The following is a 224,112-nucleotide window of genomic DNA, read 5'->3' as shown; positions in this document are numbered from 1 at the left end:
ACTCAGTCACCAAAAATATTAAAGACCATATTGATGTTCCAGCTAGCTATTTAGAAAAGGCAAACGTTCCTGGTCCATTCTTGGCAGGTGTTAATCAAGTTATTCCGTATGAAGCTTTCGGTGGAGACGGCATGTTGACGCGTCTCTTACTCAAATCTTCTGACAAAGCCCCATGGTCAGATAATGGTTCGGCTAACAATCCAGCCCTCTTGCCACTTGAAGGCTTAGCGAAGGGTCAATACTTCTACGAAGTGGATTTGAACGGCAATACTACCGGTAAAGACGGGCAAGCCCTTCTCGACCAACTTCGTGCTAATGGCACTCGCAGTTACCAAGCTACTGTCAAGGTCTATGGTGCTAAAGATGGAAAACCAGATTTGACAAATCTTATCGCGACTCGTCAAGTAACGATTCAGCTTCGTGGAAAAGAAATGGCTACAATACCATCTCAAGAAGGTCAAATGAATATGAAACCTTCTACAACACCATCTCAAGAAGGTCAGATGAATAAGAAGCCTTCTGCAACAGATTCTATGAGTACAGCTGAGGGTACGAAGGAAGTAGATCATCACATGACTGATGTGAAGGGGGAACACCCAACTTCTAAGCCGATGGCAGATACGATGAAAAAAAATGATAAGGCTACGTTACCCACAACTGGTGAAGCTCAAACAGCTACAGCTACCATTGGTTTCTTAGGACTAGCTTTGGCAGGAATTCTTAGCCTTCTAGGTTTGAAAGAAAAACAAAAAGATTAAGGTTCAAATCATTTAAAAATTACTAAAAATAGTGTTATACTAAAGCCAGTATAACACTGTTTTTATCAGGAGATTGGCAAATGGGAAGGACAATTTTACTCGTTGATGATGAGATGGATATTCTGGATATCAAAAAGCGCTATCTTGTGCAGGCTGGCTACCAAGTTTTAGTGGCTTGAGATGGCGTGGAGGGATTAGATCTTTCCAGAAAGAAATCTGTTGACCTGATCATCACGGATATCATGATGCCAAATATGGACGGTTATGACTTTATCAGTGAGGTCCAGTATATATAGTACCTGATCAACCTTTTCTTTTTACAACGGCTAAGACCAGCGAGCAAGACAAAATTTATGGCTTGAGCTTAGGAGCAGATGATTTTATAGCCAAACCTTTTAGTCCGCGCGAGCTAGTTCTAAGAGTCAATAATATTTTGCGCCGACTTCATCGTGGAGGTGAGATCGAACAAATTGAGCTCGGTGATTTGGTGATGAATCATGTGGTTCATGAGGCTCGCATTGGGGAGCATTTTTTGGAATTAACAGTGAAGTCCTTTGAACTGCTCTGGATTTTAGCTAGTAATCCTGAGAGAGTTTTTTCAAAGACGGAGCTTTACGAGAAGGTGTGGCAGGAAGACTTCGTAGATGATACAAATACCTTTAATGTTCATATCCATGCTCTGAGACAGGAATTGACCAAGTATGCCAGTTCAGACACTCCTGCCGTCAAAACTGTCTGGGGTATAAAATGGAAGGAGCACGAGGTGGAAAATGAAATTAAAAAGTTACATTTTAGTAGGGTACCTAATTTCTAGCCTACTAACGATTTTACTCGTTTTCTGGGCAGTCCAGCGAATGTTGATTGTAAAAAGCGAGATTTATTTCCTAGTTGGAATGACATTGATTGCTAGTTTTATAGGAGCGGCAGTCAGTCTCTTTCTTTTATCGCCAGTATTTTCTTCCCTTTGGCATCTGAAAAAACAGGCTCAGAATATAGCTGACAAGGATTTTAGAACAGAGATTGACGCCAAGGGCCCTATCGAATTTCAAGAGTTGGGTCAGGCTTTTAATGATATGTCGCATAATTTGCAAGAAACATTTGAATCTCTTAATGAAAGTGAACGAGAAAAAGGAATGATGATTGCCCAGCTTTCTCACGATATTAAAACTCCTATTACCTCTATTCAGGCGACTGTGGATGGGATTTTAGATGGAGTGATTGAAGAAGAGGAGCAGATTCATTACTTGACCACGATTAGCTGTCAGACAGAGCGTTTGAATAAATTGGTGGAAGAATTGGATGTTTTGACTCTTAATGCCCAGCCTCAAATAGAATCAGATGGAGAAGCTGAAATAGTCTTTCTAGACCAGCTATTGATTGAGGCTATGAGTGAATTTCAACTATTGATTGAGCGGGAGGAGCGGGATATCTACATTCAAGTGTCTCCCGAGTCAGCGAAAATTAAGAGCCATTACGATATGCTTTTCCGTATTTTGGTCAACTTGCTAAATAATGCCTTTAAATACTCCGAACCTGGAACTAAAATTGAGATCGTGGCTCAATTAACTGAGCAAATCTTGACAATCAGTGTGAAGGATGAGGGACGGGGTATTGCTCCTGAGAATTTGGATAAGATTTTTAAACGCCTTTACCGTGTGGAAACTTCTCGAAATATGAAGACAGGTGGGCATGGTCTGGGCCTTGCTATTGCACGTGAGTTGGCTCATCAGCTGGGTGGGGAAATAACGGTCGAAAGCCAGTATGGCCTAGGAAGCACTTTTACATTTACTCTCAACTTAACATAAATCCACAATAAGTGATAAATATTTTTAACTTTTGATTTAGCAAAGATAAAATCAAATTCAAGTTTTTTCAAATCTATCTCCCTATTTTTAGGGAGATTTTTATTTTATACTAGAGTCAGAAATTGATAGAGAGGTTTTTGAAATGGCAACAAGTTTTTTGTTCTTTATTTCTGTTTTTTTGGCGGGGATTCTATCTTTTTTCTCGCCTTGTATCTTACCGCTTATGCCAGTTTATGTAGGAATTCTACTGGATTCGGATCAGCCGAAAACAGTTCGATTTATGGGAAAAGATATTTCCTGGTATGGTCTAGTTAAGACGCTCTGCTTTATAGCTGGCTTATCAACTGTATTTTTGGTTTTGGGCTATGGAGCTGGTGCTCTAGGGCAAGTCCTCTATGCCCCTTGGTTTCGCTACGTTCTGGGCGGGATTGTCATTCTACTGGGAATCCACCAGATGGGACTTATCAATATCCAACAACTGCAAAAGCAAAAGAGCATTCAACTTAAAAAGAATAGTAAAAGAAGTGACTTTCTTAATGCTTTTCTCTTGGGGGTTACCTTTAGCTTTGGTTGGACACCTTGTGTAGGACCAGTCCTAAGTTCTGTTTTAGCAATTGCGGCTTCTGGAGGTAATGGTGCTTTGCAAGGTGGTTTGCTCATGCTAGTCTATACTTTGGGCTTATCGCTTCCTTTTTTAGCAATGGCTTTGGCTTCCGGTTGGGTATTACAACGCTTTTCTAAACTAAAACCTTATATGGGAGTTCTCAAAAAGATCGGTGGTGCTCTCATTATACTTATGGGAATTTTGCTGATGCTTGGGAATCTAAACGCTTTAGCATCATTATTTGGATAAATATTATATAATTAAAGGAGACTTATCATGAAAAAAATTGCTTCACTTACAATCGCTGCACTTAGTATCTTTGTCCTAGCTGCCTGCTCTAATCAAAAATCAGATTCTGATATGAAGAAGACAGATGACAGCAGTATGATGAAGAAAGACGATATGAAAAAAGACGACATGAAGAAGGAGAATATGAAAGACTCCAGCATGTCTGATGATAAAATGAAAAAGGATGACATGAAGGACTCTTCTATGATGTCCGACAGCAAGTCTGATATGAAAGATGATATGAAAAAGGATGATATGAAGTCAAGCGATTCAAGCATGAAGGATGACATGAAAGATTCATCCGAAATGTCATCTGACAAATAGTAATTCCACCATAGGAAAGAAAGTCGTCAGTTTTGTCGGCTTTCTCCTTATTTTGAAAGGAAAGAAAACGATGAAGAAGTTATCAATATTGACTGTCAGTCTACTTTGTGTCGGCTTTTTGGGAGCCTGTTCAAATCAGAAGACAAACTCGGAAGTTTCTAAAAGTGCTAAAAGTAATATAGAAACAAAAGCTGATTCTGGTCAATCTACCAAGATGGCTAAAGACTTTAGTCTGCAGGGTGTGGACGGCAAGACTTACAAGTTATCTGATTTTAAAGGTAAGAAAGTCTATCTAAAATTTTGGGCTTCTTGGTGTTCTATCTGTCTATCCACCCTTGGAGATACCAATGATTTGGCTAAGGAGCAGGAGGGAAAGGACTATGTCGTCTTATCAGTTGTTTCTCCGACTTTTAATGGAGAAAAGTCAGCAGATGATTTTAAGAAATGGTATAAGTCTTTGGACTACAAAGACTTCCCAGTTCTGATGGACACCAAGGGAGAATTGCTGAAAGAATATGGCATTCGCTCTTACCCATCTGCTCTTTTCGTAGGCAGTGACGGTTCTCTTGCCAAGACACACATTGGCTACATGAGCAAGGAAGATATTGAGAAAACACTGAAAGAAATCAAGTAGAAAGGAGCAATAAACATGGGAGGAAAATGGAAAATTATTCTGGTTATCCTTAGCTTGTTTGTCTGCTTTGGACTAGTCTATGTGATTGCAGGAAATAGCAATCAGTCATCTCCTGAACAGATTAAGAAAGCTTCAATGAGTAAGACGGAAGTAGTAAAGAAAAAGAAAGAAGATGTTAAAGAAGCTGATAAGCGGGTAATCTATCTGGCAGGTGGCTGTTTCTGGGGTGTAGAAGAATATTTCTCTAGAGTACCAGGTGTCATTGATGCTGAGTCCGGCTATGCAAATGGTAAGGATGACACGACCAAATATGAATTAGTTTCCCAAACTGGTCATGCTGAGACTGTAAAAATTACCTATAACGTTAAAAAGATATCTCTCAAAGAAATCTTACTTCATTATTTCCGTATTATTGATCCAACTTCTAAAAATAAACAAGGTAATGATCAAGGTACACAATATCGGACAGGTGTTTATTATAAGGATGAAGCTGATTTGAATACCATCAATCAAGTTTTTGATGAAGTGGCTAAGAAGTACGATAAACCTCTAGCTGTTGAGAAAGAACCATTAAAAAACTATGTTAAGGCTGAAAACTATCATCAGGATTACCTAAAAAAGAATCCTAATGGATATTGCCATATTGATGTTAATCAAGCCGCCTACCCTGTTATTGATGCTAGTCGTTATACTAAGCCCAGTGATGAAGAGATTAAGTCCAAGCTCTCTCCTGAAGAATACGCAGTCACACAAAAGAATGACACAGAGCGGGCCTTTTCTAACCGCTATTGGGATAAGTTCGATGCTGGTATCTATGTGGATGTGGTGACAGGCGAGCCTCTCTTTTCATCAAAGGATAAATTTGATTCAGGGTGCGGTTGGCCAAGTTTCACCCGTCCTATCAGTCCAGATGTTGCGACTTACAAAGAAGACAAGAGCTTCAATATGACTCGAACTGAAGTACGCAGTCGTGTTGGAAATTCCCATCTGGGCCATGTTTTCACAGACGGTCCTAAGGACAAGGGTGGCTTGCGCTATTGTATTAATAGTTTGTCAATCAAGTTCATTCCAAAAGCCGAGATGGAGGAGAAGGGCTACGGTTATCTTTTGGATTACGTTTAAGAGCGTTTTGATTGAAAATTTGCTATAATAAATCCAGTAAGAATAAGGAGTTGAATCTTGTGTATTCAATTATGATTGTAGAGGATGAATATCTGGTAAGACAGGGAATTGCGTCCTTAGTAAACTATGAGCAGTTTGGTATGCAAGTTATTTCCCAGGCTGAAAATGGAATAGAAGCTTGGCAGAAATTTCAGGATAATCCTGCTGACATCCTACTGACCGATATCAATATGCCACAGATGAATGGCCTTGAACTATCCAAGCTAGTCAGAGACCAGGCTCCTAAGTGCCATATCGTTTTTCTGACGGGCTATGATGATTTTGACTATGCTCGGACAGCCATTAAGCTAGGTGCAGATGACTATCTTCTCAAGCCATTTTCCAAGGATGATGTTGAGGAGATGTTGGCAAAGGTGCAGACCAAACTTGATAAGGAACGAAAAAAAGCCCAGATTCAAAACTTGGTCGATCAGGGACAGCACTCTGAGTTGGAAGAGGCTATTCACGAGCGTCTAGCTGATTCAGAGTTAAGTCTGAAAAATTTGGCTTTTCAACTAGGATTTAGCCCATCCTACCTAAGTGTTCTCATAAAAAAAGAACTAGGCTTGCCCTTTCAAGATTATTTGATTCAAGAACGGATGAAAAAAGCTAAACTCTTACTCTTGACTACAGATTTGAAGATTTATGAAATAGCAGAGCAGGTAGGTTTTGAAGATATGAACTATTTTTCTCAGCGCTTCAAGCAGGTGGTTGGGCTGACACCTCGGCAGTTTAAAAAAGGAGAGGAGAAATGAAACGATATCCGCTTCTTATCCAGTTGATTGTCTATATTTTTCTGCTGGTTCTTTTACTCTTGGGCTTTGTTGGAAGCCTCTACTATCAGACTAGCTCGGGTACTATTCGGCAGCTGACAGAGCGGACGACGCGTAATAGCATGGAGCAAAGCGGACAGTTCATTGCTTCCTATTTGCAAAAATTAAAACAAACCACCTCTACACTGAGTAAGGAAGAAACGATTCGGAAGTTTGCTCAGAATCAAGAAAGCAGTGAAACGTCAGTGCAAGCTTTGATGAAAACCATCATTGAGACTGATCCGGATTTGGTGTCGGCAGTATTGGTTACCAAGGACGGGCGCGTGGTCTCAACAGATTCTCAAATCAGCATGCAGACATCTTCTGATATGATGAATGAAAAATGGTATCAGGAAGCTGTCCATACCAGAGCCATGCCTGTCTTGACCCCTGCTCGCAAAGAGTCTCTGTCGTCAGAGAAGGAGAAGTGGGTTGTTTCTGTCACTCAGGAAGTAGTGGATGAAGCAGGGCAGAATCTTGGTGTTTTGCGTCTTGATATCGGCTATAACAGTCTCAAAGCCTATTTGGATCAGCTTCAGCTAGGAAAGAAGGGCTTTAGCTTTATTGTCAATAGCCAGCATGAATTTGTCTATCATCCCAAGAAAAGTGTTTATTCTTCTAGTCAAGAAATGAAAGCTATGCAGCCCTATATCTCGGTCAAGGATGGTTATGCAGACCAGAAGCAGGCTTTTGTCTATCAGATTGATATTCCAGATAGTGACTGGACTTTAATTGGCATCGCCTCATTAGAGCAATTACAGATGCTTCAGTCACAGATGCTTTATTCATTTGTAGGAATGGGTGTTCTAGCGCTTCTGATGTGTTTGATTGGTATTTGGTTTGTCCTACGTTTGTGGATTAAGCCTCTGCAGAATCTGCAAGCTGTCATTCTGAAGATTGGCTCGGGCGAGTCAAACCTTCGGGCAGAAGAAAAAGGTTCTCCAGAGTTGGTTGACTTAGCTCAGCAGTTCAATAAAATGCTGGACCAAATTGAACAACTGATGGAAGCTGTTAAGACTGAAGAGCAAAATGTCCGTCGCTATGAGCTTCGAGCTCTCTCGGCTCAAATTAACCCACATTTCCTTTATAATACCTTAGATACTATTGTCTGGATGTCCGAGTTTAACGACAGCAAGCGTGTTGTTGAGCTAACAAAATCACTCGCTCAGTATTTCCGCTTGGCGCTCAATCAAGGGCATGAACAGATTGCTCTCAAGGATGAGATTGATCACGTTCGTCAGTATCTTTTTATACAGAAGCAACGCTATGGTGACAAGCTCCGATATGAGATTGAAGAGGATGAATCTCTAGCTGATTATAAACTGCCCAAGCTGATACTTCAGCCTTTGGTTGAAAATGCTATCTATCATGGAATCAAAGAAATCGACCGACCAGGTATAATTCGTGTGACGTCGACAGTTGAAGAAGGAAAACTGGTATTGTCTATCTATGATAACGGCTGTGGCTTTGATCTCCAAGATTCATCAGAAAAGACTCTTCTTCGCCTAGGTGGGGTTGGTCTCAAAAATGTCGATCAACGCTTGAGATTGCAGTTTGGAGAAGGCTATCGTATGGAAATCCAGTCGGAGCAAGATATCTTTACTCTAATCAAAATATATCTGCCACTATCCAATGATAAATAGTAGTTTATTGAATAAAATGACATATAGTCGGAAAGAATTTTTCCGGCTTTTCTGTTTGAAACTTTCTAAATAAAATTTATTATTTTGCTAGAACGAAAATGATAACTAAAAATACCGTAGCAAATTTGTGAAAAATAATCCGCTTTCATTTATAATGGTTTATAGGATTAATAGAACTCCGTTCAGAAGAAAACGAATAGAGTTATTGTGAAAACCATTTTTTCTATTATAAATAAAAAAGAAGGATTAGATATGCAAACATTTCTTTTCTCAGTTTCAGTTTTTTTAGCGGGAGTGCTATCGTTTTTCTCTCCCTGTATTTTTCCCTTACTTCCTGTTTATATCGGAATCTTATTAGATTCAGAAGATAAGCCCAGAACAGTTCGATTTTTAGGCAGAGAAATCGCCTGGTATGGACTTGTTAAAACTCTCTGTTTTATTGCGGGTATATCATGTATTTTCTTCATTTTAGGATTTGGGGCGGGCTTTTTAGGAGCTATTATTAATTCTTCTTGGTTCCGCTATGTTATGGGTATCATCATTATCCTACTTGGTGTTCACCAAATGGAATTAATCAATATTAAACCCTTGCAAATGCAAAAAAATGTCGCCTTTAAAAAAGATAGTAAACGCAACGAGTTTCTTTCAGCATTTGTATTGGGGATTACTTTTAGTTTTGGTTGGACTCCGTGTATTGGTCCTATTCTAAGTTCAGTCTTAGCGCTGGCTGCTTCAGGAGGGAATGGTGCTTTTCAGGGAGCTATTCTGACCTTGATTTATACCTTGGGTATGGCCTTACCTTTCCTAATTCTAGCTCTGGCTTCAAGCTTTGTTATGCAGTATTTTAATAAAATTAAACCTTACATGGGGCTTCTGAAAAAAATCGGTGGTGCTATTATTATTCTGATGGGAATCTTGCTCATGCTTGGACAATTGAACGCCTTGTCAGGTCTATTTGGATAAGTATAAGTGTCTTAAACAGATTGAAAAAAATTTTTTGATGTTTTTTGATTTGATATTTTCTAATAAAAGGAGAAAGTGATGAAAAAATATTTAACTTTTGGTGTTGGTTTGTTAGCTGCAGTGTTTTTAACTGCTTGCTCTGACGAGATGGGAATGGAAACAAAAAGCAGTAGCAATCAACCTGCTCAGAATGCTGTAGGTCAGATAGCTGTAGGTCAGGAAGCTCCTGACTTTACTTTGAAGTCTATGGACGGAAAAACTGTTAAGTTATCTGATTATAAAGGAAAAAAAGTTTACTTGAAATTCTGGGCTTCTTGGTGTGGACCATGTAAGAAAAGTATGCCAGAACTAATAGAATTGGCTGGAAAGAAAGACCGTGATTTCGAAATTTTAAGTGTCATTGCCCCAGGAATACAGGGTGAAAAGTCTGAAACAGACTTCCCTAAATGGTTTGAAGAACAGGGCTATAAAGATGTTCCGGTTTTATATGATAGTCAAGCAACTACCTTCCAGGCCTATCAAATCAGAAGTATTCCAACAGAAATCTTGATTGATAGTCAAGGAAAAATTGGTAAAATTCAATTTGGAGCTATCAGCAATGAAGATGCTGAAGCAGCCTTTAAAGAAATGAAGTAAATAGAATATAAAAAGAATGGATAAAATTTCCATTCTTTTTTTACTTAAGCACTTGCACCAGAAGAGGCATCCGCATCTCCTCCGCCGTCACCGTGACCACCAGTATCTGAAGCGCCAGAAGTAGCATCTGCGTCTCCATGACCTCCAGCAGGAGCAAATGGTCCGCTGCCTCCTACCAAACGTTGTCCAGTTTCTTTTAGATACCAGTCAAGCCATGGTTGGAAGTTAAAGACGATTTCATTGATACCTGCATATGATCCATCAGGATAGTACATAGCTTGGTAGTTGTGAGTGTTGATTACACCAGCAGGAGAACCTGGAACAATGGTACGTACGTATTCTTGGTTTCCGTTGCGCAACGTTCCGATAACCCACTCTACATTCTTCATACGTGCTGGCGGAAGAGAACCATGAACGGTTGACATACGGCTACCTGATTGAGGTGGCACGCGTTTGGCAAACATGGTATCTGGATCTTGATGAGCGTTGTTATAGTAGAGGAATTGGTTGTTATCGTCAGCGTATGTCAATTCAAATGGCATAGCTTTTAAGAACATATCAATCTGGTTAACAGTCAAGATACCATGGTCAAGTTTGACATAGGTATCACCAGAAACAGCACCAGTGATTTCAGCGACTTTTTCTACCCATTCTGGATCATCCGGATCAACTTCTGTAACCGTTGTAGCGATTGGTTTTCCACAGTCTAAGTCTTCAGGTTCAATTGGTTTTGGTTTTTTCAATTTTGAAACCACCTCTACATATTTGATAAAGTTATCTAAGCATGATTCAAGGAATTTAACAGTTCCTTCGTTAGTGATATTGCCATCATTGTCAAAGGCTTCCTTGGCTTTGCCCAGCAAGAACTCGTTGCCTGGAAGAGTGTAAGCATTGACACCAGGAGCGTCTAGGATTTTACGCAGGTGAACTTGAGCACGGGAAGTTCCTTGGTCGTAGTATGATGCACCAACAATCATGACAGGCTTGTTTTCGAAAGGATGAACCTCGTAAGAGAGCCATTCTAAGACACTCTTCAAAGGAGCGCTGATAGTATGGTTATGCTCAGGTGTTGCGATGATGACTCCGTCTGCACGCGTGATTTTGTTATACAAATAACGCAATTGGAAGCTTTCATCCCATTTTTCATCCTGGTTAAACATTGGGACTTCATCGATTTCTAAGACTTCCAATTCAAATTTAATTTTGAACTGGCGACGGATGAATTCCAATAATTTTCGGTTATATGATTGTTCGTAGTTTGATCCTACAATTCCAACAAATTTCATTCTTTCAGTCTCCTATCTTACAATTTTTCCCAGTCAAATTCTTCAGCATCTTTGCGAAGCAATTCTTGAGCGTTGCGCAATTTGTCAGTGATTTTGACAAAGATACGGAAGTCATCAAAGATAGCATCCAATTTTTTGACAACATCAAGATCCACCAAATCTCCGCTTGGATCAAAAGCTTGAAGAGAATGTGAGAGCAAGAACTCGTCTGGAAGTACATTTGCCTTGATTTCTGGAGCGTTCAAAATTTGACGGAGCTGCAACTGGGCACGAGAGGAACCAAGTGTACCATAAGAAGCACCAGTAATCATGACCGGCTTGTTCAGCAAGGGATAGATGCCATAAGAAAGCCAAGCTAGAGCATTCATGAGTACAGCTGGAATAGAGTGGTCGTACTCAGGTGTTCCAATGAGTACACCGTCTGCTGCATCGATTTTCTCGGCAATTTCTGATACTAACTCAGGCACGCTTCTATCAGCAGGTTTATTAAACATTGGGATATCTTTAATTTCTACCAGCTCGATTTCAGCCTTGTCAGCAAAGTGCTTAGACATATATTGAAGAAGTTGCCGGTTTGTGGAACGTTTAGAATTTGTTCCAACAATTGCGATAAGTTTTAACATAGTAGGTTCCTTTCTGGATTTAGGATATAATTTCTGGGGTAAGACCAGATGAATAAAAAATTTGATTATCTTCTGTAATAACGAAGGCTTCGATTCCATTTTCTTGCTCAACTTTTTCTAAGATAGAACTAGGGCTGTCACCAAATAAGCGTGTTGTCCATATTTCTCCATCAACTGATTTATCTGAAACAATGGTGAGGCTGGCTAACTGATTATCAATTGGATAGCCAGTATTTCGATCGAAAATATGATGATATACTTTGCCATTTGCTTTCAGATTTCTTTCATAGATTCCGGAAGTAACAACGGACTGGTCTTGGATGGATAGTAATGCTAAGTTGTTTCCGCGAGCTAGCTTTGGATTCTGAATACCGATGCGCCATAAACGATTATTTTGTTGGTTCTGGCCAATAGTCAGGATATTTCCTCCAAGATTAATGAGTGCAGAAGTGACACCTTTTTCTTTTAGGAAATGGGAGATTTTATCAGCGATATATCCTTTAGCGAGGGCACCAAGGTCAATCTTCATCCCAGACTGTTTCAAAAATACTGAACGGGATATTGGATCTAATTCAATATTTTCGGGGTTGGTCAAGGAAAGAACCTTTTCAATCTCTGAAGCACTCGGAACTCTGGCATCTTTAAAACCAATACGCCAAGTTTGAATGAGGGGCCCTATAGTGATATTGAGATGACTGCCTGGAATAAGACTGTGTTTTTTTCCTAGTTCTATTAGCTCGAACAAATCAGGATGAACACAGATCGGCTCTTTTCCAGCAGCGTGGTTGACCTGCATTAGTTCTGAGCTGTCATCATTAGCGCTGAAACGATTTTCGTATATTTTTAATAAGGAAAAAACCTCATCTAGAAGAAAGTCAGCATTCTCATGTAAAATAGAAATGCTAATTGTTGATCCCATTAAACGAATGGATCTAGAAGTGAGATCCACTTTTATCACAACCTTTCCTAAATAGTTCATAATCTACGTTATTAGTATATCAAAAAGACAACGTTTTCACAAATGAATTTTATATATTTTCAGAAAAAAATAAGTAGCTTTCTTTGCAGATAACCCTACTGTTGATCTGATTTTTAATGAAGGTCTATGACTTGATGTTTTATATGATTTTTAGAAAATTGAAAAATAATGAGCATTTTTGTTGAAACCGCTAACAGATTGATGGTATAATACTCTGGTAAATTAAATTTTAAAGGTGGATTTATTCTATGAGTAAAATTGTTGTAGTAGGTGCTAACCACGCGGGTACAGCATGTATTAATACTATGCTTGATAATTATGGTTCAGAAAATGAAATTGTAGTTTTTGACCAAAATTCAAACATTTCTTTCCTTGGTTGTGGTATGGCTCTTTGGATTGGAAAGCAAATCGATGGAGCTGAGGGCCTATTTTACTCTGATAAAGAAAAGTTAGAAGCAAAAGGCGCAACAGTTCACATGAATGCTCCGGTTCTTTCAATTGATTATGATAAAAAAGAAGTTACAGCATTAGTAGATGGTAAAGAACATGTTGAATCTTATGAAAAGTTAATTTTTGCAACAGGTTCTACTCCAATCATTCCTCCAATCAAAGGTGCTGAAATTGTTGAAGGAAATCGTGAATTCAAAGCAACTCTTGAAAATCTTCAATTTGTAAAACTATACCAAAATGCAGAAGAAGTTATTGAAAAACTTCAAGACAAGAGCAAGCATATTGAACGTGTTGCTGTAGTTGGTGGTGGTTACATTGGTGTTGAACTTGCTGAAGCTTTTGAGCGTCTCGGAAAAGAAGTTATTTTGGTTGACATCGTAGATACTGTCTTGAATGGATACTATGATAAAGACTTTACTCAAATGATGGCTAAGAATTTGGAAGACCACAATATTCGCTTAGCGCTTGGTCAAACTGTACAGGCAGTTGAAGGCGATGGTAAGGTTGAACGCTTAGTAACTGATAAAGAAACATTTGATGTAGATATGGTTGTTCTTGCTGTTGGTTTCCGTCCAAATACAGAATTGGGAGCAGGAAAGATTGAATTGTTCCGAAACGGAGCTTTCCTTGTAGATAAGAAACAGGAAACTTCAATCCCTGGTGTATTTGCTATTGGTGACTGTGCAACGATTTACGACAATGCTCGTCAAGAAACAAGCTACATTGCTTTAGCATCTAATGCTGTTCGTTCTGGTATCGTGGGTGCACACAATGCTTGCGGACATGAATTGGAAGGAATCGGTGTTCAAGGTTCAAATGGTATTTCAATCTACGGCCTTCATATGGTGTCAACTGGTTTAACTCTTGAAAAAGCGAAAGCAGCAGGTTATAATGCTGTAGAAACTGGTTTCAACGACTTGCAAAAACCAGAATTTATCAAGCACGATAACCATGAAGTAGCATTGAAAATTGTTTATGACAAGGATACTCGTATTGTTTTAGGTGCACAAATGGTTTCTCGTGATATCTCGATTTCAATGGGTATCCACATGTTCTCATTAGCAATTCAAGAACAAGTAACAATAGATAAGCTTGCTCTCATGGACTTGTTCTTCTTACCACACTTCAACAAGCCATATAATTACATCACTATGGCTGCACTTTCAGCTGAATAAAACGAAGAAAGCTCCTTTTTGAGGAGCTTTTTGCTTGTCAGTTCCACTTTTAAAAATAGTTTAGGTCCATTTTAAAATATGGTACAATAGTTTCAAAAAGGGTAGGAGAAGATATGGAAGAAAAAGTAGTTCAATCTCTTCCTGAAAGAGAGTTTCAGTCGGCAAATAGTTCTATTATTTCTCAAGTTTTTCGTGGGATTTTAGTGGGCTTGTTTGTTGGAGGTATTGTAGGTCTTTTTCGCCTCATGATTGAGAAGAGTTTTCATTGGATTCAATCCTTGTATGAAAAAAGCCATGAAAATTTTACTTTCCTAGGAATAATTTTAATCCTTTACCTACTTATTATGTTTTTGGTTGCTTGGCTAATGAAGTCTGAAAAGAATATTAAAGGATCGGGTATTCCTCAAGTAGAGGCTGAGCTGAAGGGGCTCATGTCCTTGGACTGGTGGAGTGTATTATGGAAAAAATTTCTTGCTGGCTTTTTAGCTATTTCAAGTGGTCTCATGTTAGGTAGGGAAGGACCTAGTATTCAACTAGGGGCTGTTGGAGGCAAAGGGCTAGCAAAATGGCTTAAGCTTAGTCCCGTTGAAGAAAGGGTTTTGATTGCTAGTGGAGCTGCAGCTGGTCTGGCTGCTGCCTTCAATGCTCCGATAGCGGGTTTATTGTTTGTGGTCGAAGAAGTTTATCGCCATTTTTCAAAACTTTTTTGGATCTCAACTCTGGTAGCTAGTCTGGTAGCAAATTTTGTTTCCTTGGTGATTTTTGGACTTACACCTGTTTTAGATATGCCTGATAATATCCCAGCAATGCAATTGCAACAATACTGGATTTATCTACTTATGGGCCTTTTCTTAGGAATTTCAGGTTATGTTTACGAAAAAGTTGTCCTGTATATGCCAGACTTATATAAAAAAATCGGTAAGATTTTACACTTATCACCGAACTACTACCCGGCAGTGGCATTTGTCTTGATTATACCTCTTGGTTATTTTCTGCCTCAAATTTTAGGAGGAGGGAATCAATTGATTCTCTCCTTGCATTCAGAAAATTATTTACTTACAAGCCTTATTGCTTTCTTTCTTATTCGATTTATTTGGAGTATGATTTCTTATGGAAGTGGTTTGCCAGGTGGTATTTTTCTTCCGATTTTAGCACTGGGATCTCTATTAGGAGCGATTGTTGGAAATATCTGTGTGCAGTTTGGCCTTGTTAGTTGGAATCAATTTCCAATTTTTATCATTTTAGGCATGAGTGGTTATTTTGGTGCGATATCAAAAGCTCCCCTGACAGCTATGATCTTGGTAACTGAGATGGTTGGCGATATCAGAAACCTAATGCCTTTAGCAATCGTGACTTTAACAGCCTATATCATAATGGATCTGCTAGGCGGAGCACCAGTTTATGAAGCTATGTTAGAAAGAATGCTCCCAGATAATATAGGAGATGATGGAGAGACAACTTTAATAGAAATCCCTGTTTCCGAAAAAATTTCGAATAGGCAGGTGAGGGATTTAAATCTTCCGCCAGACATTCTGATTGTTATGAATATTCATAAAGGTAAGAAGAATACTGTTAACGGAAGTACTAAACTCTACTTAGGGGATACGATTTATTTGGTAGTTAAACAACATGAAATTGGAAAAATAAAAGACTTATTACTATAAGATTTACTTCCCTTGTTTTTTGAAATTGACAAGGGATTTTTATTTGGATTAAATTATCTGACAATTTATTGAAAAATGAGAAAATTTTTGATATAATTTCTTGAACATTATTTAGAATTTAAAGGAGATAGACCATGAAAAAAATGGGACTTGTCCTATTTTCAGCAGCTGTTCTCATGACAGCTTGTTCTGCAAATACGAACACAAGCAAAACTTCTTCAAGTAGTAGTGAAGCAAAAGTGACCTTATCGTCTAATGATAAGAAGGCTTTAGATAAGGCTACGTCGGAATATAAGACTTTTGTGGAAGGGCAAATTGATCAGTTGCTGACTGATACTGAAAAATTCGCCTCTCTTCTTAAGGAAGGAAAGCTTGACGAAGCAAAGAAAATCTATCCACTTATTCGAATGAGCTATGAGCGATCAGAACCGATTGCTGAAAGTTTTGGTGAGTCTGATGTAAAAATTGATTTTCGTTTAGCAGATTATATGGATGAGAACAAGACTGAAGAAGGATGGTCAGGCTTCCACCGTATTGAAAAAATCTTGTGGGAACAAAATACCACTTCTGGAACAGAAACTTATGCTAATCAATTGGTTAATGACATTAAAGAATTGAAGGCGAAAGTTGCAACAGTAGAGGTTACTCCTGATATGATGCTGACTGGTGCTGTTGACTTATTAAATGAAGTTGCAACAAGCAAGATTACTGGTGAAGAGGAAATCTACTCTCATACAGATTTGTACGATTTCCGTGCAAATATTGAGGGTGCTGAGAAAATTTTCCAATTGTTTAAACCACTTATCAAGAATAAAGACGAAAAGCTTGTAGCTTCTTTAGAAAAAGAATTTAAAAATGTTAATAGCCTCTTGGATAAACATATGACAGATAGTCAGCACTATAAGCTATATACAGACTTAACTAAAGAGGATACTAAAGAATTAGCAGAAGGTGTTACAAAACTTGGTGAACCTTTATCCCAAATGGGAGTCATTTTAAACGGGAAGTAATGATATGACAAACGACGAAAAATGGTTTGAAAAAAAGATGGACCGTCGTGAATTTCTTAAAAAAGCAGGGATTGGAGGCGCTGGTCTAGCACTGGGTGTTTCTGGTGCCTCTGCTTTTTTCGCTAATAAAGCACAAGAAGAAAAGAAAATTTCCGATGGTGGCGAAGAAATCAGCTTTTACGGTGAGCATCAAGCAGGAATTACGACTCCAATGCAAAAAAATATCTATTTTGTAGTGCTTGATTTGCATAGTACCGACAAAGAAGAAGTTATTCAAATGTTTAAGGACTGGACTGATTATAGCAGCAAGTTGGTGGATGGAGAATTGGTCAAAAAAGATGGTTCTAATGCCCTTTTGCCACCTAGCGACACTGGTGAAACAGTGGGTCTAAATCCCTATCGTTTGACTCTTACTTTTGGTGTGTCAGCTGATTTTTTGAAAAAAATGGGCTTGGAAAAGAAGCGTCCTAAAGAATTTCGTGACTTACCTCCATTTCCAAAAGAGCAATTGCAAGAAAAGTACACGGGTGGTGATATTGTAATCCAAGCTTGCGCTGATGATGAACAAGTAGCTTTTCATGCAGTCAGAAATCTAGTTCGTAAGGCCAGAAATACTGTTACCATGAAATGGAGTCAATCAGGTTTTGCAGCGATTGGAGACCGTATGTCAACTCCTAGAAATCTTTTTGGATTCAAGGATGGAACTGCCAACGTGACCAAAGAAAAGGACTTTGATCAAGTAATTTGGACTGATAGTGACGACTGGATGAAAGGTGGCACTTATATGGCTGTTCGTCGTATTCAAATGTTTCTTGAAACTTGGGATCGGACAAACCTACAGGAGCAGGAAAACACATTTGGTCGTTATAAGGAAAGTGGTGCCCCCTTTGGTAAGAAAGATGAATTCGATGAGGTTGATTTAGCTCTCTTGCCGGTCGATTCTCACGTTCGCTTAGCTAAAGAAGTAAACAAACCAATCTATCGTCGATCTTATTCATATTCCGATGGCATCGTCGAGAAAACTGGTCAGTTTGATACAGGTCTTCTTTTTCTTGCCTTCCAAAAGAATCCGGATAGTTTTGTAAAAGTTCAGACTAATCTTGGAGCTCAGGACAAGATGAATGAATATGTAACACATATTGGTAGCGGCCTCTTTGCTTGCTTTGCTGGTGTGAAAAAAGGAGAGTACCTTGGTCAAAAATTATTTGAATAAACTCCTAATTATCTTGGCAATAGCCTTCCTTTTTTTCGCTAAACCTGTTTTTGCAGAGGAAGCATTTAGTCAGCTTTTTGTAAAGGTAACAGATGCTACAAGAGCTGTAGAGCAAGGCAATCAGGCTAAGGCGAAGCAATTGGTTGCTGAGATAAAGGAAGAATTTGAACAATTAGAGAATCATGATTCACCAGCTGGTAAAGAAGTCAGCAAAGCATTGACAATAAATGAGGTGACTAAGGAGAACTTAACCACGATTTCGTCTGAGCTCTTAAAGTTTGATAAGGAGCAACACCCAGTTGACCTTAAGGCTGAAAAAGAAAAGTTGGTAAGTCGGTTAGAGTCAAGATTTGCAGATTTACAGGCAGCTATTTCAGCAAAGAATCTTGAACAAACTCGTTCAGCTTATAAAAAAATGAACTCGACCTGGACGGTGAACGAAGGTGTTGTTCGTGATAATAGTACAGCTCACTATGGTAATATTGAAACTGCGATCTCTTTTTTACGTAGTGCAATCGAGACTGAGCCAGTTGATTTTTCAAGTGTTCAATCTTCTTTTGATGATTTAAAGACTGCTATCGATAGTTTTGTAAAAGGCGAAGAGGTGGCTACTACTGAAGGAAATCTCACTTTAAAAGATGGCATCCAGTTACTTGAAAAAGCCTTGGATGAATTTAAAGCTGGAAAAACTCAAGAAGCTAGCTCAAATATGAAAAAATTCATCACTATCTGGCCAAGTATTGAAGGAGATGTCAGCACGCGCAACGCCACTCTCTATACTCGAGTCGAGAGTGAAACTCCAGTCATCATGGTTAAGGGAAATGAAAAAAAATATCAAGATCAGCTACAGGCCTTAATTAATGATTTGTCGCAGATTGACACGAGTGCATCCTATAACTTTTTTGATGCTATGCTCATTCTTTTGAGAGAAGGAGTAGAGGCTCTCTTGATCGTTATGGCTCTTGTTACAACACTAAAAGCAGCCAAGATGAAAAAAGGACTAAAGTGGGTTTATACAGGAGCAGTTATGGGGATTTTGGCAAGCTTAGCGATTGCTGTTTTGCTTCAATTCCTTTTCCCAGCAGTATCCTCAGGTTCTAACCGTGAGATTATCGAAGGTGCAGTCGGGATTTTTGCTGTTTTGATGATGATTATGGTCGGGATTTGGCTACATAGCAAGTCTTCAATTAAAAAGTGGAATGACTTTATGGAAAGCCAGATGAAGGCTGTCACAGCAACCGGCAGTTTCATTTCTATGTTTGCACTGAGCTTTCTCGCTGTGTTTCGAGAAGGAGCAGAGACGATTCTATTCTATGCGGGAATCTATCCTAGAATTGATAAGGCAAGTTTTTTCCTAGGAATAGGACTGGCGTTTCTTGTTTTGTTTGTTCTTGCTTTGATTATGAATAAGGCTTCTACCTATTTCAAACCTCATCGAATCTTTTTGATTTTGACTTGGCTCATTTATGCTCTGGCCTTTAAAATGCTGGGGGTTAGTATCCATGCTCTCCAGCTAACTAATATTTTACCAAGTCATCTGATGAATGGTTTCCCGTCGATTGATTGGGCTGGAATTTATCCAAGTCTGGAAGTTGTAACTTGTCAGTTGATATTTGTAGTTATTGTACTTATCATTACATGGAAGAATCGTGAGAATAGCCATGGATCATAAAAAACAAACTATCGTAGAACATTTGACAGAGTTTCGTAGACGCTTTATTTGGACTTTAGCTTGCTTTCTTTTGGTATTCTTACTTGGTTTTCTTTACGCAGGTGATATTTATAGCTGGTTGACTACTGGATTTGAAAAGAAGTTGCTTGTCTTAGGACCGAATGATATACTTTGGATTTATGTCAGCTTGTCTAGCCTGCTAGCTTTTAGTGTGACCTTGCCTTTTATGGTTTATCAAATTTGGCAGTTCGTGAGGCCGGCTCTGACTTCAAGGGAATCAAAAGCAATTTTTGCTTATATACCAGCGACCTTTATCTGTTTTGTTTTGGGATTGGCTTTTGGTTTTTATCTGGTTAGTCCGGCTATTTTACAAGTCCTACTTTCGTTGGGAGAAGGCTTATTTGAGACACAGCTTACCGCCCAAAATTATCTGGCATTTCTCTTTCATACAACAATTCCGCTTGGTATCTTGTTTGAACTTCCAGTTCTAGTATCATTTTTTACATCGCTTGGTTTGCTCAAGCCACAATTTTTGGTACAATATAGAAGGTATGCTTACTTTATTTTATTAGTCTTAGCAGTTGTTTTAACGCCTGCTGACTTTATCAGTGATTTGGCCATGACAGTTCCCTTGATTTTACTTTATGAAGTCAGTCTGCTGTTTAGCTATTATATATACAAAAAGAAAGAAAAGAGGAGTGAATAATGGGTATTTTAAGAGATATTGGAGCGCCAGGTCTTATTATTATTGTATTAGGAGCCTTGCTAATTTTTGGTCCCAAGCGTTTACCAGAGCTTGGACAGTCAATCGGAAAAATGTTTTCAGAGTTTAAAAATGCTATGAATAATAATGAGAAAGATGCAGATTCGCAAGACAAGAAGGAAAAAGGGGATTAACCCTTTTTCTTTTTGACTATCATCTTCGCTTATAGTATAGTTAGAGAAAAGAAGGAAGGTTAGAGGAGATTATTATGTATCAAACCTATCATTTTAGCCAGCGCTTGAAGTTATTTCTTTCGATTTTTATTCCCGTCTTGATTTATCAGCTGGCAAATTATTCTGCGTCATTCGTAGATACAACCATGACTGGACAGTATGATACTCTCCATCTTGCTGGTGTGTCTATGGCTACAAGTCTATGGAGTCCTTTTTTCTCCTTTTTAACAGGGATTGTATCTGCTTTAGTGCCGATTGTTGGGCATCATTTGGGAAAAGGCGATGAGAAAAAGATTACCTCAGATTTTTATCAGTTTATCTATCTGTCGCTTGGTTTATCCATTGTTCTTTTTTTGTTAGTTCTTTTTGGAGCTCCTCTAATTTTAGACAGTTTGTCTTTGGAAAACCTAGTAGCAGTAGTAGCTAAGCATTATCTTATGTATTTATCTCTAGGCATCATACCGCTTTTACTTTTTAGTGTCGTACGTTCACTGTTAGATGCACTTGGTTTAACTCGCCTCTCCATGTACTTGATGCTTTTACTTTTGCCCTTAAATGCCAGTTTTAATTACGCCTTGATATATGGCGCATTTGGTTTTCCAGAAATGGGAGGTGCGGGAGCTGGTCTTGGAACTTCTGTAGCTTACTGGGTTCTCTTATTCATCTCTGTCTTGATTTTATTCAAACATCCAAAGGTTAAATCCTATAAGCTTTGGAAAAGACAAAAAGTGGTAGCCGAGGGAATTAAGGAGGGATTACGGCTTGGTTTACCAATTGGTGGAATTGTTTTTGCTGAAGTCGTTATCTTTTCTGTTGTAGGACTTATCATGGCCAAGTTTCCATCAATAGTGATAGCTAGCCATCAATCGGCAATGAACTTTTCAAATCTTATGTACGCCTTTCCTGCTGGGATTTCTTCGGCAATGGCAATTGTGGTTTCTTATGAAATTGGTGCAAAACGCTATGATGATGTAAAAAAATACTGTCGCTTAGGAAGGGTTACGGCTTTGCTTATTTCAGGATTTACGCTTGTATTTCTCTTTTTACTTCGAAATCAGGTTGCCTCTCTTTATGGTACAAACTCAGAGTTTATCGCTCTAACTTCCATCTTCTTAACTTATAGCCTATTCTTTCAACTAGCAGATACGTTTGCGGCTCCTTTACAGGGTATTCTTCGTGGCTACAAGGATACGACAGTACCATTTTACCTTGGACTAAGTGGCTATTGGGGAGTAGCCCTTCCGCTTGGATTATTTTTAGATAATATTTGTAAATTTGGTCCTTATGGCTACTGGATTGGTTTAATCGCCAGCTTGGTTGTCACTGGTATTCTTTATCAAATTCGTTTGAAGCAAGTCGAAAAGAAATCCTAATAAAATGTAATAGTTTTCTTGTTTGATATAAGTTCGTGATATCCGAACAATTACTCATTAAATAGCTTTAGAATTTTGCTAAATCTTATTTTTGTGGTAAACTTCATTAGGAAACGTCAAGAAAGACGTAGCGATGCGAAAGTGCATAGGTAGGTCTAAATAAAGATTATTGCGAGGAAAGCTCTATGCTAAATGATTTTCAAGTTTTTGATTATGAAGATATCCAACTCATCCCAGCAAAATGTGTGGTTAAAAGTCGATCTGAGGCAGATACACGAGTGAAGTTTGGTAATCACACCTTCCGCTTGCCAGTTGTACCGTCTAATATGCAAACGATTATTGATGAGTCGGTTGCGGAAGAGCTTGCTCGAGGTGGGTATTTTTATATTATGCATCGTTTTGATGAAGAAGGGCGCAAGCCATTTGTTAAACGAATGCATGAAAAAGGCTTGATTGCCTCTATTTCGGTTGGTGTTAAAGATTATGAATATGATTTTGTCAGTAGCCTGAAAGGAGATGCACCTGAATATATCACCATTGATATCGCTCATGGGCACTCTGACAGTGTAATTAAAATGATCCAACATATCAAAAAAGAACTGCCTGAGACTTTTGTCATTGCTGGTAATGTTGGTACACCCGAAGCGGTTCGTGAATTGGAAAATGCTGGTGCGGACGCGACAAAAGTAGGGATTGGACCAGGTAAGGTTTGTATTACCAAAGTGAAGACTGGTTTTGGCACAGGCGGTTGGCAATTATCAGCTTTGAGATGGTGTTCTAAGGTTGCCCGCAAGCCGATTATTGCTGATGGTGGGATTCGGACACATGGAGATATTGCCAAGTCTATTCGCTTTGGGGCTAGTATGGTTATGATTGGATCGCTCTTTGCCGGTCATATTGAAAGCCCAGGTGAGACTATTGAAATCGATGGTGATAAATTCAAAGAGTATTATGGTTCTGCGTCTGAGTACCAAAAGGGTGCCTACAAAAATGTTGAAGGCAAAAAAATTCTGCTACCAGCTAAAGGTCATTTACAGGATACTTTGACTGAGATGGAGCAGGATTTGCAAAGTTCGATTTCTTATGCAGGCGGTCGAGATTTGCACAGTTTGACTAGAGTGGATTATGTTATCGTTAAAAATTCTATTTGGAATGGCGATGCACATTAAGGTATAATAAAGAAAAGCTTATTTATCTTGCTAATGATTGGGGCAAGGTCTCTACAAGATGCCAAACATCTAACAATAAGTGAGTCTTACAAGTTTCCTGTTACTTTTGTAACAGGTTACTGTCGTTGTATGAGGACTTGCTTTAAGCAGGTCCTTATTTAGTTTTTTAAAGGAGATATAATGAAAAAATTAGAAGAACGAATCCTCCATGACGGAAATGTTTTAGGGGAAAATATTCTCAAAGTAGATTCTTTCTTGACTCACCAGGTTGATTTTTCTTTAATGAAAGAAATAGGCCGGGTATTTGCTGATAGGTTCCGTGAGTCAGGAATTACAAAGGTCGTGACGATTGAAGCATCTGGAATCGCCCCAGCTGTCTATACTGCTGAGGCGTTAGGAGTTCCAATGATTTTTGCTAAAAAGGCTAAAAATATTACTATGACTGAGGGGATTTTAACAGCTGAAGTATACTCATTCACAAAGCAAGTGACTTCGACGGTTTCGATTGCCGGAAAATTCTTGAGTCCTTCGGATAAGGTATTAGTGATTGATGATTTTTTAGCCAATGGACAGGCGGCTAAAGGTTTGGTTGAAATCATTCGCCAAGCAGGAGCGAGTGTTGAAGCTATTGGAATTGTCATCGAAAAGTCTTTTCAATCTGGAAGAAAATTATTGGAAGATGATGGACAAAGAGTAGTTTCTCTAGCTCGGATTGAAAAGTTTGAAAATGGAAAAGTTGTATTTGGAAAGGCAGATGCATAAGATGGAGTACAAAGAAGAAAAACATTCGCAAGCAGCCGTTCTTGGCTTGCAGCACTTATTGGCTATGTATTCGGGATCGATTTTGGTTCCAATCATGATTGCTGGAGCTTTAGGATATTCTGCTGAACAACTGACTTATTTAATTTCGACAGATATCTTTATGTGTGGGGTGGCAACCTTTCTCCAGTTGCAGTTAAATAAATACTTTGGTATTGGTTTACCTGTCGTTTTGGGAGTAGCCTTCCAGTCTGTTGCGCCTTTAATTATGATTGGACAAAGTCACGGAAGTGGTGCCATGTTTGGTGCCCTCATTGTGTCAGGTATCTATGTCGTTTTGATTTCAGGTGTTTTCTCTAAGGTTGCTGATCTTTTCCCGTCAGTTGTGACAGGGTCTGTCATTACAACTATCGGATTGACTCTCATTCCAGTTGCGATTGGTAATATGGGAAATAATGTTGAGAAACCAACTGCTCAAAGTTTAATCTTAGCAGCTGTTACTGTCCTGATCATTTTACTGATTAATATCTTTACTAAAGGCTTTGTCAAATCTATTTCAATTTTGATTGGTCTGGTTATTGGGACTTTTATTGCAGGTTGTATGGGGCTAGTAGATCTTACTCCTGTTTCTCAGGCTCCAATTGTTCATATTCCTACACCTTTCTACTTTGGTGCTCCCAAGTTTGAATTTTCTTCGATTGCCATGATGTGTATTATTGCTACAGTTTCTATGGTAGAGTCAACAGGAGTCTATTTGGCCTTGTCTGATCTTACCAAAGATCCGATTGATAGCAAACGTCTACGTAATGGTTACAGGGCTGAGGGTTTGGCAGTCTTGCTTGGAGGTATCTTCAATACCTTCCCTTATACAGGTTTTTCTCAAAATGTTGGTTTGGTTAAGTTGTCTGGAATTAAGACTCGTCTGCCAATCTACTATGCAGCAGGGTTCCTAGTTCTCTTGGGACTTGTACCAAAATTTGGTGCTTTAGCTCAAATTATTCCTAATCCTGTTTTGGGTGGGGCGATGCTAGTCATGTTTGGCTTTGTTTCAATTCAAGGGATGCAAATCTTGGCTCGTGTTGATTTCGAACACAACGAACACAATTTCTTAATCGCAGCAGTTTCTATTTCGGCTGGGGTTGGTTTAAACGGAAGTAGCCTTTTTAACAGTCTGCCTTCTAGTTTACAGATGTTCTTTTCAAATGGCATTGTCATGGCCAGTCTGATAGCAATTATTTTAAATGCTGTTTTAAATCGAAAAAATAAATAAAAGGCTGTTTTTGAACTGCACTCCAAAAATTAGATTTCTACTGTCTAACTTTTGGAGTCAGTACATTTATGGCCTTTTTCAAATAAAAAAACCGCTTGGCTAGCGGTTATAGATTATTTTGTACGCATTTCCCCTTGTGGGAAGTAGGTTCCTTCAGGCATATCGTTAATGATGACATGGACTGCAGATTGAGGAGCGCCAGTATTTCTGACAACGGCTTCAGTTACTTCCTTGGCAAGAGCTTTTTTCTGCTCCAGAGTACGACCTTCAAATAAATCAATTCTAACAAATGGCATTAGATTGCCTCCTTTATTTTCTTAACATTATTTTATCACAATTTAGGTTTTAATGCTTGTCCAATTATGGTACAATTAAATGGATTAACTTATAGAATGGAAGAAGAAAAAGTTAGAGATTATGGCTCAATTATATTATAAATACGGCACAATGAACTCAGGAAAGACTATTGAGATCTTAAAAGTTGCTCATAACTACGAGGAACAGGGCAAGGGTGTTGTGATTATGACCAGCGCGGTTGACACTCGAGACGGTGTTGGGTATGTATCAAGCCGAATTGGTATGAAACGCCAGGCAATGGCAATTGAAGATGATACAGATATTTTGGGCTATATCAAAAATTTACCAGAAAAACCTTACTGTATTTTAATCGATGAGGCTCAATTCTTGAAACGCCATCATGTCTATGATTTGGCTAGAGTGGTGGATGAGCTAGATGTTCCTGTTATGGCCTTTGGCCTAAAAAATGATTTTCGCAATGAACTTTTTGAAGGTTCCAAGCACCTCTTGCTCTTGGCTGATAAAATAGAGGAAATCAAGACTATCTGCCAATACTGTTCACGAAAAGCAACTATGGTTTTGCGAACAGATCATGGAAAACCAGTATATGACGGGGAACAGATTCAAATTGGTGGTAATGAAACTTATATCCCAGTCTGTCGCAAGCATTATTTTAAGCCAGACATTAATAATTGAATGATTGAAATAAAGGAGATGATAAAAAATCTATGAATATCTATGAACAGTTACAGGCGGTTGAAGATCGCTACGAAGAGTTAGGAGAGTTATTGAGTGACCCAGATGTGGTTTCTGATACCAAGCGTTTTATGGAGCTTTCAAAAGAAGAAGCTTCCACTCGTGACACGGTGACAGCTTACCGCGAATACAAGCAAGTCCTTCAAAACATCGTCGACGCTGAAGAAATGATCAAAGAATCTGGTGGTGATGCGGACTTGGAGGAAATGGCCAAGCAAGAACTAAAAGATGCCAAGGGTGAAAAAGAAGAATACGAAGAAAAACTAAAAATTCTTCTTTTACCCAAAGATCCAAATGATGATAAAAACATTATCCTTGAAATTCGTGGTGCAGCGGGAGGAGACGAAGCGCAGTTATTTGCTGGCGACCTCTTGCAGATGTATCAAAAATACGCTGAAAGCCAAGGCTGGCGCTTCGAAGTCATGGAGGCCTCTTATAATGGTGTAGGTGGAATCAAGGAAGTAGTCGCTATGGTCTCAGGTCAGTCGGTCTACTCAAAGCTTAAATATGAATCGGGAGCTCATCGAGTACAGCGGGTTCCAGTGACCGAAAGCCAAGGTCGCGTTCATACTTCTACGGCAACTGTCTTGGTTATGCCAGAAATTGAAGAAGTAGAATACGACATTGATCCTAAAGATCTGCGCGTTGACATCTACCATGCCTCAGGTGCTGGTGGACAGAATGTCAATAAGGTTGCGACTGCGGTTCGTATTGTCCACCTGCCGACCAACATCAAAGTTGAAATGCAGGAAGAGCGGACCCAGCAGAAGAACAGAGATAAGGCGATGAAAATCATCCGAGCTCGTGTGGCAGACCACTTTGCTCAAATTGCTCAAGATGAGCAGGATGCAGAACGCAAGTCTACAATTGGTACCGGTGATCGCTCAGAGCGGATTCGCACCTATAATTTCCCGCAAAACCGAGTAACAGACCACCGTATCGGACTGACCTTGCAAAAACTGGACACGATTTTAGCTGGTAAACTGGATGAAGTCGTTGATGCTTTGGTTCTCTATGACCAAACGCAAAAACTAGAAGAGTTGAATAAGTAATGACATTGGCTCAATATTTGGCTGAGCTAGAGCAGGAGCTGGTAGCAGCGGGAGAAGAAGCAGAAAGCCTGTCTTTCGTTTATCGGGCTCTCAATCAGCTTTCCTTTACTGACTTTGTTCTCAAACTTCGGGCAGAAGTCAGTCAAGAAGATCGTGAGCAGCTAAAAGCAATTCAAGAGCAGCTACTTGCTCACAAACCTGCCCAATATATTATTGGCAGCAGTGACTTTCACAGTCTGAATCTCAAAGTTGATGAGCGGGTGTTGATTCCAAGGCCTGAGACGGAGGAGCTGGTGGAGCTGATTTTGTCAGAAAATCCCGAAACACCTCTATCTGTCTTGGATATTGGAACAGGTAGCGGAGCCATTGCTCTTGCACTAGCAAACAGCCGTCCAGACTGGAAGATTACTGCTTCTGATCTGTCAAAAGATGCTCTTTCCTTGGCAGCAGAAAATGCTCAGTTTTGCGGACTCAACCTCACTCTTGTCCAATCTGATTGCTTGGATGCAATACAAGGAAAATTTGACATTATCGCCTCCAATCCGCCTTATATTTCAGAAGAAGATAAGGATGAAGTCGGACTTAATGTTTTGACCTCAGAGCCTCACATGGCTCTCTTTGCGGAGGAAGATGGCTATGAGGTCTACCGGAAAATAGCCGAGCAGGCAGGAGACTATCTGACAGAAAAAGGAAAAATCTATCTGGAGATTGGCTACAAGCAAGGAGACGGTGTCGTGGATTTATTGAAACAATTCTTCCCACAAAAACGAATCCGAGTTCTGAAAGATCAATTTGGCAAAGATAGAATGGTGGCGATGGACAATGGATAAAATAGAAAAGACTCTGGCAGCAGGCGGAGCAGTTGTCCTGCCAACAGAAACTGTTTATGGCCTCTTTGCACAGGCATTGAATGAAGAGGCGGTTGAGCGAGTCTATGAGTTAAAGCGAAGACCTCGCGACAAGGCTCTTAATCTTAATGTGGCTAGCTTAGAAGAGATTTATGCCTTTTCTAAGAATCAGCCCACTTATCTAGATCAACTCTACCAAGCCTTTCTGCCTGGGCCATTGACAATTATTCTCCAAGCCAATGACCAAGTGCCGACTTGGATAAACTCAGGTATGGATACTGTTGGCTTTCGGATTCCTAAACATCCGGTTACACTGGACTTGATTCGCAAGTACGGTCCCTTGATTGGTCCATCCGCCAATCTTTCTGGAAAAGTTAGTGGAACTTCTTTTCAGCAGATTGTGATGGATTTTCAAGAGCAAGTCTCGGGAGTAGAAGATGATGCTGCTTTGACAGGTCAGGATTCAACCATCCTGGACTTATCTGGAGAAAAGGCTCATATTTTACGCCAGGGAGCGATTACTCGCGAGGATATCCTCGCCCAAGTAAATGGTATAAAATTTTAACTTTTAGGACCTTGGGTCCTATTTTCGCAAAAGAAGGGAGACACCTTATGATTTTTGACCAAGAAGACTACAAAGCATTTGACCCAGAGATTTGGGAAGCAGTTGCAAAAGAAGAAGAACGTCAGCAACATAATATTGAGCTGATTGCTTCAGAAAATGTCGTTTCTAAAGCTGTCATGGCTGCTCAAGGTTCTATTTTGACCAATAAGTATGCTGAAGGTTACCCAGGTCGCCGTTACTATGGTGGTACAGATGTAGTGGATGTGATTGAGAGCCTTGCAATTGAACGTGCCAAGGAAATCTTTGGTGCTAAGTTTGCCAATGTGCAACCTCACTCAGGTAGTCAGGCTAATTGTGCAGCTTATATGGCTTTGATTGAGCCAGGTGATACTGTTATGGGTATGGATTTGTCTGCGGGTGGCCACTTGACTCACGGTGCATCAGTCAGCTTCTCTGGACAAACTTATAATTTTGTATCCTATAGCGTTGACCCAGAAACTGAATTGCTGGACTTTGATGCTATTCTCCAGCAGGCCAAGGAAGTACAGCCTAAGCTGATTGTGGCGGGAGCTTCAGCCTATTCTCACATCATTGACTTCTCAAAATTCCGTGAAATCGCTGATGCGGTAGGCGCTAAGCTCATGGTAGATATGGCTCACATCGCTGGTTTGGTTGCTGCAGGTCTCCATCCTAGTCCTGTGCCTTATGCAGACATCACAACGACAACGACCCACAAGACCTTGCGTGGACCTCGCGGTGGCTTGATTTTGACAAATGATGAAGACCTGGCTAAGAAAATCAATTCAGCTATCTTCCCAGGCATTCAGGGCGGACCGTTGGAGCATGTCATTGCGGCCAAGGCTGTGGCTTTTAAAGAAGTGCTTGATCCAGCTTTCAAGGTTTATGCTCAACAAATTTTAGATAATGCCCAAGCTATGGCGCAAGTCTTCCGTCAGCATGACAAGTTCCGTGTGATTTCTGATGGTACTGAAAATCACCTTTTCTTAGTGGATGTCACTAAGGTTGTAGAAAATGGGAAAGTCGCTCAAAATCTTTTGGATGAAGTCAATATTACCCTTAATAAAAACTCCATCCCATACGAAACTTTGTCACCATTTAAGACTAGCGGAATTCGTATCGGTACAGCAGCTATTGCAGCTCGAGGATTTGGCGTAACAGAAAGTATCAAGGTTGCAGAACTCATCATCAAAGCTCTGGAAAATGCAGAGAACGAAGCGGTGCTGAACCAAGTGCGGGCAGAAGTTCGCGAATTGACGGACGCTTTTCCACTTTATGAGGGCTTGAACTAAGATGGATATTTACGTAAAAAAAGCGATTATTCATCAATTCAGCCCAGCTGATACCGAACTGCTACTGGCGGATAAGTTTCTCAACATCACTCCCAAGATTGAAGAATACCTGCGCAAGAAGATTGAGCGGGTCTACTCTGACGATGCTAAAACAGGTGTTTTCGATCCGGAAAACATCTTTTTAGCCCAGATTTCAGATGACTTATTGGAAACATCAGTAACAGTGGCTAAGCTCTGGCAGGGGGAGTTTTCTGTCAGTGAAAACCAGAAAACCAACGATCTGATTTTTGTCCAGTTTGACAAAGAAGGTGTAGAGCACTTCGCTTTTCTGCGGATTGCTCTGCGAGAAACCCTGACCCACTTGGGTGGTGAGGTGGACAATCCTATCAAGCTGACGCAGAACAATCTGCCTGGCTTTGGTACGGGTGCGGACGAGGCTTTGGTCATCAATCTCAAATCTCGCAAGTACCATCTGATTGAAAAACGCATCAAGTACAATGGTGCTTTTCTCAATTATATGTCAGATAATCTCTTGCAGGTCAATCCGACAATCTCAGCTAAGAAATCAATCAAAGCACTTGAGAAGACTGCTCAAAAAGTTGCCGAAAGTTTTAATAAAGACGATTTTCAGTTCCAGTCTAAGGTCAAATCCAGTATTTTCAAAAATCTGGAAGAAAATGACGAACTGTCACCTGAAAAATTGGCTGACGATCTTTTTGATAACAATCTAACAGCTCGACTTAGTTTTATTGACCAAGTCAAGGAAGCTATTCCTGAGCCAGTCAAGTTTGATGAGATTGACAGTAGTCGCCAGAAGAAAAGGTTCGAAAATCAGAAACTCTCCCTTTCAAATGGAATTGAGCTCATTGTTCCTAATAATATCTATCAAGACGCAGAGTCAGTAGAATTTATCCAGAACGATAATGGGACCTATTCTATTTTGATTAAGAACATCGAGGATATCCAAAATAAATAATGTTTAAATTTCTAAGAAGACTGATTCTAGTCCTTTTTGTGCTCTTTGCTGGCTACAAGATTTATCAGATTCATCATGATGTCAAGCAGGTTATGAAGTATCAGACTTTAGTCAGAGAAGTATTGGACGAACGTGACACAGCGGCCAATGAAGAATTGGTGTTGGCCATGATTTATACAGAGACCAAGGGGAAAGATACTGATGTTATGCAGTCCAGTGAAAGCGCGACCGGTCAAACCAATGCTATCAGGGACAACAAAGAAAGTATTCGACAGGGAGTTCAGACCTTATCTGATAACCTAGAGTTAGCTAGCAAGAAAAAGGTAGACGTTTGGACAGCAGTACAAGCCTATAATTTCGGTCAAGCCTATATCGACTACGTAGCTAAAAACGGTGGTGAGAATACACTGGAGCTGGCCAAAAAGTATTCCAAAGAAGTAGTAGCACCAAGCTTAGGAAATGTAACCGGCAAGACCTATGGCTACTATAACTTGATTTCAATTTTCCACGGCCCAGAGCTCTATATCAATGGAGGAAATTATTATTATTCCCGTCAGGTCAAGATGAATATGCACATCATGCGACTCTTAAAATGGTTTTAGAAAGAAGCAATCAAGCTTCTTTCTTTTTATTGGTATAAATCAGCAATTCATTTGCTTGTAACCATCATTGATACATGATATAATTTTGTACAAAATTAAGATGGAGGATTCATATGAAAAAGAAATATTCCGTTCTCCTTTTGTTAGTCATCTTTATTATTTTTTCATCATTGTTTTTTCTGAAAAATAGCAATACAAAACTTAGATCAAATGAGTTTGTCCAATCTACCACCCCAACCTTATTCTTTCACGGTTATGGTTCCAGCGCCAATGCTGAAAGGCATATGACGGAATCAGCTAAAAAGGCTGGTGTAACAGAAACAATTATTCAAGCGAACGTTGACAGAAAGGGGCAGGTCACTTTAAGAGGCCGTATTCCCAAAGGTGCAATCAATCCAATTATCATGGTTCAATATGAGGACAATAGAAATCCTGACTATTTACAAGATGCTGCATATGCTAAAGCAGTAGTCGAAAAACTTAAGCAAGCTTATGGATTTCAAGAAATGAAGATGGTGGGGCATTCTATGGGAAATATGTCCATTCTTTATTACCTTTTAGAATATGGAAGTGAAGAAAATCTACCTAAATTGACTAAGCAGGTTAATTTGGCGAATCATGTAGCTGGTCTAGAGAATTGGAACCTTCCATCAAACTTGACCTTAGATCCTCAAACAGGACAGCCTTCTGCAATGAATGAACAATATCAAAAGCTTACTGGATTAAGAGAGGTTTATCCTGACAAACAAATAGACGTTCTGAATATCTATGGTGATATTGGTGGAAATACAGATGGATCAGTCCTAAACATTTCATCAAAAGCGCTAAAATATTTGCTAATCAATCATGCTAAATCCTATAAGGAAGTCAAAATATCTGGGCGAGGAGGCCAGCATAGCAGATTGCACGAGAACTCTGAAGTAGATAAGCTTTTAATAGACTTTTTGTGGAGAAAATAAGAGAATTTTAGCTTCAAACAGTTTTCTTGCCAAAGGAATAAGATAAAAGAACAGAGAGTTTTACACTAATTATGAATCTTTAAGGACTCTTTTTATATTTTCTTTATGCAAACCTTTTCCACTTTGAAAAAATCTGATATAATGGGGTGGAATAAAAGAATCAGAGGAGAGGACAATGTCTAAAAAAATCATTGGTATTGACCTTGGTGGTACCTCCATCAAATTTGCAATTTTAACTCAAGAAGGACAAATTCAAGAAAAATGGTCTATAAAAACAAATATTTTAGATGAAGGAAGCCATATCGTTGATGATATGATTGAATCAATTCTTCATCGTTTGGACTTGCTTCAGCTAACTGCAGATCATTTCTTGGGAATCGGAATGGGTTCTCCTGGAGTGGTAGACCGTGAAAAAGGTACTGTTATTGGTGCCTATAACCTAAACTGGAAAACCTTGCAACCCGTAAAAGAAAAAATTGAAAAAGCTACTGGAATTCCATTCTTTATCGACAATGATGCGAATGTCGCAGCATTGGGGGAACGCTGGATGGGAGCTGGAGAAAATCAGCCTGATGTTGTTTTTATGACCTTAGGAACTGGTGTAGGTGGCGGTATTGTCGCTGAAGGTAAACTTCTTCATGGCGTTGCCGGTGCAGCAGGAGAGCTTGGGCATATTACTGTTGATTTTGATCAGCCAATTCCATGTACTTGCGGAAAGAAGGGCTGTTTGGAAACTGTTGCGTCTGCGACAGGTATTGTCAACTTAACTCGTCGGTATGCTGATGAGTATGCTGGCGATGCTGAATTAAAGAAACTCATCGATAATGGAGAAGAAGTCACAGCTAAAACAGTTTTTGATTTAGCAAAAGAAGAAGATGAGTTAGCCCTTATCGTTTATAGAAACTTCTCTCGTTACCTAGGAATTGCTTGCGCGAATATTGGATCAATCCTTAATCCATCTACGATTGTTATCGGTGGCGGTGTATCAGCTGCTGGACCTTTCTTGTTAGAGGGAATTCAAAAGGTTTATGACGAAAATACCTTCCCTCAGGTTCGTACATCAACAAAATTAGCTTTGGCAACTCTAGGAAATGATGCTGGTGTTATCGGTGCAGCATCTTTGGTTCTTCAATAATTTAAAAATTCATTTTATTCTCCTGCAGACTCTGTGGGAGAGTTTTTATGGGAAGTTTGCTATAATACTAGAAGTTGTTTACTGTTGAAGGAGATCTAATGACAAAAGCTGATACGATTTTTAAAGAAAATATTAGAAGAATATTAAAAGAGGGAGTATTCTCTGAAAATGCCCGTCCACGATACAAGGATGGAAATGTGGCTAACTCCAAATACATCACTGGTTCTTTTGCTGAGTACGATTTGAGCAAAGGAGAATTCCCGATCACGACTCTGCGCCCTATTGCCATTAAGTCTGCCATCAAGGAAGTACTCTGGATTTATCAAGACCAGTCTAATAGTCTAGGACTGCTCAACGACAAGTATAATGTTCACTATTGGAATGATTGGGAAGTTAGCGATACGGGTACCATTGGTCAGCGTTACGGAGCGGTTGTCAAGAAGCATGATATTATCCATAAAATTCTCCAACAGCTGGAAGCCAATCCTTGGAATCGTCGCAACATCATTTCTCTATGGGATTATGAAGCTTTTGAAGAAACAGACGGCTTGCTCCCGTGTGCTTTCCAAACAATGTTTGACGTTCGTCGTGTGGATGGAGACATTTATCTGGATGCGACTCTGACTCAACGTTCCAATGATATGCTAGTTGCTCACCATATTAATGCTATGCAGTATGTGGCTTTACAGATGATGATTGCCAAGCATTTTGGCTGGAAGGTAGGCAAGTTCTTTTACTTTATCAATAACTTGCACATCTATGACAATCAGTTCGAGCAGGCGGAGGAGCTGTTGCGTCGAGAACCTAGCGACTGTCAGCCACGGCTCGTTCTAAATGTGCCTGACGGGACCAATTTCTTCAATATTAAAGCAGAGGATTTTGAGTTATTAGACTATGATCCAGTTAAACCTCAGCTCAAATTTGATTTAGCAATTTAATTTCAATAATTCCTACCGAAGTTTTTCGGTGGGATTTTTCTTTCGTAGCAGATAATTGCAGGAAAGATATAAAGTGGTATAATGACAATAGATATAACTGTTGCAAACGCTTACCTTTGGAGGTGCTAATATGATAGCTGGTTTTTTAAAGATGCATAGACCAAAACAATCTTGGGGTCTTGTATTATCTATCGCTTTGCTTGCAATTCTTGTCTTATTCTTCCAAGTAGCAGAAGTCAAAGCTGATGATCAAGTTCGCTTAAATCACTGGAGAGTAGAGAAGAGAGAGCAATCTTCAGTTGAAGTGCTTGATGGTTCGAAACAGATTGAATCTCGAAACCACAAGAAGACTTTAAGAGAGAAACGGAAATCTCTTGCTCTTCGCTGCCATGGAAAGGGGCCCAAAAACAAACAAAATCAAACAAGTGGTGAAGAGACTGCTACAGAGGAAAAGTCAAAAAAGAGAGATGCTTGTGATGTAGATCCTAATACTGATAATTCGGAGACGGAGACCGCTTCTGTTGAACATAAAAGATCAGATTCTACAGTATTATATATTTCTGCATTTGGAGTTTTAGCTCTTTTGGTAGTTTACATTCTATTTATGAAGGCGAAAAAAAATAAATCTTAAATCCAAAGTTTAATTCGATAACCTCAATGGTTATCGAATTTTTATCTGCTTTCACTTGGAAATAAATGAAGAGAAGTGGTAGTCCAATCAAGTCTTTTTTTATATTTTTTGATAGAATAGAAATATCAATTAAAAGGATTATGAAATGACTAAAAAGATTGCGGCGATTTGGGCACAAGATCAAAATGAGCTGATTGGAAAAAATCAATCCTTGCCTTGGCATTTACCAGCAGAGTTAAAGCACTTTAAAGAAATTACTTCTGGTCATGCTATTTTAATGGGAAGAGTGACTTTCGATGGTATGGATCAGCGTGTTTTACCAAACCGGACAAGTCTTATTCTGACTAAGGATCCGAATTATACTGTTGAAAATGAATCTGTCTTAATATTTCACGATTTGCCTTCTGTTTTAAAGTGGTATGAGGAACAGGAGAAAAATCTTTATATCATTGGCGGTGGTCAAATTTTTTCCTTATTTCAGCATCATTTAGATGAAATTATTAAAACTGAAATTCATGCTTGTTTTGAGGGTGATACTTATTTTCCAAAGGATTTTGACTTAAGAGCATTTAGAGAAGTCAATAGCCAATTTCATCCTAAAGATGACAAGAATTTGTATGATTTTACCGTGAAAGTTCTAGAAAGAAAGGGTTCATAAAAAGTGGAAAGAAGTGTTTTTGGGGTTTTTACGGCCTTTTTGTGCGCCATTTGCCTTGTTTGTTCCGTACAAACTTTTAGAAAAAGGCGGTATGGTTTGTCCATTTTATTTTTGCTTAATGCCTTTACAAATTTAGTGAATAGTATTCACGCTTTTTATATGACTTTATTTTAATTTGACGAATATATATTAAAGGGAGACTAGTATTATGCCTACAAATCGTAATGAAGAGATGATGGTATATTGTTCATTTTGTGGGAAGAACCAAGATGAGGTTCAAAAGATTATTGCGGGTAATAACGCTTTTATTTGTAATGAGTGTGTAGAATTAGCACAAGAAATTATCCGTGAAGAATTAGCCGAAGAAGTCTTAGCTGACTTGTCAGAGGTTCCAAAACCTCAAGAATTATTGCATATTCTAAACCATTATGTCATCGGTCAAGAGCGCGCTAAAAGAGCGCTAGCTGTAGCAGTATATAATCACTACAAGCGCATTAATTTTCACGACAGCCGTGAAGAAGATGATGTTGAATTGCAAAAATCAAATATCTTAATGATCGGTCCAACGGGTTCTGGAAAAACTTTTCTTGCTCAGACCTTGGCTAGAAGTTTAAATGTACCGTTTGCGATTGCTGATGCGACAGCTTTAACAGAGGCTGGTTATGTCGGAGAAGATGTAGAAAATATTCTTTTAAAACTTTTGCAGGCGGCTGATTTCAATATCGAACGTGCAGAACGCGGAATCATATACGTAGATGAGATTGATAAGATCGCTAAAAAGAGTGAAAATGTTTCTATCACGCGCGATGTATCAGGTGAAGGAGTACAGCAGGCTCTCTTAAAAATTATTGAGGGTACTGTAGCAAGTGTTCCGCCTCAAGGAGGTCGCAAACATCCGCAGCAAGAGATGATTCAGGTTGATACCAAAAATATTCTTTTCATCGTTGGTGGTGCCTTTGATGGGATTGAAGAAATTGTAAAACAACGTTTGGGCGAGAAAATTATTGGTTTTGGTCAAAATAACAAAGCTATCGATGAAAACGAGTCCTACATGCAAGCTATTATTGCTGAAGATATTCAAAAATTTGGAATTATCCCTGAATTAATTGGTCGTTTGCCTGTTTTTGCTGCTCTGGAACAACTGACTGTAGACGACTTGGTTCGTATTCTTCGCGAGCCTAAGAATGCTTTGGTTAAACAATACCAGGCTCTCTTGTCTTACGATGATGTTAAACTAGAGTTTGATGATGATGCTTTACAGGAAATCGCGAACAAGGCCATTGAGCGCAAAACTGGGGCCCGTGGTCTACGTTCTATCATCGAAGAAACAATGATGGATGTTATGTTTGAAGTTCCAAGTAAAGAAAATGTGAAACTTGTCCGAATCACTAAGGAAGCTGTTGATGGTACTGATAAGCCAATTTTAGAGACTGCTTGAGGTAGAACATGGAAATTAACACACATAATGCAGAAATTTTGCTGAGTGCGGCTAATAAATCTCACTATCCTCAAGATGATATTCCAGAAATCGCTCTTGCTGGTAGATCTAACGTCGGTAAATCAAGTTTTATTAATACGATGCTTAATCGTAAAAATTTAGCGCGTACATCTGGGAAACCTGGGAAAACTCAATTGTTAAACTTCTTCAATATTGATGATAAACTTCGGTTTGTTGATGTTCCTGGCTATGGTTATGCTAAGGTTTCAAAGACTGAACGTGCTAAATGGGGAAGAATGATTGAAGAATACCTGACCAGCAGAGAGAATCTGCGAGCTGTAGTCAGTTTAGTTGATTTACGACACGATCCAAGTGCGGATGATGTTCAAATGTATGAATTTTTGAAGTACTATGAAATTCCAGTGATTCTTGTAGCAACAAAAGCAGATAAGATTCCTCGTGGGAAATGGAACAAACATGAATCGGCAATCAAGAAAAAACTAAATTTTGATCCGGCTGATACATTTATTCTCTTTTCATCAGTAGATAAAACTGGTATGGATGCATCTTGGGATGCTATCTTAGAAAAAGTGAATGAATAACAAAAAAGCAGAAGAGCACTTCTGTTTTTTTACTAAGAAAAAGTAAAACTGTCATGAAATTGTAATCAATTCGCATTTTATGTCATTATTTATTATGCTACAATTATTATAGTATTTTTTAGGAGTTAAGACTATGAAGAAGAAAATGAGTGCACTTTTAGCAGTGATGACAGTATTTATGTCTGCTATTATGATTAGTGCTTTACTAGCAAACAATACTAAGTCAGTTGATGCTAACGAAGAACAAACAGTTCAATACTACAATCCAACTGAAGTATTTATTTCTCAGATAGCAGAATCGGCTCGTCAATTGGGTCAGGAAAATGACTTATATGCTTCTGTAATGATCGCCCAAGCTATTCTTGAAAGTAATTCAGGTCGTTCAGGATTGGCTTCAGCGCCTCACTACAATCTCTTTGGTGTAAAAGGACACTATGGTGGCCAGTCTGCTACAATGCTTACTTGGGAAGATGATGGTCAAGGTAATGCGTATAATATTGATGCAGAATTCCGTTCTTACCCAAGTTATTATGAATCTTTACAGGATTATGTAGCAATTCTTCGCCAAGGTTATTATGCGAATGCTTGGAAGAGCAATACGACTAGCTATCAAGATGCAACAGCAGCTTTAACAGGTGTTTATGCGACAGATTCAAGTTATAATGCAAAATTAAATTATATTATTGAAAAGTATAACTTGACTCAATATGATACTCCCAGTTATCAGCAAGCATACAGTGGCGATCTTGTTTATAATATTTATCGTCAGCAGTATACTAGTCAAGAAATATTGGACGAAGACGTCGCTTGGGCGAATCGTTAAACGAAAAAGTAGGAAAAGAGTTAGGAAAAGATCCTAATTCTTTTTTCTCTTAAAATTTAAGAAAACGATTTCGTAATTCTTCATTTTATGATATAATGGTCGTAATATTTTTTAAAGGGAAATTAGTATGGCAGAATCGTCATTTATCACAAAAGTTGCATTTGCTTGTCAGAAGAAAGAGGCCTTATTTGATAGTAGTAAAGCAAAGTATGCTGTTCGTTCTATGTACGCTGGGGCTTTCTTAACATTAAGTACTGCTGCAGGAGCAATTGCTGCAGACGTTATTAACAAGATAGTACCAGGCTCTGGACGCCTCCTGTTTCCGTTCATATTTGCTTGGGGATTGGTATATATCCTCTTCTTAAACGCTGAGTTAACAACATCAAACATGATGTACTTGACTGCAGGAACTTTTTTGAAAAAAATCAAGTTTTATAAAGCCTTGCTGATTTTACTGTACTGTACTTTCTTTAATCTTGTTGGAGCGGCAATTATTGGTTGGATTTTCAACCAAACAGTAGCTTATGCTGGATTGACACCGGATGGCTTCGTTGGGACAGTTGTTGCAAACAAGCTTAGCCGAGGTAATAGTGTAGTTTTATTTGAAGCTATTGCGGCTAACATTTTTGTAAATGTTGCTATTTTATCATTCTTATTGATTAAGAGTTCTACAGCAAAAATGTGGATCGTCATTTCAGCTATATATATGTTCGTGTTTTTGACTAACGAACACTTGGCTGCAAACTTTGCCTCTTTCTCATTGATTGCTTTTAATAAGATTGCTAGTCAGGTCCAAGGATTTGATGTTTTCAATGTTTTAAGACATTTCAGCATTACATTTATTGGTAATGTAATTGGTGGTGGTCTGTTGATTGGTCTTCCATATGCTTGGATGAACAAAGACGAAGAAACGTACGTTGATTAGATATAATTAAAAAAAGTTCAGGAAAACCTGACTTTTTTTCTTTTTTTGTGTTATAATAGATAAAATTTATTGGAAATAGAAAGTTTTCAGATAATGAACAAATCTTATTTTTACCTAGATATGAAAACTCATGAACTTCTTGTCCCATATAGCCAGACAAAACGTAGAGTTCGAGTCTTATTGCCGAAAAATTACTCAGAGGATCTTGAAAAAAGTTATCCTGTTGTTTATTTTCATGATGGACAAAATGTTCTTTATAGTAAAGAGTCTTTCAGCGGTCATTCCTGGAAGATTATTCCAATTATCAAACGCAATCCTGATTTAGAAAAAATGATTGTCGTCGCAATTGATAATGATGGAGTCAATCGAATGAATGAATACTCGGCGTGGAAGTATAAAGAAATGAATATTCCAGGTGTTTCTTTTGGTGGCAAGGGAAGTGAGTACGCTGAGTTCGTTATGGATGTCGTCAAACCTTTTATTGACGAAAATTATCGAACCAAATCAGATTTCAAACATACGGCTATGATCGGGAGCTCTTTAGGTGGCAATATTACTCAGTTTATGGGTGTTGAATATGAAGACCAAATTGGTTGTCTCGGTGTTTTTTCATCCGCTAATTGGCTTCATCAAGAAGATTTTGATCGCTATATCAAGCGTCAATCACTTAAACTGAATCAACGGGTCTTTATTTATGTTGGAACCGATGAGGCAGATGATACGGATAAAACCTTGATGGCTGGTAATATAAAACAAGCTTATATTGATTCATCTGTTAAATACTATCGTCAGCTCTTAGTTGCTGGTATAGATATTGACAATCTTGTTTTAAAAATTCAGGCTGGTGCCGAACATAACGAGATTGCTTGGTCAGAACATTTACTTGATTGCCTTCGTTTTTTAAGTGAGCAGTGGTAAATACAGTCTATAGGAAATGATCTTAATGTATCAAAGAAAGGAGTCTATTATGCATGTTGAATTTTTAAGTCATTGGAGTGGAAATCTTAATCGAGAAATGTATGTTAATCGCTATGGGCATTCTGGTCTTCCTGTTCTCGTCTTTGCCTCTTCTGGTGGAAGTCATAATGAATATGCAGACTTTGGCATGATTGATGCTTGCTCTGGTTTTATAGAAGCTGGTAAAGTACAATTTTTTACTTTGAGCAGTGTTGATAGTGAAAGTTGGTTAGCAGATTGGAAGAGCCCGCACGATAGAGCAGAGATGCATCGTGCTTATGAACACTATGTCATCCAAGAAGCCATTCCTTTTATTAAACATAAAACGGGCTGGTTTGATCCTATGATGACGACAGGCTGTTCAATGGGTGGTTATCATGCTATGAATTTCTTTCTTCAACATCCCGATGTTTTTAATAAAGTAATTGCTCTTAGCGGTGTCTATGATGCACGATATTTTTTAGGTGATTATGGGAACGATGAGGCTGTTTATCAGAACTCTCCAGCTGACTATATTTGGAATCAAAATGATGGCTGGTTTATTGATCGTTATCGACAAGCAGATATCATTGTTTGCACCGGTCATGGAGCTTGGGAGGCGGATGGATTGCCATCTTTTTACACTTTGAAAAGAGCTTTTGATTATAAACAGATTCCTGCTTGGTTTGCTGAGTGGGGCCATGATGTGGCTCATGACTGGGTCTGGTGGCGTAAGCAAATGCCATATTTCCTTAACGAACTCAACCTTTAATGGAGGTCATTTATGAATTATATCGTTATATCCCCTTATTATCCTCAAAATTTTCAACAATTCACAATTGAATTAGCTAATCAAGGTATTAATGTTTTGGGAATTGGCCAAGAGCCTTATGACCAGCTAGATCAACCTTTAAAAGATGCTCTGACAGAATATTTCCGTGTTGAAAATCTCGAAAATCTTGACGAAGTAAAAAGAGCTGTTGCCTTTCTCTTCTATAAGCATGGGCCTATTGATCGGATTGAATCTCATAATGAATATTGGTTGGAGCAGGACGCTCAGCTTCGTGAACAATTTAATGTCTTTGGAGCTAAGCCAAAAGATTTGAAGAAAACAAAATTTAAGTCTGAAATGAAAAAACTCTTTAAAAAGGCTGGTGTTCCTGTTGTGCCTGGACAGGTTGTCAAGACCATTTCAGGAGTTGACTTAGCTGTTAATAAACTTGGTTTACCTTTGATAGCTAAACCAGATAATGGTGTAGGAGCAGCAGCGACTTTTAAATTAGAGACGAAAGAAGACGTAGAACATTTCAAATCAGAATGGAATCAAGAAACAGTTTATTTCTTTGAAAAGTTTGTTCAGTCAGGTGAGATTTGTACATTTGATGGTTTGGTAGATAAAGATGGTAATATTGTCTTTTCAACTACCTTCGACTATGCCCATACACCTTTAGATTTGATGATCTATAAGATGGATAATTCCTACTACGTCCTCAAGGATATGGATCCCAAGCTCCGTGCTTACGGAGAAGCAATTGTTAAAGTCTTCGGTATGAAAGAGCGTTTTTTCCATATTGAGTTCTTCCGTGATGGGGATGATTATGTGGCAATTGAGTACAATAACCGTCCTGCGGGTGGTTTTACAATTGATGTTTATAATTTTGCTCATTCAATTGATCTTTACAAAGGATATGCGGCTATTGTAGCAGGAGAGCCTTTCCCAGCTGCACACATGGCACCTCAGTTCTGTCTTGCTACTTCGCGTCGCGCTTCAACTAATTATGCATATGCTGAGGAAGAGTTGCTGGAAAAATATAAAGATAACTTCAAGGTAAAGAAAGACATGCCTGCTGCTTTTGCAGAGCTACAAGGAGACTTCCTCTATATGTTGACTACCCCTAGTCGTGATCAAATGGAGCAAATGATTGAAGATTTCGCCCAAAAAGCAGACTAAGCTAAATCATTCATTTCTATTATTTAACAGTTTAAAAAAGCTAAAAACTAATCTAGCATAAAAAGATTGTGAAATTTTTGTTTAAAGTTCTAAAACCGGTCTATTCAACGGATAGACAGGTTTTTCTTTGTGAAATAACAAAAAGCATAAACTTTGACAGGGTTTTCATAATTGTTTAAAATATAATAGTAAATTGTAGCTTAGAAAGGCAATAATATGGCAACTTTAGACAAATCTCTCCTATTAGAGATGTTCCGTAAGATGGAAGAAATCCGTCGTATGGACTTAAAAATTGCACAACTAGTAAAAAAAGGAAAAGTTCCTGGTATGACTCATTTTTCTGTCGGGGAAGAAGCGGCTAATGTTGGAGCCATGCTGGCTTTAAATGCAGATGACCTGATCACATCCAACCACCGTGGGCACGGACAAGCTATTGCCAAAGGGATCGACCTCAATGGAATGATGGCTGAAATCCTTGGCAAATACACTGGGACCTGTAAAGGTAAAGGTGGGTCTATGCACATCGCTGACCTTGATGCAGGTAACCTTGGTGCCAATGGTATCGTCGGAGGCGGTATGGGAATTGCAGTTGGGGCAGCGTTGACTCAGGAAATGCAGAAGACTGGTAAGATTGTAGTCTGCTTCTTTGGAGATGGTGCAACCAATGAAGGTGTCTTCCACGAAGCGGTGAATATGGCCTCTATCTGGAAACTACCAGTGATTTTCTATTGCATTAACAATGGTTATGGAATCTCTGCGGATATCAAGAAAATGACCAATGTGGAGCATATCCATCACCGTAGTGCTGCTTACGGAATCCCAGGAATGTTTATCGAAGATGGAAACAATGTTATCGATGTCTATGAAGGATTTAAGAAAGCTGTTGATCATGTTCGTGGTGGCAATGGTCCTGTCTTGATTGAAAGTGTAACTTACCGCTGGCTTGGTCACTCGTCATCTGACCCTGGTAAATATCGTACGCGTGAAGAAGTAGAATTGTGGAAACAAAAAGACCCAATCGAAAACCTTCGCAAGTACCTCATTGAAAACAATATTGCAAGTGCCGAAGAATTGGAAGAAATCCAAGCGCAAGTTAAGGAAGCAGTAGAAGCTTCTGTTAAATTTGCAGAAGAAAGTCCATTTCCACCGCTTGAATCGGCCTTTGAAGATATTTACGCAGACTAAGGAGAAAGAGATAAAAATGGAAACAAAAACAATGTCGTTCCGTGACACCATTATCCTTGCTATGTCTGAGGAAATGCGTCGCGATGAAAATGTGTTCCTGATGGGAGAAGACGTCGGTGTCTTCGGAGGAGACTTCGGAACTTCTGTTGGAATGCTTGAAGAATTTGGTCCAGAACGCGTCCGTGACTGTCCGATTTCTGAAGCTGCCATCTCTGGAGCAGCAGCAGGAGCAGCCATGACAGGACTCCGTCCAATTGTCGATATGACCTTCATGGATTTCTCTGTTATTGCCATGGACAATATCGTCAACCAAGCCGCTAAAACACGTTATATGTTTGGTGGTAAGGGTCAGGTTCCAATGACTGTTCGATGTGCAGCTGGTAACGGAGTAGGTTCTGCAGCCCAGCACTCTCAGTCTCTAGAGTCTTGGTTCACTCACATTCCTGGACTTAAGGTTGTAGCACCAGGTACGCCTGCTGACATGAAAGGACTACTCAAGTCTGCTATCCGTGATAATAACCCTGTTATCATTCTTGAGTACAAGTCAGAATTTAACCAAAAAGGGGAAGTGCCAGTTGATCCAGACTATACAATTCCACTTGGAGTTGGGGAAATCAAACGCGAAGGGACAGATGTAACAGTTGTTACTTATGGTAAAATGCTTCGCCGTGTGGTTCAAGCTGCTGAAGAATTGGCTGAAGAAGGAATTTCAGTTGAAATTGTGGACCCACTTACCCTTGTTCCACTTGATAAGGATATCATCATTAACTCAGTGAAGAAGACAGGTAAGGTTGTGCTTGTCAATGATGCCTACAAAACAAGTGGCTATATCGGAGAGATTTCAGCTATCATTTCGGAGTCAGAAGCATTTGATTATCTAGATGCACCAATCCGCCGTTGTGCTGGAGAAGATGTGCCAATGCCTTACGCACAAAACCTAGAAAATGCAATGATTCCGACCGTTGAAAGCATCAAAGATGCAATCCGTAAGACTTATAACAAAGAATAATATTACATAAATTAAATTACGTAAATTTTTAGAGATTTTAACTTTAGTAACTTGAGTTATGTTTTGTATCCGAGTTATATATAAAGTTGCGACATGAGTGAGTCGAATCGATAATATTCGACGAATGAATTAGTAAGTCTACTAGGTTGACCGCCTAATAGCGGCAACCGTAGCAACTTGAGATACGTGTTGTACCCAAGTTGCTTGTAGAGTTGAATTCGGACGGAGGACTGCGAAAAAAAGATAGATTTTCTTGTGTTCATGGAACACATCGTCAATTTCCTATTTTTTCATTGCCCTCTGCGTCCTTAATATCTTATATTCGAACACGGGCTAAAGTCTGCCTGAAAAAGATAAACTTTCCTAGAAACTAAAGTTTCTTCGTCAAGTTTCCTATTTTCACTTTGACTTTTAACGCCCTTAGTATCATAATTAGAATTGGAGAGGTCATGGCTGATGACAAGCTAAGAGCGACTCCTGCGGCTAGAAAGTTAGCGGATGATCTAGGGATCAACCTCTACGATGTTTCTGGCTCAGGTGCAAACGGTCGTGTCCACAAAGAAGACGTGGAAACTTATAAAGACACAAATGTGGTTCGCATTTCGCCACTTGCAAAACGAATTGCCCTCGAACATAACATTGCTTGGCAGGAAATTCAAGGAACTGGTCATCGTGGTAAGATAATGAAGAAGGATGTTTTGGCCTTGCTTCCTGAAAATATCGAAAACGACACCATCAAGTCTCCTGCTCAAATCGAAAAAGAGGAAGAAGTGCCTGATAATGTCACTCCTTATGGTGAGATTGAGCGTATTCCAATGACACCAATGCGTAAGGTTATCGCGCAACGTATGGTTGAATCTTACCTAACTGCGCCAACTTTCACACTCAACTATGAAGTTGATATGACTGAAATGCTGGCTCTTCGTAAGAAGGTTCTTGAGCCAATTATGGAAGCAACTGGTAAGAAGACTACTGTAACAGACCTTCTTTCACTCGCTGTTGTGAAAACATTGATGAAACATCCTTACATCAACGCTTCATTGACAGAAGATGGCAAGACCATTATCACTCACAACTATGTCAACCTTGCGATGGCAGTTGGTATGGATAACGGATTGATGACACCTGTTGTCTATAATGCTGAAAAAATGAGCTTGTCAGAGTTGGTTGTAGCCTTTAAGAATGTGATTGGTCGTACCTTAGATGGTAAATTGGCTCCAAGTGAATTGCAAAATTCAACATTTACAATCAGTAACTTGGGTATGTTTGGTGTTCAGTCCTTTGGGCCAATTATCAACCAACCAAACTCAGCTATTCTCGGAGTTAGCTCAACAGTTGAGAAACCTGTCGTTGTTAATGGCGAAATTGTTATCCGGCCAATTATGAGTCTGGGCTTGACTATTGACCACCGTGTTGTTGACGGAATGGCTGGAGCTAAGTTTATGAAGGATTTGAAGGCTTTGATTGAAGATCCAATTTCGATGTTGGTATAAGATTTTATTTTCTTTGCTATTCTCAAAAGCAAAGAAGCGCTCAGCAAGTGAAAAACGAAATTAGAAAAGGAAATAAAGATGGCTTTAGAAGTAATTATGCCAAAAGCCGGCGTAGATATGACCGAAGGGCAAATTGTCCAATGGAATAAGAAAGTCGGCGAATTTGTCAAAGAAGGGGAAATCCTTCTGGAAATCATGACTGACAAGGTCAGCATGGAATTGGAAGCTGAGGAAGACGGCTACCTGATTGCCATTCTCAAAGGTGACGGAGAAACTGTTCCAGTAACGGAAGTCATTGGTTATTTAGGAGAAGAAGGCGAAAACATTCCAACAGCTGGAACAGCAGCGCCAGAAGCTAGCCCAGCGCCTACAGTTAGTGCCTCAAACGACGATGGCAAGAGCGATGATGCCTTTGATATCGTTGTGATTGGCGGCGGTCCTGCTGGTTATGTCTCAGCCATCAAAGCCGCTCAGTTAGGCGGTAAGATTGCCTTGGTTGAGAAGTCTGAGCTCGGTGGGACCTGCCTGAACCGTGGCTGTATCCCTACTAAGACTTACCTGCACAATGCTGAAATCATTGAAAACCTTGGTCACGCTGCTAACCGCGGTATCATTATCGAAAATCCAAGCTTCTCAGTAGACATGGACAAGGTCCTTGAAACTAAAAACAAGGTCGTAAATACCCTTGTTGGCGGTGTTGCTGGCCTTCTTCGCAGCTATGGCGTAGATGTTCATAAAGGAATTGGTACCATTACTAAAGACAAGAATGTTCTTGTAAACGGCAGCGAGCTGCTAGAAACGAAGAAGATTATCCTTGCTGGTGGTTCAAAAGTCAGCAAGATCAATGTTCCTGGTATGGAGTCATCTCTTGTTATGACCAGCGATGATATTCTGGAAATGAACGAAGTGCCTGAAAATCTGGTAATTATCGGTGGTGGTGTTGTCGGTATTGAGCTTGGACAAGCCTTCATGACATTTGGATCAAAAGTCACTGTTATCGAAATGATGGACCGTATTGTACCTGCTATGGATGCGGAAGTTTCTAAAAACCTTCGCCTCATTCTGGAGCGCAAGGGCATGACAATTCTAACTGAAACTAAGTTGGAAGAAATCATCGAAGAAAACGGAAAACTCCGTATCAAGGTTGAAGGAAAAGAAGATATTCTAGCAGATAAGGCCCTGCTTTCTATCGGACGCGTGCCAGACCTAGAAGGCATCGGTGAGGTCGAGTTCGAATTGGATCGCGGCCGCATTAAGGTCAATGAGTATATGGAGACTTCTGTTCCAGGTATTTACGCGCCAGGAGATATCAATGGTACTAAGATGCTGGCTCATGCAGCCTTCCGTATGGGTGAAGTTGCTGCTGAAAATGCTCTGAAAGGTAATCACCATGTTGCTAAACTCAATCTGACGCCTGCAGCTATCTACACCCTGCCAGAAGTAGCAGCAGTTGGTTTGACAGAAGAGCAAGCTCGTGAAAAATACGATGTAGCGATTGGTAAGTTCAACTTTGCTGCTAATGGCCGTGCCATTGCTTCGGATGCAGCTCAAGGCTTCGTTAAAGTCATTGCTGACAAGAAGTACGGTGAAGTGCTCGGTGTTCATATCATCGGTCCTGCAGCTGCAGAATTGATCAATGAAGCATCAACCATCATCGAAATGGAAATCACCGTAGAAGAAATGCTTAAGACTATTCACGGTCACCCAACCTTCTCAGAAGTTATGTACGAAGCATTTGCTGATGTACTGGGATTGGCAGTTCACTCACCTAAGAAAAAATAATTTAAAAGATAGATTAGACTGGGCATAAATCATTGTTCCAGTCTCTATCGTATAAAGAGGAAGCTTATGAAATACATTGTTAACTACTCAAATGACACAGCTTTTAATATTGCTCTGGAAGAATATGCTTTCAAACACCTCTTAAATGAGGATGAAATTTTCCTGCTCTGGATTAACAAACCTTCTATCATCGTGGGGCGTCACCAAAATACCATCGAAGAAATCAACCGTGACTACGTTCGTGAGCATGGCATTGAGGTCGTGCGTCGTATCAGCGGTGGAGGAGCTGTTTATCATGATCTGAACAACCTCAACTACACCATTATCTCCAAGGAAAGCGAAGATCGTGCTTTTGACTTCAAGAGTTTCTCTACGCCAGTTATCAATACCTTGGCAGAGCTTGGGGTAAAAGCTGAATTCACTGGCCGCAATGACCTAGAGATTGATGGCAAGAAGTTCTGTGGTAATGCTCAGGCCTATATTAACGGCCGTATCATGCACCATGGTTGCCTGCTCTTTGATGTTGATTTGTCTGTCTTGGCCAATGCCCTTAAGGTTTCTAAAGACAAGTTCGAATCAAAAGGGGTTAAATCCGTCCGTGCCCGCGTGACAAATATTGTCAATGAATTGCCAGAAAAGATTACTGTCGAAGAATTTCGCGACCTGCTTCTGGACTATATGAAGAAAGAATATCCAGAAATGACAGAATATGTCTTCTCTGAGAAAGAATTGGAAGAAATCAAGAAAATCAGAGATAGCAAATTTGGAACTTGGGACTGGAACTATGGTAAATCGCCTGAATATAATGTGCGTCGAGGCACCAAGTTTACCAGCGGTAAGGTAGAAATCTTTGCCAATGTTGTTGAATCCAAGATTCAGGATATTAAAATCTATGGAGACTTCTTTGGTATTGAAGACGTAGCAGCAGTAGAAGATGTGTTACGTGGTGTTAAATACGAACGAGAAGATGTCCTTGAAGCTCTTGAAACGATTGATATTAGCCGCTACTTTGCTGGAATTAGCAGACAAGAGATTGCTGAAGCTGTTGTACGGTAAAAATCTTTTAAATTTAAATCGAGAAGTAAAATCTTCTTGATTTTTTTATTATAAAAATAAAAAACATCCTTAGTTTGACAAGCTTTTCACAAAGTATTAAACTAAAAGAGAAGACAACGCCAATCAAGTTTATTAGAAAGGATTACTAGCTATGGATAAATTAAGCGGAAAAATTGCTTTAATTACTGGTGCAGCTGTTGGATTAGGTGAAGGAATTGCTCAAGTCTATGCCAAATATGGCGCAAAATTATGTCTTTTTGATTTAGATCCTCACGTCGAAGTAACTGCTCAGAAGTTAAGAGATTATTACCATCAAGATATTATTAGTTTTATAGGTGATGTTAGTAATAGACAAGACATAGAAGAAGCAGTCACTCTAACACTTGAAAAGTTTGGTAGCCTAGATATTGCCTGTTGTAATGCTGGTATTTGTCGCTTGGCACCATTTGATCAAATGTCCGACCAAATACGTGATCAGCATATTGACGTCAATATTAAAGGTGTGTGGAATAGTTGCCAAGCTTCTTTAAAACCTATGCTAAAACAAGGATATGGTTCAATCGTCATAGCTTCTTCTGTCACTGGAGACCTTGTGGCAGATGCGGGGGAAGCGGCTTATGCAATGACAAAGTCAGCTCTTGTTGGTTTAACAAAAGCACTAGCAGTAGAATACGCCCACAAAAATATTCGGATAAACTGTACTCAATTAGGCTATGCTCGAACACCCATGGTTGAAAAAATGGCTCTTGAATCTAATCCTATTAATCCAGAAGAACCTATCCAAGATATTGCTTCAGCAGTCCCAATGAAAAGATTGGCAAAACCAACAGAAGTTGGCGAGTTGTTTGCTTTTCTAGGTAGTGATGAATCTTCTTATCTAACCGGTTCTCAAATTGTAATTGATGGAGGCAGCACTCTTCCAGAAACGCTAAGTATGGGGACAGATCATTAATTAAGCAAAAAACATTACATAACCATTATTATGTAATGTTTTTTGCTATAATTTATCCAAAGCATTCTTTTGCTCGTCATTGACAATGTGGGTGTAGAGGTCTGTTACCTGAGTGCTAGCATGTCCTAGCTGATGACTGACGAGAACTTGAGATTTGGTTGCATCGTATAAACGTGTAGCAAGCGTATGGCGGAGCTTGTGAGGGGTCACTCGCACCTTGAAGTCCTCAGAATACTTTGCCACCATTTTTTCGACACTGGAAGCATCGATTCGATTAGGGATGCCACGATATTCAGTCAAAAAGAAGGCTGTATCAGTCTTTTCGGCCTTATATCGCTTACTCCGAATGCTCAGATACTCTTCTAAATAAGGCTTTGCAAAGGCAGCAACGTTGACAGAGTCCCTTTTTCCGCCTTTTCTTGTCACTTCAATGACCATCATTTTGAGATTGATGTCTTTTAGGTCCAGATTGACAGCTTCAGACAGACGAACACCAGAGGCTAGCAACAAGGCAATGATGGCTAAATCTCGTTCTTTGTTCTTGTTGAAGGAGGATAGCGCACGGTTAGAGAGCTTCTTAGGATACTCAGTATCGATATATTGGAGAAATTCTTCCGTCTCATCCCCTAAAAAGAGCTTCTGCTTAATATTTTCTGCACGGGCAGCCAGAGTTTCCTTTTTCTTCTTGGTAGCAACCTTTTTCATCACATTTCGATAGAAGTAAGGCTCACCCTGCTCGTTTTCAACTTCCTCAGTCAAATACTTATAGAGACTAGACAAAGCAGAAAGTGTTCGGTTAATGGTTGTCTGGGAAACACCGTTTTGGGTGGTGTTAGCATTGAGAAGCGGGCGCTCTCGCAGATACAGAATAAAAGCTTCCATGTCTTTCTTGGTCATGTTTTCCAAGACAGAGAGAGGGATCTCAGCAATATGCGAAGCATTCGTTATACCAGATTCTAGCACCCAGTTAAAAAAGCGATCATATTCTTTGAGATATTCATATAAGGTTGTAAAACTATAAGGCACTGCCAGTTTAGACTGGTAATATTCCAGAATGTACCAGGGCATAGTGGCTTTAAGTTTATCAATTCTTTCTAATAACAGTTCACGTCTCATCATATTTCTCCGTTTTTTATAATAGTAGTATAGCATATCTAGATATATTTTTCAAGAAAATTATAGTTTTTCGGAAAGATGAAAGAAGGCATAAAGGAGTTAACAAAAATTTTTTTTTGAGCAAAAAATGTACTTTATTCCCGCGAAAACTAAATCTTTCGCATACTTAAATTCTGTACATTATCTACTTGAAAACTAAAAATACAATCTTTTAAAATAATGTACTTTATAAAAATCTATGATAAAAAAACAAGTTCAAATTTGAACTTGTTTTTAAATTTTCCTATAAGGGACAAAATGTTCTCTTTTTCGTCTACGCCCTTTACAAAACATGCATGGCTCGATAGATCGTTTTATATTTGCAATCTTATCTACGATAGCCATTCTATAACGATGCTCTGGATTGTTCTTACAAATCCACCAAAATCTTAATTTCGTACTATTTGTGATTCTTTCTGGATCTCCTAGAATAAGATTATTAAGGTAGTCCCACTCATTCATTAAATCTTCAAAAGAGATATTATCTTGTCTTTCTTTTAATTCTGCACAAAATGGACACATTTCTTTAAGATCTTTTATCTCGGAACTTAAATACTTATTTAATATAATGCTGAAGCGCTCATGAAATTCAAAGTTACATTCTTTGCAGAGCCATAAATAGAACCTTTTTTCAGTTAATAATGGAACAAAACTATCTATAGGGACTTTATTATTTGGTGCCCACAATTTTGCTAGTTCAGGGTATAAGTAATCAAATGTATTAAACCCCTTCAGGGGCTTATCATTGTTGCAGTAAGGACAACACTGAGAAACTTCTCTTCGAATTGGGATAGAACATAAATATGTCCCATGACACTTTGAACAATCCCACCAATATTTTTTGGTCTCAATTGTTGTCTGAGCTAAATGAATAGGAATATTATTTTTATCACTCCATTCTTTAATCAGCTTTGGCTCTTTAAGGAAAATATTATTTTTAAATACCTCAGTCCTCCAGTCACATTGATTAGGACATGTTTGAAAGTTTTGATTTTCTAAATCAGTTCGACTGATCATTTCGGCTGGGCTACATTGAAAGTTGATTTTACAACAAGGACAAACCCAACTAACTACATTATTTGACTTAAACCAATATTCGGAAAAATCCCTTTCATTACTGAGGTCCCAAAATTCCCTCAAATAGGGATGTGTTTCGTTTAGTGTATTAAAATCCTGAAGTTTTTCTCTATTTGAACAAAATGGACAAGACCTATCTGTTTTTTCAAATAGAGAACATGAATACTCTCCGTGACAATTCGTACATTCCCATAACACATGAACATTAGATAATACATCAACTTGATTAGGTGTAATATTGTTCCTTTTAGACCACTCCTTGAGCATGGAAGAATTTAAAAAAGATAGAGGAGAAACATCAAAATCTTTATCCAATAACTCTTCAAATGAAGAATGACACTCCGAACAGTAATGACCGCTTCTTTTAATTCGGTTCAATAATCTATCAATAGATAATTCAAATTTGCAATGACACTTATCACATTCCCAATGAATAGGTACTGTTATATTGTAACTCAGCTTCAGTTCGTTAAATTTAAATTTGTTTAAATGATCACTATAGATTTTAGCTAAATTTGGATAGACAGATTTGTAATCGCAATGATAGGTAGTTTCATTGCAACCAAAATGAAATAAATCCCCACTTGTTAGTTGGAATAACCTTTTATTTGTCGCAGAATCTTTCCAACTTAATTGACAAGTCGGACATTTAAAATTGAACTTTCTTTTACTATTGAACGACAAAGTAAGAAGTTTCTCATCTAATTCTTCATCTTGCTCAATGCTGTAGTTTATATAATTTCTGAAATCGGGATAAACCTGAAGAACACTCTCATTTTCATCAATGGAACGTTCACCTAATCCACAATGGGGGCAACACCTAAGATATTCATAACTGTCAAGCTGCACATCAATGATTTTCGCTTCCCAATGGTGTTGACAATAAGGGCAAGACCAATAGGCATATTTTAAACTATTTGACGACAATTTTTTGGGGTCAAGAACATTTCGTTTTTGATCCCAGTACATGTAAATAGCTGGATTATCTTTAACTTTCTTGTTCATTTCTTTCCTCATTTATAATTAGTTTTGCTGTCCAGTAAGTTTTTAATAGAAACCACTTTAGTTGATTTTTGAGGATTTTCTTGTTCAATAAAACCACCAGAATGAAAATCTATTTCTGATTCAGCAGTAATGATATTGTCTACTAGGAAATCCTCACTGATAACCTTTTGAGAATATTTTAGCAATCCCTCTTCTTTTAAAAGCTCATTCGCAATTTCTGGATAGACACTTGTTTTGATTATTTGTAATAGTTTTTGATTCTCATCACTTAACTCATTTTCTCTTTGTAGCTTCTGTTTTAAATCTTCATTAGTTGACTGTAGTTCAGAATTTAAAGCACGTAATTTATCTGCTTCTTGTTTATAGCTAGCCGCAATATTTGCTATTTTCTTATAGTATTGGCTAATTTCCACCAATGCTCTTTTCATAGAACCTGGAGTACGATTTTTTGCTATAAAATTGTCAGGATCTATGGTCTTGTAAGTAATCACAGTCTCATAATTTTCATCTTGATATTTAATTTCACTTTCTTTTAAAAAATCCCTGAATCTTTTATTACGTCTAATGGTTGTATCCGCAACATTTTGATAGCCATGATTCCTCACATAGTCACCGAACCGAGGAATTTTTACCAAGCTTAAATCACAGGAACACTGGGAAATTAAATACTGTTCAAACAAATGAATCAATTCATCATCAGAAATTGATTTCTTTCTAGCCATTAGACTTATTCTCCTCTAAAGATAGTTGTTTAGCATTTAAGTAATCTTGATAGGTATTGCTAACTGTTTTTAATTTCAACAAAGCTTCTCCAATATCTTCAATATGACCCTTCCCTTGTCTAACTTTTCTAATCGCTTCATTTACAACCATAGCTTTTTCATCAACTGACTTTTTAAATGATTTATCCATTGAAAAATAATCTTTACCTGCTTTACGGTAAAAAGGACAGCTCGTACAAGCACCTAGTTCTGCATGCTCACTAATAACTTTCAGACAATCTGAATAATCACCTTTCGCAAAGCGGGGTGAGTAACACCGTCCTTTATTTTCTAAAGTGATGTATTGTCCTTGTGCTGTATAAAATGGCTGCCTCTTACTTATGGCGTAATTCGTGTTTTTACTCGTTAGTTTACGATACATTTGATAACTACGACATTCAATAAATTGGCTTAAATTTGAAAAATAGTGAGATGAAGTTGTCACACTTTCATGACCAGCTAAAAGCATAGCTGTAACAGGACTAGCCCCTTCTGCAATTAAATTGATCATTGCAATATGTCTCGTATCACCAATATGAATCAAATTAATCTCGTTTTCATCTAATCTAACTGGAAAACTAAAATAATTAACTTGATAACCGTATTTTTGAGAAATTATCTCATTAAAAAAATACCTCAAAATAGTATTGAGATTAGTGTAAGTTAAAAATCGGTTATTAACACCTGTTCGACGACCCCAACGATTATAATGGGGATCGGTCACAAATAATGTATCTAATTTAGTAGACCGATCATTTTCCGTAAGTTTGAGATAAGTCTTTATTTCAGAAGCTAATGAATTAGTAATTTCATAAGTATTCAAAATATAATCTTCAGAAATTTTATGTTCAACAAGTCGATCCCTTCCTTTGATTATATTTCTCCTTAATGTAAGAAAATATTTTCCATCTTTCTCGGTCAAACAGTTTCTTTGAATTAAAAGAAATTCTCTTGGCCTTAAGGGTAAAATCGCTGTAATCTGCCACCAGAGATACAATGGATAATAAAATAGACGTTCTTTCTTAGATAATGTTTGAGACCAATAATCATTTAAAATGTCATTAAAAGTAAAATAGGATTGAAATTGCGCTAATTGTCTTTGCTGTTTTGACTTCTGCCTTTTTTGAAGGTTGAGAGTTAATTTATTATCCAATTGCTCCAATAGTTGACTTAGTTGAATATCATCTGAACAGGGAAGATTTGAGAAAAAGTCAATACATAAACCAGGAAATATTACAGAGATATTTTCTAAATCTAAAAACGTATCTTTGGTTGTATTTTTGATAATACGTTTAATATCTCTTAGAAATAGCTGCAAAGTTTCTAAAACATGTTGTTTCATTGAGAAAACAATAAAACTTTTTAAGTAATCGATAAATTCCTTATAAGGCAACTGAAAAATTGATTGATAAAATCTCCTATATTGAAACTCAGGAATGTTAAAAAACAGGCTAATATTGGCATATTCATTTGTAGTTTCCCATTTCTTATGATCAAAATCGTAACTTAGAATAATTCCTTTTTCAAAATAATCATCGAAAACTTCTTTTGCTCGCAGAACACAATCACAGTTAAATGGTTCAAAATAATTTTCAGTTTTAAAAAGTTTAGCTTGATTGTTCAATTTATTAACTCCTTTATTATTTCTTCGTAATCATGCAACACGTCATCCCCATATTGCTCGCATAAAGCTTGCAACATTTCAGTTAAACAAGGTTTTATTTGTTCTTCTAAAATACTCCGAATTTTACCTTTTTCTAAATCAGTTCGAACTCTAGAGTATTGTTTGTTCAAACGATTGAATTCTCCTACTAATAACAATAAAGTAGATTTAGTTTGTAGTTCATAATGACAACCGATGCAATGTTGTCTATCGTCATATGGACAAATCTTTCCAAGTGCAGACAAAAGACACATGCTTTCACCTTGTTTTGAGAAGGCTTCACCGTTTCCTATACGATGACAAATAGTAAGAAGTTGATTAGGCTCTGCTTCTTCTTCTACCAAAATCTTTAATGCCTTTTGCGATTTCACTTCTGCCTGAATACTTAAAGCCAATGTTTTTTCGATCTCATTTGGTGTCAAATCTAACTGTTTAATCATCTGAGTTTGTTGACTAGGACTTAATTCTTTATACTTTCCTCTGGTAACAATCGTCAGGAGCATTGATGGAATCATAGATAAAACACCTCGTTCAAATAGTTCTCTCGCAACCATTTCTGGTTTAAGCTGACTTAGTTGGGCATCTTTTAGGTACGTTGTTGTGGTTTGAGCAAATTCATCGAATGAACCTTTATGGCTACGGGCTAATGCAGCTAAAAAATAGCCTTTAATATTTAACTCAGATTTTTCTTGCAAAACATCATCTGCTAACATGGCAACAGTTTGAAGATAGGATTTATTTGCAGATCTAGAACTAAAATTCCTTTCAAGAAATAAGTCTCCAATTTCTTTCCCCATATATCGGCTAATTCGTTTATATTCTTTTATTTGTCGAATTAAAGGTTCATTATTATTATCTTTATTCAACTGATAATGAGCTTCACAGATAGCCAACAACGTTCCAATCAATACCTGACAGCTCTCAGGGACCTGAAATTTAATCTGACTAATATTTTTAGTTCCCTTTGTTTTGTTTGGAGTAATATTTAAATAAGTTAAACGAGTTGTAATACTTAAAAGAGTTCTTCTTGCCTCACTGCTACTCCAATCCCCACTTCTAACTGATTTTAGAACTTCTTTTGGTGTTCTAGGAAGTTGTGGATGCCCAAGTTGTTCTAAATCTGTTCCACGTAGCGCACATATAAAATGAAGTGCTAGAAATAGCCATGTATCTGCGTAGTCTTTTGAGATTGCTGCTTTATAAAGCATATCTTCTTTTCTAATGTAATCGTCATTAAAAAGAAAATACAGTAATTCTAAATATTCGTCTAACTCATAAGCGTTAGTCTCCTGTTCTAATGTGTATCGAGGTGTAAATTCATATCTTTTGTGATAGTTACATCTCGTTTTATTCATTAACCACTTTAAAAAATCAATAAAAACTTCGCCTTTTTGCTTTTCAAGTGCATATACTGCTTCTTCAACCAACAATTCAATTTCATTATCATTACAGAGGAATAAATCTCTTTTTAGATAATAAGCAAGAAAATCTTGAACATAAAAGATGTTTTCTTTAGATAAGTTGCTATCTTCTGAGTATTGCTGAAAATATTTGTAAGTTAATGGGAATTTTTGTTTAAATATAGGCTGAATTCCTGCTAAACCAGTTGGTCCAAGAAGATAATTGGTTATTTTTTCTATTAATAATTGAGCCTCTTTATCTGAGATAGAATAGTTATCCAAATCAATTTCTATGTTAAACCAATTGTTATCAACTAAAAACTTACTAATTTTGCCTTTATACTGTATATCGTTTTTTCCGAGTTCACTTAACAGATTTTCAATCAAAGATTTAATTGAATAAGTCATACATTACCTTTCTAACTTATCACCAAAAAGTTCATTTGCTTGCCAATTCATATAGTCAAAAACGCCATTGTTGACTTGACCATATTGTTTTGCGATTTCACCTTTATTTTGCAGGTAAACCCAAGCACTCTCAGGAGATTTATCACCTCTTGCAGACATGAGTTCACTAATCTCAGAAACCCCAGATAAGACTAACTGTGTCGTGTACCAGTGTCTGAAAATATGTGGGGAAATATTATGTTCCTGTAAAAGTTGACCGAAGAAAACAACCTCTGCATCATCGGACTTTAAGAAGATTGGGATCATCTCTTCACGAATAATCTTACGAAAACGTTGATAGTATACATCGTATGATAATGCTTTTCCTCGTCTGTTAAGATTTAATGGCCCATAGTCCTTCTCATACTTCTTACCTTCCAGATAACTCATATAGTCGTTATAAGTGTCTAAAAAGACCTCCAAGAAGATATAAGGTACTGCTTGAAGTCTTTCCTTTTTAATCCGTCCAATCGGCTTTAAATCGCTTCTAAGAGGTATTTCTTTTCGTAGATCGATCTCAATCTTAAATACTTGACCATCACTTTGGTGAAATAAAATACCTGGTCCTAGAGGACTATCTTCACGTCTTACGTTACATGCTTCTGATGGTCTTAAGCCAACAAAGGCCCCCAAGGCCACAACCATGAGTAAATCCTTATGATAGTGTGCAATGTGAGAAAACAACATCTCAAAAGCACTATTTGGCATATCGCGAAAAATAGCTTTCTCAGTGTTGCTATCATCCACGTAGATTTCAAAATTTGGTTCTTTACGCTTTATAACCCGTCCTCTACTATTCGTAAAAGTTGTCGTAGTATACAATTCTTCTGCTTTTAACTTAGCCTTTCCCTCTCGCTCACTTAAATAAAGAGTTAAGAAGTCGAGAATTGCATTTACGCATTTTTCAACAGTGCTTTTCTTTCTTTTCCCGCTATCTTCAGGTAACTGAGATAATCCATAAAGCGTAAAAAACTCTCTGACCATCTCAAGTGTAAGTTGATCTACACTTTTAAGTCCAAGAGTACCAAATATGAAATTAAGAAACTTAACAACGTAAGAAAAGCGTTTATTCCCATCATCTGAAATCGACTTGATTCTTGAAGTAGATTTAACATAACGATGAAAATCAGTAAATTGTAAGTTGCCGTCATCGTGTTTCAGAACGATAAATTGCTTTGTCACGATGTTGTTATCACCTAAAACCAGTGAATGTTTATATACAACAAATCTCATGTTATCTCCTTGTTTAATATGACTGAAGGTTCTGACTGGGGTTTAGGATGTCAATACACAAAAAAACGATCAAATCAGTACCATTTTCCTTTGTGCTCTAAACTGCATAAAGGGAATATCGATGAGTACTTTCATTGATCGTTATTATTATTTAAATTAATTCAATAATAAAAGTAACTTCATCAAAGTAATAAGAGCAATTAATTAGCTCAGCAACAACGATAACCACAGCAACTCCTTCTAAACGATGAAAGGAATATCCGCCGTGGCTATCTATTTACTTTTTTTCTTTTACTTTTGTAAGTTACTTTTGTTATTTTTACTTTTTCTGTATTATATCATATTTTGATTAAATTGTCATCTGAGATAGTGATTTTAAAAAAGCTGGAAATTTTTTCAATTGTATATTTTGACAATAAAAAACACTTTAATATCAATTTAATGATTTTAGAGCGTTTTTAGCTTATTTGATTTTAAAGTTGTCGTCTATTCCTCAGAATTACTTGAAGAACAGGAAAAATTCGACAACAAAGTAAGTCGATCTATTCAGTTATAAAACCTATGAAGGTCTTTCTGCTGGAACTAGCCACTCCTACTTTGGAGATGTAGATTATACTCTTACTTATTCAACTGATAATATCCCTCATGATTTCTCCTCATGATGCGTCTGTGGGACTCAAAAGTTTTGGGAAACCTTTTGAGGATTAGTTTCGTTTCACTAACAAACTCACACACTCCACATGTAGTGTTAGCTTTTTTCTATACTAATAGACGAAAGAGAAAAAAAGTGATTTTAGAATTATACTGTAGAAATAAATATTAACTTTGGTAATGACTAACTTTCTAAAATATCTTCAATAAGCGGTTCTATCCTCTGGATAATAAATCAGAAATTCTAAACTGCATGTAAACTCTATACAATTCAAGGTACTTCAGAAATCAAACATCTTCAACACTATTTTCAACTTATCTAAATAAATAAAATAAGGAGGAAAGTTTATTAACCTTCCCCCTTATGACTTTTTGAAAACCTCTTTCAAGGATTTCACGCCGTCGTGGCACTAAAATATAACTATATTATTCTATCATAACCAGCAACTTTTTGCAACACTTACTTGCCAATTCTATTAAAAAAATTTTTATTAATATCAAACTTCAATAGTAACATATTTTTTAAATAATATGATTGAATAGCTCGATCAATCCTTTTAAGAGAGAATCTATTAAAAGAATTTAAAATTTTTAAACCTTGATAAAACTTTAAAACTCTATTATTCCTTTTAGGAGTAAGTAACAAATCAGAGATAAAAAGTCTATTGATTAGAATACTATTTCCCGTCCTATATCTGGTTATGAGACCAAAGTGTGCCAATTGGTTTCTCAACTCACGCAGTATTTCACAAGCGTTAATGAATTTTTCTCGACTCCCACTAATAGAGGAATCAAATCCCATCTCACTCATAATTTTATTTTGTATAGCAATGTCTAATCCTTGGAATAAAACCAGCAAGTCATTCAACATTAGTGTATCAATAATAACCCAAAGCGGAGGATTTTTATAGCTAGAAATATATGGATATTTAATTTTACAGAAGTCTGAATAAGATAATTCAAAAAATCTTCCCTCTATGTTATTAATTTGAATCGTCACATTCATAGAACCGTTTAATGAAGAAATATTACTAGGAGTATTAGAAGCTTTTATTGAAAATCTCCCTCGATATTGATTTATTTTAAGGTCATCAACTATTCCATCAAAATCACCTTCTAGGTTGTAATATACATCTCCGTTACGAGTATGAGAGGTACTAATTTTACCTGTAAACATTACATCTTTAATCTTGGCAGAAATAGTATGCACTCTAAAAAAAGAATGCGTTTTTTTATTATCTCCATGAGTATAAAAATACTCTGTAAAAGAATTTCGATTGTGTGCTATCGGTAGCACATAACAATTGATATCTAAATACTTTAAGTTAGAAGCAATACCATTATTGCAATGAACTTTTGAAAATTCGTATGCAATTCTCGACTTCAGTTCAACCTCAATCTTTTCGATTTCTTGAAATAGGTACTTAGCTATATTTCTATCCAATGTGTATATTCTCTCAAAATCTTTAAAAGAGACTCTTTTCATATATTTTTTAGGGTTAGAGGTCTCCAAAAAAATAGTTTCAAAACCATTTATAGAATTAAAATAATTTTTCTGCTGAATAAAACTTACCATCCCTGGCTCATCGGTAATCTTCAAATTCCTGCCCCGTTGAATCAAAATCTGCTCTTCAATAGTTTTAAACGCTTTTTCTCTAGTCATATTTTATTATCCATCTGCAATATCTTTGATTATATTATATTTTCGAAAATATAACTATCAAATATAAAAGCCTTAATAGTTATTTTTCTTGTTTACTTTCAAAGTCATTCAACAATTTCAGTATACCACAAAAACGCAAATTAGGCTGTAACGAAAATGTTTTCCAGCTGTTATTACAGCCTTTCTTTTTCTATAACTGTACCTCAGTTCCCTCTGTGAAGGGTACTCTAATTTTCCTATCCTCTTAAATGCTGATGTGGTCTAGAAGTTGATTCATCATAACTCATTCAAATTTATCTAAATCTAGTATCTGATACATCTGCTTAGCATAGTCCTTATGAAGAAGATTTGTTGCTTGCTCTAGCAAAATAAAAATTACTTGATACCTCTAATCACGTACCTCTCATCATAGATTTTATAAATTACAAATAATCGTAATCCACCTACTTGTCGTCACGATGCAAACCGCTATATATTATCAGCTACTGATCCTTTTTAAACGTTGGATAGAATTTGTTTATATAGGAGGTGAAAGTTTTGACATCAATGCTACAGCCCCGTTATAATGCATCTGTGGGACTCAAAAGGTTTGGGAGTTCAAAGCTCCACTGGAGCTTTGAAATAAAAAAGCGAGAGATTTAGCTACGTTTCACTAACAAACTTACACACTCAACATGTGCTGAGAGCTTTCTTCTATACTAATAGACGAAAGGGTGTGAAAATGATTTTTAAATGATACTGTGGAACGGAACAGTAGCCCTAGTATTGACTACTGTCGTTTCTATTCATATTGGCTATTCTAGGACTGAGATGAAAAAATCTATAAATGCTCAGAATAAAATTGAACCCGCAAATCTCCCCAAAACAATGGTGAGTCATGTACTTGTATTATTCCGAAAAAATACACCTCTGGTGCAGTGAGACAAATTGGTGTATCTTATAGTGGCTTCGTAGATGAAAGCTATACTCTACTATCACTCTTTGATGATGTAGAACAAATTGAAAAAGATAATAGACTTCAGACAGCTATTGATGTTGTCAGAGAACAGTTTGGTTTTTTAGCCATACAAAAAGGAACCGTCCTAACTGAAGGTTCCAGAAATATTGAACGCAGTAAACTTATCGGTGGTCATTCCGCGGGTGGATTGGAGGGATTAAAATGAAACAAGAAAAAAATACAGTACAATTTTCAGAAATCCGTAGCAAAGGATGTAATGATATTGAAATGCTTGAAAGATTTTTACATGGAATCGTTGAAACAGCAACTTCAAAACTTCGTCAGAGAAAACTCAAAACAACTGAAATATCGATACGACTAGTACATGCTAAATCTGAAAACCGATTACCATTGGAATTTACATTTAGCATTAAGCCAACAAGCTCATCTGTGATAATCTATACTGAGGTAATCAATCGCTTTAAAGAATGTTACACAGGTGGGGGAATTCAAGGTTTTACGATTCAATTTGATAAAAATACCCTTGCCTCTGCATAGAAAGGATTTGATATGATTGACCGTTCATATTTACCATTTCAATCAGCAAGAGAGTACCAGGATACAAAGATGCAAAAATGGATGGGCTTTTTCCTATCTGAACATGCATCAGCACTCTCTGATGATACAAACAAAGTAACGTACATGTCTGACTTATCACTAGAGAAGAAATTATTACTCCTCAGTCAAGTATACGCCGGGCAGCTACGCACACGCATTCAAGTGATTGAAAAAAACAAGCGTGTTTCCTACACTGGAACAATACCAAGTCTGACCAAAGATTTCATTTTGATAAAAACTACAACAGGTCACATCAATTTGAAATTAAAAGACATTATTAGTATTGAACTTGTCGAGGAGGTGCTCTATGAATCAGCTTGAGTTTCAGCGTAATCACCTACAAATGGACTATTATAGCGAGAGCTACCAAGATTTTGAACGTGACTTCTACCGCTACTCTAACATGAATATTCCATTGACCTTCCTAACTGATGATATCCTAAAAACAATGGCGACTTCACGTAAGAATTACTTTGTCCTCAATAAGGAAAAGTCCAGAGATAACCGCGATCACTTCTTCATATTTGAAGTAAGTACCGTAGATGAGAATCCGCTAATCTATCATTATACATATAAGAAAACTACAATATATTTAGCAGAAAAATAGGAGCAGTTCAATTGACTGTTCCTATTTTTAATATTCATAAAATCTAAAGTCTTTATACTCTTTAACAATGGAGTCGCCAACCAGAACAGACTATACTGACCAGCGACTACCTTAAATTTAATGTTTCAGATTTATTTTCTTATCTCTAATTTCATAAACTACATCTGCTACATTTTCGAGTAATCGTTTATCGTGGGTGATAAACACGATAGTTCCGGTGTACTCCTTCATTAGTATTTCCAAAGCCTCTAAACTTGGTATGTCAAGGAAGTTACTGGGTTCATCCATTATTAGGATGTTATATCTACCCATGAGCATTTTAGCAAGCAACAATTTTATAATTTCTCCACCGCTTAAAACAGATAAACTTTTTCCAATATCGTTCTGTTTGAACCCCATAGATGCTAGCACTGAACGAATTTCTGATATATTGTAGTCACAATCCTTCTGCATAAACTCCATAACATTCTGATTACTGTTGTACTTGTAACCATTCTGTGCAAAGTAACCTATTTTTGCCTTAGGCGAAATAGAAATTCCTTCTTCATGGTTTAAGATCATTTGGATTAAAGTTGTTTTTCCGATTCCATTACCACCAGTTAACGCCACTTTTGCTCCTAACGGAATTTGAAAAGATGCATTTTCAAACAGAGCCTTATCCCCAAATACTTTATTAATTTCTGCACCGACTATAGGGTATGGATTATGGAGCTCCAATGCTTTACTTTGCCTGAAACGAATTCTGCGAATGCCTTCCGGAGCTTCTACTTTTCCTAAGGCCGCAATCCTGTGCTCTAGGGTTTTAGCAGCATTATACATCTTTTTTTCCTTACTTCCTATTGATTTTTGATGAGCTAAACGCCCTCCGTCTTCAGTACTTTTTTTCTTTGAAGAACCTTTTGCCTTCTGTTCTATTTTACGAGCCTGTTTTCGCTTTTCCTCCGCAGCCCTTTCCAATCGGGCACGTTCCGCAATAAATTGTTCGTATTCTGCAGCTTGGCTCTTACGTTCTTCCTCTTTCTGACGAAGATAATCAGAATAGTTTCCCCAATACTCAGTGATTTTGCCATCTTTCAGTTCCCATATTTTATCTACTATTTCATCAAGAAAATAGCGGTCATGGCTAATAACTAACAGTGCACCTGTAAAATATTTTAGCTGTCCTATTAGAAAATCAATTCCTTCACGGTCTAAATGGCTCGTAGGTTCATCCGCTAAAATACCATGAACCTGTGCCGATAAGGCCTGTGCTATTTTAAGCCTTGTTTCTTCACCACCGCTCATAGTCTGTATATTTAATTGCTCAACACCTAGCTTGCCTACAAGTGCAAAATCTTTTTCCTCCTGCAGAGTTACTTCGTCCAACTGGGGAATATAGGCAAGTTCACCCAGACGATTCATTTTACATCCTGGGGGAGTTAATTCTCCTAAAAGTACCCTGAGTAAAGTGCTTTTTCCAGCACCATTTGCTCCTACTAAACCAATACGGTCATAATCATATACTTCTAATTCATTTATATCTAAAACATCGCGTCCTTTGAATTCCACACGAATGTCTTTTGCTTTTAATATTAATTCCATAACATTTCCTCCTGTCTATAATCGCATGCTTTCATTTGCTTGTATGCAGGGAAAACCCTGCGATTTTAGCAGGAAGAGTTACATGAAAATAAGATACATAAATATTCCTCCAATATTGTTTATTTTAAATCTAATTTTCTAACCTCAGTTATCATTTGGCAAACTATAGCAATGCCAATAATTAAAATACCTGATAGTAAAAACCAATGATTTACACCGATTTTATCAGCAAAGAATCCAGAAAGAATTAACCCAATTGGCATAGCAAGTGACATGATACTTCCGATCAAAGAAAATACACGTCCTAAATATTCAGGCTTAATTTTCTCCTGAAAAAGAGCTGTTTGCACACCGCTATAAAATGGCACCGAAAGCCCCATTATTGCACAGCAAACTACGAATATTACAAATCCATTTGGAGGAAGTATTCCCGAAACGGCTAAACTGGTCCCCATTATAAAAAATGAACTTGTTATTAGTAATACATGCTTTTCGAAGCCCCCTAATCTTCCTAATAATAAGCCTCCTGCTAGCATCCCAAATGCAAAGGAAATTTCCGTAATAGAAATATGCACAGGCGTTCCATTAAAGTGTTCCATGCTTATTAAAGGAAATAGTGCATTGATTGGCATATAAACAAAAGTATATAGTGTTCCTAAGAGTAATAAGGCAAACAATCCTTTGTTTTGTCTCAGAACCACAACTCCTTCTTTCATCTCCCTTATGAAATTTGGTTCTAAACTTTGCACTTGATTACCCAGCTTAGGTATACGTACAATTGCTACCGTAATAGATGCAATCACAGCACCCAATACGTCGATGGCAATAATAGCATTTAAATCCCAAACGGAGTATAAGAGTGCTGCAACTGCCGGACTAACAATATAGCTTATAGACTGCAAAGACTGACTATAGCCTGCGCATTTCGTTAGCTGTTCTTCTGGTACTAAAAGTGGTGTAACCGCATTGAGTGCTGGGGTATGAAAAGCTGTTCCAATGCTACGGATAAACAATACTATCATAATCATCCAGACAGGTAGCTCCATACAGAATGCAACAATAGCAAGCACTGCACCAGCTGCTGCGATAATTAAATCGGCACCAATCATTATCTTCTTCCTATCATGACGATCCACTAGCACACCAATGGCAGGTCCCAAAATCGCATAGGGTAAAAAACCTACTAATGAAGCCATAGACAAGACCATCGCAGATCCTGTTTTTTCTGTAAGGTAAAAAATAATCGCCATTTGCAGGATGGCACTAGTGATTAATGATACTGCTTGCCCTGCCCATATTGCATAAAATTTTCGTTTCCAATTGTTGTATTTTTCCATTTATATTATCTCCTGCATATTATTTTGCTTGAATTTCTATTTTGAATAGCATTCTAGGCAATAAAAAATGCAGGCCAAACCCCACAATGTGGCTTTTGGTCTGCATACATACAATTTGGAAACATTCATATTAAAGACATAGTTAAATAAAGGTATAGTTAAATAACCAATATCCTCACCGTAACTAATGAATGCTCAATATCGTATAAATAAGCACAACAAAAAAGCCTATCATCGGGTATAGATTCTGCTTTTTTTATTGCCAGCTTATCTTAAACGCATTGAGGCTGTCATAGTTTCGGTTCCTCCTACATCTTTGTTTATATCAATTTATAGTATAACACAACAAGATGATATGTTCAATATAAAAGTTATGGAATGAGACTCATACTTCCAATTCGATGCCAGATTTAAAGGATATGACGAAGTTTTCTTCATAGACTGTAACGCTCTGGATTATCTTCCTTAGTAGCAAGCGATTAGCTTTCACAAAATCTTCTGTTTGTAGTTTTAAAAATTCATCAGGATTTTCTAACTCAACCTCAAAATATTTCATTTTACATTCCCTCATTTCATTTATTGATAAATTGAGTTTGCAAAAAAGAGTGGACAATTTTTGTCTACTCTTAACCTTTAAAATAGTTTTTTTTAATCGATTTGAAGTTGCCTAAATTATTACTTATTCGGTAAAATGAAGTATTGCTTTCAACAGATTTCCTTCAACTACACTTCACTTGATTCAAACAAGGTGGGTACATTTCTATTCCCACAAACTCCTTGTCAATGGAAACAAACACGTACCCACAGGGTAAATGGAAATAGAAACTGATAATTTCTAGCTATCACTTCTACTCATTCCAAAAATTTTCTCACTCTGATACTTACCCACCATAAAGCAAAAAGCCTTGCAATCAAGGCTTTCATTATCCCTTTCGTTCAAAGGTTTCTAAGCTTTTACGAGCAGAGCGACACACTCAGCGGTTCGCTATCTCCGTTCTGTCTGCGTGCTAGCACTTGTCAATCACGGACAGCTATCGCATGGGCGGAAGTAAATGCTAATCTTCGTCGTTTTACTCCTTGACTAGCAAACTTACCGCCTCAACATGTGGTGCTAGTATACTCCTATATTAAAGAACGAAAGTAACTGAGTTGTTGTTTAAAATTAAAATGTAGAATGAAACTATTTTATAGTTACCATTTTTCAACTTTATAGCTGATAATTGTCACTTAAAAAATTTACTTGCTAACTTGTAAACTTGTTGAGTCTCTTTACTTTTAACGTCCCAACTACCAAATTCTTCTTTAATCAACTCTTTTATTATTCAGCTTTTTTCTCAATCAAATACCAACTAGGAATGATTTGCTTCATATCATCATACCATTCTAAAATTTCCTTAGCTTGATTTTGCATTACTGCTATTTCTTCAACTCCGTAAGGTACAGCCCAGGGAAGTGCTCCTACTAAGTTACTTAGAATATAGATAGCGAGAAGCTTCCAAAATAAATCCGGAACCTTATAATCAAAATATCCATCTATCATACCAGACGCAAAAGAGGGAGAGACTTGAGCAGACCATACAATACGATTGAATTCCTCCCAAGGATCTCCAAGATCAAATCGATCAAAGTCAATGACATAAATTTCTCCATCTTCACCAATCATGAAATTCCCGATATGATAATCTCCATGTTGGAAAACCTGAGGTCTATCTTTTAACAATTCTCGATTTGCATTTAAAAACTCAATAAAGGTCTGACCATTTTCATATTGAACGGGACATTCTTTGTATTTGGAGATTTTGTCATCAATTTTTCGATTATAAAAGACCTCCCAATCTTCACGAACTTCTGTAATAGGGAGTGAATGAATTTTTTGAAGGATTCTTCCTGCTTCTACTCCGTAAAAGTATTGTTGTTCTTTTGAAACAGTTAAAATGGTTTCTCTTGCATCTTTCCCGTCTATCCATTCGTGTAAAGAATGCACTTCGTCATCACAGAGTTCTATGCTAATCGGTTTACACATAGGAACTCTAAGAAAAGCTACTTTCTCCATCATATCAAATTCATATTTTTTAGAATCTAACTTCTCCTTATCAGAAACACGCAAGAAATATTTTTGCTGATTTTGATCTGTCACACAATATTTTTTATCATCTGACCAGCCTTTATTTATGGCTATCTTACTAATAAAATTCATCAAGCACTCTCCGATTCACCTTCCAACACTTCTTGCAGTTTTCACTAGTAACCCATCCAGTTCGTCTACACTTTAGTTTCCTATATGTAAAAATATCTTAATAATGCGCTATCTAGTTGCTTTCCCTAATAATAAAATTAAAATGTGTCTCACCGTATCTGAAAGTTGATAAACTAAATCGTTCTAAAATTCAGTTGATGATTTAATAATCATATCAATTGTTTTCATACTTTCTACTTTCCTAATCAACTTTCAAATATATAGCGTTTTCATTTTTTTCTTATCCTATTATATCATTATTCAAAATAAAAAACTGCAACTTACTAGTCGCAGTTAAACACAGATTTACTTCTGTTACAAGGTTCCTACGCTTTTACCAATAAACTCACACATTCAACGTGTGGAGTTAGTCAACATCTATATTATATAACGAAAGTGATAGAGTTGTTGTTTAAAATTAAACTTTAGAATGAAAATATTTAAAAAAAGTAGATCACTTTTAGAAGTGTCCTACTTGTATTATTTTTATTTAAAAAGGGATAAATCCTTAACAAAAGGGGTGTACTCCCGCGCCTTCGGGAAGGAAAAAAAGAAATGGCGCAAAATCAAGGTTTTATTTTTGAAATTTACCAGAAAATACCCTTAATGAAAGTAACGTAGTTCTTGTTGATGGTCATAGTGTGTTCTATTGATGCACGTTCAACGGTTACTAGATTTAGGTTAAAATCGTTAAAGCCCATATCATAGTTTAAAAAAGCGATTATACAAAAACTTGTATATCGCTCTGTTTGTTCACTTACTTTGACAAAGTGGAGGTATCTATCCTCAAGGTCCTCAATGCATTCCATACTGCCAGTAGCGTTACACCAACATCTGCAAAGATTGCCTCCCACATATTAGAAATTCCCAATCCACTTAGAACCAAGAAAATTAGTTTAACTACAATAGCCAAGGTCATGTTTTGCCGAGCTATTCTGACTGTCTTTTTAGCCAGTCGAATGACTTGAGGAAGTTTTCCAAGGTCATCATCCATCAGTACAACATCTGCTGATTCAATGGCTGCGTCCGAACCTAGCCCTCCCATAGCAATACCAACATCTGCCCTAGCAAGAACCGGTGCATCATTCACTCCATCTCCAACAAAGGCAACAGCCTGCTGAGACTGAGTCAGAATTTCCTCAAATGTACTCACCTTATCCTGAGGCAAGCAATCTCCAAATGCATCATTGAAGGCAAATTGCTGTGCAAATTCATCAACCACTGCCTGACGATCACCTGAAAGGAGAACCGTTTTTTTAATTCCGACCGCCTGTAAATCCTTCAAGGCCTCGATGCTCGTCTCCTTCACTTGGTCTGTGATAAGGAAATAGCCTAAAAAGTGACTGTCCTCTGCCAAATAGAGAACTGTTCCTGTGCTGTCAATAGCTGGATAAGCAATCCCTTGAACTTCCATTAATCTAGCATTCCCAAGATAGAGCTGTCTGCCATCTATCCTACCGGACATGCCCTGCCCTGGTAGCTCGGTAATCTGACTCACCCTATTCTCGTCCACTTCCTGTCCATAGGCTGTTCGAATCGAGTTTGCGATTGGATGATTGGAATAGCTTTCCAAATGGGCAGCGAGGTACAGAATATTATCCTCGATACCTTCTGCGTTGACAACGGTATCTACCGCAAAGATACCTTTTGTAATTGTCCCCGTCTTATCAAATACGACCGTATCCAACTTGGCAAGAGCCTCTAAATAATTTCCACCTTTCACTAAGACACCTAATTTAGATGCTCCCCCTAGCCCGCCAAAGAAACTCATTGGTACCGAAACCGCAAGAGCACAAGGGCAAGAAATGACTAAAAAGGTAAGTGCCCGATAAAGCCAAGTCGACCACTCCCCTAAACCAAGCAAGGGAGGCAGGCTTGCAAGCAGAAAAGCGATTCCGACAACCACTGGTGTATACACACGCGAAAAACGTGTGATCATCCGTTCCGTCTCCGCTTTTTTATTGCTTGCATTTTCAACTAATTCCAAAATTTTGTTGACCGTTGATTGCGAAAAAGTCTTTCTCACTTCAATTACCAATGGACTAGTCAAATTGATCACACCACTTGTAATGTCCTCACCAACGCCAATTTCCCTAGGCAGTGATTCTCCTGTCAAGGCTGACGTATCCAGAATAGAACGACCTTTTCTGACCAGACCATCTAGGGGCACCTTCTCCCCAGGCTTAACTAAAATATGGTCCGCAACCCTTACTGTTTCAGGGTCTACTTGAACGGCTTCTCCCCCCTCTAGTCTCCAAGCCTTAACCGACCGAATATCCATCAATTGTGCAATGGACTGACGAGATTGAGAGGTGGCCTTGTCTTGGAAATACTCCCCAATCTGATAAAAAAGCATGACGGCTACTGCCTCTGGAAATTCTCCCAAGAGAAAGGCTCCTAAGGTCGCGATACTCATCAAAAAGTTTTCATCAAAAATATTGCCACGTTGAATATTTTGAACCATCTTGATAAGAACCTTATGACCGATAATGATATATAGGGTCAGATAATAGACCAGACGAATCCAGAAATACTCCTCTGGCAGGAAAAAGCCGAAGGCAAATAGAATCGTAACAGCAAGTAGCAGCTCTTTCGCCCAATCTCGTTTTTCTGGAAGTGCCTCTTCCTTTTTCTCACTGATCACTTCGATTCCAGGTTCAATAGCATCTACTAAGTCAATAATTTCCTTATCTATCCCATCTTCGCTTTTTGTTTCCAAAGTCAGCTTTTGAGCTATCAGATTGACAGTGGCAGATTCTACCTGCTCCAATTGATTGACAGCACGTTCAATCTTAGCAGCACAATTGCCACAGTCAATTCCCCGAAGTACATACTCTTTCTTCATGTTTTTCCTCCTTCAAATGCTTCAGTGTCAAAGACAAGACTGATGCGACATGATTATCCGCAAGTTCATAATAGGTCATCCTTCCTTTTTTCTCCCCCTTGACCAATTGGCAGTCCCGCAGATAGCGTAGTTGGTGAGAAATAGCAGATTTGGTCATCTGTAACGCAATCGCTAAGTCTCCGACACAAATTGTTTTTTGCCGTACTGCTTGTAAAATCCGCAAACGAGTTGGATCAGAAATCGCCTTAAAAAAATTGGACATATTTAGCAATGTAACGGTATCAAACTCCGTCTCATGGACCCCTTGAATTAAATCTGGATTACAAGCTGTTAAACACTGTGACATATTTTGTATTCCTCCTATCCTAAAGTTGTATCAAGTAACATCATAATTAGAAATCCGTCCATAAACTCACCTGTTGCAATATCGGTATTCTTGTGTTCTTGAGCACCTGGCACAAGTTTTTCCACTACAACATAAATCATGGCTCCTGCCGCAAATGAGAGAGCATAAGATAGTAGCTGGGGCATAGACATAACAGCATAGGCCCCTAAAACAACTGCAATCGGCTCAACAATCGCTGACATGGCGCCATAGTAGAAAGCTGATTTCCTACTTCGCCCTTCTGCCCGTAGCGGCAAGGACAAGGCAGAGCCTTCTGGAATATTTTGGATACCAATTCACAAGGCTAATCCAAGGGCACTCATCCACGTAAAGGAAAGTCCAGTTGTGGCATTTGCCACACCAACTGCTAAGCCCTCTGGTATATTATGAATCACTACCGCCAGATAAAGCAGCATGGTCTTTGATAAGGGTCTTTGGGGATTCAAAATCCCTTCCTTATCACTCATCTGTTGATTCAAATGCAGGTGGGGAACCAAATAATCAATAAAGCGGATAATTAAGCCCCCGACAATAAAAACCAACAGCCGTCGGCAACCAGTAAAATCTGTTTGCAGCCATTGACTGGCTATAGCCAAATGAAAGGACAAGCAAAGACCAGACTGCAGCTGCCGTCATAATACCCGCTGCCAAGCCCATCATCATATCCATGAATTTTTGATGAATGGTTTTGACAAAAAAGACCAAACTAGCACCGATAAGGGTACAAAACCAGTTGAATAAGCCAGCTAATAAAGCTTGCATTACTGGTGATAGAGAAGAAAAATTACATCTCATACCTCAATAATCGATGATTCAGTTGAACAACCACTCAACTATTATCATTATAGTTGAACACTCGCTCAATTGTCAAGGAAGAAAGTAAAAAAGCTATGAGAAATCCCCATAGCTAGGTGGGTATGTTTATTCCCATTACCTCCTAGTCTATGGAAACAAACACATACCTATAGGGTATTCTACTCACTCTGATACCTATCCTACCATATAAGAAAAATAGATCCACAAACCATCATAGTGATATCTGAAAATAAAAAAGGGGGGCCAAAACTATTCCCACAGACACCTCACATGCAGGAACATTTTGAACCTCCACTGAGTATGTGGAAATAAATTTCAGACATTACTGCTATCAATAATACTATCTCAACTCAGACTGTTAGATTTATACTTCACTCAAAATTCAAAAAAGGCTTAATATCAAGCCTTTTGTAAACCCTGAAACGGTAGACTATATCTTTTTCTCCAGTAGTCCCAAAACCTCGATATGTGCTTACATCTTGCTTTTCCTTCTACAAATTGACTAAAGTTAAATTTGGAGTATTAGAGGAACTGAAATATCCTATTTCTAACCTATAGTTATGCCTATTCGGTTCGAGTTTCAACTAAGTATATTCCCCATTCAGCTAATTCTACAGGCAAATCATAAACAGTTTTTCCATTACTTTCATAGATTTCAGAGATTCCTGGTGAAGTCTTAGAAAAAGTTCCCCAAGCTGTCACTAGTTCTTCTACAAATTGAATATTATGAGGTTCAAAAAAGTCATTAAATTTCGATAGTTCTTTACTATAAATTGTCACAACATTATAGCTATCAAGCATGATCTCATCATGACTTTTATGCCCACCAAATCCAAACTTACTTAGTCCATCATTAACAAGTAAATCACCGTATCTAATCAACAGTGCTAGGCATTCCTCTCTTGAACAACCATCAATATAATAAACATCCTTATGAGATTCCTTGATAATATTCTTTTCTATCACTTTTTCTCTATCAATACTGACAGGCAATTCCAAAATAAAAAACAAGGGCTCATCATGAATCGCAATAAAGTGTTGAAAAACCTCTAATATTTTTTCTGCGTGTACATTCGCCATCAAATGATGTTCAGTTAACTTTGTAAATGATTCAAACAGGTTTTCTACCAAGCTAACTTGGTGACCTTTTACTAAATTCAACATTATGCGTCCTCCAGAGAATTTAAACAATATCCACATTTATAATCTCATTATACCATTAACCCACTAAAAAGACTGTAACTTCCCAGTAACAGTCTCTTATAAATCTACCTCAGTTCCTTCAAGGAAAGTTACTACAATTTGTCCAGCTTCTGAAATAGATTGATAGCATGTCAGACTATAGTATCCAGAAGCCCAACTTGAACTATTACTCTGATTCTTACCCTCTATTCGATTAGAGAAGCTACCTTCACGCTTTTCATTCTCCCTTTCGTTCAAAGGTTTCTAATCTTTTACAAGCAGTGATACCGCCTCAACATGGGTTTTAGAGGACTAAATGGAGTCTGAATTGCCTGATAGAGATGTAGTATTGATTAAGCAATCAACAAATAATGTACAAAACAAAAATAAAGTACACTGCTTAATGAGTGTACTTTATCCTTCTAATTCAGTTTTATCAATGGTTTAGCTCTAGTTAAGTCGATTAGTTAAATGAATTTAGACTATTGCTTTTTATAACGACTATAAATTGTATGCTCAATGCTATAATTTATCTTCCGAATCTACTTCTTCATAATTTATCGGAATTAAAGCAACTTCACTGCTTAGAGTAGATTGTTTTTCATTTTCACTTATTTGAATTGCATTTTTGAGTGAAAAAATAACTTCTCTTACAAGATTTAATAAATCTAATGTACACTCTTGCAATTCAAATTCAGTTAGATACAATCTACTTTCGTTATTATCTACACTTCCATCAAAAAAATTCAATGTGATATTAGTAAACCTATGCTCTAAATAATTTCTAATAGTTTTTAATCGCTTTGAGTGTGGATTTGCTGTCAAAGAATTATTACCATTATCAAAATCTTTCGATATCCAAAATATAGATGATAGACCAATATTCTTATCCAACAACTTACCTAAATTGCTATCTGTTCTCCAAATTGAATGAAAATTTACTTGTCGAGTCTTAATTTTTAAAGAATAATATTCATTTATAAACATTCCTACTTTATCTAATAATGAATATAGTGTTTTAAAAGCTGCTTTTAATCCTTCTACTCGGATAGAATATTGTACGTATTCTAGACAATCAATAAGATCAACATTCTCATCAGCATAATGAACCGAATCAATTTCAATGCTATTAAAACAGAGATAACGCGCATAAACATATTCTTGCTTAATTTGATTAAACATAGAAATATATTTGTTTAAATCTTTATCCGATTGAAATAATAAACTTGGTAGTAAAAGATTATCATCATATCTATTTATATCGTCAGCTTGTAAGTCATTAAGTGGATTAAGATACAGCCCGTTATTCCAACACCATTCGCGATACTTTTGTGAATTAGGATTATAATCGATGGTTTTACAAGAGCATTCATCTAAGTCTTTATAATTAAGATATTGTTCGTAAAGTTCAATAAATCGCTTTTCTGCATAATCAACTCTGTTTGGATCTGAAACAGTTATGCTTGTTTCTATTAAATTTTTAATTTTTTTAATAAAGTGGAGGTGTTCGTTATCATTCAAAAAATTACGATAATGATCTAGACAAATAGCCAAGTTACCACTAGCCATTGTGAATCTTGGATTGATTTGTATACATTTACAATACATCTTAATAGCTAACTGCTTTCTACCACAAGCATCTAATAAATTTGCGTAATTAGTGTAAAGTGAACATAATAATGGGAAAACAAACCTACTGTTCTCAGAATTTATATCAACGTTATTTGAAATTTCTATAGCTTTTCTTAAGTAATAAATTTGTTGAACTGTAAAATCGGTATCTATGTTGAAAACTAAGTTATCACTTAGTTCAAATATATCAGCGTATGCTGTCCCAATAGAATAAAATAATTGAATTTTGGAAATATCATCAATAGTGTTTTCCATATTTTTTCCAAATTCTATTAGTCTATAGATTTCCTCTATATTTTTATGTTTAAAAGCATTATCGAAATCCATTGACAATTTAAGTACACTATGATTAATTGGATTATTTGTTACCATCTTCACCCCAAACTAAATATTTCGATTTTAAATTTGATTTTCCTTTATTTTCCTGTTCTTCAACTAACATATCAGATAAAAACTCTTTTATCATGTCCCAATTAAAATTCTCTTTAAATCCTCTACTACCATCAGAAGGAACATTTAATGAAAATGTTGCAAATACGGTTTCACAAGTTCTTCTTGGAAATTTTGCTAAGTAAGAATCAAAAAATGAATTTGAATACCTATAATGATGGCTATGAATAAAGTCTTTCCATGTATTTAGCATAGTCGCTTCGTCTACAATATCTATTACAGAAACTTCTTCAAGTGGTCGGTCTTCAATATTTCCCCATGCTTTTTTCATTAAATTAACAGCATCTAGATCACTTTTAGGAGCACTGTATCCAAAAATAGTTAACATATATGAATGATCGACAAAGTAATCTAATGCTTTCCAACACCAATTTATGTATCCATCGGAAGAATAGTCTTTGTTTTTTACGGGATACAATAATTTTGTTGGATTTAATTTTTTATAACATGTTGGGCAATAGTAATCTACTGTTCCAAACTCAATATGTTTTTCACAAAACCCAACAGCTACATTACCATGTAAACAAAGAATTTTTGGCAAGTTCAGAGTAATTTTTGAGCAACGAATATAAGCCTGTATAAGTAAAGGGTCCCAATTAAACGTAGCTATACAATCTTTATTAGTTAAACTTAATATTAAAAAATCATAAATTGTTGGTTCATCAGGTAACTCCAACGAAGCAAAATAATCATAGAGTCTTTCTTCTAGCTTTCTAACTATTTCAGAGCACTCTTCTCTCTCAAATAATTCTGAATAGATATCTTCCAAATTTTCGCTCTTTGTCTGTAATTCAACACCAGCAAGAATTTCTTCTAAATTAAGTTTTTTTAGCAATCCATTCATAACTGAAGAGCTTTTCCCATTTTTATCACCATCTGGAATTGCTGCAATAGTAGCACCAGCGCCTAGAATAACTGTATGCGATCTCATCTCATTTCTCCTGAAAGTCTTTTGACACTATTATACCACTGTATCTACTTTATCTATGCTTCAAATACTATTAATATAGCCATAAATATTTTAAATAAAATGTACAATTGAACCGTCACTCCTTCTACTGTTACTTGAGTAAAAAATGTACAAATCAATTTCTTAGATTTGAGGATGTTATGTACTAGAAAACATACAAAATACCACCCCAGAATAATGTACAAAATAAAAATAAAGTACACTTTTTAAAGAATGTACTTTATGCTTCTAATTCAGTTATATCAATGGTTTAGCTCTTGTTAAGTCAATTGTAAATAAACTTTTAGTTTTTATAGTCCAACCTTATTACAAAAACAGATAATAAAAACAAGACAGAATGTAGTTTCTCAATTCTGTCTTGTTTTACCTAAAAACTTATTCTTCTAATTCGATTTTTTGAAAATAACCTAGTTGCCATTTTTGTGTTGCCTGAGCTGTTTTATTTAAATTGCTGCACCAGGACGGATAAGATAAAACCACATTGCCATCTTTCCTTTCTTTGGGGATGATAAATATACCTCAATGACATCCGTCTATCACAACAATAACTAGTTCATCCCCCAAGTCTTCATCTGTATAAGGGATATTCTCGTTGTCTTGGTCTTTTTTTCTAAAAGACTGTAAAATATCCTTCTTTTTTAGGTGTTTTCTTTGCCAAACGGCATCTTTTGTATTCTTGATTATCCTTCGCTTTAATCAAAATACTTTCATGGTCTTCATTTCATTTTTCATTTATCAGATCAAAGGCACCATAATATCTATGAAGAATGTCTATCATTTTCATTACTTTATTGTCTTTCTAATTATTTTACAGAAATAAAATTATGTAAAATAATGTATTATCAGTTTTAGTGTAACATTATCCAAATAAAAACTCTCTAATCAAATCAACTACTTGTTCATTTTGTGGTAGAGAGGAATGATGAGCATCCTTCCCTACGATGACTACTTCTCTGTGTGAAGCAATCTTTCCTTTGTAAATCAAGCTCCCAGCCTCTACACTGCTTTTATGGACAATTCCGTCACCGTCTCGGAAAAAGATTCCCATAATTGACAAATGTTGCAACTTCTTAGGTAGATTTTCTTGATTAGATATGAAGTCATCTAACATCTCAACTCGATGATTGATGTTTTTCTTATTCAGATTATAAGGACTACCAATAGTCAGGAGCTTTTCCATCTCCAAGCCAGAATGGTTTGCCAGGTATTGTTGCAGGAATACCGTAAAAACTAGACCACCGTTTGAATGCCCTAGCGCTTTAAAACTGTTAAAAGAATACTTCTCTCTTAAAACTGTTAAAGCAGTGTCAAACATTGCGGCCTGTTTTTTGATATTTTCATAACCATCACGATTATTTTGAAATCCAACTACAAAAATGGGATTTCTGTCCTTGCGCTTCAAATGCCCTCGGTAAGTCATGTGTCCGTCATTCCAGACTTTGATTCGAACAAGGCTATGATGTGAATGCTGATTGCGGTTGAGCTTTTTAACCATTCGATTAAAGCGATTTTCCGTTGCAGAGCTACCAGGAATCATGATAATGGGGCGTATTTCGACCTTGCTGGCAGGTAGATGAGAGATAGGGTGGGAAGGCAGCTTATCAAATAATTTTTGAAAGGTTTTAGCAAGTCGATGAATCAATTGAGTCAAAAAAGGCTTCATTCTAGTCTCCATATCCGAATCTGATATTTCCAAAAACAAGCCACATAAAACTTAGTTATGCGACTTGTTTTTTGTTATTACTTCCGCTTCTTCTTATTCTTTTTCATTTGCTTAGCCATTTTGTTCATACTTCGACGCATCAGAAACTCTCCTGCCTTGCCTTTAAGACCGCCGCCAAACATTTGACTCATATCGGGCATACCAGCTCCTCCCAAAGCTGACATATCCGGCATGCCGCCTTGACCCATCATATCTTGAAGTGCTGACATATCTGGCATTGCACCGCCTCCTGGCATGTTTTTAGGCATATTGTTTGGATTGAGTCCCATTTGCTTCATCATCTTGCTCATGTCACCAGAGAGAACACCTTGCATCAATTGTTTTGACTGATTGAAATCTTTGATAAACTTATTGACGTCTACAAAGCTATTTCCTGAACCATTAGCAATTCGACGACGACGGCTAGGTGTCAATAAATCAGGATTTTCACGTTCTTCAGGTGTCATTGAAGATACAATAGCACGCTTGCGGGCAATTTCTCTTTCATCGACCTTAAAGTTTTTAAAAGCAGGATTGCTAGCCATACCAGGTAGCATTTTGATCAAATCTTCCATAGGACCCATGCCTTGTACCTGATCCAACTGATCAATGAAATCATTGAAATCAAAGGTGTTTTCCCGCATCTTTTCAGCCATTTCAAGCGATTTTTTCTCATCGTATTCTTGAGAGGCTTTTTCAATCAGAGTCAGCATATCCCCCATGCCCAAAATCCGACTAGACATGCGATCTGGGTGGAAGGTTTCGATATCGGTGATCTTTTCACCAGTACCAGTAAATTTAATAGGCTTACCAGTAATCTGACGGACAGATAGAGCTGCACCACCACGGGTATCGCCATCAATCTTAGTCAGGATAACCCCGGTCACTTCCAATTGACTGTTAAATTCGCGAGCAACATTAGCCGCTTCCTGACCAATCATGGCATCGACAACTAAGAGGATTTCATTGGGATTAGCCAGCGCTTTGACATCTGACAGCTCCTGCATGAGCTTTTCGTCAATCTGAAGTCGACCAGCCGTATCAATCAGGACATAGTCGTTGTGGTTGGCTTTGGCTTGCTCCAAACCTTGACGGACAATCTCAACAGCTGGAACTTCCGTACCTAAGGCAAAGACTGGTACATCAATTTGCTGTCCCAGTGTTTTCAGCTGATCAATAGCCGCTGGCCGGTAAATATCTGCCGCAATCATGAGCGGGCGAGCCTTTTCTTCTTTCTTGAGCTTATTAGCAAGCTTTCCAGCAAAGGTGGTCTTACCAGCCCCTTGTAAACCGACCATCATGATAATAGTCGGAATCTTTGGTGATTTGATAATTTCAGCAGTATCAGAGCCCAGGATAGTTGTCAGCTCTTCGTCAACAATCTTGATAATCTGTTGAGCTGGGTTGAGGGTATCGATAACCTCGTGACCGACCGCACGCTCACGGACTTTCTTGATAAAGTCTTTGACAACTGGCAGAGCAACGTCGGCTTCTAAAAGGGCTAGACGAATCTCTTTGGTTGCTTCCTGTACATCACTCTCTGAGATTTTTCCTTTTCTGCGCAGATTTTTAAAGACGTTTTGCAGACGTTCTGTTAAACTTTCAAATGCCATTTTTTATTTCTCCTAGTTTCTATTTCAATCAATTTAGTGGAAATCGTCCATGACGACTTAAACATTGGTATTCTTTTGTAGAGAGTTCTTTCATAATCTCATTTGGATATCCCCAGCAACTGAATCCTAATTTCATCGCTTTAGAAAGATCGTCGGGGGAGATGATTTGCACTCTGGCAGGGAAAGGTTCTTCCGACTCCAATAACCAGCAAGACATTCCCTTGTAGATAACTTGTCTAGCCATGATTAGTCTCTGTTATCAATGCTGGATAGAGTCGCAATTTGTTCTTGCAAGAAACTATCTTCAGGATATTTGTCAGCGATTTCTTCCAGAATTTGGCTCCTAACAATGTAGTCAGAATACATATGCAACTTCATTTCATAGTCTTCTAAAATCTTCTCTGTTCGTTTGATATTATCATAGACTGCTTGACGGCTGACACCAAATTCTTCTGCTATTTCAGCAAGACTATAATCATCAGCATAATAAAGCTCGATGTAATTCATCTGTTTATCTGTCAATAGAGCAGCATAAAATTCAAACAGAGCATTCATACGATTGGTTTTTTCGATTTCCATAAGAAATATTATACCAAAAAAGGCTAATAAACTCTAGTTACTCACAGAGTAAATGACTTTTCTTTATGAAATATTTTAAGGTAATTCAAATTAATCCTTTTTTATGTTAAAAAAAAACACCCTTGTATTCTCAAGGGTGTGACATAATCAAAATTATGTAAATTAGTTGTTTTCTAGATAAAATTCAAAACGTTCGCCGACATATTGACTTTTTACATACTCAAAGGCTGTTCCGTCTTCGAAATAGGATACCTGAGTCAAAGCCAAAATGGCATGACCTCTCGGAATTCCAAGATAATGGGCGATCTTTTCCTTAGCTAAGCGGGCGTATATCGTTTGTTGGGATTTGCCAATCTTATAACCATGTTCTTGAAGAGTTTGGAAGAAATGACTGGTAATTTCTTCTTTGTTGAAATTTTTAATAAACTTTTCTGGTATTGAAGCTACTTCGTATACCACTGGTAGCTTATCAGCGTAGCGAACCCGCTCCATTCGAATAATATTTTCAGTCTTGTTTATTCCTAGCTTTTCGACTTCTTGTTTGCTTGGTAGAGTTCGTCGATAGGAGATCAACTGACTGGAAGGTGTCTTACCCTGAGACTTCATAATCTCAGTAAAGCTGGTAGTGCCTCTCATTTTTTCCTGGACGCGCGTGCTGGCAACAAATGTTCCGCTCCCAACCCGTCGTTCCAGTACTCCTTCTTCTACAAGGAGTGTGATAGCTTGGCGAAGAGTCATTCGACTAACTTGAAAAGTCTCAGCTAAGTCTCGCTCACTGGGTAATCTCTGTCCAATTTGCCAGACTTCTTCATCAATTTCTTTTTTGATTTGATCATGAATTTGTAAATAAGCAGGGAGCATAGTGATCTCCTTTTGGATTTCCTTTTAAAAATATTGTATTATCAATCGAAATAAAAGTCAACATTTACTTAATGGCATTGGAAAAAGCCTCTCTTTTATGATAGAATAAGGAAAAATAAATTTCTTTTAGGGAAGGAAAAAGATGACTAAATCTGAATTGCAAGATGTCGAAAAAATTATCGTATTGGACTACGGCAGCCAATACAACCAGCTCATCTCTCGTCGGATTCGTGAAATTGGGGTATTTTCTGAATTAAAGAGTAATAAAATTTCCGCTGCAGAGGTAAAAGAGCTCAATCCTGTCGGAATTATTCTTTCTGGTGGACCAAACTCTGTTTATGAAGACGGTTCCTTTGATATTGATCCTGAAATTTTTGAGTTAGGCATTCCAATTTTAGGGATTTGCTATGGTATGCAACTTCTGACTCATAAATTGGGAGGTAAGGTAGTGCCGGCTGGTGATGCTGGAAACCGTGAATACGGTCAGTCTAAATTGATTCGCACTGCTTCTCCTCTTTTTGAGAGTACACCTGAAGAACAATTGGTTCTTATGAGCCATGGAGATGCGGTAACTGAAATCCCTGCTGACTTTGTCCGCACTGGTACTTCTGCTGATTGTCCTTTTGCAGCAATTGAGCATCCTGCTAAGAAGATTTATGGGATTCAATTCCACCCTGAAGTTCGCCATTCTGAGTTTGGTTATGATATTCTTCGCAACTTTGCTCTAAATATCTGTGGAGCCAAAGGCGACTGGTCAATGGACAATTTCATTGATATGCAGATCAAACAAATCCGTGAGACTGTTGGTGACAAGCGTGTTCTTCTTGGTCTATCAGGTGGGGTTGATTCTTCTGTGGTCGGTGTTCTTTTGCAAAAAGCTATTGGGGACCAATTAATCTGTATCTTTGTTGATCACGGCCTTTTGCGTAAGGGTGAAGCTGATCAAGTTATGGAAATGTTGGGCGGAAAATTCGGACTAAATATCGTTAAAGCAGACGCAGCTAAACGTTTCCTTGATAAACTCGCAGGTATTTCTGATCCAGAACAAAAACGCAAAATCATTGGAAATGAATTTGTCTATGTCTTTGACGACGAAGCCAGCAAACTGAAAGATGTAAAATTCTTGGCACAAGGAACTCTGTATACCGATGTGATTGAGTCTGGTACTGACACTGCTCAGACTATCAAGTCTCACCATAACGTGGGTGGTTTGCCCGAAGATATGCAGTTTGAGCTGATTGAACCGCTGAACACACTTTATAAAGACGAGGTTCGTGCCTTAGGTACAGAGCTTGGTATGCCTGATGAAATCGTCTGGCGCCAACCGTTCCCAGGCCCAGGTCTTGCTATTCGTGTTATGGGAGAAATCACTGAAGAGAAATTAGAAACTGTTCGTGAGTCTGATGCTATTCTTCGTGAAGAAATTGCTAAGGCAGGGCTTGACCGCGATATCTGGCAGTACTTCACCGTCAATACTGGTGTTCGTTCTGTTGGGGTCATGGGAGACGGACGGACATACGACTACACCATTGCTATTCGTGCTATCACTTCTATCGATGGCATGACAGCTGACTTTGCCAAGATTCCTTGGGAAGTTTTACAAAAAATTTCTGTACGTATTGTAAACGAAGTAGACCACGTCAACCGCATCGTCTATGATATCACAAGCAAACCACCTGCAACCGTTGAGTGGGAATAAAATTAGACTAAAAAGCGTAGGAAGTTTTCTTTCCTACGCTTTTTAGTCTAATTTTTTGCTTTTCTACTCTAACCCACTCAGGTATTCATAGCGCTCGTATTTTTCCAGCAGTTTTTCGTTCTGCTCATCCAGTTCCTGCTGGAGTTGAGACAGGCGAGCAAAGTCAGAGCCATTCTCCTGCATGGCCACTTCAATCTCAGCAATTCGCCCCTCCAGCGTCTCGATATCTGCCTCGATAGTCTCCCACTCCTGCTTTTCAAAGTAGGTCATGCGCTTTTTCACCTCACGCACTTTGGTCGATTTTTCCTTTTCAGTCTTTTGGAAAATAGCAGAGCTTTCTGCCAAAAAGGCTTTTTCGTCTAAGTAATCCGTGTAATTGCCAAAAAACTCTTTGATACCCCCAGCTTCAAAAGCCAAAATTTTGCTGGCTACCTTGTCTAGAAAATATCGGTCATGGCTGACCGTAATAACTGGCCCGGAAAAGCCTTGCAGAAAGTTTTCTAACACCGTCAGAGTTGCAATATCCAAATCATTAGTTGGCTCGTCTAGAAGCAAGACATTGGGCTTTTCCAAGAGAAGCTTGAGCAGATAAAGGCGTTTTTTCTCTCCACCAGATAGCTTGTTGATCAAAGTTCCATGAGTAGAACGAGGAAAAAGAAACTGCTCCAAGAGTTCTGCAATGGAAGTCGTTCCACTGCTTATCTTGACCTCTTCAGCCACTTCTTGCAGGTAGTTGATGACCCGCTTAGACTCATCCAATCCCTCAATCTGCTGAGAGAAATAGGCCACTCGGACTGTATCTCCGATAATGAGCTGACCAGCCTGAGGCTGAAGTTTTCCAGCAATCAGATTGAGCAAGGTTGACTTGCCGACACCGTTATCTCCGACAATCCCAATGCGGTCCTTGTTCTGAATCAAAAGACTGAACTGAGAGAGAATAGGCTTCTGATCATAAGCAAAATCTACATTTTGAAACTCGATAACTTTCTTACCAATACGGCTGGTTTCAAAGTTCATTTCCAGGTTGCTATCAGTCGTCTGACCGGTCAAATCTTTCTTGAGGTCATGGAAACGATTGATACGAGCCTGTTGCTTGGTTGCCCGAGCCTGAGGCTGCCGCCGCATCCAAGAAAGCTCCTGCTTGTATAGTTGCTGCTTTTTGTGAAGTAAGGCCGCATCCCGTTCATCCTGCTCTGCCTTGAGACGAACATAGTCTTGATAATTTCCCTGGTATTCAATCAAGCGACCGCCATCTAACTCAAAAATTCGTGTCGAAATATTATCCAAGAAATAGCGGTCGTGGGTGATGAAAAGGACGGTTTTCTTTGAATTTTTCAAGAAGTGCGTCAGCCATTCAATGGTATCAATGTCTAGGTGGTTAGTCGGCTCATCCAGTAAGAGCAAATCTGCATCGCCTAAGAGAACCTGGGCCAGCTGCACTCGTCGACGAAGGCCTCCTGATAACTGACCAACCTTGAGAGACAGATTTGTTAGACCAAGCTTGGACAGGACTGTCTTAACCTGGCTTTCGATTTCCCAAGCATGTAGTGAGTCCATCTCTGCCATAACCGCTTCTAGCCTAGACTGCTGACTTTCATCATAGGTCGTCAAAAGCAGCTCATACTCTCGAATCAACTGCATTTCCCGTAAATCACTGGACAAAACAGTATCAAGCACCGTCTGCTCCTCATCAAAATCAGGCTCCTGAGTCAGGTAAGCAATCTTATAGCCCGTCTTAGCAGAAAAAGGGCTGACATCGCCGTCAAAACCTGACTTGCCTGACAAGACATCTAGTAGCGTTGTCTTTCCTGTTCCATTGACACCAATCAGACCAATCCGGTCTAGGTCGTGAATGATAAAGGAAATATCCCGAAAAACAGTCTTATCTCCTACTGATTTGGTTAGCTTGTCAACGATAAAATCGCTCATTTTTTCTCCTTGATATAGGCATAAATGGCCTCTAAGTCATTAGGTAAGTGGCCGTCTACAATAGCGTATTCCAACTCTTTTAAAATTTGACCAAGTTTTGGTCCTGGCTCAAAGCCGAACTCCCGCATCAGCATGCCACCATTGACTACCATTTCCTGCTTGCTGTGAATAGTCAGACTGGCATCAAGATTATGAATCGCAGAGAAGTCCACTGTCAAACCTTGCGCCTGACGAAGTTCTTCTGCTTGTAGCAATAAGTCTATATCGTAATCATAGCAGTCACGCTTGGTCAAGTCCCGTTCTGAGCGAATCGTCACAATTTCAACAATATCTGCTACTCTTTTGGCAAATTCACGAGAGGTTTTCCAAATTCTCAAAAATCGTTGAACATCCTGTGTTTTCAATGCTAACAAAAGAGCTGCCCAAGCCTGTTCAGATGCTGAAAAGCAAAAGTCTGAATCCAATTCAAAGAGCTGCTCTAATTTAGCTCCGCTTCCCTTCAAATCTGGCAAAAATTCAATGGCACCGCTTGTCAAGAGTGACTCTAAGCCCTTGCGCCAAAACGGAGCCAGTAAGAGTTTGTCAAACTCGATAAAAATGCGTTCAACTGAAATCTTTTCCAGCAGGGGAGAACAGTCCGTCATAGCTGATAAAGTATCTTGCTCCAAGTCAAAATTCAAGGTGCCTTGAAAGCGAAAGCCCCGCATGATGCGCAGAGCATCTTCATTAAAGCGCTCAGCAGGCGTCCCAACAGCCCGCAAAATCCGATTTTCCAAGTCATCCAAGCCTTGGAAAAGATCAATAACTTGACCGTTTTCGTCCAAAGCAAGGGCGTTGATGGTGAAATCGCGTCGCTTGAGATCTTCTTCCAAAGAACGCACAAAAGAAACCTTGCTAGGCCTGCGGTAGTCCACATAGACATCCTCGGTCCGGAAAGTCGTCACTTCGTATTCACGGTTATTTTCCAGAACCAAGACGGTTCCATGCTCAATCCCCACATCAACTGTCCGACCAAAGATACGCTTGGTTTCCTCGGGATAGCTGGAGCTGGCAATATCCACATCGTGAATAGGTCTCTGCAAAAGAGCATCGCGAACAGAGCCTCCAACAAAATAAGCTTCAAAACCAGCAGCTTTTATCTTCTCTAATACTGGCAAAGCCTCCTGAAATTCAGAAGGCAGAGTTTCTAATCTCATAGTAAATGTTCCAATCCATAGACTAATTCTGAGCGTTTGACAACTTCTTTAATGGCCAGATTAACTCCTGTCATAAAGGAAGCACGGTCATAGGAATCATGCCGCAGGGTTAATCCCTCTCCTTGGCTGCCAAATATTACTTCTTGGTGGGCAACCAAACCAGGCAAGCGAACTGAATGAATACGCATGCCATCGAAATCAGCTCCGCGGGCGCCAGCTATAGACTCTTCCTCATCAGCAGCTCCCTGCCGTTTGCTTGGTCTAACCTGACTAATGAGCTCAGCCGTCTTAATAGCTGTCCCACTCGGTGCATCCTTTTTCTGGTCATGATGCAGCTCGATAATTTCTACATTTGGGAAATACTTAGCTGCTTGAGCTGCGAACTGCATCAGCAAAACAGCTCCCAAGGCAAAGTTTGGAGCAATCAATCCACCCAACTGCTTTTCTCTAGACAGCGTGATCAACTCTTTCAATTGCTCTGGAGTAAAACCTGTTGTTCCAACAACTGGACAAAACCCCTGTTCCAAAGCGAAGCGAGTATTGTCATAAGCTACTTTAGGGGTTGTAAAATCAACCCAGACATGGGCTTTCAGTCCAGTCAATTCTTCCTTTGCGTTGAAAACAGGAACACCTGCTACTTCTTTTTCATCCGTAAAAGGATCCAAAAGTCCAACTAATTCTAGTTCTGGATCTTCTGTTACCATTTTATAGGCTGCTTGGCCCATTTTACCTTTGAAGCCTGCAATGATTATTTTAATTCCCATCTGCATCTCCTTTTTTGATAGATTTGAGTATTAGTCAAACAGAGGAATGTAGCCTAATGCGATACTTCCTTCTCCAAGATGTGTTCCAATAACACTACCAAAAGTTGCTAGAGAAATCTCTGCACTAATGTTACTTTCTAGTAGAGATTGGCGTAAGGTTTCAGCCTTATCAACTGCATTAGCATGAATGACGATAATTTCATATTTGCCTGACGAAGTCCGTTCCTCAACTAGTTCAATAAGTCGTTTAGTTGCCTTCTTCTCCGTCCGAATCTTTTCAAAAACTTCAATCACTCCATGATGATTAAAATATAGAATTGGCTTAATACTTAGTAGATTTCCTAGAATAGCAGCTCCGTTTGAAAGGCGACCACCTTTAACAAGATGATTCAAATCATCAACCATGATAAAGGCGCTAGTTCCGTCAATCTGAGCATTAATTCTTCTGAGGATTTCATTGAAATCTAGTCCTGCTTCTGCCCAGTTGAGCGCAGATTGAACCATAATTCCTAATGGGGCGCTGGTAATCTTAGAGTCTGGAAAAGCAATTTCCAACTGAGGAAATTCATCTTTTAAGAACTGAATGTTTTGATAAAAGCCAGAAATACCGCTAGAAAGAAAGAGTCCCAGAACGTGAGTATATCCGTTTCCCGCTAAAGTAGAAAGCAGATCTTCCAATTCAGCTATACTAGGCTGGCTTGTTTTGGGTAATTCAGCAGAGAGTGCCATTTTTTGATAGAATTCTTCTGCAGTCAGATTTTTCCCTTCAACGTATGTTTTCCCATCAATGAAAACTGGAATATCCAGAATAAATAGATTTTCCTTTTCTAAGACTTCCGGTTTTAAGTAGGCTGAGGAATCTGTAATAACAGCTAGTTTCATTTAGAACTCCAAATTAATACCTGGTAAATCCAGGGCGATTTCTGTCACTTCATAAGTCAAGCGGTTAAGCATTGATAAGCATGGCTTGGCTAATTGCTCTACTTCCTCTTGATCAAATTCACTTGGTTCGCCAATAATTCGACCTTGAATATGGTTAACTTGAGAAATTACACCACTAATCACAAAGGCTTCAAAAACGATCATGTAATTCAAAATAACAACCAAAGAAGTTACTTGATTTTCTTGATCATGATTCAATAATTGAAAATTGACATCGACTTTTGTTTCAGGTGTTCCGTTTTCTTTTTCCCATTCAAAATTACGTGCATCAAAGTGATATTGGCTGACGAATTCTTTTTCGCGTTGTAGTTCCATTGTTGTTCTCCTAAAAATTTGCGTTATGTAAATTATAGCATAATTTTCAATCACTGACTATAGTTTGCTTTTCTCTTACTCATTCTCTTTATCTTCATAAAGAATATAATTATCTACAAAAAAAGGACCTCCGAAGAAGTCCTTGATTAAACTTATTTTGATAAAGGTTTGCGTAAGAATCCGAAGATAATACCACTGACTACTGCGCCAATCAAAACATATACCAAGTAAAGGATTGGGTTGTTTGTCAATCCAATTACGAAGATTCCTCCGTGAGGGGCCATGAGTTTGATTCCAGAAAGACCTACAAGAGCACCTGTAAGAGCTGAACCTACGATAAAGCTTGGAATAGCGCGGGCTGGGTCAGCAGCACCAAATGGAATCGCACCTTCTGTGATGAAAGATAGTCCCATGACAATGTTTGTAATACCAGAGTCACGCTCTTCTTGTGAAAATTTGTTCTTGTAAAGAATAGTTGCTACAAATACTGCTAAAGGAGGAACCATACCAGCTGCCATAACCGCAGCCATAACAGTTGAACCACCACTTGTCAATGAATCAGCTAAAGAAAGAGTACCTACAGTATATGCAGCCTTATTTACAGGACCACCCATATCAACAGCCATCATACCACCAACCAAGAGACCGAGTAAAACTGCTGAAGTTCCTTGCAAGCTTGTAAGGAAGGTATTAAGAGATGTATTAATCGCTGACATTGGGATATTAATTGCCAACATAGCAAATCCTGTAAGAGCAACACCTAACAAAGGAAGAAGAAGGATTGACTTCACGCCTTCAAGTGAACGTGGAACCTTGATGTATTTTCTAAGTAAGAGTACGATACCACCGGCTAAGAAACCACCTACAAGAGCTCCAAGGAAACCTGATGATACTTGAGATTTAGCTAGAGCTTGTAAGATTTCTTGAACTTGTTCTGGAGTTTTATCTGCAAGATCTTTGTATACAGGAATATTTCCATAAGCAATACCTGCCTTTGCAATTGCCCCTGCTACGAAACCAGCTACCAATCCAGGCTTTTCGGCAATGGAATAAGCGATATAAGCAGCTAATACGGGAACCATGAAGCCAAAGGCTGCTCCACCAATTTGATTGAAGAGTGCTGACAAGCCATTATAATTCCCCAAGTGACCCAACTGGTCTTTAGGAACCCCTTGGTCAAGCAAGAATGAGATCGCTATCATAATCCCGCCACCGATAACGAATGGCAACATTTGGGAAACACCACTCATCAGGTGCTTGTAGAAAGCAGCACCCAGACTAAGTTTCTCATTGTTTTCTTCTACTGCTCCGCCATTAGCAGCCTTGTATACTTCAGCTTTCCCTGAAAGAGCCAAATTGATCAGTTCTTCTGTTTTGCGAATTCCATCAGCTACAGGACGTTTTATCAACGGTTTGCCGTCAAAGCGATCCATCTCTACTGCCTTGTCAGCAGCAATAATAACAGCCTTAGCATTTTTAATATCCTCAGCTGTCAACTTATTTCCGACACCGCTGGCACCATTGGTTTCAACCTTGATACCAACACCCATTTCAGCAGCGACCTTCTGTAAGGCCTCTTGTGCCATGTAGGTATGAGCAATTCCTGTAGTACATGCTGTTACAGCTACAAGGAAGTCTCCACCTTCATTTGCAGGTTCAACGACAGCAGCTTCTTCTGCTTTTTCTGAAGCTTGGTCAAAGAGCTCGATCACTTGATCAGGCGAAGTTACTTGACGAAGTTTATCCGCAAAACCATCTTTCATCAGGTACTGGGATAATTCAGCCAAGGCAGCCAGGTGAGTATCATTAGCACCTTCTGGAGCTGCAATCATGAAGAATAGATCAGTTGGTTGTCCATCTAGACTTTCATAATCGACACCCTTGTTTGACTTAGCAAATAAAACTGTTGCTTCTTTAACAGCAGAATTTTTGCTGTGAGGCATAGCGATTCCGTCACCAAGACCTGTAGAAGTCAAGGCTTCACGCGCCAAAATTCCTTCTTTAAAAGCTTCAAAGTCTGTTACATAACCGTGATCAACCAAGCTTTTAATCATCTCTTCTATGACTGCAGTTTTTTCAGTTGCCTGCAAATCCAGCAACATGACATCTTTTCTCAATAGGTCTTGAATTTTCATCTTTTTTCTACCTCAACTTTTTCATATGTTTCTTTAATAAATTCAGCTGTTGCCAAGTCATCTGAGAAGGTAGTTGCCGTTCCGCAAGCCACACCCCATTGAAATGCTTCTACTGCATCTTTTGATTTGACAAATTCGCCTGTGAATCCAGCGACCATAGAATCGCCAGCCCCGACAGAATTTTTGACACTCCCCTTGATAGGTTTTGCAAAGTATGCACCTTCTTGAGTCACCAACAAGGCACCGTCACCAGCCATAGAAATGATCACATGTTGTGCTCCTTTGTCTAAGATTTGACGAGCATATTTCTCGATTTCATCTAAACTTTCTAGTTTCATTCCAAAAATATCGCCTAGTTCGTGATTATTTGGTTTGACCAAAAGTGGCTCAAACTCCAAGGAATCAAGCAATGTTTGTCCTTCGAAGTCACAGACTACTTGCGCTCCTGTTTTCCTGGTTAGCCCAATCAATTCTTTGTAGATAGTATTTCCTAAATTTTTAGGACTACTTCCAGCAAAAACTACTGTATCATCAGCAGTTAGAGAAGCAAGAATACTCTTTAATTCCTCCAATTTCAGACTAGAAATGTCAGGGCCGGGTCCATTAATTTCCGTTTCAGCATCTGCTTTTATCTTGACATTGATGCGTGTATCATCCTCAACTTCTACGAAGTGACTGGAGATTCCTTCTTCCTCAAGAGTGTCCGTGATAAATTTACCAGTAAAGCCACCAATAAAACCAGTTGCTTTGTTATCAATACCTAATCTTTTTAGAACTCGGCTAACATTGATACCTTTTCCACCAGCAAACTTGTCATCACTATCCATTCGATTGACACTTCCAATCAGGACTTTATCCAAACGGACAATGTAGTCAATGGACGGGTTTAATGTTACAGTATAAATCATACTTCAATCACCTCCGTTTTTTCCTTAATTTTTTCCAGCAAGATGGACGAAATTTTATTAGTAATTATTTTTGCTTTAGCAAGAGGAGCCACTTTAACAAAAGATATATGGCCCAGTTTTGATGAGTCTGATAATACATAAGTTTGTTTTGCGTTTTCCATAATAGCACGCTTAACAGCGCCCTCTTCCATATCTGGTGTCGAATAAAAACCATCATCAATACCATTCATTCCAATAAAAGCTTTATCAAAATTCAGTTGGCCAATTTGATTAAGAGCTACTCCACCTATGCTGGCATCTGTTGAACTTTTTACTGTTCCACCGACAATAACTGTAGGGATATTTCGCTCAACAAGTTTTGATGCATGATGAATAGAATTGGTTACGATCGTTACTCGGTGGTTATGAATTGCTTGTATTAACAACTCATTTGTAGTACCAGCATCAATAAAGACTACATCATGATCCTGAATAAGGCTGGCAGCTTTTTCTGCAATCTTTTGCTTAAATTGAATGTTTTTGATAGATTTTTCTTGATTGCTTTCTTCTTCTTGTAAAAAATGAATGTTTTCTGCACCGCCATGAATCCGTCGAAGCTTTTGTTCACTTTCTAATTCATCCAAATCGCGCCGAACGGTGGATTCTGAAGTTTTTAGAATATGTACTAAACGATCTAAGGAAACTGTTCGATGATCTTTTAACTGTTCTAAAATCACTTGTTTTCGTTCTGACTTTAGCATATCTCTCCCTCCTGAAACAGCTTACATTTATTATTATACACCAATACTTTCCAAAGTCAAGCATTTTCTTTCATTTTCTATCACAGAAGAATATAAAAAAAAGAGGATGAAATTAGATCTCACACCTCTTTGTTAATTTTTAGGATTTTCTTCTAAATCGTTTAAGAGCAACACCAGCAAGTCCAAAGAATCCAGCTACCGCAGCTATAATTCCTATTTGCTCTGTTTTTACTCCTGTAGCAGATACGTTTTGTTTTGCTTTAGAAGACTTATCTTGTGTGTGGTGTATTGCTTCACCCTGATAGACGTTTTTAGCATCAACAGGCTGATCTTTAGCAGTTTCTTTAGCTGCATTCTTAGCTCTTAATTGATTGTGTTTAGCTTCTAATCTAGCATGAACTTCTTGATAGAGTTCCAAAAGACTCTCTTCAGCTTTGTATTTTGTTTCTTTTGCGGCAAGATCAGCTTTGGCTGATGCAACTGCCTTACGAGCCTTAGAAAGCTGTTGAGGAGCTTGAGCTAATTGTTTGGCTCTTTCTTGAACTTGTTTCAAGCGAACTTGAGAATCAATTAATTGCTTTCTTGCTTCAATTGTATTCGCTTTAGTAGATTGTAAAGCTGCTCTTAAAGATTCAAGTTTTGAACTTTCTGCAGCTAATTTCTCTCTTGCTAAATCTAAAGCCAATCGCTTAGGTTCTAACTCTGCTTCGTATCTTCTAGTTGCATTCTCAAGTGCTTGCTGTTTGTCAGCAGTGTTTCTTGCAGCAGCCGCAACACGATCTTGAGCATTCAGAAGCTGATATTGAGCGTTTGCTAAAACTTGCGCTTGGTCACTTGATTGTGACTGGAGATCATTTAGTTGACTATTTAAAATACCAGCTCTTACTTCGCGATTTGTTTTTTCAACTTTTAAAGCAGCAATTTCATTTTTTAAAGCAGCATATTTTTCGTTTGTATTCGTCCGTGATTGGCGTGCGCTAGCTAGTAAGTTTTCGTAATCAGCTAGGCTCATCAAGGTTCCGTTTTGCAAGCGTTGGTTCAAGTTTCCTACTTGATGGAAACCAACTGTTGCAGTTCCATTTGTTGAACTGTACTGATTAGGAACAGTGTTATAAGATGCAGAAATTGCAGTTGCCTTATTATCCAACATTTGCAAGTAATGACCAACTCTTGCGAATTCAGCAGCACCAATTTTCATATAAATATCATTGGCATCCAGCTGAGATTCGTCGGTTGGTAAATTATAGCGCGCAGCGATCTCTTGATACAATGCTTTTTCACTGTACCAAAAATCAACTGATGCCTTAGGTGTAAAGCTGATAGCCACATTTTCATTTTTTATATACTTAAACATGTGGCGACCGTTTTGCTCGAAAAAGGCTGATTGAATTTGACTGGCAACATTTGCATATGGATCAACATATAATGGAGGTAATCCTGCCTGTGCTCGGTAGTTATTTATTGCTCGAATAACTTCTACAGCTTTTAAATTATTTTCAAGAGTCGCTGAGCTGGTAGAGTCGCTGCCAACTGTTAACCCATCTTCAGCTTGGGACCGTTTGTATAAAGCGAGTGCGTTAGCTGCAGCATCTCTAATTTCTTGAGTTGCTCCTTGGCTTTGCAAGTTTTGAAGGAGCTCTTGATAGGTATTAGCAGCTTGTGTTGTTGTTTCAGTTTGTGGGGTATTTGCCAATTCAGCTTCTTTTTGATTAATTGCAGTCTGAATCTGGTTGATTTCATTTTGGTTTGTTTGGATAGCCTGCTCAAGATTAGCTGTATTACTTGGTGAATTTGCAATGTTTTGCTGAACAGCTGCAAGATTAGCTTGTTTAGCTGCGAGTTCTTGAGTAGCTTGTTCTTCTTCTGCCTTAGCTTGAGCTAGTTCTTGTTCTTCTCTAATGATAGGGGCTTTCGCTTCGTTATATTCTCTCTCGGCAACGTCTACCAAAGTCCGTTGTCCGACAACGACATTTTCCTGTTGTTGAACTGCTTGTTCTGAAGGAAGTTCTTGACTTTGCGAGTTGTTTAATGAAGCTTGATTTGCATTCACTTCAGCTTCAGCTTTACTTACTTCTGCTTTTGCTTCTGCGACAGCTTCTGGACTAGCTTCTTTGTTGACTTCTTTCGCTTGATTGAGCTGAGCTTGAGTGTTTTGATTTGCTTCTTGAGCTTTCTCAAGTTCATCTTTAGCTTTTTCAACAACATCTTTCTGAGCATCTACTTGTGCTTTTGCCAGATCTTTCTGAATTTCTGTCACTTCAAGATCATTTTGTTCTGATCGTTGAGAAGGTTTTGTTAACTCATCAGCATTTACATGATTTCCCACAACTCCTGAAATCAAAGTGGTTGCTGCAATCCCTGTTGCAACAACTGATTTTCCTAATTTCTTTTCCATTTCTCTCTCCAAATCCTCCTAATTTTTATATTGATATTTATTCATACCACTTCGCTTGACTCATTCTATCATGTCTTTGTGAAAAACAAAGATAAAATTCGTTTCGTTTTCATAGCTTTTTGATTACAATTTGATGACTATTTGCAAATGTAAGTTTTTTTATAAAATAATCAAAAAATCAGACTAGATGCCTGATTTTTGGGATATTTCTTATCATTTTTGGCGACCTTTGAGAACAGCTTCTATAATTGCCATTCTGACAAAGACTCCATTCGTCATCTGTTCAACAATACGTGATTTTGGTGCTTCAACTAAATGGTCAGCAATTTCTACATCTCGGTTAACTGGAGCTGGATGCATCAGAATAGCTGTGTCTTTCATACGGTCGTAACGCTCTTGAGTCAGCCCATGCAGTCTGTGGTAGTTTTCTTTAGAAAAGATAGACTCATAATCATGACGCTCGTGTTGAACACGCAAGAACATCATGACATCTACTTTGTCAATAACTTCATCGATTGTTACAAATTCACCATAGTGAGAGAATTCTTCACTTCTCCATTCTTCTGGTCCTGCAAAATAAAGCTCTGCTCCCAATCGTTTAAGAATCTGCATGTTAGATTTAGCTACACGTGAGTGATCTAAGTCACCAGCAATTGCAACTTTCAATCCTTCGAAGTGTCCAAATTCTTGGTAAATTGTCATTAAGTCTAGGAGACTTTGACTTGGGTGCTGACCTGAACCATCACCGCCGTTAACGATAGATGTTGTAATGGTTGGGCTTTCCACTAGCTCTTTGTAATAGTCTACTTCTGGGTGGCGAATGACACAGATGTCAACACCGAGTGCAGACATAGTTAAAATCGTATCATATAGGGTTTCACCTTTGTTGACTGAACTAGTTTTCACATCGAAATCCAGTAGGTCGCAACCCAATTTCAATTCTGCTACTTCAAAAGCCTTGTGGGTTCTGGTTGAAGGTTCGAAGAAAAGATTGGCCACGATATGCTGTTCGTCATAGTTGGCTTTTGCTCCATTTTTAAATTCAATTCCTCGTTTGATCAAGGCCATAACTTCTTCGTTTGACAAGGTTTCCATTGAGACAAGGTTTTTAAGAGCGATTTGATTAGATGACATGATAAGATCTCCTTTATGATAATACTTAGAGCTCTATTTCAATTTTGCCTTAGAGGTAAATTGAAATAAATTAATGTTGAACAGTTTAATAAATCAGATGTCTGACCTAATTCTTAGGTTCAGGCAGGACAAGATAGAGGACAATTCCCAGAATAGTTGACAAGGCTACACCTGAGATTTGCAGACCCGACAGTTGCAAGGTCAGGCCACCGATACCAGAAACCAATATGACACTGGCAATCAGTAGATTCTTTTTGTTATCAAAATTAGTCTGGGCTTCTATGAGAATTTTAAGTCCACTTGAGGCAATTACACCGAAGAGAGCAATGGATATTCCACCTAGAACTGGACTCGGGATTGATTGGAGCAAAGCGGAAACTTTTCCGACAAAACTCATGACGATGGCAAGAACTGCAGCACCAGCTATCACATAGACGCTGTATATTTTATTGAGCGCCATGACTCCGATATTCTCTCCATAGCTAGTCACTGGCGGCGCTCCGAAAAGCCCTGCAATAATCTGAGCTAGCCCATCACCAGTCAAAGTTTTATCTAAGCCTGGATCTTTGAAGAAATCTTTTCCTGTCAAGCTATTTAATACCATGACGTGGCCAAAGTGCTCTGTCATGGTTACAAAGGCGATAGGTGCCATGGTTAAAATTGCACTAGGGTAAAATTTTACATCATAATCTAAGAAAGGAAGGCTCATTGGTGGAAGGTGGAACCAAGATGCTTCACCAACCTTTGCAAATGAGACAATCTCCTGTCCAGTTATTGCACCAAGAATTAAACTAAAGAAGTATCCAACTATCAAACCTAGTAAGACAGGAATGATACCGATAATTTTTTTACCATATATGTTAAAGAGAATGACTGCTAACAAGGTCACCATTCCAATAGTGAAATAAGTCAAATCATAAACCTTTTCACCATTAGCTCCTGTCTTATTCATAACGTCGTTAACAGCTGTGCCAGCTAAACTTAGACCGATTACCATGATAATTGGTCCTACAACTACAGGAGGTAGGATTTTATCAATCCAGGCGTTTCCAGCAAACTTAACAATCATGGCTACGATAAAGTAGACCAAACCACCTGTGATAGCACCTTGTGCTACCGCTCCGATACCATCAGTTTTCATCAGTAATTGCATGGCTGCTATATAAGCAAAGCTGGATCCCATATAGGCTGGTATCTTATACTTGGTAACTGTTAGGTGTGCTAGGGTTCCTAGGCCACTTGAGAACAGGGCAACTGCTGGATCAATCCCTACTAAGATTGGGACTAGAACAGTCGCGCCAAACATAGCAAACAGATGCTGGAAGGATAAGCCTAAAAGCAAGCCTGGTTTTGGCATATCATGAACATCATACTTTACTTCTTGATTCATATAGATTATTATTCCCCTTTTATTAAGATACGATCTTGACCATCAGTTTCGGTCATTTCTACAATGATTTCTTCTGTTCTACTAGTTGGAATATTTTTTCCAATATAGTCAGTTCTAATTGGTAATTCCCGATGGCCTCGGTCAACCAAGACTGCTAGGCTAACGCGCGAAGGTCTACCGTGGCTTACGAGATTGTCAATGGCCGCCCGAATGGTACGACCTGTGTAGAGAACATCGTCAATCAGAATCACTTGACGGTCAGTAATATCTACAGGAATCAAAGTCGTATCTTCTTCCTGACTCTTTTTGTCATCTCTAAAAGGTTTTGTATCAATTTCAGCTACTGGAATATCAATTTGTTCCAATTGTGCTAATCGTTTTTGGATACGATTAGCCAAGTGAACTCCACGAGTTTTAATTCCCGCCAAGACTACTTGGTTCAATTCTTTGTTGCGTTCGATGATTTCATAAGTAATCCGTGTGATCGCACGGTTCATTGTAATATCATCAACAACTTCTTTTGTTTTCATGAATACCCCCTAAACCAACAAAAAAGTCTCCTTTTTCAAGGAGACTACAGAATAATTTGCTGGGTTTGCAAACAAGACGCACCTGTATATGCTCAACCCAATTTCTACTTGCTCCTTGTCTACCTCTCTGGATAGAATTAAAGGATTATTTAATTGTTAATACTTTATCACAATTTCCAAACAATTTCAAGAATTAAATTCAAATTTTAAGCAAAAAATAGATTGTCTATTCAAGAACTCCTTATTTTTCTCGTTTTTTATGTCTGTCTATTTTTTATTAGCTCTAAGAGACTCCTTTTCATCAATGATTGGCAAAGACTTTTCATCTTTTGCTTCAGATCTTGACGTGGCTTTAGAAGGTTCTTCTTTTTTAAGTCCATCAGCTTTTTTTCTTTAGCTTCCTTGTTATTGTCAATGTTATCCCCCTGAACATCAGGAAAATGCTGCGCGATTGCTTTTGGAATTTTATTTTCATTTGATTCAAGCTCTGCTTTGGGGATATAATTGTCGCTGACATTGATAAAAGTCACAGTCTTATTTGGTTCCTGAAGTGCTTAAGTTATGATTTTATTCTTGTTCATATCCAAATTATCTAAAGAAGTAAATTGATTAATTCCATCCAGTTTTTCAGCTCATTTTCACCTAAGTTTAAATTCTTCAAGGAAGGCTGAGAGTGACTAGAAATCAAAATAAAGCAAAAAAGGAAGCAGGATACTTTCCCACTTCTTCTTTGATTTTAATTTTATATATTTGAATGGTCATTTATTATGGCTATTTAAGGACAGAATAAGCTTGGACAGTTGCATTTCTCAAGCTTAACCGTATGAGATTACTTTTCAGACTTTCAGACAGTCAAACGACAATCTAGAACACAAAATTCTAGCTCTATATCGCCTCTGTAGTGAAACTGCGGCTTTCAAGCACCTTCAGCATGGCATCAGCTGTGTCCAAGGCTGTGAAGAGTGGAACTCCGTGCTCGATAGCTGAGCTACGGATAATTTGACCATGCTTATCTGCTGTCCGCTTGGTTCCGACCGTGTTGATAATAGCCTGAATCTTGCCCTTTCGGATATAGGCTGGAATGTCCTTGTTATCATCACTGCCGATTTTTTCTACCAGACGGACGTGCAGGCCGTGATTTTCAAAATAAGAGGCTGTTCCCTTGGTTGCCCAAATACCATAGCCAATATTGGCAAAACGCTGAGCCAGCTGCAAGGCTTCTTCCTTGCTATCGCCTGCAATAGTAAAGACGATATTTCCAAAGTTTGGCAGATGGAGATAGGAAGCCTCAAAAGCCTTATAGAGTGCTTTTTCGAGCGTGCGGTCACTACCCATGACTTCGCCGGTAGACTTCATTTCAGGTCCCAAAAGACTGTCAACCTTCGCCAGCTTGGTAAAGGAGAAGACTGGCGCCTTGATATGAACCATTGAACTTTCTGGATAAAGACCATCTTCATAGCCCAGCTCTGCCAAGCTTTCCCCAAGAATCAAACGAGTCGCCACTTGCGCCATTGGAATATCGGTCACCTTGGACAAGAAAGGAACAGTCCGGCTGGCCCGTGGGTTGACCTCAATGACATAGACCTGCTCATCCTTGATGACGAACTGAATATTCATCATACCGATACAGTTCAGTCCCAGAGCCAAACGCTTGGTATAGTCTGCAATGGTATCCTTAACTTTCTGCGATAGGGTTTGTGGCGGATAAGCCGCCATGGAATCTCCTGAGTGAACTCCTGCCCGCTCGATATGCTCCATAATCCCTGGAATCAAGACCAGCCGGCCATCAGAAATGGCATCTACTTCGCACTCATCCCCGACAATGTAAGAATCAACCAAAACCGGATGATCTGGACTGGCCTTAACCGCTGTCCGCATATAAGAACGCAAATCAGCTTCGTTTTCTACGATTTCCATGGCACGGCCACCCAAGACATATGAAGGACGCACCAGAACGGGGAAGCCAATCTTACGAGCAGCCTCTACTGCCTCCTCTTCATTAGTGGCTGTCTGACCTGGTGGCTGCGGAATATCCAACTCCTTCAGAGCTTGCTCAAAGAGATCCCGATCCTCAGCTCGATCCAAGTCCGCCACTTGGGTACCTAAAATCTTAACACCAGCCTTGGACAGAGGCTCTGCAAGATTAATGGCTGTCTGACCGCCAAACTGAACGATAACCCCTTTAGGCTGTTCCAGCTCAATGACATTCATGACATCTTCAAAGGTCAGCGGCTCAAAATAGAGCTTGTCAGAAACAGAAAAGTCAGTCGAAACAGTCTCTGGATTGCTGTTCATGATAATCGCTTCGTAACCAGCCGCCTGAATAGCCTTTACAGAATGAACGGTCGCATAGTCAAACTCGACTCCCTGCCCGATTCGGATAGGACCAGAGCCCAGCACCAGAACTGATTCCTTGCTGGATTTGACAGATTCATTTTCAAAGCCATAGGTAGAGTAGAAATAAGGCGTCGCAGACCCGAACTCAGCAGCACAGGTATCCACCATCTTGTAAACCGGCAAAATCTTCTGCTCCTGCCGGATGCGACGCACCTGCTCAGCTGTCATCCCCCACAAGGATGCAATCTTAGTATCCGCAAAGCCATTTTGCTTAGCCTTCTTAAGCACATAGCTATCTCCGATATGACTGGCCAGCTCCTGCTCAATTTCGTAAATATGGAGCAGCTTATCCAGGAAAAAGACATCAATCTTGGTCAGCTCCGCAATTTCATCCGGACTGTAACCACGACGAATAGCCTCTGAAATATAGAAAAGTCGGTCATCTTGCGCCTTGACTATCTTCCTCATCAACTCATCATCGCTTACTTGACTGAGAGCAGGCAGCTCGTTGTGGTCCACACCGACTTCCAGAGAACGGCAAGCCTTGAGCAGACTCTCCTCAATATTGCGGCCGATAGCCATGACTTCCCCGGTCGCCTTCATCTGGGTTCCCAGACGGCGCTCACCCTGCTCAAATTTATCAAATGGAAAGCGCGGAATCTTAGCGACTACATAGTCCAGAGCCGGCTCAAACATAGCATAGGTAGAGCCTGTCACCGGATTGATGATTTCATCCAATGTGAGCCCGACTGCGATTTTAGCCGCCAGCTTGGCAATCGGATAGCCGGTCGCCTTAGAGGCAAGGGCTGATGAGCGGGAAACCCGTGGATTGACCTCGATAACATAGTATTTGAAACTATGCGGGTCCAGAGCCAGCTGCACATTACAGCCGCCCTCAATCTTCAGCGCTCGAATAATCTTGAGGCTGGCGTCCCGCAACATCTGGTATTCATAGTCTGAGATAGTCTGACTTGGCGCAAAGACGATAGAATCGCCTGTGTGAATGCCGACGGGGTCAAAGTTTTCCATATTACATACGACCAGCGCATTGTCTGCGCCATCCCGCATGACTTCGTATTCGATTTCCTTAAAGCCTGCTATGGAGCGCTCAATCAGGCACTGAGTCACTGGAGAGAGTTTGAGGCCGTTTTCTGCGATTTCCTGCAGCTCTTCTTCATTACTACAGATACCACCGCCAGTTCCTCCCAGTGTAAATGCCGGACGGACAATGACTGGATAGCCGATTTCAGCCGCAAATTCCAGCGCTTGATCCACTGTATTGACAATTTCTGACTCAGGGATGGGCTGGCCAAGCTCTTCCATCAGCTGCTTGAAGAGATCCCGGTCTTCCGCTTGGCCAATAGCTGATAACTTAGTTCCCAAGAGTTCCACTCCCAGCTCTTCTAAAAGTCCTGACTTGGATAGTTCCATGGCCATATTGAGTCCGGTCTGGCCGCCCAAAGTAGGCAGAAGAGCATCTGGCCGCTCCTTACGCAATATCCGCGCAACAAACTCCAGCGTGATAGGCTCGATATAAACCCTGTCTGCAATTTCCTTGTCCGTCATGATGGTCGCTGGGTTAGAATTGACCAAAACAACACTGTAGCCCTCTTCTTTTAAGGACAGGCAAGCCTGAGTCCCAGCATAGTCAAACTCCGCGGCCTGTCCGATAACGATAGGACCAGAACCGATGACCATAATTTTCTGAATATCTTTACGTTTTGGCATAGTGTACCTCTCAATCTTGCTTCCTAGTATGCCTGATGGGCATCCATCATTTCCATAAATTCATCAAAGAGATAATCTGCGTCATGCGGTCCCGGCGCAGCATCTGGGTGGAACTGTACAGAAAAGGCAGGATAATCCCGATGGCGCACACCTTCGACAGACTTATCATTGATTTCTTCATGGGTCACAATCAGGCATTCTGGCAAATCCTCACGGCTGACGGCATAGCCATGATTTTGACTGGTAAAATCAACTCGGCCTGTTGCAATCTCACGTACCGCATGGTTGAAACCACGGTGACCGAACTTCATCTTATGCGTCTTTGCACCGTTAGCCATGGAGAAGAGCTGATGTCCCATACAGATTCCAAAAATTGGAATCTTGCCCTGAATACCTCGAATCATGTCCAGAGCCTCTGGCACATCTTCCGGATTTCCCGGTCCATTTGACAACATAACCCCATCAGGATTAAGCTGGAGAATTTCCTCAGCGCTGGTATTATAAGGTACCACTGTCACGCTACAGTTGCGTTTGGCTAACTCCCGCAGGATAGAATGCTTGAGACCAAAGTCCACCAATACCACGTTTCGACCAGTTCCCGGAGCAGGATAAGACTGCTTGGTAGAAACCTGCTTAATGTTATCAGTTGGCAGAACTATAGACTGAAGCTGGTCTTGTAAACGCTCAATACTACCATTCGCGTTGGCAATGATTGCCCGCATGGTTCCATGTTGGCGTATAATCTTAGTTAGTGCTCTTGTATCAATCCCTGAGATTCCTGGTATCTTCTTGATTTTGAGGAACTCATCCAAAGACAATTGCTGGCGCCAATTGCTGGCACGTCGTGCATACTCATAGACCACAACTCCCTTACAGGTCGGCAGAATAGATTCATAGTCGTCCCGATTGACACCATAATTTCCAACTAAGGGATAAGTAAAGGTCAAAATCTGTCCGTTATAAGACTGATCCGTAATTGATTCTTGATAGCCTGTCATGCCCGTGTTAAAGACGATTTCGCCTGTTACGAGAAGATCTGCTCCAAAAGCTTCCCCTTCGAAAATCATGCCATTTTCTAATATTAAAAGTCTCTTTACCATTGTTCCCTCCTGTCTAAGATGCAGACCACCTATGACCATCCACATAAGAAATATAATAATAGGGAGTAGGATTGCTTCGCATAGCTTCACCCACTCCCGGCTCACTGTCCGAGATTATTGTCGTCCTTTCAGAACTGCTTCAATAATAGCCATTCTGACAAAGACACTGAGCCAGTCGCTTCTGAATGCGATAAGCCAAGTGAACCCTCCGGGTCTTAATGCCAACCAAAACAACTTGGTTTAGGTCCTTGCTGCGCTCAATGATTTCATAGATAATCTGCGTAATCGCACGATTCATGGTGATGTCATCAACTACTTCTTTTGTTTTCATTCATTCCTCCTCAAACAACAGAAAAAGCCTCCTCATACAAGGAGACCTCAGAAAAATCTAATCAGGCAAGCTAAAACAAGACGCACTTGCTTACACTCCACCTATCATTTTACTTGCTCCTTGTCTATCTCTCTGGATAGAATTAAAGGATTATTTAATTGTTAATACTCTATCACAAATTAAAAACTAATTCAAGAGAAAAATGTATTTTTATGCATAGGTAATCACAAAATTGTGTTTAATTTATCATTTGTCTCTTTTTAAGAAGCTTTCTTCTTTGAAAAAGAGAACGATTTTACACCGTAAAAGATAAATCCAAAGACCAGATAGGCTACAAAGATGATTAAGCACATCTTGATGACATAGGGCCATTTGTGTTTAAAGACATTTAGAAAAAAGTAAGGAAACGGATTGTCCTTGGATCTTGGAATATCAATCTTGAGAACAAAACCGTTAATCAGTGAAAAAATCATGTAAATCAAAGGGACGCTTGTCCAAGAAATAGGATCAAACCAACGGTATTGACGGGCTTTGTCAAAAACTAAAGTATCCAAAAGAAAAGCAAGGGGAACTATATAATGACAAAGGAAATTCTCTAAACGATAAAAGTCTGTCGCAATTGGGGCCAGTAAAAGATGGTAAACCACGCAAGTAATCATGATAGACATGGTTACACCACCCTTGACTCTAAGCACTCCTGCTGACTGCCATTTATCATCTGTTCTTGTCATGAGATAGATAAGGTAGCCAGTAAAAAGCAAAACTAAAAGATTTGACAGGACTGTATAATACATGAGCATACCCCAACCATATTTAGATATTTCGAGATATACTCCGAGGAAGCTTAGAAAAAAGAGTATGATACGATATGCAAAAATCAATCTACGATTCATACTTACCTCAGATTTTCTTTACAAACTCTGACTTGAGCTTCATCGCACCGAAGCCGTCAATCTTACAGTCGATATTGTGGTCACCTTCTACAATGCGGATATTTTTCACACGTGTACCTTGTTTGAGATCTTTAGGTGCACCTTTGACTTTCAAGTCCTTGATTAGGGTAACAGTGTCACCATCAGCCAACTTATTGCCATTGGCATCAATAGCTACCACTCCTTCTTCTACCTCTTGAACGTCAGCTGGGTTCCATTCATAAGCACATTCTGGGCAAATTAAAAGTGCACCATCTTCATAGACATATTCTGAGTTACATTTTGGACAATTTGGTAAAGTGTTCATTATTTTCTCCCTTTTAAAAATATACTGATTTATTATACTCTATTCTGCGACTTTTGACAAACTAGTTAGGATTTTTTCCCTAATTCCTGGGTCCTCTTGTAGGCAGCTTGAACGGCATCCATGACTGTTCCTCGAAAGGCATTTTCTTCCAGACTAGCTACCCCTGCAATGGTCGATCCGCCTGGACTGCAGACCTGGTCTTTGAGCTGGGCAGGATGTTGCCCACTGGCTTGGCTTAGCTTTGCAGCGCCTAAAAGAGTCTGATTGGCAAGCTCAAGCGATATATCGCGACTGAGTCCTGCTCGAACACCAGCATCCGCTAAAGCTTCTATAAAGAGATAAACGAAGGCTGGTCCACAGCCAGCAAGAGCAGTCGCTGCATCCAACTGTTTTTCCTCTAGTCTGACCAAAAGACCAGCAGAAGACAGAAGCTCACGCAACAAATCTTCGTCTACTTGATTCGCCTGGTGAGATAAGCTATAGGTAATAACACCCTCACCTACGGCTACTGGTGTATTAGGCATGATCCGAATCCAACGATGGTGGCTAGGTGTTAATTTCTCTAATAGCACCAAAGGCAAACCAGCAGCCATCGAAACCAGCAGAAGAGAATCTCGTTTTTCTATAATTTCCTGATATTCAGCTAGCAAGTCAGCAAATTTAGCTGGTTTGATGCCAAGGAAAATCACTTCTGCCTGAGCAAAAACTTCTGCATTACTGACAGGCTGGCCACCAAGTTCCGCAGCAATCTTTTCAGCCTTGTCACGACTGCGATTAGCCAGGAGTAATTCACTTCTATATCTTTCATCTTGGGCAACTAGGCGAGCGAGACTGCCGCCCATATTCCCCAGACCGATAAATCCAATTTTCATCATTATTTCCTCACTTGACCAGTCCCTTGGATGACGTATTTATAGCTGGTCAGCTCTTTCAGCCCCATAGGACCTCTGGCATGAAGTTTTTGAGTAGAAATACCCATTTCGCAGCCAAGGCCAAATTGACCGCCATCTGTAAAGCGGGTTGAAGCATTTACATAAACTGCTGCGCTATCCACCTGCTCTGTGAAGTAAGCTGCCGCTGCAGACTTCTCCGTCACAATGGCATCCGAGTGATGAGTGCTGTGAGCCTCAATATGCTCCACCGCTTCTTCCAGCGAAGAAACCAGCTTGACCGCTAAGACATAATCCAAAAATTCGGTATCAAAATCTTCCGGTCTAGCTTGCGAGCTCGAGATATACTGTGCCGCTTTCTCATCCAAACGTAATTCAACAGACTTTTCTTGTACAGCATCACGATCTGTCACCAAAATCTTCTGCAAACGTGGTAAAAATGCAGCTGCAATCTCTTCATGTACCAGTAGCACTTCCATGGCATTGCAGACTGAGGGGCGACTGGTCTTGGCATTCTCAATAATCGCCAAAGCCTTGTCCTGATCAGCGTCCTTATCTACATATATATGAACAATTCCAGTACCTGTCTCAATAACTGGCACAGTAGCATTTTCTACAACCGCCTGAATCAGTCCCGCGCCACCACGAGGGATGAGCAAATCCAGATAACCCTTGGCCTTCATCATAGCCTGGGCGGAAGCCCGGCTGGTATCAGAAACCAACTGGATACAATCCGGCGAAATCTCCGTCTGAGCCAAGCCTTCTTTCAAAGCTGTGACAATTGCTAGCGCTGTCTGATAGGCATCCTTGCCACTTCTGAGAACGACTGCGCTACCACTCTTTAGGGCCAGAGCCGCAGCGTCAGAGGTGACGTTGGGCCGACTTTCGTAGATAATACCAATCACGCCCATAGCCACTCGCATTTTACTGATGACAAGGCCGTTATCAAGCTCGGTCCTTTCCAAGACTTGCCTTACAGGATCCTCCAAGTCAATCAACTGGCGAATGCCCTCTGCCATAGCAGCAATCCGCTCCTCATCTAGATAGAGGCGATCCAACATCACATCTGAAATCTTACCTTTAGCCGCGGTCATATCCAGTTCATTAGCTGTCAAAATATCCGCACGAGAAAACCAGAGCTGCTTTGCCATTTCTTCTAAAGCATGGTTTTTCTCAGTAGTTGTGGCCGTATTGATCGTCTTCTTGACTTTCTGAACCTTTTCAAAAATTGCTTGCGTTGAGGTCATCGCTTCTCCTTTCCTCGTCTTCTAAAATTCTGCAAATAAATCATTCAACTCCGGTGTCAGAGAAATCCAGTCATCCCGATGAATGACAACACCTTTAGGTTTATTGGACTTGAGCATATCTTTAAGAGCTGACTTGCCAAAACGCACGCGCCCTTTACCAAGAATAGTTCCGCTACCTTCTTCGTAAACCGTTACTGTATCTTGATAGGCAAAGCTACCCGATACAGATACAAGACCAGACACCAACAAACTTTTACCATTGTTTCTGAGAGCGTCGGCTGCTCCTTGGTCTACATAGATTTCCCCTTGACTTTTAGCATAGAAAGCCAGCCATTGCTTCTGCGTTTTTAGTCCCTTTTCCTGAGCTAAAAAGAGGCTGCCATCCTTGGTTTCCTCCGCAGCTTCCAGCAGAGCATCATTCTTGAGCGAGGAGCAGATATAGACCGGAACACCAGACATGGTCGCCAGAGTTGCAGCCTTAATCTTTGTCAGCATGCCACCAGTTCCGTTACTTGATCCAGCGCCACCTGCCATATCAATCAACTCAGAAGAAATCTTCTCAATCTTTTCAAGCCGGCGGGCATCTGGATTGATAGAGGGATTAGCCGTGTAGAGTCCATCGACATCTGTCAAGAGCACCAAGAGGTCTGCCTGAACCATGGCAGCCACTTGAGCACTCAGTGTATCATTATCCCCGACCTTGAGCTCCTCAATAGCCACCGAGTCATTTTCATTGATGATAGGAATAGCGCCACGATTCAGCAAGACAGACAAGGCCTGATGGGCATTTTTGTAACGCCGCTTATCTGCAAAATCATCCTGGGTCAAAAGAATCTGAGCAGATATGATTTGTTTCAAAAGAAGATTGGTTGTATATTCCTCCAAAAGCAAACCCTGTCCTACCGCAGCTGAAGCCTGTTTATCCGCCACTTTGGTCGGACGCTTTTTAAAGCCCAGAGAAGAAAAACCTGCCGCAATAGCTCCTGATGAGACCAAGATCAACTCATGTCCCGCCTCATGCAAAAGAGCCAACTGCCGAGTAATTTCCTTTACTTTGGCGCGTGACAGACTGCCATCTGCATTTGTCAATGACGAAGTTCCCACTTTAAATACGATTCGCTTTGCTTTCATTTCCTTTTCCTTCACTGCTAGATTGTCTTATTATACCATGATTTACGGAAAATAAAAACGACCGTGATTGAAGCGGTCGAGGGGTTGAAGGACGTTATTTTACTTGAACGGTATACAGCGAGCCTTAAATAACTGTTCGTCAATTTTAAAGCTATCTTTGATAAAATAGCTTCAACTAACTAAAATCTTTTCTATTAAGAACGTAAAAAACTGCGACCAATCGATCACAGTTTTGAACAAATCTTTTGAACATTTCTTAATGGAATTGCATGCCACCATCAACGATAATAGTTTGACCAGTAATGTAGTCTGAATCTGGCCCTGCTAGGAAGCTAACAGCTGCTGCAACATCTTCTGGTTCAGAGAGACGTTTCAGCGTGATATCTTTAGCGAATGTTTGCATCCCCCACTCATCATCTTTGCCAGCATTTTTACCAACTTCATGAGCGATATCAAACATCATTGGTGTCTTCACGATACCTGGCGCATAAGCATTAACTGTAATTCCAGAGTCGGCTAAATCACGCGCTAATGTTTGAGTGATTCCACGAACCGCAAATTTCGTACCACCGTAGACTGTCAAATTTGGATTTCCCACAACACCTGCCTGAGATGTAGCGTTGATAATCTTGCCTCCATGGCCAAGAGCCTTAAATTGTGCTTGAGCAGCTTGAGATCCCCAAATGACGCCACCTACGTTAATGGCAAAAGTACGTGTAAATTGTTCTTCTGTGATGGTATCAAGTGGTGTTGTTGGTGCTACACCAGCATTATTGACAACAACATTTAAATCCCCAAAATGATTAACGACTTTTTGGAAGGCGGCAGCTACCTCTGCTTGTTTAGACACATCTGCAACTACAGCAAAGGTCTTAGTAGCAGATAACTCTGCAACAGCCTTTTCAACAGTTTCCGCATTATAGTCCAATAGTCCGACTTTAAATCCATCTTGAACCAAGCGCTTTGCAATCGCAAAACCAATCCCTTGACCTGCACCTGTAACAATAGCAACTTTTGACATATGATTCCTCCTTGGTATCCATGATACCGCGACACGTTCATAGCTGAACAGCAAAGGGTTTACAAGTTAGTTATGGCAAAAAATTTCATTATGAAACTTCTGTCAGAGCTATGGTACGATTATACAACTATGTGAAAACTGTGTCAAATTTTTGCAGTTTTATAGATTATTGATAAATCCTATGATGTATCTTGTAGCAGGTATATTAGGAACTTGTAGCATTACTTTAATTTTTTTGGTTATGAAATTTGGGGATAAAGCACAGTTCCGATATGTCATAACTAAACTATCTTGATTAGGCTTGATTGGGCTAAACTCTAATTGATAGATATTCGGGTGATAGGGAAATTTAACTTGGCACATGATTAATTTCTCCTCTTTAATATAAAAAAACAGCCTCAAGCAGCTTCAAAAGCTCCTAGGGACTGTTTTGTATTTTAATAATGAATGAATCTGATTATTCTTGACGTAGCTTTTTCAAGGTTTCTTGGAAAATTGCTGGCACTTCAGCTGTAAATTCCAACACTTCACCAGTTCGAGGATGGGTAAAGCCCAGCGTTCGCGCGTGCAAAAATTGGCCATGTCCTTTTAAAGTCTTACGAGGTCCATAGACCTCATCTCCAGCTACAGGGTGTCCGATGTAGGCCATGTGAACGCGGATTTGATGAGTTCGTCCTGTTTCCAACTGAAGCTCAACCAAGCTATAGTCACCAAAACGTTCCAAGACTTGGAAACGCGTCAGAGCTGACTTGCCTTTGGCCGTCACAGCCTGCTTCTTGCGGTCTTTTTCGCTGCGGCCAATCGGTGCTTCAATCACTCCACGGTCATTAGGTAGATTTCCATGAACAATAGCCCAATACTTGCGTAGGGATTTCTTATCCTTGAGCTCATCAGCCAGAGCCACATGGGCTTGGTCATTTTTTGCAATCATGAGAAGCCCTGAAGTGTCCTTGTCGATCCGATGGACAATCCCGGGCCGGAGAACACCATTGATGCCAGACAGGTCTTTGATGTGATACATAAGAGCGTTGACTAGCGTACCGCTTGTATGACCTGCAGAAGGATGAACTACCATTCCCTGAGGTTTATTGACAACTGCCACGTCCTCATCTTGATAGACGATTTCTAATGGAATATCCTCAGGAACATACTCAACTTCCTCAACCTCTGGTAGTTCGTAAGAAATGACATCGCCCTCTTTAACAGTGTACTTAGCTTTTTTTACCAAGCCATTCACTAAAATCTTGCCTGTCTTAATTTGCTCGTTAGCTAGGCTTCTTGACAAATCAGTTAAATCAGCGACGGCTTTATCTAAACGCGCCCCAGCCTGCTCAACTTTCACTTCCATTAGTTTCTTCCTTTATGATGACTAGGAGCATGATTAAAACTCCAAAAGTTAGATAGGTATCCGCAACATTAAAGACTGCAAAATTGATAAAATCAACTTGGAACATATCGACAACAAATCCTTGGCGCAAGCGATCAATAAAATTACCTAAACCACCTGCAATAATCAAGGTCAACCCACTGATAAGCCAAAATGAACCTTTTATATTTTTTATCAAATACCAGATGGCTCCTCCAATCACAAGGAGTGTGATAATTGTAAAGAGCCACTGCTGATTCTCTAAAATAGAAAAAGCAGCTCCTGTGTTTTGAAGATATGTTAGGCTCATGATTGAAGGAATGAATCCCTTAACCTCACCTAATTTAATATTAGAGACAATAGTCCACTTAACCAACTGATCTAAAACAATCAGCAAGACAATCGTAAGGGGAATGGTTATTTTTCTTCTCATACTTTTCTCTTCTTCTCAAAATATTCTTTCATAACAGCTACAAATGCCTCTCCAACTTGAGATAGTTCAACCTCAGAACGTTTGACATAAACCATTTTATTATCTAGAGCATCCTTGACTGGAATCACTGTAATGCCATTCACACTATTACTATCCAAGAAACCTGATCCAGTCGCATAGGCATCTGTTCTTTCTAAAATACCATTCAATGTGGCCCGGTCGGTCACATTAAACATCTGGGAACTAGCGCTGGTATCCACCAAGTTTTCAGAATAATAGAGATACTCATCTTTTTCTTGAGTAAATCGAACGGTAGGTAGGTCAGTCAAATCATCCATAATCAATTCTTTTTTATTGGTCAGCGGATGATCCTCCCTTAGATAAATATGCGTCTGGAAAGGAATGAGCTCAATAACTTCTAAACCAAGCTTGTCTATTTTTTGCATAATTCCCTTAGTGTTCTGATTGTTAAGATAGATGATTCCTATCTCGCTATGACCTTGGGCTATTTCATCTAGAATCTGGACGGTAGTCGATTCAAATATCCGAAAATTCTTATATGCTGGATATAACTTTGAAAACTCTGTGATAAGAGGGGGTAAGAAATCATAGTGCTGACTAGCAATAGAAAATTCGTCCTTTTCTTCCTCAGGATTAGCATACTGATTTTGGAAAATATCAAAGCCCTTTACCAATTCCTGAGCCCGCTCATAGAACTCCATTCCTCGACGAGTTAAAAAGGTCCCACTACTAGTTCTCCGAAAAATCTTAAAACCAAGCTCTTTTTCTAAATCTCTCACGGAAATGGAAAGACTCGGTTGGCTGACATACATTTTTTCTGCCGCTTCTCGAAAAGTTCCACTATTTGCAATAGCAACCACGTATCGTAATTGTTGAATATTCATTTTATCTTCCTCATGTAAAGTATTGATATTATACCATAAATTCGTTCTTTCATAAAGAAATGGAGGGTCTCTAAACTAGAGATCCTCTTTTACACTATTCTGATAATGCAAATATGTCTTTTAAATACAGGAAAGTTACTCTTAGAACAACAACTAAAGCGATTAGCACTTCACATACATAAATAATTTGTCCAGTAATTCCTATATTATAATGCAATAAGAAAGTTTTTAGGGCTGTTGCTGAAATCACTAAAGGAAAAGTAAAGGCGGAAAATCCTGCAGAAAAAGGTCTTCTCAAAAGACTTGGAAGTTGATATAGAATAAAGAAATAAAGTATCTGCCCAAAAACGATAAGGAATAAGAGCAAAAGATTGTTTGGATTTGGGAAACTAGCTACATAAGCCGCTGTTATCAATGAAACCGGAGCGCAAAACGTCGTCATATTCGGCAGAATCGCTTCTGTTAGTCCAATCTTAAAAGTCTTATAAAAAACAATTGGCAAAACTAGAATGGTAGCAAGAAGACAATACCAAAAGATTATCTGCCCAAGAAAGAATTGATCAGAAACAAAGATTGTCAAAGGAGCTACGCCAATTCCTACAAAGAGAACAGTCCAAGAAGGATAAACATTTTCCCACTTGAAAGGAATAAGAAACGAAAAGAAATAATAAATCATCAAAAAGACTAAGCTGATAAAACTAATCCACCACAGAATTCGAGCCAAGAACATGGTCCAAGATCCCCAAAATGTCCAGCTTGCCAGATAGCTTGAAAGCAACATCCCTTGCATGAAGAAAGTTGGAAAGACAGATGCAATGAGAGGATCTCTTAACTGTTTTCTAACCAGTTTTTTATATGAGACCATACCAAATATCAAATGAATTAAAAAGAAAACTGCTAGCCCAGCAAAGAAATACCGTAAAATCTGACTCAAACTTCCGATCAAGTTTCCAATAGCTAACAAACCTAATACTAGACCAGATTGGACCAACAAGGGTTCTCTTCTCTTTATCTTCATAATTTCTTCTCCAAAATGGCTAAAGTTAAACTAACCATGACCTTTTTATAAATTATCTTTTCTTTCCAGGTAAACTATTTCCGACTTTTTCTCAAAACCCAACCTTTGATATAATCTCAAGGCACCAGTGTTTACAACTTCAACAACTATTTGACAAAGTCGCCCATTGATTTTGTGTAAATCGTTTAGAATATATTTGACTAGATAGGACCCTAATCCTTGGCCTTGATACCCTTTTTCCACTGCCAAACCAAATAAGTAATTGGTTCCTAAACTGACATCTACCGAACAAGATGCACGAACTCTTCCATCCTTGCGTAAAACATATAAGCGACAAGTTTCATCAAGTACAGCCTCTCTGGCATACTTTTCTGCACAAGTCATTGTAGTACCAAACTCTTGCGATTGAAAATTTGCGATATCACTAATTAAACTTAGGTCTGCTAAAGCAACTTCTATGTCTGAAACATCTTCCAAATAGAATTGACGAGAATCTTGTTCCAGCCAAATCTCATTCTCATCTATGTTAGCAGAATATTTATTCCAAAAATCTGGATATCGATCTAAAAAATTCGTTTCTGAAATATAATGGATATTAATAAGCTGATAACGCTTAGCAGTCTTCTTAAATTCATTTACTAGTGCCTTAGCTATGCCTTGACAGCGATAAGCAGGAGCAACATAAATAGACACTTCTGCTTCATGTGGTTCATCAGCATATATTGATAGAAAGCCAACCAAAGCCTCGTCTACAAACGCTAAGATAAAAGCAGGCATGTTGGGATTGTCATTATAATTGCTGTCTAAATATGGAATTCTATATGTCTGATCTACTTGGTTACATTCTTTTACTATCGAAAACGCATCATTCTTTTCTTTGTCAGACAATTGAATTCTTACTTGTATATTCATCTTACACTCCTAAATTGTTATGGACATTATACCACATAATACAATTTTACTCTCCATAAAAACAAAAAAGAAACAGGAAATTTCCTGTTTCACTTTATTTAGATTTGATATAGTTAATACCATCCGCCTTAGGTGCTACAGCTTTTCCGAAGAAGAGTGCTAGGACAAGAATTGTCAAAACGTAAGGCGCAATCTGCAAGTAAACCGCTGGAACATGAGATAGGAATGGCAATTGACTTCCGATAACTGCCAAACTTTGAGATAATCCAAAGAAAAGACTTGAAAGCATTGCTCCAATTGGATCCCATTTACCAAAGATCATAGCCGCTAGAGCAATGAAACCTGGTCCAATGATTGTTGTTGCAGCAAAGTTAACTGAGATTGATTGTGCGTAGATCGCTCCACCGACACCACCGAGGAATCCAGAAATTATTACTCCCCAATAGCGCATCAGATAAACATTAATTCCCAGTGTATCTGCAGCTTGTGGATGTTCACCAACAGAGCGAAGACGAAGACCAAATTTCGTCTTAAACATGATGAACCAAGCGACAAAGGCAAAACCTACAGCCAAGTAACCCATCAGACTAGTGTGCTTGAAGAAGATATCTCCAATAACAGGAATATCAGACAAGATTGGGAAATTAAATTTACCAAAAGAAACTCGAATGTTATCAGTTTGACCTTTTCCGTAAAGAGCTTTTACTAAGAAAATTGCCAAGGCAGGGGCCATCAAGTTCAAAACAGTACCACTGACAACATGGTCTGCACGGAAGTTGATAGTAGCAACTGCATGGATAAGTGAGAAAATAAGTCCGACTATTCCTCCGATCAAAAGGGCTAGCCAAGGCGTTAAACTTCCAAAAGTACTTTCAAACGTTAGGTTGAAAACAACCCCTGAGAAAGCACCCATTACCATGATACCTTCAAGTCCCACGTTAACAACACCTGAATGTTCAGAGAAGGCACCACCGATACTAGTGAAGACCAAAGGAGCTGCATAAATAAGCATTGACGACACTAACAAATTTAGCATTGAGACAAAATTCATCTTATTTACCTCCCTTTTCTTGTTTGCGTGGTTTGATAAAACGTTCAATAATGTAATGAACACTTACAAAGAAGATGATAGATGCTGTTACGATGCTGACCAATTCTGAAGGAATGGTTGCAACATTCATACCTGGAGCTCCAACTTGAAGTACTGCAAACAGGAAGGCTGCAAAAGGAATTCCCACAGGAGAATTACTTGCAAGAAGACTAACTGCCATACCATTGAAACCAACACTTAATGAGCTACCTTGAACATATACGTTTTGGAATGTACCAAGTCCTTCTACTACACCTCCGACACCAGCAAGGGCACCAGAAATAATCATTGAAAGGATAATTGTACGTTTTGCTGACATACCAGCATACTCACTTGCATGTGGATTGATACCAACTGAACGAATTTCAAAACCAAGTGTCGTTTTCTTAAGAAGGAACCATACAAGAACAACTGCAATAATTGCAAAGAAGATTCCGATGTTCATCCGCGAATTATTGGTCAAAGCACGCAACCACTCTGTTTGGTAGGTGGCATTAGGACCTACAGTGATACTAGAATCCACACTCTGCATGACAGATTTCGGGAAACTATGGATAAAGGCATTACCAACATATAGAACGATATAGTTCATCATGATCGTTACAATGACCTCTGATGTTCCAAGGTAAGCACGTAAAATACCAGGAATCGCACCAATGATACCACCCGCTACAATACCAAGGAATACAGTCATGATGAGCATAAGTGGACGCGGTAAATTTGGAAATGATAAGGCAAACCAACCGGCAGTAATCCATCCCGCCAAGGCTTGACCAGGCAAACCAACGTTGAAGAAGCCAGCTCGACTAGCCACTGCAAAACCAAGGGCAATTAAGATCAACGGTCCCATTGCACGAGAGATTTCTCCCAAACTTCTTAGAGTACCAAAGGCTGTTTTGAAAAGTTCTTCATACCCCCAAATAGCATCGTAGCCAAAAATCCACATGATAATCGCACCGAGTAAAATCCCAAGAACGACAGAAATCAAAGGAACGGCAATCTGCTGTGTTTTCTTAGACATTAGAATCTCCCTTCTTTAATTCTCCTCCGGCCATCAAAATACCAAGTTCTTGTTTATTGGTTTCAGCTGGCGTTACGATACCTTGAATTTTACCGTCATGAATAACAGCGATTTTGTCAGATAAATTGAGAATTTCATCCAATTCAAAGCTGACAACAAGAACTGCTTTTCCTTTATCACGCTCACCAATCAAACGTTTATGGATATACTCAATCGCACCAACGTCTAATCCACGTGTAGGCTGACTAACAATTAGAAGATCTGGATCACGGTCCACTTCACGAGCAATAATTGCCTTTTGCTGGTTTCCTCCAGATAGAGCTGATGCAGGAACATAATCATTTGCCGCACGAACATCGAACTCTTCCATCAGTTTACGAGCATAATTATGAATATTAGTATAATTCAAAATACCATTCTTGCTCAGTGGTTCTTTATAGTAAGTTTGTAAAGCAATATTTTCAGAAATAGTCATATCAAGGACCAAACCATCACGGTGGCGGTCTTCAGGAACGTGACTGACCTTCATTTCCGTAATCTTACGAGGAGGTAAGCCAACTACGTCCTTACCTTTGATATTAATAGTTCCTGATTTAACTTTACGCAAACCAGTAATCGCTTGAATTAATTCACTTTGTCCATTTCCGTCAATACCGGCAATACCAACAATTTCACCTGCACGAACATCAAGTGATAAATTCTTGACAGCTGGAATACCACGGTTTTCATTAACAACTAAATCTTTGATTGAAAGAATTACTTCTTTTGGTTGTGGAGGATTTTTTTCTGTTGTAAATGAAACAGAACGTCCTACCATCATTTCAGCAAGATCTTGGTTTGTAGCACCAGCAATCTCAACCGTTTCAATACTTTTACCACGACGAATAACTGTAACACGATCAGAAACTGCACGAATTTCATCCAACTTGTGCGTAATCAAAATAATCGATTTCCCCTCTTTGACAAGGTTCTTCATAATGATCATCAATTCGTCGATTTCAGCTGGCGTTAATACAGCTGTTGGTTCGTCAAAAATAAGGATGTCAGCACCACGATAAAGAGTTTTTAAGATTTCAACACGTTGTTGAGCGCCGACTGAAATGTCTTCGATTTTTGCAGAAGGATCTACGGCAAGTCCATATTTTTCAGATAATTCTTTTATCTCTTGGATTGCTTTTTTGATGTCTAGAACACCATTCTTAGTAATTTCACTTCCTAAAATAATATTCTCGGCAACAGTAAATGCTTCGACCAGCATAAAGTGTTGGTGCACCATTCCAATACCTAAAGAGGCTGCTTTCGACGGTGAGTCTAGTTTAACAACTTGCCCATTTACTGCAATTTCACCACTAGTAGGCTCAAGCAATCCTGCCAACATATTCATCAAAGTAGATTTACCTGCTCCGTTTTCTCCTAAAAGAGCATGAATTTCACCACGACGAAGATGAAGGTTAATTTTGTCATTTGCAACAAATTGTCCAAAAATTTTGGTAATCTCCCGCATTTCGATGACATTTTCATGTGTCATTGTGATCCCATCCTTTCAAAATTTTTATTTCAATAGAACCTACTAAGAGTTAGTAAGCTCTATTGAGACAAAACCTTTTGCCTCAATCTCAAAGAAGCGACCTCTCTAAGATCGCTTCCTGAGAGTCAATGTTTGAATTTTATTCTGCAGGAACTTTGATGCTTCCGTCAAGAATTTTAGCTTTAGCATCTTCTACTGCTTTTTTAGCATCATCTGACAAAGCTTTAGTTGTCAAATCAACACCACCATCTTTCAAACCATAAACTGTTGTTTTACCACCAGGGAATTGGTTTTTAGATGCTTTGGTTGCGATGTCTTTAACTGTTCCACCAACTTTTTTCAAGGTAGAAGCAAGAACGAAGTTAGATTCTTTACCATCTTTAGATTTAAATTTTCCTTCGGCTTCTTGGTCACGGTCCACACCAATAACCCAAACTTTTTCGCTTTCGTTTCTTGTTTCATTGATTGACTTCGCTTCGTTGAAGACACCAGCACCTGTACCACCAGCTACTTGATAAATGATATCAGCACCTGCTGTATATTGTGCAGCGGCGATTGTTTTACCTTTAGCAGCATCACCAAATGATTCTGCATATTGAACATCAATCTTGATAGATGGGTCTACTGATTTAACACCAGCTTCGAAACCTTTTTCAAAACGAGTCAATACGGCACCTTTAATACCACCTACAAATCCAACAACTTTTGTTTTAGTTGTTTTCGCTGCAGCTACACCTGCAAGATAAGCTGCTTCGTTATCTGCAAACAAAGCAGAAGCGACATTGTCTTGACCTTTGATTTCATCATCAATGATGACATAGTTGATGTCTGAGTGGTCTTTGGCAGCAGCTTCTACAGCGTTACGAAGAGCAAATCCAATACCAAAAATTGCTTTATAACCACTTGATGCAGCTTGCTCAAGGTTGTTAGCATACTCTGATTCGTTTGTTGATTGGAAGTAAGTGAAACCATGATCTTTTGAAAGACCGTTTTCTTTACCCCATTCTTGCAAACCTTCCCATGCTGATTGGTTGAATGACTTGTCATCAACACCACCAGTATCGGTTACGATAGCAGCTTTCAGATCTGTTTTAGCATCTGAATTGCTATTTGAGCGAGACGCACGGTTACCACATGCAGCAAGTCCTACTGCTGCGACAGCTACTAGACCAAGGCCTAGCCATTTTTTCTTGTTCATTTCTGAACCTCCTAAATAAGATATGCAACAATGTTGCAAAATTGTGTGGTCAGATGACCCAGACTACCAACTATTTTAAGTCGGTAAAAGAATATGGAAGTAATTCCCCGACCGTCATCACGACCGTCGATTTATCTTTAGCGACTAATGTCACTTTTAGATCTTTATTAAAAAATTCTGCCATCACTTGACGGCATGCTCCACATGGAGAAATTGGCTTTTCTGTCTGCCCATAGACAATCAGCTCTTCAAACTCAAGTGCTCCTTCAGAAACTGCTTTAAATATTGCTGTTCGTTCACCACAGTTTGTCAAACCAAAACTAGCATTCTCAACATTAACTCCAGTGAAGACACGGCCATCTTTAGCAACTAGTACAGCACCAATTGGAAAGTGAGAATATGGAACATACGCATTTTTGCTTGTCTCTACGGCCAAATCGATTAAATCAGTAGTTGCCACTAGCTGTTTCCCCTTTCATGATAGCAACGCCCGATGAAGCTCCGATCCGAGTAGCTCCAGCCTTAATAAAAGCTTGAGCATCTTCATAAGAACGAGCACCTCCAGATGCTTTAACGCCCATATCAGGACCAACTGTTTGTCTCATCAAAGCTACATCTTCTACAGTGGCACCACCAGTTGAAAAGCCAGTCGATGTTTTTACAAAGTCGGCTCCAGCTTTTTGGGAAATTTGACAGGCCAAAACTTTTTCTTGATCCGTTAAAAGGCATGTTTCAATAATAACCTTCACAAGTTTCTCACCACTTGCTTCTACTACTGCTTGAATATCTTTTTCAAGCAAATCCAAGTTACCAGACTTGAGAGCGCCAATATTGATTACCATATCGATTTCATCAGCCCCATTTTCAATCGCATTTTTTGTTTCAAATGCCTTTACTTCAGGAGTGGTTGCCCCCAAAGGGAAACCTATAACTGTACAAACTTTTACATCAGATCCGCTTAGTTCTTCAGCTGCAAGCTTTACCCAAGTCGGATTAACGCAGACACTTGCAAAATCATATTCTTTGGCTTCTTCAATTATTTTTTCAATTTGCTCTTTTGTTGCTTCCGGCTTTAAAAGAGTATGGTCAATGTATTTGTTCAATTTCATTTTTTCTCCTTTAAACTCAAGAAATGACCTCAATGATTTCGCTTACTTTTTTTCGTTCGACATCTATTCTAACATTTTTTTTGAATTCTGTAAGCATTTCCTCAGAGATTTTTTGGTTGGCATAGATTTTAGCAACTACTTCACCTGCCTGAACAGCTTCACCAACTTTTTTCTCAAAAACAATTCCTGTTTCATAGTCTAGTTTGTCAGATTTAACTGCTCGACCAGCACCTAAACGCATAGCAAACAAACCAAATTCCATAGCTGGTAGTTCAGAAATGAAACCAGACTGATCTGCAGTGACGTCTACTATATACTGGGCTGAAGATGGCCTATAAAGGTCTTCCAAGTCACCCCCCTGTGCTTGAATCATAGCTTCAAACTTTCTGAGAGCAGAGCCGTTCATTATGTGCTCGCGAACTTCCTCTATAGTTTTTTCCACATTTGCTAAGCTAAGCATAATCTGAGCTAACTCGCAGATAAAATGGGTTACATCTTCTCTGCCTTTTCCTTGAAGAATTTCTAGAGCCTCAAGGATTTCCAAACGATTACCAATGCTTGTTCCCACAGGTTGGCTCATATCCGTAATAACAGCTACTGTTCGTCTGCCTACAGCTTTACCTAACTCAACCATGGTCTGAGCAAGGCGACGCGCATCTTCGATATTCTTCATAAAGGCGCCTTCACCAACTGTCACATCTAGAAGGATACTATCTGCTCCGGCAGCGATTTTCTTACTCATGACAGAACTCGCAATTAGAGGAATTGTGTCAACTGTTGCAGTCACATCACGAAGAGCATAAAGCAACTTATCAGCTTTCACAAGTTGATCTGACTGACCAATTACAGAAAGACCGATATCTTGGACTTGTTTGATAAATTCTTCCTGACTGCGCTCAACTTGAAATCCTTTTACAGATTCCAGTTTGTCAATCGTTCCTCCTGTATGACCTAGTCCTCGCCCACTCATCTTGGCAACTGGTACACCAAAGCTAGCAACCAAGGGAACAAGAATCAAAGTGACCTTATCACCAACACCACCAGTAGAGTGCTTATCCACTTTAATACCAGAAATTTCTGATAAGTCAATTTGCTGACCTGTTCCTACCATTGTCATAGTCAAGTCTGAAATTTCTCTGGTTGTCATTCCCTTAAAGTAAATAGCCATTGCAAAAGCAGACATTTGATAATCGGGCACTGTACCAGCAACATAACCATCAATCAACCATTGAATTTCTTCTTTTGTTAATTCAAAACCATCACGTTTTTTTTGAATAATGTCGACAGCTCTCATTCTAGTTTCTCACTCCTTAAAATATAGTAGCCTTTATCTTTTTTGACAACTTCACAATTTCCAAAAACTTCTTCCATTTTGGCTTTAGCGCTTGGCGCCCCCTGCTTCTTCTGTATGACGATAGTTAGGTCACCACCTACCGTCAAATGCTCAAGGCTACCTGCAATAACTTGATGAACTACTTGCTTCCCAGCTCTAATAGGAGGATTACTAATTATATGGTCAAAAACTCCAGTTACTTGATCATAGATATTAGATTGAAAGATTTCCGCTGAAACCCCATTAAGTTCGGCATTTTTTCGGGCTAAATCCAAAGCACGCAGGTTAATATCCACTAAGGTAGCTTTCACAGCTTGCGACTTTACTAATGTTAAACCTAATGGACCATAACCACAGCCCAGATCCAAAATAGTATCCCCTATAGAAAAATCTATGGTAGACAGGAGGACCTGACTACCATAATCGATCATCTTCTTGCTAAAGACGCCAGCATCCGTAAGGAAGGTCATTGGTTGACCTAATAAATTCAGTTGTAATTTATGGATATCGTGCTTAGCATCCGGATTTTCTGCAAAATACATCTTCGACATAAATTAATTTTATCACAATTTTACCTAAAATGTAAACCGTTTACAATATTTTCTACAATTTTTTTAACAATATGGTATACTAATCAAGTTGATAGGAGAAAAAATATGACAAACGAATTCCTTCATTTTGATAGAATTAGCCGAGAAAGATGGCAACAATTACATAGAAAAACAACACCGCCATTAACTGAAGAAGAATTAAATTCAATAAAAAGTTTTAATGATGAAATTAGTTTGCAAGATGTTATGGATATCTACTTACCATTAACTAATCTGATTCAAATTTATAAGAGAGCCAAAGAAGATCTTGCTTTTTCAAAAGGAATTTTTCTGCAAAAAACCTTAAAAAAACAACCTTTTATCATCGGTGTTTCTGGAAGCGTAGCTGTTGGAAAGTCTACAACAAGCCGCCTTCTCCAAATTTTACTGTCTAGGACTTTTGAGAATGCAAAAGTTGAACTGGTAACTACAGACGGTTTTTTATATCCAAACTCTGTCTTGCAAGAACTCAATCTTTTAAATAGAAAAGGTTTCCCTGAAAGTTATAACATGGAACTTCTTCTAAACTTCTTAGATCACCTGAAAAACGGACAAAATTATCAGGTACCTGTCTATTCCCATGAAATCTATGATATTGTTCCAGATCAGACACAAACAATCCAAGTTGCTGATTTCGTCATTGTTGAAGGGATTAATGTTTTTCAAAATCCTCAAAATGAATGTCTCTATATAACAGATTTCTTTGATTTTTCTATTTATGTGGATGCTGAGGTTGAAAATATTGAGAAATGGTATCTTGATCGTTTCGGTAAATTACTAGACTTGGCTAGACGGGATTCAAAGAACTACTACCATCGCTTCACTAAAGAACCGGTTGAAGACGTTATGAAAATGGCTCGTAACATATGGAAATCTATTAATTTAGTTAACTTAAAAGATTATATTGAACCTACTCGCAATCGAGCTGAATTAATCCTTCATAAAGCTCATAACCATGAAATTGATGAGATTTACTTAAAGAAATAACTATAATTGATTGAAATCAAGTGATATTTTTTTAAAAGAATAATTAAGGCTTGTCAAATGCGAACTTTTCATATATAATTAGATAGTTAGTATACATTGGAGGTGAAAAACTTGGCAAACATTAAATCAGCTATCAAACGCGCTGAATTGAACGTTAAACACAACGAAAAAAACTCAGCTCAAAAATCAGCTATGCGTACTGCAATCAAAGCTTTTGAAGCAAACCCAACTGAAGAACTTTACCGCGCTGCTAGCTCAGCTATCGATAAAGCAGAAACTAAAGGTTTGATCCACAAGAACAAAGCTAGCCGTGATAAAGCACGTCTTGCAGCAAAACTTGGTTAATAAACTAACTGCATACAAAATGAGCTCTTCGGAGCTTTTTTTGCGCCTTAATTCATTAGGATGCGATTTTGCCAATTCTAAACGATCATAATTGTACAGTATTTGAGATAAGGTTCAAAAAACAGTGACGCAAACTTTTGCGTCCTCCTTCTATTTTTGATAAAATAGCGGTAAATCTGACATGAATACATTCTATGAGTCAGAAGAATTGATTAAATAAGGAACATAATATGAAAAACCAAACTTTAATGCAGTATTTTGAATGGTATCTTCCAGATGATGGCCAGCATTGGAATCGTTTAGCAATGGATGCGCCAAATTTGGCAGCCAAAGGAATTAAAAAAATATGGATGCCTCCGGCTTTTAAAGCAACTGCCTCAAATGATGTCGGCTATGGCATTTACGACTTATTTGATTTAGGAGAGTTTGATCAAAAAGGAACCGTTCGGACTAAGTATGGATTAAAAGAAGAATATCTTCAAGCGATCCAAACACTAAAAGACAATGGAATCGATCCAATTGCTGATGTCGTTTTAAATCATAAGGCTGCAGCCGACGGAACTGAAACATTTACGGTTATTGAAGTAGATCCAAATGACCGTACTACTGCTATTTCTGAGCCCTTTATGATTAAAGGATGGACTCACTTTACTTTTCCAGGAAGAAACAAGCAATATAATGACTTTGAATGGCATTGGTACCATTTTACTGGAACTGACTTTGATGCAAAAAGTCGTCGGTCTGGAATTTATTTAATTCAAGGTGACAATAAAGGTTGGGCGAATGACGAGCTGGTAGACAGCGAAAACGGAAACTATGACTATCTAATGTACGCCGATCTGGACTTCAAACACCCAGATGTTATTAAAAACCTATACGATTGGGCTAGATGGTTTATCGAAACTACAGGTATACAGGGTTTCCGCTTGGATGCAGTTAAGCATATAGATTCCTTCTTTATGGCCAACTTTATTCGAGATATTTTGCAAGAATATGGTGATGATTTCTACGTTTTCGGAGAGTTTTGGAATAATGATGAAGCTGCTAATAATGACTACTTAGAAAATATTGACTATCGCTTCGACCTTGTCGATGTTAAATTGCATACTAATCTTTTTGAAGCAAGTCAAAAAGGTGACGAATTTGATCTGCGTACTATTTTTGATCATACTTTAGTGAAAAACCACCCTGAATCAGCAGTGACATTTGTAGAAAACCATGATACTCAGCGTGGTCAAGCACTTGAATCGACTGTGGAAGAATGGTTTAAACCAGCGGCTTATGCTCTTATTTTACTTCGAGAGTCTGGACTACCATGTATTTTCTATGGAGACTACTATGGCATAAATGGTGAATTCGCTCAGCAAGATTTCCGAGAAGAGATTGACAAACTATTAGACCTTCGTCTAAACCTAGCTTATGGTGAAGAGACCGACTATTTTGATGACCCAAATTGTATCGGATGGACAAGGGCTGGTCAAGAAGGTAGTCAGCCTATCGCAGTTCTAATTTCAAATGCTACTTCTACGTCAAAACGGATGTATTTTGGCCAAGATTGGTCAGGGCACGAGTGTTCGGACTACCTGGGTAATTGCCAAACAATTGTCACTATCGATGAAGAAGGCTGGGGAGAGTTCCCTGTTGAAGAACAATCTGTTAGCGTTTGGTCTATTAAAAATTAAAAATCAGCTCTTTGAGCTGATTTTTAAATACAACAACAAAGCTTGGCTTAATAAAGCCAAGCTTTTTAGAATCACTATATATCTGTTAATCCTATTTTGACAAAGACAATGATGTCTATCCAATAGCTTCTCTTTAGAATAAAACCTTCAATCTTTTTTCCCATCACTCAATCGTCCAACTCGTTTCTTGCTTTCTGATTTGATTGAAATTTTGACTTCAAAAATGGTACCTTTAGGTCTATTATCTTTAACAGTAATTGTACCCTTTAGAGCATCGGCTATTTGTTTTGCAAGAGATAGACCTAGACCAAAACCACCCTTTTGTCTTGTTCTAGCCTTATCAACCCTATAAAAACGATCAAAAATTTTCTTTTTGTCTTCATTATTGATTCCAGGGCCGTTATCGGACACTCGTAAGTATAGAGAACGGTCTTTTGACCATACTATAAACTTAATAACCCCATCTTCTTCTGTATATTTCACAGCATTATCAAAGAGAATAGTCATCAGCTGTTTTAGAAGTGTTCTATCTGTCTTGATGTTGTGGTCGATATGATTTTCGTAGATAAATACTTTCTCATTTTCATCCGCAATGATTTCATAGTTGGCAAATGTTGTAGTGAAAAATTCTGGTTCAACTTCAGTAATTTCAGCCTTAATGCCATCATCTCTTCTTGCAAGATTCAATAGATTAGTTGTTAGCATCCGCATATTCCGAACTTCTTCCAGACTGGAGGCAATATTTTCACTAGATTCCATAATCGTAGCTTCCGGTTTTCGGAAAAGAGTTTCCAAACGGTTCTGCAAAACAGCTAAAGGAGTACGCAACTCATGGCTGGCGTTTTCAACAAAAGATTTTTGCTTCTGCATACTGTCTATTAGAGGCTTCACGCTGACCCGAGCCAAATAAATACTGGCAATAATTGAAATTAACCAGAAACTAATCATAACAATGACAATGATTTGTTCATGATTCTGACTGGTTTGCTCCAATTGATTGACATTAATCAAAACTGCTGCATATTTTACTTTGTTCAAAAGATTCCCAGATAAGAATTCGCTTGGATTAATCTCAAAAACCAACATACGATAGAGTTCTTCTTGACCATAGTTGTTTTTCAAAGTAGTCTGAATAATTTTACCTACATCCTTTTTCTTGATTGAAATCTTTTTTAAACTAAGAAAATGATCTGCAGTAGTCAATGGTTTCAAGTCTTCATCGAACAAGACTGCTTCAGTGTTCGAATTCACCTTCAGATTATCCATTGGTCCAGGGTCTGGGGCGTCTTGTGGCCCAGTATCATCATCAGATGACTGACCCTCATCAATCGTTGGTTGCATATTGGCTGCACGAGCCAAAGCAAGGTGGAGGACAGATCTGGGATTCTGACTTAAACTTTTTAAATTATCGTCAACTGTTGTATAAAGCCCTGAGCGCATAATCTGAATGATTAAAAGAGTCATGGCCGAGAAAATAAGTGTGAATACACCAAAATAGCGAATGAAATATGAAAAATCATCCGCATAAAAAGTTCGTCTAAGTTTATTCAGCATTCTTCAAAATGTAACCGACACTGCGAAGGGTTTGCATATTGTTCGCGAAAGTCGTTCCTTTCAATTTTTTCCGAATTTTTGAGACATAGACTTCAACGACAGAAATGGTAGTATCACTGTCAAAGCCCCAAAGCCGATCAAAAATCTGAGTTTTAGGTAGAATTACGTTTTGGTTCTGCAGGAAATAAACTAATAAATCAAATTCTTTTCCCAGTAATTCTACTTCTTTTCCATTCACCAAAGTGGTATTGGTAGAAAGATTTACTGTCACATCACCATATGATAAAGTATTTTCATTAAATTTTCCTGAACGCTTGAGTAAGGCCTGGATCCGCATCTTTAATTCTTCTAAATAAAACGGCTTGGTTAGATAGTCATCTGCCCCTAATTCAAAGCCATGTCCTTTATCATCCAAACTTTCTTTAGCAGTCATGATGAGAACAGGAGTTGAGACTCCTTTTTCACGCAAGTCTTTTAAAACTTGAAAGCCGTCTTTTTCAGGAAGCATCAGATCCAGTAGAATCAAATCATAAACACCGCTTTCAGCTTCATAGAGACCTTCTTCACCATCAAAAACCTGCATGACATCCGCAAAGTCATCTAAGAAATCAAATACAGAGTTCGACAACCCTAAGTCATCTTCTACTAGTAAAATCTTAATCATCTTGTTCTCCTCCTGCTATAAGATACTGATCTGCTTCATCTAAGATTATGTAAAATAAAGAATTTCTGTCCCATTTTTTGGATCTTAGTATAATTCTTTAATTATTATATCATGACTTTAACAAATGGATTAAGATTTTGTAGCGTTTTCTTCATTATTTTGATTAGAATTGCTTTCATTATTCTTTGTACTTCCATCTGCATTGGCTGGTTTCTTCTTAGAATTGCTACCGTTTTCTTGATTATTATTTCCTTGCGGTGGCTGACCTCCCGGACCGCCAGGTCCTCCGTTACCACCAGGTCCGCCTTGTCCTTCTTGACCATTCATTTGAGGTGGTTGTCCACCAGGGCCTTGCATATTATTGCCGTCTTGATTATTTTGCTGCGTTTTCGATGTTTGAACGGTTGACTGCTGATTTGTTGCTTTTTGCGTCAAAGAACCGAATGTATAGCCACCAAGCAAGCCGACTACTAAAGAACCTGTCGCTACTACCGATAGCCACCACTTGGTGCTTTTTTCTACAACAATCATTTTCTCTTTATTCATTCTAGGTTTTTCCTTCTTTCTGTTTTAAGTTTCTGTGATAAAGTAAAGAAGTTTTACTTCATGAATTCACCACATCCTTTCTTTAGGTTACATACATTTTAATTATTTTTTCTTAAAGTGACCTAAATTTTTTCTTAAAGAATACTAAATGATGAGAAAATTCTTAGAAAAATAATAGAAAATTTATCCAAAATATTTTTTTAAAATACGACCGTATCGTCTCAGTAAAAGATAATCCGCTATTGCTGGGGATAGCAGGTTCAATGTTGTAAAAATCTTTGTACCTTGTCCCATCAAAATCACTCTTTTACGAGATTTTATACCTTTAAGTAAAGCTTGGATTACTTGATTTGTACTTGATATAGAGATCCCCATCTCTCTCCAAACTGGATGATAAGGCTTTTCTGATGGTGTATCTGCTGCATTGGGGCAAAAATAAGTTAGATGCATCTTTTTCTTCTCCTGTTTTAATTCTCGATTCATTGATTCGATAAAAGAAAAAAGTCCGGCGCGGCTCGCCACATCTACACTATAATAGGGAAAGGCCAGCCTACCATCTGCAAAACCTCCTGAATGCACAATGGTTGCTCCTTTTTGATTTTTTAACAAAGGTAAAAAATGTTTGCTGACAAGAATAGCCCCTATTAGGTTAATCGTCATAGTCTGATTGATTTCCTCCTCAGAGTGAGATAATAAAGATTTTCGTACATCAAATCCTGTTGCATTAATAACAATATCTATATTATCCGACCACTTTTGAACTTCAGACACTGCAACTTTAATAGAAGTTTCATTTGTTATATCTATCGAGCAAATCGGAATGTTGGAAGCAATATCCTCAGAAAAAGCAGCTAATTTATTCATATTGCGACCTAAAAGAAATAAATGAGCACCCGCTTGAAAAAAAGCTTGTGTATAGGCTTGTCCCAAATTACCACTAGCACCAATAATAACGACCTTTTTATTTTTAAAATAATTGTCACCCATAACATACTACCTCATTAGTGAATCTTTTGCGATAAGTTTAATATAACAAGCCCCACAATAACCAAAGCAATTCCCAAGAGGCTTGCGAACGTTACTTTTTCATGAAAAAGCAAAATAGATAGTACTGTTGTTCCAACTAAACCAACACCCGACCAAATGGCATACACTAGATTTAGTTGTATGCCTTTCAAAGACAAGGATAAAAAGAAAAAACACAAGCCATAGAAAACTAAAGCAAGAATCCCAAAAAGCATTTTCGAAAAACCTTGCGACAGTTTTAACAGACTTGTGGCAGCTATTTCAGATACAATAGCAAGAGTTAAATAAATGTAAGACATCATTGTCCTCCCAGAATCAATAGAATTGAAAAGCTAGTCGGAAAACAATTGATTTAGCGATGAGCGGAAGTGAAGCAAGTCCAAAGTGTGCAAGCATTAGCTAAAATCATAGACTTGATCTTTGAATTCTTGTAAACAGGAATCTTCGTTCGTCCACATAACTCATCTAAAGAGATCTGATAAAAATCAGCTAAGCGAATCAAACTATGACTATCTATAATCGTTTTATCATTTTCCCAATTTGAGATAGTTTGACGAGTTGTTCCCAGATATTCTGAAATTTGATTCTGACTATAGCCCTTTTGTTCTCTAAGTAATTTTAATTGTTTTCCTAACATCTGCATTTCCTCTTTATATTATTCTTTTCTTCACGAATTGGCTAGACGAAATTCTTTAACATCCTATACAATTCTAGGTAAAATTTCTTTGACATTGCTATTATAACATGATTTTCAGGATGGACACTTTATACTGACTTCCAAAAAAACAGCAGATTGCAAGATCCGCTGTTTTTTATCTATTACTTACTTGCTTTCAAAGCCTTTTCTACTGCTTCTTTTTCTCGTGTAATTAAGTCAACACGAGCTGCAATTTCTTTGATACCCATGCTGATATTACGACTGATAGCCATATCTGACAATTGAGGTTCGAAGAAAGCTTTGTATTCAGCGAGCCTTTCTGCTGTCTTAAAGGCATTAGCTGGATAGATGACAAACTTATCAAAGCTCATATCACCTCCCAAGGCCGCCTTAATCCAGCCCCAATTCTCACGAGCCCAAGCCCAAACAGTAGCTTGAGTAAAATCGTGATTGAGCAAAGGCAGATACCAGCTCATAGCTAAATCTTGTGGCTTAACAATATCTTTATTCTTCAAAGCTTCTAAAATTTGGTCAAGCGTTTCCTTATCATTAGTGTAGGCTAAAGCCGAAGCCAATTGTCTCTTGAAACTTCCATCAACTGTCGATACGTAGTTCTTCAGATATTGATCCGTCAGCTCCTTGTTCTCATGATGTTTGATTTGGTTAATCAGGATATGCAAGCGGATAGCTGCAGGAAGTTTTTCCAGATCATCTTGATGAGCTTTAAAGATGCCGTCAGCTTCTTGAGTCGCTTTTTCATCATTGGCAGCAATCAAGTTTCCAATAACGATTTGACGGACTAATTCATCCTCATCGCTTTCTCCATCTTTAGCTTCAAAGCCTAGGCGATCAAAGTTGAATCGGCTAAGTTTGATAACTAAGTCATTATAAGCTTTTTCACTCTCGCTACCTTCTTCAACAAAGATTTTCAAACCACTCAGAACAGCTTTAACCCCAGAAACAACCAAGTAAGAGCTTTCTTCTGTCAGTTTTTCAATTACTGGAACTAATTCAGCAAATGAAATGTGGCCAGCTTCTGCTAAGAGACGGCGTTCCTGCACCACTTGGAGCTTGCTGGTGCTGTCTAACTCAGTAATCGTATCTAGAATCTGGTCTAACAAGACACCTTGATAATCTGTGATATAGTGGGCTGTGTTTTCTGTATTGAAGCGCAAAGCTCCTTGGTTCTGAGCTGCCAAAGCAGAATAGTTTGGAATTTCAAGTGTTTCAGTTTCCAGTGTATCAGGCAAACCATTCCAATTACTGTTTAATGGCAGAACCCAAGTCCGCTTCTTGTCTTCATGTTCACCAATAAAGAATTGCTTCTGAGTCAACTTCAAGGTGTCATTTTCTACACGGGCAGTCAAAACAGGATAGCCAGGTTGCTCCAACCAAGAGTCCATAAAGGCTGCCACATCACGACCAGAAGCATCTCCAAGTGCATTCCAAAGATCACGTCCGATTGTATTTCCATACTGGTGTTTAGCAAAGTAGGCGTTTAAACCTTTGGCAAAGGCCTCATCACCCAACCAGCGGCGAAGCATATGCATGAGACGGCTTCCCTTGGCATATACGATTGCTGGGTCAAATAAGGTATTAATTTCGTCTGGATGATTCACCTCCACATGGACAGACTGAACCCCGTCTGTTGCATCTCGTTTCAAAGCAAGCGGAACTCCTGTTGTTTGGAAATTCTCAAAAATATTCCAAGTCGGCTCAATGGCATTGACGCAGACATATTCCATCATATTAGCAAAGCTTTCATTAAGCCAAAGGTCATCCCACCACTTCATAGTGACAAGGTTTCCGAACCATTGGTGTGCCAACTCATGGGCAACAACAAGAGCTACATCTTGTCGACTGGATACCGTAGAGTTTTCATCAACTAAGAGGTAAATCTCGCGATAAGTAACCAGACCCCAGTTTTCCATAGCACCAGATGAAAAGTCAGGCAAAGCTACATGAAGAGACTGTGGGATAGGATATTTAACTCCATAATAATCCTCATAAAACTCAATGGAACGAACAGCAATGTCCAAAGCAAACTCTAAATTGCTAGCCGGATGTGCCTTTGTCGCATAGACACCGACTAAAGTTCCATTTTTAGTCTTGGCAGTTACTCCTTGCATATCACCTGCAGCGAAAGCTAGTAGATAAGATGACATACGTGGAGTTCTTTCAAACTTCCAAATACCAGTTGCTTTACGATTTTCAATGTCAATTTCTGGCATATTGGATAGAGCTAACTCGCCTTCTGCCTGGTCAAACTTCAAAGCCAAGTCAAAAGTTGCTTTAGCTTCTGGCTCATCCACGCTTGGAAAAGCTTCACGAGCAAAGTGACTCTCAAATTGAGTAGAAATGATTTCTTTTTTTACACCATCCACTGTGTAGTAAGATGGGTAAATACCAGTCATATTATCCGTGATCTTACCAGTATAAGTCACCGTTACTTCAACTTGACCTGTGGCATCTAACTCGATGTAAAGAGCTTCGTTCGCATTGTCGACTATAAAAGGACGTGTTTGACCGGCTACTTCGACAGTTTCAATTACTAGGTCCTTTTGGTGCAGGGAAATCTTACTTGACTTAGCTTCCCCAATAATAGTCACCTTGCCTGAAAAGGTCTTATCTGTACGATTGAGATCTAGAAATAGATCGTAGTGTTCAGGAACAAAAGTGTCAATAAAGTGTGCAACTGCTTGCATGTTTTTCTCCTCATCTAAGATACAGGAAATCCTGTTCATTAAATACTTTTTGAAACCATTTTACCACATTTTAAAGCAAAGAAAAAGACAAGGATGACCTGTCTTTGTAATTCACGAGAAACTCAAAACATTAGTTTTTTCTTTTTTTTCTTTTTCGAGTTCTGCGTCACCTTTCCGTAACTCTACATTATATAATATTTCAGCTTCTGGACTGCCTTTTTCATCCTTTACGACCTCTTTTAATTGACCATCTTTTAATAATAGCTCAATATTTATATCTATACTTTCTGCATCTCTTAGTTTAGCTTCTTTAGGTAATTTCTTTGCATTCGAAACATCAATTCTCTCGTCATCTGAATCAAATAATTCAATTACCTCGTTACCATCCCAGTCAAAATCAACGATTAAGTCAGTAACAATACCAAAACTATTTGGAGCATAATTTTTTATTTGTGTACCTAGAGTTGCTTTATTCCCGTATTTATCATATAAAGTCGGACGTACATAGGCATTCAACATGGAAGACCCGTCATCCCCAGTAACATATATAGGAGAAAATTCAATCCTCTCAATACCTTTATAGTGTTCTTTGATGTAGGTTCCAATTTGTTCTTCAAGAAGTTGAAATCCGTGTTGATAGAGCTTGGTTGTTTTAGGACCAAAGTTAGGTTTTGTTAGTTTGTTGTATACAAAGATACCTCCTGATATCAAGACTAAAATAAGAGCAAGTGTCGTAAAAATTTTTTTCTTCATAACTTTTTTCCTCTGGGTAGTGATATTAAGAATAACAGTATCGTTTTTCTTTTCAAAGCCTATTTATATTTCCAATATTCTCCTCTTTCAATTTCAAGGTTATAATTTATTTTTGCTTTAGGACTTCCACCATCACTTTTGATGACATTTTTCAACTGACCATCTTTTACCAAAGCATCAATATTATCATCTGTTCCTTTAATTGGAGGTGTTAACTTCGCCTCCTCTGGTAAATGATTAGCGCTACTAACATCGATCTTTTCATCCAAAATTGAAGAACCTTTTAGAAAAATATTTTCATTGCCCATTTGGTCAAAGTCAAGAGTTAAGTCTCCAGTTGTTCCATACGTCGGATAACCTTTTTTACCTATTCGCTTCCCCATCACCGCCCGATTCCCTTCCTTATCATAAATTACTGGAAGAACGTCCGCTGTGAATGGAGGATTGTCCTTACCACCTTGGATGAAAATAGGAGAGAATTCTATTTTAGTGATTCCTGAGTAGTTTTCTTTGATATAAGTCCCAATCTGTTCTTCTAATAAACGAAAACCATGTTTAATGATTTTTTCTTCCTTTCGGTCTAAACCTGTTGTGCTGTAAAATTGAGTCATATAAACAAAGCCAGCTGAAAGCGAAATAAGCAAGATACTGATAATGACTAAAATTTTTTTCTTCATTCTTGACTCCTAAATTCTTGGCTATGAAAATATTGCCTTTCGTGTATATTCTACTAGTGTATCATAGTCAAGCTTAAGTTCCAATGAAAAACAGACCCCTTACATAGCCCCATATATAAAAAAGATGCGACATGAATCGCATCTTTTATAACATTACATTTCAACAATTTTACCTGTCTCGAAGTAGACAACCCATTCGCAAATGTTCTTTGCGTAGTCGCCAATACGTTCCAAATAATTGATTACTTGGAAATAATCACGACCAGTTACGATTGATTCAGGATTCTTGCGAATTTCTTCTGTAGCTAACTCCTGAATACTTTCAAAATAATGATTAATTTTTTCGTCCATTGCCGCTACTTCATATGCTTGATCTACACTTCCATTAAGGTAAAGATCCAAGGCTGATTCAACAAAGTTTTTCACATCACGACCCATCTTTTTAATTTCTTCTTCAACAGATTGGATGCGAACTTCACCTTTCATTCGAATAGTTGCCTGCGCAATAGAAACCGCGTGGTCACCCATTCTTTCTAAATCAGAACTTGCTTTCAAGACAGTAATAACCGTCCGTAAGTCTTGGGAAACTGGTTGCTGCAAAGCAATAATCTCCAAGGATTTCTTCTCCAATTTCACTTCGTATTCATTTACTTCTGCGTCTTCTTCAATGACCTCTTTCGCCATTTCACGATCATGCGTTACAAAGGCACGAACTGTCCGATTGATTTGCGAAAGCACTTCATTTCCCATTGCATAGAATTGGTTATGCAACTTCTCTAAATCTTCTTCAAATTGTACTCGAAGCATACCTGTCTTTATCCTTTCTTCTTATCCAAATTTACCAGTAATATAATCTTCTGTCTCTTTATGAGCAGGTTCTAGGAACATTTGCTTGGTCGAATTAAACTCTATCAAATCTCCACCTAGGAAAAAGGCTGTTTTATCTGAAATCCGTGAAGCCTGTTGCATAGATCTTGTAACCAAGAGCATGGTATACTGATCTTTCAAACCGTAGAGGGTTTCTTCAATTTTCCCTGCTGAAATGGGGTCTAAGGCCGAAGTTGGCTCATCCAGAAGAATGATTTTAGGGCTTGTAGCAAGTACACGAGCTACGCAGACACGTTGCTGCTGTCCACCAGAGAGTCCGATAGCCGAATCATGGAGACGATCCTTCACTTCATCCCAGATAGAAGCGCCTTTTAAAGAGCTCTCAACAGCTTCATCCAAGATATGCTTATCTTTAACCCCATTAATTCTCAGTCCATAGACCACATTCTCATAGATAGTCATTGGGAAAGGATTTGGTTGCTGAAAGACCATACCGATTTCTTTTCGCAGCTCTACAGTATCAGTCCTAGGCCCATAAATGTTGTGTTCATTATAGAGAACCGTTCCTGTAGTCGTCACCTCTGGATTAAGATCACCCATACGATTAATAGCTTTTAAGAGAGTTGATTTCCCAGAACCAGATGGTCCAATCAAAGCCGTAATTTCATTGGGCAAAAAATCTAGAGTGACACTATTCAGAGCCTTCTTTTTATTGTAATAAACCGACAAGTCCTTGACTTGTAAAATAGGTTCTGTCATTTTTTCTATCCTTAATTTTTATACACTGTTATGATCAACATGGAATTCCCTTATCCAAAATGACCAGACACATAATCATTTGTTGATTGCAATTTAGCATTCTGGAAGATATTGGTCGTCTTGTCATATTCAATCAGATCTCCCAAATAGAAAAATCCAGTATAGTCACTTGCGCGTGCCGCCTGCTGCATATTGTGGGTCACAATGATGATGGTATAGTTATTTTTGAGTTCAAACATAGTTTCTTCCAGCTGCATGGTCGCGATAGGATCCAAGGCTGAAGCAGGCTCATCCATCAGTAAGATATCAGGCTTGACAGAGATAGCTCGAGCAATACACAAGCGCTGTTGTTGACCACCTGAGAGTGTCAGAGCCGACTTGTGTAAATCGTCCTTGACCTGATCCCAAAGGGCAGCCTGCTTGAGTGAAGTTTCTACAATCTCGTCCAAGATTTTCTTGTCCTTAACCCCTGCCCGCTCGTGAGCAAAGGTAATGTTCCGATAAATGGACTTAGCAAAAGGATTGGGTCTTTGAAAGACCATACCAATGTGCTTCCGCATTTCATAAACATTGATTTCGGGACGGTTGACATCGATTCCTTCATAGAGAATTTCTCCTGTCACACTTGCAATATCGATGGTGTCGTTCATTCGATTAAGGCTGCGTAGATAGGTTGATTTTCCGGAACCAGATGGACCGATTAAAGCGGTAATTTTATTTTTTTCAAACTGCATATCAATGCCCTTGATGGATTCTTTTTTACCATAGTAAACGTGTAAATCCTTGGTTTCTAAGGCTACTTTTTCTTGAGGAAAAGTAATGATATGTTTTTCATTCCAATTGTATTCTGTCATTTCTTCTCCTTTATGCAGAGGTTAGTTTCTTATGTAAGTAGCTACCGAGCTTGCGAGCACCAAAGTTGAAAATCAATATGAAAATCAAAAGGACAGCAGCTGATCCAGCAGATACAGCTGTTGCATCAGGAATAGTCCCCTCACTGTTGACTTTCCAGATATGAACCGCAAGAGTCTCTGCCTGACGGAAAATAGAGATTGGACTAGTGATACTGAAGATGTTCCAGTTGGACCAATCCAAAGCTGGAGCAGACTGACCAGCAGTGTAGATCAAGGCCGCTGCTTCACCAAAGATACGCCCTGAAGCCAGGACAATCCCTGTCACTATTCCAGGAAGAGCTTCTGGAATAACTACATGAATCACTGTCTCCCAGCGAGAAATCCCTAAAGCTAGCCCTGCTTCCCTCTGTGTATGGTGAACATGGCGCAAGCTATCTTCAACATTACGCGTCATCTGTGGTAAGTTGAACACGGTCAAAGCCAGGGCACCAGAAATGATTGAAAATCCATATTCAAACTGTACAACGAAGATTAAATAACCAAAAAGCCCGACAACGACAGATGGCAAAGAAGACAAAATCTCAATACAGGTTCTGATGAAGTTTGTCACAGGACCTTTTTTAGCATACTCAGAAAGATACACACCGGCCCCCATAGAAAGAGGAACAGAGATAATCAGAGTAATCACCAAAAGAAAGAAGGAATTGTATAACTGAATCCCAATACCACCACCAGCTTGATAAGAAGATGATTTGCCAGTCAAGAAAGACCATGAGATATGTGGCAATCCTCTTACCAAGATATAAAGAATCAAGGAGGCAAGAATGGTCACAATGATGCCTGCTATGGTATAGAGAATGCTCGTTGCTAATTTATCTAATTTCTTAGCGTGCATAGTTTTTCTTACCCCTTTCTTTCGTAATCAATTTAATCACACTGTTGAAAGCCAAGCTCATAATCAAGAGAACTAAAGCCAATGACCAAAGAACATTATTATCAACTGTACCCATTACGGTATTTCCGATTCCCATGGTCAAGACAGATGTCAGAGTTGCTGCTGGTGTTGTTAAAGAAGTTGGAACTACAGCAGAGTTTCCTACAACCATTTGAATAGCAAGTGCTTCACCAAATGCGCGCGCCATCCCAAAGACTACAGCTGTAAAAATACCTGGACGTGCTGCTTTCAAGGTTACTCGCCAAATGGTTTGCCAGCGGGTAGCACCCATGGCCAAACTAGCTTCACGATAGTGACGCGGTACAGCACGTAAGCTGTCTGTTGTCATAAAGGTAACGGTCGGCAGAATCATAACGAATAAAACGAAGATACCTGACAAGATACCAAAACCAGTTCCACCAAAAATAGAACGAACAAAGGGTACAACTACTTGCAAACCAATAAATCCATAGACAACAGAAGGAATACCAACTAAAAGTTCAATAGCAGGTTGTAATATTTTAGCTCCTTTTGGAGATACCTCAGTCATGAAGACTGCCGCTCCAATTGCAAAAGGCGTTGCAATCACAGCGGACAGGATGGTCACGATGAAAGATCCCAAAATCATTGGTAAGGCACCAAATTCCTTGCCAGAAGGATTCCATGTTGAGCCAAAGAGGAACTCAAAAACATTTACTCCGTTGACAAAGAAAGTAGAAAGACCTTTTTGAGCAACGAAGATCAAGATCATGGCAACGATAATGACAATCAAAGATAAACAAGCAAAAGTCAGATACTTACCAAACTTCTCTAAGCGAGAATTTTTAGAAGATGATAGCAATTTCTTAGCTAGTTCTTCACGTTTCATTTCTTATCTCCTTCTATCTTTGTGACATTTCCGTCAGCATCCTTACTAACTTTCATATCATTGATGGAAATATAGCCCATTCCCTTAACAACGCCTTCTTGGACTTCATCAGACAGCATATAATCCAGGAATTCTTTTGCTAGGCCTTTCGGCTTACCAAGTGTATACATATGCTCATAAGACCAAAGAGGCCAAGCATTTGTGGCTACATTTTTTGTAGTCGGTTTATTTCCATTCAAACTAATCGTTTTTACTGAATTATCCAAATAAGCAAAAGCTAGATAAGAAATTGCCCCTGGTGTTTGGGAAACAATAGACTTAACCATCCCATTTGAATCTTGCTCTTGACTTTGAACAGCTGAAGTACCATCCATAATTACACTATCAAAGGTTGCGCGTGAGCCTGAGCTGGCTGCCCGGTTGATAATGGAAATTTCTAAATCCTTTCCACCAACTTGCTTCCAGTTAGTGTATTCACCTGAAAAGATTTTTTTCAGTTGCTCTGTCGTAAGGTTATCAACGCTAACTTCTTTGTTGACAATTACGGCTAGCCCAGCGACAGCAACTTTATGATCAACAAGAGCTGAAGCATCAATTCCCTCTTTTTCTTCAGCAAAAACGTCAGAATTTCCGATTTCAACCGCCCCAGATTGAACCTGGGACAAGCCAGTACCAGAACCACCGCCCTGTACATTGACTGTCTTTCCGAGATTGTTGGAGCTAAATTCATCAGCTGCAGCCTCAACCAAGGGCTGTAATGCAGTTGAACCTACGGCTGTCATGGATTCTCCACGATCAATCCAAGAAGCACAGGCTGATAAAGTAAAACTACTAAAAATGGTTATCAGCCCTAAAGCTATTTTCTTACTCGTTCTCAAATTATATCTCCTTTTAGTTTGGACAGAAAAGCCTGCAATTCCGCATTTGCTCCTCATTTCCAACTATATCATATATATAGATTTTTGAAAAGATTTTTACCTAAAGCGAAGACCTTTAGGAAAATAGTTTTTTAATGTTTGATTAGCTAATTTTGCAAAACCTAATCCATTTCCATGAATAAGCAATTGATACCAACCATTAGGAAGAGATTCCTTAATTTGAAGAGTTTCTCCACCTACATAGACTTCAAAGTCTTGCTGACTTAATTCTAGTTTATTCTTGACTTCACTAGGTTGCAAGGCTAAACCTAAAGCAAAGCTTGGTTCAAAGCGCTTCTTCTTAAAAGTACCTAAATGAAGGCCGTTACGAGCTATTTTTATTTTTGACAAATCAGGAAGACCAAGTGGCAATAGATAAAGTTGATCGCCAAAAGTTTGTAAATCACCTTTAATCTCTACTTTTAAATGTTCATTTTGGAAAGTCTGCCAAAGGCTTCTCTGGTCAGCAGTTAAATTTGATCGAGCAGACTTCAACTTTGGCAATTTGTGTTCGCCAACAAACCGAAACTTAGCGACAAATTGCCCTTCCCCTTTGAAACGATGGGGATACATCCGAGCTGTTTCTGGATAGTCTATTCCAGGAGTCATCCCATTAATCTTTGGAAGGTCAACCAATTCCAAAGGGAATTCATTTAGTATCCAAGCTACGATTTCTTCATTTTCTTCTGGAGCCCAAGTACAAGTTGAATAAACTAGCTCTCCTCCATTCGCCAACATCTTAACTGCATCTTCTAAGATTTCTCTTTGTAGAGCAGCGCATTGAGCTGGATAGTCAAGTGACCAATAGTCCATGGCATCAGGTTGCTTGCGAAACATTCCCTCCCCAGAACATGGTGCATCTAAAACAATTAAGTCAAAAAATGATGAAAATACTTTTGCCAAGCGCTCCGCTGATTCATTGGTGACAAGGACATTTCTCGCACCAAATCGTTCGATATTTTCTACTAAAATCTTAGAGCGTTTATTGTTGATTTCATTTGAAACCAATAGGCCTGTATTATTTAGATAGGATAGCAAATGAGTGGATTTCCCACCTGGTGCTGCAGCTAGATCTAGAACCCTCATGCCCTCATGAGGATGAGCAACTTGAGCAACCATTTGAGCCGCAGGCTCTTGCGAATAAACTAGGCCTGTTACGTGTTCAGATGATTTTCCTGATACCTTACCATAATACCCCCACTTGGTTCCAGGAATAGGATTAGAAAATGTAATTTGCCCTTCTTTCAAAGGATTAGTCCGAAAAGCTGAAATAGGCTCTTGATTAAAAGTTGAGAAAAAAGAAGCGGCTTCTTTCCCTAAAAGTCGCTGGTATTTTTCTTCAAAACCTGTCGGAAACCGCATTTAATTCTCTCCTCTGCGATAGATATATTCTTGTAGTTCAGATATTTTTTCTTTAGGAAGCATCATAATCCCTTGTCTCGTCTTATAATCGGGTTTACCTCCATCAAGAGTCATTACTTGATAGCCCAGCCTTTCCCCTAAAATTGACGCTGCAGCATAGTCCCAAGGATATAGATAGGTGATATAGGTTAGCAAACGCCCCTGTAGAATACGGCTGAAGCTAATAGCTGCACTTCCATAGGCACGCGCTCCAAGACAGTCCTTTGTCAGGTCTGCTACTCCCCAGTCATTTCTTTCTAGCATTCCAGCATTTGAAGCGATCAAAAAACGTTTCAAAGGGCGATTGCGAAAAGGTTTCAGGACTTTGTCATTACATTTGACATCAAACTGCCCACCACCGTGATACATTTCATCTCTCATAACGTCATAGATAATCCCAAATTGTCCAATACCGTTCTCATAGTATGCAACCATCACTGCAAAGTCATATCCCTGCGCCACGAAATTCGCCGTTCCATCAATCGGATCAATCACCCAGACTGAGCCAACTTCTATATCTTCCTTGAGTTGACCTTCTTCAGCGAAAATAGCATCATTAGGGTAATGCTTCAAGATTTCAGATACCAATAAAGCCTGAACATTTTTATCCATCTGGGTTACTAAGTCAGTTGCACAAGTTTTTTCTTCGACTTCCAAGCCTTCTTCCATATGTTCCAATATATAGGCACCAGCTTTGTATACCAAATCTTTAGCAAAAGCAAATTTATTTTCCAAGAGAAATCATTCCTTTCTCTGTATTTTTAGCTGCTTGAACTGCACGATAAAGAGAATAGCCACTAACTGCTTCAAACTCACGACCGATTCTTTTCTCTTCAGCCTTGCTGGGAACAACTTCCTTAAAGACAGCATAAGAGCCCAGTAACTGCTGAGCAGAGACTTTTGACTCATAGGCCTTTTCAACATCATTCAAAAAAGAAAGCACTGAAGCAAGCTCTTCAGTGCTCCACGATAGATCTAGTGGGTAACTATAGTTCTTATTCATATCTTATTCAATTTCAGCTCGTAAAGTAGCTTCTCTAAGTTCCTGTTGACGATAACTGCGAGGTAAAAACGCTCGAATTTCATCTTCGTTAAAACCAATCTGCATCCGTTTGGCATCCAAAATAATTGGACGACGCAACAAAGAAGGGTTTTCCTCAATCAATTTTATTAATTCTGATATAGATAAACTCTCAACATCCAAGTCTAGCTTTTGGAAAATTTTTGATCGAGTTGAGATAATATCGTCCGTTCCATTTTCTGTCAGTGATAGGATGTGTTGTAACTCCTGAGCTGATAGAGGGCTGGTCATGATATTATGTTCCACGAAAGGAACTTCATGGTTTAACAGCCAAGCACGCGCCTTACGGCAAGACGTACAACTCGGTGATAAAAATAATGTAATCATGCGCTTCTCTTCTTATTTCTTAATAACTTCTTCTATTATACTAAAAATATAAGTGCTTGACTAGACCTTTTTATATCCAGATACTTCTTTTATGCTTTCCAAGCACGTGCAATGACTTCATCTGATTTTAACTGATTGAGTAAACTTTCAATTCCATCAAACTTCACCATATCCCGAATTTTATCAAGCCAGTATATTTTAATCGTATCACCATAAATATCTTTTGAAAAATCAAAAATGTTTGCTTCAAAACGAAGTTCATCGCCTTCAAAAGTGACATTCTTTCCAACGCTAGCCATACCTTTGTAACGTTCACCATTATGTTCAACTTCAACGACATAAACACCGTCTCCCGGCAAAAAAACACGATCTAGTGGTGCTAAATTAGCTGTTGGATAACCAATGGTTCGACCACGAGCATTTCCATGAACGACGATCCCTCTAGTTGACAATGGGTAGCCTAGTAATTTTGAAGCCTCAGCAACACGACCTTCTTTAATGGCTTGACGTATCCGAGTAGAGGAAATTTTCTTTTCATCTTGGTTAACTGATGAGACAATAACAATTTGCCCGTCAAAAAACTGACTAAGCTCCTTAGCTTCTTTTTTGTCTGATCCAAAATGATAGTCAAAACCAGCTACAACTGCTCTAGCTTTCAGTTTCTTAACGTACTTTTCAAAAAAATCTTTCGCTTTATTTCCTGCAAAACAGCTGGTAAAGTCAATCAGATAAAGGTAGTCAACTCCTTGTGCTTCAAGCAGTTGCTCTCTTTCTTCAGGACTGTTGAGATGAAGTAATAAATCAGGCTGGTAACGCACAAAAGCTAGCTTGGGAGATTCTGGAAAAGTAAGCACAGCGATCTTCAGTTTTTTTTCTGCTGCAATCTGACGTGCCTCGGCAAAAAGGGCTTGGTGCCCCCTGTGTAAACCATCAAAATAACCTAAAACTAAGACAGTGTCCTGAGTTTGTTGGATATCTTTGTCATTTGAAATATGGATTGTTTTCATTCTTATATTCTATCATAAATTATCAGAGAAAGACCTTGCGAGGCTTGAACTGGTCCTTTCTTTTTTCTAAAATAGCTACCAGCTTTTCTCCATAAAAACCAGCTAGCTCAGCTTCATCTGACACCAAGCTGATAAAACGACCATTTCTCACATCTTCAACCTGCTCGTCTGATAACTCGACTTTCAGTAAATCCCCGATCCCCAGTTCTAGTGGCTGGAGAAAAGAATAATCCTCCTCTGCTACTCGCTCTGCTATTTGATCCAAGCTTAAGGCGTCGGCCAGATTCATACCTGCAGCACTAGTTCGTATTAAATGAGACATATGAGCAGCATAGCCCAGCTTCTCTCCCAGGTCAACAGACAAGGTACGGATATAAGTTCCCTTGCTACATTTCACACAAAAAGTGAATCGTGCGAGATGGCCCTCATAAGAGATCGGACTTGTCCGTTCAAATTGATAAATAGTCACCTGGCGTTCTGGACGCTCCACTTCCTGACCTGCTCGCGCATACTCATAGAGCTTGCGACCATTGACCTTGACTGCCGAATACATAGGAGGAATCTGAGTAATAGGCCCAGTCAGACTTGAAATCGCTTCATCGACAATGGTTTCATCCAAGGGCGACAAAACAGGTGTTTCTGCAACCACCTCACCACTAGCATCCTCAGTCGTTGTTGAATAGCCAAGGGTTATCTCACCCTCATAGACTTTGCCCTCATCCTGCATAAACTCGACCAAACGCGTCGCCTTACCAACCGCAATAGGCAAAACCCCTACCACATCTGGATCCAAGGTCCCACCATGACCGATTTTCTTGGTTTTTAAAATTTTGCGCAGCTTAAAAACCGCATCATGCGAGGTCATGCCCGCTTCTTTTTTAAAGTTGATAATTCCGTTCATGTGTTGCTTTCTAATTTCCCTTTCACTTATATTCCCCATTGTTTAAATCAATTTTTTTAATATCATATAAATCCTCAGAGTAAAATGGTTCCCCCGACTCAATTGGTAAAATATATTCAAAATTTTCATCCTTTTCAAGCCGTTTATACTTTCCATTAACAACCGAAAAGTAGTCAGCGTTTATGTTGTAATATCCATCCGGAAGGCTTGAAAAATCAATATCATCTAGTTCCAATAGGTTGCTTTTGCTAAGTGTTAAATGCAAGCAAAGAGCTCCCTCCTTCATAAAGTCTTTAACAGAAAGAGTCGCATATCCTCTAAAAGCTTGTTTTTCTTTACTGAATGAATTTTGATTTTGAAGAGCCTTTTCTTTTATTAATGGAGTTATTCTATATGAACTTGATATTTTAAAACCAGGGCTAGCTAATGGCTGTTCTTTATCATCAATAACGACTAAATCATAGCCTTTCTTTTGTATTGCACTTTCTACAGCTGATTTAAAATCATTCAGAACCGTCTGAGCTTCTTGGCTCGATACAGAAAGCCTCAAGAATTCTTTAAAACCATAATTCTCATTAATGAAACTGACCTCTGTTAATTTTTGACGAATATACTTAGCACCTACTTGAATGGTTATTCCGTTATCCGATACATCAAAAATACTAATATCTGAAACGTTACTATCTATTTCTACGCTTTTAAGAGCGACATCATAATTCATTCCCCTAGAAGAATAAAACTCTTTTAATTGTTTAACTTTAGCATTATTTCTATAGTGGACCTGAATTCTACTTCCTACAAATGGAGAAAAAATACCAATCAAAAATATAATAAGTAACATACGACTTATTTTTGGATTGTAGTCTTCCTTTTGATAAATCCAATCTAAATACGGAAATAAAAATAATGAAAAAATGAAACTCCAAAGGTCAAGATCCTTTATAAAGTCAAAGGAAACGATCATCTTAAATCTTAGCAAAAACATCAGAAAAATTGCTAAAAAAACATTCCCGATCAATAGAAAAGCAACAATACGTTTTGATTTTTTATGTGCTTTTCGCGCATAAGATATACCTACGATGAGATTGGCTAAAAAGCTAATTCCATAACCGAATATAGTTGGAATAAGTCCAAAAATACCAAATAATAAACTATAGTTTGAGTCTGTATCGCCTACGCCTTCAATATTTAAAAGACCATATAGGAGATTAAGAAAAAATACAACTAATGGTAAATAAGCAATATAAATATCTGAGAATTTCAAAGATTTTTTCATATAAACTCCTGTTTTTAAGGTAATCTCACTCTCCCTTCAGTGCTTCAAATTTCGCTTTCATGGTTGGATTTTTTCGGGTCAATCTTTTGACTGAGACATCCTCCAATTTGTTGTTGGCAAGACGAAGTTGGTTTTCTGATGTGGTCAGGAACTTCTTGACCTCTTCCATACGCTTAATAGCCTTGTCGATTTCATCAATGGCTTTACCAAAATTGGTCGAAGCTGAGTTGTAGTTCTTTGCAAAAGCTAGTTTGAAGGCATCCAAATCTTCTTCAAAATGGGTAATATCAATATTCTGCTCCCGAACCAAGGCTAGCTCTTGCTTGTATTTAAGAGAATTAAGCGCCGCATTTCGCAGGAGACCAATCAACTGAATAAAGAACTGAGGACGGACCACATACATCTTTTCATACTCGTGACTGACGTCAACAATCCCTGTGTTAAAGTAGTCGTTATCTGCTTCTAACATGGTCACCAAAACGGCATACTCACAGTTTTTCTCCCGACGGTCCTTGTCCAATTCTTTGTAAAAACCTGCATTCTTATGCTTCTTCTCTGTTCCGTCCGCTTCATTTTTCATCTCAAACATGATGGAAATGATTTCGATACCATTTTCATCGCATTCACGGAAGATAAAATCTCCCTTAGACCCTCGCGCAGAGACCTTGTTATCCTTCTCAAAGTAGGCATTTGGAAAGGCAAAACTACGAACCTTGTTAAACTCACTCTCTGCATACTGTTCCAAACTTTCCCCGATAGCCTTAGTGGATTGTTGAGTCTTGAAATTCTTATAAAACTCGACTTGTTCACTAACTGCCTTGAGCTGAGCTTCGTAATTCTGTTTGACGGAAGCTAGAGACAACTCGTTTTCCTTTTCTTGCAAGAGAAGCTGATTTTTGACCTGGTCTCGTTCTTTTTCTAGGCCAGAGAGGGTCTTTTGCAGTTGATTTTCATGCTCTAAACGTAAGGTAGCCAATTGGTTTTCCAAGGCCTGTACTTCCTTGTCCTTGGCCAATAAAGCCTCATAGCTTGTCTGCTCTATTTCTTTCCTAGCGAGTTCTTTTTCTGTATCAAAGTTTTGGATTTGACTCTGCAATTGAGCGATTTCTTGGTCTTTTTGAGCTAGTTTAGACTGTTGCTCATTCATGGCTTTCTGCTCAGCCAAGGCCAGTTCCTGCTTCATCCGATCATGCAGTTCCTTATCAAACTCAGCTGTCCTCACTTGGGACAAGAGTTCAGCATACTGACTCTCATTTACTGTAAAGACTTCCCCACAGTTGGGGCATTTTATTTCGTTCATGGATTATCCTCTTTCATGAAATTTCTTCATTATATTATACCATTCCTTGTTATAAATGAAAAACTCGGGCTAATGATCTAAGGCTTGCTTCAAATTCCTCTTGACTTACTTGACAAAACAGTGTACTATACTACTGTATATACACCAAAAGGAGGTTGTAATGAAAATTAAATCTAAAAATCAATTTTTAACCATGACCGCTTTGCTCACAGCCTTAGCAATTGCCATTCCTATGGTTATGCCCTTGAAAATTGTCATCCCCCCTGCTTCTTATACGTTGGGGAGCCACGTCGCCATCTTTCTGGCTATGTTTATCTCGCCTCTAATGACTGTGATTGTCATTTTAGGATCTACTTATGGTTTTTTGATAGCTGGTTATCCATTTGTAATTGTCCTACGTGCTTTCTCTCATATTGTATTCGGTACCCTTGGGGCTATCTACTTGAAGAAAGCTCCCGAAACCTTAAATAATCCAATTAAGAAGTGGATTTTCAATATTGTAATGGCCATTATCCACGCATTAGGGGAAGTGGTGGTCTGCGTTATTTTTTACAGCTCCACTGCTTATCCAAGTGGTAATCTTTTCTATTTATTGTTTATCTTGGTTGGCTTTGGTACTATTATTCACAGTATCGTAGACTTTTTGATTTCTGATTTTATTTTTCAAGCTTTGAAAAAAATTATATAATCCTTGCAACTTATTCTTATTTGTCTTAAAATGAAGCTATGACAAAGCAAAGAAAAGAAAAATTATTAGAACTTTTAAAACAATCTAGTGTTGCTATCAATGGTCAAGCTTTGGCTGAGCATTTCCATGTGACCAGGCAGATTATTGTGCAAGATATTGCCTTGCTTAGAGCTGATGGTGCTCCCATTCTTTCAACCAATCGTGGATATCTATATAAAGGAACTGACGACATTCCTACTTTTCATCGGCTATTCAAGATTAAACATGGCGTAGAAGATATGGAAACTGAACTATTAGCCATTGTTGATAATGGTGGTCGAGTCCAGAATATTCTGATTGAGCATCCAGTTTATGGTGAAATACAGACTTACCTGAAGCTGACCTGTCGCCGTGATGTCCAACATTTTCTTCAACAGGTCGAAGGATCTCAATTCCGTCCTTTATCTGAGCTGACAGATGGAGTTCACTATCACCTGATCCAAGCTGACTCTCAACAGGATTTGGATTATGTTGAGACTGCTTTGAGGGATTTGGGGTTTTTGTTGGAGTAAACAAAAAAAGACTGATTAGGATCTAACCTAGTCAGTTTTTTTAGTACATACTTTTACGCCATCCACCTTCTATCCGCTCGTGATAGTAATATTCCGAAAGCTCCTCATCTTCCATCATACGCAGAAGTTCTAGCATATCATAGGCTAAGTCTAGTTTTGGCAGAGCATTCTTGTCTACCCAAGAAATCTCGCCCTCTTCTGTCGAGTGAATCTGACCAGAAAATTCAGTCGCTTTGTAGCAAAAGACGATATAGCGAATTCCCTCATCCGTATGCCAGTTCTTTACCCTGACCAATTTTGGATGACGAATGGTTAAACCTGTTTCCTCTAAAATCTCACGCACAACTGCATCATGGAGAGACTCGCCCTTCTCGATATGGCCACCCGGAAAGGCATAGCCAGACCAATGATTACGCTCAGGAGAGCGGTATTGCATAACCACACGTTCGTTCTCGAGATCTTCTATAAGGCAAATATTAGTTAAAATCGTTTCTTGGGCACGTGACATGGATTCACTCACTTTCTATTTGTTAATATTCATCCCGAAATTTTACTTCGGACTTCATCATAAAAGAATTAACTAAATCGTGGTATTCACGATAACCATGAAGCAAAGATCCTCTAACGATGATAACTTCCCTATCTACTATCCTACAATCTACTGTAATTGGAATGCGTGAATCTTCTATAAAAGAAAAAGCTAAAAGCGAAACACCCCAGATACAAAAAACTACAAAAGCACTAAAGAGCTCTAGAATAAGATGGCGCTTTTGACCTACCCTTGATTTATAAAATCGACCCCATAAATGGAACAATAAGGTTAAACAAAGACAAAAAAACCAGAAATTCCACAGAGTAGAAATAAATGCTAAACCAAATGTTAATAAAATAAGATGGAAAATGACGAAGGATAACAAGGCAAGATAAACTATTCTATACACATTTAAATATTTCATAATATTTTTCCTCTTCTCAAGATTATGACTAGATCTCAAACAGGCTATGGATCAACTCACTTTCTAAGTTATTAAAACATATCTTCGTTATATTTTACTTCTGACTTCATGATAAAGGGATTGATCAATTCATGGTGTTCATAGGTACTATGGACCACAAAACCCCTGACAATGATGATTTCTTTATCTTGTATATGATAGTCTATATTGATAGGAATGGCTGGATTCTGGATGATTGACAAAACAAAGAACGCTGCAAACCAAAGATAAAGTGCCAGTAATGCACTGAATAATTGAAAGATAAGGTGGTACCATTGAAAAATCCTTGTTCTTAAAAAGACGATCCAAGGATGGATAAAAAGGGTCAAACAAAGAATGAAAAACCAACTATTCCACAAAAACGGAGTAAAGGATAGGCCAAAAGCTAACAAAATCAAATGAAGAATGACGAAAGTTAGCAAGGCCAGATAGAGTGTTTTAAATGAAAACAATTTAATTAAATTTTCTTTGGTCATGTTTTTCCCTCTTTTTTTCATTATATTTTAAAATCAATATCGTTAACGCTGAAATGAAGAAAAAGATTAGATAGGTAGCAATCGGAAACCAGACATAGCGAGAATCCAAACTGATTAAAGGTGGCAAAAAACCCTTTCCGTGTTTCAATCTAATCCCTACAAAACAATGAAAAAGAAAAATCAGGCCATTTAGATAGAGAAAAAATTCTGAAATATCTTCCAGCGAGTTGCTCCCCTCTCCTCTCAGACTTCCAAACCAAGAATAGAATGGAAAAGTAACCAGAAGAAACAAATTTAGATACAAGGGGCTAATATAACTAAACTCACGAAGCGGAGCAGGAATACTCTCATTACCAAATGTTAAATATCCCACGCCAAGACCAACCATTATAAAGAATATATAACCTAAAAGAGCTTCTACTATCCAATGTTTTTCCAACCAAAGGATAAATTTGTTCCCCTGAACTTTTACTTTTCTTTTGTTTTTATTTTTCTTTTTGGTTTTACTTTTCATTCACCAACTCCACAATCTTCTGGAAAGTCTTACCGTTTCGGATGGTTAGTTGCTTGTAAAAACTAGATTTGAGCAGTTTCTTATGGTAGTTGGACTTGAGATAGTCCGCTTGGTCAGCATTGCTATAAAAGAAAGCCGTCTGTCCAAAATGCAGCTGCTCCTTGTCATTTGCCCAGTTACCCGCCAGTTCTTGAACAGTTTCCCTATCTGTCTCCGGCAGATAAAAGAGAACATCTCGCCGAAAGGCTGTTTCATCCTGCCACCAAGTAGGCAGATTGGCTGTTTCTTTTTGAAGCATGGCAGAGCTGACAAGGACGAAAGGCAGAGGAAAATCATAAGACTGACTAAAATAAGCCGACAATATCTCCCGAATCCTCTCCTCCTGCTCCTCGCTCTCAAAGAAAAGATTGCCACTATTGATGTAGGAAACTGGGTTTTCAAAACCCAACTCTGCTAAATCCTTCTTCAAATCAGCCATAACGACCTTGTTTTTTCCGCCGACATTAATACCGCGGAGTAAAAGTGCATAACGCATGTGTGCTCCTTAAAATATATCTATTATGTCCAAACTAATTGTTAGAGTTTTTCGAGTAAATCAGCCGTTTTTCTTTCACGGCTTTTCCTAAGTCGATGACTTTTTCCTCACTGTCAAAAACAAAACCCATTTTTTTATAGAAAGCGATGGCACGTTTGTTATCTTCTAAAACCCATAATACAATCTCTTGATAACCATCCAAGGCAGCAAAAGCAGCCTGCATTAACTGCTGTCCTACACCTTTGCCATAATAATCTTTTAAGACATACAAGGCGAAAATTTCACCCGCTCTTGTATCTGAGTCTCGAAAATCACCGTAGCTAACAAAGCCGACCACTTTAGCATCATCCAAAGCGATCAAGGTATTTTCAGGATACTTTTGACTATAAAATCGACACTTATCCAAAGTCATCTGCTCTTGAAATTCCGCAGGCAAAATCTCATCATAAGCTTCACGCCATGTCTGCCAATGAACTCGGGATTTCCCTTCTATCTCCTCAGCTGTTTCCATTGCTTTGATAGTGATGACCATTTGTTTTTCTCCTTGAATAAAACTATCTAGATTATTCCGCCTGAAAACCATTACTATCTAATTTCCCATTTTCTCCCCAAACAACTACATAAACATTTTTGGGTAAGGTAGTAAAATCAACATAATCAGTTAGAGTCGCACCATCAGGAATTCGACCTTCCAGATTGAGATACAAATTCAATTGAGCCCCATACTTTTCTGATAATCGGATCATATCCTTTCTCAATTTCTTTATGTTCTCTGCTGATGCTTCATACTTCTCTGTCTTGGGATTATACTTTAGTTCCTTTTTAATTTGAACCAAATCACGATAAAACCCTTTTTGGTCGTCAGTTACATCGTAATCTAAATCTGTACTCAGCTTCTTAAATTTCACCGGCTTTAGAACAGACTCTTTGTCAAAATATAAGGTATTCAACATTGGATGGGAATTTGTATCTAAGACAGAAGAAAAGGTAAGATCTGTTAATATGGAAGATGGCTCATCATCACTATTAGCGTAATAGGAATAAGTTCTTTCTTCTAACTCATCTGTTAAAATTTTGTCCGCCTCTTCAGTCAATTGAACTTTTACTTCATATTGATAAGTAACATGACTAACCCAAGTTGGAATCTCTATTTTTTTAACCTTCAATCCTAAATTATCTTCAAAAGCTGTGTTCACAACATATTCAATATGCTGCTTTTCCTCTTTCGTAACAAGTTTTGTCGGCATAAATGCCCAAATAAATTGAACTATCGGTATCATGCCTATCACAAAAATTGAAATAAAGAAAATAAGTATTAGTTTAATTAGATCCTTTTTCACTTCAATTCCCCCACTTAAACTTCTCTATCTTATTTTTACATAACAACTTATTGACTAAAAAAGAAATTAAAAGCTTAGTTCGTAACTTTGGTACAAATTATATTATTTAATCCATCGCCTTTATTTCCAGAATCATATCGCGAATCTGTGCGGCCAGTTCGAAGTCGAGGAGTCCGGCAGCTTCTTGCATTTGGCCTTCCAGTTTCTTGATCATGTCCTTGCGCTCCTGCTTGTTGAGGCTTTCGATTTCGACAGTTTCTTCCTTGTCTGGCAGGGCTGCCTTGGTCACGCTTATCAGGTCACGGATTTCTTTCTTAATAGTCTGCGGTACAATGCCGTGCTCTTCATTATAAGCCATCTGGATTGCCCGGCGGCGGGCAGTTTCATCGATAGCGCGCTGCATGGACTGGGTCATGGTATCGGCATACATGATAACATGCCCTTCGCTGTTGCGGGCTGCCCGACCGATGGTCTGGATCAGGCCACGCTCGTTGCGGAGGAAACCTTCCTTGTCCGCATCAAGGATTGCCACCAGACTAACCTCGGGTACGTCGATTCCCTCGCGTAGCAGGTTAATCCCAACCAAAACGTCAAAGACACCCAAGCGCAAATCACGGATAATCTCAGTCCGCTCCAATGTCTTGATATCCGAGTGCATATACTTGACCTTGACTCCCATTTCCTTGAAGTAGTCCGTCAAATCTTCCGCCATCTTCTTGGTCAGGGTTGTGATAAAGGTGCGTTCGTTCTTTTCAACACGTGCATTGATTTCACCCAAAAGATCATCAATCTGTCCCATAGTTGGGCGGACTTCCACCTCTGGATCCAGAAGCCCTGTCGGTCGGATAATCTGCTCAATAACAGTATCCGTCTGTTCATTTTCATAGTCGCCCGGCGTAGCCGATACATAGACAATCTGGTGAACATGGCTTTCAAATTCTTCTCGGCGCAGCGGACGGTTGTCCAAGGCAGACGGCAAGCGGAAACCATAATTAACCAACATCTCCTTACGAGAGCGGTCGCCATTGTACATACCGCGAATCTGTCCCATGGTCATGTGACTCTCGTCAATCATAATCAAGAAGTCATCAGGGAAAAAGTCCAAAAGGGTATAAGGCGGCTCTCCTTCGCTCCGACCATCCATGTGGCGAGAATAGTTCTCAACACCATTCGTATAACCCATTTCGCGCAGCATTTCGATATCGTACTCTGTGCGCTGTTTCAAGCGCTGGGCTTCCAGAAGCTTGCCTTCCTTCTCAAAGATAGCTAGCTGCTCCTCCAGCTCCGCCTGAATCTTAGCAATGGCTACTTCCATGTGGTCTTCATTGGTCACGAAGTGGGTGGCTGGGAAGATGGCCAAATGGTCCACCTCGCCCAAGACTCGACCTGTCAAGGCTTCAACCTCACGAATCCGGTCAATCTCATCTCCAAAAAACTCCACCCGAAAAGCATGCTCATCCCTAGAAGCTGGGAAAATCTCTACCACATCACCACGAACCCGGAATTTCCCCCGCTGAAAATCAATGTCATTGCGCTCAAACTGGATATCTACCAAGTCATTGAGTAGCTTATCACGAGAAATCTCTAGTCCAGGACGCAGGCTAACCACACTATCGGAGTATTCCTTAGGTGAACCCAGACCATAGATACAAGAGACAGAAGCCACGACAATCACATCATTGCGCTCTAGAAGGGCAGATGTCGCTGAGTGACGGAGCTTATCAATCTCGTCATTGACCGAGCTATCCTTTTCGATATAAGTATCGCTGGAAGGCACATAGGCCTCAGGCTGGTAGTAATCATAGTAGGAAACGAAGTATTCCACCGCGTTATTGGGGAAAAACTCCTTAAACTCGCCATAAAGCTGGCCAGCCAGCGTTTTATTGTGGGCGATAACCAGAGTCGGCTTGTTGACCTGAGCGATAACCTGACTCATGGTATAGGTCTTACCAGTACCAGTCGCCCCCATGAGAATCTGGGCTTTCTCGCCGCCCTCAATATTATCCACCAGCTGCTCGATAGCCTGGGGCTGATCTCCTGAAGGCTCATACTTGGAAATCAATTCAAATTTATTATCTGTTATTCTGTTAATCATCTTTTATTCCTCAAATTGTGCTTCTATCATTTTACCATATTTGCCCTATTTTCTCTGGATTTGGATGTGAGCCAATGGTCCACAACTCTATCATCATTCTTTTTTTATCCTACATTTCATTGACAGACAAGAATAAAGTCCGTTCTAAACTATGCAAATTGAATTTTGAAACATAGGTAATAAATCTTATTAAAATAACAAAACTATTAATTGCTTGAAAATGATAACTAAAATAGGGCAATCAGTAAACACAGCATGTTTCCAAATCGATGAGATTAAGTGATTGATGTTATATAATCTAACATAAACTCGTTAAAATTTGCTATCTTCGTCAATTTCTGATATAATCGTACAATATTCTAAAAAGGAGACTAGTATGAAACAAAAAATTATAGCACTTTTACTAACATTCTCTTCGCTACTTACTTTTGCTAGTAGCGTTGTTCATGCAGAAGATAAAGCAACACCTGTAAAATCAAAATACGTTATTTCCAGTGATTCCTCTTTTGCACCTTTCGTTTTTCAAGACAATAACAATCAATATACAGGTATTGATATGGATTTGATCAAAGCCATTGCTAAAGATCAAGGCTTCAATATCACCATTAAAAATCCTGGTTTTGATGTGGCGCTTAACGATGTACAAACCGGTCATGCTGATGGTATGATTGCAGGAATGACTGTAACGGATGCACGAAAAAAGACCTTCGATTTCTCAGATTCTTATTATTCAGCAAATTCAATCTTAGCTGTGGCTAAATCCAGCACCATTTCTTCTTATGAAGACTTAAAAGGGAAAACTGTCGGTGTTAAAAATGGGACGTCCTCTCAAACTTTCTTAACTGATAATCAAAAGAAGTATGGTTACAAAATTAAGACTTTTTCTGATGGCGCTTCTCTCTATGATAGTCTGAATTCCGGTTCAGTAGCAGCTATCATGGATGATGAACCTGTCATTAGATATGCCATTAAGCAAGGGAAAAAATTTAAAACACCTATCGAAGGAACTCCTAGCGGTAAATTGGCTTTCGCCGTAAAAAAAGGAAGCAATCCTGAATTGATTAAGATGTTCAACAATGGACTAGCTAACTTGAAAAAGAATGGAACTTACGATAAGATTCTCGAAAAATACCTAGCAGATAATTCTTCTGAATCAGAAGTTGATGAATCAACTATTTTGGGACTCTTAAAGAATAATTATCCTCAACTTCTTAAAGGTTTTGGTGTAACGATCGCTTTAGCACTTCTTTCCTTCGCTATAGCTTTAGTAATCGGTATTATCTTTGGAATGTTTAGTGTCAGCCCTTATAAACCACTACGTTGGATTGCTGAAATCTTTGTCGATGTCATTCGTGGTGTGCCACTTATGATTCTTGCTGCCTTTATCTTCTGGGGTATACCGAACTTGATTGAATCAATTACAAACCAGCAAAGTCCTATTAACGATTTTGTGGCTGGTACCATTGCTCTCTCTCTTAATTCAGGCGCATATATTGCTGAAATTGTGCGTGGCGGTATCCAAGCAGTACCTGTAGGACAGATGGAAGCAAGCCGGAGTTTGGGTATTTCCTATTCTAAGACTATGAGAAAAATCATCTTACCACAGGCAACTAAAATCATGCTTCCAAACTTTGTCAACCAATTTGTAATTGCGCTTAAAGATACTACAATCGTATCAGCAATCGGACTTGTAGAGCTCTTCCAAACAGGTAAGAACATCATCGCTCGTAACTATCAAAGTTTCCGTATGTACGCTATTCTCGCTGTTTTATATCTTTTGATTATTACTTTCCTTACTAGATTAGCTAAACGCTTAGAAAAGAGGATCCAATAATGGCAAAATTAAAAATTGATGTAAATGACCTTCACAAATACTATGGAGAAAATGAAGTCCTTAAAGGTATTACTGCTAAGTTTTATGAAGGGGACGTCGTTTGTATTATCGGTCCTTCTGGATCAGGAAAGTCAACTTTTCTTCGTAGTCTTAACCTACTTGAAGAAGTTACTAGTGGTACCATCACTGTTGATGGTTTTGATCTAACTGACAAAAACACTAATGTAGACTTAGTTCGTGAAAATATCGGAATGGTTTTCCAACACTTCAACCTATTTCCACATATGACTGTTCTTGAAAATATCACCTTCGCTCCTGTTCAGCATAAGCGTATGAGCCAAGCTGAAGCGGATGCCTTGGGAATGGAATTACTAGAAAAGGTTGGATTAGCTGACAAGGCCGATGCTAGCCCTAACAGCCTCTCTGGTGGTCAAAAGCAACGTGTAGCTATCGCTCGTGGCTTAGCTATGAACCCCGATATTATGCTCTTTGATGAGCCTACTTCTGCTCTTGACCCAGAAATGGTCGGTGACGTTCTAAATGTTATGAAAGAATTAGCAGAGCAAGGTATGACAATGATTATCGTAACTCACGAAATGGGCTTTGCACGTCAAGTAGCTAATCGTGTTATCTTTACAGCAGATGGTGAATTCCTTGAAGATGGAAAACCTGACCAAATCTTCGACAACCCTCGGCATCCACGCTTACAAGATTTCCTAGACAAGGTTCTTAATGTATAAAATAACTCCGGCAAAAAAAATTGCCGGAGTTATTTTATTTTTTGAAATATTAAAACTATATCCTTTTTATTTCTCACGGATCACTTCGACCTTGTAGCCATCAGGATCTTTAACAAAGTAATAGTTTGGTGGATTACCTGGAAGCCCCTTTGGTTCTGTAACCTCATAACCTTTAGCACTGTGTTCTTGATGGAGAGCCTCAAGATCTGGTGTGCTAAGTGCAATGTGAGCAAATCCATCCCCTACAACATAAGGACCATGATCATAGTTATAGGTTAATTCTAATTCATAGTCATCACCATCAAGTCCTAGATAGACAATAGTGAAGGCATAATCTGGAAAATCCTTACGACGTAATTCTTTAAATCCAAAAGCATCTTGATAGAATGCGATTGATTTTTCAAGACTCTCAACTCGCAAGCAAGTGTGTAACATTTTTGAAGCCATAAATATAATTCCTCCTTTTGTATATTATAACATTTTCAAGACTAGGTTCCTATTTATCGATTTTATAAAACGTCATGTTTTTTTAAATACTAATATTATAAAAAGAAAAAAGGTCCCTGAGGACCAATTTGATATTATTTACCAAGTTTTGCTTTAGCTGCATCTGCAAGAGCTGTGAAAGCTGCTGCATCGTTAACAGCCAAGTCAGCCAACATTTTACGGTTAACTTCAATCTCAGCCAATTTCAAACCATGCATCAATTGTGAGTATGAAAGTCCGTTCAAACGAGCTGCCGCATTGATACGAGTGATCCATAATTTACGGAAGTCACGTTTTTTCTGACGACGGTCACGGTATGCATAGTAGTAAGAGTTCATTACTTGCTCTTTTGCAGTACGGAACAAGATGTGTTTTGCTCCATAGTAACCTTTAGCTAATTTAAGAATACGTTTACGACGTTTGCGCGATACAACGCCACCTTTAACACGTGCCATGTTTTATTTCCTCCAATATTTCCTAGAATTGTTCAGTCATTAACTTGCTCTTATTTCAAGCGAGTAAGCATTGCTTTGATACGTTTGAAATCTCCTGAATGCACCATAGATGCTTTACGAAGATGACGACGTTGTTTCTTAGTCTTTCCGTGGAAACGGTGTGAAGTGTAAGCACGGAAACGTTTCAAGCCACCAGAACCTGTACGTTTGAAACGTTTAGCTGATGCGCGGTGTGTTTTTTGTTTTGGCATGATAAATTTCTCCTTTTTTTAACTTTTGACAAAATTATTTTTTGTCTGGAAGCGGTGCTAACTGCATAAACATTTGACGTCCATCCATCTTAGCTCTTTGCTCAATAATGGCAACATCTTGAGTTGCTTCAGCAAATTCCGCTAAAACTTTAGCCCCAATCTCTTTATGGGTAATCATCCGCCCTTTGAAGCGAATGGAAACTTTAACTTTATTTCCTTTTTCAAGGAACTTGCGTGCATTGCGAAGTTTAGTATCAAAGTCTCCCTTATCAATGGTCGGACTAAGACGCACTTCTTTTACAGTTACAACGCTTTGTTTTTTACGTTGTTCCTTTTGTTTTTTCTGATACTCAAATTTGAACTTTCCATAGTCCATAATTTTCGCAACAGGCGGCTTAGCTTGTGGTTGAATCAAAACCAAGTCCACATTAGCATCGTCAGCAAGTGCTTGCGCTTCACTAAGTGGCTTAATTCCTAATTGCTCACCTTCAAGACCAATTAAACGAACTTCACGTACACGGATTTCATCATTGATGAATAAGTCTTGCTTTGCTATAGTTTTCACCTCTTTTTTATTTTTCTACTCTTCCAAATCTGAGTCAAGATTTTAGAATTCAATGTTTATGTCAGATGAACCAACTAGCATTTAATCCCTAAATTAGACCAAACTTAGTTAAGTATTCGAGAAAAACAAGAGCGGACTTGCTAACGCAAGCCCGCACTACATGATAGTATTTCATTACTGAAACTTAATCCGTAGAGCCAGACAACGTTAGTCGCAAGGCGAGAAGCTCTCACTTCTGCTTTTCTCAACTCTACTATCATACCAAGTTTCTTATTACTTGTCAAGAATTTTTTTTGCTTTTTCCTCAATAAATGCCACTACATCAGAAATACTTACTCCTGTCGTATCAAATGTGATGGAGTCTTCAGCCGGACGTAAAGGAGAAACACTACGGTGACTATCTTTATAATCTCGATCAGCAATTTCTTTCTTCAAGACTTCAAGATCTGCTGAAATACCTCTTTCTAAATTCTCTTTATAGCGACGTTCAGCTCGTTCATCAACTGAAGCCACTAAGAAAATTTTGAGCTCGGCATCTGGTAGCACGACCGTGCCAATATCACGACCATCCATAACAATGCCACCTTGACTGGCAATCTGTTGCTGAAGGCTTACTAATTTTTCTCGAACTTCTGGAATAGCAGAAATCCAAGAAACATTATTAGTAACATCATTTTCGCGAATAGGGTTGGTCACATCTACATCCCCAACAAAAACTAACTGTTGACCAGACTCAGAACGACCGAAACTCACAGAATAGTCATCCAATAATCTAATGATACCTTCTGTATCAGCAGCAGTCAGCTGATGTTGCAAAGCCAGGTAAGTTGCTGCACGATACATAGCCCCTGTATCAAGATAAGTATAACCCAAATCTTTAGCAATTATTTTTGCAACCGTAGACTTCCCACTGGAAGCTGGACCATCAATTGCAATTTGAATCTGTTTCATAGTATCCTCCTAACGAGTTTTAACAACATCGCCTGGATTAGCATACCATGATCCAGTTGTCATATGAGAAGGGTTTAAGCGTTCTAATTCAGCAATAGAAATTCCAGCTCTAGCAGCAATGGCTGCTTCTCCTTCTCCAGCTTGAACAGTAATAGTTCCTTCAGATGAAGCTGTTGTGCTCTCAGAACTAGCTTCAGAACTTGCAGCAGGTGCAGAACTAGCTACTTGACTACTAGCAGGTGCGCTAGTATCAAGAAAACCTTCTTTAGCAGCTGTCTTCCCACCGCCACCAACAGAAAGATAAATCATTCCTGCAACAATCACAATGACCATGATGAAGAAAATAACCGCTAAAATAGTTAGGACTCTATTCGCTAAAACATCACTTGATTTTTTTGTTCTTTTCAAATCTTTTTCTCCATTATCGTAAATATCTTCTTCCCATGGTTCTTTTGCCATGACTTCCTCCTTGAATTTTTCTAAAAATCTTATTACAATATGACTATGAAAGTAACACTCATTCCAGAACGATGCATTGCTTGTGGGCTCTGCCAAACCTATTCTGAACTTTTTGATTACCATGACAATGGTATTGTCAAATTTTCCAACAATAACGAGCTCCTAGAAACTCATATTGAAGAATCAGATGATGTTCTTGAAGCAATCAAAAATTGTCCCACACGCGCTCTAAAAAAAGATTAAGAGTGTTTATCCTGATTAGCATAATAGGTTTCAAAGTAATCAATGTGTGTCAAGTTATCAACTAATTCGACTTCACCTTTAAAATGCTTATTTAAAGCTAAATCATTCACAAAATACTTTTTAGGCCACTTTCTCATACAAAAAGTTCGGCCTTTTTCTTTGCCATCAAAGTATAGTGTGATCGATGTTTTCGTTACAGCCACTTTTCGAATGGTTGATATGTCGATTTTTGATGGCGTAAAGGGATTAGCTGTTATGATGCGTAAAATCCCATTATCATAAATGGTGAAATAACGATGAACTCCTACACCAAGTAAAACCATAAATAAAAACAGGAAAAACAAGACTAAAGTAGGAACATCCGAACTCTCATACATCAAAGACAGTCCAATAAAGATTGGAATGACAGATAAAGACCAATAAATAACTAAGATTGAAAGATCTGGTTGCCAGTGATATCGAAGTTGTCCAAAAATCTTTATCATATCCTCATCCTCCTCTAACTAGTTTAGCATATTTTGAGAAAAAATGGGAGTATAAATCATCCTATAAAATGATTATTTTATAAGAAATTTTCAAAATAAAAAGTGGTGAAATAACAACCTTTAGGATTGCTTTCAACCACTTTTATAAACTATTGAGGGACTTTGAAAAAGTCTTTTGATAAATATCCTTTACCAGCAACCATATCGTATTCAATCATTCGCATATCGTTAGCTATTTCTTGAGCCTCAGCATCCAGATCAGATTTATCTACACTCGCCTTATGTAATACTTCGGTTTGTAATGCATAGTATGGTGAGACTTTAGAATTTGTTTGCTCCATGACTAAAGCTGAGAAATCACTGGAATTAACTAGTGGGTAATTCAGTTTTGGTGTTTCGTAGTTGCTCCAAACAAAATAATCTGTCAGGTATTGATTTTCTTCCTGGTTCTTAAAAATCGATGTTGGATACAACCCTGGTAAATGGTCACCGTAAAAGACAACTGTTATTTTCTTATTGATTTTTGACAGTTGATCAAGGAAGTTTTTGGTTGCTACATCAGTTTGAAAAAGCAAGCGACTATAGAAGGTTAGCTTTGAATTTTCTTCGTCTGTAAACCCCTCTCCTTTTCCTTCCATTGTTTCAGGATTCGCTTCAAGCCAAGGAGAATGATTTTGCATCGTCATTACAGAAAAGAATTGATTATCTCCTTCTTTAATGTTATCCAAGACTATTTGATAAGTTGAAGCATCGCTAGGACTGACTCCTTCTTTTTGATAACTAATTCCTTTTGTTTCTACGGTGATAAAACGATCATAATTCAAGTGATTATAGATATAGTTTCTTGAATAGTTTGCGGCACCTGCTAAATGAAGAGCAATTCTATTTTTGCTTTCGTATAAGTCACTTATAACCGGAGTTTTATTCATCTTAGGAAAAACTTCTGTGTAAAGTATCGAAACACTTTGAGAAATATTATAAAATGGCAAACCAGTTAAAGTCTGGAATTCCATATTAGCTGTTCCTCCACCATAACCATCCGATCTCATGAGTCCACTAGTTGATTTAGTTTTGATCTCTTCAATATTCGGAATCGGATTTTCAGTCAGTGTGACCCCTTGTATACGTCTTGGATCAGCAAAACTCTCACTCAATACATAAATAACTGTATGATCTTTTAAGTTGTCTGTTCGAGCTTGATTGATCTCCTCTGCCTTTTTAGCATACTTCTCTTCTATTTCTTTTATCTTAGACGCCTTATAGCCTTCTGGTTTAGCCATTACTTCTGTCGTCAATTGATTTATCCAGACGTAAGCTAATGAACGATAGCGTGCATTATTTGTATTACCAAGCCAGGTAATATCTTGTAAGTTATTCAGAACTGTAATGACAGGTATATTTCTTTTGACCTTACCATTTTCCTTCTGAGCAAATACCTGAAAAATTCCAATCAAACACAAGAAAACACAAACTAATCTTACAAACCTACGACTGAATTTTTGAATCATTTTTCCTTTGAACAGGAAATAGTTAAGAATTAAAAATCCAATAATCAGTATAGTTAGCCATTTCAATGCTTCATTCATGTAAGAGGTATCCACAAAACTAAGCAATGTACTTGGTGAAGAAAGCCAAATCATATCACTTGGTAAGACCGGCTCGCCTCGCATGCTAAACTTGATTGAATTCGCAATTACAAATAAGCTCATTCCTCCAACCAAGATGACTGTTGTCAAGAAATACCGATTAATGAGCAGGTATAAGAACAAGAAGATCAAAAAGAGAATAATGATCTGAAGACTAGTCGCTCCAGGCAACTGGTAGTATTCTAAAAAAGGTGTTCCCTTACCAAGTCCCATTTGAATCAAATAGTTAAAGACAACTGCAGCCGTCATACTAGTTGCCACCGCTAAAGAATAAGAACTTCTATTTTTAAGTAAGTGACTTAAACCTCTTACGAAATGGTAGGAAATAAATGTTGCTAGCAGAGAAAATACTGCTACTATCACTGTTACAAGCCAGAAATGGTGTTCTGTAAACAATTCACTGCCATATTTGTGATTCAAAGCCATAAACCATTCAGTTTGGTAAAGTGCTTGAGGAAATTTACTATCTGTCAAAAGGAAAGATAGTAAAATTTGTGACAAAACAAGGAATTCAACATTGGATGACAATTGAATCTTGTTGAGACGAAAAGACACTATCTTTAAGGTCCTAAAGATCAGGGTTAAAATGGCAATAGCAGGTACTAACCACAATAAAACTGGAAAGAAATTCTTTTGAGAAAATATATGCTCAAACCAATTCCAACTTTTGTAGCTTTCATTATTAATATTTAAAGCATCTTCAACTAAATTTGACAAGAAGGAATACAAAATATAGATATAAGCTAAGCGAATAAGAGATACAAATTTAAAACGATAACAAGACAGTAAAATTGGAATGCCACCTAACCCAATGAGGTAAAAAATTCGTTCTTGCTTAATTAGAATTCTTACTGGAGCAGTTGGATCAGTCTCCCTAACTAACTGGCTTTGAATTAAGAACAAATTGATAAAAAAGAATAAAATAGGCAGGATAAACAATAAAAAACGTTCTATTTTAACTGCTTTTTTCATGACTTGCCCTTCCCTAACAATCGTTTTAAGATGTATTTGATAGCTCTTGCAGGTCCAATAAAGATGTATTTCATCGCCCCCTTGATTCCACCAATCTGGTTAAAATCTACAAAGGTATGAGGCTGTAAATCTTCTCGATTATTTAGTTGCTTGTTATCTATAAAAGCTGTTAGACCGAGTTGATTATAAGAAATCTTAAAGTCATACTGCTTGTCCCAAGCAATATAAACCAAAAGTCTTTCTATCGCATGAAGAATGGAATTTTGTGGAAGTGGCTCACTCGGAACATCCTCCTCCGTCAAGTTTAAATCAAATAAAGGAGACAATGCGTCATATTTAAACCAAACGAAGGTTCCATAGCTCATGACAAAGGTATTCATTTGCTTAAAGTCAACTTCTTTTTGACAGTTCATGCGCTCCCACAGTTTATTCATCTCAGGAGAAATCAGGGCTTCATTCCAGGCGACTACAATCCTGTTAAAGCGGAAGAAGCTAGGAATGTCAGCTATGACTAGCCCTAAGCGATCATCTTGTCCTAATTGACTAACTATCTGATCTGCTGGATGAACAAGCATGTTAATTAGCTCTTTACGCCAACTTTCTCCAGCCCAATAATCAGCTTCTTTAGATTTTTTTGTATGAAAATGCCCAATATAGTCATACTGAGATAGATGTCTCTTTAATTTAAGCATAGGAAGAACATCTCGCCCAACATTTCCTGTTACCAAGACTTCTGCTTTTGCTTGTTTTCCCTCTAAAATGTCAAGTATCTCGTTCTTTTTCTTTTCGCTATCTGTTGTAATGAATAAGTCATAAGAGAAATGGAAAGATTCAAATGCATGAAGGAATTCAGCTAGTAAATCTACATAAAAAACATGAAGGTGGACAGCTATTTTCTTGTCAGGTATAGAAATTGGAAGAGACAAATCTAAAATTTTCCTTCCAAGCAAGTAAGGATAGTCAGGCAAATCAATACGAGACATATGTTTGACAATTAAATCAACAGGATAGTCCGTTGTATTTTCAATGTCGTTTAAAATATAAGGTGTTAATCCTTCATTTGCTGCTATTGTTTTTACTTTGATAAACGGCACTCTATTTTTTAGGATAGAGGTTGGATTATAGTAAGAAAAATCCGGATAGAGCATACCTGAAGCATCAGCCTGGATTGTATTAAAAACGGTCTGATAGTGAAAACCTGCCTGCACTAAATTAGTTGTAACCTGGGTTTCATAATGATCTATAACATCTTGAACTTCTGTATAATCCTGAATGTTTTGCCAGAACAGTTGAAAGGTTTCTGAATTGACTACATTTTTCTTAAATGATAGATAATAACTTTGGATATGCTCGTTAAAATCTTTGTCTTTACGATAATTCGTCATTCCCCAGAAATCAACGTTTCTATCACCTTCAAAATCTTGGTATATAGGCTCTAAATCCCACAAAGGTCCAAAGCATGTATCATTCATTAAAGTGACTGAATCATATTTTTTTAATTCTTCAAAGCCAACAGAATTCATTCCATCTCGCCAAGCAGCAAAATCAAAACCAATATTCTTTCTCAAAAGAACTTCATCAACCAGTTCTTTCTTCAGTCCATCTTCCTGATCTTTACTTATCTTGCTATTTGAAATGAAAATCACTTTCCTGAAGAGGGGACGCATTTTTTCAAGCTGATAAAGTACATGTTCACTAATCTGATTGAACTTATTATAGTGAACATATAAAAGTAATCGTTTCATTTTATTTCCTTATTCTTAAGAATTTCAAAATTTTTGTTGGGATAGTCCAACGTTTTGAATTGATAATAGTCTTGTAAGCTTCTTTCGTAGCCTCTAATTCAGCTTCAAGCTCTTTAACCTTATTACTACTATCCAACATTTCAGCCGCAAATACTTTTCCAATATAATCGGGAGCAGAGGCATCATCCACAGAAATCATCTTATAGCTCAATTGATAGATTGCTTCTTCTTCAACTTCATAGATCAACTGCGGATCGGGTTCGATAAAGAAATACAAGCCGTCAGCAATAACACCGTTCGTATAGATAGGTGACGAAACATTCCCGTCAGGCCCCCTCAGTTCTACTTCAGAATAGTAACTTGGACGTTCCGAAAGATCTACTCGAATAACAGACGTTCCTTTAGGAATTTCAAATGTTAAGCTGTCTTCTTTTTGAAGTAGTTTGGCAAAAGTGCGCTCTTCTGAGTAAGCATTTTCACCATCCCCAAAATAAACTGTAACAGACTCCATCCCAATATGAGACAGAGAATCCATAGGCTTGGATAGACGAATTTCGTAAGTATTGTTTCGCTCAAGAAGAATCTTAACCATCTCTTTAAAATCAGCATTAGGATATTTATCAAGATAGTCAAGTTGCGTTTGTAACAACTTTTGGAAACGACGTTCTAATTTTCTAAAATCACAAGGACGTGAATCTGACCCTTGATTAATTGTATACGCAACCGTCGGTTCATCTAGAAAAGCTAAAGAGGTACGTTGGAAGAGCTCCATTTGCAGATTAAAGGTGTCATCTGATGTAGTTAAATCCAACTCTTGATTTACTTCTAGCATTAGATCCCTATCAACCAACCAGGTAGATGCCATGGTAAATCCTCGGGTAGCCAACATTTTTTCATAGGTATCCGCAAGGGGGATTGTGTTGTTAGCAAAGCCAGCCTTAGAAACAAAGTCTCCCTTTTCGTTATAGATATCAAAATCTGTATTAGACCATTTACAATCAGGCTTACTCTCCAATAAATCTACTTGCTTTTGAAGTTTTAGAGGATCCAGCCAGAAGTCATCACCATCGCAACGAGCAATGTATTTCCCGCGCGCCTCTTTACAAATAGTAACCCATGTTTTAGCAATCCCTTGATTATCATCATGATAAAAGGCACGAATTAAATCAGGAAAATTTGCTTGATAGTCTTGTATTATTTTGCGAGAGCCATCACTTGAGGCATCATCCACCAAAATAATTTCAAAGAAAAAACTTGTTTTCTGAGCTAAAAAACTATCAATAGTTTTTTTCAACCACGGTTCTTTGTTAAAAACAGTACAAATAATCGAAACAAAAGGCGTCGTTTCCATATCTCCCTCAGTCTAGTCCGTTATTGACCATGTTCCATTGCGCTGGATTAAGCCACTTGCTGAATCCATAGCAGACTTATCATCCAAATCTATATCATCTCGATTGATGAAAATGAGTGGAGTTTGAGTAGCATCTGAGAAGGCCAACATTTGCCCCTCGGCATCTCGGACTGTTACCTCCAATTTCATTTTCAAATCATTCACTGTTGGAAGTGAACAAGTGTAATGAACTCTTTTGTGACCAGCACCAGTCATTAATTGGTTCATCGAATTGTCGTTATAAATCCAAATATTCCGATCGATATCTGTTAAAGAAAGAGCAATATAAGTTTGAATATCCTCACGAACATCAAAATCAATCTGGAACTGAATTGGATCTTGCGGGCGTAACTTGTTCGAACTCAACAACTGTAGTTGAAAGTTTTCAACGAGAACTTGTTCATCCGAAGAAGCTTGTCCATCTCCAGTCGCTTCTCCTCCATGTTGCAAAGGTGCAGTATTATCAAAACTATATTGGTTGGCTACATTTTCTGGACTACCAATTGCCTTAACCAAACCATTTTCAATCAAAACAGCCTTATTGCAATACTTCTTAACTGCTCCCATATCGTGGGTAACAAGAATGGTCGTTTTCCCTGATTTCTTACGTTCTTGGAAGTAATCATTACATTTACGCTGAAAAGCCTCATCTCCTACTGCAAGAACCTCATCCAAAATCAAGATATCACCTTGCGCTTTAATGGCAACCGAGAAAGCAAGACGAACCTGCATTCCAGAAGAGTAATTCTTGAGCTTTTGGTTCATAAAATCATGCAACTCAGCAAAGTCCACAATATCATCATACATGGCGTTAATTTCAGCTGTTGAGAAGCCCAGCATTGCACCATTCATATAAACATTTTCACGACCTGTTAGTTCAGGATTAAAACCGACTCCAAGCTCAATGAAAGAAACTAACTTTCCATCGATTGTGACGGAACCTTTTTCAGGTACGTAGATTTCAGAAATAATTTTTAAGAGAGTAGACTTCCCTGAACCATTTCGACCCAAGATTCCAAAAAAGTCTCCTTTTTCTACTTGAAAGGAAATATCATTAAGAACGTGCTGTTCTTTATAGCCTTTAATTCCTTTAAAGCGATTGACCATAGCAGTACGAAGACTGTTAGTTGCCTCAGTAGGTAACTTAAAGTACTTGCTGACATGGTCTACTTTTACTGCAATTTGTTTATCTGTCATTAGAGAATCTCCGCAAATTTCTTAGCATGTTTGTTAAAGTAAGCAAAGCCAGCTAGGAAAATAAGAATTGGTAATACATAAGGAACTAGAACCAAAAATTTATTTTCAACCAAAAGCCAGACAGGTGTATTGGCCTTATCAATCAAGAAATAACGCATGTCTTGGATAATCTGAGCCAGAGGATTCATCATAACTAATTTGGCAGCCCATGGATTGCGATCCGCAATAAATGTAATGGGATAAATAATTGGTGTCGCATATAAGCCGGCTTGTAGCACTACTTCCCAGATTTGAGATAAATCACGGAAGCGGACAAAGAAAGTTGATAAGATCAGAGCACAACCAGTTGCCATCAAAAACAACTCAAGGAAGAGAGGGATCACCATCAAAGCCGACCAGCTGAAGGTCACTCCATTAAAGAGCGAGAAAATCAAGACCACGACTAAATTAATAGCAAAGTTAATGGCAGCACCTGAAATAGCTGACAAGACAATAATATGCTTTGAAAAGTTTAGCTTACGCAAAAGATCGCCACGACTAACAACTGATACCATCCCCATAGAAGTTGCTTCTGAAAAAAATCCCCAAATAACATTGGCTAATAACAAAGCAACTGGGAAATGAGGAACATCTCCACCTAAGCGTAAGAAACGGATGAAGACGATATACATAATACTAAAGGTCATCAAGGGTTTCAAAATAGACCAAAGATAGCCGATTGCTGATCCTTGATAGCGTAATTTAAAGTCCGTTTTAATTAACTCTCGTAATAAAATACGATTTTTCTGACTAAAAACGTCAAACATTATTTTTTACCTCTATATGCAAACTTTGTCAATATCAAGGTTGTAAAAACACAAGTGTGAAAAGCACGATTCTTACGGTAGCCATGTTTGCGTATACGTGCTAAGCGTTCCCTAAACGTCACGTCCATGATAGTCACAAAGTTTTCAATTAATTCTTTATTTTCAGGGCTCAAAGACAGATCTAATAAATTTTTTGCTTGCTCTTGACTAGCCTTGATAAGTTGCCAATACTTATTAAAAAGCACATGGGGCCGAACCCAGTTTTTCACCCTTTTTCTAAGAGTACGTGCCCCCAAAACGTTACTGCTATGCTGACGATATAGCTCGGTTGGCTTATCAATATAAACAAGCTTTCCAAAGGCAGAGGCCAGCAAGGCTAAGTACCAATCATGCATGAGAAGTTCATGGGCTTCTTGCCCTGTCCATAACTCAGCCAAGGCGTGATTGATCATTGCTACTCCACCTGTTACAGTGTTTTCTGTCAACTCTTGGACCAGTTCTGTATTTGCATGATCTGACTGAGTACGAATCATACTTTCGTGCTGAACAGTCAGGTTTTCATCCACTACTTTTAAATCCGTATAAAGCAGTAACGGCTTATCTTGAGGATATTTCTCTGCTTCGGCCACTTGAAGTGCAATCTTATCAGGGAGCCAGACATCATCTTGGTCACTAAAGCAGTAAAGGTCTGCTTTCTCATATTTTAAGAGAGTGTGAAAACTCTTTATGACTCCAAAGTTTTCAATCTGATTTTCATTGATAAAGTGAATACGTGGATCCTGAGCAACCAATCCTTGAATAACAGCAACAGTTCCATCCGATGACCCATCATCTCGAATAAAAAGCTGCCAATTTTGATAGGTCTGCTGCTGGATACTTTCAACCTGCTCTTTCAGATATTGCTCACCATTGTAGGTGGACAACAAGATATTTACTTTCATGATAAGAATAACTCCTCATATTCACCGACAATCTTTTCCCAAGTATAATTATCTTTCATGTTTTGCTTAGCAACTAGACCCCAATCAGAAAAATCATTTTGACTGTCCACTTGATTTATCAAAGCAGATAAGCTATTCTTTTCCTTTTTCCAATAAAGAGCCGTTTCACTAGCTACTTGTCGATTAAAATCCACACCTAAAACTAGGTTGAGATCTGTTTGAGCCAAAGCCTCAAGTAAGCCTGGATTAGTCCCTCCGACTTCATGACCATGAAGATAAGCAAAAGCATGGTTGCGAATATATTTCAATAGTTCCTGGTCATAAACTGTCCCTACAAATTTGATCCTCTTATCTCGATCAAAGTTCGTTTTCTGTCGCAATTCATCAAAATAGGAATTACCGTCATGATTACAAATAATAACTAAATCTCGTTTGGTATTTGAAGCCATAAATTCTCGGATAATAGTCTCATAGTTATTTTCCGGCACAAAACGACCAACAATCAGATAGTAGTTATCTTCTTTGCTCTGCCATTTTCCGAAGAAATTCCGAACTTTCTCATCTTGATTAGTCAAGCTAGAAAGCTTAAGATCTGTACCATAAGCAATAAAAGTCGTCTTAGACCATGGATAGGCATTCTGGATGTAGGATTCAATACCTTGATTATCGCATATAACCAAATCTGCATGTTTTGTCATCAACTTTTCGGAGTACTTAAGGTAACCTTGAACAGGCTTAGGCCACTTGGCCCGTTTCCACTCAAGACCGTCTGGATTGATAAAAAATGTCCCGCCTGCTTGATGAATCATTTTGGCAAAAGGTGCAATAAAGGCACCAATCGTATTTCCTAAAATGTAGAAAATGGGTGATTCAATGTTTTGTTCTTTAACCATTTTTAAAGCATAGCGAATAGCCATCATGTCATAAGCAATCACTCTAGCTGGACCTAATTTAGGTGCTTTAATACTAAAACAATCAACACCATTATACATGGTATGCTGTCCTGTCTCATGCTCTGACAAACAAGCAACGTGATATTGCAACTGAGAAGATACTTGATGTTCAACTAATTTTTCTACAAAGGTTTCAAAGCCCCCGTATTTTGCAGGAAGGCCTCGGCTTCCAATAATAAAGACATGTTGCATATTCTTCTCCGATTCAAATTTATTGCAATCTAATCTATTATACCATTTTATCAGCTTTTTTGTGAGCTTAGACCTGAAAAAATGACAGATCAGTAGGATATTCTAATTTTAGAAGAGCATCCTTTGGTAAATTTATGACTTTCTTTCATCATTATAAAAAAGACTGAAACACCTGTTTCAGCCTCTTCTTCTTATTTCTTTTCTTGTTTATAGAATTCTTTCAGGGCATCTTGCCAGCTTGGAATAACAAAGCCAGTCGCCTTTGCCTTAGTCAAGCTCATAGTTGAATTGAGTGGCCGTTTTGCTTTAGCAGGGAATTGGCTTGAGTCCACCGGTTTAACTTCTACATTCGTATCCTTGAGAATCTCAACTGCAAAGTCATACCAAGTAGTGTCTTCTGTAGCATCATTAGACAGATGGTAATAACCAAATTCCTTTTGATTTTCAGCCAAGTAGGTCATAAATTCAGCTAAGGTACGAGTCCAAGTAGGACGGCCATGCTGGTCGTTAACAACTGTCAAAGTTGGGTGAGTCTTAGCTAAGTTTTGCATAGTAAAGACAAAGTTTTTACCATAATTACCAAAGACCCAAGCTGTACGAATAATGTAGAAACGACTAGAATACTTCTCTACCAACTCTTCACCCATGCGCTTGGTACGACCATATTCTGTCTTAGGATCTGGTTGATCATCTACTTCCCATTCTTCACCGACAGGCTTTTGACCATCAAAGACATAGTCCGTAGAAATATAAACTAATGTCGCTCCGTGTGCTTCAGCCACTTTTGCTACATTTTCAGTTCCAGTCACATTGATAGCATAGTTAAGCTCTTTTCCTTCATCCTCTGCTGCATCAACAGCTGTATAAGCCGCACAGTGATAAACTAAGGTTGGTTTAACTTCTGCAAAGACCTTTTCAACCATTTCAGCATTCGTTATATCCATTTCGGCAACATCAACTGCAACATAGTCCTCATTACGCTCATCTAAAAGATGACGAAGTTCTGTTCCAAGCTGACCATTTGAACCTGTGATTAAAATCATGTGTTATTCTTCTCCTGTCGTAAACATTCAATGAAAATATTATAACAAAAAAAGCAGAAAAAATCTGCTTATTTACTCTTCTCTTTAATGATGTAGACAGGCCTTTTTTTAGTTTCTGTAAAGACTTTGCCAATATATTTCCCCAAAATTCCGATGGTTAGTAACTGAAAACCACCAATAAAGAGGATAACTGTCATGAGTGATGGCCAACCTGATGTAGGATCACCGAATACCAGAGTTCTTACAACGATAAAAACAACCAAAATAAATGCAAGCATCCAAGAAAGCAAACCTCCCAAGAAAGCAATATGCAAAGGAGCTTCTGAAAAGTTGACAATCCCTTCTAAAGAATAGTTAAAAAGTTGCCAGAAATTCCAAGAGGTCTTTCCTGCCACGCGCTCAACATTTTTATATTCTAAATACTCTGTTTTAAAACCTACCCAGGCAAAAATTCCTTTAGAGAAACGATTGTATTCAGAAACCTCCAAAATAGCATCTACCATAGGTCGACGCATAAGACGGAAATCACGCGCACCATCCACCATTTCTACCTGGCTAATTTTGTTAATCAGCTTATAAAAAAGATTGGCAAAGAAACTCCTAATAGGCGGTTCCCCTTCACGACTCGTTCGACGTGTACCCACGCAGTCCAAATCTTTTTGTTCATCCAACATGGTTTTCATTTCAACTAAAAGCTCTGGTGGGTCCTGTAAATCCACATCCATGACCGTTACAAGCTCCCCTCTTGCATGCTGAAGACCAGCATATAAAGCCGCCTCTTTCCCAAAGTTCCTAGAAAATGAAATAAAATGAGCATTGGGATCTATCATATTTAGTTCGTGCAAAACTTCCAAGGTTCTGTCTTGAGAACCATCATTGACGAAAATATACTCTATGTTATCACGAAGTCTTGGTTTTATTTTTTCCATTTCCGCATAGAAAAGCGGAAGGCTTTCTTCCTCGTTGTAACAAGGAACAATTACTGAAATGGTCATAGTCACTCCTTTAAGTGTTAATTGTATAATAAAATATTTCACCTGTAAAGTTTGATTTAATTTTTTAAACTAGCTTTTCTATTCTTTCTTCTTTTAATTTGATAAAAAACGAAAATAATAAATCCCCAGAACAGGCCTTCAACCAAGAAAAAGAAATGCTGAAGGAAAGTCTTATGATGACTAATTTTAACATGACCACTAGAAAAAACTCTTAAAAAAATCTTCCCATTATGTAACGCCATTTTCTGAGTCTTGGGTCTATGGAGTTTCTGATTTTTCTCTTGTTCCTCTTGACTTAACTGACGATACTTCAAAGCAGGCTGAGTACCAGAAGCACCATTAGTATAGTCAGCAATATATCCTTTGTACCAAGGTCTAGGGACAAAGAAACTTACATTTTTTGCAGTTAAGATAACATCAAATTCTAAAGAATTGTAAGAAGACTTTATATTTTTTATTTTTGCCCCTTCTACAGCATCAAATTGAGTAATCGAACTGTCACGTATTGAAACTGGATCAACATCTAAATTATAATATTCATCACCAATAGTATTCGAAAACTGTTCTTTATCTCCCTTGTAATAACTAAGCATTCTTTGATTTATTTCTGATATATAGTTCTTATGATCTGTCCTCAGGTTAATAACTGGAGAATAAGAAATTAAAACTGTCCCAAGATATACCAATGTTGATAGACTAGCAAAGCTGATAGACCAAATGTGGCTAAAGTCGTTAACTAAAATCCAAATCAAAAGAAAAGGAATGAAAAAGAGCAGACGACCAGTATATTGAATAGCTCCCAAAAAACCAAATTTTAACAAACTATTCCAAGGTAAAACTGCTGTTGTAGAAATCGCCATAATGGCTATTAGTATTAATAGTTTCTGGCTGGCTTCACTTAAATTTTTAAAACGATATACTAGATAAAAGAATAATATAATCGCTAGGATATCGATAACTAAAAACAAAGATGTAAATGGTTCAAATAGCCCGCTAAATTTGAACTGTAAAATATTTGGAACATTAAACATTCGAGTGTTTTCAACAGGAAAATCACGAGCCGTCCAATTGAAATAAAAAAATTGTGAACTGACCTGTTCCAGATATTGAGCTAAGTAACCAATCGAAAGTAAAATGCCAATAAAGATAGATACTAGAAAAGAGATTATTTTTTTTACTGTTAATTTACGAGCACATAGCAAAACAAAAATCAGTGAATAGATGGCCAAAATCAAGGTAGATAAAATATGTGTTTGAATAAGTAAGGCAATGGTAATTCCTAATAAAGCCGGGCTATATTTATTTAAAAAAAGAACCTTGTATATGGTATAAAACAGAATAGGTACTAATGGCAAGACCATTGTCATACCATATCCAAATAAAGGAAAATAGAGAGGGATTAACAAAGCTCCATACAAGCTTTTAATGGAATCTTGACTGATTTTTTTAAAGCAATAAAAACTTGTCAAGGAAGTGGAAAGAACCAACAAGAATGCAAAAAAATCAAAAGCCAAATCAGCTTGCTGAACTAGCACAAATAAGAGAGCAGGTAAATAAAATTGCCAATTACCATAAAACATTGGAACCGCATATCCTGTACCAAAAGCAAATATATGATTTAAGTTAGGCAATAAATCAAAATGACTGATAGACTGTGATAATCCGACTATTCGAGTCAAATGAAAAACATGGTCAAACTCACGGCTTTGAGTATTAATCGCAACATGGGAAACGAGAACAAACAATAATGAATAGAAAAATAGAATCAAAGGATATCTATACTTTTTTATTAAATCTAAAATCATATTTCCCCCCAAAACCAAGCAAAATAACTAATAATCATTCTATATTCAAGGATAAAAATTTAAGTTATACCAAGTATAGCAACATGTTTAAAGACCGTCAAGATGACTGATATTAAAACAGACAGGACTTAGATTCCCGTCTGTTTTTATTTAAATATAAAAATATTAAACTACCGCATAAATGATTGCTAAAGTATGGATCATGGATAAGCCAACAATAATAACACTGCTTTCTACAATCCAGTGATCAGTTATAAAATCAAATTTTAATTGATTTTTAGAACAGCTAACAATTACTGGGAGCATTAGAGCTAAGACTCCCAAATAATATCTTCCCTGAACACCTAAGACAGTATAGGATCCTACAGGAGTCCATGTCAGGTAGAGAGTCAAAGAAATCAAACCAATAATTGCCAACGAAACCAGCACTGCTCCAATTATTGAAATCAAAGGAATCTTAAAACGTCCAACATTAGCTAAAGCAATTAAAGTGTAAAAGACATAAATTGGAATAAGAACCTCATTCATTGATAGATCCAACCAACCAAAGTTAAATAGTTGATCAAGATGACTAACGGACAAAAGGATTTCTTTAAAAATAACTGGTAGGTAATCTTGTGGATGATGGATCAGGTTCATTAATTGACCACGTAAGTCAGCACCTTCTAATTGAAAATTAGCTAATTTCACTTGTTGGCTGAGTAAAAACCAAAATACAGTTACTGCTCCTACACAAAGAACAGCAGAAATAACCTTGCCATAAAAGAATCTACCATTAAACTTAGATTTTGGAATAAAAAGCAATAATCCAATTAGCAGAACATAAGGGAGCTTCATCGTGGCTAGAAGGCAACAAATGATGACATAAAGAATCAAATCTCTATTTCTTACCTTCTTCTCGCTATCACTAACCCAACTAATAAAGAGTGATACGATAATATAAGCCAATCCGAGTGATACACTGTCCTGATTATATGAGCCAGCTAGTACTAAATTCATTGGAATAAACGCAACCATCATTATAAGTTGCTTAGCTTTACCTGATAATCGAATGGCAATATAAGCCAAAACTGCATAAGCTAATGCGTTAAATATTCTCCCTAAATAATACGAGATACCTACACTCAAATGTAAAAATTTACCAATTCCAAAGCCAATTGCCTGAGGAATATAACCAATAAACCAATATGAATTAGTAGCTCGGTAATCAGTCGAACGACCAAAACCAACTTTCTTATCTGTCTGACCTTCATTGAAAAGATTTGTTTTAGTTAATGGTGACTTTATTTGATCATAAATATCAAAAAAATCTTCTGAAATGAGAGGTTTACTATTATCTAGATTCAAATCTCCCTCAACGATATGAATCGTTCTAGCTAAATGAACTGGTTCGTCAGGAGTATTCAAAACCGGAGTTATCAAAGAAGTCAAAACTCCCGAAAAGACAAGGGCATAAAATATTGCAATATTTTTTTTAGGTAAAAAAAATAAAAATACTGCAATGAGAAGAACAACTGCCAGTCCTATCTTTGGGACATCCAAAAGATGTTTTGTATAAATTACAAACATAAAAGCGGATAAGACCAAAAAAGTAAAAATATATTTTATGTTAGCCTGATAGGCATCTTTCATGAATTTCATATTTATCTCCTAGTGGTTAGTATCCTGACTCTTGACATAAAACTTCATAATCACTTTTGAAAACCACTTTGGCCAAAACAGATTATACATATATAAATCTTCTTTTGTGCGAGTGTTATCTGAAATAGTCTTAGTCGTCTCAGATTCTTGATGGATTCGATGGCACATTAACGCGTCCGGAATATAAAGGAAACTTCCTTTGTATTCACTAATTTTATACCAAGCATACCAATCAAGACTAACTCTCATCTCTTCATCAAAACGGAAATTTCTTAATTTTTCAAGATTGTATGAAACTGCAGGACAACAGATGGGATTACCAAAAGCTAAAACACGATTTCTCCAAAATCGTGAGGCAGGAAAAATTGATAAGGTAGCAAGCATTAGACGCTTAATTTTTAAATTTGTATTCGCATCAATTTTACTTCCATTTTTTTCTTCAAAATAATCAGTGAAAGTAATCAATCCATCTTGGTGAGCCTCAAAAGCTTCCAGAGTTTTTTCAAGAAATTTGGGCTCGTAATAGTCATCCTGATGGGCAATTGTAGCATATTTTGTAGTTACGAATGATAATGCTTGATTCCAATCTCTTCCAATTCCACCACCGGTTTTGTGATGAACTGGAATATCATACTTCCCACAAATTTCATAAATTGAGGTCAAAGGTGTGGAGGTATAACAAATTATCTTTGAAGTAAGAGTTTGATTTTTTAAAGACTGAATACACGCTTCTAGATACTGACTTTCACCATAGGCACAAATCACCCAGGTATGTTGAGAATTTAAGGGCATTAAAGCTTTCCTTTCCATTTTCTTACCTTGATATAAGTTAAGTAACTTCCGATTGAATAAATAAGCATTACAAACAGAAAACTATACGAAGCTCCAAGTAGACCTTTTGACATTACAAAAGGATTTGTAATAGCAATTGAAACGATAAACATAAGTAGGTATACCAGTATGAGTTTTCGTTGCATTCTAAAAATAGTGAGGATATCTCCAAGAACAATTCCAACTGAATAAAGGATCCCAGAGAAAACTAGAATTGTCAAAGTCAGAGCGTCGCCAGCAAGATCCACACCAAAAACTATACTTAAAATAGGAGTTCCAATTAAAAAAGCTAACATCGTTAAAATAGCTCCACCTCCAAGCAAGTAGATACCGATCTGCTTCACTGTTCGATCAAACTTTGCAAACTCTTTTCTTTGCCATTGAATAGCTAAGCTTGTCGTTAATGGTCGAAGAATAAGGATAAATAAACTCATGAAGAACACTGGCATGAACAAAATATTGTAATTCCTTTGAAGCCCTTCTGCTAATTTTCCAAGTTGAATAGCTTTATCAATTGCTATCTTAGGTTCATTAAAGATATAAGCTAAAAGGAAACCGCTAATAAATAAAGGAATACAGCCTTTTAAAATCAAAAAGGCGTCTTTGACCTGCAACCTGATGGTACTCTTGTTAAAAGAAACTTTATCAAAAGATAGTGACTTGGGAAAATCATAAATCCAAACAAATACAAAATTAAAAAGAAACAAGATTAAAAGAGAAACTTCTAAAGATTTGAGAACAACTAGAGAGATAAGAAGAATAAAAATACTTGCTCCGTATCTCATTGTCATGGATTTACCAGCAATATCTAGCCTCTCATGTTGCTGGAAGAGCCCCTGAAATAAATCAGATATAGCCTCACACGTCCGAAACAGAACATATAAAACTACTACTGCCAACTTTGAAGTATCTGAAAAATCAAAATGAACTAGAAATAGATATGGAAATAAGGTAATTAGCATAAGAGTAATAGAAAATACTCTTGCAATCGTATAGCTGGTAAAACTATGTTTAAAAGTCACATCAGTTCCCTGATAGGTTCTAACTTGAAAAAGTCCAAGAACAACTAATATACCAGCAATACCATATGCTAAACTGAATACATCAGCCATTTTTGCAGAAGAAAGTCTAGAAACAATCATCATAAAAATAGCTGAGGAACCAGCAAACATTAGATTCCCCAGTAAATTCCAAAAATATATTTCTTTTGCTGACACTTTATTCTTCATCTTGATCACTTTTTTCCTTTAAAGCAATTTTTTGCGCCAATTGACGAATCTGAACTGACTGTTTCGAAAGATGTCTAGTTAAAGAAAAAGTTAAATAAAGCAGTAAGCAGATAGCAACAAAGAATATTAGGTTACTTGCTACTTGCACTCCTATTAGATGTGCAAAAAAAGTTAGGATGTCTGGAAACCAGACAAAAGGTAGCGCAACGATCGACAAAATAATCCACGAAATAACATTTTTCATCTCTACTTGCTTTTTAGCAACTAAACGAAGAATATTAAACAAAAATGCCAAAATAAGAATAGAAATTAAAACAATAAGCATATTATTTCTTATATCCTCCACTAATCTTTGCAACCAGTATTGCTATGGATACTTTGATCATATAATACACAGACTTGGTCAAGGTAATCGAAGATGTACCGTGTTCTCTTTCATTCATTAGAACAGGCATCTCTTCCACTTTAAAGCCAGCTTCTAATAAGGAAACTATAGTTTCTGGTTCAGGATAATCACTTGGATAATGCTCAGCAAATAATTCAATGACTGATTTATTAACAAGTCGTAATCCTGATGTTGGATCTGTGATCTTCTTTCCAGTCAATAATTTAATTAATTTTTCAAAAAAAGTGATTCCAATTCTTCTAGCAAAAGAAGACTGAAATCCTTGATTCTCAATAAATCGAGATCCTATTACCATGTCAACTTTATCTTTTTTTATACGTTCAAGCATCATCTTAATATATTGAGGATTATGTTGACCATCTCCATCTACTTGAACAGCATATTGATAATTATTTTGAACAGCATAGAGGTAGCCTGTTTGAACCGCACCGCCGATTCCTAAATTAATTGGCAAATCAATAACATTAAATTTATTTTCACGACAAATTTCCAAAGTATTATCTGTAGAACAATCATTGATAATTACGTAATCAAATTCTGGTGTATGTGTTTTTATCATCTTGATTGTTTTTTGAATATTACCACTTTCATTAAAGGCAGGGATAATAATCAATAATTCCGAAGACTTCACTAACTCACATTCTCCTTAAAAGTCATATAGACTCATTATACTATAACCAAGCCCTTATTTCTACTGTTTCCATACAAGAAGGAGAGAAATCATAGAATGAAAAAGAAAGATACCTTAGCTAATGGTATGTTCATGTGCTATAGTCAAAATTAATTCACCATAATATCCGTGAAAAAGATCATCTTTATTATATTAAGAAAGCTCTAAAATATTCAACTATTACAAAAAGCCTAACACATATTTGTGCTAGGCTTATCTAAAATTTCTAAATTCCAATAATAACTATTCGTCAAATCCATTTGGATGTTTGCTCTGCCAGCGCCAAGCATCTTGGCACATCCTTGAGATATCAAATTGAGCTGCCCAACCAAGTTCTGCTTTAGCTTTAGCTGGATTAGCATATGAAGTTGCAATATCACCAAGTCTGCGTTCAACAATCTTATAAGGGATTGGTTTACCAACAGCTTTTTCCATACTATGAATGATTTCTAAAACTGAATATCCTTTACCAGTCCCTAAGTTATATATATTCAAACCTTGCTTGCCTTCAAATTTTTTCAAAGCAGCAACATGACCTTTTGCTAGATCAACCACGTGAATATAATCTCGAACACCAGTACCGTCTACAGTTGGATAATCATTGCCAAACACCTGTACTTGTTCTAGTCTTCCAACAGCAACTTGAGTTACATATGGAAGTAAATTATTAGGAATTCCATTTGGGTTTTCTCCCAAATCACCACTTTCATGAGCACCAATTGGGTTGAAATAACGAAGTAATACAATATTCCAAGTAGAATCTGATTTGTATATGTCCGTCATAATCTCTTCAGCCATTAATTTCGTACGACCATATGGATTAGTAGCAGAAACAGGGAAGTCTTCCAAAATTGGAACAGTAAGTGGATCTCCATAAACTGTTGCAGATGAACTAAAGATAATATTTTTACAATTTACTTCTTCCATCACTCTCAAAAGAGTTAAGGTACCTGCAACATTATTTTCGTAATAGGTTAGAGGGATTTGGCTAGATTCTCCTACTGCTTTTAAACCAGCAAAATGAATCACTCCAGTAGGTTTAAAGTCCTTAAAAACTTTTAATAAAGCTTCTTTGTCACAAATGTCCACTTCATAAAAAGTAATGGTCTGTCCAACGATTTTTTCGACAGCCTCTAGACTCTTTTTGCTGCTGTTACTAAAATTATCAACAACAACTATCTCATGGCCAGCTTTAATAAGTTCGACCACTGTGTGAGTACCAATATAACCAGCCCCACCTGTTACTAAAATTTTATGTTTCATGATATAACTGCTCCTTTAAGAATCATTAAATTGTTTAAAATTATTTAATGACCTCTTGTGTTTTAGCATAATTAGCTTCTACTGCTTCTTTTTCAGATTTCCACCAGTCTTGGTTTTCTGTGTACCACTTGATTGTCTCTTTGAGACCTGCTTCAAAGTTAGTAAACTCTGGCTTCCATCCTAGCTCATTACGGAGCTTGCTAGCATCAATGGCATAGCGGAGGTCGTGACCAGCGCGATCTGTCACATGGTCATAAGCATCAGCTGGCTGTCCCATTTCCTTAAGGATTAGCTCCAGTACTTCCTTATTATTCTTCTCACCATCAGCACCGATCAAGTAAGTTTCACCGATTTGTCCCTTGGTCAGAATTGTCCAAACGCCTGATGAATGGTCATTGGTATGAATCCAGTCACGAACGTTTTTACCTTCACCGTAGAGTTTTGGCTTGATACCGCTCAAGATATTGGTGATTTGGCGCGGAATGAACTTCTCGATGTGCTGGTAAGGACCATAGTTGTTTGAACAGTTCGAAATAGTCGCTTTGACACCAAATGAACGCACCCAAGCTTTGACAATCAAGTCTGAAGCTGCCTTGGTTGATGAGTAAGGCGAGCTTGGATTGTACTTAGTTTCAGCTGTAAATTTCTCACCTGGTCCTTCGCCATGACCTGGCAAATCTTCACGCAAAGGCAAATCCCCATAGACTTCGTCAGTCGATACATGGTGGAAACGAATGTCGTATTTACGTGCTGCTTCCAAGAGTGTGTAAGTTCCGATAAAGTTGGTGTGGATAAATGGGCTCGGGTCATTGAGCGAATTGTCATTGTGGCTTTCTGCCGCATAGTGAACGATAGCATCAGCTTCAGCTGCCAGCTTATCTACCAAGGCTGCATCAGCAATATCTCCAACAACCAACTCAACGCGATCGCCTAAAATTTCTTCAATATTAGCGCGATTACCCGCGTAAGTCAGCTTGTCAAGCACTGTCACATGGACATCTGGAAAGTTATTGTAAACATAGTGGACAAAGTTAGAGCCGATAAATCCAGCTCCACCAGTCACGATAATTTTTTTGTATTCAGTCATTTTTATTCCTTAATATTTTTATGATTACCTTTCATGTAACAAGATAGACATTCTATTATATACTTTATATCACTTAGGCAATCAATTCTTCCACTCGCTTCGCTCGGATAGGAGCTGAGCTAAATCGTATATTTTAGTATCAATTAATGGATCAGAAAAGAATTCTTTTTACAAATCTTCTTTTCTTAGTGGTTTTACATCCTTAAGTAGTGGATGGTTCTTGTCTGCTTCTGAGACTTCTGCTGCTTCTAGGTTTTCCCACTGGATGCCTAGAGCTGGGTCTGCATAGTTGACAAAGGCATACTTCGGTTTGAGCTCCAAAGCCCAATAGTCGTTTACCAGATAGCTATAAGAAACAGTGTCAGAAAGGACTTGGAAGCCGTTGGCTACGCCACGTGGCACAAAAATCCCCTTGCTAGCATCGATTACTGTCTGATAGGTATTACCAAAGGTCTCTCCCTCACGCAGGTCAACCCAAGAACCTAGAACCTTACCGTCATCTGTAACAGAGATGTACTTGTCCCATGGCTCAGCATGTAGACCACGCAACACATTTTTACGAGAAAAGCTGACATTATTTTGCAGTTTTCCTTCTGCAAAAAAACTTTCAGGAAAGCCTAGCGGCAGCATTTTTTCCTTCTGGAAATTCTCCTTAAACCAGCCTCGGTTGTCCCCGCGAACAGGGATATCAAACTCCAACATTCCTGGAATTCCAGGAACCTCACGAGCTGCTAATTCCTTATCAAAAAATTGTTCACTCATTTTCTTATTCTTCTCCAATCAAGCGCAAGAGATAGTGGCCATATTCATTCTTTTTCAATGACTGTGCCAATTCATGCACTTGCTCTTTAGTGATATAGCCCATACGATAGGCAATTTCTTCCAGATTTGCCACCTGAACGTTCTGCATACGCTGAACTGTTTCGATATATTGAGCGGCTTCTAAGAGACTTTCGTGAGTTCCTGTATCCAACCAGGCAAAACCACGTCCCATGAGCTCAACAGACAAATCACCACGATCTAAGTATGCCTTATTGACATCTGTGATTTCCAGTTCCCCGCGAGGACTTGGTTTGATGTTTTTAGCAATTTCAACAACATCGTTATCGTAGAAATAGAGTCCAGTCACTGCATAGTTAGAGCGAGGTTGTTCCGGTTTTTCTTCGATGGAGATAGCGTTCATATTTTCATCAAATTCTACAACACCAAAACGTTCTGGATCCTTAACATGGTAGCCAAAAACAGTTGCCCCTTTTTCTTTAGCAGCTGCTTTCTGAAGCATCTTACTTAAACCAGGTCCATGGTAAATATTATCCCCAAGAATCAGCGCCACACGGTCATCTCCGATGAAATCGGCCCCAATGATAAAGGCTTGCGCCAATCCATCTGGACTAGGCTGCTCTGCATAAGAGAGCTTAATACCAAATTCAGAGCCATCACCTAATAGATCCTCAAATCGAGGAAGATCAGTTGGAGTTGAGATAATCAAGATATCTTTAATTCCAGCCAACATCAGTGTTGATAATGGATAATAGATCATTGGCTTATCGTAAATTGGCATGAGTTGTTTAGATGCCGCACGTGTCAATGGGTATAAGCGAGTCCCAGATCCACCTGCAAGAATAATACCTTTCATATATGTTTCCTCTCTGTTATATATTGCTTTTATTCTACCATTTTTACAAGCGAATGTCACTTTTTAAGATATTAACTGTTTCCAAGCAAAAAGTCTCTGAATCTAACAACTCAGAAACTCTAAAGTCCTTTATCCTAAAGCAACATCTAAAATCATCATAAGAACAAAGCCCACCATGAGACCTAAAGTCGCCACATCAGTATTGCCATTGGTCTGCGAATCCGGTATCAGCTCCTCTACCACCACGAAAATCATAGCACCCGTAGCAAAAGATAGGGCATAGGGTAGAATAGTCGTCATAGCCATGACAGCTACTGCACCTAGTACTACCCCGATTGGCTCTACAATAGCGGACATAGAACCCCCAGTAAAAAGCTTTAAGACGAGACTTACCGTCCGTCCGAATTGGAATGGACAAAGCCGCTCCTTCTAGGACGTTTTGCAGGCCAATTCCCAAAGCTAGGCCATTCGCGACGACAAAGGCCTCTAGACTAGGGTTGGCAGATAAAGCACCAAAGGCTACTCCGACTGCCAAACCTTCTGGAAAATTATGAATGGTAATAGCTAAAAAGAGCAGAGCAGTCTTGGACAGCTTCTTCTGGCTATGTTCAGGAACACTTTCTGCCTCTGAAATATCCTTACTCAGATGCAAGTGAGGCACAACCGCATCAATCAGACGTAGAAAGAAACCACCTGCTAAAAAACCTATTGCAGCTGGGAACCAAGAAAGCTTACCATAAGAGCTTTGCGCATACTCGATAGACGGTGCTAAAAGTGACCAAAAGGATGCCGCAATCATGACTCCTGCCGCAAAGCCCATCATAATATCCAGTAACTTCCTACTAATATATTTAAAGAAAAACACGATAGCCGAGCCTAGAATGGTACATCCCCATGTGAAAAGACCAGCCAAAAACGCCTGCATCAGAACTGGTTGCGATCGTAACCAGTCCATAATTTCTCCTTATCCTCTAAAATCAACCATACAAAATCGTCTTGGTTTCCCCGATACAGTGTTCTTCCTCATTCCAGTAATGAATCCGCTCAAAAGATCCTTTCCGCCAGTAGAGGGGCAAACGTTCACGTATGTCATTCTGCATATCTATCTGGTCAAGTTCCGAAATCTTCCACCATTTGGGCTCCCCTTCATGATCGTTTCCCCTAACTTGCCCTTCAAATGCAGTACAAAGAAAATCATAATACACATACCGTTCTTTTTTACTTGGATTAGTGAATCCTGAAATCCCCTTCAATTCCAAGTTTAGAGCAGTCAGCCCCGTTTCTTCTTTTAATTCGCGCCTTGCAGCTTCGAAAAAAGATTCTGGAAACTCCACCTTCCCGCCTGGTTGTATCCACCCTTTAAAGTTATCATGCTGGCGATTAAGCAGTAAAATTTCATCATCTTTTTTCACACAAACATTGACCCAATTCAAAATAGTTTCTGTCATATCAAACCTTCTTCACATACCGCTCGATAGGATAGTCTTCTGGATTCAACAGCACCGCTTCTCCTAGAGCCATCTGAGCCAATTGGCGTCCGATGAGAGGGCCAGTTGTCAGACCAGAAGAGCCCAATCCGCTGGCAGCGTAAACATGCGACAAGTTTGGAACAGCTCCAAAGAAAGGCGCAAAGTCGCTGGTATAAGCCCGTGTTCCCACGCGCTCGCCTAGAATCTCTGCAGTAGCCAACCTCGGCAAGTAAGTTTCCGCTTCTTGCTGCAACTGATTCAATACCGTCTTATCAACTGTCAAATCAAAGCCCTGATTATTTTCATGACTGGCCCCTACACTAACCTTGCCCGCCAGAAAGGGAATGATATCCAGCTCGCCCTCAGGCATAACCACAGGGTAGTCATCCGTCTTTTCAGCCAGCTTAAAATCACGTAGCTGTCCCTTTTGCGGCCGAACATCTGTCTTATAGCCCAGTGGCTGCAAGATTTCTCCCAGCCAAGCCCCTACAGCCAAGATAACACAGTCAAATCTACGGCCATCCACCAGAAGTTGCTCTGCATCTACTGTCAATCTTACCTTTTTCTCAACCAACTCTGCCTTGCTAGCTTTCAGAAGCGTCTCCGTCAAGAGTGCTCCCTCAACACGGGCACCGCCAGAAGCATAGAGAAGCCGCTCAAAGCCTTGCAAGTCTGGAAATTTCTCCTGGGCTTCCTGACGGCTGAGAAAACTCAACTCCCCTATTAAGGGCGACTCTTGTCGACGATTAGTAGCCAAATCATAAAGCTCCTGCAGCTTGCTCTCGTCCTTTTTCAGCAGATAAACACCTGTTTGTTGGTAAAAATCTGTCTGGATACCCGCAGATTTCAAATCCGCAATTAAATCTTGATAAAAATCAGCGCCCAGACGCGCCATCCTGTACCAAGCCTTGTTGCGACGCTTGGAAAACCAAGGACTGATAATGCCTGCGGCTGCCTTGGTTGCCTGCCCCTTGCCGTCATCAAAGACAGTCACTTCCACATCCGGGGATTTGGACAGATAGTAAGCTGCTGTTGATCCGACAATCCCCGCTCCAATCACTGCTACTTTTTTCATGTCGCTCCCTCTCAAATATGCCGGAAAGGATTGGTCGAAGCCTGACTAGCCAGAATCTCAATCTCCCATCCTTCTTCTACCTTCCAAGTATCAAGCTTTTCTTTTAATTTTTCAGTAAAAAGAACCTCGATATGATGTCCAGGATCCAGTGCCAAAAGACCTTCTGTCAGTATTTCCTGAGCTGTATGATAGTAAATATCACCAGTAATGTAGACTTGCGCTCCCTTGGCAATAGCCTCTGGATAAAAGGACTGACCGCTACCACCACAAATAGCTACACGCTCAATCACGCGTTCGAAATCTGTTTCATCATAAGTAACCAGACGCAAACTATCTAGTCCAAAAGTTGCCTTGACCTTAGCCGCAAATTCCCCAAAGGTCTGAGGAGCAATCTTCCCCACGCGACCAATACCGTAATCTGGCCCCGTCTGACTAAGATAACTTGTCTCCTCAATATCCAATAGCTGGCAGAACCAGTCATTAAGACCGTCCTCCACAACATCAATATTAGTATGGCTAACATAGACAGCAATATCATGCTTGATAAGGTCTAAAATCATCTGATTTTGCGCCTTATCTGCCACTAGGTCCTTGAGCGGGCGAAAAATAGGCGCATGCTTAACGATAATCAGTCCAGCACTTGCTTCGATAGCCTCCGCCACCGTCTGCTCGCGAATATCCAACGCTACTAGGACCTTGTCTACTTCTTTATCCAAAGTCCCGATTTGCAGTCCTGAAATGTCACCCTCCATGGACAGTTCTTGCGGACAGTAGGCTTCATAACGGGCAATAATTTCACTTGCTAACATGAAGCACCTCCTTGATACTTTCGATTTTTTTGGACATAGCAGAGCGTTCTAGCTCATTTTTTTCTGGGATATGGGCTAGAGCTCCTTCTAGTTTTTTCAGTTCTTTCTGCCATCTTAGCTGAAAAGCAGGTAACTCTTGCTTCATCAGAAAAGGTCCGAAACGCTTTTCTTGCTCTGTTAAAGTTTGCTGGCCAGCTTCTGCTACCAGGATTTCGTAAAACTTACCAGCCTCTTCTAAGATATCCTCAGCCAGCAAGAGAAAGCCGTTGGATACCAGCCAGGTACGAAGCTCATCCTCTCGGTTATTGGGCTGCAAAATCAAGCGGGAAATAGACCCAAGCTTAGCTCTGCCATTTACCAAAATCTCCGAAATCAAGCGACCACCCATGCCAGCGATAACAATGGTATCAATCTGATCTTCCGCTTCAAAAGCCGCCAGACCATTGGCAAGACGAACCTCAATCTGCTTCGTCAGTCCTTGCTCAGCTACATTTTTCTGGGCAGACTGAAAAGGCCCTTCCACCACTTCACCGGCCAGAGCCTTTTCTATCCGTCCCTGCTGAACCAGGTAGATCGGCAGGTAGGCATGATCGCTCCCCACATCCAGCAACTTTGCCCCATCCGGAACAAAAGCAGCTACTCGCTCCAAGCGTTGGGAAATAGTCTTTTTTTGCATTGCATACTCTTTTCTAAACATTCTTTTACTTAGTATATCATTTTTAAGGGTATAAAAAAAGCAATGAAAAAATCAGCTTGTTAATAAGCTGACTTTGTCTCACTGCTTTATGAAGAGCTTTTTCTATCCCTTACAAATTATTTGATTTCTTGATACTCAGCAGCTAAACCACGCTGAACTGCTGAACGAGCTGCAATTTTCTCCGCCCAATCTGATAGATGTTTGTAGGATGTAGCATCCAAGAACTCAGAAGCGCCTGGATAAAGCTTATCCTGCACCAACTGCCCATACCAAGACCAGATAGCAATATCAGCAATACTGTATTCATCCCCTGCAATATAATCTTTCTTGCCCAATTCTTTATCCAACAAATCCAGCTGTCGCTTGGCTTCCATGGTAAAGCGATTGATAGGATATTCTAGCTTTTCTGGAGCATAGTTAAAGAAATGACCAAATCCGCCTCCCAAGAATGGCGCAGCACCCGTCTGCCAGAAGAGCCAGTTGAGCACCTCAGTCCGAGCAGCCAAATCTGACGGAATCAACTTTCCGAACTTCTCTGCTAGATAGAGAAGGATATTCGCCGATTCAAAGACAGGAATCGGCTTATCAGCTGACTGATCCAATAAGGCCGGAATCTTAGAGTTGGGATTGATTTTCACAAAATCTGAGCCAAATTGGTCGCCCTCCATGATGCTGATCTTATAAAGGTCATAGCCAGCCTCTGTCACACCTGCTGCCAGAAGTTCCTCAAGCATAATCGTCACCTTGACCCCATTAGGAGTCCCAAGCGAATAAAGCTGAAAAGGTTCTTTACCAACAGGAAGCGTCTGCTCAAAGCGTGCACCTGCAGAAGGTTGATTAATACCTGAAAATTTTCCTTGGTCGCTGTCCGCAGCAGACCAGACTTTTGGCAATTGATACGTCATACTTTTCTCCTTTTTTATAAAACCAAGGGCCTGTCATATCTAACAGGCCGCTGTATATCTAATAAAGTCAGTCCTTCCACAAATCCATTGCTCTAAGGAAATCATCTGAAACCGTAACATTCTGTGGATTAAATGCTTCACGTTCCTCTCTTTTGGCTTCAACTTGTGCTAAAGTCGTAATACCTTCTCGTCTCCAATTTCGTAAAATTGCTTGGATATACTTCCAGTTAGCCTTCCCATTGAAAACTGCTTCTCGAAGAGCAGCTTTTACTAAGTCAGGATTTGTTTTATCTTCCTGAATAGTTTTAGTCAAATCCTCAATCTCAAAAGGAGTCAAAAGGCGACCTAATTCCTGTTGAAAGGTTTCAACTAAATCTTTTAAAACATTTTGAGATACTTTTGTTGTTGGCTGTTGACTAAGATTAGCTCCCAGCAGTTCATCTAACTTTTCCAAGGCTGGAGAGGCATCAAAAATCGCTTCAATCTCTCCATTTAATTCAATGGTTTTATACTGTAATAAGCCTTGTTCGGTCAAATGAGACATAATGCGATTGACCTCAGATACCGTTTTTCCAATGCTTTCAGCAATCTGACTCGGCTCTATCTCTTCCAATGCTGTTGTATTCTGCAAATAAAAGAATTGCCAAACAAGGAAATCTTCACTAGACGAGAAAATCTCTTGAAAATGAAAGTACAAGGCACTTGGTAATACTAAATTGCCTTGTTGAAAGGCTGATAAATAAGTCATAGTCCCTCTTATAAATAAGCAAAATAGGAAGCGTCATTTTCTGGATTCTCCCAATCAAATGGCGTTTCTTGATACACTGCATAGTTAATCCAATTATTGAAAAATAAAGCCGCGGCTGAACTCCAACGCAAGGCCGGTGTCGCATGGACATCATCGTTTTTGAAATAATTCTCTGGAATATGTGGATTCTTCCCTGCCTTCAAATCGCGGAAATACTCCTTGGATAGAGTATCGCGGTCGTATTCCATGTGACCGAAGCTATACACCTCTCGCAAGTCTCGGCTAGCCAGCACAGAGAGACCCGTATCTTCTCCATATGAGAGAATCTCCAGATTGGTTAGATTGACAATATCTTCCTTCAGAACCTCAGTATGGCGGGAATGAGGGGCATAAAACTCATCGTCAAAGCCCCGGAAAAGCAGATTGTTACTGTCAGCTGACTGGCTATAGACACCTGATAATTTGCGCGTCATCTGCTGTTTGTCAACGCCATAGCGGGCGTAAAGTCCAGCCTGAGCTCCCCAGCAAATATGCAGAGTCGAAAAAACATGGCTCTTGGACCATTCAATCACCTGCTGGAACTCTTCCCAGTAATCCACCGCTTCAAAAGGCAGATGCTCTACTGGTGCCCCAGTGATAATCAAGCCATCAAAATAGCGATTTTTAATCTCATCAAAAGTCTTATAGAAAGTCTCCATGTGCTCTGCACGTGTGGTTTTAGATTGGTGCGAGCTCATATAGAGGAAGTCAATAGTCAACTGCAACGGAGTATTAGCCAAATGACGAAGTATCTGAGTCTCCGTCACCATTTTCTGAGGCATGAGATTGAGTACCAGAATATTCAGAGGGCGGATATCTTGATGGTCCGCCCTATCGTCATCCATGACAAAGATATTCTCAGAACTTAAAATTTCAACAGCTGGTAGTTTTTTATCGATCTTAATTGGCATGAAAATATCTCCTATTCTCTAATATATTTATTATACTGAAAGGAGATATAGTTTTCAATTATATTTTATCTTTACCTAGGTATAGCCTGAAACTATGTATTAATAATGCATCAATACTTTATAGTCATATTCGCCAATAACTTCACGGCCTTTTAATTCATCCAATTCAATAAGGAAGGCACATCCTGCAACGATACCACCAAGGCGCTCAATCATTTCAATAGTTGCTTTAACAGTTCCACCTGTTGCCAATAAATCATCAACAATCAATACACGCTGGCCTGGCTTGATAGCATCCGCATGCATGGTCAAAGTATCTACACCATACTCTTTTTCATAATCAGCTGAGATAACTTCACGAGGAAGTTTTCCAGGCTTACGAACTGGAGCAAAGCCGATTCCTAACTCAAAAGCAACTGGACAGCCCACGATAAAGCCACGAGCTTCAGGTCCAACTACCATATCAATCTTCTTATCCGTAGCATATTGGACAATCTCACGAACAGCATAACTGTATGCATTCCCATCAGCCATCAAAGGGCTAATATCGCGGAAGGTAACACCTTCTTTTGGATAATTCTCAATTGTTGCAATATAGTCTTTTAAATTCATAATGTTCTTTCTATATAAAAAATTTTTACTCTCTATTATACCATTTTTTTATTTAAATGTGCTTGAAATATTATTTGTTAACTTTTTATTTTTCCATCAAATAATCATAAATCTCCTGCACAGTGCCCAGTGCCATGAGTTCTTGTTCTTTAATAATCTGTCTCCTTCACTTTACCTACAAGTTTTGGAAAATAACTTTCAAAATATGCTCTAGATAAATTGGCCAAATAAACCTTTGTATTTTTTAACTTTATATAATGTTTTGGATATCTATTGGGCTTACACTCTAATTTTAATTTATAGACATATTCATAACCCAAAACATCAATAAAATAAATTTTAACATGATCTATATCTGAAATTTTAGAGTCAAATTGTAAGAGTAGATTATTTGATGTTCCCTTATCAATCATAAATCTTTCATGAGGCTCTAATACATGCTCTCTCTCTAATCCTTTAGAATCTTTACATTTTATTTTATCAATTAGAGCATGACCTGAACCAATGTTTCTAACCTTAATAAGAATAGATTTCGATAAGTTCTGGTCATTGCTACTATTTTCTTTTTACTGACTAATTAATTTATTATTAACTTTCTTTAAAATTCTTATATAATTACATTGATTAAGTGTATATTTTTTTGTTACTGGATTAGATTTTTCTTTTCTATTTTCCGAATATATAGAGCATATAATTGTATATTTTAACTCTTCACTACTGCTTTCCATAGATTCATAGTTTGTCCCTATATTAAAAATCGGCCTTACTGAATCACGTTTTTCTTCTCGGTATTTTTTATTTTCAATATGCAAAGTATATAGAATTAAATAACTTCCCAAAATCGACCCATAATAAGATAGCCAATCAAAATCTATAGTTTCTTTAACCAACACATAAAATACTGGCAACAAAGAAACTACTAAGAAAAATAAGCTTATTTTTACTATCTCCTTGTTTCTGACAAACCTATTTTTTAAAAAACTCATTTTTTTATCCTTTCAAATAATCATAAATCTCCTGCACGGTGCCCAGTGCCATGAGTTCTTGTTCCTTGACCAGGCGCTTGAGATCTTGGTAAATGTGACTGTCTTCAATTTCTTTCTTTTCAGCTTCCTTATTGACCTTCATGACTCCTTCTGTGATGCTGACAAAGCCCAGCTCTTCAAAAATCTGAATCATTTTGACCAAGAGAATCGGGTCAATTTTTAGGTAAGCTGCCAGATCCTTGATCTTATAGCGAACGTCAAATTCGGGGAACTGATAGATTGTCTTGTAGAGTTTGGCAAACTGCTCACGGCTACCGTAACCTGTCAGATAGTATGGCTTGGCAATCTCATTTTTAAAGTAAATCGCTTCGAAATCCTGAGTCTGAAGAATCTTCTTCAAGGTCTGTAAATCATCAGGCAGGTCATAAACCACAACTGCTCTGCTATTTGCCAAATCCGGCAATTCCTCTGTGAAACGCAAAACTGGAACCTTGTCAGGTAGCGTCGCATTTTTTCCGCGGATATTGAAAAGCTGAACACCATCTACACGAGCATCTACCAGCATGAGCTGGAGACTGGTCTGTCCATTCCATTTATTGACAGAGAGGCTGACAGCTAGCTCCAGATTCTTGGTTTGTGCAAACTCTGTCACCAGGCCTCCTTGCCCAAAAGCTACTACTTCAAAAGATGCATCTTCCTGAGAAATTTTCAGCTTGAGATGACTGTTGCCAGCCCCCATAGTCCGAGCATTGTCCACTTTAAAGTTCTTGAGGTAAAAAAGCGGCTTCTTATTGTCCATACCAAAAGGCGCCAGTTTTTCAAAGCTTTTGAGTGTATCCAGGGTCAGTTCTTGCAGGTGTAGCTCCTCATCTAAATACAGGGCTGTTTTGCCAGTCAAATCCAAATCATTGTCTAAGATGTAAGCTGTTAAGATGTCAGCAAGCTCCGCCAACTTATCTGCTTCGAGAGTCATTCCAGCTGCTCCAGCATGGCCGCCAAAAGCTACAAAGAGATCACGATGACTGTCCAAGGCCTCAAAAATATTGACCGCTTCAATACTGCGGGCGCTGCCTTTAGCGATGCCATCCTCAATATTCAGCACTATGACTGGCTGGTGCAGCTCTTCCAGCAAGCGCCCAGCGACAATTCCTAGCACACCAGGGTTCCAACCTTCCTTGGCTAGCACCTGCACTGGTCTCCCAGTGTCCAGCATGGTTTGCGCCTCTTCATAAATCTGCTGGACAATTTCCTTACGCTCGTCATTTTTCTGGTTGATCATGAGCGCAATATCACGAGCTTCTTCATCGTCAAATCCTGTTAAAAGCTCAACCGCTGGATTGGGATCATCCAGCCTTCCCAAGGCATTAAGTCGGGGAGCAAGCTGGAAACCAACCGTTTCTTCGTCTAGCTCATCTGGCTGAATGCCTGCAATTTTGAAGAGTTCCTGAAGTCCTACTCTCTGAGTATTTTTGAGAACAGAAAGGCCATATTTGACCAAGATCCGATTTTCCCCTGTCAGACTGACCATATCGGCAATGGTACCAATGGCCACTAAGTCCAAAAGTTCGACTTGGACTTCTTCCAACAAGGCAGTTGCTAGCTTAAAAGCCACCCCACAACCAGCCAAATGCTTGAAAGGATAATCTGCTCCGCTATGTTCCGGATGGACAATCGCATAGGCATTTGGCAACTCCTCAGGCATGGAGTGGTGATCCGTCACGATGACATCCACGCCTAGAGAATGGGCCAGCTCAATAGCTTCAAGGCCCGCCACTCCATTATCTACTGTAATAATGAGCGAAATGCCTTGATTTTCAATAAAATACTTGTAAACGCTGCTATTAGGACCATAGCCATCCGTAAAACGATTGGGCAGATAGACCTGACACTCAGCCCCCAGCTGCTCCAAGGCCTCCTTGACAATTGATGCCGAGGTCATCCCATCAGCATCATAATCTCCATAGATCAAAATCTGCTCATAATTCTCAATCGCTGTGCGAATCCGCTCCACTGCTCGCTCCATATCATGCAGATCATAAGGGTCGTGAAGCTGGTCTAAACTAGGCTCCAAAAATTCCTGCAGAGCTTCTTCAGTCTGCACACCTCTTTGGTAAAGGAGACTAGCAGCGGCAGGTTCTAATCCAGCTTTCTTAGCCTTTTTTAAAAAATTCTCGTCTGTAAAATTAGTGGCAAACTGCCAGTCGTATTTTGAGCTAATCATGATGAGTGAAACACTTTCTCCGTTCAATCTTGTCTGAATATTATAACATGAAAAGACTGGTTCAACCAGTCTCAAACTTTCTATCTACGAGCAAGGTCCTCAGCCTCACTCATCTAGGTAAAGCCCCTTAGCAACACTTTGGTCAATAACTTCTAAAGCCAATTCCCAAAGAGTTTCAGAGGTTTCTTGGATAAAGGATTTCTTAGCGATGACCTGCGTTTTGGTCAGGCCATGAGGATTATCATGGGGCTGAGCAACTTCCAAGTGATTGAGCAGAGGGACCAGAGCATCCAGCACTCGTGCATACTTAGCCTCCATGCTAATGCCAGTTTCAAATTCCTGCCAAAGCCCTAAAAAGGAATCCTGCTGATCTGATGGTAGCTTGTCTAAACTGATTTTCAAGGACTCAAGCTCTCTATGGTAAGAATCTCTCTTGCCAACATCGTCAAAGATAAAGGTATCGCCAGCATATATTTCGCCCAAATCATGAATCAGTAACATAGACATGACCTTTTCCAGATTGACCTCTTCGGGGATATATTCTCGAAAAACTAGCGCCATGAGCGCCCCCTGCCAACTATGCTCGGCAGAATTTTCAAAACGATAGGCGTCCAAGGTACGATTGTTGCGATGAGTGGCTTTCAGTTTTTCCAGCTCATTGGTAAAAGCCAGCTGCTGTTGTAGACGTTCAAGCATGATAAGACCTCCAAAAAATCTTGTTACCTTAACACGTTTAGACTCTATTCATTTTTTCTTTGAAAATTCTGTCTTAGGGATTTTTAAAATAATTTCTGAAGTCAAATGAGTCAAAACTATAGTAAGTACAAATACAATTTGACCCTTATGCCATTTAGAAAAATTTGTCTCTTTCAAAAGATAAAAGGAAATTTCTATAAAAATCGGATGTAAAAAGAAATAGAGTACACTTAATTCCTTAAGATGGTATAGATTCCATTTCCTTCCAATCCTTGTCCTTAAAACACCATTGACCAGAAAAAGTGAGAAAGGAAGTAAGGCTAGAAAGAAATTTTTATCGATTCCCTGATTGACAAAAACTAACCAACCATCTAGAGCAAGTAAAGTTGAAGCCAGCAGAAATTTTTTCCCAGTATCTTTCTTAAAGAAATCACTATTCCAATAATCATAAAGCAAATAACCAAAGAGAATGAAGATTGGCGCGTAAAATAGACCATTACGGGTTGAGAAAAAAATTCGGGAATAAACATCATATAAATGAGTTGGCCAAGTATTAGCAAAGTAAGTATAGTATGTCTCAATCGAGCCAAGTAAATAAAGGAACAAAGATACAACTACCGCCCATTTAGGTCCTATTTTTTTATATAAATAATGGACGATCCAAAGCCCCAGCAAAAAAGCAGGAATATACCAAAGCTGGTAACAAAGTCCAATATATAAAAATCCCGCTATTAAAGCGAATGGGGCATAATACTTCTCAACTGGAAGAGACCAAAAATAGATAAGTGCGTACGGAAGATAAAAAATACTCCAAAAAATATACTGTTTTAAAATCCTACTTACGTAAGTTCTCATACTCTTCTTTTTAGCTAGACTAGATTTAAGCATAAAGGCAGATGATATGAGAAAAAAAGGTACAGCCATTCGCCCAAACATACTCTTTTGAGTGAAATGCAAAATTTCATTAGGAAAGAGACGTTGACAATGCACCAAAATAACTAAGATAGATGCTACATATTGAAAAAGGCTGAGCATGGCATAATTAACTGATTGCTCTTGCTCTTTAACTTCTTTTTCCACCATCTAGTTTTCTCCAAACAAGGTCAAAAATTCATTCATACACAAAAAATCTAAGCTATTATTTTTTCACGAGCCAGTAATGCTGAAAAGCTGCAATATCGCGATAGGGTGACTGGTTATTAACAGCAAGTTCCATTTCTAGCATATTTTCACGCCATCCTGGATCAGTTTTTACATCATTGGGTTGTAAGCCATAAAAAATTCGAATTCCTTGAAAATCTAAAATCTCAAAAGGATAAGGCTTGATGACATCTGCTATCTCATAATAGACAGCCTGACCCATACTATGCGTCAGGTAATCTTTTCCAAGCAAGAGTTCCCGAGCTTTTTTAATATCATTTTCAAATATTACTGTATGCATAATTCGGCCCACGTGATTATGTTTAACAATCGACAGTTTCCCTCCCTTTTTGAGCAAACGAGAGAAAGCCATCAGGTATGGATCAATATCCTCAACATACTCCAAAACATTATGGCAAATTATAAGGTCAAAGGATTCATCTTTAAAAATTTCTAGTACTTCTAGACTTCCCTGCAACTGCTCATAAGAATTCGTTCTTTTCCGATGGATAATCATTTCCATATTCGGTTCCAGTGCAGTGACTTGATTTTTCTCAGCAAGCTGATTAGCTACAATTCCAAAACCACTACCAAAATCAAGAACTTTCATTCCTTCAACATTTTTCAGCTGATCAAACAGAATGTCATAATAGATTTTTCCCCAAGGCTCTTCTAAATGATTTTTATAAGCTTGTAAATCCATTTTCTCATTTTCCTTTTCTAAAAAGTTGAAATTTAACTTTTATTTATAATTAAACATCTTAACCGCTAATTTATCAGCTATTCTTGGAAACAGGGTGTAAAATTTATGAGCAAGATTAAGAATCCAAGGAAGATTTATTTCTCGCTTTTTTTTGCCAAAAACGTTGACGATTTTGCCGGCTACAAAGTCAGGCTCAAGAATATACTTATCGACAGCTTTAACATAGGATCCATCAGGATCGGCTAGATCGAAAAAGGCTGTTTTGATAGGCCCAGGATTAACCGTCGTAACATAAACACCAAAAGGTAGGAGTTCCAAGCGCAGGGCGTTGGAAAAACCAATGGCAGCAAACTTAGTCGCTGAGTAAAGACTGGACTTGCTGCTTGCGATAAGGCCAGCCATGCTGACGATATTGATGATATGTCCTTGTCCAGCCTTTTTCATACGACTACCAAAAAGTCTAGACAGGTTCATCAGAGCAAAAGTATTGACCTTAAACATAGCCTCAATATCACTGGAGCTGATTTTGTCAAATTCCTCAAAAATCCCATAGCCAGCGTTATTGACTAGAACATCAACGTGGCCGTACTGACTATCAATCTGCTCAGCAAATCTCTCCAAAGCTGAGCTATCTGTAATATCCAGTTCCACTAAGTCAAGATTCTCTTTTTCTCCATATATTTTTTCGAGCTTAGCCTTGCTACGTCCAACCAAAATCAATTTATCCTTAGACAAAAGCTTAACCATTTCCTGTGCTAGCCCTCCACTAGCCCCTGTGATGATGATTGTTCTCATTCTTTCTCCTTTTTTTACATTATAACATAAAGAAGACAGGAAAATCTCCCGCCTCTTTGTCAATATTGTAATTTTTTCTTGTATTAAAAGTCCCTTTAATATACTTAAATTTCAACTTCTTCCAAGTCCTTAACCACATGAACCTTTTCAAAAACTGTACTAGCATCTTGTCGCATAACGCTGATATCTTTCGACAAGAACCGAGCACTGACGTGATTGAGAAGAAGTTGTTTAACTCCAGCTTCTTTGGCTACTTCTGCCGCCTGCATATTGGTAGAATGACCGTGCTTACGGGCCAGCTTTTCATCTCCCTTACCATAGGTTGCTTCATGAACCAGCACATCTGCCGCCACGGCTAAGCGTACACTAGAATCCGTTTTTCTTGTGTCTCCCAAAATTGTAATTGTTTTCCCAGGACGAGGTGCTGAGATATAGTCTGCTGCGGTAATCTTTGTACCATCTTCTAGGACGATGTCTTGACCATTCTTGACTTTACCAAAGAGAGGGCCGAAGGGAACCCCCGCTGCTCGTAGCTTATCTGCATCCAGCGTGCCTTCCAAATCTTTCTGCATTATCCGATAGCCAACGCAAAAAATCGTATGATCCAGCTTATCTGCATAAACAGTGAACTTGTCCGTCTCCAAAATCTTTCCCAAACTATTTTCATCAAACTCATGAAAATCAATTCGATAAGGTAAACGAGAACCAGAAACTCGAAGACTGGACATAACAAAGTTCTTAATACCCTTAGGGCCATAAATCTCTATATCAGTCTGCTCTTCATTAGCTTGAAAAGAACGACTGGATAGAAAGCCAGGCAAACCAAAAATATGATCACCATGAAGATGCGTGATGAAAATCTTGCTAATTTTGCGAGGTTTAATCGTCGTCTCCAAGATCTGGTGCTGGGTCCCTTCACCACAATCAAACATCCAGACTTCATTGATTTCTTCCAAAAGCTTGAGAACGAGGCTGGATACATTGCGGGCCTTTGACGGCTGACCAGCTCCGGTTCCTAAAAATTGTAATTGCATATTTTTCTTTCTAAATGATATAAATCATGGCAGACCGATTCTGCGAGTGATAGTATTTTCTGCCAGCATAGGACTGAGCCAGATCACTAACTTCATCTTGATTGTATCCCAAAAGTCTTTGGCTACCATCTGCTAGCTGCTGCCATTCAGTCAAAGCAGTCAGCTCCTTACTGTCCACGACTTGAGATTCAGCTTTGAGAGGTGTCATTTTTATTCTCCCAGCTTCTTCGTAGACCAAGTACTGAGGAAAGACTTGTGCGATTTCAAAGAGCAAGTCAGCTGTTACAGGCTCAGGCTTTTCAGGAAAGACCATGCCGACTTCCTTCTTCTCGTAGCAAAATCCATAGGACTTGCCAGAAAAGTTAAGTCTGACAAAAGGTTTCTTTTCTACAAAGCTAGGCTCCGCATTCCATAAGTCCAAAGCCTGACTGATTTCTAAGAAGTACTCTGTCGCGGCTTCCGGACTTTTCTTTTGATAAAGCTCAGCAAAGTAAGCATTGATAACGCTGGGCGGTGGCGTAATGAAGATCCGCTTCTGCTCCTCTGTCAGCCCAGTCAACGCTTGTTCTAAGTAGACCCTGTCTAAGATTGTAAAACCGCCGTATTTGATGGCCAAGTCAATATAATCAGTCATAAAATTCTTCCAGTTTCCATTTGTTTTTCTCGGCAATCCAGCCTGAAATGGTTTCGATATCGTCTATGTATTCTCGATTCCCCATAATCGCGACTTTCTCTAAATCATGAATCTTGTAAGCTTTAGCCGGAGCTACCTTGATGGTAAAAGGCAAAAATAACTCTTTCATCCGCTCCAGAAGGACTTGCTGCAAAAGAGCTCTGCTATTGTCTGCCTTAGCCGAAATCAAAGAATAAGGAGTCAGGGTCGGAGTGAAATTCTCAGCCTTATCCGATTTGTTATAGAGAGTCAGCCGAGGAATATCCAGCATGTTCAGCTCTTTCATGATGTCGAGGACAGTCTTTTCGTGCTCCTCATGGTGTGGGTCACAGGCGTCAATAACATGGACCAGCAAATCGACATTTTTACTCTCTTCCAGTGTGGATTTAAAGCTTGACACCAGCTCTGTCGGTAAATCCTGAATGAAACCAACTGTGTCCGTCAGAGTAACATTGAGCTGACCACTGAGGTTGATGTTCTTGGTCGTGGCGTCTAGCGTCGCAAAAAGCTCGTCTGCCTCATACTGGCTCTTGCTGGTCAAGCAGTTCATGATCGTAGACTTGCCAGCATTGGTGTAGCCGATGAGTCCGATTTTGAAAATACTGGATTCCAACCGTTTTTCACGAACGGTTGCTCGATTTTTCTCCACTGCCTTGAGTTGGCGCTCAATATCATGAATCTGATTGCGGACACTGCGTCGATTGAGCTCCAGCTGACTTTCGCCTGGACCGCGGGAGCCAATGCCACCTGCCTGACGGCTGAGCATAATGCCCTGACCAACCAAGCGAGGCAGGAGGTATTTGAGCTGGGCCAGATGCACCTGCAACTTGCCCTCGTGACTCCTAGCCCTCATGGCAAAAATATCCAAAATCAGCTGCATACGGTCAATGACCTTGACCCCCAAGCTTTCCTCTAGATTGACATTCTGGCGGGGTGTCAGACGGTTATTGACAATAACTGTCGAAATTTCTTCGGCATCAACCATCTGCCGGATTTCTTCTAACTTGCCAGAGCCGACAAAGGTCTTGCTATCATACTTTTCTCGCTTTTGACTATAAGAGCCAACTACTTCCGCCCCTGCCGTCTTAGCCAGATTTTGAAGCTCCTCCATGGATAAGTCAAAATTCTCCGTGTCTGCTAGTTCCACACCAACCAAAAAGACACGCTCTGTTTTTTTCTCTGTTTCTATCATCTCATATCCTTACTATGACTTGGTCAGCCAGCTACTTGTCCAGAAAATTCTTGATGTCCTCCATAACCTGATTTTTATAGTCTGGATTTCCCACCTGATAAAAGGTTACGGACATCCGGTTACGAAACCAAGTCAGCTGGCGCTTGGCGAAACGACGGGTATTCTGCTTGAGCTTGTCCACGGCCTCCTCTAGGCTCATCTCTCCTTCAAAGTAGGGGAAAAGTTCCTTGTAGCCGATCCCCTTGCTGGCTTGACTGGTTGGAGCCTGTTCATAAAGCCAACGGGCTTCTTCTAAGAGACCATCTTCTATCATCAGATCTACTCGCTGATTGATTCGCTCATAAAGTCGCTCACGCTCATCATCTAGGCAAATCAGCAGGGCTTCATAATCTGGCTGGCTGTTTTCTAATTGACCACCTAACTGAGCAATCTCCAGCGCTCTCATAGCCCTGCGACGATTTATCTGGGGGATCTCGATACCCAGCTCTGCTATTTTCCCAAACAAATCCTCATCTGACCAACTGTCCAGCTGCTTCCGATAGGTCAGAATCTCCTCATGAGGGACGGAGCCACCCAGATGATAGCCCTCAAGTAAGCTCTGGATATAGAGTCCTGTACCACCGCAAATGATGGGAAGCTGTCCTTGAGCCTCAATCTCACGAATAGCCTGAGTTGCTTCAGTCACAAAATCATAGGCCGAGTAGCTTTCTTCAACATCCCTCACATCCAAAAGATGATGGGGAATGCTCTCCTGCTCTTCAGGACGAATCTTAGCCGTACCAATATCTAAGCCACGATAGACCTGCTGGCTGTCACCACTGATAATCTGACCATTAAAGGCTTTTGCAACCTCAATACTCAGAGCTGTTTTTCCAACTGCCGTAGGCCCTACAATTACAATTATCTTAGTTTTCATTTTTTTCCTTGAAAAAATTTTGATTTTTCGTTACTATTAATTATAACATAAATAATAAAAGTTCAAAAAAGGAGAAATCATATGGCTAAAGGATTTGGAAAAGGCGTACTTACAGGCGTTGCAGCTACTGTTGCTGCTGTAGCAGGTGCAGTTTATACTGTCAAGAAAAAAGTTATCGAACCTGAAGAGCAAAAAGCAGCTTTCATTGAAGAAAACCGTAAAAAAGCAGCTCGCAAACGTGTAGCACACTAAGAGTAACCTTAAAACTCTCTATTTAAAGTAGAGAGTTTTTTACATGATCATAAAAAAGACAAAGAATAATTCTCTTTGTCTTTTTTTATTTAATGGCTACGCTTTTTCTGCTTCAAGACCTTGACCTAGGTCTTGATAAATATCAGATTTCAAATTACCGATTGTCCAAAGAGCAGCTAGACTGATTAGATACAAAGAGGCAAGAAAAATCATAACTGTTGAAACACCTGAGATATCCAAAATCTTTCCAATAATAACAGATGAAAATCCGCCAATTGCTCGTCCAACATTTAAGATAACATTATTAGCTGTTGATCGAATTTGATGAGGGTATAGACGAGTGATCATTGCACCATAGCCAGCAAACATCCCATTCACAAAGAAACCAACAACAGTTCCACCTATTACCATAGTGGCCATAGAATTTGCAAATTGGAAAAGATAGACACAGACAGATGATGCAAGAAGAAAGCCTGAGTATACGACTCTAGGTCCCCATTTATCCAAAATTTGTCCAAAAGTCAACATTCCTAGGCACATTCCCAAAATGGTTGCCACCATCCAAAGAGAAGAGTCTTTGACAGAAATGTTCAAACTTGTTTGAATAATCGTTGGTAACCAGTTCATCATGCCGAAGTAACCGGCGATTTGCACGGTTGTCATAACCATTAAAGCTATGGTTTGTGATGTGAGAGCTGGAGTTTTGAAAAGCTGACTTATTTTAACGGGTTGTGTTGTTTCTTCTTCTACTTTAGCTCCACCGTCGTCACGAATATTCTGATCGTCAATAGCTAAAACCATCCATAGTACTAGGGCAATAGGTGCAAGCCCAAAGAGGAATAGCCCGCGCCATCCCAAAGCAGGAGCTAGCCAGCCTGCAAGTAAAGCCGATATAATCGATCCTATTTGACCCGCAATACCGTTTAGGGATGAAATCCGACCCATCTTTTCTGGTGGAACAATTCCCGCCATTATAGCAATAGCCACGCCATATTCGCCTCCAACACCCATCCCTGCAATAAAGCGCATGATATAAAGGTAATTGACGTCTTTCGTAAAGAAAATCAAACCGGTTGCCAGAGAGAAAATCAGAATGGTCCATTTAAAAACCTTAAATTTGTGATATCGGTCAGCTAACAGACCGAAAATTAAGCCCCCAACAAGCATTCCCAAATTAGTTATAGTAGCTATCCAACCACCCTGGGTACCACTAATCCCAAGTTCCGAGATAATAGAGGACATTGAAAAGGCCAGAAACATGACATTTAAGTCATCCGTACCAGAAGCGACAATCGCAGCGGCTAAAGCCCGTTGATTGTTTTTGTCTAAAGACAATTTTGACATATGATTCTCCTTAATCGCAGCTCACAGACTGCATTTATTAAATTGAATATACCTTAAAAAGAGGTTGGAAATACTGTTCCCAACCTCTAAAAGTTTACAGAAAATTAGAGCATAGCAATTGCTAGTCTCATTTTAGAACTTTCATGTCTCACGGAACATGTTTAAAGTCATATTTAATTTTTAACAGTATAAAACAAGTTAAAGCATTTGTCAAATGAAACTTGAGATTTATTTGCCCTGCATAAACTCTTGGAAACGATGAGTATCAAAGTAAATGTTGGATGCTATTAATTTGTCTGATTCGTCAAATTTTAAAAATTCTGCAACATCCAATTCTAGTTGATTTCCTTGTGGCGACTGCAAGCGATAGCGATTTAAAGCCACTACTTCTCTTCCCTCCACCAGCAACTTCTTTACTTCAAGATGCTGACTTAAAGCATAGAATTGACCTGCACCTTGTAGATAAACATTACGACCTTGCCTGATTTCTTGACTGTCGCACATCCCATAATCAAAGTTTTCAGCTACGAAATCTTCCCAGCCACCTTTATTGACTGCGGTAAAATAGCTTTCTGCTAATGTTCTTGTATCCATTTGGAACCTCCAAAAATTATTTAGGCTGTTTTCAAACCAATGAAAGTTTATGCCCACTTAAGAGTATACAAAAAGCAATATGACTACAGTCTGTCATATTGCTGAAGATTTTTTTGAAGAGTATCAATTAATTTATCCTGCAGTTTTTTGGGCGATCTGACTTTTACTTGCTGACCAAAACTTAAAATCAATTCGAAAAAGGGCGGTGTTAATGCTCTGAAAGCATGGACTATTATTCTGGTTTGCTCAACAGTGATTTCTTCTTCTGTGAAGTGGTCATAAATTTTTGGAAGTGCAAATTCTGTGAAAATCAACTCCACTTCTTCTTTACTGCCTTCAACTTTATCTTTGGATGGATTTAGAAAAAGATCTAGCTTCTCTTGAGATAAAAGTGGGTAGTCATCAACTTCTATCCCCTCATCTACTAGCTGCAAATCACGAATTCTACTAAGCTTGAAAATACGAAAATCTAACTTTTCTAAACAGTAGCCGATAACATACCAAGCATTTAGTTTAAAAATCAGACGGTATGGAAAAATCGTTCGTTGGCTTCGTTCCTGTTTTTTAGAAAAATAAGAAAAGGAAACTTTCTTTCCAGTTTGTATAGCCTGCTCCATTTCAAGTAAATAATTTGTATTGAGAGACCATGAAGTAAGATCGAAGTAAAAAGGATTAACATTATCAGTCACTTCTTGAGAAGTAAGCTTATGCTCAATGCTGTCAAAACTTGGACGACCGACAATTTTGCCAACATTTTGGCTCATATTGATGATAAACTGCTTTTCTTCTTCTGTGAAAAAGCTGCTGTCCATCTTGTAGTCATCTGGTATATAAAAGCCTCCCTTATCCCCACGTTCAGAGTAAATAGGGATTCCAGCTAAGCTGAGCGTATCCATATCTCGATATACTGTACGAGTAGATATTTCAAAACGTTCAGCAATTTCTTTAGCTGTTATCTGTCTCTTATTCAAAAGGGCTAATAAAATATAAATTAATCGTTCTAATTTCATAATCTTTATTTTTCTATAAAGTAGAAACCATCAAATACTCATCTTGCAACTCTTTATAATTAGGCTAGATACTCCTTCAACGCTTGAACTTTATCCGTTTTTTCCCAAGGCAGATCAATATCTGTCCTACCCATATGGCCATAAGCAGCTGTCTGACGATAGATTGGACGTTTCAGATCAAGCATTTGAATGATACCTGCCGGACGCAAATCAAAAATCTGACGAACAGCTTCCTGAAGCTTGCTTTCTGCAACTACTCCAGTGCCAAAAGTATCGATACGTACAGAAACCGGCTGAGCCACACCAATGGCATAAGCTAGCTGTACCTCTGCTTTCTTAGCCAGTCCCGCCGCCACGATATTTTTAGCAATGTATCGAGCTGCATATGAAGCTGAGCGATCGACCTTGGTTGCATCCTTACCAGAGAAGGCACCGCCACCGTGACGAGCATAACCGCCGTAAGTATCCACAATAATCTTACGTCCAGTCAAGCCAGAGTCACCTTGCGGGCCGCCAATTACAAAACGTCCGGTTGGATTGATGAAAAATTTTGTCTTATCATCCAGATACTGGGCAGGAATAACAGCTTTAATCACCTTTTCAATCACGTCACGATGAATCTCTTCATTGGTCACTTCTGGGTCATGCTGGGTCGAAATAACCACCGTATCCACGCGCACAGGCTGGCCATTTTCATCATACTCAACAGTCACTTGTGACTTAGCATCTGGACGCAGATAGCCAATCTCTCCTGATTTGCGCAACTCTGCCAATCGACGGACTAGCTTATGACTGAGTGAGATAGGCAATGGCATAAGCTCCGGTGTTTCATCCACTGCGAAGCCAAACATAAGCCCTTGGTCGCCAGCACCGATCAAGTCCAATGGATCTTGATCTGCATTCCCACGAACCTCTATAGCTTCATTGACACCCTGAGCGATATCTGGCGACTGCTCCACCAAAGATGGATGCACACCGACGGTCTCTGCCGAAAAGCCATACTCTGTATTGGTGTAGCCAATCTCTGCAATTGTATCACGAACCACACGGTTAATATCTACATAAGCTGTAGTCGAAATCTCACCAAAAACATGAACAGAGCCTGTATAAACAGCTGTTTCAGCAGCCACATGGGCATCTGGATCCTGACTCAAGACGGCATCCAAAATAGCATCGGAAATTTGGTCTGCAATCTTATCGGGATGTCCCTCCGATACAGACTCAGACGTGAAAAGTTTACGTTCTGACATAGAAATGTCCCCCCTTAAAAAATATTGTTATAGAGTTACAAAGTACTGATAGGTGTTTCTATTGTCTAAGAGTTACGACGCGAAAAAAATAAAAACGATACCTTTTTATTTCCGAAGCTAGTAAGGCGCATGGGTGTCCGAAGTATAGCGGCAACCGTAGAATGACGAGCGACTTTGGAGCCGTCATTGTTTGCGAGTTACAAAGAACTGATAGAAGTTTCCTACCATCTTATCGGGACTATATAACTTTTTCATTATAACATAATTTACGCTAACACTCCTTTGTTTAAAAAAAGAAAAAGGTATAGACATAAACTATACCTTTTTAAAATTATGAATCTGCTGTTTTTAGCAAACCAATCCTGATTAGAGCTACGATTACAATGGGTACAATCAAAAAGGGCGTAAAAGATGTACCAAGTATCAACGCACAAGAAAGTTTGTACGGAACCATTAATAGATAAAGATATGACTTCGCGCCATATCATCTCTTCTCTTCTTTAGCTACTAGCGTTCCAACCAAAACAAGAACTGCGAAAACAAAAGGAGCTATTTGAAAAAGATGCCAATCAGGATCTCCTGCACAAAGAGCTGAAATCAGGTAAATACCTGAACTTGCATATAGTAAACCTTTCCTCCCATTAGTCATCCCAACCCTAGTTAAAAAAGTTGCAATAAAAAAACAAATTAAGCTAGGGCCTAGAAAAATCAACAAGACAATTCCCCATGGTAAAGCTATACTAAAAAGTGACACGAAAAGAATCAGATAAATGATCGATGAGAAGAAGGAAAATGAAAGAAGAGCCGATGTATACTTGATCTCTTTTGAATCTTTTACCACTTGTTCTGACCCATTTGCTTCATCAATAGATTGTTTTTCTTCAATCTTCTCCTTATTTTTTTCGTTATCTATCTCTGGACTTATTTCATTACGCCTTTGACTTAACTCCTGGTTTATCTCTTTATTTGACATTTGATTGATCCATCCTACTGTTATATTTCTTTAAAAAAACAAAATACTCTTTCATATTTTTCTATATCCATTATACTCTATTCTTTAATTATTTTCAGTATAAAAATCAAGTATATCCATCTTCTCTCAAAACAATCCAGCATCTAGACAAACATCTTTGTCTAGATCAGTTACTAAAATACAATCTTTTTGGCAGTCCTTATAAATTTTTTCTATCAGACCGATAAAATATACATATTATTCAAACAGTGTAATTGATGATAAAATGACTCTATTAAACCGATAAGTTCAGGGACGATTTTACTTTCCTGACTTAAGGGAGGGGAGGAATTCATTTTTGGATTGGTCTATTATCGAACAGTACTATCCACTATACCAGCAGGCCTTCTTTTTGACTCTGCATATCGCAGTTTGGGGGATAATTGGTTCATTTCTTTTAGGCTTGGTTGTTAGTATCATCCGACACTACCGTGTTCCCGTTTTGAGTCAGCTAGCTACTGCCTACATTGAGCTATCTCGAAACACGCCACTATTGATTCAGCTCTTCTTTCTGTATTTTGGGCTACCTAGGATTGGTCTTGTCTTGTCTTCAGAAGCTTGTGCGACAATCGGTCTCATTTTCTTAGGCGGATCTTACATGGCTGAATCCTTCCGTAGTGGCTTGGAAGCTGTTAGTCAAACCCAGCATGAAATTGGTCTCTCTATTGGTTTGACACCAAGACAAGTTTTTCGCTACGTTGTTCTTCCACAAGCGACTGCTGTAGCACTTCCTTCCTTTAGTGCCAATGTTATTTTCTTAATCAAGGAAACCTCAGTTTTCTCTGTAGTAGCTTTAGCAGATCTTATGTATGTGGCCAAGGACTTGATTGGACTCTACTACGAGACAGATATCGCCTTGGCCATGTTGGTTCTTGCCTATCTGCTCATGTTATTGCCAATTTCACTTCTCTTTGGTTGGATAGAAAGGAGATTACGCCATGCAGGATTCGGGAATCCAGGTACTCTTTCAGGGAAATAATCTCCTTCGTATTTTACAGGGCTTGGGAGTCACAATTGGTATTTCAGTTATTTCCGTTCTATTATCCATGATCCTTGGTACTTTTTTGGGAATCATCATGACTTCTCAATCTAAAATCGTTCGTCTACTGACTCGATTTTATCTAGAATTCATCCGAATAATGCCCCAGCTCGTCTTACTCTTTATTGTTTACTTTGGGTTAGCACGTAACTTTAATATCAATATCTCAGGCGAGAGTTCAGCCATCATTGTCTTTACTCTTTGGGGAACTGCTGAAATGGGGGACTTGGTTCGAGGAGCAATCACTTCTCTACCCAAACACCAGTTTGAAAGTGGCCAAGCGCTTGGTTTAACCAAGTCTCAGCTTTACTATTATGTCATCATTCCACAGGTTCTAAGACGTTTACTACCACAAGCCATTAACCTGATTACACGTATGATCAAAACAACTTCGCTAGTCGTTTTGATTGGTGTTGTAGAGGTGACTAAGGTCGGCCAGCAAATTATCGATAGCAACCGATTGACCATTCCTACTGCTTCTTTTTGGATCTATGGAACCATTCTTGTTTTATATTTTCTTGTCTGCTTCCCTATTTCCAAGTTAGCGGGTCATTTAGAAAAACACTGGAGTAATTAGTATGTCTGAAACGATTTTAAAAATAAGGGACCTTCAGAAATCCTTTGGAGACAATCCTATCCTTCAAGGTCTTTCACTTGAAGTTAAAAAAGGTGAGGTAGTCGTGATTTTGGGCCCATCAGGATGTGGCAAAAGTACACTTCTTCGTTGTATTAATGGCTTAGAAAATATTCAAGGAGGCGATATCCTCTTAGATGACCAATCCATCACAGGCAATCAAAAGAACTTTCATCTTGTCCGTCAGAAAATTGGAATGGTTTTCCAAAGCTACGAACTCTTTCCACACCTAGATGTTCTGCAAAATCTTATTTTAGGACCAACAAAAGCCCAGGGACGTAAGAAAGAGGAAGTCATTCAGGAAGCCGAACAACTACTGAAACGTGTTGGACTTCTAGATAAAAAGCATAGCTACGCAAGACAGCTCTCTGGAGGTCAAAAACAACGGGTGGCAATTGTTCGTTCCCTTCTCATGCATCCTGAAATCATCCTTTTCGATGAAGTAACCGCCTCTTTAGATCCTGAGATGGTACGAGAGGTGCTAGAATTAATTAATGATCTTGCCCAAGAAGGACGCACCATGATCCTAGTCACACATGAAATGCAATTTGCTCAAGCTATTGCTGATCGAATCATTTTCTTGGACCAAGGACAGATTGCTGAAGAGGGAGATGCTCACTCTTTCTTTACCAATCCTAAAACAAAAAGAGCGCAAGAATTTTTAAACGTATTTGACTTTAGCCAATTTGGCTCATATCTATAAAGGAGACGATTATGAAACTAATTAAATCAATTTTAACTGTAATGACACTTGCCCTTGCTCTAGTCTTTATCACAGCTTGTGGTGCTAGCAAAAACTCAAATGCATCAAATTCTAAGGCTCGGACCATTGATGAAATTAAGAAAAGTGGCGAGCTTCGTATCGCAGTCTTTGGAGACAAAAAACCTTTTGGTTATGTTGATAATGATGGTTCTTACCAAGGATACGATATCGAACTTGGAAATCAACTTGCCAAAGATCTTGGAGTCAAGGTTAAATACGTCTCTGTTGACGCAGCCAACCGTGCAGAGTACTTGATCTCAAACAAGGTTGATATTACACTGGCAAACTTCACTGTAACAGATGAACGCAAGAAACAAGTTGACTTTGCGCTTCCTTATATGAAGGTTTCACTTGGAGTCGTTTCTCCTAAAGATGCCCTTATAAAAGATGTTAAGGAACTTAAAGGAAAAACTTTGATCGTGACCAAAGGTACAACAGCTGAAACATACTTTGAAAAGAATCACCCAGAGGTTAAACTTCAAAAATATGATCAATACAGTGACGCCTACCAAGCTCTGCTTGATGGACGTGGTGATGCCTTCTCAACGGATAACACTGAAGTCCTAGCTTGGGCTCTTGAAAACAAGGGTTACGAAGTTGGTATAACTTCTTTAGGTGACCCTGATACTATTGCTCCAGCCGTTCAAAAAGGAAACAAAGAACTTCTTGACTTTATCAACAAGGATATAGAAAAGCTTGGTAAGGAAAACTTCTTCCATAAGGCTTATGAAAAAACTCTTCACCCTACCTACGGCGATGCAGCTAAAGCTGATGATCTTGTTGTAGAAGGTGGTCAAGTCAAATAATCAGTAAGATCGTAAAAAGACTCTATCGAAATGATAGAGCCTTTTTATCTTAAACAATAACTAGGATAGTCACTTTTTAAATAAAATCTGTTTCCGCTATGGCTGACTTCACTTCCTCTAAAGGCAGGTGCACTAACTCCACTTCTTTCTCTCGATACAAGTACTCAGCATACTCGTCAATCCGATACTGATTGATATATACTACGCGCTTGCATCCAACCTGGAGCAACTGCTTGGTACAGTTGAGACAGGGAAAATGAGTTACATAGGCAGTAAATCCTTTTGGAACACCTCGTTCAGCGCCTTGTAAAATAGCATTCACTTCAGCGTGTAGGGTCCTTACGCAGTGGCCATCGACTACCAAACATTCGTGATCAATACAATGTTCTGTTCCTGATACGGAGCCATTATATCCCGTAGAAATAACCTTGTTGTCTTTGACCAAAACCGCTCCTACTCTTGCGCGCTTACAAGTCGAGCGATTGGCAATCAAAAGAGCCTGTGCAGCAAAATATTCATCCCAAGCTAATCGTTTTGTTTCCATTTCTTTCTCTTTTCTTTACTAGATATTTTCTTGAACCATTAAAGGCAAACCAAGAGAAGCAATCTTTTCAGCTGGCACTTTCATGCCTTCTTTGATCCATTTTGACAGGACAGAAACCAAAGCTGAGCTCCAGAAAGAATTAACGTAGGACGAAGCATCTTTCTTGGACTCTTGACCTTTCTCTAAAAAGTTAAAAACTGCTTGCGTCAAGTGTTTCTCTAAATTATACTCAACAGCTAAACGAATGAGATGCGCTTCCTTCTGTGCCTCTTTAAACAGAGCAAGCCATACTTGGTAAAGCTCCGTCTTAAAATCAAACTGAGCCATTTTTTCCATAATATTATGCACAATCTGGCCGAAAAGCTCCTCTAGAATCTCTTCTTTTGAGCTGTAGTTTCGGTAAAAAGACGCTCTGGATACGCCAGCACGGTTTACTAACTCAGAAATAGTGATTTTAGCCAATTCTTTTTTTTCTAATAACTGTAATAAGGAAATTTCCAAAGATTCGCGAGTTAAACGATTGGATTCCCGATTGGAAATCGTTAGGTTTTCAAGAGATTTTTTGGACATTTTACGTTCAGGCATAACAGTTTCTTCCTTCTTGTCTCATCGGATATCAATAGCTTTCTGGAAAAAGTCTTTCATGATATAATTGTAAAAAAAGACACAATCTTTGTCAATGTATAATTATAGGAACAAGGGGATTAAAAATGACTTGGAAAATCGTTAGTGACTCTGGATGCGATTTTAGAGAATTAAAAGACCTGGCTTTGGACACAAATTTTGAAAATGTCCCACTAACCATTCAGGTAGGCCAGGAAATCTTTATTGACAATGCAGAACTAAATATTGACTTAATGATGGAAAAAATGTATGCTTCATCAACTGCTTCAAAATCTGCTTGCCCAAGTCCAGATGACTATCTAAAAGCATTTGCAGGAGCTGATAATATCTTTGTTGTCACTATTACTGGAACCTTATCTGGGAGCCATAACAGCGCTCAGGTTGCTAAAAAGCTTTACCTTGAAGAGCATCCGAATGTCAATATTCATGTGATTGATAGTTTATCGGCTGGAGGTGAAGTTGACTTGCTTGTTCAAAAGCTCAATCAGCTAATTAGTAACGGCCTTTCTTTTGACGAAATCGTGCAAGAAATTACAAACCACCAATCAAAAACCAAATTACTTTTTGTCCTGGCCAAAGTGGATAATCTGGTTAAAAACGGGCGATTAAATAAGCTGATTGGAGCTGTCGTAGGCTTGCTCAATATTCGTATGGTTGGGGAAGCTGGGCCACAAGGGACCTTAGAACTATTGCAAAAGGCTAGAGGTTATAAGAAGTCGTTGTCTGCTGCTTTTGAAGAAATCATCAAGGCCGGTTATGCAGGAGGTGAAATTATTATCTCTCACCGCAATAATGATAAATTCTGTCAGCAATTCTCTGACTTAGTCAAGGGAAAATTTCCTAACGCCCAAATTCAAGCTATCCCGACATCCGGCTTATGTAGTTTCTATGCAGAAGAAGGCGGATTATTAATGGGATATGAAATCGGCTAATAATGAATCAACTTCCTAATATTTAAATCAAAAGAGACCCTAGTCTAAGGGTCTCTTTTTGATCTAAAAAGTTAGGCTGTTTGAATCATATAGAAAATGAGGGTTAAAAAGAGAAGAATACTAACAATCAAAAGAATAACTTTTTTAAAAAAATTTGTCTCCCAATAACCTGACTTACCAATTGTTGAACGAGTTTCGCTGAAAAACTGTTGGTTTTCTCTAGGCAAAGAAATAACCAATGTAATTAAAATAAGAGCAAGTAAGATAGTCAGAATAAGTAATAATTTTTGCATTTTATTTCCTCAAGGCTCCAATCAATGTAAAAATCAGGCCAATCAAGATCATCAAGCCCAAGACAATGACAAAAACCTTGTTGAGATTTTCTCCCAGGCTGGCCTTTTCTTTCTTGGGCTTGCCATGCTTAAGCTCATCTAACCGTCCCTCAATATCCTTATGAAATAAATCTTTTTTAGCCATGCTGACCTCCTAACAAACTTTGGAGAGTCTCCTGATAAAGACTGACTGGTACATCGTTGGCATGTCGGCCTTGAGCTTGCAAGGCTGATCGCATCTGCTCAACACCAGATAAGGCTTCTTCCAAAGTTGATGCCAGTTGAGCTGGCTGGCTACTGTCAAAAATATGCTCTCGGGCAATGTAGCGCCTGTCATGCAGGGTCTGCTCAAAGCCTAGGATCAAGAGATTGTTCTCAAAAGCCTTGCGCACTGCCTGCAGGACCTGACCACCGTGATTGATATCCAGATAAATATCTGATTCCAAGTAGAGCTGATCGATCTGCTTGAGACTGGCATTTTGATAAAGGACGACATTCTTATAGGACAGCATAGACAAGAGCTTAGGCGACATTTCCGTAAGTGCTGCAATACGAAAGACTAGCTGCGGCAAGGCTTGAACCAAAGCTTCTAAGCCCTCAATCTGATCTGAATGGGTCAGGATTAAGGCATCTTTTCGTAGATAGTTATCCCGCTTGAAGTCATAATGATAGCCCAGATGCAAGAACTTCTGCTGCTGGTCAGTCGCTGCCAGACTCATGGCCTTTTCATAAGTCGCCAAGTCTGGAATGACAATGGTCTGCGCCCGCAGCTGACTATTTTCCAGAATTAGCTGCATATTGCCCGGAAGCTCGTCATACAGAGGCTCCTGCCAAAATAGAATATCCTGCCCAGCTCGGCCTGTCAAGCTGTGGGAAACTAAGAAAGAATAAGCCAGAGAATTAAAGAGAATGTGATCCAAGTCAAAGTCGAGCCGCTCTAAAAAGAAACGGATAAAATCCACTCGGCTTTTAAAAATCCGCAAGGGCTCTTGGTCCAGGGTCAGGATGATGTCACCGGTGGCGTGATTTTCCACGATACGCTCCTGACCATCAGTGCTGTAATAGGTCGTGTTGAAAGCCTCCTGGCCTGATTTATAGGCTGTTTTGGCAAAGCAACGGCCTTGCTTATTATAGCGCTCACTCAGTCGCAGCTGGCCTTTTTTATCCAGCCAATCCACCTGCTTGACCAGCCGGCCTCTGGCCTGACTGGCATAGTGAATCCGTGCTCTTTCTTCTCCCATGTCACTGACACGCGCCGCCTGATGGTCGCCTGTGATTTCCCAGAAAGGGGGCACTGGCACTTGATTGAAAAAGAGCGGATGATCTACTCCCTCTTCATCCCCTAAAAAATAAGTATAGGGGGAGATCATGTCGTCCGGCAGATAGCCATTGGCCTCAATGACAATGGTCGGACAGGCATAGCCAGCTGCAAGGAGGGAATCATGCAGATCCTGGGTTTCCTGATTGTAATAATCAAAGAGCTGAATCATCTCTAACCTCCTTTAAAAGCTGGGTCCAAGCCGCTTCAACCCGGCTGGTCAAATAATTCTCGGCCACTTGATAAGAGTGTTGGCTCATCTCCTGCTGGCGCCCTTGGCTAAAGAGAGCTATTATTTTCTCCACAAAAGCAGCAATAATCTGGTCCTCGACATGATTGGAACTAACCGGTAGCAGATAGCCATTTTTACCATCAACGATAAAAGTCTTATTGCCATAGCGGACATCAAAGCCGATGAGAGGCAGACCTGATCCAACTGCTTCCATGAGCGTTAAACCAAAGCCTTCGCTGGTTGAAGCCGTCAGATAAAGCTCATAGCCTGCATAAATCTGGCTCAAATCTGCATGCCCTTTGAGCCGAATGTAGTCCTGAGCTCCCGATTCCTCAATCCTGCGACGCAGCTTGTCCTCTTCGCTCCCCTTACCATAAATATCCAGAGTCAGTTCAGGCAACTGGATATGGGCTTGGACAGTCGCTGCCACTAGCCAATCGATATGCTTTTCCGTAGCAAGACGCGAAGCCGTAATCATGGAGAAAGGCTTGCGAGGCTCTTTGGGATAAGTCAGTTGGTCCAAACTCCCCACCGGTATGGTGACAATCTTGGGCTGCTTGTCCGAGTAATGCTGGAACTGCTGCTCTAGAATCATTTTCTGAGCCTCTGTTGCCACGATGAAGAAGTCCACCTTGTCTGCATTGGTAAACTGGTAGTCATAGAAATTGTTCCAGAGAATGTAGTCGTCGCTGCTGGCATTTTCACTGAAATGCTCCGCATGGACCACTACTCCCAGCTTAGCCTTCTGGCTCTCTTCAAAGACAACCTGACCAATCCCTGTCTCCCTATCCAAGATGACCACATCATCTGCCTGCAGCTGCAAACACTGAAGAAAATAGCGGACCAGCTCAGCCTTGGAATAGAAAATCCGATCTGGAAAGCGATAAAGCTCTTCCTGACCATCCTCTATCAGCATGTCATAAGCAACACTGCCGTCTTCATGGTAGAAACGGCGCTGGTAGAGAGTTGCGGCGTCTTTATGGGGCGCGAAGTATTCACTGGCATAGCGGACATAGGAGAAATAATCCTTGCGAATCAATCTCCCCCGCGAGACATACTCCACATGCTCCACAAAGTCCTGGTCTTCCTGTCTCAGATAGCAAGTGATAAACTGATCATCCTGCGGATAGAAATAACGGACAATCTTGCCCTCTTTCTCTGAGCGCTCTGGCTGACCTGCAACTTGAGCCAGTACCTGATCTAGCGTCACAGTCGTCGGTGCAATCTTGATATCAGTAAAATAGTTATAAAGCCAGATAATCTCCTCATCCAGAAAACCAATATTTTCCGTCAAATGCTGAATATTATCCGCTAAAATCATATCCATAAAGATAAACTTAGCCGGCTGCTGTATTCTTCTTAAAATCTGAGCTCGATAAGCTTGGGCATATTCTACACCACTACTTGCCCAGCCGATGCCTAAGTTGATGTTATATACTGTCATATTTTCCTCATCCTATGGGAAGTACATTACGACCTCTCCTTTGGGGTTGAGTGCCAATTCACTCATTAAAAGATTCTTAACAATTTGGTGTTTCATTCGTTCTTTCATATATTCAAAACCATCATAAGCTTCTTGGTAGTATTCTACCAAAGGATTTTTCATAGAGAAATGTTGACCGCTCAAGGCTGTCCTGAGTTGCTGCAAATAGTCTACTTGTTCAACCCAGTTCTCATCAATCGCCTTAAGAATAGCTAAATGCTGGAATTGACTATAAAGCTTGTCCGACTTAAGATAGCTTTTCTTTGCCAATAATTCCTGCTCAGCAATGGCTTGAAGAAGATGAGAGACTTCTTTTGGTGAGTGAATATCAAACTCCTGGGGAATTCTTTCAGCCCGGTTGCTAAAATGGTGCAAGATAAATCGATAAAAATCTGCCCTATTTTCAAAACTTTGTTCATAGGCAACTTGTTGAATGACATAATCAAGCACTCGATTGATTTCCTCTTCCATCTCATTTGTATCTTCAAGTAAGCGATTGCGCTCCGCATAGGTCAGCTCTCGCTGAATCTTCATACTTTGAGCATACTCCAAAGTCAGGCGCCGTGATAATTTAGCATTGCCCTCACTAGCTTTTTGTGCTTTGGAAACAAGTTTTTTAAAGCGCCTTTGCTTAAGCAAGATAGGGTTGTTCTTAAGATCTTCTGGAGAATAATCTCGATAAAAGTTTTTTATCCAATCTGGTCCCCATTTTTTTAGTAAATCATCTTCTAAAGAGATGAAAAACTTACTGATCCCCGGATCACCTTGCCTGCCTGAACGGCCACGAATTTGTAGGTCAATTCTATGGTTTTCCATTCTTTCAGTTCCAATAACAACCAAGCCACCTAGATCAGCTACTCCTGGACCTAATTTAATATCTGTTCCTCGACCAGCCATTGATGTCGCTACAGTCACTGCACCAAACTGACCTGATTCAGCAATCATCTGTGCTTCCCGAGCTGCATTATTGGCATTGAGCAGATTATGAGCAATTCCTTCTCTCAATAAAAGAGAAGAATAAATCTCAGACATCTCAACAGAACCAGTAAATATCAAAAGAGGATTTCCTTTTGCATGATAATGCTTTACTTCATCCAGTGAAGCAAATACTTTTTCAGGCAAGGTTTGATAAATCTGATCAGGATAATCTCTGCGAATGACAGGACGATTTGTCGGAATCTTAATGACGGACATAGAATAAGTTTCCAGAAATTCACTTTCTACAACTTTTCCAGTCCCGGTCATACCTGAGAGTTTTCGAAAGAGTTTAAAAAGATTCTGATAAGTTATGGAGGCCATGGCACGTGTTTCCTGAGTTAGTTTAACATGTTCCTTAGCCTCAATCGCCTGATGCTGGCCTCCTTGAAGACGGGTTAATTCCATAAGGCGACCGGTTGCACGGTCTAAAAGAACTACTTCTGCTTCATTTTTACTTTGTCGTACCACATAGTCTTGATCTTTTTTATAAACCGTATGAGCTCTCAATGCTAGATTGAGATGACGAACCAATTCCTGATTTTCTTTGGAAAAGAGATGGTTTAATCCTAAAAAAGACTCCGCTTCTCGAATCCCTTTTTGGGTCAGCCAAACTTCATTCTTCTCATCGTCATAACAATAATCCTCATCTTCATAAAGAGTTTGGACTAAAGTGTCCATCATATCATAAAAATTTGACTGAACACGTGGAGCGCCAGATATAATCAAAGGAGTTTGCGCACTGTCTAAAAGAATAGAGTCAATCTCATCTATGATGACGTAGTTAAATTCTCTTAGAAATTGATTCTTTTTATTCTCGGCTAAATTTTCAATCAAATAATCAAATCCTAAAGCACTATTGGTTGTATATAGGATATCGGCCTGGTAGATCCTACGTTTCTCCTTGGTCTCCAAAGGCTTGGATTCATCCGCTCTCACGGCTGTCTCAATTGTCAGGCCTAAAAAACGGTAGACAGGCCCCATTTCTTCCGCATCTCGCAAAGCCAGATAGGAATTAGGAGTGACCAACATAGCTCCTTGTCCAGACAAGGCATTTAGATAAAGTGGCATAGTCGCTGTCAAGGTTTTACCTTCACCTGTCGCCATTTCAGCAATATTTCCCTCGTGGAGGACAATTGCTCCCATGACTTGGACATCGTAAGGGAACAATCCTAAAATCCTTTTATCCGCTTCTCGAACAACAGCATAGGCTTCTGGCAAAAGTTGATCCAAATTTTCCCCATCAGCTAATCTCTTCTTGAATTCGACAGTTTTTTTCTGTAGGTCTAAATCTGACAGACTTGACATCTCTTTTTCAAAACTCTTAATTTTAGCTAGAATTTTCTTTAAGCGCCGAATATGAAAAAAATTTTTAACCATTTGACTCCTCTAAAATTTCTTCAATTCTTAAGTAACGAAACTCAAAAGACTCAACACCCGCACTAAGAAGCTGTACTTTATAGCTGTAAGCTTCTTTAGGGTAAGTAAAAGTCATTTTATTCGAACGCTCTACATGATTGCTAACCTCTCTATTATAACAATCGAAAAAAATAAGTTTTAAAAAAACACTTTCGGAAGGGTAGGAAGTCATATCTCTAGTCAAAGAATAAGATCTTCCCCTTTTTAGCAAAGGAAGGGAAGGAATCTGTCTATCTCCTTGATAGTTCCAACTGGAGGACCATTCATGAATCGTTTGACCAGAAGCCATTAATTTGTTTTCAAAATAGACCTGGTCAGGAGAATGAAATATGATGGTTGAACCATACAAGTAGGTGAAATCTTTTCTAGTTTTTGAGATAGACGCACCTCTCAATTCTCCCCAGTAAATTTCCTTATGTTTTTGAATCTTCATTTCTTTCTTCCAAATTCTTTTTCCAGTATGATGCGATGATAATTCATAAACCAATTGATCACCATAGTAGAATCGTCATTATGGCGACCTGAAATCCCATTGCTCATTAACTGGGTTTCAGTTGGATAGAGGTATTGTACTAAATCTTCGTAAGCTGTTGGATCATAGTCTTCTTCCTTCATGTAGGCCAGGCCAAAAATAGTGTGGCTTAAATCCGCCCTTTTAATTTTTTCCCAATAACGATTATCTAGCTCCATAACATTTTCTAGGTCTTTTCCTCCTGTATGATGATGAAGTATATCAAGAGCCATCGGAAAAACTTCTGGTAACTGAAGACGGCCTCGTTTAGCAATCGTTCCAAGATTAGCAAGTGGTTTACATAAAATAATTGCTCTAGGGCTAAAATCTGCCCCGTAATAAGCGGCGCCATAGGTTCCCATGGATATACCGGATAGGATTAATTCTCGTTCAGAAAAACCTAGTAATTCCATATGTTCTTGGATTATGCGTCTAATACCTTCTTCTAATTCATCGCTACCTAGATAAAAGACACCACCATCTAATCGCTGATCAGAAATCAAAAGAAAAGGGCAACCTAGACCTCTCATCATACCAAATCCTTCGAAGCCTTCTGCTCTACGATAGCCAGAAAAATAAACAACCAAAGGTGGCTTAAAATCTCCAGGATAAAAGAAATAATTGATTTCCTGCCGATGGATATCCTTTAAAATTTCACCTCCCAAAACAAACTTACCAAATTCATAGCGAGTCAAACGTTGGTGGAAGGCACCAATTTTTAAAGTACCAAAGCCTCTGGCTTCTAAAGTGATTCCTAAAAAGGAAGTGAAATCATTATCTAAAACAATGGCTTCCTGCATATCAGTTTCCGAAAAAACTGATTCTCTAACAAGATCAGCAGCCGAACCTTCCTGAATATTATATATTCTTAAGCGAAGTTCGCAGCTAAAGTCTTTTTCGTATTCAAGCCAAATTTCTACAGGATTTTTCTTGCTTGCTACAATATTATACTTCCAAGACACAATTGGCCTAAAGTCTGATCCAAAATTTCCTTCCAATTCCAAATTTTCATAGCCATTGTGACAAATCCTGCCCTTAAAACCTGGACTAACGACCATATCAAGAGGTGTCATCTTATCTCCATATTGTCCACGAAAAAGTGCCTTAGAAAGTTTTCTCAGTAAATTTGGTCTATCACTTAGATCTATCTGTTGAGCGCAGTATCGTTTAAGGAAAAAGGCAATCGGCTCTTGTATGGCTTGCTGCTTTTTACTGTAAAAAATAGTATAAGGAATAATTCTCGATTTAATCAAAAATAAATCTGGAATCAAGTCTAAATCATCTACAATAATGGCACTGAAATGGTTGATTTTCTCCATTTCCATAACTTTTTTGATAGCCAGCTGAGAGTGAGGAAAGAAATAGTACCAATCCATATTATCCGGGATTACCACTTCCTTGCTCCAATTGATGGAACCAATCTGTAAGATCTTCAGCTTATTTTTCATCTATAGCCTCCTTGAGCCACTTCTCCCACCGCTTAATCACTTGATGTCCAGTATTCAGTTTGATCTTTTCGATTGAATAAATCAAGGCCTGATTCCAATTTTTTAGCCCCTGCAAATAATAATCTGTAGCAACTGCAAGTTGAGAGATAGAGTCAAGAATATAGCCATTTTGTAAATGAGTCACATAGTCAGAAGCAACCAGATTGATCTGTGGAATACCAGCAGAGATACCGGCAATTTGTGTATAAAGATTAGGTTGCTGGCTTAAATCAATAATAAGACGAGTATCATCCAACTCTTGAATCAGGCTAAGCTCATCTGTAATGTTCCTAATCCTAAATCGGTATTCCAACTCTTGGTTTTCTGGCAAAGGGTTTTCTGCTTGGTTATTTTTAAAAGATTTTTTTATAAAATCTTTTAAATCCAAGTAATCAGAAATGAGTTCCTCTACTTTATTCTCCACCTGTTTAATACCCTCTTGCCATGCATTGTATACACCGATAACCAGTTCCGTGTCTGGATGCTGGGCTACATAAAACAGAACCTTAAAAATAGCATAGTCATTCAAAAGCTCACTAAGATCAATTTGATAAAAAATCTTTGACTCATGACGTTGTTGACTCTTTCCTAGCTGCAAACGTGTATCAAATGGAGACAAGTAATGAATCTTCTCTGCCTGAAGAGGAAAATGATTCTGAAGAGTCTCTTTGAAATCCATTCGATCTGTCAATACCAAGTCCACGTACTCCAAATCAGCTTTAAAATTCTCTATATTGCTTGCTTGATTACGTTCGTGAAAAAAACTGAGAATACTATGAGAATGTTGAGGTAACAGATCTAGCACTCCTTGATTAGCAAAAGGTTGTGCAGCGACTACAAATCGGCTGTCTTCTTCAACATTATGAGAAATATAATATCCCAGCTTCTCAAGAATCAAATCTGGCATGCATTCATACTCCAGCTTATCAAAGTCTTGAGAAAAGACTGGATTGACTACTACATGACTACTCTCAGTCTTTAGGTATTCTCGAATACGCCAAACACCATTTAGATTTAAATAGTCCCGGTATACTTCCTGACCATCTTCATAGTAGACGATACTAGAGACAAAGCCTCTATCATCAAAAATATTTAGCTTTTCCAGCTGATCATCCTTGAAAAATTTGATAAAACTGATAAAGCCTTCTACTCCAAACTCGACATGAGCATAAAGCTGTCCTTGCCTGCGTACGATAATCAAAAATGGAGTATAAATAAATTCACAATCATCTTCCCATTCAAGATCTTTGATTTGTAAAACCTGCATATCATTAGATTCTACAGCCTGGATCTCATCAAAAACTGAATAGTATTCCGTCTCAAAGATATCTTGGCGATGTAAAAAATAACGAGCATGAGGCATATAGGCTTGTAAGAGGAGTTTGACTGGCAGATTCTCACTATGAAAAATCCGAATCTGATGAATAGTATCATCAAACTCAAGCCTCTGCATAGATCGGTACCAGGGAATAATATCTCGATGCCAAACCCTCTTTCCACTTCCACTCCATGAAGGAATAAAATAATACATAGTTCCTCCTAGAACAATGAATGATAACGGTCATTAAGTGTTAAAGTATCTACCTCATCCTTAATAGAAAAGACCATGCCAATAAAAATCATAAACATACCAGGAATCATACCAAGCCTCATATAGCGAATATCCAAGAGGATCAGAAGCATTGGAAGACCAGCCACCAAAACTAGGTAAAGCGCTCCGACAAAGGCAAAATAACCTACAATTTTGTGAATATAACGACGGGTTGCTTCACCAGGATACAAATTTTCAATATATTCCCCACTCCTTTGCATCCGCTCTGCAATTTGGTCACTGTTAACATTAATAAAAGCAAAAGCCCAAGCCAGAATAAAAATAGTCAGCAGATAGAGAATAAACCAAGGTATCCCCCCCATCGCTAAGCTTAGAATCCATTCTTTCACCAGCCTATTATTTGGTTGGAAAAACAGAACTAGCATGAGGAAATACTGGGGAATGCTGACCAAAGTCATGGCATACATAATAGGAAGACCCCCAGCAGCATTCACTCGAATATCTAGGTAGGAATATTTTTTAAAACGATTATGGATATTTATCTTATTGATAGGTATTCTATACTTGGCTCTTTCAACTAGAACAGCAAGATATAGAAAACAAAGACTCAAAAGCCCTACTACAGCTAAAATAAGAGGAGAAATTTTGAGTTCTTGGATCGAAAGCCATATGTCCTGCGGAATATAGGAGATCATACTGACCATGACAATCATAATGGAACCTCCAAGCCCCATTGATGAATTAAGGTCAGTCAGCCAAATAAGAAAATATGTTCCCGCTATTAAGATCAAGGTATCCAGGAAGACAATCGTTCCTTGTCCAACTCCTGCCACTGTCTTCAAAGGCAAATTAAGAACTAAACCTAAGGATTGAATCAGAGCAATAGCTAGAGTCAACAACATCCTTCTCTTTTCTTGACTCTCCATAGAAAGTTTATTAAGTCCCAATCGTTTCGAAACAGTGAACATTTGCCAGATGAGGATAGACGACATCCAAGGGGCCAGTCCAATCGAAAAAAAAGACATACTCCTTAAATTTCCACCCATCAAAGCAGCTGCATAATTTAGTGTTACTGAATCTCCATTTAGTTTAGCTATACTCGAGACATCAACAAATGGAAGAGTCAACTTACTTCCCAAAACATAGATAAATACGAAAAGTAAGGTCCAAAGAAACTTTTTGAGAATAAGCGGTTTAAAAAATGACTTCACTCTGACTCCTTATGATGATGGCTTGAGAATTTTAGGACAAGACTTCCATCACCGCATCAATTAATACTTTTTTACTGAAATAGCCTTCCTTAAGCAAGAAAGAGAACTTTCTAACCCGCTCGACCATATCCTGATACTCCTCGACAGTCAGATTTTCAACGATCCGACTGGCCTCTTCCAAACTGTCTACGACAAAGCCCAGACCACGCTCGCGAATCAGCTCTGCATTGGACAGGTAAGAAGGGACGATGACCGGAATCCCAGCTGCCAGATAGGTGGCAGACTTATGAGAGATATTGAGACCATAGTATTCCGGCTCGTCTGCTGGATTATCCTCAACACCCCATACAAGGCCTAGACCGCCCTTGGACAGCTCCAAGAGCAGCTCTGGCCTGCTAACCCAGCCACAATAGCTGACATTGGCCTCTGGATTTGACTCTTCCTCAGGCGAAAAAATCTCTAGTGGCGTAGCATAAGACCAATTGATCAGATGTGGAAAACGCTCCACACTTCCTGCGAAATAGAGCTTAGGCGCAAACTGAGGCTGATGCAGAGGCAGATCATAGGGATGATCCCACATGCGCTGGATCAAAATCTTGTTCACAGTCAGCCCCTCTGCCAGAAGCTTGTCCCGCATCTGCTCAGAAGGAACGATGACCGCATCTGACTGATTGTACATATCGATATACTCCGGCATCAGATAGTAGTTTGACGGGAACATAAGTGGTGGCACATCATGGATAAAAGTAATCAGCTTGGCCTGCAAAATCTTGAGCTTGCTGATAAAGGCCTGGTCAAACTCCCGACCATTCCAAGTGGGCGACTGATAGATAACCACATCGCCATAGCCAACACTAGCCATGATACCGTCCAGACGACGACTGAGCTCCGACTGGCTGTCGCTGTAAATATCGTAAAAATAAAAACTCAGTTCATTGAAGCCCAGTTGCTTGGCTAGCTTGGTCACATCATTCTGGGCAATCAAGGCCGTACTCTGGCCAGACATACCGTATAGATTGGTAATATTAACTTTCATATTCTTTTTCTAATCTTCATTCCTGAGCCAGATTGGCAACAATCTGACTGTCATAAGCTTGGTCGTCTCTATACTCAATATCCTGATCGAAATTGTGCTCAGCTGTATGCTTGTGCGATAGCTTGATCTTGTGACTAGCTCCCATCTGGAACCACTCATACTCTGAGTCAATATGCCCAATATCCAGCGCCCGATAACCTTCCTGCACCAGATCATAGACCAAGACCTTAGCCGTCGGACCTAGCATAGTCAAAATCAGACGATTATCGGCATGCTCTCGAACAGCCTGCTTGATGGCCTCCAGCTTGCTGTAGGCATTGCGCGAAGGACAGATAATCCGCTTGATGGACCTAGCTCCATCAAAGAGGTCATTGCCCACACCAGACCGGGAAGTCAAGCCCTCTACGATCAAGAGGTCCTTGTCCTGCCATAGCTGCTTGAGCTTTGCAAAATAGCCCGCAGACGGTGTTTTATCTTCCAAGTCGATATAAGGACGGGAAATAAAAGTCGACCCATACCAAGGTGCCCGGCAAATTTCTAGATAATCTGCCAAATGGTGCTGCAGATGAGCTTTCCAAAAATTCTGGGCATCAATGGAATAGCGCTCTAGCCCTGTAAATACATCAGACAGACAAATCATCAAACGCTCATTGCTTTCCATAGCCATCATCTCTCTCAAACGCGCTGACAGCTCAGGGTCGTACTCCTGATAAGGTATACCACGACCTGCAATCAAATCCATCTCCCCATCTCCAAAACGAACCACTGAAGCACCTTTCTCCAAGAGATAATCCAGCGACTGGTCGATAGAGAGTACAGAAATCTGCCGCTCTTCAGGCTCGGCTAAGCCCAGCTTCTCAATAGCCTGCACCATGACTTCAGGGTTATCAGCTGGAAAGACTTCCTGCCCCTGCTGGCCATGGACTGTACTATCAAAGGCAAAGACTGGCTTGCCAGAAGACTTAAAGCGAGCAATAATATCTCCCACCTCATCGCCGGCATTGATATCCAGCAGCAGCTGAGACTTGGCTTCCAGCGACTCCAAGAGAGCCGGAATGCCCGCAATATCTGAACTGACGCTGACATTAGGATACTGGAGCAGACGCGTGATTGGCTCTGCCACCACTACTGGAGCCGCAATGTAGAAATGACAGGAAGGCAGGGCTTGAATCAAATAGTTGATATGCAACAGATCACAAGAGTAGGTGTAGACTAGGCAGGACAGACTAGAGTCATCTTCCCCCTCCACCATCTTTTGAGTCAGGGCTCCAACTGGCTCCTGTATATCCGACCAATCCAGTCCCTGATAGAACCACCAGACCTCACGATAGATAGACTGGGTGTACTCTTTCCAAGGCTTGCGTTCGGTCAGATAGTGAATTACAGGCGGATAGAGCCCTTTTTCTGGCTCATAGTCCGAAAAGGTCGTGTGCAGCGTAATGCAGTTATAAGGAAAAGGCAGCTCCAGCCAGCGATTTTCAAAGAACATATTGAGAATACTTTGGTCATCCTGAGTAACTTTATCATGTAAGTTATCAGTCATCTCAATCAATTGACCTGCAATATCGTTTTCTCTCCAGTAGTTCACATTAATTAGTAAAACACCTGAATTAAAAATCTGCTCGCCAAAATATACTTCTCCACCCAGATCTCTTACCGCTCCAAGCGGATGGGAGCCTAAATCAACTGCAAAAATTTCCGATAAATCACGTGTTACTACAATATCGCAGTCCAAATAAAGAGCTTGTTCTTCCTCAACAAAATCCGCTACAAAATAGCGCAGGAAAACTGTATAACTAATATCCGTTTTAAAATTTGACACCAGCGAAGCATCCACCCGAGCATTGACGATCGGGCAGTCCAGCTTGGCCAGCTTTTTTTGCATGCTGACAAACCACTCTGTTGGAAAATCATTGTTGATGACATAAAACTTTATAAAGCGATTGTGGCAGACGATGGACTTAATGGTGGTTAAAACTTGATTACAATCAGAAAAGCTGGCACAAATAACAACTGCTCGGTATTCATCATAGTTAGCCATACTTTTATTCTCTAACTTATCCACTTAGCAAACTTACTCCCTATACGATTACACCCTAATTAAATCTGAATCTCGAAAATTATTTGTAACTCTTTCACAACTGTAAAATCAAGAAATCATAGAGTTTTTTAGCAAAAATAGAAAGAGTTTTTAAATCTAGATTTTACTATATTTTTATGTCCATAATTACTTGCGATTTTCTTGATAATTACTTATCCAATTTTTAGTTGAATACATCAAGTACAAATACATCAAGCTATACTAGATATTATATAAAATATTGCTAGAAAAAGCTAGAATATCAAGGATTTTGATAACAAAATCAAAACAGGAAGTTCAAAAACTTCCTGCTTTAATTAATGTTTAATCCTCTGACTCATTTTTCTTCCTTTTCTTAAACGCCAATCCCAAAGCTCCTAACCCTAAAGCCAAAATGGATGCTTTGTTTTCAGATTCACCTGTTCGAGGAAGTTGTCCTTTAGAAATCCTATCATGCATTGATTGACTTGCTGAAGAAGATTGACTCTCAGACAGGCTCTGGCTAAGCGATTGTGAAGCAGACAAACTTTCAGAAAGACTTAGTGAATACAATTCGCTTTCATATATATCATTTAGCTGGCTGTGTAGCACAGATGTACTAATACTCAATGATAGTGACTCACTAACAGACATTGATTCGCTAACACTTACTGATGCATTCGTCGAAGCGGACTCACTGGCACTTACCGATGCGCTCGTCGATGCGGACTCGCTTGCCGATACAGATGCGCTCGTAGACGCGGATTCACTCGCAGATACAGACGCACTGGTTGAGGCCGATTCGCTCGCACTTG

The 224,112-nt window shown here is 38.8% G+C and carries 216 protein-coding genes, 8 pseudogenes, 1 riboswitch and 1 other annotated feature; of the genes and pseudogenes, 66 read left to right on the top strand and 158 right to left on the bottom strand.

Annotated elements, in window-relative coordinates:
• From PCY06_RS05180 to sdbB, 11 genes and pseudogenes are all read left to right on the top strand, one after another.
• Positions 1-758 (top strand): fibronectin-binding SSURE repeat-containing protein (locus PCY06_RS05180; RefSeq protein WP_301389573.1); only part of this gene is annotated, 758 nt, incomplete at its 5' end.
• Positions 759-838: 80 nt separating this feature from the next.
• Positions 839-1,572: pseudogene (locus PCY06_RS05175) on the top strand (response regulator transcription factor).
• Positions 1,529-2,563 carry a cell wall metabolism sensor histidine kinase WalK gene (locus PCY06_RS05170; protein ID WP_082307637.1) on the top strand — a complete coding sequence of 345 codons (1,035 nt, stop codon included), beginning with the start codon at positions 1,529-1,531 and terminating at the stop codon, positions 2,561-2,563. The pseudogene PCY06_RS05175 and the gene PCY06_RS05170 overlap by 44 nt, the downstream one beginning before the upstream one ends.
• 142 nt (positions 2,564-2,705) lie before the next feature.
• Positions 2,706-3,416 (top strand): thiol-disulfide oxidoreductase-associated membrane protein CcdA2, encoded by a 711-nt coding sequence (ccdA2, locus tag PCY06_RS05165; RefSeq protein WP_053794598.1) that lies wholly within the window; start codon positions 2,706-2,708, stop codon positions 3,414-3,416.
• 27 nt (positions 3,417-3,443) lie between these two features.
• Complete coding sequence (locus PCY06_RS05160) at positions 3,444-3,779, top strand: hypothetical protein (RefSeq protein WP_008808633.1); 336 nt, start codon at positions 3,444-3,446, stop codon at positions 3,777-3,779.
• Positions 3,780-3,849: 70 nt separating this feature from the next.
• Positions 3,850-4,413 (top strand): redoxin domain-containing protein, encoded by a 564-nt coding sequence (locus tag PCY06_RS05155; RefSeq protein WP_008808634.1) that lies wholly within the window; start codon positions 3,850-3,852, stop codon positions 4,411-4,413.
• Positions 4,414-4,428: 15 nt separating this feature from the next.
• A complete protein-coding gene (msrB, locus tag PCY06_RS05150) occupies positions 4,429-5,535 on the top strand; it encodes a peptide-methionine (R)-S-oxide reductase MsrB (RefSeq protein ID WP_008808635.1) in 1,107 nt (368 codons plus the stop codon).
• Positions 5,536-5,594: 59 nt separating this feature from the next.
• On the top strand, positions 5,595-6,329 hold the full coding sequence (locus PCY06_RS05145; protein WP_008808636.1) for a response regulator: 735 nt from the start codon (positions 5,595-5,597) through the stop codon (positions 6,327-6,329).
• Complete coding sequence (locus PCY06_RS05140) at positions 6,326-8,029, top strand: sensor histidine kinase (protein WP_082307638.1); 1,704 nt, start codon at positions 6,326-6,328, stop codon at positions 8,027-8,029. Before PCY06_RS05145 ends, PCY06_RS05140 begins: the two co-directional genes overlap by 4 nt.
• Before the next feature lie 252 nt (positions 8,030-8,281).
• Entirely contained in the window at positions 8,282-8,992 is a 711-nt protein-coding gene (ccdA2, locus tag PCY06_RS05135; protein WP_008808638.1) for a thiol-disulfide oxidoreductase-associated membrane protein CcdA2, read from the top strand.
• 78 nt (positions 8,993-9,070) lie between these two features.
• Positions 9,071-9,628: a thiol-disulfide oxidoreductase-associated lipoprotein SdbB gene (sdbB, locus tag PCY06_RS05130; protein WP_008808639.1), complete on the top strand. Its 558-nt coding sequence runs from the start codon at positions 9,071-9,073 to the stop codon at positions 9,626-9,628.
• 44 nt (positions 9,629-9,672) lie between these two features.
• Here the strand turns inward: sdbB and PCY06_RS05125 are convergent, their stop codons facing one another.
• From PCY06_RS05125 to PCY06_RS05115, 3 genes are read right to left on the bottom strand one after another with little or no spacing between them, the layout of a single operon-like run.
• Positions 9,673-10,914 (bottom strand): NAD(P)H-dependent oxidoreductase, encoded by a 1,242-nt coding sequence (locus tag PCY06_RS05125; RefSeq protein WP_008808640.1) that lies wholly within the window; start codon positions 10,912-10,914, stop codon positions 9,673-9,675.
• A 17-nt stretch (positions 10,915-10,931) separates the two neighbouring features.
• Positions 10,932-11,537 (bottom strand): NADPH-dependent FMN reductase, encoded by a 606-nt coding sequence (locus tag PCY06_RS05120; RefSeq protein ID WP_008808641.1) that lies wholly within the window; start codon positions 11,535-11,537, stop codon positions 10,932-10,934.
• Positions 11,538-11,556: 19 nt separating this feature from the next.
• Entirely contained in the window at positions 11,557-12,486 is a 930-nt protein-coding gene (locus PCY06_RS05115) for an FAD:protein FMN transferase (protein ID WP_008808642.1), read from the bottom strand.
• Positions 12,487-12,764: 278 nt separating this feature from the next.
• Here PCY06_RS05115 and nox point away from each other — a divergent pair, with 278 nt between their 5' ends.
• The 11 genes from nox to PCY06_RS05060 all read left to right on the top strand — a co-directional run bounded on the left by nox (position 12,765) and on the right by PCY06_RS05060 (position 25,207).
• Positions 12,765-14,141: a H2O-forming NADH oxidase gene (nox, locus tag PCY06_RS05110; protein WP_008808643.1), complete on the top strand. Its 1,377-nt coding sequence runs from the start codon at positions 12,765-12,767 to the stop codon at positions 14,139-14,141.
• A 113-nt stretch (positions 14,142-14,254) separates the two neighbouring features.
• Entirely contained in the window at positions 14,255-15,805 is a 1,551-nt protein-coding gene (locus tag PCY06_RS05105) for a ClC family H(+)/Cl(-) exchange transporter (protein WP_008808644.1), read from the top strand.
• Positions 15,806-15,939: 134 nt separating this feature from the next.
• On the top strand, positions 15,940-16,815 hold the full coding sequence (efeO, locus tag PCY06_RS05100) for an iron uptake system protein EfeO (protein ID WP_008808645.1): 876 nt from the start codon (positions 15,940-15,942) through the stop codon (positions 16,813-16,815).
• Positions 16,816-16,819: 4 nt separating this feature from the next.
• On the top strand, positions 16,820-18,028 hold the full coding sequence (efeB, locus tag PCY06_RS05095) for an iron uptake transporter deferrochelatase/peroxidase subunit (protein WP_008808646.1): 1,209 nt from the start codon (positions 16,820-16,822) through the stop codon (positions 18,026-18,028).
• Positions 18,006-19,700 carry an FTR1 family protein gene (locus tag PCY06_RS05090; RefSeq protein WP_045635342.1) on the top strand — a complete coding sequence of 565 codons (1,695 nt, stop codon included), beginning with the start codon at positions 18,006-18,008 and terminating at the stop codon, positions 19,698-19,700. Before efeB ends, PCY06_RS05090 begins: the two co-directional genes overlap by 23 nt.
• The gene (gene tatC / locus PCY06_RS05085; protein ID WP_061595754.1) at positions 19,690-20,406 is read left to right on the top strand and encodes a twin-arginine translocase subunit TatC; all 717 of its coding nucleotides are present in this window, start codon (positions 19,690-19,692) and stop codon (positions 20,404-20,406) included. Before PCY06_RS05090 ends, tatC begins: the two co-directional genes overlap by 11 nt.
• A complete protein-coding gene (locus PCY06_RS05080; RefSeq protein WP_046165566.1) occupies positions 20,406-20,597 on the top strand; it encodes a twin-arginine translocase TatA/TatE family subunit in 192 nt (63 codons plus the stop codon). The genes tatC and PCY06_RS05080 overlap by 1 nt, the downstream gene beginning before the upstream one ends.
• Before the next feature lie 74 nt (positions 20,598-20,671).
• Positions 20,672-22,009: an MATE family efflux transporter gene (locus PCY06_RS05075; RefSeq protein ID WP_061595753.1), complete on the top strand. Its 1,338-nt coding sequence runs from the start codon at positions 20,672-20,674 to the stop codon at positions 22,007-22,009.
• A gap of 185 nt (positions 22,010-22,194) precedes the next feature.
• Positions 22,195-23,178, top strand: a complete 984-nt coding sequence (gene guaC / locus PCY06_RS05070; RefSeq protein ID WP_008808651.1) for a GMP reductase — start codon at positions 22,195-22,197, stop codon at positions 23,176-23,178.
• Positions 23,177-23,274, top strand: a riboswitch (purine riboswitch). (Overlaps the previous gene by 2 nt.)
• Before the next feature lie 84 nt (positions 23,275-23,358).
• Positions 23,359-23,940 carry a xanthine phosphoribosyltransferase gene (locus PCY06_RS05065; protein WP_008808652.1) on the top strand — a complete coding sequence of 194 codons (582 nt, stop codon included), beginning with the start codon at positions 23,359-23,361 and terminating at the stop codon, positions 23,938-23,940.
• 1 nt (position 23,941) lies between these two features.
• Positions 23,942-25,207, top strand: a complete 1,266-nt coding sequence (locus PCY06_RS05060; RefSeq protein ID WP_037622361.1) for a nucleobase:cation symporter-2 family protein — start codon at positions 23,942-23,944, stop codon at positions 25,205-25,207.
• Between the two features lie 113 nt (positions 25,208-25,320).
• On the opposite strand, the gene PCY06_RS05055 is transcribed toward PCY06_RS05060, so the two are convergent.
• Positions 25,321-25,503, bottom strand: coding sequence for a 4-oxalocrotonate tautomerase (locus PCY06_RS05055; protein ID WP_001117401.1), 183 nt, complete (start codon positions 25,501-25,503; stop codon positions 25,321-25,323).
• Positions 25,504-25,624: 121 nt separating this feature from the next.
• Here PCY06_RS05055 and PCY06_RS05050 point away from each other — a divergent pair, with 121 nt between their 5' ends.
• From PCY06_RS05050 to ucpA, 25 genes are all read left to right on the top strand, one after another.
• Positions 25,625-26,200, top strand: coding sequence for a thymidine kinase (locus PCY06_RS05050; protein WP_008808654.1), 576 nt, complete (start codon positions 25,625-25,627; stop codon positions 26,198-26,200).
• A 32-nt stretch (positions 26,201-26,232) separates the two neighbouring features.
• Positions 26,233-27,312, top strand: coding sequence for a peptide chain release factor 1 (prfA, locus tag PCY06_RS05045; RefSeq protein WP_048775986.1), 1,080 nt, complete (start codon positions 26,233-26,235; stop codon positions 27,310-27,312).
• Entirely contained in the window at positions 27,312-28,142 is an 831-nt protein-coding gene (prmC, locus tag PCY06_RS05040) for a peptide chain release factor N(5)-glutamine methyltransferase (protein ID WP_048775984.1), read from the top strand. The genes prfA and prmC overlap by 1 nt, the downstream gene beginning before the upstream one ends.
• Positions 28,135-28,725, top strand: coding sequence for an L-threonylcarbamoyladenylate synthase (locus PCY06_RS05035; RefSeq protein ID WP_048775981.1), 591 nt, complete (start codon positions 28,135-28,137; stop codon positions 28,723-28,725). The genes prmC and PCY06_RS05035 overlap by 8 nt, the downstream gene beginning before the upstream one ends.
• Before the next feature lie 47 nt (positions 28,726-28,772).
• Positions 28,773-30,035 carry a serine hydroxymethyltransferase gene (glyA, locus tag PCY06_RS05030; RefSeq protein ID WP_002912430.1) on the top strand — a complete coding sequence of 421 codons (1,263 nt, stop codon included), beginning with the start codon at positions 28,773-28,775 and terminating at the stop codon, positions 30,033-30,035.
• A 1-nt stretch (position 30,036) separates the two neighbouring features.
• A complete protein-coding gene (locus tag PCY06_RS05025) occupies positions 30,037-31,011 on the top strand; it encodes a nucleoid-associated protein (protein ID WP_061601988.1) in 975 nt (324 codons plus the stop codon).
• Positions 31,011-31,613: a lysozyme family protein gene (locus tag PCY06_RS05020; protein ID WP_082307639.1), complete on the top strand. Its 603-nt coding sequence runs from the start codon at positions 31,011-31,013 to the stop codon at positions 31,611-31,613. The genes PCY06_RS05025 and PCY06_RS05020 overlap by 1 nt, the downstream gene beginning before the upstream one ends.
• Before the next feature lie 113 nt (positions 31,614-31,726).
• A complete protein-coding gene (locus PCY06_RS05015) occupies positions 31,727-32,572 on the top strand; it encodes an alpha/beta hydrolase (protein WP_060970606.1) in 846 nt (281 codons plus the stop codon).
• Between the two features lie 175 nt (positions 32,573-32,747).
• Positions 32,748-33,707, top strand: coding sequence for an ROK family glucokinase (locus PCY06_RS05010; RefSeq protein ID WP_045774034.1), 960 nt, complete (start codon positions 32,748-32,750; stop codon positions 33,705-33,707).
• 98 nt (positions 33,708-33,805) lie between these two features.
• Complete coding sequence (locus PCY06_RS05005) at positions 33,806-34,645, top strand: thymidylate synthase (protein WP_045634818.1); 840 nt, start codon at positions 33,806-33,808, stop codon at positions 34,643-34,645.
• 130 nt (positions 34,646-34,775) lie between these two features.
• Positions 34,776-35,276 (top strand): hypothetical protein, encoded by a 501-nt coding sequence (locus tag PCY06_RS05000; RefSeq protein WP_045634819.1) that lies wholly within the window; start codon positions 34,776-34,778, stop codon positions 35,274-35,276.
• A 145-nt stretch (positions 35,277-35,421) separates the two neighbouring features.
• A complete protein-coding gene (locus PCY06_RS04995) occupies positions 35,422-35,934 on the top strand; it encodes a dihydrofolate reductase (RefSeq protein ID WP_045634820.1) in 513 nt (170 codons plus the stop codon).
• A 208-nt stretch (positions 35,935-36,142) separates the two neighbouring features.
• Positions 36,143-37,372, top strand: a complete 1,230-nt coding sequence (clpX, locus tag PCY06_RS04990) for an ATP-dependent Clp protease ATP-binding subunit ClpX (protein WP_008808666.1) — start codon at positions 36,143-36,145, stop codon at positions 37,370-37,372.
• Positions 37,373-37,380: 8 nt separating this feature from the next.
• Complete coding sequence (yihA, locus tag PCY06_RS04985) at positions 37,381-37,974, top strand: ribosome biogenesis GTP-binding protein YihA/YsxC (protein ID WP_045634822.1); 594 nt, start codon at positions 37,381-37,383, stop codon at positions 37,972-37,974.
• Between the two features lie 133 nt (positions 37,975-38,107).
• Positions 38,108-38,797 (top strand): glucosaminidase domain-containing protein, encoded by a 690-nt coding sequence (locus tag PCY06_RS04980; protein WP_012000547.1) that lies wholly within the window; start codon positions 38,108-38,110, stop codon positions 38,795-38,797.
• A gap of 127 nt (positions 38,798-38,924) precedes the next feature.
• Positions 38,925-39,722: a formate/nitrite transporter family protein gene (locus PCY06_RS04975; RefSeq protein WP_060954898.1), complete on the top strand. Its 798-nt coding sequence runs from the start codon at positions 38,925-38,927 to the stop codon at positions 39,720-39,722.
• 93 nt (positions 39,723-39,815) lie between these two features.
• Positions 39,816-40,640, top strand: coding sequence for an alpha/beta hydrolase (locus PCY06_RS04970; protein ID WP_060553604.1), 825 nt, complete (start codon positions 39,816-39,818; stop codon positions 40,638-40,640).
• A gap of 49 nt (positions 40,641-40,689) precedes the next feature.
• On the top strand, positions 40,690-41,430 hold the full coding sequence (locus PCY06_RS04965) for an esterase family protein (protein ID WP_045634825.1): 741 nt from the start codon (positions 40,690-40,692) through the stop codon (positions 41,428-41,430).
• 12 nt (positions 41,431-41,442) lie between these two features.
• Complete coding sequence (locus PCY06_RS04960) at positions 41,443-42,609, top strand: acetyl-CoA carboxylase biotin carboxylase subunit family protein (RefSeq protein WP_060970612.1); 1,167 nt, start codon at positions 41,443-41,445, stop codon at positions 42,607-42,609.
• Between the two features lie 216 nt (positions 42,610-42,825).
• A complete protein-coding gene (locus PCY06_RS04955) occupies positions 42,826-43,794 on the top strand; it encodes a thiamine pyrophosphate-dependent dehydrogenase E1 component subunit alpha (protein WP_061585042.1) in 969 nt (322 codons plus the stop codon).
• A 16-nt stretch (positions 43,795-43,810) separates the two neighbouring features.
• On the top strand, positions 43,811-44,803 hold the full coding sequence (locus tag PCY06_RS04950; RefSeq protein ID WP_061594870.1) for an alpha-ketoacid dehydrogenase subunit beta: 993 nt from the start codon (positions 43,811-43,813) through the stop codon (positions 44,801-44,803).
• Between the two features lie 449 nt (positions 44,804-45,252).
• On the top strand, positions 45,253-46,296 hold the full coding sequence (locus PCY06_RS04945) for a dihydrolipoamide acetyltransferase (protein WP_061595748.1): 1,044 nt from the start codon (positions 45,253-45,255) through the stop codon (positions 46,294-46,296).
• 78 nt (positions 46,297-46,374) lie between these two features.
• On the top strand, positions 46,375-48,078 hold the full coding sequence (gene lpdA, locus PCY06_RS04940) for a dihydrolipoyl dehydrogenase (protein ID WP_061595747.1): 1,704 nt from the start codon (positions 46,375-46,377) through the stop codon (positions 48,076-48,078).
• Positions 48,079-48,144: 66 nt separating this feature from the next.
• Complete coding sequence (locus PCY06_RS04935) at positions 48,145-49,134, top strand: lipoate--protein ligase (protein ID WP_082307640.1); 990 nt, start codon at positions 48,145-48,147, stop codon at positions 49,132-49,134.
• 151 nt (positions 49,135-49,285) lie between these two features.
• Positions 49,286-50,086, top strand: coding sequence for an SDR family oxidoreductase UcpA (gene ucpA / locus PCY06_RS04930; protein ID WP_082307641.1), 801 nt, complete (start codon positions 49,286-49,288; stop codon positions 50,084-50,086).
• Positions 50,087-50,131: 45 nt separating this feature from the next.
• On the opposite strand, the gene xerS is transcribed toward ucpA, so the two are convergent.
• The 8 genes and pseudogenes from xerS to PCY06_RS10730 all read right to left on the bottom strand — a co-directional run.
• Complete coding sequence (gene xerS, locus PCY06_RS04925; RefSeq protein WP_061595745.1) at positions 50,132-51,202, bottom strand: tyrosine recombinase XerS; 1,071 nt, start codon at positions 51,200-51,202, stop codon at positions 50,132-50,134.
• 273 nt (positions 51,203-51,475) lie between these two features.
• The gene (locus PCY06_RS04920) at positions 51,476-53,323 is read right to left on the bottom strand and encodes a zinc-ribbon domain-containing protein (RefSeq protein WP_301387087.1); all 1,848 of its coding nucleotides are present in this window, start codon (positions 53,321-53,323) and stop codon (positions 51,476-51,478) included.
• Between the two features lie 8 nt (positions 53,324-53,331).
• Positions 53,332-54,045 carry a hypothetical protein gene (locus tag PCY06_RS04915; protein ID WP_036757412.1) on the bottom strand — a complete coding sequence of 238 codons (714 nt, stop codon included), beginning with the start codon at positions 54,043-54,045 and terminating at the stop codon, positions 53,332-53,334.
• A complete protein-coding gene (locus PCY06_RS04910; protein ID WP_036757408.1) occupies positions 54,038-55,708 on the bottom strand; it encodes a hypothetical protein in 1,671 nt (556 codons plus the stop codon). The genes PCY06_RS04915 and PCY06_RS04910 overlap by 8 nt, the downstream gene beginning before the upstream one ends.
• Entirely contained in the window at positions 55,705-57,555 is a 1,851-nt protein-coding gene (locus tag PCY06_RS04905; RefSeq protein WP_009731043.1) for a hypothetical protein, read from the bottom strand. Before PCY06_RS04905 ends, PCY06_RS04910 begins: the two co-directional genes overlap by 4 nt.
• Positions 57,556-57,558: 3 nt before the next feature.
• Positions 57,559-58,827 (bottom strand): site-specific integrase, encoded by a 1,269-nt coding sequence (locus tag PCY06_RS04900; RefSeq protein WP_082307643.1) that lies wholly within the window; start codon positions 58,825-58,827, stop codon positions 57,559-57,561.
• Positions 58,828-59,938: 1,111 nt separating this feature from the next.
• A complete protein-coding gene (locus tag PCY06_RS04895; protein ID WP_003007328.1) occupies positions 59,939-61,141 on the bottom strand; it encodes an Abi family protein in 1,203 nt (400 codons plus the stop codon).
• A gap of 244 nt (positions 61,142-61,385) precedes the next feature.
• A pseudogene (locus PCY06_RS10730) lies at positions 61,386-61,505 on the bottom strand (site-specific recombinase resolvase); the annotation flags it as partial.
• A 553-nt stretch (positions 61,506-62,058) separates the two neighbouring features.
• On the opposite strand from PCY06_RS10730, the gene PCY06_RS04890 reads away from it, so the two are divergent.
• The 4 genes from PCY06_RS04890 to PCY06_RS04875 are packed head-to-tail and all read left to right on the top strand — an operon-like array spanning position 62,059 to position 63,303.
• Positions 62,059-62,304 carry a hypothetical protein gene (locus tag PCY06_RS04890; RefSeq protein ID WP_001813542.1) on the top strand — a complete coding sequence of 82 codons (246 nt, stop codon included), beginning with the start codon at positions 62,059-62,061 and terminating at the stop codon, positions 62,302-62,304.
• Positions 62,301-62,636, top strand: coding sequence for a hypothetical protein (locus tag PCY06_RS04885; protein ID WP_000806926.1), 336 nt, complete (start codon positions 62,301-62,303; stop codon positions 62,634-62,636). The genes PCY06_RS04890 and PCY06_RS04885 overlap by 4 nt, the downstream gene beginning before the upstream one ends.
• 12 nt (positions 62,637-62,648) lie before the next feature.
• Positions 62,649-63,017 carry a hypothetical protein gene (locus PCY06_RS04880; protein ID WP_000567222.1) on the top strand — a complete coding sequence of 123 codons (369 nt, stop codon included), beginning with the start codon at positions 62,649-62,651 and terminating at the stop codon, positions 63,015-63,017.
• Complete coding sequence (locus PCY06_RS04875) at positions 63,004-63,303, top strand: DUF5960 family protein (RefSeq protein WP_001072467.1); 300 nt, start codon at positions 63,004-63,006, stop codon at positions 63,301-63,303. Before PCY06_RS04880 ends, PCY06_RS04875 begins: the two co-directional genes overlap by 14 nt.
• A gap of 117 nt (positions 63,304-63,420) precedes the next feature.
• Here PCY06_RS04875 and msr(D) read toward each other — a convergent pair whose 3' ends face one another.
• The 16 genes and pseudogenes from msr(D) to PCY06_RS04795 all read right to left on the bottom strand — a co-directional run bounded on the left by msr(D) (position 63,421) and on the right by PCY06_RS04795 (position 81,492).
• Positions 63,421-64,884, bottom strand: coding sequence for an ABC-F type ribosomal protection protein Msr(D) (gene msr(D) / locus PCY06_RS04870; protein ID WP_000420313.1), 1,464 nt, complete (start codon positions 64,882-64,884; stop codon positions 63,421-63,423).
• Positions 64,885-65,003: 119 nt separating this feature from the next.
• Positions 65,004-66,221 carry a macrolide efflux MFS transporter Mef(A) gene (mef(A), locus tag PCY06_RS04865; protein WP_000417519.1) on the bottom strand — a complete coding sequence of 406 codons (1,218 nt, stop codon included), beginning with the start codon at positions 66,219-66,221 and terminating at the stop codon, positions 65,004-65,006.
• Between the two features lie 385 nt (positions 66,222-66,606).
• Positions 66,607-66,777 carry a hypothetical protein gene (locus tag PCY06_RS04860; RefSeq protein ID WP_000873143.1) on the bottom strand — a complete coding sequence of 57 codons (171 nt, stop codon included), beginning with the start codon at positions 66,775-66,777 and terminating at the stop codon, positions 66,607-66,609.
• 762 nt (positions 66,778-67,539) lie between these two features.
• On the bottom strand, positions 67,540-68,418 hold the full coding sequence (locus PCY06_RS04855) for an aminoglycoside phosphotransferase family protein (RefSeq protein WP_082307644.1): 879 nt from the start codon (positions 68,416-68,418) through the stop codon (positions 67,540-67,542).
• Between the two features lie 796 nt (positions 68,419-69,214).
• On the bottom strand, positions 69,215-71,302 hold the full coding sequence (locus PCY06_RS04850) for a heavy metal translocating P-type ATPase (protein ID WP_000712649.1): 2,088 nt from the start codon (positions 71,300-71,302) through the stop codon (positions 69,215-69,217).
• Complete coding sequence (locus tag PCY06_RS04845) at positions 71,271-71,648, bottom strand: metalloregulator ArsR/SmtB family transcription factor (protein WP_082307645.1); 378 nt, start codon at positions 71,646-71,648, stop codon at positions 71,271-71,273. Before PCY06_RS04845 ends, PCY06_RS04850 begins: the two co-directional genes overlap by 32 nt.
• A 14-nt stretch (positions 71,649-71,662) precedes the next feature.
• Positions 71,663-72,482: pseudogene (locus tag PCY06_RS04840) on the bottom strand (ZIP family metal transporter).
• A 585-nt stretch (positions 72,483-73,067) separates the two neighbouring features.
• Positions 73,068-73,667: a hypothetical protein gene (locus tag PCY06_RS04835; RefSeq protein ID WP_000933555.1), complete on the bottom strand. Its 600-nt coding sequence runs from the start codon at positions 73,665-73,667 to the stop codon at positions 73,068-73,070.
• 540 nt (positions 73,668-74,207) lie between these two features.
• Positions 74,208-75,689, bottom strand: coding sequence for an LA2681 family HEPN domain-containing protein (locus tag PCY06_RS04830; protein WP_105165143.1), 1,482 nt, complete (start codon positions 75,687-75,689; stop codon positions 74,208-74,210).
• A complete protein-coding gene (locus PCY06_RS04825; RefSeq protein WP_082307647.1) occupies positions 75,676-76,698 on the bottom strand; it encodes a hypothetical protein in 1,023 nt (340 codons plus the stop codon). Before PCY06_RS04825 ends, PCY06_RS04830 begins: the two co-directional genes overlap by 14 nt.
• Positions 76,699-77,112: 414 nt before the next feature.
• Positions 77,113-77,521, bottom strand: a pseudogene (locus PCY06_RS04820) (MepB family protein).
• Between the two features lie 75 nt (positions 77,522-77,596).
• The gene (locus PCY06_RS04815) at positions 77,597-78,400 is read right to left on the bottom strand and encodes an alpha/beta hydrolase (RefSeq protein WP_046165604.1); all 804 of its coding nucleotides are present in this window, start codon (positions 78,398-78,400) and stop codon (positions 77,597-77,599) included.
• A gap of 77 nt (positions 78,401-78,477) precedes the next feature.
• Positions 78,478-80,052, bottom strand: a complete 1,575-nt coding sequence (gene ffh / locus PCY06_RS04810) for a signal recognition particle protein (RefSeq protein WP_061583393.1) — start codon at positions 80,050-80,052, stop codon at positions 78,478-78,480.
• Positions 80,053-80,080: 28 nt separating this feature from the next.
• Entirely contained in the window at positions 80,081-80,296 is a 216-nt protein-coding gene (locus PCY06_RS04805) for a hypothetical protein (RefSeq protein ID WP_061583394.1), read from the bottom strand.
• Positions 80,297-80,298: 2 nt separating this feature from the next.
• Entirely contained in the window at positions 80,299-80,631 is a 333-nt protein-coding gene (locus PCY06_RS04800; protein WP_008808687.1) for a putative DNA-binding protein, read from the bottom strand.
• A gap of 162 nt (positions 80,632-80,793) precedes the next feature.
• Positions 80,794-81,492, bottom strand: coding sequence for a GntR family transcriptional regulator (locus PCY06_RS04795; RefSeq protein ID WP_045502937.1), 699 nt, complete (start codon positions 81,490-81,492; stop codon positions 80,794-80,796).
• Between the two features lie 142 nt (positions 81,493-81,634).
• Here PCY06_RS04795 and guaA point away from each other — a divergent pair, with 142 nt between their 5' ends.
• The gene (gene guaA, locus PCY06_RS04790; protein WP_061595743.1) at positions 81,635-83,191 is read left to right on the top strand and encodes a glutamine-hydrolyzing GMP synthase; all 1,557 of its coding nucleotides are present in this window, start codon (positions 81,635-81,637) and stop codon (positions 83,189-83,191) included.
• 63 nt (positions 83,192-83,254) lie between these two features.
• Here guaA and PCY06_RS04785 read toward each other — a convergent pair whose 3' ends face one another.
• The 34 genes and pseudogenes from PCY06_RS04785 to PCY06_RS04620 all read right to left on the bottom strand — a co-directional run bounded on the left by PCY06_RS04785 (position 83,255) and on the right by PCY06_RS04620 (position 121,057).
• The gene (locus PCY06_RS04785; RefSeq protein ID WP_061595742.1) at positions 83,255-85,120 is read right to left on the bottom strand and encodes an ABC-F family ATP-binding cassette domain-containing protein; all 1,866 of its coding nucleotides are present in this window, start codon (positions 85,118-85,120) and stop codon (positions 83,255-83,257) included.
• A complete protein-coding gene (locus PCY06_RS04780; protein ID WP_061595741.1) occupies positions 85,117-86,316 on the bottom strand; it encodes a CCA tRNA nucleotidyltransferase in 1,200 nt (399 codons plus the stop codon). Before PCY06_RS04780 ends, PCY06_RS04785 begins: the two co-directional genes overlap by 4 nt.
• The gene (gene dapB / locus PCY06_RS04775; RefSeq protein ID WP_061583398.1) at positions 86,313-87,080 is read right to left on the bottom strand and encodes a 4-hydroxy-tetrahydrodipicolinate reductase; all 768 of its coding nucleotides are present in this window, start codon (positions 87,078-87,080) and stop codon (positions 86,313-86,315) included. Before dapB ends, PCY06_RS04780 begins: the two co-directional genes overlap by 4 nt.
• Before the next feature lie 30 nt (positions 87,081-87,110).
• On the bottom strand, positions 87,111-87,962 hold the full coding sequence (locus PCY06_RS04770; protein ID WP_045774005.1) for a DegV family protein: 852 nt from the start codon (positions 87,960-87,962) through the stop codon (positions 87,111-87,113).
• On the bottom strand, positions 87,963-88,337 hold the full coding sequence (locus PCY06_RS04765) for a DUF1149 family protein (RefSeq protein WP_008808694.1): 375 nt from the start codon (positions 88,335-88,337) through the stop codon (positions 87,963-87,965). It lies immediately after the preceding gene.
• Between the two features lie 152 nt (positions 88,338-88,489).
• A complete protein-coding gene (locus PCY06_RS04760; protein WP_082307648.1) occupies positions 88,490-90,472 on the bottom strand; it encodes a fructose-specific PTS transporter subunit EIIC in 1,983 nt (660 codons plus the stop codon).
• Complete coding sequence (gene pfkB / locus PCY06_RS04755; RefSeq protein WP_082307649.1) at positions 90,469-91,380, bottom strand: 1-phosphofructokinase; 912 nt, start codon at positions 91,378-91,380, stop codon at positions 90,469-90,471. Before pfkB ends, PCY06_RS04760 begins: the two co-directional genes overlap by 4 nt.
• A complete protein-coding gene (locus tag PCY06_RS04750) occupies positions 91,377-92,120 on the bottom strand; it encodes a DeoR/GlpR family DNA-binding transcription regulator (protein WP_082307650.1) in 744 nt (247 codons plus the stop codon). Before PCY06_RS04750 ends, pfkB begins: the two co-directional genes overlap by 4 nt.
• Positions 92,121-92,259: 139 nt before the next feature.
• Positions 92,260-94,515 (bottom strand): CAP domain-containing protein, encoded by a 2,256-nt coding sequence (locus tag PCY06_RS04745; RefSeq protein ID WP_082307651.1) that lies wholly within the window; start codon positions 94,513-94,515, stop codon positions 92,260-92,262.
• 213 nt (positions 94,516-94,728) lie between these two features.
• Positions 94,729-95,649, bottom strand: a complete 921-nt coding sequence (locus PCY06_RS04740) for an aspartate carbamoyltransferase catalytic subunit (protein ID WP_008808699.1) — start codon at positions 95,647-95,649, stop codon at positions 94,729-94,731.
• 106 nt (positions 95,650-95,755) lie between these two features.
• Positions 95,756-97,039 carry a uracil-xanthine permease family protein gene (locus PCY06_RS04735; RefSeq protein ID WP_061595737.1) on the bottom strand — a complete coding sequence of 428 codons (1,284 nt, stop codon included), beginning with the start codon at positions 97,037-97,039 and terminating at the stop codon, positions 95,756-95,758.
• A gap of 8 nt (positions 97,040-97,047) precedes the next feature.
• Positions 97,048-97,569: a bifunctional pyr operon transcriptional regulator/uracil phosphoribosyltransferase PyrR gene (pyrR, locus tag PCY06_RS04730; RefSeq protein WP_082307652.1), complete on the bottom strand. Its 522-nt coding sequence runs from the start codon at positions 97,567-97,569 to the stop codon at positions 97,048-97,050.
• Between the two features lie 885 nt (positions 97,570-98,454).
• A complete protein-coding gene (carB, locus tag PCY06_RS04725; protein ID WP_061595735.1) occupies positions 98,455-101,634 on the bottom strand; it encodes a carbamoyl-phosphate synthase large subunit in 3,180 nt (1,059 codons plus the stop codon).
• A 23-nt stretch (positions 101,635-101,657) separates the two neighbouring features.
• Positions 101,658-102,734, bottom strand: coding sequence for a carbamoyl phosphate synthase small subunit (locus PCY06_RS04720; RefSeq protein WP_048779566.1), 1,077 nt, complete (start codon positions 102,732-102,734; stop codon positions 101,658-101,660).
• A 166-nt stretch (positions 102,735-102,900) separates the two neighbouring features.
• Positions 102,901-103,065, bottom strand: a pseudogene (locus PCY06_RS04715) (bifunctional pyr operon transcriptional regulator/uracil phosphoribosyltransferase); the annotation flags it as partial.
• A gap of 260 nt (positions 103,066-103,325) precedes the next feature.
• Complete coding sequence (locus PCY06_RS04710; RefSeq protein ID WP_048779561.1) at positions 103,326-103,958, bottom strand: Pr6Pr family membrane protein; 633 nt, start codon at positions 103,956-103,958, stop codon at positions 103,326-103,328.
• A gap of 7 nt (positions 103,959-103,965) precedes the next feature.
• The gene (locus PCY06_RS04705) at positions 103,966-104,304 is read right to left on the bottom strand and encodes a zinc ribbon domain-containing protein YjdM (protein WP_045502884.1); all 339 of its coding nucleotides are present in this window, start codon (positions 104,302-104,304) and stop codon (positions 103,966-103,968) included.
• Between the two features lie 65 nt (positions 104,305-104,369).
• On the bottom strand, positions 104,370-105,176 hold the full coding sequence (gene proC / locus PCY06_RS04700; protein WP_082307654.1) for a pyrroline-5-carboxylate reductase: 807 nt from the start codon (positions 105,174-105,176) through the stop codon (positions 104,370-104,372).
• 2 nt (positions 105,177-105,178) lie between these two features.
• Positions 105,179-106,441 carry a glutamate-5-semialdehyde dehydrogenase gene (locus PCY06_RS04695; protein WP_048779554.1) on the bottom strand — a complete coding sequence of 421 codons (1,263 nt, stop codon included), beginning with the start codon at positions 106,439-106,441 and terminating at the stop codon, positions 105,179-105,181.
• Positions 106,442-106,462: 21 nt separating this feature from the next.
• A complete protein-coding gene (gene proB, locus PCY06_RS04690) occupies positions 106,463-107,572 on the bottom strand; it encodes a glutamate 5-kinase (protein ID WP_082307655.1) in 1,110 nt (369 codons plus the stop codon).
• Positions 107,573-107,828: 256 nt separating this feature from the next.
• Entirely contained in the window at positions 107,829-108,593 is a 765-nt protein-coding gene (locus PCY06_RS04685; protein WP_082307656.1) for a (S)-acetoin forming diacetyl reductase, read from the bottom strand.
• A gap of 457 nt (positions 108,594-109,050) precedes the next feature.
• A complete protein-coding gene (locus tag PCY06_RS04680; RefSeq protein WP_008808712.1) occupies positions 109,051-109,941 on the bottom strand; it encodes an RluA family pseudouridine synthase in 891 nt (296 codons plus the stop codon).
• Positions 109,925-110,392 carry a signal peptidase II gene (gene lspA / locus PCY06_RS04675; RefSeq protein ID WP_045634858.1) on the bottom strand — a complete coding sequence of 156 codons (468 nt, stop codon included), beginning with the start codon at positions 110,390-110,392 and terminating at the stop codon, positions 109,925-109,927. The genes PCY06_RS04680 and lspA overlap by 17 nt, the downstream gene beginning before the upstream one ends.
• On the bottom strand, positions 110,389-111,297 hold the full coding sequence (locus tag PCY06_RS04670; protein ID WP_048779550.1) for a LysR family transcriptional regulator: 909 nt from the start codon (positions 111,295-111,297) through the stop codon (positions 110,389-110,391). The genes lspA and PCY06_RS04670 overlap by 4 nt, the downstream gene beginning before the upstream one ends.
• Before the next feature lie 94 nt (positions 111,298-111,391).
• Positions 111,392-112,315 carry a TDT family transporter gene (locus tag PCY06_RS04665; protein ID WP_125369877.1) on the bottom strand — a complete coding sequence of 308 codons (924 nt, stop codon included), beginning with the start codon at positions 112,313-112,315 and terminating at the stop codon, positions 111,392-111,394.
• A 45-nt stretch (positions 112,316-112,360) separates the two neighbouring features.
• A complete protein-coding gene (locus PCY06_RS04660; protein ID WP_125369875.1) occupies positions 112,361-113,227 on the bottom strand; it encodes a GNAT family N-acetyltransferase in 867 nt (288 codons plus the stop codon).
• A gap of 94 nt (positions 113,228-113,321) precedes the next feature.
• Positions 113,322-114,278, bottom strand: a complete 957-nt coding sequence (locus tag PCY06_RS04655; RefSeq protein WP_061594326.1) for an ABC transporter permease — start codon at positions 114,276-114,278, stop codon at positions 113,322-113,324.
• Between the two features lies 1 nt (position 114,279).
• Positions 114,280-115,338, bottom strand: a complete 1,059-nt coding sequence (locus PCY06_RS04650) for an ABC transporter permease (protein ID WP_008808718.1) — start codon at positions 115,336-115,338, stop codon at positions 114,280-114,282.
• On the bottom strand, positions 115,331-116,866 hold the full coding sequence (locus tag PCY06_RS04645; protein ID WP_125400093.1) for an ABC transporter ATP-binding protein: 1,536 nt from the start codon (positions 116,864-116,866) through the stop codon (positions 115,331-115,333). Before PCY06_RS04645 ends, PCY06_RS04650 begins: the two co-directional genes overlap by 8 nt.
• Positions 116,867-117,005: 139 nt before the next feature.
• Positions 117,006-118,064 (bottom strand): BMP family protein, encoded by a 1,059-nt coding sequence (locus PCY06_RS04640; protein ID WP_020992636.1) that lies wholly within the window; start codon positions 118,062-118,064, stop codon positions 117,006-117,008.
• 70 nt (positions 118,065-118,134) lie between these two features.
• The gene (locus PCY06_RS04635) at positions 118,135-118,524 is read right to left on the bottom strand and encodes a cytidine deaminase (RefSeq protein ID WP_008808721.1); all 390 of its coding nucleotides are present in this window, start codon (positions 118,522-118,524) and stop codon (positions 118,135-118,137) included.
• Positions 118,511-119,173, bottom strand: coding sequence for a deoxyribose-phosphate aldolase (gene deoC / locus PCY06_RS04630; protein ID WP_061595732.1), 663 nt, complete (start codon positions 119,171-119,173; stop codon positions 118,511-118,513). The genes PCY06_RS04635 and deoC overlap by 14 nt, the downstream gene beginning before the upstream one ends.
• Before the next feature lie 16 nt (positions 119,174-119,189).
• A complete protein-coding gene (locus PCY06_RS04625) occupies positions 119,190-120,467 on the bottom strand; it encodes a pyrimidine-nucleoside phosphorylase (protein ID WP_061595731.1) in 1,278 nt (425 codons plus the stop codon).
• The gene (locus PCY06_RS04620) at positions 120,464-121,057 is read right to left on the bottom strand and encodes a class I SAM-dependent methyltransferase (RefSeq protein ID WP_060553637.1); all 594 of its coding nucleotides are present in this window, start codon (positions 121,055-121,057) and stop codon (positions 120,464-120,466) included. Before PCY06_RS04620 ends, PCY06_RS04625 begins: the two co-directional genes overlap by 4 nt.
• 105 nt (positions 121,058-121,162) lie before the next feature.
• On the opposite strand from PCY06_RS04620, the gene coaA reads away from it, so the two are divergent.
• The 3 genes from coaA (at position 121,163) to PCY06_RS04605 (ending at position 124,110) form a co-directional block, all read left to right on the top strand.
• Entirely contained in the window at positions 121,163-122,083 is a 921-nt protein-coding gene (gene coaA, locus PCY06_RS04615; RefSeq protein WP_125414624.1) for a type I pantothenate kinase, read from the top strand.
• Positions 122,084-122,179: 96 nt separating this feature from the next.
• Positions 122,180-122,428 (top strand): 30S ribosomal protein S20, encoded by a 249-nt coding sequence (gene rpsT / locus PCY06_RS04610; RefSeq protein WP_008808726.1) that lies wholly within the window; start codon positions 122,180-122,182, stop codon positions 122,426-122,428.
• Between the two features lie 230 nt (positions 122,429-122,658).
• Entirely contained in the window at positions 122,659-124,110 is a 1,452-nt protein-coding gene (locus PCY06_RS04605) for an alpha-amylase (RefSeq protein ID WP_061595730.1), read from the top strand.
• Positions 124,111-124,257: 147 nt separating this feature from the next.
• Here PCY06_RS04605 and PCY06_RS04600 read toward each other — a convergent pair whose 3' ends face one another.
• The 23 genes from PCY06_RS04600 to PCY06_RS04490 form a co-directional block, all read right to left on the bottom strand.
• Positions 124,258-125,664 (bottom strand): cell wall metabolism sensor histidine kinase WalK, encoded by a 1,407-nt coding sequence (locus PCY06_RS04600; protein WP_061599021.1) that lies wholly within the window; start codon positions 125,662-125,664, stop codon positions 124,258-124,260.
• Complete coding sequence (locus PCY06_RS04595; protein WP_008808730.1) at positions 125,654-126,328, bottom strand: response regulator transcription factor; 675 nt, start codon at positions 126,326-126,328, stop codon at positions 125,654-125,656. The genes PCY06_RS04600 and PCY06_RS04595 overlap by 11 nt, the downstream gene beginning before the upstream one ends.
• A gap of 129 nt (positions 126,329-126,457) precedes the next feature.
• The gene (locus PCY06_RS04590) at positions 126,458-126,874 is read right to left on the bottom strand and encodes a hypothetical protein (protein WP_301387085.1); all 417 of its coding nucleotides are present in this window, start codon (positions 126,872-126,874) and stop codon (positions 126,458-126,460) included.
• Positions 126,875-127,057: 183 nt separating this feature from the next.
• Entirely contained in the window at positions 127,058-127,861 is an 804-nt protein-coding gene (locus PCY06_RS04585) for an SDR family oxidoreductase (RefSeq protein ID WP_045634872.1), read from the bottom strand.
• A gap of 14 nt (positions 127,862-127,875) precedes the next feature.
• On the bottom strand, positions 127,876-128,202 hold the full coding sequence (locus tag PCY06_RS04580) for a multidrug efflux SMR transporter (RefSeq protein ID WP_082307663.1): 327 nt from the start codon (positions 128,200-128,202) through the stop codon (positions 127,876-127,878).
• 50 nt (positions 128,203-128,252) lie between these two features.
• Positions 128,253-128,537 (bottom strand): helix-turn-helix domain-containing protein, encoded by a 285-nt coding sequence (locus PCY06_RS04575; protein ID WP_045502814.1) that lies wholly within the window; start codon positions 128,535-128,537, stop codon positions 128,253-128,255.
• Positions 128,538-128,719: 182 nt separating this feature from the next.
• Entirely contained in the window at positions 128,720-131,263 is a 2,544-nt protein-coding gene (locus PCY06_RS04570; RefSeq protein WP_082307664.1) for a M1 family metallopeptidase, read from the bottom strand.
• Positions 131,264-131,374: 111 nt separating this feature from the next.
• Positions 131,375-132,016: a hypothetical protein gene (locus tag PCY06_RS04565; protein WP_082307665.1), complete on the bottom strand. Its 642-nt coding sequence runs from the start codon at positions 132,014-132,016 to the stop codon at positions 131,375-131,377.
• A 59-nt stretch (positions 132,017-132,075) separates the two neighbouring features.
• Entirely contained in the window at positions 132,076-132,693 is a 618-nt protein-coding gene (locus PCY06_RS04560; RefSeq protein WP_082307666.1) for a hypothetical protein, read from the bottom strand.
• Between the two features lie 153 nt (positions 132,694-132,846).
• A complete protein-coding gene (gene phoU, locus PCY06_RS04555; protein WP_060553648.1) occupies positions 132,847-133,500 on the bottom strand; it encodes a phosphate signaling complex protein PhoU in 654 nt (217 codons plus the stop codon).
• Between the two features lie 21 nt (positions 133,501-133,521).
• Positions 133,522-134,280, bottom strand: coding sequence for a phosphate ABC transporter ATP-binding protein PstB (pstB, locus tag PCY06_RS04550; protein WP_012000471.1), 759 nt, complete (start codon positions 134,278-134,280; stop codon positions 133,522-133,524).
• Positions 134,281-134,330: 50 nt separating this feature from the next.
• Positions 134,331-135,134 (bottom strand): phosphate ABC transporter ATP-binding protein PstB, encoded by an 804-nt coding sequence (gene pstB, locus PCY06_RS04545; RefSeq protein ID WP_060553649.1) that lies wholly within the window; start codon positions 135,132-135,134, stop codon positions 134,331-134,333.
• A 10-nt stretch (positions 135,135-135,144) separates the two neighbouring features.
• Complete coding sequence (pstA, locus tag PCY06_RS04540; RefSeq protein ID WP_008808748.1) at positions 135,145-136,029, bottom strand: phosphate ABC transporter permease PstA; 885 nt, start codon at positions 136,027-136,029, stop codon at positions 135,145-135,147.
• Positions 136,019-136,936 (bottom strand): phosphate ABC transporter permease subunit PstC, encoded by a 918-nt coding sequence (gene pstC / locus PCY06_RS04535; RefSeq protein WP_045502786.1) that lies wholly within the window; start codon positions 136,934-136,936, stop codon positions 136,019-136,021. The genes pstA and pstC overlap by 11 nt, the downstream gene beginning before the upstream one ends.
• The gene (locus PCY06_RS04530) at positions 136,933-137,814 is read right to left on the bottom strand and encodes a phosphate ABC transporter substrate-binding protein PstS family protein (RefSeq protein ID WP_012000468.1); all 882 of its coding nucleotides are present in this window, start codon (positions 137,812-137,814) and stop codon (positions 136,933-136,935) included. The genes pstC and PCY06_RS04530 overlap by 4 nt, the downstream gene beginning before the upstream one ends.
• A 96-nt stretch (positions 137,815-137,910) precedes the next feature.
• Complete coding sequence (locus PCY06_RS04525; RefSeq protein WP_060553650.1) at positions 137,911-139,215, bottom strand: RsmF rRNA methyltransferase first C-terminal domain-containing protein; 1,305 nt, start codon at positions 139,213-139,215, stop codon at positions 137,911-137,913.
• Positions 139,216-139,989: an inositol monophosphatase family protein gene (locus PCY06_RS04520; protein ID WP_061595721.1), complete on the bottom strand. Its 774-nt coding sequence runs from the start codon at positions 139,987-139,989 to the stop codon at positions 139,216-139,218. It lies immediately after the preceding gene.
• Complete coding sequence (locus PCY06_RS04515) at positions 139,979-140,257, bottom strand: UPF0223 family protein (RefSeq protein WP_045773960.1); 279 nt, start codon at positions 140,255-140,257, stop codon at positions 139,979-139,981. The genes PCY06_RS04520 and PCY06_RS04515 overlap by 11 nt, the downstream gene beginning before the upstream one ends.
• 3 nt (positions 140,258-140,260) lie before the next feature.
• Entirely contained in the window at positions 140,261-140,662 is a 402-nt protein-coding gene (locus tag PCY06_RS04510) for a Spx/MgsR family RNA polymerase-binding regulatory protein (protein ID WP_045773959.1), read from the bottom strand.
• Positions 140,663-140,751: 89 nt separating this feature from the next.
• Positions 140,752-141,669, bottom strand: coding sequence for a bifunctional riboflavin kinase/FAD synthetase (locus PCY06_RS04505; protein ID WP_060970513.1), 918 nt, complete (start codon positions 141,667-141,669; stop codon positions 140,752-140,754).
• A gap of 22 nt (positions 141,670-141,691) precedes the next feature.
• Positions 141,692-142,570 (bottom strand): tRNA pseudouridine(55) synthase TruB, encoded by an 879-nt coding sequence (gene truB / locus PCY06_RS04500; RefSeq protein WP_082307668.1) that lies wholly within the window; start codon positions 142,568-142,570, stop codon positions 141,692-141,694.
• Positions 142,571-142,592: 22 nt separating this feature from the next.
• Positions 142,593-143,846 carry a glutamyl-tRNA amidotransferase gene (locus tag PCY06_RS04495; RefSeq protein ID WP_195916586.1) on the bottom strand — a complete coding sequence of 418 codons (1,254 nt, stop codon included), beginning with the start codon at positions 143,844-143,846 and terminating at the stop codon, positions 142,593-142,595.
• A gap of 25 nt (positions 143,847-143,871) precedes the next feature.
• Entirely contained in the window at positions 143,872-145,146 is a 1,275-nt protein-coding gene (locus tag PCY06_RS04490) for a DUF2130 domain-containing protein (RefSeq protein ID WP_061595719.1), read from the bottom strand.
• Between the two features lie 160 nt (positions 145,147-145,306).
• On the opposite strand from PCY06_RS04490, the gene PCY06_RS04485 reads away from it, so the two are divergent.
• Both PCY06_RS04485 and PCY06_RS04480 read left to right on the top strand, forming a co-directional pair.
• Positions 145,307-145,834: a hypothetical protein gene (locus PCY06_RS04485; RefSeq protein WP_061595718.1), complete on the top strand. Its 528-nt coding sequence runs from the start codon at positions 145,307-145,309 to the stop codon at positions 145,832-145,834.
• Positions 145,835-145,872: 38 nt separating this feature from the next.
• Positions 145,873-146,385, top strand: coding sequence for a transcription repressor NadR (locus PCY06_RS04480; RefSeq protein ID WP_046165657.1), 513 nt, complete (start codon positions 145,873-145,875; stop codon positions 146,383-146,385).
• A 40-nt stretch (positions 146,386-146,425) separates the two neighbouring features.
• On the opposite strand, the gene PCY06_RS04475 is transcribed toward PCY06_RS04480, so the two are convergent.
• The 8 genes from PCY06_RS04475 to uvrB all read right to left on the bottom strand — a co-directional run bounded on the left by PCY06_RS04475 (position 146,426) and on the right by uvrB (position 152,340).
• The gene (locus tag PCY06_RS04475; protein WP_301387076.1) at positions 146,426-146,893 is read right to left on the bottom strand and encodes an 8-oxo-dGTP diphosphatase; all 468 of its coding nucleotides are present in this window, start codon (positions 146,891-146,893) and stop codon (positions 146,426-146,428) included.
• A gap of 22 nt (positions 146,894-146,915) precedes the next feature.
• On the bottom strand, positions 146,916-147,341 hold the full coding sequence (locus PCY06_RS04470; RefSeq protein ID WP_172858963.1) for a hypothetical protein: 426 nt from the start codon (positions 147,339-147,341) through the stop codon (positions 146,916-146,918).
• A 71-nt stretch (positions 147,342-147,412) separates the two neighbouring features.
• The gene (locus PCY06_RS04465) at positions 147,413-147,856 is read right to left on the bottom strand and encodes a hypothetical protein (RefSeq protein WP_061595717.1); all 444 of its coding nucleotides are present in this window, start codon (positions 147,854-147,856) and stop codon (positions 147,413-147,415) included.
• Positions 147,834-148,370: a hypothetical protein gene (locus tag PCY06_RS04460; protein WP_061595716.1), complete on the bottom strand. Its 537-nt coding sequence runs from the start codon at positions 148,368-148,370 to the stop codon at positions 147,834-147,836. Before PCY06_RS04460 ends, PCY06_RS04465 begins: the two co-directional genes overlap by 23 nt.
• Entirely contained in the window at positions 148,360-148,905 is a 546-nt protein-coding gene (locus PCY06_RS04455) for a DUF1697 domain-containing protein (RefSeq protein WP_061595715.1), read from the bottom strand. Before PCY06_RS04455 ends, PCY06_RS04460 begins: the two co-directional genes overlap by 11 nt.
• 34 nt (positions 148,906-148,939) lie before the next feature.
• A complete protein-coding gene (locus PCY06_RS04450; RefSeq protein WP_061595714.1) occupies positions 148,940-149,437 on the bottom strand; it encodes a GNAT family N-acetyltransferase in 498 nt (165 codons plus the stop codon).
• A gap of 31 nt (positions 149,438-149,468) precedes the next feature.
• A complete protein-coding gene (locus tag PCY06_RS04445; protein ID WP_061595713.1) occupies positions 149,469-150,245 on the bottom strand; it encodes a hypothetical protein in 777 nt (258 codons plus the stop codon).
• Between the two features lie 106 nt (positions 150,246-150,351).
• Complete coding sequence (gene uvrB, locus PCY06_RS04440; RefSeq protein WP_008808768.1) at positions 150,352-152,340, bottom strand: excinuclease ABC subunit UvrB; 1,989 nt, start codon at positions 152,338-152,340, stop codon at positions 150,352-150,354.
• 337 nt (positions 152,341-152,677) lie between these two features.
• Here uvrB and PCY06_RS04435 point away from each other — a divergent pair.
• A pseudogene (locus PCY06_RS04435) lies at positions 152,678-154,174 on the top strand (amino acid ABC transporter substrate-binding protein/permease); the annotation flags it as partial.
• A complete protein-coding gene (locus PCY06_RS04430; protein ID WP_008808770.1) occupies positions 154,174-154,914 on the top strand; it encodes an amino acid ABC transporter ATP-binding protein in 741 nt (246 codons plus the stop codon). The pseudogene PCY06_RS04435 and the gene PCY06_RS04430, both read left to right, overlap by 1 nt.
• Before the next feature lie 66 nt (positions 154,915-154,980).
• On the opposite strand, the gene PCY06_RS04425 is transcribed toward PCY06_RS04430, so the two are convergent.
• The 6 genes from PCY06_RS04425 to PCY06_RS04400 form a co-directional block, all read right to left on the bottom strand.
• On the bottom strand, positions 154,981-155,361 hold the full coding sequence (locus PCY06_RS04425; RefSeq protein ID WP_045634900.1) for a VOC family protein: 381 nt from the start codon (positions 155,359-155,361) through the stop codon (positions 154,981-154,983).
• 134 nt (positions 155,362-155,495) lie between these two features.
• Positions 155,496-155,855, bottom strand: a complete 360-nt coding sequence (gene rplT, locus PCY06_RS04420) for a 50S ribosomal protein L20 (RefSeq protein ID WP_000124830.1) — start codon at positions 155,853-155,855, stop codon at positions 155,496-155,498.
• Between the two features lie 50 nt (positions 155,856-155,905).
• The gene (gene rpmI, locus PCY06_RS04415; protein WP_001125942.1) at positions 155,906-156,106 is read right to left on the bottom strand and encodes a 50S ribosomal protein L35; all 201 of its coding nucleotides are present in this window, start codon (positions 156,104-156,106) and stop codon (positions 155,906-155,908) included.
• A 34-nt stretch (positions 156,107-156,140) separates the two neighbouring features.
• Complete coding sequence (infC, locus tag PCY06_RS04410; protein ID WP_008808772.1) at positions 156,141-156,671, bottom strand: translation initiation factor IF-3; 531 nt, start codon at positions 156,669-156,671, stop codon at positions 156,141-156,143.
• A 117-nt stretch (positions 156,672-156,788) separates the two neighbouring features.
• Positions 156,789-156,918 (bottom strand) — a sequence feature (ribosomal protein L20 leader region).
• 26 nt (positions 156,919-156,944) lie between these two features.
• Positions 156,945-157,622: a (d)CMP kinase gene (cmk, locus tag PCY06_RS04405; RefSeq protein ID WP_008808773.1), complete on the bottom strand. Its 678-nt coding sequence runs from the start codon at positions 157,620-157,622 to the stop codon at positions 156,945-156,947.
• Positions 157,623-157,631: 9 nt separating this feature from the next.
• A complete protein-coding gene (locus PCY06_RS04400) occupies positions 157,632-158,081 on the bottom strand; it encodes an SAG1386/EF1546 family surface-associated protein (protein WP_008808774.1) in 450 nt (149 codons plus the stop codon).
• Between the two features lie 45 nt (positions 158,082-158,126).
• Between PCY06_RS04400 and PCY06_RS04395 the strand changes: the two genes are divergently transcribed.
• Entirely contained in the window at positions 158,127-158,324 is a 198-nt protein-coding gene (locus PCY06_RS04395) for a ferredoxin (protein ID WP_301335834.1), read from the top strand.
• On the opposite strand, the gene PCY06_RS04390 is transcribed toward PCY06_RS04395, so the two are convergent.
• From PCY06_RS04390 to miaA, 40 genes and pseudogenes are all read right to left on the bottom strand, one after another.
• On the bottom strand, positions 158,321-158,809 hold the full coding sequence (locus PCY06_RS04390; protein WP_008808776.1) for an EbsA family protein: 489 nt from the start codon (positions 158,807-158,809) through the stop codon (positions 158,321-158,323). The genes PCY06_RS04395 and PCY06_RS04390 overlap by 4 nt on opposite strands.
• A gap of 149 nt (positions 158,810-158,958) precedes the next feature.
• Positions 158,959-161,427 (bottom strand): LTA synthase family protein, encoded by a 2,469-nt coding sequence (locus tag PCY06_RS04385; RefSeq protein WP_082307670.1) that lies wholly within the window; start codon positions 161,425-161,427, stop codon positions 158,959-158,961.
• On the bottom strand, positions 161,424-163,172 hold the full coding sequence (locus PCY06_RS04380) for a rhamnan synthesis F family protein (RefSeq protein WP_060970525.1): 1,749 nt from the start codon (positions 163,170-163,172) through the stop codon (positions 161,424-161,426). The genes PCY06_RS04385 and PCY06_RS04380 overlap by 4 nt, the downstream gene beginning before the upstream one ends.
• Before the next feature lies 1 nt (position 163,173).
• The gene (locus PCY06_RS04375) at positions 163,174-164,523 is read right to left on the bottom strand and encodes a glycosyltransferase family 2 protein (RefSeq protein ID WP_060970526.1); all 1,350 of its coding nucleotides are present in this window, start codon (positions 164,521-164,523) and stop codon (positions 163,174-163,176) included.
• A gap of 12 nt (positions 164,524-164,535) precedes the next feature.
• A complete protein-coding gene (locus tag PCY06_RS04370) occupies positions 164,536-165,759 on the bottom strand; it encodes an ABC transporter ATP-binding protein (protein WP_008808780.1) in 1,224 nt (407 codons plus the stop codon).
• Entirely contained in the window at positions 165,759-166,565 is an 807-nt protein-coding gene (locus tag PCY06_RS04365; RefSeq protein ID WP_045502712.1) for an ABC transporter permease, read from the bottom strand. The genes PCY06_RS04370 and PCY06_RS04365 overlap by 1 nt, the downstream gene beginning before the upstream one ends.
• Positions 166,565-167,506, bottom strand: coding sequence for a glycosyltransferase family 2 protein (locus PCY06_RS04360; RefSeq protein ID WP_060970527.1), 942 nt, complete (start codon positions 167,504-167,506; stop codon positions 166,565-166,567). The genes PCY06_RS04365 and PCY06_RS04360 overlap by 1 nt, the downstream gene beginning before the upstream one ends.
• The gene (cps2T, locus tag PCY06_RS04355; protein ID WP_060970528.1) at positions 167,503-168,651 is read right to left on the bottom strand and encodes a beta 1-4 rhamnosyltransferase Cps2T; all 1,149 of its coding nucleotides are present in this window, start codon (positions 168,649-168,651) and stop codon (positions 167,503-167,505) included. The genes PCY06_RS04360 and cps2T overlap by 4 nt, the downstream gene beginning before the upstream one ends.
• Positions 168,652-168,842: 191 nt before the next feature.
• Positions 168,843-169,694: a dTDP-4-dehydrorhamnose reductase gene (gene rfbD, locus PCY06_RS04350; RefSeq protein WP_060970529.1), complete on the bottom strand. Its 852-nt coding sequence runs from the start codon at positions 169,692-169,694 to the stop codon at positions 168,843-168,845.
• 68 nt (positions 169,695-169,762) lie between these two features.
• Positions 169,763-170,689: a glycosyltransferase family 2 protein gene (locus PCY06_RS04345; protein ID WP_048779457.1), complete on the bottom strand. Its 927-nt coding sequence runs from the start codon at positions 170,687-170,689 to the stop codon at positions 169,763-169,765.
• A 56-nt stretch (positions 170,690-170,745) separates the two neighbouring features.
• On the bottom strand, positions 170,746-172,494 hold the full coding sequence (locus PCY06_RS04340; protein ID WP_105165146.1) for a hypothetical protein: 1,749 nt from the start codon (positions 172,492-172,494) through the stop codon (positions 170,746-170,748).
• Between the two features lie 165 nt (positions 172,495-172,659).
• Positions 172,660-174,135: a DUF2142 domain-containing protein gene (locus PCY06_RS04335; protein ID WP_061595709.1), complete on the bottom strand. Its 1,476-nt coding sequence runs from the start codon at positions 174,133-174,135 to the stop codon at positions 172,660-172,662.
• Between the two features lie 9 nt (positions 174,136-174,144).
• Positions 174,145-174,927 carry a glycosyltransferase family 2 protein gene (locus PCY06_RS04330; RefSeq protein WP_048779450.1) on the bottom strand — a complete coding sequence of 261 codons (783 nt, stop codon included), beginning with the start codon at positions 174,925-174,927 and terminating at the stop codon, positions 174,145-174,147.
• Entirely contained in the window at positions 174,927-176,195 is a 1,269-nt protein-coding gene (locus PCY06_RS04325; RefSeq protein WP_045634909.1) for a lipopolysaccharide biosynthesis protein, read from the bottom strand. Before PCY06_RS04325 ends, PCY06_RS04330 begins: the two co-directional genes overlap by 1 nt.
• A complete protein-coding gene (locus PCY06_RS04320) occupies positions 176,185-176,520 on the bottom strand; it encodes a DUF2304 domain-containing protein (RefSeq protein ID WP_061595708.1) in 336 nt (111 codons plus the stop codon). Before PCY06_RS04320 ends, PCY06_RS04325 begins: the two co-directional genes overlap by 11 nt.
• Position 176,521: 1 nt before the next feature.
• Positions 176,522-177,232, bottom strand: coding sequence for a glycosyltransferase family 2 protein (locus PCY06_RS04315; RefSeq protein WP_061595707.1), 711 nt, complete (start codon positions 177,230-177,232; stop codon positions 176,522-176,524).
• A gap of 282 nt (positions 177,233-177,514) precedes the next feature.
• Complete coding sequence (gene galE / locus PCY06_RS04310) at positions 177,515-178,534, bottom strand: UDP-glucose 4-epimerase GalE (protein WP_061599012.1); 1,020 nt, start codon at positions 178,532-178,534, stop codon at positions 177,515-177,517.
• Positions 178,535-178,574: 40 nt separating this feature from the next.
• Complete coding sequence (gene rfbB, locus PCY06_RS04305) at positions 178,575-179,621, bottom strand: dTDP-glucose 4,6-dehydratase (RefSeq protein ID WP_061595706.1); 1,047 nt, start codon at positions 179,619-179,621, stop codon at positions 178,575-178,577.
• A gap of 168 nt (positions 179,622-179,789) precedes the next feature.
• On the bottom strand, positions 179,790-180,383 hold the full coding sequence (locus tag PCY06_RS04300) for a dTDP-4-dehydrorhamnose 3,5-epimerase family protein (protein ID WP_060970533.1): 594 nt from the start codon (positions 180,381-180,383) through the stop codon (positions 179,790-179,792).
• 4 nt (positions 180,384-180,387) lie between these two features.
• Positions 180,388-181,257 (bottom strand): glucose-1-phosphate thymidylyltransferase RfbA, encoded by an 870-nt coding sequence (gene rfbA / locus PCY06_RS04295; protein ID WP_045634915.1) that lies wholly within the window; start codon positions 181,255-181,257, stop codon positions 180,388-180,390.
• A 129-nt stretch (positions 181,258-181,386) separates the two neighbouring features.
• Positions 181,387-182,212: pseudogene (locus PCY06_RS04290) on the bottom strand (ZIP family metal transporter).
• 22 nt (positions 182,213-182,234) lie between these two features.
• The gene (locus PCY06_RS04285; protein WP_048779432.1) at positions 182,235-182,705 is read right to left on the bottom strand and encodes an 8-oxo-dGTP diphosphatase; all 471 of its coding nucleotides are present in this window, start codon (positions 182,703-182,705) and stop codon (positions 182,235-182,237) included.
• A gap of 1 nt (position 182,706) precedes the next feature.
• Positions 182,707-183,801 (bottom strand): FAD-binding oxidoreductase, encoded by a 1,095-nt coding sequence (locus PCY06_RS04280; protein ID WP_082307671.1) that lies wholly within the window; start codon positions 183,799-183,801, stop codon positions 182,707-182,709.
• 11 nt (positions 183,802-183,812) lie between these two features.
• Positions 183,813-184,610, bottom strand: a complete 798-nt coding sequence (locus tag PCY06_RS04275; RefSeq protein ID WP_061595705.1) for a Nif3-like dinuclear metal center hexameric protein — start codon at positions 184,608-184,610, stop codon at positions 183,813-183,815.
• Positions 184,597-185,286 (bottom strand): tRNA (adenine(22)-N(1))-methyltransferase TrmK, encoded by a 690-nt coding sequence (locus tag PCY06_RS04270; RefSeq protein ID WP_061594303.1) that lies wholly within the window; start codon positions 185,284-185,286, stop codon positions 184,597-184,599. Before PCY06_RS04270 ends, PCY06_RS04275 begins: the two co-directional genes overlap by 14 nt.
• 137 nt (positions 185,287-185,423) lie before the next feature.
• Positions 185,424-186,212: a glutathione-dependent disulfide-bond oxidoreductase gene (yghU, locus tag PCY06_RS04265; protein ID WP_061595704.1), complete on the bottom strand. Its 789-nt coding sequence runs from the start codon at positions 186,210-186,212 to the stop codon at positions 185,424-185,426.
• 67 nt (positions 186,213-186,279) lie between these two features.
• Positions 186,280-186,960 (bottom strand): DnaD domain-containing protein, encoded by a 681-nt coding sequence (locus PCY06_RS04260; RefSeq protein WP_061594301.1) that lies wholly within the window; start codon positions 186,958-186,960, stop codon positions 186,280-186,282.
• 8 nt (positions 186,961-186,968) lie between these two features.
• Positions 186,969-187,910, bottom strand: coding sequence for a homoserine O-succinyltransferase (gene metA / locus PCY06_RS04255; protein WP_060553685.1), 942 nt, complete (start codon positions 187,908-187,910; stop codon positions 186,969-186,971).
• A gap of 99 nt (positions 187,911-188,009) precedes the next feature.
• The gene (locus PCY06_RS04250; protein ID WP_012000418.1) at positions 188,010-188,522 is read right to left on the bottom strand and encodes an adenine phosphoribosyltransferase; all 513 of its coding nucleotides are present in this window, start codon (positions 188,520-188,522) and stop codon (positions 188,010-188,012) included.
• A 149-nt stretch (positions 188,523-188,671) separates the two neighbouring features.
• On the bottom strand, positions 188,672-188,935 hold the full coding sequence (locus tag PCY06_RS04245) for a hypothetical protein (RefSeq protein ID WP_082307672.1): 264 nt from the start codon (positions 188,933-188,935) through the stop codon (positions 188,672-188,674).
• A 153-nt stretch (positions 188,936-189,088) separates the two neighbouring features.
• Positions 189,089-189,508, bottom strand: coding sequence for a hypothetical protein (locus PCY06_RS04240; RefSeq protein ID WP_105165147.1), 420 nt, complete (start codon positions 189,506-189,508; stop codon positions 189,089-189,091).
• A 4-nt stretch (positions 189,509-189,512) separates the two neighbouring features.
• Positions 189,513-191,729, bottom strand: coding sequence for a single-stranded-DNA-specific exonuclease RecJ (recJ, locus tag PCY06_RS04235; protein WP_061599009.1), 2,217 nt, complete (start codon positions 191,727-191,729; stop codon positions 189,513-189,515).
• 105 nt (positions 191,730-191,834) lie between these two features.
• Positions 191,835-192,425: an HD domain-containing protein gene (locus PCY06_RS04230; protein ID WP_082307673.1), complete on the bottom strand. Its 591-nt coding sequence runs from the start codon at positions 192,423-192,425 to the stop codon at positions 191,835-191,837.
• 48 nt (positions 192,426-192,473) lie between these two features.
• Positions 192,474-193,508: an acyltransferase gene (locus tag PCY06_RS04225; protein ID WP_082307674.1), complete on the bottom strand. Its 1,035-nt coding sequence runs from the start codon at positions 193,506-193,508 to the stop codon at positions 192,474-192,476.
• Between the two features lie 55 nt (positions 193,509-193,563).
• The gene (locus PCY06_RS04220) at positions 193,564-194,268 is read right to left on the bottom strand and encodes a class I SAM-dependent methyltransferase (protein WP_061596423.1); all 705 of its coding nucleotides are present in this window, start codon (positions 194,266-194,268) and stop codon (positions 193,564-193,566) included.
• 39 nt (positions 194,269-194,307) lie between these two features.
• On the bottom strand, positions 194,308-195,063 hold the full coding sequence (locus PCY06_RS04215) for an SDR family oxidoreductase (protein ID WP_061595698.1): 756 nt from the start codon (positions 195,061-195,063) through the stop codon (positions 194,308-194,310).
• Positions 195,064-195,167: 104 nt separating this feature from the next.
• Complete coding sequence (gene rnz, locus PCY06_RS04210; protein WP_060970543.1) at positions 195,168-196,097, bottom strand: ribonuclease Z; 930 nt, start codon at positions 196,095-196,097, stop codon at positions 195,168-195,170.
• A 10-nt stretch (positions 196,098-196,107) separates the two neighbouring features.
• Positions 196,108-196,731 carry a hypothetical protein gene (locus PCY06_RS04205; RefSeq protein ID WP_061596417.1) on the bottom strand — a complete coding sequence of 208 codons (624 nt, stop codon included), beginning with the start codon at positions 196,729-196,731 and terminating at the stop codon, positions 196,108-196,110.
• Positions 196,724-197,962 (bottom strand): GTPase HflX, encoded by a 1,239-nt coding sequence (gene hflX, locus PCY06_RS04200; RefSeq protein ID WP_082307675.1) that lies wholly within the window; start codon positions 197,960-197,962, stop codon positions 196,724-196,726. The genes PCY06_RS04205 and hflX overlap by 8 nt, the downstream gene beginning before the upstream one ends.
• A gap of 31 nt (positions 197,963-197,993) precedes the next feature.
• On the bottom strand, positions 197,994-198,878 hold the full coding sequence (gene miaA, locus PCY06_RS04195; protein ID WP_061595695.1) for a tRNA (adenosine(37)-N6)-dimethylallyltransferase MiaA: 885 nt from the start codon (positions 198,876-198,878) through the stop codon (positions 197,994-197,996).
• 81 nt (positions 198,879-198,959) lie between these two features.
• On the opposite strand from miaA, the gene PCY06_RS04190 reads away from it, so the two are divergent.
• Entirely contained in the window at positions 198,960-199,130 is a 171-nt protein-coding gene (locus PCY06_RS04190) for a DUF3042 family protein (protein ID WP_008808815.1), read from the top strand.
• 96 nt (positions 199,131-199,226) lie between these two features.
• Here PCY06_RS04190 and PCY06_RS04185 read toward each other — a convergent pair whose 3' ends face one another.
• The 5 genes from PCY06_RS04185 to PCY06_RS04165 all read right to left on the bottom strand — a co-directional run bounded on the left by PCY06_RS04185 (position 199,227) and on the right by PCY06_RS04165 (position 204,301).
• Positions 199,227-200,474: an MFS transporter gene (locus PCY06_RS04185; RefSeq protein ID WP_061595694.1), complete on the bottom strand. Its 1,248-nt coding sequence runs from the start codon at positions 200,472-200,474 to the stop codon at positions 199,227-199,229.
• Between the two features lie 228 nt (positions 200,475-200,702).
• Entirely contained in the window at positions 200,703-201,068 is a 366-nt protein-coding gene (locus PCY06_RS04180; RefSeq protein ID WP_061595693.1) for a nuclear transport factor 2 family protein, read from the bottom strand.
• Positions 201,069-201,151: 83 nt separating this feature from the next.
• Positions 201,152-202,078: a YafY family protein gene (locus PCY06_RS04175; RefSeq protein ID WP_061596413.1), complete on the bottom strand. Its 927-nt coding sequence runs from the start codon at positions 202,076-202,078 to the stop codon at positions 201,152-201,154.
• A 59-nt stretch (positions 202,079-202,137) separates the two neighbouring features.
• Complete coding sequence (gene metK / locus PCY06_RS04170) at positions 202,138-203,328, bottom strand: methionine adenosyltransferase (RefSeq protein ID WP_048779390.1); 1,191 nt, start codon at positions 203,326-203,328, stop codon at positions 202,138-202,140.
• Between the two features lie 484 nt (positions 203,329-203,812).
• Positions 203,813-204,301, bottom strand: coding sequence for a hypothetical protein (locus tag PCY06_RS04165; protein WP_048779387.1), 489 nt, complete (start codon positions 204,299-204,301; stop codon positions 203,813-203,815).
• A gap of 337 nt (positions 204,302-204,638) precedes the next feature.
• On the opposite strand from PCY06_RS04165, the gene PCY06_RS04160 reads away from it, so the two are divergent.
• From PCY06_RS04160 to PCY06_RS04145, 4 genes are read left to right on the top strand one after another with little or no spacing between them, the layout of a single operon-like run.
• Positions 204,639-205,319 carry an amino acid ABC transporter permease gene (locus PCY06_RS04160; protein WP_082307676.1) on the top strand — a complete coding sequence of 227 codons (681 nt, stop codon included), beginning with the start codon at positions 204,639-204,641 and terminating at the stop codon, positions 205,317-205,319.
• Positions 205,279-205,956, top strand: a complete 678-nt coding sequence (locus PCY06_RS04155; RefSeq protein WP_061586257.1) for an amino acid ABC transporter permease — start codon at positions 205,279-205,281, stop codon at positions 205,954-205,956. Before PCY06_RS04160 ends, PCY06_RS04155 begins: the two co-directional genes overlap by 41 nt.
• 1 nt (position 205,957) lies before the next feature.
• Positions 205,958-206,716, top strand: coding sequence for an amino acid ABC transporter ATP-binding protein (locus PCY06_RS04150; protein WP_061586258.1), 759 nt, complete (start codon positions 205,958-205,960; stop codon positions 206,714-206,716).
• Positions 206,717-206,727: 11 nt separating this feature from the next.
• Positions 206,728-207,582 (top strand): cysteine ABC transporter substrate-binding protein, encoded by an 855-nt coding sequence (locus PCY06_RS04145; protein WP_048774704.1) that lies wholly within the window; start codon positions 206,728-206,730, stop codon positions 207,580-207,582.
• A gap of 76 nt (positions 207,583-207,658) precedes the next feature.
• Here PCY06_RS04145 and PCY06_RS04140 read toward each other — a convergent pair whose 3' ends face one another.
• Both PCY06_RS04140 and PCY06_RS04135 read right to left on the bottom strand, forming a co-directional pair.
• Positions 207,659-208,126, bottom strand: coding sequence for a deaminase (locus PCY06_RS04140; RefSeq protein WP_045502598.1), 468 nt, complete (start codon positions 208,124-208,126; stop codon positions 207,659-207,661).
• Between the two features lie 18 nt (positions 208,127-208,144).
• On the bottom strand, positions 208,145-208,711 hold the full coding sequence (locus tag PCY06_RS04135) for a TetR/AcrR family transcriptional regulator (protein WP_105165148.1): 567 nt from the start codon (positions 208,709-208,711) through the stop codon (positions 208,145-208,147).
• Between the two features lie 125 nt (positions 208,712-208,836).
• Here PCY06_RS04135 and PCY06_RS04130 point away from each other — a divergent pair, with 125 nt between their 5' ends.
• Entirely contained in the window at positions 208,837-209,682 is an 846-nt protein-coding gene (locus tag PCY06_RS04130) for a DegV family protein (protein WP_301387069.1), read from the top strand.
• 71 nt (positions 209,683-209,753) lie between these two features.
• Here PCY06_RS04130 and PCY06_RS04125 read toward each other — a convergent pair whose 3' ends face one another.
• The 12 genes and pseudogenes from PCY06_RS04125 to PCY06_RS04070 all read right to left on the bottom strand — a co-directional run.
• Positions 209,754-209,975 carry an accessory secretory protein Asp5 gene (locus tag PCY06_RS04125; protein ID WP_045773909.1) on the bottom strand — a complete coding sequence of 74 codons (222 nt, stop codon included), beginning with the start codon at positions 209,973-209,975 and terminating at the stop codon, positions 209,754-209,756.
• A 1-nt stretch (position 209,976) separates the two neighbouring features.
• Complete coding sequence (gene asp4 / locus PCY06_RS04120; protein ID WP_082307678.1) at positions 209,977-210,159, bottom strand: accessory secretory system protein Asp4; 183 nt, start codon at positions 210,157-210,159, stop codon at positions 209,977-209,979.
• Positions 210,152-211,504 carry an accessory Sec system glycosylation chaperone GtfB gene (gtfB, locus tag PCY06_RS04115; RefSeq protein WP_082307679.1) on the bottom strand — a complete coding sequence of 451 codons (1,353 nt, stop codon included), beginning with the start codon at positions 211,502-211,504 and terminating at the stop codon, positions 210,152-210,154. The genes asp4 and gtfB overlap by 8 nt, the downstream gene beginning before the upstream one ends.
• Positions 211,488-213,008: an accessory Sec system glycosyltransferase GtfA gene (gene gtfA / locus PCY06_RS04110; protein WP_125400162.1), complete on the bottom strand. Its 1,521-nt coding sequence runs from the start codon at positions 213,006-213,008 to the stop codon at positions 211,488-211,490. Before gtfA ends, gtfB begins: the two co-directional genes overlap by 17 nt.
• Positions 213,009-213,020: 12 nt before the next feature.
• Complete coding sequence (gene secA2, locus PCY06_RS04105; protein WP_125369830.1) at positions 213,021-215,402, bottom strand: accessory Sec system translocase SecA2; 2,382 nt, start codon at positions 215,400-215,402, stop codon at positions 213,021-213,023.
• Entirely contained in the window at positions 215,395-215,874 is a 480-nt protein-coding gene (gene asp3, locus PCY06_RS04100; RefSeq protein WP_195916588.1) for an accessory Sec system protein Asp3, read from the bottom strand. Before asp3 ends, secA2 begins: the two co-directional genes overlap by 8 nt.
• Positions 215,871-217,400: an accessory Sec system protein Asp2 gene (asp2, locus tag PCY06_RS04095; RefSeq protein WP_048774712.1), complete on the bottom strand. Its 1,530-nt coding sequence runs from the start codon at positions 217,398-217,400 to the stop codon at positions 215,871-215,873. The genes asp3 and asp2 overlap by 4 nt, the downstream gene beginning before the upstream one ends.
• Positions 217,390-218,970 carry an accessory Sec system protein Asp1 gene (asp1, locus tag PCY06_RS04090; RefSeq protein WP_082307681.1) on the bottom strand — a complete coding sequence of 527 codons (1,581 nt, stop codon included), beginning with the start codon at positions 218,968-218,970 and terminating at the stop codon, positions 217,390-217,392. The genes asp2 and asp1 overlap by 11 nt, the downstream gene beginning before the upstream one ends.
• 8 nt (positions 218,971-218,978) lie before the next feature.
• Positions 218,979-220,202 (bottom strand): accessory Sec system protein translocase subunit SecY2, encoded by a 1,224-nt coding sequence (secY2, locus tag PCY06_RS04085; RefSeq protein WP_045773902.1) that lies wholly within the window; start codon positions 220,200-220,202, stop codon positions 218,979-218,981.
• A gap of 31 nt (positions 220,203-220,233) precedes the next feature.
• On the bottom strand, positions 220,234-221,238 hold the full coding sequence (locus PCY06_RS04080) for a sugar transferase (RefSeq protein WP_045634950.1): 1,005 nt from the start codon (positions 221,236-221,238) through the stop codon (positions 220,234-220,236).
• Positions 221,239-221,254: 16 nt separating this feature from the next.
• Positions 221,255-223,261: pseudogene (locus PCY06_RS04075) on the bottom strand (SP_1767 family glycosyltransferase); the annotation flags it as partial.
• Positions 223,262-223,642: 381 nt separating this feature from the next.
• The coding region (locus tag PCY06_RS04070; RefSeq protein WP_301387067.1) for an LPXTG cell wall anchor domain-containing protein at positions 223,643-224,112 on the bottom strand (470 nt) is incomplete at its 5' end.

The organism is Streptococcus sp. SG1 (assembly GCF_030439935.1).
Taxonomy (GTDB): domain Bacteria; phylum Bacillota; class Bacilli; order Lactobacillales; family Streptococcaceae; genus Streptococcus; species Streptococcus gordonii.
This window is presented reverse-complemented; position numbering and strand designations above follow the sequence as displayed.

Coding starts and splice junctions, on each gene's coding strand:
- PCY06_RS05170 (WP_082307637.1), top strand. CDS start 1,529: ATGAAATTAAAAAGTTACATTTTAGTAGGGTACCTAATTTCTAGCCTA.
- ccdA2 (WP_053794598.1), top strand. CDS start 2,706: ATGGCAACAAGTTTTTTGTTCTTTATTTCTGTTTTTTTGGCGGGGATT.
- PCY06_RS05160 (WP_008808633.1), top strand. CDS start 3,444: ATGAAAAAAATTGCTTCACTTACAATCGCTGCACTTAGTATCTTTGTC.
- PCY06_RS05155 (WP_008808634.1), top strand. CDS start 3,850: ATGAAGAAGTTATCAATATTGACTGTCAGTCTACTTTGTGTCGGCTTT.
- msrB (WP_008808635.1), top strand. CDS start 4,429: ATGGGAGGAAAATGGAAAATTATTCTGGTTATCCTTAGCTTGTTTGTC.
- PCY06_RS05140 (WP_082307638.1), top strand. CDS start 6,326: ATGAAACGATATCCGCTTCTTATCCAGTTGATTGTCTATATTTTTCTG.
- ccdA2 (WP_008808638.1), top strand. CDS start 8,282: ATGCAAACATTTCTTTTCTCAGTTTCAGTTTTTTTAGCGGGAGTGCTA.
- sdbB (WP_008808639.1), top strand. CDS start 9,071: ATGAAAAAATATTTAACTTTTGGTGTTGGTTTGTTAGCTGCAGTGTTT.
- PCY06_RS05125 (WP_008808640.1), bottom strand. CDS start 10,914: ATGAAATTTGTTGGAATTGTAGGATCAAACTACGAACAATCATATAAC.
- PCY06_RS05120 (WP_008808641.1), bottom strand. CDS start 11,537: ATGTTAAAACTTATCGCAATTGTTGGAACAAATTCTAAACGTTCCACA.
- nox (WP_008808643.1), top strand. CDS start 12,765: ATGAGTAAAATTGTTGTAGTAGGTGCTAACCACGCGGGTACAGCATGT.
- PCY06_RS05105 (WP_008808644.1), top strand. CDS start 14,255: ATGGAAGAAAAAGTAGTTCAATCTCTTCCTGAAAGAGAGTTTCAGTCG.
- efeO (WP_008808645.1), top strand. CDS start 15,940: ATGAAAAAAATGGGACTTGTCCTATTTTCAGCAGCTGTTCTCATGACA.
- efeB (WP_008808646.1), top strand. CDS start 16,820: ATGACAAACGACGAAAAATGGTTTGAAAAAAAGATGGACCGTCGTGAA.
- tatC (WP_061595754.1), top strand. CDS start 19,690: ATGGATCATAAAAAACAAACTATCGTAGAACATTTGACAGAGTTTCGT.
- PCY06_RS05080 (WP_046165566.1), top strand. CDS start 20,406: ATGGGTATTTTAAGAGATATTGGAGCGCCAGGTCTTATTATTATTGTA.
- PCY06_RS05075 (WP_061595753.1), top strand. CDS start 20,672: ATGTATCAAACCTATCATTTTAGCCAGCGCTTGAAGTTATTTCTTTCG.
- guaC (WP_008808651.1), top strand. CDS start 22,195: ATGCTAAATGATTTTCAAGTTTTTGATTATGAAGATATCCAACTCATC.
- PCY06_RS05065 (WP_008808652.1), top strand. CDS start 23,359: ATGAAAAAATTAGAAGAACGAATCCTCCATGACGGAAATGTTTTAGGG.
- PCY06_RS05060 (WP_037622361.1), top strand. CDS start 23,942: ATGGAGTACAAAGAAGAAAAACATTCGCAAGCAGCCGTTCTTGGCTTG.
- PCY06_RS05055 (WP_001117401.1), bottom strand. CDS start 25,503: ATGCCATTTGTTAGAATTGATTTATTTGAAGGTCGTACTCTGGAGCAG.
- PCY06_RS05050 (WP_008808654.1), top strand. CDS start 25,625: ATGGCTCAATTATATTATAAATACGGCACAATGAACTCAGGAAAGACT.
- prfA (WP_048775986.1), top strand. CDS start 26,233: ATGAATATCTATGAACAGTTACAGGCGGTTGAAGATCGCTACGAAGAG.
- prmC (WP_048775984.1), top strand. CDS start 27,312: ATGACATTGGCTCAATATTTGGCTGAGCTAGAGCAGGAGCTGGTAGCA.
- PCY06_RS05035 (WP_048775981.1), top strand. CDS start 28,135: ATGGATAAAATAGAAAAGACTCTGGCAGCAGGCGGAGCAGTTGTCCTG.
- glyA (WP_002912430.1), top strand. CDS start 28,773: ATGATTTTTGACCAAGAAGACTACAAAGCATTTGACCCAGAGATTTGG.
- PCY06_RS05025 (WP_061601988.1), top strand. CDS start 30,037: ATGGATATTTACGTAAAAAAAGCGATTATTCATCAATTCAGCCCAGCT.
- PCY06_RS05020 (WP_082307639.1), top strand. CDS start 31,011: ATGTTTAAATTTCTAAGAAGACTGATTCTAGTCCTTTTTGTGCTCTTT.
- PCY06_RS05015 (WP_060970606.1), top strand. CDS start 31,727: ATGAAAAAGAAATATTCCGTTCTCCTTTTGTTAGTCATCTTTATTATT.
- PCY06_RS05010 (WP_045774034.1), top strand. CDS start 32,748: ATGTCTAAAAAAATCATTGGTATTGACCTTGGTGGTACCTCCATCAAA.
- PCY06_RS05005 (WP_045634818.1), top strand. CDS start 33,806: ATGACAAAAGCTGATACGATTTTTAAAGAAAATATTAGAAGAATATTA.
- PCY06_RS05000 (WP_045634819.1), top strand. CDS start 34,776: ATGATAGCTGGTTTTTTAAAGATGCATAGACCAAAACAATCTTGGGGT.
- PCY06_RS04995 (WP_045634820.1), top strand. CDS start 35,422: ATGACTAAAAAGATTGCGGCGATTTGGGCACAAGATCAAAATGAGCTG.
- clpX (WP_008808666.1), top strand. CDS start 36,143: ATGCCTACAAATCGTAATGAAGAGATGATGGTATATTGTTCATTTTGT.
- yihA (WP_045634822.1), top strand. CDS start 37,381: ATGGAAATTAACACACATAATGCAGAAATTTTGCTGAGTGCGGCTAAT.
- PCY06_RS04980 (WP_012000547.1), top strand. CDS start 38,108: ATGAAGAAGAAAATGAGTGCACTTTTAGCAGTGATGACAGTATTTATG.
- PCY06_RS04975 (WP_060954898.1), top strand. CDS start 38,925: ATGGCAGAATCGTCATTTATCACAAAAGTTGCATTTGCTTGTCAGAAG.
- PCY06_RS04970 (WP_060553604.1), top strand. CDS start 39,816: ATGAACAAATCTTATTTTTACCTAGATATGAAAACTCATGAACTTCTT.
- PCY06_RS04965 (WP_045634825.1), top strand. CDS start 40,690: ATGCATGTTGAATTTTTAAGTCATTGGAGTGGAAATCTTAATCGAGAA.
- PCY06_RS04960 (WP_060970612.1), top strand. CDS start 41,443: ATGAATTATATCGTTATATCCCCTTATTATCCTCAAAATTTTCAACAA.
- PCY06_RS04955 (WP_061585042.1), top strand. CDS start 42,826: ATGGCAACTTTAGACAAATCTCTCCTATTAGAGATGTTCCGTAAGATG.
- PCY06_RS04950 (WP_061594870.1), top strand. CDS start 43,811: ATGGAAACAAAAACAATGTCGTTCCGTGACACCATTATCCTTGCTATG.
- PCY06_RS04945 (WP_061595748.1), top strand. CDS start 45,253: ATGGCTGATGACAAGCTAAGAGCGACTCCTGCGGCTAGAAAGTTAGCG.
- lpdA (WP_061595747.1), top strand. CDS start 46,375: ATGGCTTTAGAAGTAATTATGCCAAAAGCCGGCGTAGATATGACCGAA.
- PCY06_RS04935 (WP_082307640.1), top strand. CDS start 48,145: ATGAAATACATTGTTAACTACTCAAATGACACAGCTTTTAATATTGCT.
- ucpA (WP_082307641.1), top strand. CDS start 49,286: ATGGATAAATTAAGCGGAAAAATTGCTTTAATTACTGGTGCAGCTGTT.
- xerS (WP_061595745.1), bottom strand. CDS start 51,202: ATGAGACGTGAACTGTTATTAGAAAGAATTGATAAACTTAAAGCCACT.
- PCY06_RS04920 (WP_301387087.1), bottom strand. CDS start 53,323: ATGAACAAGAAAGTTAAAGATAATCCAGCTATTTACATGTACTGGGAT.
- PCY06_RS04915 (WP_036757412.1), bottom strand. CDS start 54,045: ATGGCTAGAAAGAAATCAATTTCTGATGATGAATTGATTCATTTGTTT.
- PCY06_RS04905 (WP_009731043.1), bottom strand. CDS start 57,555: ATGACTTATTCAATTAAATCTTTGATTGAAAATCTGTTAAGTGAACTC.
- PCY06_RS04900 (WP_082307643.1), bottom strand. CDS start 58,827: ATGAGATTTGTTGTATATAAACATTCACTGGTTTTAGGTGATAACAAC.
- PCY06_RS04895 (WP_003007328.1), bottom strand. CDS start 61,141: ATGACTAGAGAAAAAGCGTTTAAAACTATTGAAGAGCAGATTTTGATT.
- PCY06_RS04885 (WP_000806926.1), top strand. CDS start 62,301: ATGAAACAAGAAAAAAATACAGTACAATTTTCAGAAATCCGTAGCAAA.
- PCY06_RS04880 (WP_000567222.1), top strand. CDS start 62,649: ATGATTGACCGTTCATATTTACCATTTCAATCAGCAAGAGAGTACCAG.
- PCY06_RS04875 (WP_001072467.1), top strand. CDS start 63,004: ATGAATCAGCTTGAGTTTCAGCGTAATCACCTACAAATGGACTATTAT.
- PCY06_RS04860 (WP_000873143.1), bottom strand. CDS start 66,777: ATGAAATATTTTGAGGTTGAGTTAGAAAATCCTGATGAATTTTTAAAA.
- PCY06_RS04855 (WP_082307644.1), bottom strand. CDS start 68,418: ATGAATTTTATTAGTAAGATAGCCATAAATAAAGGCTGGTCAGATGAT.
- PCY06_RS04850 (WP_000712649.1), bottom strand. CDS start 71,302: ATGAAGAAAGAGTATGTACTTCGGGGAATTGACTGTGGCAATTGTGCT.
- PCY06_RS04845 (WP_082307645.1), bottom strand. CDS start 71,648: ATGTCACAGTGTTTAACAGCTTGTAATCCAGATTTAATTCAAGGGGTC.
- PCY06_RS04835 (WP_000933555.1), bottom strand. CDS start 73,667: ATGTTGAATTTAGTAAAAGGTCACCAAGTTAGCTTGGTAGAAAACCTG.
- PCY06_RS04830 (WP_105165143.1), bottom strand. CDS start 75,689: ATGGTAACAAATAATCCAATTAATCATAGTGTACTTAAATTGTCAATG.
- PCY06_RS04825 (WP_082307647.1), bottom strand. CDS start 76,698: ATGAGATCGCATACAGTTATTCTAGGCGCTGGTGCTACTATTGCAGCA.
- PCY06_RS04815 (WP_046165604.1), bottom strand. CDS start 78,400: ATGAAGCCTTTTTTGACTCAATTGATTCATCGACTTGCTAAAACCTTT.
- ffh (WP_061583393.1), bottom strand. CDS start 80,052: ATGGCATTTGAAAGTTTAACAGAACGTCTGCAAAACGTCTTTAAAAAT.
- PCY06_RS04805 (WP_061583394.1), bottom strand. CDS start 80,296: ATGGCTAGACAAGTTATCTACAAGGGAATGTCTTGCTGGTTATTGGAG.
- PCY06_RS04800 (WP_008808687.1), bottom strand. CDS start 80,631: ATGGAAATCGAAAAAACCAATCGTATGAATGCTCTGTTTGAATTTTAT.
- PCY06_RS04795 (WP_045502937.1), bottom strand. CDS start 81,492: ATGCTCCCTGCTTATTTACAAATTCATGATCAAATCAAAAAAGAAATT.
- guaA (WP_061595743.1), top strand. CDS start 81,635: ATGACTAAATCTGAATTGCAAGATGTCGAAAAAATTATCGTATTGGAC.
- PCY06_RS04785 (WP_061595742.1), bottom strand. CDS start 85,120: ATGAGCGATTTTATCGTTGACAAGCTAACCAAATCAGTAGGAGATAAG.
- PCY06_RS04780 (WP_061595741.1), bottom strand. CDS start 86,316: ATGAGATTAGAAACTCTGCCTTCTGAATTTCAGGAGGCTTTGCCAGTA.
- dapB (WP_061583398.1), bottom strand. CDS start 87,080: ATGGGAATTAAAATAATCATTGCAGGCTTCAAAGGTAAAATGGGCCAA.
- PCY06_RS04770 (WP_045774005.1), bottom strand. CDS start 87,962: ATGAAACTAGCTGTTATTACAGATTCCTCAGCCTACTTAAAACCGGAA.
- PCY06_RS04765 (WP_008808694.1), bottom strand. CDS start 88,337: ATGGAACTACAACGCGAAAAAGAATTCGTCAGCCAATATCACTTTGAT.
- PCY06_RS04760 (WP_082307648.1), bottom strand. CDS start 90,472: ATGAAAATTCAAGACCTATTGAGAAAAGATGTCATGTTGCTGGATTTG.
- pfkB (WP_082307649.1), bottom strand. CDS start 91,380: ATGATTTATACTGTAACATTAAACCCGTCCATTGACTACATTGTCCGT.
- PCY06_RS04750 (WP_082307650.1), bottom strand. CDS start 92,120: ATGCTAAAGTCAGAACGAAAACAAGTGATTTTAGAACAGTTAAAAGAT.
- PCY06_RS04745 (WP_082307651.1), bottom strand. CDS start 94,515: ATGGAAAAGAAATTAGGAAAATCAGTTGTTGCAACAGGGATTGCAGCA.
- PCY06_RS04740 (WP_008808699.1), bottom strand. CDS start 95,649: ATGTCATCTAATCAAATCGCTCTTAAAAACCTTGTCTCAATGGAAACC.
- PCY06_RS04735 (WP_061595737.1), bottom strand. CDS start 97,039: ATGAATCAAGAAGTAAAGTATGATGTTCATGATATGCCAAAACCAGGC.
- pyrR (WP_082307652.1), bottom strand. CDS start 97,569: ATGAAAACAAAAGAAGTTGTTGATGATATTACAATGAACCGTGCGATC.
- carB (WP_061595735.1), bottom strand. CDS start 101,634: ATGCCAAAACGTAAAGATATTCAGAAAATTATGGTCATCGGTTCTGGT.
- PCY06_RS04720 (WP_048779566.1), bottom strand. CDS start 102,734: ATGGTAAAGAGACTTTTAATATTAGAAAATGGCATGATTTTCGAAGGG.
- PCY06_RS04710 (WP_048779561.1), bottom strand. CDS start 103,958: ATGAATCGTAGATTGATTTTTGCATATCGTATCATACTCTTTTTTCTA.
- PCY06_RS04705 (WP_045502884.1), bottom strand. CDS start 104,304: ATGAACACTTTACCAAATTGTCCAAAATGTAACTCAGAATATGTCTAT.
- proC (WP_082307654.1), bottom strand. CDS start 105,176: ATGAAAATTGGATTTATCGGTCTGGGGAATATGGGCGGCAGTCTCGCT.
- PCY06_RS04695 (WP_048779554.1), bottom strand. CDS start 106,441: ATGACCTCAACGCAAGCAATTTTTGAAAAGGTTCAGAAAGTCAAGAAG.
- proB (WP_082307655.1), bottom strand. CDS start 107,572: ATGAAAGCAAAGCGAATCGTATTTAAAGTGGGAACTTCGTCATTGACA.
- PCY06_RS04685 (WP_082307656.1), bottom strand. CDS start 108,593: ATGTCAAAAGTTGCTATTGTTACAGGTGCAGGTCAAGGGATTGGTTTT.
- PCY06_RS04680 (WP_008808712.1), bottom strand. CDS start 109,941: ATGGAAGTGAAAGTTGAGCAGGCTGGGGCGCGTTTAGATAAAGCCGTC.
- lspA (WP_045634858.1), bottom strand. CDS start 110,392: ATGAGAAGAAAAATAACCATTCCCCTTACGATTGTCTTGCTGATTGTT.
- PCY06_RS04670 (WP_048779550.1), bottom strand. CDS start 111,297: ATGAATATTCAACAATTACGATACGTGGTTGCTATTGCAAATAGTGGA.
- PCY06_RS04665 (WP_125369877.1), bottom strand. CDS start 112,315: ATGAAGATAAAGAGAAGAGAACCCTTGTTGGTCCAATCTGGTCTAGTA.
- PCY06_RS04660 (WP_125369875.1), bottom strand. CDS start 113,227: ATGAATATACAAGTAAGAATTCAATTGTCTGACAAAGAAAAGAATGAT.
- PCY06_RS04655 (WP_061594326.1), bottom strand. CDS start 114,278: ATGAATTTTGTCTCAATGCTAAATTTGTTAGTGTCGTCAATGCTTATT.
- PCY06_RS04650 (WP_008808718.1), bottom strand. CDS start 115,338: ATGTCTAAGAAAACACAGCAGATTGCCGTTCCTTTGATTTCTGTCGTT.
- PCY06_RS04645 (WP_125400093.1), bottom strand. CDS start 116,866: ATGACACATGAAAATGTCATCGAAATGCGGGAGATTACCAAAATTTTT.
- PCY06_RS04640 (WP_020992636.1), bottom strand. CDS start 118,064: ATGAACAAGAAAAAATGGCTAGGCCTTGGTCTAGTAGCTGTCGCAGCA.
- deoC (WP_061595732.1), bottom strand. CDS start 119,173: ATGAAATTGAACAAATACATTGACCATACTCTTTTAAAGCCGGAAGCA.
- PCY06_RS04625 (WP_061595731.1), bottom strand. CDS start 120,467: ATGAGAGCTGTCGACATTATTCAAAAAAAACGTGATGGTTTTGAATTA.
- PCY06_RS04620 (WP_060553637.1), bottom strand. CDS start 121,057: ATGTCGAAGATGTATTTTGCAGAAAATCCGGATGCTAAGCACGATATC.
- coaA (WP_125414624.1), top strand. CDS start 121,163: ATGACAAACGAATTCCTTCATTTTGATAGAATTAGCCGAGAAAGATGG.
- PCY06_RS04605 (WP_061595730.1), top strand. CDS start 122,659: ATGAAAAACCAAACTTTAATGCAGTATTTTGAATGGTATCTTCCAGAT.
- PCY06_RS04600 (WP_061599021.1), bottom strand. CDS start 125,664: ATGCTGAATAAACTTAGACGAACTTTTTATGCGGATGATTTTTCATAT.
- PCY06_RS04595 (WP_008808730.1), bottom strand. CDS start 126,328: ATGATTAAGATTTTACTAGTAGAAGATGACTTAGGGTTGTCGAACTCT.
- PCY06_RS04590 (WP_301387085.1), bottom strand. CDS start 126,874: ATGAATAAAGAGAAAATGATTGTTGTAGAAAAAAGCACCAAGTGGTGG.
- PCY06_RS04585 (WP_045634872.1), bottom strand. CDS start 127,861: ATGGGTGACAATTATTTTAAAAATAAAAAGGTCGTTATTATTGGTGCT.
- PCY06_RS04580 (WP_082307663.1), bottom strand. CDS start 128,202: ATGATGTCTTACATTTATTTAACTCTTGCTATTGTATCTGAAATAGCT.
- PCY06_RS04575 (WP_045502814.1), bottom strand. CDS start 128,537: ATGTTAGGAAAACAATTAAAATTACTTAGAGAACAAAAGGGCTATAGT.
- PCY06_RS04570 (WP_082307664.1), bottom strand. CDS start 131,263: ATGCAAGCAGTTGCACACTTTATTGACACTTTTGTTCCTGAACACTAC.
- PCY06_RS04565 (WP_082307665.1), bottom strand. CDS start 132,016: ATGAAGAAAAAAATTTTTACGACACTTGCTCTTATTTTAGTCTTGATA.
- PCY06_RS04560 (WP_082307666.1), bottom strand. CDS start 132,693: ATGAAGAAAAAAATTTTAGTCATTATCAGTATCTTGCTTATTTCGCTT.
- phoU (WP_060553648.1), bottom strand. CDS start 133,500: ATGCTTCGAGTACAATTTGAAGAAGATTTAGAGAAGTTGCATAACCAA.
- pstB (WP_012000471.1), bottom strand. CDS start 134,280: ATGACAGAACCTATTTTACAAGTCAAGGACTTGTCGGTTTATTACAAT.
- pstB (WP_060553649.1), bottom strand. CDS start 135,134: ATGACAGAATACAATTGGAATGAAAAACATATCATTACTTTTCCTCAA.
- pstA (WP_008808748.1), bottom strand. CDS start 136,029: ATGCACGCTAAGAAATTAGATAAATTAGCAACGAGCATTCTCTATACC.
- pstC (WP_045502786.1), bottom strand. CDS start 136,936: ATGAAACGTGAAGAACTAGCTAAGAAATTGCTATCATCTTCTAAAAAT.
- PCY06_RS04525 (WP_060553650.1), bottom strand. CDS start 139,215: ATGCGGTTTCCGACAGGTTTTGAAGAAAAATACCAGCGACTTTTAGGG.
- PCY06_RS04515 (WP_045773960.1), bottom strand. CDS start 140,257: ATGAATAAGAACTATAGTTACCCACTAGATCTATCGTGGAGCACTGAA.
- PCY06_RS04510 (WP_045773959.1), bottom strand. CDS start 140,662: ATGATTACATTATTTTTATCACCGAGTTGTACGTCTTGCCGTAAGGCG.
- PCY06_RS04505 (WP_060970513.1), bottom strand. CDS start 141,669: ATGAAAACAATCCATATTTCAAATGACAAAGATATCCAACAAACTCAG.
- truB (WP_082307668.1), bottom strand. CDS start 142,570: ATGAACGGAATTATCAACTTTAAAAAAGAAGCGGGCATGACCTCGCAT.
- PCY06_RS04495 (WP_195916586.1), bottom strand. CDS start 143,846: ATGAAAAAATCTTTGAAATTCTCAGATATTTATATTGCTTATTTACCA.
- PCY06_RS04490 (WP_061595719.1), bottom strand. CDS start 145,146: ATGAACGAAATAAAATGCCCCAACTGTGGGGAAGTCTTTACAGTAAAT.
- PCY06_RS04485 (WP_061595718.1), top strand. CDS start 145,307: ATGAAAATTAAATCTAAAAATCAATTTTTAACCATGACCGCTTTGCTC.
- PCY06_RS04480 (WP_046165657.1), top strand. CDS start 145,873: ATGACAAAGCAAAGAAAAGAAAAATTATTAGAACTTTTAAAACAATCT.
- PCY06_RS04475 (WP_301387076.1), bottom strand. CDS start 146,893: ATGTCACGTGCCCAAGAAACGATTTTAACTAATATTTGCCTTATAGAA.
- PCY06_RS04470 (WP_172858963.1), bottom strand. CDS start 147,341: ATGAAATATTTAAATGTGTATAGAATAGTTTATCTTGCCTTGTTATCC.
- PCY06_RS04465 (WP_061595717.1), bottom strand. CDS start 147,856: ATGACCAAAGAAAATTTAATTAAATTGTTTTCATTTAAAACACTCTAT.
- PCY06_RS04460 (WP_061595716.1), bottom strand. CDS start 148,370: ATGAAAAGTAAAACCAAAAAGAAAAATAAAAACAAAAGAAAAGTAAAA.
- PCY06_RS04455 (WP_061595715.1), bottom strand. CDS start 148,905: ATGCGTTATGCACTTTTACTCCGCGGTATTAATGTCGGCGGAAAAAAC.
- PCY06_RS04450 (WP_061595714.1), bottom strand. CDS start 149,437: ATGGTCATCACTATCAAAGCAATGGAAACAGCTGAGGAGATAGAAGGG.
- uvrB (WP_008808768.1), bottom strand. CDS start 152,340: ATGATTAACAGAATAACAGATAATAAATTTGAATTGATTTCCAAGTAT.
- PCY06_RS04430 (WP_008808770.1), top strand. CDS start 154,174: ATGGCAAAATTAAAAATTGATGTAAATGACCTTCACAAATACTATGGA.
- PCY06_RS04425 (WP_045634900.1), bottom strand. CDS start 155,361: ATGGCTTCAAAAATGTTACACACTTGCTTGCGAGTTGAGAGTCTTGAA.
- rplT (WP_000124830.1), bottom strand. CDS start 155,855: ATGGCACGTGTTAAAGGTGGCGTTGTATCGCGCAAACGTCGTAAACGT.
- rpmI (WP_001125942.1), bottom strand. CDS start 156,106: ATGCCAAAACAAAAAACACACCGCGCATCAGCTAAACGTTTCAAACGT.
- cmk (WP_008808773.1), bottom strand. CDS start 157,622: ATGAAACAGATTCAAATTGCAATTGATGGTCCAGCTTCCAGTGGGAAG.
- PCY06_RS04400 (WP_008808774.1), bottom strand. CDS start 158,081: ATGGCAAAAGAACCATGGGAAGAAGATATTTACGATAATGGAGAAAAA.
- PCY06_RS04395 (WP_301335834.1), top strand. CDS start 158,127: ATGAAAGTAACACTCATTCCAGAACGATGCATTGCTTGTGGGCTCTGC.
- PCY06_RS04390 (WP_008808776.1), bottom strand. CDS start 158,809: ATGATAAAGATTTTTGGACAACTTCGATATCACTGGCAACCAGATCTT.
- PCY06_RS04385 (WP_082307670.1), bottom strand. CDS start 161,427: ATGAAAAAAGCAGTTAAAATAGAACGTTTTTTATTGTTTATCCTGCCT.
- PCY06_RS04380 (WP_060970525.1), bottom strand. CDS start 163,172: ATGAAACGATTACTTTTATATGTTCACTATAATAAGTTCAATCAGATT.
- PCY06_RS04375 (WP_060970526.1), bottom strand. CDS start 164,523: ATGGAAACGACGCCTTTTGTTTCGATTATTTGTACTGTTTTTAACAAA.
- PCY06_RS04370 (WP_008808780.1), bottom strand. CDS start 165,759: ATGACAGATAAACAAATTGCAGTAAAAGTAGACCATGTCAGCAAGTAC.
- PCY06_RS04365 (WP_045502712.1), bottom strand. CDS start 166,565: ATGTTTGACGTTTTTAGTCAGAAAAATCGTATTTTATTACGAGAGTTA.
- PCY06_RS04360 (WP_060970527.1), bottom strand. CDS start 167,506: ATGAAAGTAAATATCTTGTTGTCCACCTACAATGGTGAGCAATATCTG.
- cps2T (WP_060970528.1), bottom strand. CDS start 168,651: ATGCAACATGTCTTTATTATTGGAAGCCGAGGCCTTCCTGCAAAATAC.
- rfbD (WP_060970529.1), bottom strand. CDS start 169,694: ATGATTTTAATCACAGGTTCAAATGGTCAGCTTGGAACAGAACTTCGT.
- PCY06_RS04345 (WP_048779457.1), bottom strand. CDS start 170,689: ATGACCATTTCAGTAATTGTTCCTTGTTACAACGAGGAAGAAAGCCTT.
- PCY06_RS04340 (WP_105165146.1), bottom strand. CDS start 172,494: ATGATTTTAGATTTAATAAAAAAGTATAGATATCCTTTGATTCTATTT.
- PCY06_RS04335 (WP_061595709.1), bottom strand. CDS start 174,135: ATGAAATTCATGAAAGATGCCTATCAGGCTAACATAAAATATATTTTT.
- PCY06_RS04330 (WP_048779450.1), bottom strand. CDS start 174,927: ATGCCCTTAAATTCTCAACATACCTGGGTGATTTGTGCCTATGGTGAA.
- PCY06_RS04325 (WP_045634909.1), bottom strand. CDS start 176,195: ATGAAGAATAAAGTGTCAGCAAAAGAAATATATTTTTGGAATTTACTG.
- PCY06_RS04320 (WP_061595708.1), bottom strand. CDS start 176,520: ATGCTTATTGTTTTAATTTCTATTCTTATTTTGGCATTTTTGTTTAAT.
- galE (WP_061599012.1), bottom strand. CDS start 178,534: ATGAAACATAAAATTTTAGTAACAGGTGGGGCTGGTTATATTGGTACT.
- rfbB (WP_061595706.1), bottom strand. CDS start 179,621: ATGACTGAATACAAAAAAATTATCGTGACTGGTGGAGCTGGATTTATC.
- PCY06_RS04300 (WP_060970533.1), bottom strand. CDS start 180,383: ATGAGTGAACAATTTTTTGATAAGGAATTAGCAGCTCGTGAGGTTCCT.
- rfbA (WP_045634915.1), bottom strand. CDS start 181,257: ATGAAAGGTATTATTCTTGCAGGTGGATCTGGGACTCGCTTATACCCA.
- PCY06_RS04285 (WP_048779432.1), bottom strand. CDS start 182,705: ATGACAGAAACTATTTTGAATTGGGTCAATGTTTGTGTGAAAAAAGAT.
- PCY06_RS04280 (WP_082307671.1), bottom strand. CDS start 183,801: ATGAAAAAAGTAGCAGTGATTGGAGCGGGGATTGTCGGATCAACAGCA.
- PCY06_RS04275 (WP_061595705.1), bottom strand. CDS start 184,610: ATGTTAGCAAGTGAAATTATTGCCCGTTATGAAGCCTACTGTCCGCAA.
- PCY06_RS04270 (WP_061594303.1), bottom strand. CDS start 185,286: ATGCAAAAAAAGACTATTTCCCAACGCTTGGAGCGAGTAGCTGCTTTT.
- yghU (WP_061595704.1), bottom strand. CDS start 186,212: ATGACGTATCAATTGCCAAAAGTCTGGTCTGCTGCGGACAGCGACCAA.
- PCY06_RS04260 (WP_061594301.1), bottom strand. CDS start 186,960: ATGACTTATTTATCAGCCTTTCAACAAGGCAATTTAGTATTACCAAGT.
- metA (WP_060553685.1), bottom strand. CDS start 187,910: ATGCCAATTAAGATCGATAAAAAACTACCAGCTGTTGAAATTTTAAGT.
- PCY06_RS04250 (WP_012000418.1), bottom strand. CDS start 188,522: ATGAATTTAAAAGACTATATTGCAACAATTGAGAATTATCCAAAAGAA.
- PCY06_RS04245 (WP_082307672.1), bottom strand. CDS start 188,935: ATGATTGATAAGGGAACATCAAATAATCTACTCTTACAATTTGACTCT.
- PCY06_RS04240 (WP_105165147.1), bottom strand. CDS start 189,508: ATGAGTTTTTTAAAAAATAGGTTTGTCAGAAACAAGGAGATAGTAAAA.
- recJ (WP_061599009.1), bottom strand. CDS start 191,729: ATGATTAGCTCAAAATACGACTGGCAGTTTGCCACTAATTTTACAGAC.
- PCY06_RS04230 (WP_082307673.1), bottom strand. CDS start 192,425: ATGCTTGAACGTCTACAACAGCAGCTGGCTTTTACCAATGAGCTGGAA.
- PCY06_RS04225 (WP_082307674.1), bottom strand. CDS start 193,508: ATGGTGGAAAAAGAAGTTAAAGAGCAAGAGCAATCAGTTAATTATGCC.
- PCY06_RS04220 (WP_061596423.1), bottom strand. CDS start 194,268: ATGGATTTACAAGCTTATAAAAATCATTTAGAAGAGCCTTGGGGAAAA.
- PCY06_RS04215 (WP_061595698.1), bottom strand. CDS start 195,063: ATGAGAACAATCATCATCACAGGGGCTAGTGGAGGGCTAGCACAGGAA.
- rnz (WP_060970543.1), bottom strand. CDS start 196,097: ATGCAATTACAATTTTTAGGAACCGGAGCTGGTCAGCCGTCAAAGGCC.
- PCY06_RS04205 (WP_061596417.1), bottom strand. CDS start 196,731: ATGACTGATTATATTGACTTGGCCATCAAATACGGCGGTTTTACAATC.
- hflX (WP_082307675.1), bottom strand. CDS start 197,962: ATGATAGAAACAGAGAAAAAAACAGAGCGTGTCTTTTTGGTTGGTGTG.
- miaA (WP_061595695.1), bottom strand. CDS start 198,878: ATGAAAACTAAGATAATTGTAATTGTAGGGCCTACGGCAGTTGGAAAA.
- PCY06_RS04190 (WP_008808815.1), top strand. CDS start 198,960: ATGGCTAAAGGATTTGGAAAAGGCGTACTTACAGGCGTTGCAGCTACT.
- PCY06_RS04185 (WP_061595694.1), bottom strand. CDS start 200,474: ATGTCAAAATTGTCTTTAGACAAAAACAATCAACGGGCTTTAGCCGCT.
- PCY06_RS04180 (WP_061595693.1), bottom strand. CDS start 201,068: ATGGATACAAGAACATTAGCAGAAAGCTATTTTACCGCAGTCAATAAA.
- PCY06_RS04175 (WP_061596413.1), bottom strand. CDS start 202,078: ATGAAATTAGAACGATTAATTTATATTTTATTAGCCCTTTTGAATAAG.
- metK (WP_048779390.1), bottom strand. CDS start 203,328: ATGTCAGAACGTAAACTTTTCACGTCTGAGTCTGTATCGGAGGGACAT.
- PCY06_RS04165 (WP_048779387.1), bottom strand. CDS start 204,301: ATGTCAAATAAAGAGATAAACCAGGAGTTAAGTCAAAGGCGTAATGAA.
- PCY06_RS04155 (WP_061586257.1), top strand. CDS start 205,279: ATGCAGGATTCGGGAATCCAGGTACTCTTTCAGGGAAATAATCTCCTT.
- PCY06_RS04150 (WP_061586258.1), top strand. CDS start 205,958: ATGTCTGAAACGATTTTAAAAATAAGGGACCTTCAGAAATCCTTTGGA.
- PCY06_RS04145 (WP_048774704.1), top strand. CDS start 206,728: ATGAAACTAATTAAATCAATTTTAACTGTAATGACACTTGCCCTTGCT.
- PCY06_RS04140 (WP_045502598.1), bottom strand. CDS start 208,126: ATGGAAACAAAACGATTAGCTTGGGATGAATATTTTGCTGCACAGGCT.
- PCY06_RS04135 (WP_105165148.1), bottom strand. CDS start 208,711: ATGCCTGAACGTAAAATGTCCAAAAAATCTCTTGAAAACCTAACGATT.
- PCY06_RS04130 (WP_301387069.1), top strand. CDS start 208,837: ATGACTTGGAAAATCGTTAGTGACTCTGGATGCGATTTTAGAGAATTA.
- PCY06_RS04125 (WP_045773909.1), bottom strand. CDS start 209,975: ATGCAAAAATTATTACTTATTCTGACTATCTTACTTGCTCTTATTTTA.
- asp4 (WP_082307678.1), bottom strand. CDS start 210,159: ATGGCTAAAAAAGATTTATTTCATAAGGATATTGAGGGACGGTTAGAT.
- gtfB (WP_082307679.1), bottom strand. CDS start 211,504: ATGATTCAGCTCTTTGATTATTACAATCAGGAAACCCAGGATCTGCAT.
- gtfA (WP_125400162.1), bottom strand. CDS start 213,008: ATGACAGTATATAACATCAACTTAGGCATCGGCTGGGCAAGTAGTGGT.
- secA2 (WP_125369830.1), bottom strand. CDS start 215,402: ATGGTTAAAAATTTTTTTCATATTCGGCGCTTAAAGAAAATTCTAGCT.
- asp3 (WP_195916588.1), bottom strand. CDS start 215,874: ATGAAGATTCAAAAACATAAGGAAATTTACTGGGGAGAATTGAGAGGT.
- asp2 (WP_048774712.1), bottom strand. CDS start 217,400: ATGAAAAATAAGCTGAAGATCTTACAGATTGGTTCCATCAATTGGAGC.
- asp1 (WP_082307681.1), bottom strand. CDS start 218,970: ATGTATTATTTTATTCCTTCATGGAGTGGAAGTGGAAAGAGGGTTTGG.
- PCY06_RS04080 (WP_045634950.1), bottom strand. CDS start 221,238: ATGAAAGTTAATATTACCAATCTATACGGTATGTCTGGCCAGAGTACG.